We start from the raw sequence: 230,686 nt of genomic DNA, 5'->3' as shown, positions 1-230,686 counted from the left end.
GTGCACGATCACCGACGCCGACGGACGGGTGGTCGTGACCCAGCGCAAGGAGACGGCGAACGCGATGGTCATGTGCATGGCGTTCTGAGTCGCGTCCGGGCGAGCCGCCCGCTCAGCGCAGCTCGGCGCCCTTCGTCTCCGGCAGCGTGAGCACCGCGACGAAGGAGATCACCGCCCCGACGGCGACGTAGACGAAGAACAGGATCGCCAGGTCGGCGGCCTGCAGCGACTGCACGACCAGCGGCGCGGTGCCGCCGAACACGGCGACGGTCAGGTTGTACCAGGCGCCGATCCCGAGACCGCGGACCGACGTCGGGAACAGCTCGCTCATGATCGCCGGCGCGATGGAGGTCATCATCGTGTAGAGGCCCAGCCCCACCACGAACACGACGAGCATGTTCCAGAACCCGGGGCCGATCAGGAACGACAGCGGCACGACCAGGATCGCCGTCGCCGCGGACCAGACGAGCATCTGCGGCTTGCGCCCGTACCGGTCGGCGGCGGCGCCCATCGGGTACTGCAGCAGCACGAACAGCGCGGTGGCGATGGACAGGGCCAGGAACACCTCGGTCGCGTCGGCCCCGCGCGACTTCGTCGCGAACGGCGTGAGCGCGGAGAAGAAGGTGTAGTAGCACAGCGTGTGCAGGATGGTGAAGCCCACGAGCTGCGCGACGGCCCTCGGGTGCTCACGCAGCGTCAGCATCAGCGGGTTCTTGATGCGCGCCGCGGTCTCCTTGTTCTGCTCGAACTGCTCGGTCTCGTCCATCCGGCGCCGCATCCACAGCCCGACGACGCCCAGCACGCCGCCCAGCAGGAACGGGATCCGCCAGCCCCAGGCGGCGAGCTGGTCCTCGGTCAGCGACGCGGCCAGCACGAACCCGGTCAGCGACGCGATCAGCACCGCGGTGCCGGTCGAGATGTAGAAGAACGAGGAGTAGCGCCCGCGCCGCTCGCGCGGCGCGATCTCGGCGAGGTAGGCCGAGGCGTTGGAGACCTCGCCGCCCAGCGACATGCCCTGGGCGATGCGCGCCAGCAGGAGCAGCACCGGCGCGAGCCAGCCGACCATCGCGAAGGTCGGCAGCAGGCCGATCACGAACGACCCGCCGGCCATCAGCAGGATCGTCACCAGCATCGCCGTCCGGCGGCCCCTGAGGTCGGCGAAGCGGCCCAGCAGCAGCCCGCCCAGCGGGCGGAAGAAGAACGCGAGCGCGTAGGTGGCGAGGGTGGAGATGAGCGCCAGCGTCGCGTTCTCCGGCGGGAAGATCTGGGTCGCGAAGTAGATCGAGAACGTCGCGTAGATCGTCCAGTCGTACCACTCGACGGCGTTGCCGATGGACGCCGCGACGAGCGTGCGTACCGGCAGCCGGTGACGTTCCGTGGACGCTGTGGTGGGTGCCTGGGACACGGTTCCCCCTGACGTGTCGGCCGACGGTCGACGAACCGTAACCGTTGCGGACCGACAAATCGACCGGACGGGTCAGGAGAGGACCAGGCCGACCAGCGTCGCCGTGCCGAACACCGCGGTGAGGACGTGCCCGAGGACGGCGAGGGTCCGCCGGCCGCGCCGGGCGCCGAGCACGACGGCGGTCGTCCAGGGTAGGTACCCGAGCAGCGCGACACCCAGGAACGGCAGCGTCGACGCGGCCAGCACCCCGGTCGTCCCCGACGCGACGGCGCGGTCCCCGGCGGGCGTCAGCCGGGCCGCGACGACGTCGCCGGCCGCGGAGTCCGGCGAGGCGCCGACGACGACCGGCACCCCGCCGGCGTCGGGCCGGAACAGGCCGTGGCAGTCGTGGCGTCCCTCCCCCAGGTCCGTGCAGCCGGTGACCTGCAGGACGCCCGGGGTGCCGGCCGCACCGGCCGCGAGCCGCAGGTCGTCCACGGCGAACCAGATGCACGCGGCGCCGAGCAGCAGCCACAGCGCGAGCAGGAAGCCCATCCAGCCGGGTGCGGGCGTGTCCGGGTCGTCCCAGTCGACCTCGACGTCGCGACCCGCCCGCCCACCCATGTCCCGAGTATCTCCGCCGGTGCGGCGCGGGCCATCGTCAGTCGTCGGTACGTCGTCCGGTCGCCGGGGTCGCCACCACCTGGTACGCCGGTGAGGATCACGAGCCGACCGCAGGAGCGCCGCGATGCCGCTGTCCCACCCCACCGACGACTTCCGCCTCGCCTACGACCGCCACGGCGAGCCGGGTGCGCCGCCGGTGCTGCTGCTGCACGGCTGGCCGGGCGACCGGACCGACATGGGCGCGGTTGCCGGGCGGCTGGCCGGGTCGCACGACGTCGTCGTCCCGGACCTGCGGGGGTTCGGCCACTCCGACAAGCACGACCGCGACCCGGCCGAGGCCTACTCGGCGGCGGCGCAGGCCCGCTCGCTCGTCGCGCTGCTCGACGAGCTCGGCCTGTCCGGGGTCGTCGTCGCCGGCTGCGACGTCGGCAGCCGGGTCGGCCAGCAGCTCGGCCTCGACCGGCCCGACCTGCTGCGCGCGCTCGTGCTGACCCCGCCCGCGCCCGGCGTCGGCCCGCGGATCCTCGCCGAGGACCCGATGCGCGAGTTCTGGTACCAGTCCTTCCACCAGCTCGACCTGGCCCGCGAGCTCGTCGACGGCGACACCGCCGCGACCCGGGCCTACCTGCGGCACTTCTGGTCGCACTGGTCCGGCCCGGACTTCACCCCCGGCGACGAGCGCCTCGACCAGCTCACCGCCGTCTACGGCCCGCCGGGTGCCTTCGTCGCGTCGGTCGGCTGGTACCGCGCCGGGGGCGGGGTGGTCGCACGGTCGCTGGCCGAGACGGTGCCCGACCCGGCGGACCGGATCGCCGTCCCGACGACGTTCCTGTGGCCCGAGCACGACCCGCTCTTCCCCCGCGACTGGTCCGACCGGGTCGGGGAGTTCTTCACCGACGTCACCGTCACCCCGGTCGACGGCGTCGGGCACTTCGTCCCGGTCGAGGCCCCCGACGCGGTCGCCGCCGCCGTCTCCGCGGCGACCGCGCCGTAGCGGTCCCGGCGGGTGCGAGGATCCGGTCATGGGCCTGCCACGGGTGCACGACGACGGCGCCGTCCGCACCATCACCCTCGACCGCCCGGAGGCGGCGAACGCGCTGCGGCTCGACGACGTCGACGCGGTCGCCGCCGCGGTCACCGACCTGCCGCCCGCGGTGCGGGTGGTCGTGCTGACCGGGGCCGGGGACCGGGCGTTCGGCGCCGGGATGCACCTGGAGGTGTTCCGCTCGGCGGCACCCGGCGACGGCCGGGCGATCATCTCCCGGCTGGCGGACTGCCTGCGCGCGGTGCGCACCGCACCGGTCCCGACGATCGCCCGGCTCAACGGCGCCTGCCTGGGCGCGGCGTTCGAGCTGGCACTGGCGTGCGACCTGCGCGTGGCCCACACCGGGGTGCGGGTCGGGCTGCCGGAGGTCCGCCTGGGGATCCCCTCCGTGGTCGACGCGGCCCTGCTCCCCCGCTACGTCGGCGACTCCCTGGCCGCCGAGATGGTGCTGCTCGGCGGGGTGCACGCCCTGGACTCGTTCGACGCGCGCTCGCTGGTCAACCGGCTCGTCACCGACCCGTCCGGTCTGGACGGCGCCGTCGCCGGGCTGGTGGCGGAGCTGCTCGTCCCCACCCGGGAGGTCCTCGCCGCGCAGAAGGCGCTGGTCGGCACGTGGCGCGAGCAGGGCCTGACCGCCTCGGTGGAGGCCAGCGTGGACACCTTCGCCGAGGTGTTCGCGCTTCCCGCGACCCGCGCCGCGATCGCGCGCTACCGGCCGTAGGGTCGGCGCATGGCCGTCACGACCAAGATCGCCGACCTGACCGGGCCCGGGTACACCGACCGCTTCGGGATCGGCGGCACCGACCTCGGCATCCTCGCGACCGCCCCGGACGGCCGGCTCGTGGCCGTGTTCGGTGACACCTTCGACCGCGCCGGCGTCGGCGGCCCGGGCTGGCGCTCGCCGGTCGTGCTGTTCGCCGACCCGCACGACTTCCGCGGCGGCCTGCGCTGGACCGGCTCGGGCGGCGACGCCGCCGACTACGCCTGCCGGCTCGTCAGCAAGCCCGCGACGAACTGGTTCCGGCTGCACCGGCGCGTCACCACGATCCTGCCCGCCGACGTCATCACCCTCGGCGACACGATGTACCTGCACGTCATGGCCAACAAGGGCCTCGGCAACGTGCTGTGGAGCGAGATCATCGCCTCCCGCGACGGCGGCGTCACCTGGGAGCGGACCGGCTGCGACTGGCCCGGCCACCACCACGACGGCCTGTTCCAGCAGCTCACCTGGTGCGACGGCGGCGACGGCTGGGTCTACGCCTACACGACCGGCTTCCAGCGCCGCGACGGGCTGCTGCTGCACCGGGTGCCCGCCGACCGGATCACCGACCGCGACGCCTGGGAGCCGTGGGGCTTCGCCGGGGAACGCTGGGACTGGGGCAACCCGCCGACGCTGACGATCCCGGGCGCCTTCGGCGAGCTCAACCTGCGCCGCGTCCCCGGCCCGGACGGGCGCGAGCACCTGCTGCTGACGTTCTTCGACGCCGGCAGCTACCGCATCGACGCGATGCTGCTCGACCGGCCGAACGCCGACCTGCACCGCGCCCCGCGCACCACCCTGCTGTCGGGCTGCGGCTGGGACGACGAGGACCACGCCACCGGCCGGGTCGCCCAGCTCTACGGCGGCTACGTAGTGCCCGGCTCCACGCTCGACGACCTGCACCTCGTCGTCAGCCAGTGGAACACCACGACCAACTGGCCCTACCGCGCCATGCAGTTCCGGACGGACGCCACCGCGCTGCTGCAGGCGGAGCAACCGACCGCCGGGACGTCCTGAGAACTGGGTATCGCCAACCCGGGTCCGCATCCGGCGGGCCCGCCCGCTCGTAGGTCACGGCATGACCCCGCACCCCGAGGGGACGCGTCCGTTCACGGCCACCGTCGTCCTCACCGGATGCCCGCTGACACCGGGCGAGCTGCGCGCACTGGCCCGGATGCTGCCCGAGCTCGCCCGGGTCCGGACCGCCCGCCGCGGCGGCGAGCTGAGCCTGCAGGCGACCCTCGTCGACGTCGACCCGCACGCCGCGGCCCGGCGGCTGCGCCGGGCCGTGCCCCGGCTGCTGACCGGCTTCCCCGGCGTCGTCGCCGCCGTCACCACCGGACCCGCGGCGCGGACGCGCGCGTGGCCGTCGTGGTGGCGCGGCCCCGCGCACCGGGTGCCTAGTCCCCGGGCGGCAGGAGGCTGAGGTACCAGCGGCCCCGTTCCTCGGTGACCGACAGCGTGACGAGCAGCGGTCCGGAGCGGACCTCGGCGCGGTCCTGCCCCGCCGGCAGCAGCGCCGGCGACCCGGCCGCGCGCAGCCGCTCGGCGTAGTCGACGGCGAAGCCGCGGTCCGGCGCGTCGAGCAGCAGCTCGTGCAGGCGGGCGCCGTCGCCGGTGTCCAGCGCCGCCTGCGCCCGGGAGAACAGCTGCGCCCGGTCGGCGGCGCCCTGCTCCCCGGTGCCCGCGATCAGGACCACCGTGCCGGCGATCCACACGCCGGCGAGCGCGACGGCGACCCACCCCAGCAGGGTGCGGGTGCTGGCAGGTCGTCTCATCAGCGCAGCACTGTGTCACACCGGGGCACCGCTCGCTGCCTGCCGGTCGCCGTTCACCGCTCCGGGCGGGTGATCGCCCGAACCCGGGCGGGTACCCGCGTCGTAGACGGGGTGGGAGGTGGTCGGCGGTGGCCCGATGGTGGCGGCCCGTGCTGCTGGTGGTGCTGGTGGCGGCCGGCTCGGCCGTGCTGCTGGTGACCGGCTGGCCCACGGTCGAGGGCGTCCGCGCGACGACGTCGGCCGCCGGCTGGGCGGCGCCGGTCCTGTTCACGCTGCTGTTCACCGCGTTCACGCTGGTCCCGGCCCCCGCGACGGTCATGGGCGTGGCCGCCGGGGTGCTGTTCGGGCTGCCGGTGGGCCTCGCGACGACGATGACGGCCGTCGCCGCCGGGTCGCTGATCGGCTTCGCGCTGTCGCGGTCGCTGGGCCGCGAGGTCGTCGCCGGGATCGGCGGCGCCCGCGTCGCCCGCCTCGACGCGCGGCTGCGCCACGGCGCACTGTGGACCGTCGCCGGCGGACGGCTGCTGCCGGTGATCCCGTTCCCGGTGCTGAGCTACGCCTGCGGGCTCACCGCCGTCCGGCTGCGGGACTACCTCGCCGGGTCGGTGCTGGGCGTGCTGCCCTCGGCGGTGGCGTTCGTGACGATCGGCGCCTACGGCGGCGACCCCGGCTCGGTGCCGTTCGTGCTCGCCGTCGCGGGGCTCGTGGTCCTGGCCGGAGCCGCCGCCGTCGCGTCGCGGAGGCGGCGACGCGCCCCCGCGACGCCCGGCGACCGGCACCTCAGCTCCGCCGGCGGCTGACCGCGCGGCGCCGCGGCACCGGTCGCCCCCGACCGTCAGGCCGAGACGACGGTGCCGACGTGCTCGCCGGCCAGCGCCTTCGTGACGTTCCCGGCGACGGTCCCGTCGACCACCTGGAACGACCGGACGTGCTTGGCGCGCTGCAGCGTGCGCAGCGCCTCGCGGTCGACCGGGAGCGACCGGGCGGGGTCGGCGAGCAGGTCCGCGGCGCGGGCCTCGCGCAGCGGGGTGCCGCCGTCGAGGACCCCGGCGACGTCGCGGACGTAGGTCAGCGACGCCGCGCCCCAGGCGTCGGCCAGCAGCAGCGCGCCGGTGTCGGTGCGGTGCGGCGGGATCTTGCCCGTGGCGGCCGGGAACTCGTGGACGCCGTAGGGCGGGTAACCGTTGGTCACCGCGGCGTTCGACGCGGCCAGGTGCACCGGCAGCTGGTGGGCGACGGTGTCGTGGCCGAGGTAGGCCACCCCCTGCTCGGCGAGCAGCGCGGCGACGAGGTGCCCGTTCTGCTCGGCCTCGCGCCCGGCGATCTCGGCGAGCGCACCGGTGGGCAGCCCCAGGTCGAGGCCGACCCCGAGCGCGTGCCGGGCCCGGATGCCGGCGCCGGTGGCGATCAGCAGCGGGTCCCCCGACAGCGCGGCGCGCAGCTCCTCGACGACCGGGAGCAGCACGTCGCGGCCGCGGTCGACGATCGAGCGTCCGCCCAGCACCACGACGCGCAGGCGCGGCAGCATCCGGATCACCGGCTGCTGCTGGTCGACGGGGCGGACCTGCTCGCGGTCGAGCAGGGTCTGGCGGGCCAGCGCGGACTCGACGTCCTTGGTGTAGGTCGTGCTCATCGGGTCCCTCCCGCGGTGATGACGGTGCCGACGTGCTCGCCCGCGAGCGCGCGGGTCAGGTTGCCGGGCTTGAGCCCGTTGACGATCTGCACCGAGCGGACGTGCCTCGCGTGGCGCATCAGCTCCAGCACCGGGCGCTCGATGATCAGGTCGGGCAGGTCGCGCTCGATCAGCTCGTCGACGGTGATCTCGGGGATCAGGGTCGCCGACGGGTCGTTCTTCGGGTTGGCCGTGTAGAGGCCGTCCTCGTCCTTGACGAAGATCATGTTCTTGCAGCCGTAGGTCTCCGCGACCAGGTAGCAGCCGGCGTCGGTGCGGTACGGCGGGATGACGCCCTCGTCGGGCAGCGGCTGCCACATCGCGTACGGCGGCATGCCGGCGAAGATCGCGGCCCGCGACTCGGACAGGTACAGCGGCAGGGCGTCGAACCCGCCGCCGGCGACGACCGGCACGCCGTGCCTGGCCATGAGGTAGCCGAGCATCGTGGCGTTCTGCCCGGCGACGGCGTTGCCGACCGAGCTGAGCACGCCGGTCGGCAGCCCGAGCTCCGCGGCGAGGGCGTACGCGTGGCGGGCCCGGGTGCCGCCGCCGGTGCCGATGAGCAGCCGGTGCGTCGCACGGGCCTCCAGCAGCTCCTCGACCAGCGGGAACACCGCCTCGCGACCGCGGTCGACGAAGCTCTGCCCGCCGACCTTGACGACGGAGACGTCCGGCAGGACGGGGGTGTCGGGGGTGCGCTCGGTGGCGGCCGCGAGCTCGGGGTCGTCGAGCGACCGGCTCAGCAGCAACGACTCCAGCTCGGCCGCGCTCGCGGCGTGGGTCATCGGATCTCCTCGGGTGCGGCGCGCTCCCGCCGGACGGGCGGGGCGGACGGGCACGAACCTAGCGACTCCGGCCGCCGCCCGTCGGGGCGTGCCGAGCCCCGGATGCGGGCTGGCGGGCGCGCCGGGCCCGAGCCCGCGGCCGGTCGTGCACCACCGTCCCGCATACGCCGACCCGCACGCCGGTCGGGTGATCCGCGCCACGCGGCGGGGCGCCGCACCGTCAGAGGCGCAGCCGGAACGTGCCGGACGCGGCGTCGAAAGCCAGCTCGTCGGTGTCGAAGGCCGCGCCCACCGCGCCCGCGGAGGCCAGCTCGGCCGGTGTGCCCGTCCGGAGGCCGCCCGCCCCGTCGAGCAGCCAGGCCCGGTCGGCCAGGCGCAGCGCGGGCTCCAGGTCGTGGGTGGACAGCAGCACCGCGAGGTCGGACTCCGAGGCCAGCCGGCGCAGCAGCCCGAGCAGCGCGACGCGCGAGGACACGTCCAGGAACGCGCTGGGCTCGTCGAGCAACAGCAGCGACGGCCGCTGCGCGAGCGCCCGGGCGACCATGATCCGCTGGCGCTCGCCGTCGGAGAGCCGGGCCAGCGGCCGTCCGGCGAGCGGACCGGCGCGCACGGCGTCGATCGCCGCGTCGACGGCCTCGGTGTCGGCGGGGCCGAGCAGCCCGGCCGGCCCGGTGTGCGGCAGCCGCCCCAGCTCGACGACGTCACGCCCGGTCAGCAGGCCGGCGTCGGGCCGGTCGGTCAGCACCACCCCGACCCGGCGCGCCCGCTGCGCCGCGCGCAGCCCGAGCAGGTCGGTGCCGTCCAGCGCGGCGGTCCCGGCGAGCGCGGGCTGCAGCCCGGCGAGGGTCCGCAGCAGCGTGGACTTGCCGGCGCCGTTCGCGCCGAGCAGCACGGTCAGCTCCCCCCGCGCGGCGACGGCGTCGACCCCGTCGAGCACGACGCGGGCCCGGTCGCGGCGCAGCGGCGAGGGGTCCCGGTGGCCCACGGCGAGCCCGCGCAGCACGAGCCCGGCGCTCACCACGGGCCGCCGCCGAGCCGTCGTGACCGCAGCAGCACCGCGATCACCACCGGCGCCCCCACCAGCGAGGTCACCACGTTCAGCGGGATCACCGTCCCGACCCCCGGCGGGTTCGCGACGACCGCGCAGCCCAGCCCGACCAGCGCACCGGTGAGTGCGGTGGCCGGGACCAGGACGCGGTGGCGGGAGGTGCCGACGGCCGTGCGGGCCAGGTGCGGCACGGCGATGCCGAGGAACCCGACCGGCCCGCAGAACGCGGTGACGGTGCCCGCGAGCACCGCGGCGACGAGCAGCACGACCAGCCGCACCCGGGTGACGTCGACGCCGGCGGTGCGGGCGTAGTCGTCGCCGAGCAGCAGCCCGTCCAGCGGCTTGGCGAGCAGCAGGACCGCGACCAGCCCGGCCGCGACGATCCCGCCGAACACGCCCAGCTCGCCGCGCGAGACCCCGGAGACCGACCCGAGCCCCCACAGCAGGAACTGCTGGGCCGTGCGCGGGTCGGTCCACACCAGCAGCAGGCTGACCACCGCGGTGACCGCGGACCCGAGCATCACGCCGACCACCAGCAGCGCGGTCACCGAGCGCGCGAGCCGCGACAGCGCCAGGACCAGCCCGAGCACGGCCGCGGCGCCGGCCGCGGCGGCCGCGACCGTGACGAGCCGCCCGCCCGGCGCCCCCGCCGCGCCGAGCCCGCCGGTGGCGAACGCCGCCACCCCGGACGCGGCGCCCGCCGTGCTCACCAGCGCCACGCCCAGCCCGGCCCCGGCGCTGACCCCGAGCACGTAGGGCTCGGCGAGCGGGTTGCGGAACAGCGTCTGGGTGAGCAGGCCCGCGGTGCCCAGTCCCGCCCCGACCAGCAGCGCCGTCACCGCGCGCGGCACCCGCAGGTCGGTGACGAGCAGGTCCAGACGGGCGTCGGGGACGCCGGTGCCCAGCAGCGCGGACACCGTGCGGTCGAGCCCGATCACCACCGACCCGGTGGACACGGCGAGCGCGAACAGCACGAGCACCCCGGCGGCGAGCAGGAGCAGCACGAGCGGGGCCCGCGCGCCCGGGCGCTGCCCGGGCGGGCCGGGCGCGGGCGTCCGGGACCCCGTCGGCGCGGACGCGGCGGGCCTCATCCTGTGGGCACCTGCCGGTAGTAGGTGAACACGTGCCCCGGCAGCACCTGCGGGTGCAGGATCGCGACGAGGTCGGCCAGGATCTCGTCCTGGTGCAGGGCACCGCGCTCGTAGAGGGCGTTGCCGCCCTCCGGGGTCGTCGCGCGGTCGCGGGTCCACAGCCCGCCGGAGCGGACCGCGGCCAGCGCGGTCAGCCGCGGGTCCAGCGCGGCGACGTCGGCGGTCGTCGCGAAGGGTCCGTCGGCCAGCCAGACGGGCGCGTCGCCGTCCTGGGCCAGCACCTGTTCCAGCGAGCGTTCCTGGGTGCCGGTGCCGGGCACGGCGGCGCCGAGCCAGGTGGCGCCGGCGTCGCGGAGCAGGATCCCCGCGGTCGAGCCGGCCGCCGGGACGTTCCACGTGCCCTGGTAGGGCTGGCCGGCCACGGCGGGCACCGGCGCCAGGCCGCGCACCCGGCCGGCCAGGTCGTCGTAGCGGGTGGCGATGCCGGCGAAGATCTCCGCGGCCCGGGCGTCCTGCCCGGTCAGCGCCCCCACGACCTTGATCCACTCGGCCTGGCCGAGCGGGCCGTTCTCCAGGTAGTCCGCCCACCCGACGACCGGGATCCCGGCGGCGGACAGCGCGGGCAGCGCCGCGTCGTCGGTCCCGGCCGACAGCACGACCGGCGGGGCGGCCGCGACGACGGCCTCGGCGTCGAGCGTGCCGTTCGGCGCGAACTCGGTCGCCGCACCGGAGGTGACCCGCCCCCGCACGGCCGGGTCGGTGACGAGCGCGAGCCCGCCGACGCCGGTGATCCGGTCCAGCGCGCCCAGCTCGGTGAGCATCGGCAGCTGGGTGGTGGAGGCGGCGAACACCCCGCTGACCGGGGTCCGCACGACCGGTGCCTGCGCCAGCGCGGCGGGCAGCACCGGGGCCGGGTCTCCGCACCCGACGAGGACGACCGACTGCGGCCGCCCGCCCGGGAACGGCTGCGCGACGGTGAGCACCCGGTAGCCGTCGGCGCCGGTGATCCGGACGTTCGTCGCGTGGCTGAACGCCACGTCCCCGGCCGGGGCCTGCGCCCCCGGGACGCAGCCCTGCACGGACGGACCGGACGGGGCCGGCGGCGCGGCGGCCGGGGCCGAGCATGCGGCGGCGAGGAGCACCGGCAGCGCGAACAGGACGGCGGCGGCGCGCCGCGGGTACCACGTCACCTGAAGAGTCTCACATATGTCGTTCAGGCACCGACGAGGCCCGACAGCGCGTCGAGGAGCCGGTCGACGTCGGCGTCGTCGGTGTAGCAGGCGAGCCCGATCCGCAGGGACCCGGTGTCCCCCAGGCCGAGCCGGCGCGAGCACTCCAGCGCGTAGAACGACGAGGCGGGCGCCGCGATCCGCCGCCCGGCCAGGTACCGGTAGACCTCGGCGGGGTCGCGGCCGTCGACGGTGACCAGCAGCGTCGGCGTGCGCCGCGCCGCGCGGGACCGGACGGTGACCCCGGGCAGGGTGGCGAGGTGGGCCTCGATCCGCTCGCGCAGCGGGAGCTCGTGCGCCTCGACCGCGGCCATCGACGCCTGCAGCCGGGCCCGCCGGTCCCCCGTCGCGGACGGGTCGAGGCCGGCGAGGAACTCGACGGCCGCGGTGGTGCCGGCCAGCAGCTCGTAGGGCAGCGTGCCGAGCTCGAACCGCTCGGGCACCGCGTCGCTCGACGGGGCGAGCTTGGCCGGGTGCAGCGTCTCCAGCAGGTCCGGGTCGGCGGCGAGCACGCCGCAGTGCGGCCCGAGGAACTTGTACGGCGAGCAGGCGTAGAGGTCCGCGCCGAGCGCCGCGACGTCGACCGGGGCGTGCGCGGTCAGGTGCACGCCGTCGACCATGAACAGCGCGCCGGCCGCGTGCACCGCGTCCGCGATCGCGCGCAGGGCGGGACGGGTCCCGACCAGGTTGGACGCCCCGGTGACCGCGACCAGCCGGGTCCGGTCGGACAGCAGCGGTGCCACGTCGTCGAGCTCGGTCGTGTCGGGGTCGAAGTCGAGCCACCGCACGGTCGCCCCGGCCGCGCCGGCGGCGAGCACCCAGGGCCGGATGTTCGCGTCGTGGTCGAGCCGGGTCACGACGATCTCGTCGCCCGGCGACCAGGTCGCGGCCAGCGTGCGGGCGAGGTCGAAGGTCAGCGCGGTCATGCTGCGCCCGAACACGACCCCGCGCGGGTCGGCGCCGAGCAGGTCGGCCATCGCGGCGCGGGCGCCGAGGACGATCGCGTCGGCCGCCCGCTCGCCACTGGTGACCTGCCCGCGGTTGGCCAGCGGCGAGGTCATCGTCGCGGCCACGGCACCGGCGACGGAGTCGGGGACCTGGGACCCGCCGGGCCCGTCGAAGTGGGCGATCCCGGCCCGCAGGGCGGGGAACCGGCTCCGGACGGCGGCGACGTCGTAGCTCATGCCCGCACCCTGTCACGCCGCCGGTGGGGCGGCGCGGGGCCGCGGGCGGGTTGCATCCCGGCCACGAAGCCGTGTCGCACCGCCCGTGTGGGTGACCCCCGGGCCATGATCTCCGGTCATGTCGAGGTCCTGGGAGCACTCGCGCGGCCGGCACACGCCGCGCCGCCGGCGGCGCTCGCTGCACCGGCGGAGCCTGGCGTTGCTGGGTGCGGGGCTGGTCGCGCTCGTGGTGCTCGTCGCCGGGGGGACGGCCGCCGTCGCCGGGGGCCGCATCGGCGACACGCTGGCCCGCAACGTCGCCGGGGCCGTCGACCGCCTCCGCCCGGCACCCGAGGCCCCGCCCGTGCCGCAGGTCCTCACCTCCCTGCCCGCGACGGGTACGGCGCCGGTCGCCCCGCGCGGTCCCGTCCGCACCGCGGTCAGCACCGGCACCCTGCAGGGGGTCGCGCTGACCGGTGACTCCGGCGACGGCCCGGTCACCGTGCCCGGCACGCTCTCCCCCGACGGCCGCACCTGGACCGCGTCCGGCCCGCTGGACTTCGCGACCACCTACCGCTGGTCGGGCAGCTGGGTGCTCGGCCCGCAGGACCGCCGCCCCGTCCCGGCCGCGCCGTTCTCCACGGTCGACCCCGGCGACACCGTCGAGGCCACCATGAACATCCGCGACGGCGGCGAGGTCGGCGTCGGCGCGCCGATCGTGCTCACCTTCGGCGAGGACCTGTCCGACACCGCGAAGGCCGCGGTCGAACGCGCGCTCACGGTCACCGCGTCGAAGAAGGCGGAGGGCGCCTGGGCCTGGCTGCCCGACACCGCCGAGGGCTCGCGGGTGCACTACCGGCCGAAGGCCTACTGGCCGGCGCACACCGAGGTCCGGGTGCAGGGCGCGCTGCGCGGCCTCGACCTCGGCGGGGACACCTGGATGACCGAGGACCTGGACCGGAGCTTCACCGTCGGCCGCAGCCAGGTCGTGCGGGCCGACACCCGCAGCCACGCGATCGTCGTCGTCCGCGACGGACGCGAGGTCGCCCGCTACGACGCCTCCTACGGCCTGGAGTCCGACCCGCGCCGGGTGACCCGCTCCGGCGTGCACGTCGTCATGGCGAAGTCGGAGAAGGTGCTGATGAGCAACCCCGACTACGGCTACGTCGACGAGCCGCAGTTCTGGGCGGTGCGCATCTCCAACAACGGCGAGTTCATCCACGCCAACCCGGCGTCGTCCTGGGCGCAGGGCAGCCGCAACGTCAGCCACGGCTGCGTCAACCTGTCCACCCGCGACGCGAAGGAGTTCTTCGCGAGCGCGACCTTCGGCGACCCGGTCGAGGTGACCGGGAGCTCGCAGCCGCTCACCGCCGCCGACGGCGACCTCTACGACTGGGCGGTCCCCTGGGACGAGTGGCGCTCGCTCAGCGCCCTGCGCTGAGCGGGTCTCACCGGATCCGCCGCTCCTGGCCCGCCCACGCCTCGTCGCGCAGCACGAACTTCTGGATCTTGCCGGTGGAGGTCTTGGGCAGCTCGCCGAAGGTGACCCGCTTCGGCGCCTTGAACCGGGCGAGCCGGGTGCGGACGTGCTCGACGATCTCCTCCTCGGTGGCGGCCTCGCCCTCGCGCAGGGTCACCCAGGCCCCGGGGACCTCGCCCCACCGGTCGTCCGGGACGGCGATCACGGCCACCTCCAGCACGGCCGGATGGTCGGCGATCGCCTGCTCCACCTCGACGCTGGCGATGTTCTCCCCACCGGAGATGATCACGTCCTTCGAGCGGTCGCGGAGCTCGACGTAGCCGTCGGGGTGCATGACGCCGATGTCGCCGGTCCGGAACCAGCCGTCCGGGGCGGCGTCGCGGGTGGCCTGCTCGTCGTCGAGGTAGCCGAGCATGACGTTGTTGCCGCGCAGCGCGATCTGCCCGGTCGTGGTGGCGTCGGGCGGGACGTCGGCGCCGTCGTCGTCGATCACCCGCACGGCGCAGGAGATCATGTTCCCGACGCCCTGGCGGGCCTTCATCCGGGCCTGCTCGTCGCCGTCGAGCTCGTCCCACTCGGGGCGCCAGTCGCAGATCATCGCCGGGCCGAAGGTCTCGGTGAGCCCGTAGAGGTGGGTGACCCGGAACCCCAGCTCGGCCATCCGGCGCAGGATCGCCGGCGACGGCGGAGCTCCCCCGGTCGCGACGGCCACCGGCGTCCGCACCGGCCCGGCCTCCGGCGCGTAGGCGATCATCGACAGCACGGTCGGGGCGCCGTTGAGGTGGGTGACGCCCTGCTCGCGGACCAGCTCCCAGATCCGGGCGGGCTCGACCTTCGGCAGGCAGACGTGGGTGGCGGCGGCCGCGGTGACCGCCCACGGGAAGCACCAGCCGTTGCAGTGGAACATCGGCAGCGTCCACAGGTGCACCGACGACGGCGACAGCCCGGTGTGCCCGGCCATCGCCAGCGCCTGCAGGTAGGCGCCGCGGTGGTGGTACATGACGCCCTTGGGGTTCCCGGTCGTCCCGGACGTGTAGTTGATCGACAGCAGGCCCCGCTCGTCGGCCGGCCGGACGGCGGTGGGCTCGCCGTCGGCCACCAGCCGCTCGTAGTCGGGCCCGACCCGGACCGTGCGCGGTGCGGCGCCGAGCAGCCCGGTGGCCTCGGCGACGAGGTCGTCGAACACGGGGTCGTGGACCAGCACCGACGCCCGCGAGTGCTCCAGGATCCAGGCCACCTCGCGCGCCGAGAGCCGCGTGTTGACCGCGACCAGCGGCACGCCCGACCACGGGACGGCGTGCGCCGCCTCCAGCCCGACGTGGGTGTTGGGCACCAGCACCGCGACCGGACGGCCGTCGTGCAGGCCGCTCAGCGAGCCGGCCAGGCGCCGGCAGCGGTCGCGGAACTCGGTGTAGGTGAACCGGGTGCCGCCGTCGACGATCGCGACCCGGTCGCCGTGCGCGGCCGCGGCGCGGTCGAGGAACGCGGTGGGGGTGAGCGGCTCGAACGACAGGGCCTGCAGGTCCGCCGGCACCCCGGCCGGGTGCGGGGACGGGGCCGGGTCGACGTCGCTGTCGCGGGCGGTCATGGGGGCGAGCGTCCCCGCCGGTGCGCCCGGGCGCAATCGGACGCGGCGCCGCCCGGGGGCGGACAACGCCGCCCGCGCCGGGTTACGTTCGACCCCGGCGGCAGCGGTGCCGCCCGACGCGCGACGAGGGGACGTTCCGACCATGGCATGGGACTTCAGCACCGACCCGGAGTTCGAGGAGAAGCTGAAGTGGATGCGCGGCTTCGTCCGCGACGAGATCATCCCGCTGGAGACGCTCGACCTGGACCGTGCGACCTTCGCCCGGATCACCGCGCCGATGAAGGAGCAGGTCCGCGAGCAGGGACTGTGGGCGGCGCACCTGCCGCCAGAGCTCGGCGGCGGCGGGTTCGGCCAGGTCGCGCTGGGGCTGATGCACGAGATCCTGGGCCGCTGCCGCTACGCGCCGGGCATCTTCGGCAACCAGGCGCCGGACTCGGGCAACGCCGAGCTGCTCGCCATCGGCGGCAGCGCCGAGCAGAAGGAACGCTGGATGCACCCGCTGCTGCGCGGCGAGCTGCGGTCCTGCTTCTCGATGACCGAGCCGGGCGCGGGTGCGGACCCGACGATGCTCGCGACCCGTGCCGTCCGCGACGGCGACGAGTACGTCATCGACGGCCACAAGTGGTTCTCCTCGAACGCGACCGGCTCGGACTTCCTCATCGTCATGGTCGTCACCGACCCCGACGCGCCGCCGTACCAGCGGGCGTCGATGATCGTCGTGCCGACCGACACCCCGGGTGTGGAGGTCGTGCGCGACATCCCGGTGATGGACCACCCCGAGATCGGCGGCGAGATCTACGGCGGGCACGCCGAGGTCGTCTACCGCGGCGTGCGGGTGCCGGTGGAGAACCTCGTCGGCAACCCCGGCGACGGGTTCAAGCTCGCCCAGCAGCGCCTCGGCCCGGGCCGCATCCACCACGCGATGCGCTGGCTCGGCCAGTCCCAGCGGGCGTTCGACATGCTGTGCGAGCGCGCCGTCTCGCGCACCGCGAGCGGCTCCCGCCTGGCCGACAAGCAGATGGTGCAGGACATGATCGCGCAGTCCGCGGCCGACATGGCCGCCGCCCGCCTGCTGACCCTGCACGCGGCCTGGACGATGGACCAGGTCGGCGCGTCCAACGCCCGCGTCGAGATCGGGATGATCAAGTACTGGGGCGCGCGGGTCCTGCACGACGTGATCGACCGGGCCATCCAGGTGCACGGCTCGCTCGGCTTCTCCGGCGACCTGCCGCTCGAGCAGATGTACCGGGCGGCCCGCGCCGCGCGCATCTACGACGGCCCCGACGAGGTGCACAAGGAGTCGGTCGCCCGCCGCATCCTGCGTGGCTACACCCCGGTCGACGTCCCGACCGAGCACGTCCCGACGCGCACCGAGGCGGCGCGGGCGAAGTTCGCGCAGTACCTCGACGCCGCGACCGCGGACGCCTGAGGCCGGCGCGGGTGTCCCCGCCCGGCCACGGGCGGGGGCACCTAGGACGCCGGGGCGTCGACCTCGTCGGCGGGCTCCGCGGCCAGGTCGGCGCGGTAGGCGGCCACCATGGCGTTCATCGCGGACAGGAACCGCGCGGCGGCGGCGAGCTCGTCGTCGTCGAACCCGGCGAGGACCGCGTCCATCCGCGCGCCGAGCGGGCCGAAGAACGCACCGCCGACCTCGGCCGCGTTCTCGGCCTGGCGCAGCGTGACGCGGCGCCGGTCGGCGGACTCGCGGCTGCGCCGCACGTGCCCGGCGCGCTCGAGCCGGTCGACCAGCGCCGTCGTCGCCCCGGTCGAGAGCCCGAGCCGCGACCCCAGCACGCCGGGTGTGAGCGGGGTGCCGGCCGCGTCGGCCTTCATCACCGCGAGCAGCGCGTGCAGGTCGGTCGGGTGCAGGCGGTGGCGGCCCGCGAACTCCTGGCCGAGCAGCTCGGCCTCGCCCGCGTAGTCCTGCAGCAGCGCGACCAGGTCCTCACGTCGCGTCCGGGCGGGCATGACCCCGAGCGTAGTCGCCGCGGCCGCGGCCGGGTGCCGGGACGGCCTCAGCGCCCGGTCCAGCGCGGCGGGCGCTTCTCCAGGAACGCCGCGATCCCCTCCGCCCGGTCCTCGGACCGCTCGATCGCCGCGGACGCGATCTCGGTGGCGTGCCACCCGCGGTCGTCCGGTTCGGACACGACGCGCTCCAGCGCGCGCAGCGACACCGACACCGCCAGCGGCGAGTTCTCGCACACCTGCGCCGCGAGCTCCAGCGCGGCGGCCTCGGCGTCCCCCGGCCCGACGAGCTCGGTCACCAGCCCGAGCGCGTACGCGCGCTCGGCGCCGATCGGGCGGCCGGTGACCAGCATCTGCTTGGCGACGTTGAGCGGCAGCGGCCGCGGCGCCCGGAACAGCGCCCCGCAGTTCGCGACGAGCCCGCGGGCGACCTCGGGGAGCCCGAACCGGGCCGTCGCCGACGCGACGACCATGTCGCAGGCCAGCACGATCTCGAACCCGCCGCCGTAGGCGACGCCCTCGACGGCGGCGATCAGCGGGCGGCGCCGGTCGCGGCGGACCACGCCGTAGTTGCCGCCGCGCGGGGTCGGCCCGCCCGAGCCCGCGGCCAGGTCGGTGCCCGCACAGAACGCGACGGCGTCCCCGGCGAGCACCCCGCACCACAGGTCCGGGTCGTCGTCGAGGGTGTTGAGCGCCTCGTCGAGCCCCGCGGTCATCGCCGCGTCGACCGCGTTGCGTTTCTCCGGGCGCGCCATCCGGATCAGCAGCACGTGCCCGTGCCGCTCGGTCACCACCCGCACGCCCGCCATGCCGTCCGTCACGATCGTGACTGTAGGTGGGAGCGGGCCCGGCGCGTTCGTACTGTGGTGATCGTGTCCCGCAGCAACCGCGTCCGCACCGTGGCCGCCCTGTCCGTCCCGCTCGCCCTGACCGGGGCCGGTGCCGCACTCGCCGTGCACGTGCGCCGCAACATCGGCGCCCCGGCGCGCGAGCTGCGCCGCATCGCCGACGGCTCGCCGCACGCCGTCGACGGCGTGTTCGCCAACACCGAGCCCGGACTGCCCCGGGCGAAGGCGTCGCTGCGGATGATCGCCAACATGCTGGTCGGACGGCGCACCGAGGGCGTCGCGCCCGCCCCGGTGCCCCTCACCGCGCCGGAGCCGCCGGGCCCGGCGGCCGGGCTGGCCGCGACCTGGCTCGGGCACGCCGGCGTGCTGCTGGAGATCGACGGCCGCCGGGTGCTCCTCGACCCGGTCTGGTCGGAGTACGCCTCCCCCGTGCCGTTCCTCGGCCCGCGCCGGATGCACCCGCCGGTGGCGCCCCTGGCCGTGCTCGGCGAGCCGGACGTCGTACTGATCAGCCACGACCACTACGACCACCTCGACCGCCCCACGGTCACCGCGCTCGCCCGCGACACCGCGGCGGTGTTCGTCGGGCCGCTCGGGGTGGGGGCGCACCTGCGGGCGTGGGGCGTGCCCGGGCACCGGGTCGTCGAACGCGACTGGGACGGCGTGGTGACCGTCGCCGGGCTGACCCTGACCTGCCTGGAGACCCGGCACTTCTCCGGGCGCGGGCTGCGCCGCAACACCACGCTGTGGGCGGCGTGGAAGGTCGCCGGGCCGCGGCACTCGGCGTACCTGGGCGGGGACACCGGGCCGAGCCGGGTGCACACCCGCACCGGCGCCGCGCACGGCCCGTTCGACCTCACGGTGCTGCCGATCGGGGCCTACGCCGACCTGTGGCCCGACATCCACGCCGACCCCGAGCAGGCCGTCGCCGCGCACCGCGACCTCGGCGGCCGGGTGATGCTGCCGATCCACTGGGCGACGTTCAACCTCGGCTTCCACCCGTGGGACGAGCCCGCCGAGCGGGCCCGCAAGGCCGCCGCGGACCAGGACGTGGTCCTGGCCCTGCCGCGGCCGGGCCGGCGCATCGACCTCACCGGTGTGACGAGCGCCGACGAGGCCCGCGCCGCGGTTCCCACCGATCCGTGGTGGCCCGCCCCGCGCTGATTCCCGCGGCCCCGGCTGCACCCTTTCCGCCGATTCTCGTCCGCCGGACGTCGTATCCCGCCGACCGATAGCGGCGGTCCCCGACATTGTCCGGGGAGGGGTTCGACAGCTCGTATCGGCATCCTTTACTGTTCTGCTCGCGAAATGATTCCGGCCCGGCCGGGCGATTCTCGCGTCCGGCCGATCCGGCGATTCCCCCGCGGAAGGAACGACGACGTGGCGCAGCAGACGACGATCACCCTGGTCGACGACCTCGACGGTGGAGAGGCCGACGAGCAGGTGGAGTTCTCCGTCGACGGCCGCGCCTACGAGATCGACCTCTCCGCGACGAATGCCGGAAAGCTGCGCGACGCGCTGGCCCCCTACATCTCCGCGGCCCGCCGGGCGAGCGGTCGCCGGTCGGGCACTTCCGCGGCGCCGTCGTCGAACGGTTCGAGCGCGTCGGAACGCGCCGCGAACCGCGCCGTGCGGGAATGGGCCGTCGACCAGGGCATGAAGATCTCCGAGCGCGGGCGTATCCCGTCGTCGGTTCTCGAGGCCTATCAGAACGCGCACTCCTGACCCGTCGCCATCCGGCTCCCCCGGCCGGATGGCAGGATCGGGACCGGACAGACGCGCGTGCCGGGCGACCAGCGGCGGCGCGCCCCGACGGAGAGGCCCCGATGTACCCAGGCACCCACGCCGCCACGACCCCCGACAAGCCGGCCGTGATCATGGGGGGCTCGGGCGAGACCCTCACCTTCGCCGAGCTGGAGGCGGGGTCGGCCCGGCTCGCGAACCACTTCCGCGCGGCCGGGCTGCAGCGGGGCGACGTCGTGGCCCTGGTCTCGGAGAACACCGCCCGGCTCTATGAGGTCTACTGGGCCGCGCAGCGCTCCGGGCTCTACGTCACCGCGGTCAACCACCACCTGTCCGCGCCCGAGGCCGCCTACATCGTGCGGGACTGCGGCGCGAAGGCCCTGGTCGTCTCCGCCGGCGTCGCCGGGCTCGCCGCCGCGATCGAGGACCACGTCGACACCCCGGTCCGGCTGGCGTTCGGCGGCCCGATCCCGGGTGCCTCCCGCTACGCCGACTACGACGAGACGCTCGCCGGGGTCTCCGCCGAGCCGCCGGCCGACCAGCCGCGGGGCGCGGACATGCTCTACTCCTCGGGCACCACCGGCCGTCCGAAGGGGATCAAGCCGACGCTGCCCGACCGCCGGGTCGACGAGCCGGGCGACACCTACCAGGCGCTGTTCGGGCCGATGTACGGCTTCGGCACCGACACCGTCTACCTGAACCCGGCGCCGCTGTACCACGCCGCGCCGCTGCGGTTCACCGCCACGGTGCAGGCACTCGGCGGCACCGTCGTGGTGATGGACCGCTTCGACCCGGAGCAGGCGCTCGCGCTGATCGACCGGTACCGGGTGACCCACTCGCAGTGGGTGCCGACGATGTTCGTGCGGATGCTGAAGCTCCCCGAGCAGGTCCGCTCGTCCTACGACGTGTCCTCGCTGCGCGTCGCCATCCACGCGGCGGCCCCGTGCCCGGTGGACGTCAAGCAGGCGATGATCGACTGGTGGGGCCCGGTGCTGCACGAGTACTACGCCGCGACCGAGGCCAACGGGATCACCTTCATCGACTCCGCGCAGTGGCTGGAGCGGCCGGGCTCGGTCGGCCGGGCGGGGCTGGGCACCATCCGGATCTCCGACGACGAGGGCACCGTCCTCGAGCCGGGACGGATCGGGACCGTCTACTTCGAACGCGACGAGCGCCCGTTCGAGTACCACAACGACCCCGGCAAGACGCTGGCCGCGACCCACCCCGACCACGACACCTGGACGACCACGGGCGACCTGGGCTACCTCGACGAGGACGGCTTCCTGTTCCTCACCGACCGCAAGGCCTTCATGATCATCTCCGGCGGGGTGAACATCTACCCGCAGGAGGTCGAGGACGCCCTCGCCCTGCACCCGAAGGTGCTCGACGTCGCCGTCATCGGGGTGCCCGACGAGGAGATGGGCGAGAAGGTCAAGGCCGTCGTGCAGCCGCCGGAGGGCGTCGAGGCGGGCCCGGAGCTGGAGCGGGAGCTGATCGACTTCGTGCGCGAGCGGATCGCGCACTACAAGGCGCCGTCCTCGGTGGACTTCACCGACTTCCTGCCCCGCACCCCCACCGGCAAGCTGGTCAAGCGGGAGCTGCGCGACCGCTACGTCTGAGCGCGGCTCAGGCGGGGCGGCGGGCGTAGCGGGCGCGGGTCCACGCCGCGGCCACGGCCAGCGGCACCGAGGCGACCAGCGCGGCCGCGAACAGCGGTGCGAAGCGCCCCGCGTCGGCGAGCGGGGCGCCCAGCGCCGTGCCCGCGGAGCTGCCGAGGAACAGCAGCGTCGCGAACAGCGCGACCGCGGTGGCCCGGGCCTGCGGGACGACCTCGGTGGCCCAGGTCTGCAGGGTGGAGTGCAGGAACGCCCACGCCCCGCCGAGGCACAGCCCGGCCGCCGCGACCGTCGCCGGATGCACGGTGAGCAGCGGGAACACCCAGGCCACCACCAGGAAGCCGCCGCCGGTGCCGGCCAGCACGGCCGGGCCGAGGCGGCCGACCAGGCGTCGCACGACGCGGGAGAACAGCACGGCGCCGACGCCGTAGCCGCCCGCCGCGAGCCCGGCCAGCGCCGCGGAGCTGCCGCCGGCCTGCAGCGACGGCGCGAGGTAGGTCAGCACCCCGAGCACGACCGCGCCCTCGACGAAGGCGAGCAGCAGCACCAGGCGGGCCCAGCCGTTCCCGGCGACGGCGCCGAGCGGGCGCAGCACCGCCGCGCGCCACCCCGCCGGGCCGGACCCGCCCGGCCGGCCGGCGGCCGCCCCGGCCGGCTCGGGCAGCGCCCGCAGCGCGAGGAACAGCAGCGCGGCGGCCGCGGCCGTCGCGGCCGGCACCGCGCGCCAGCCGGCCAGGTCGGCGAGCAGGCCGGCCCCCGCCGTCGCGACGGCGGTGCCCAGCGCCGTCGCCGCCAGCAGGTCCGACAGCGGGCGCTGGCGCATCGCGGCCGGCCAGGTGTCGCCGACGTAGACCAGCGCCGCGGGGATCAGCGCCGCGGTGCACGCGCCGGTCACCACGCGCGCCGCGACCAGCACGCCCAGGGTCGGCGCGAGCACCGACGCGACCCCGCCGAGCACCGCCCCGACCAGCGCGGTGCGCATGACCCGGACCCGCCCGATCCGGTCCGACAGCACACCCCAGACGACCTGCATGAGCCCGTAGGCGAGGAAGTAGCCGCCGGCCGCACCGGCGGCCGCGGCCAGCGGCGCCGAGAACGACGCGGCGATCGGCACGAGCAGCGGCGCGATCGCGAAGCGGTCGCAGGTGCTGACCAGCGAGGCCAGCTGCAGCAGCCGCAGGCGGCGGGGGCCGTCGGGGACGACGTCGTCCGGGGTCGCGCTCACCGCCGCCACCCTGCCCGGCACCGGGCGATCTTGCCCCGCCGGGGTGGGCGGGACCACAGTGGGGGTACGGCTCGGCGACGACGGGGAGGCGGCCTGGTGGGCGCGATCACGGGGCACGGGATGACGGCGGCGGACATCGTCGCGCGGCACGCACGGACCACACCGGACGCTCCGGCGCTGGCCGACCCGCGGACGTCGCGGACCTGGGGCGAGGTCGACGACCGGGTGTCGCGGCTCGCGTCGGTGCTGGCCGCGCAGGGGGTGCGGCGCGGCGACCGGGTCGCGGTGCTCGGGCTCAACTCGGTCGAGCTCGTCGAGAGCTACCTGGCGGTGCTGCGGTGCGGCGCGATCTGCGTGCCGCTGAACTTCCGGCTCACCGCGGGCGAGATCGCCTTCCAGCTCGGGGACTGCACACCCTCCGCGGTGCTGTGCGACGACGGCTTCGCCGGCACCGTCGAGCAGGCCCGGGCCGACGCGCCGTCGGTGCGCTCGGTCGTGCGGCTCGGCGAGGGCCTGGACGCGCTGCTCGCCGAGGCCGGGCCCGGCGACTGGGGCGACGACCTCGTCGCCGACGCCGATCCGGCCTACATCATGTACACCTCGGGGACGACGGGGCGTCCGAAGGGTGCGGTGCTCACCCACCGCAACCTGCTGCTGCACGCGTTCCTGTCGATCACGCACATGGGCACCGCCGGCGACGACCGCGTCTCGCTGTCGGGGGCGCCGCTGTTCCACATCGCCGGGCTCGCCGGGATGCTGCCCGCGCTGATCGCGGGCGGCCGGGTGATCATCCCGCCGTCCGGCGGGTTCGACCCGGTCGCGACGGTGGACACCCTGGAGCGCGAGCGGGTGTCGTCGTGCTTCTTCGTGCCCGCGCAGTGGCAGGCGATCTGCGCCGTCCCGGATCTGGCCGCACGCGACCTGTCCGCGCTGCGCCGGATCTCCTGGGGCGCCGCGCCGGCGTCGACGACGCTGCTCCGCACGATGATCGACACGTTCCCGCAGGCCACCGTGGTGACCGCGTTCGGCCAGACCGAGTGCAGCCCGATCACCTGCCTGCTGCGCGGCGAGGACGCCGTGCGCAAGATCGGCTCGGTCGGGACCCCGATGGTGGGGGTCGAGGTGCGGGTCGTCGACCCGGACATGAACGACGTGCCGCGCGGGGAGGTCGGCGAGATCGTCTACCGCGGCCCGACCGTGATGCGCGAGTACTGGGGACGCCCGGACGCCACCGCCGAGGCGTTCCGCGGCGGCTGGTTCCACTCCGGTGACCTGGTGCGGGAGGACCCCGACGGCTTCTACTACGTCGTCGACCGCGCGAAGGACATGATCATCTCCGGCGGCGAGAACGTCTACTGCGCCGAGGTCGAGGACGTCCTCGCCGCGCACCCGGGCGTCGCCGACGTCGCGGTCATCGGGGTGCCCGACCCGCGCTGGGGCGAGACGCCGCTCGCGGTCGTCGTCCCCGCCGACGAGGCCGCGCCGCCCGACCTGGACGCGATCACCGCCTGGTGCGCCGACCGGCTGGCCCGCTACAAGCGCCCGACCCGGCTGTCGCTGGTCGCGGAGCTGCCGCGCAACCCGTCGGGCAAGGTGCTCAAGACCCGGCTGCGCGAGGAGCACGGCGCCGCGAGCGCCGTCGCGGACCCCGCCGTGTGAGCCGGGCGGAAAGTCGTCGCGGCGCCCGGGGGCGGGCGCCTACCGTCGGTGGGGTGGCCGTCGTCGAGTCCGTGAACACCGGGGTGTCCCGCCCGATCCTCGCCAAGACCGGGGTGTCGGGCATCGACAAGCGCCCGGCCGGCGGGCCGGTCCGGATCGCCGTCCCGGGGCCGGCGGGCAGCGGGCTGGCCGGTGACGTCATCTGCGACGCCGAGCACCACGGCGGGCCCGACCAGGCCGTCTACGCCTACGCGCGCGAGGACCTGGACTCCTTCGCCGCGGAGCTCGGGCCGCTGCGCGGCGGGGTGTTCGGCGAGAACCTGACCACCGCCGGGATCGACGTCTCCGGCGCCGAGCTCGGCGAGCACTGGCGGGTCGGCGACGCGCTGCTGCAGGTCACGGTGCCGCGCATCCCCTGCCGCACCTTCGCCGCCTGGCTGGAGCGCGACGGCTGGGTGAAGCGGTTCACCGCCGCCGCGCGGCCGGGCACCTACCTGCGGGTGCTGGCGGGGGGCGAGGTCCGGGCCGGCGACGCCGTGACCGTCGAGCACCGCCCCGGGCACGGCGTCACCGTCGCGGACACGTTCCGGGCGCTGCTCACCCGGCCCGACCGCCTCCCGGACCTGCTCGCCGCCGGGGACGACCTGCTGCCCGAGCTGCGCGCGAGGATCCTGCGCCGCACCACCCCCGCGACCTGACCCCTCCCCCGCCCTCCACCGGGTCGGGTCGCCCGGGACCGCGGCCGGTCGGTCGCCCGCGCGCGGTTCCCGCGTCCGCGCGCAGCTCCCGCTCCCGCGCGCACGTCCCGCGTCCGCGCGCACGTCCCGCTCCCGCGCGCGCCACAGCACGCGCGGGAGCGCCGTCCGCGCGCGAACGCCCGATCACGTCCGGCGGTCAGCGGGCCGGGACGGGCCGGGCGCTGCCGTAGCGCATGCCCATCGCGTCCCGGACGTCGTCGAGGGTCCGCCCGGCCAGCTCGTTCGCCCGGGCGTTGCCGCGGGCCAGCACGTCGTCGACCAGCCCCGGGTCGCGGGCCAGCTCGGCGCGCCGGGCCCGGTGCCCGGCGAGGTGGTCGTTGACGGCGTCGGCGGTGACCCGCTTGAGCGCCGCGGCACCGTCGAGGGTCTCCGCCAGCTCGGCCGGGTCGCGGCCGAGGCACAGCGCGGCGGTGGCCAGCAGTCCGTACACCCCCGGGCGCCCCTGCGGGTCGACGGTGATGCGCCGCTGCGAGTCGGTGCGCGCCCGCCGGACCAGCGCGACGGTCTCGTCGGCGCTCGCGCCGAGCGCGATCGCGTTGCCCCGCGATTTCGACATCTTCTGCCCGTCGAGGCCCGGCAGCTCCGGGGCGTCGGTGAGCATCGGCTCGGGCGGGGTGAACACCGGGCCGTAGCGCTCGGCGAAGCGGCGGGCCAGCACCCGGGTCAGCTCGACGTGGGGCAGCTGGTCCTTCCCGACCGGGACGAGGTCGGCGCGGCAGGACAGGATGTCCGCGGCCTGGTGCACCGGGTAGGTCAGCAGGAGCCCGGACAGCGCCCGCCCGGACGCCGCGTGCTCGGCCTTCACCGTCGGGTTGCGGTGCAGCTCGGCCTCGGTGACCAGGCTCAGGAACGGCAGCATCAGCTGGTTCAGCGCGGGCACCGCGGAGTGGACGAACACCGTCGTCCGGTCCGGGTCGAGCCCGGCCGCGAGCTGGTCGAGGACGGCGCCGCGGACGTGCTCGGCGAGCCGGTCGGCCACGTCCCGGTCGGTGACGACCTGGTAGTCGGCGAGGATCACGAGCACGTCCACCCCGCAGCGTTGCAGCCGGACGCGTTCGGAGATCGTCCCGGCCAGGTGCCCCAGGTGCAGCGGCCCGGTGGGCCGCTCCCCGGTCAGCACCCGGTGCGCCGACGGGTCGGCGGCGACGGCGGCACGCAGCGCGGGCATGCGGGCGACGGTGGCGGCGAAGGAATCCATGACCAGCTCCTGGGGAGACGGGAGCTGCACGAGTGACACCACGGACCTCCGGGCTGCTCGTGCAGCCCGGGGTGAGGACGACGTGCGTCTACGCGGCTGCGGGGAGCAGCCGCCACCAGCCGGAACGGGAGGTACGCACGGGGGCACCCTACACCCGCTCTATCGACAATCGTTATCGTGACCGGTATGGCCGACCGTCGCGTACCCGTCACGATCCTGTCCGGCTTCCTCGGCGCGGGGAAGACGACGCTGCTCGAGCACCTGCTCGCCAACCGCGAGGGCCGGCGGATCGCCGTCGTCGTCAACGACATGAGCGAGGTCAACATCGACGGCGCGCAGGTACGGCTGCAGCGCGGCCGGGAGAAGCTGGTCGAGCTCACCAACGGCTGCATCTGCTGCACGCTGCGCGAGGACCTGCTGACCACGGTCGGCGAGCTCGCGGCCGAGGGCCGCTACGACCACGTCGTCGTCGAGTCCACCGGGATCTCCGAGCCGATGCCGGTCGCGGCGACGTTCGAGTGGACCTTCGAGGACGGCACCGCGCTGTCGGACGTCGCGCGGCTGGACACGATGACCACGCTGGTCGACGCCGCCACCTTCGAGACGCTGCTGACCACCCAGGACTCCCTCGCCGACCGGGACCTGCAGGCCGCCGAGGGCGACGAGCGCACCCTGTCCGACCTGCTCGCCGACCAGGTCGAGTTCGCCGACCTGCTCGTGCTCAACAAGACCGACCTGGTCACCCCGCACGCGCTGAACCGGATCGAGGCGCTGCTGTCGCGGATGAACCCGGGGGCGCGGATCGTGCGCGCCGTGCGCGGGCGGGTGCCGATCGCCGAGCTGCTCGACACCCGCCGCTACGACCCCGCCGCCGCGTCGGCCACCCCCGGCTGGGCGCAGGAGCTCAACGGCAGCCACACCCCGGAGACCGAGGAGTACGGCATCGCGAGCGTCACCTGGCGCGCGGGCCGCCCGTTCCACCCCGCGCGGCTGCTCGACGCGCTCGGGGACTGGCCGGGCCTGCTGCGCAGCAAGGGCTTCTGCTGGCTGGCGACGCGGCCCGACGTCGCCGGGATGTGGTCGCAGGCCGGGCCGAACATGGCCCTGGACCCGGCGGCGCCGTGGTCGTCGTTCGACGGGCCGCGCGGGCAGGAGATCGTCTTCATCGGCCTCGGCCTGACCCGCGACGACGTCACCTCCCGCCTCGACCCCGCCCTGCTCACCGACGACGAGCTCCTCGCCGGCCCGCAGGCGTGGCTCGGCCTGCCCGACCCGCTGCCGGAGTGGGACACCGGCGACCTGCACACCCACGCCGGTTCCGCGGGGTAACGTCGCGCCGCGTGCCCGACCTGACCCCGGACGAGTTCCGCTCCCTCGGCCATCTGTTCGTCGACGCCGTCGCCGACGCCCGCGCGGGCATCGAGCGCCACCCGGTGCGCGACGCCGTCGCGCCGGGGACGGTGCGGGCCCGCTTCGCCCGGGAGGCGGGCGAGGACCCCGAACCGCTCGCGGCGTTCCCGTCGCTGGTCGAGGCCGTCACCGGGGACGCCGACACGCGCTGGCAGCACCCCGGGTTCCACGCGTTCTTCCCCGCCAACGCCTCGCTGACCTCGCTGCTCGGCGAGCTGCTCTCCGGCGGCGCCGGCGCCCAGGGGATGCTGTGGTCGACCTCGCCGGCGTGCACCGAGGTCGAGCAGGCCGTCACCGACCAGCTGGCGCGCGCGCTCGGGCTCGACGAGACCTTCACCCACGACGGCGGGGGCGGCGGCTCCATCCAGGACTCGGCCTCCTCGGCGGCGCTGGTCGCGCTCACCGCGGCGCTGCACCGGGCCGCGCCGGACCCCGCCACCGGCTGGCGCGCCCGCGGCGTCACCGGGGCCGAGCGGGTCTACGTCACCGCCGAGACGCACTCGTCGCTGGCCAAGGCGGTGCGGGTCGCCGGGCTCGGCGCCGGCGGGCTGCGGAGCGTGGCCTGCTCCCCCGGCACCCGCGCGATGGACCCCGCCGCGCTCGCGGCGATGCTGGCCGACGACGTCGCGGCCGGGCTGGTCCCGGTGCTGGTCTGCGCGACGGTCGGGACGACCTCGACCGGTGCGAGCGACCCGGTCGCCGAGGTCGTCGCCGCGGCGGCGCCGCACGGCGCGTGGGTGCACGTCGACGCCGCCTGGGCCGGGGTCGCGGCGCTGTGCCCGGAACACCGCTGGGTGCTCGGCGGCGTGAACCCCGCGCCGGACGCGGGCGGGGTCGACTCGTTCTGCACCGACGCCCACAAGTGGCTGCTCACCGCGTTCGACGCGTCGCTGCTGTGGGTGCGCGACGCGACGGCCCTGCCCGCCGCGCTGTCGATCACCCCGCCCTACCTGCGCGACGCGCACTCCGACTCCGGCGCCGTCGTCGACTTCCGGGACTGGCAGGTGCCGCTGGGCCGCCGGTTCCGGGCGCTGAAGCTGTGGGCCGTGCTGCACGGCCAGGGGCTGTCCGGGCTGCGCGCGCACCTGCGCGGGCACGTCGCGCTGGCCGCCGAGCTCGCCGAGCGGGTCCGTGCGCACGACGGCCTGGAGCTCGCGTGCGACCCGGTGCTGTCGCTGGTCTGCCTGCGCGCGAGCGCCGGGGACGCCGCGACCACCGCCCTGCTGGAGCGCGCCAACGGCGACGGCCGGGTGCTGCTCACCGGCACCGAGGTCGCCGGGCACCCGGTCGTGCGGGTGGCGTTCGGCGGGGTCGCGACCGGCCCCGAGCACCTGGAGATCCTCTGGGACGTCCTCTCGGCGTGACCCCGACGGCGGCCGGTGACGCCGCCCCACGGTTGGCGCCCGATAGGTCCGGTTGCCTACTGTCCATCCGTTCCGGTCGCGAGCGAGAGGGGCGCCACGATGGGTGAGAGCACACCCGGGACCGATCAGGACGGTCCCGCGGTCCGGCTGAACAAGCCGGTCTTCTACGGCTCCGCGGCCGGCGTGCTGCTGGTCGCGGCGTGGGCGGTGCTCGCCCCCGGCTCCGCCGAGGCCGCCATCGGCGCCGCGGTCGGCGTCATCGCGAGCGGCTTCGGCTGGTTCTACGTCCTCGTCGCGACCGTCGTGCTGGCGTTCGTGCTGTTCCTGGCGTGCTCGCGCTACGGCTCGATCAAGCTCGGGCCCGACCACTCCCGGCCGGACTTCTCGAACCTGTCCTGGGCGTCGATGCTGTTCGCGGCCGGGATCGGCACCGACCTGATGTTCTTCTCCGTCGCCGAGCCGGTCACCCAGTTCGTCGCGCCCCCGGTCGGCGAGCCCGGCACGGTCGCCGCCGCCCGCGAGGCGACGGTGTGGACACTGTTCCACTACGGCCTCACCGGCTGGGGCATGTACGCGCTCATGGGCATCGCGCTGGCCTACTTCGCCTACCGGCGCGAGCTGCCGCTGTCGATCCGCTCGGCGCTCTACCCGCTGATCGGCCGGCGTGTCTTCGGCCGGGTCGGGCACGCCGTCGACCTCGCCGCCGTGCTGGGCACGATCTTCGGTGTCGCGACCTCGCTCGGCATCGCGGTGGTGCTGCTCAACGTCGGCCTGAACGTCGTGTTCGGCGTCCCGCAGGGCCTGGCCGCGCAGGTCGGGCTGGTCGTCGTCGCAGTCGTCATCGCGACGGTGTCCGCGGTGTCCGGGGTGGACAAGGGCATCAAGCGGCTCTCCGAGCTCAACGTCGTCGCCACGCTGGTGCTCGCGCTGTTCGTGCTGGTCACCGGGCGGACGGGGTTCCTGCTGAACGCCATGGTCACCAACCTCGGCGACTACCTGTCGAGCTTCCCGACGCTGACGATGGAGACCTTCGCATTCGAGCAGGCCGACCCGGCGGTCGGCGAGTGGCTCAACCTGTGGACGCTGTTCTTCTGGGCCTGGTGGATCGCCTGGGCCTCGTTCGTCGGGCTGTTCCTGGCCCGGATCTCGCGCGGGCGCACCATCCGCCAGTTCGTGGTCGGCACCCTGGTGATCCCGTTCTTCTACATCCTGTTCTGGATCTCGATCTTCGGCAACGCGGCGCTCGACAGCGTCCGCTCCGGCGACACCGAGCTGGCCGAGGCCGCGCTCGAGTCCCCCGAGGAGGGCTTCTACCAGCTGCTCGCGCAGTACCCGTGGTTCCCGTTCCTGGCCGGGCTGGCGACGCTGACCGGGCTGCTGTTCTACGTGACCTCGGCCGACTCGGGCGCGCTGGTGATGGCCAACCTGAGCTCCTACCGCCGGACCGCCCGCGACGACGCGTCCCCCGCCGTGCGGGTGTTCTGGGCGGCCGCGACCGGGCTGCTCACGCTCGGGATGCTGTTCGTCGGCGGCATCACCACCCTGCAGAACGCGACGGTGGTCATGGGTCTGCCGTTCGCGTTCGTCATGGTGCTGGTGATGCTCGGGCTGTGGAAGGCGCTGCGCGTCGAGCGGCACCGCCTGGAGTCGCGCCGGGCGAGCCTGCCCGCGCTGCTGTCCGGGCGCAGCTCCGGTCGCGACCCGGGGCGTTCCCCGGCCGGCGACGACGCGGGCTCCGGCTGGCGCGAGCGGCTGCGCCGCTCGATGGGCCACGCCGACTCCCGCCGCGCGGACCTGTTCCTGTCCGGGACCGCGACCACGGTGCTGTCCGACGTGGCGGCGGAGCTGCGCGGGCAGGGCGTCGCGGCCCGGGTGCGCCGTTGCAGCGACGAGGCCGCCCCCGAGGTGGAGCCGGGCGAGCAGCGCCCGGACGGCATGGCCCCGCTGGAGCTGGTCGCCGACGTGCACCCGTCGATGCCGTTCGTCTACCGGCTGGTCCCGCGGGTCACCGGGCTGCCGCGCTGGTCCCCCGGACCCGACGGCGACGGAGCCGCCGGTCCCGCGACCGGCCCCGAGCGGGACGGGGCGACGGGCGCCGCGGGCGCCCCGGCGGCGGGCGGCTCCCTGCCGGCCGCGGCGGGCGTGGCCACCGACGAGCCGGCCGACTTCACCGACCACCACCGCGTCGAGGTGCACCTGCAGGGCGGCGGGCAGGGCTACACCGTCCTGGGCTACGGCTACGGCCAGCTCGTCGACGACGTCCTGGACCAGTACGAGCAGCACCTGGAGCTGCTGCGCCTGGAGCGCGAAGCCGCCCCCTGAGCCGTCCCGCTCAGGCGGCCCGCGCGACGATCACGGCGTCCTTGTGCGGCAGGGCGATCATGTCCTGCTCGGTGAAGCCGGCGCGGCGGAACGCGCCGCGGGCGGCGTCGTTGCGCGCGTCGGGCTCGGCGAGCACCCGCGGGCAGCCGGCCGCGGTGAGCGCGGACGCGACCGCGTCCAGCAGCGCGCCGCCGGTCCCCCGGCGGTGCGCGGCGCCGACGCACACGTGCACGCCGACGTCGTGCGGTCCGACGGGGTGCGCGCGGGCCAGCGCGTGGCGCGCCGGCCGGTACAGCTCCAGGTAGGCGAGCGGGCCCGCCGCCGGGTCCGACGTCGACTCGACCAGCACCGCGGCGGTGCCCGAGCCGGGCCCGTGCCCGGCGAGCTCGCGGGCCCAGCGCTCGTCGGACCAGGGCTGGCCGAAGAACCGGACGACCTCGGGGCGCCGCATCCAGGACGCCACGGTGCGCAGGTCCGCGCCGTGCGGCCGGGCCCGGCGCAGGACGAAGCCGCCCGCGCGGTCGGGCACCGGCGGGTCGACGGTCACCGGCTCCGGGAGCGGGGCGAGCGGGTTGGGGGTGCGGTGCCAGGACGCGTGGTGCAGGACCGGCCGGCGCCACAGGTGGGCGGCGGTGAGCCAGTGCTGCAGCAGGGCGCGGGCGCGGCCGGCGGGCGCGGCGTCGCGGGCGGTACGCAGCCGCGCCCGCAACGCGTCGAGGCGCCCCGGCTCGTCGGGGCCGCCGGCCGCGACCAGCGGCAGCAGGCCGCGGAGCAGGAGCCGGTCGGTCAGGTCGGCCGTCACGGCGTCCGCCACGGCGGGATCGGGCGCGTGGGTGGCGCCGGGTGCACCGCCCCCGGCCGGGCGCCCGGCGCGGGCGGCGAACTCGTCGTGCAGCGCCGCCGTCAGCTCGGCGGGGTCCGGCGCGGTGTCGAGCGCACCGTCCCCGGTCGCCAGCGCGATCCGGGAGAACCGGTGCGCGCCGACCGGGGACACCTGCTCCACCTCGGCGACGACGCCCATGCCGACCGCGGGCAGCGGCAGCAGCAGCGGCCCCGGCCCGGGGTCGGCGCCGACGTCGAGCAGGGCGTGGCGCAGGATCCGGGCCCGCTGCGCGTCGGGACCCATCAGGTCAGGTACCCGCCCATCCGGGCGAAGTACTCACCGGCGACGTGCTCGACGCCCTCCTCGTCCTTGACCCGTTGCAGGACCAGCCCGTACTGCCCGCCGCGCCAGGCGTCCGGCCCGGCGACGACGACCACCCCGGTCCCCTCCCGGGCGAAGATCCGCCCGGCGGTGCCGCCGCAGCGCTCGCGCGACACGGTCGCCCGCAGCACCCGCAGGCGTCGTCCCTCGTGCAGGCACCACGCGTTCGGGTACGGCCCGGTCTGCGCGCGCACCAGGTTCACCAGGTCCGCCGCCGGCCGCTCCCACGGGATCCGGTTGTCCTCGTCGGCGCGCTTGTGGAAGAACGACGCGTGCGCCGGGTCCTGGGTGAGCCACTCGTGCGGGCCGTGCTCGACCCGGTCGAACGCCTCGACCGCCAGCGGCCCGAACAGCACGACGGTGCGCTCGAACAGGTCCTCGGTGGTGTCGGTGGGCGTCACCGGCACGGTCCGCTGGCAGATGATCGGCCCGCGGTCGAGCTCGGCGTCCATCCAGTGCGCGGTCACCCCGACCTGGCTCTCGCCGTTGATCAGTGCCCAGTTCAGCGGGGAGAACCCGGCGTAGCGCGGCAGCAGCGAGTCGTGGGTGTTCACCGTCCCGCGGGCCGGTGCGGAGAACACCTCGGGCGAGATCCAGGTCCGCCAGTTGCAGGCGATGCCGATCTCGGCGCCCGACTCGCGGATCGCGGCGGCCAGCCCGGCGTCGACGGCCTTCTCCCGGTAGAGGACCGGGATGGCGTGCGCGCGGGCGAGGTCGCCCAGCGACTCGCGGAAGATGACCGGCGACCACTCCCCCTCCTCGGGGTGGCTGACGACGAGCACCACCTCGTGCCGGGACGCCAGCAGGTCGGCGAGCAGACGGGCCCCCCACTTCTGGTAACCGAACAACACGACGCGCACCGGCGGTGGCCTCCTCGGGGAGCGGGCGCTCGGGGGGCGCCGCGGACGGACGGGACGGGCACGGGCGGCGGCGGACGCGCGGGGCGCGCCACACCGTCATGATCGCCCGGCCGTGGTGAGGTTAGCCTCTCTTCATGACCGAGCACAGGGGCACCGGTGACGCAGAGGCGGTCACCGCACGGGAGGTGGTCCGCGGCACGATCCGGTCGTTCCGCGGCCGGGTCGCCGCCGCGACCGTCCTGCTGTGCGGCCACCAGGTGGGCGAGGCACTGGTCCCCGTCCTCGTGGGCGTGGTGATCGACCGCGCGGTCGCGACCGGCGACGCCGGCAGCCTCGTGCTGTGGCTGCTCGTGCTGGCCGCGGACTTCGCGATGCTGTCCTACAGCTACCGGTTCGGCGCCCGCCAGGCCCTGCACGCCGACCTGCACGCCGACGCCGGGCTGCGCACCCGGGTGGCCGCGCGGCTGCTGGACCACCGCGGCGGCGCCGAGGCAGGCCGGCTGCCCGGCTCGATCACCTCGATCGCGGTCGCCGACGCCAAGCGCGTGGCGGTGATGAACTTCTGGATCCCGACGGCGACGGCCGCGGCGGCCGCGCTGGTCGTCGCCGCGGTGGCGCTGCTGCGGATCTCGCTGCCGCTGGGCCTGCTGATCCTGCTCGGCACCCCGCCGCTGCTGTGGCTCATCGGGCGGGTCGGACGGCCCCTGGAGCGGCGCAGCGGCGCCGAGCAGGAGCGCGCGGCGCGGGCCGCGGGCACCGCCGCCGACCTCGTCGCGGGGATCCGGGTCCTCAAGGGGCTGGGCGCCGGACCGGCCGCGGCCGAGCAGTACGCCGCGAGCAGCCGCACCGCGCTGGGCGCGACGCTGCGCGCAACCCGCGCCGAGGCCGGGTTCCTCGGCACCGTGCAGCTCGCCAACGGCCTGTTCCTCGCGGTGATCGCGCTCGTCGGCGGCCTGCTGGCCCTCGACGGGTCGATCACCGTCGGCAACCTGGTCTCCGCGGTCGGGCTGGCGCAGTTCCTCGTCGGCCCGCTGCAGACCCTCGGGCTGGCCGCGGCCCGTGCCGCGCAGGCCCGCGCGTCGGCCGGGCGGATCGCGGAGATCCTCTCCGCGCCGCCCGCCGTCGGACCCGGCTCCGCCGCGGACCAGCGCACCACCCCCGGCGACGGCGGCGGGACCGCGCTCGAGCTCGACGGGCTGCACCACGGCCCGCTCGCGGGCCTGGACCTGCGGGTCCCGGCCGGTCAGCTGCTCGGGGTCGTGGCCGCCGACCCGGCCGCGGCGACCGCGCTCGCGCGCTGCCTGGCCCGCGACGTCGAGCCCGACCGGGGGCGCATCGCGCTCGGCGGCACCGGCGTGGAGACCCTGGCCCCGGCCGGCACCCGGTCGCGGCTGCTGGTCGCCGCGCACGACGCGCACCTGTTCACCGGCACCGTGCACGACAACGTGGTGGCCGCGGCCCCCGGCGCCGACCCGGGGCCCGCGATGGCCGCGGCCCGCGCCGACCAGGCCGCCGAGGCGCTCCCGCAGGGCGCCGACACGCCGGTGACCTCGCGGGGCAGCTCGCTGTCGGGCGGGCAGCGCCAGCGGGTCGCGCTGGCCAGGGCGCTCGCCGCCGACCCCCCGGTGCTGGTGCTGCACGACCCGACCACCGCCGTCGACGCCGTCACCGAGTCCGAGATCGCCGCCCGGCTGCGCGAGCACCGCGCCGGCCGGACGACCCTGCTGCTCACCACCAGCCCCGCGCTGCTCGCCGTGACCGACCGGGTGGTCGTGCTGCGCGGGGGCCGGGTGGCCGCCGACGCGACCCACGCCGCACTGATGACCGAGGACACCGACTACCGCACGGTGGTGACCGGATGAGCACCGAGACCGACACCGACGGGAGCGGCACCCACGGGAGCGGCACCGACGGGACCGCACGACGCCTGCTGCCCGTCGCGAGCGGGCGGCGCACCCGCGCCGTCCTCGGCGAGCTGCTGCGGGGCCGCCGGGGCACCGCGGCCGCCGCGCTGGCCGCGCTCGTCGCCGGGGCCGCGGTCAGCCTGCTGGCCGCGCCGCTGCTGGGCCGCATCGTCGACCTCGCCGCCCGCGGCGGCGCGGACACCGGCGCCGCCGCCCTGACCGGGCCGGTGGCCGCGCTGGCCGGGATCGCCGTCGGCCAGGGGCTGCTCGCGTTCGCCGGCATCGCGCTGATCGCCCGGGTCGGGGAGACGATGCTGGCGCGGCTGCGCGAGCGGTTCGTCTCCCGCGCCCTGCAGCTGCCGCTCGACACCCTGGAGCGGGCCGGGTCCGGCGACCTCACCGCCCGGGTCACCGACGACGTCAAGGTCGTCGGCGAGGCCGTGCGCGAGGCGCTGCCCGAGTTCGCCCGGGCCGCCCTGCTGATCGCCCTCACCCTGGTCGGGCTGGCCGCGCTGGACTGGCGGTTCCTGCTGGGCGCGCTGCTCGCGGTGCCGATCCAGGTGGTCACCGCGCGCTGGTTCCTCGCCCGCTCCGGTCCGCTCTACGCCGAGCAGCGCATCGCCGGCGGCGCCCAGCAGCAGCAGCTGCTCGACACCGCGTCCGGCGTGGCGACGGTGCGGGCGTTCCGGCTCACCGAGGACCACCTCGACCGGGTGCGCGCCCGCGCCGAGGCCGTCGCCGGGATCGGGCGGCGCCTGATCCTGCTGCAGACCCGCTTCTTCGGCCGGCTCAACGCCGGGGAGCTGCTCGGGCTGAGCGGGGTGCTCGTCGCCGGGTTCGTGCTGGTCGGCAACGGCACGACGACGATCGGCACGGCCAGTGCCGCGGCCCTGTACTTCGTCAACCTGTTCACCCCGATCAACATCGTGCTGTTCCAGCTCGACGCCGCGCAGTCGGCCGTCGCGGGACTGCGGCGCATCGTCGGGGTCGCCGAGCTCGACCCGCCGCGCCCGCCCGACGACCCGGCCGAGCCCGCCGACGCCGGCGTCCGGGTCCGCGGGCTGACCCACTCCTACGCCGCGGGCCACCCGGCGCTGTCCGGGGTGGACCTCGACCTCGCGCCGGGCTCGCGGGTCGCGCTGGTCGGCAGCAGCGGGGCGGGCAAGTCCACCCTCGCCAAGCTCGTCGCCGGCATGCACACCCCCGACGCCGGATCGGTCGAGGTCGGCGGGGTGGCGCTGGAGCGCCTGGACCGCAGCACCGGGCGGCCCCCGGTCGTGCTGGTGACCCAGGAGGTGCACGTCTTCGCCGGGCCGCTCGCCGACGACCTGCGCCTGGCCCGCCCCGGCGCCGGCGACGACGAGCTGCGTGCCGCGCTGGCGACGGTGGGCGCCGCGGACTGGGTGGACCGGCTCCCCGACGGGCTCGCCACCGTCGTCGGCGAGACCGGGCACCCGCTGACGGTCGTGCAGTCCCAGCAGCTCGCGCTGGCCCGGCTGGTGCTCGCCGACCCACCGGTGGTGATCCTCGACGAGGCCACCGCCGAGGCGGGCAGCGCGGGTGCCGCCGAGCTGGAGCGGGCCGCGGACGCCGCGCTGGCGGGGCGGACGGCCGTGGTCGTCGCCCACCGGCTCAGCCAGGTCGCCGACGCCGACACCGTCCTGGTGCTGGAGGCCGGACGGACCGCCGAGACCGGGACGCACGCCGAGCTGGTCGCCGCCGGGGGCCGGTTCGCCCGGCTGTGGGAGGCCTGGACGGGGCTGCGGGGAGCACCGGCGCGGCCCTCCGGCAGGTGAGACGACCCTCTACTTGACCATGACGGGAAGTGAGGTGAGCCTCAACTGACTCACACTGCCCGACAGAACAGGATCGCCATGCCCCACGTCCCACCGTCGCGGCGGCTCCGCCCGCTCCTCGCCGCCCTGCTCGGGGTCCTCGTCCTCGCCGGCTGCGGCTCGGCCCCCGCAAGCGGCTCCGGCGACGGGGGCGCCGCGGCCCCGGCGGCGTCCGGCGCCTTCCCGGTCACCGTCGAGCACAAGTACGGGACGACCGAGATCCCCGCCGAGCCGAAGCGGGTCGTCACCCTCGGCTACACCGACCCGGACGCGCTGCTGGCCGTCGGGATCGCGCCGGTGGGCATCGTCGACTGGTTCTCCCAGCCCCCGGCCGGCAACCGGTGGGCCTGGCAGGAGCAGGGCTTCGCGGGCGCGACCCCGGAGGTCGTCGGGGTCCGCGAGGACTACCGGCTGGAGAAGATCGCCGCGCTGGAGCCGGACCTGATCATCGCGTCCTACTCGGGCATGACGAGGGAGCAGTACGACCAGGTCTCGCAGATCGCCCCGACGGTCGCGCAGCCGAAGGGCTTCGAGGACTACACCGCGTCCTGGCAGGTGATGACCCGCCAGATCACGACGGCCGTCGGGCGCGGGCAGCAGGGCGAGGAGCTGATCTCCCGGGTGGAGCGGAAGATCGCCGAGGCGAAGGCCGCGCACCCGCAGTGGGCGGGCCGGACCGCCGTCGCCGTCTCCTACGACACCCCGAACTGGTACGCCTTCGCCGGCGGTGACATCAAGGCCGACCTGCTCGCCCAGCTCGGCTTCCGCGCGCCCGAGGCGATCACCGCCGCGGCGGCCGGGACCAGCGAGGCGCAGCTGAGCCCGGAGCAGGCGAGCCGGTTCGACGTCGACAAGCTGCTGGTGCTCGCCCCGACCGAGGCGGCGAAGGCCGAGATCGAGGCGCGGCCGGAGTTCAGCAGGCTGAACGCCGTCCGGCAGGGCCGCGTGCTGTGGCTGCTCAGCTCCGAGCGGGACCGGCCGGTGCCCGCCGCGCTGAGCTACGGCAGCGTGCTCAGCCTGCCCTACGCCCTCGACGAGGTCGTCCCGCGCCTGGACGCGCTGCCCGCCACGCAGGGCTGACACACCCCGCACGACGAGGGGCCGGTCGCGGTGCGACCGGCCCCCTCGTGCGTGTGCGACTACCCGGTCAGCGCGCGCAGGGCCCGCTCCCAGGTCCGGGCCAGGTCCGCGACGACCGCGTCGTCCAGCACGGCGGCCGGGTGGACCAGGTCGGCGTGCACCCGCGGCCCGCCGGGGCCGTCCACGGTCCGGGCGATGACGCTCAGCGGGAACCGCTGGCGCATGTCGGGCTCGACGGCGATGTCGACGGCGTCGTCCTCCTCGGCGAAGCCCCAGTCGCGCGGGGCGCGCCGGTCGAACCGGCCCAGGTAGTTGACCTCGATCTCGGGCAGCGGCAGCGCCGCGAGACCGGCCGCGGTGTCCGGGTTCAGGTGCCGCAGCAGCCCGAACCCGAGGCCGTGGTCGGGCTCGCCGTCGAGGTCGTCGACGAGGCGGGCCAGTACCGCCGCGGCGGCCGCGGCGTCGTCGGGCAGCCCGGCGGGCACGGTGCCGCCGGACCCGCGCGGGTCGACGACGACCGGGCGGATCGCGGTGAACCACCCGACGGTGCGCGACAGGTCCGGCCGCGCGCGCACGGCCTCCTCCTCGCGGCCGTGCGCCTCCACCGCGAGCGCGACGGTGCCCTCGGCGCTCCCGCCGTGGCGGCGGGCGAGGTCGGCGACCGCGATGCCCAGCCCGGCGGCCAGTACCCGGTCCGGGCCCGCGGCGACGACGGCCGCCGACAGCGCCGCCGGCAGCTCCACCGAGAGCACCCGGTTGGTGCCGTGCCGGTCGCGGTCCGGGTCGAACGGGGTGCGCAGCGGCGGCCCCACCCGCGGCCCGTCCAGCGCCGCCCGCCAGCGCCCGGCCTCCGCGACGCGCTCCGGGCGGAGGGCCTCCTCGGCGAGCATCCCGGCCCAGGCGCGGTAGGACACCGGGACCGGGGCCGGGTCGGGCGCACGGCCCCCGGCCTGGGCGGCGACGGCAGCGGCGAGGTCGTCGAGCAGGATCCGCCAGGACACCCAGTCGACGGCGACGTGCGCCACGACCAGCAGCAGCCGTCCCGGGGCGCCGTCGCCGGCGTCGAACCAGACGGCCTGCAGCAGCGAGCCGGTGTCCGGGTCGAGCCGGGCGCGGGCCGCGTGCGCCTCGGCCGCGACCTGCGCGCGCAGGCCGGCCGCGTCGGCGGCGGCCACGACGCGCAGTGCGGGTGCGGGCACCTCGGCGGGGACCTCCAGCGCGCCCCCGGTGCCGCGCCGGGCGCGCAGCATCCCGTGCGTGGCCCCCAGCGCGGACAGCGCGCGGCGCAGCACCGGCCCGGTCAGCCCGGCCGGGGTGCGCACGAGCACGGACTGGTTGTAGCCGGGCGCGTGCGGGTCGACCTCGCGCAGCCAGTCCAGGATCGGGGTGGTCCCGACCGGGCCGACGCCGTCGTCGTGGGCGTGTGCCCGCTCGACCGGGGTCGCGACGGCGGCCAGCGCCGCCACGCTGCGGTGGCGGAACACCTGGCGCGGGGTGAGCGCCAGCCCGGCCGCGCGCGCCGCCGACACCAGCCGGATCGCGATGATCGAGTCGCCGCCGAGGGCGAAGAAGTCGTCCTCGGCGCCGACCCGCTGCACCGCCAGCAGCTCGCCGACCAGCGCGGCGAGCACCTGCTCGGGTCCCGGGGCGGGTGCGCGGCCCGTGCCGCCGACCGGCTCCGGCTCGGGCAGCGCCCGCCGGTCGATCTTGCCGTTCGGGGTGCGGGGCAGCGGCCCGTCCAGCGCGACGAGGTGCGCGGGCACCATGTGCTCGGGCAGCCGCTCGCGCAGGTGCGCGGCCAGGTCGTCGGGCAGGCCGGTCCTGCCGCCTGCGGGCACGACGTAGCCGTCGAGGCGGGTCACCGCGCCGCGCCGGCGCACCACCACCGCCGCCTGGGCGACGCCGGGGTGGCCGGCGAGCACGGCCTCGATCTCCCCCGGCTCGATCCGGTACCCGCGGATCTTGACCTGGTCGTCGGCGCGGCCGAGGAACTCCAGGACCGGCTCGCGCTCGGGCGAGGGCGCGTCGGGGTCCAGGCGCAGCCGCACGCGGTCACCGGTGCGGTACATCCGCTCCCCCGGCGCGCCGAACGGGCACGCCACGAACCGCTCCGCGGTCAGCGGGGTGCGGCCGAGATAGCCGCGGGCGAGCCCGGCGCCGGCCACGTACAGCTCACCGGGCACCCCCGGCGGGACCGGGACGAGCGCGTCGTCGAGGACGTAGGTGCGCACCCCCGGGTCGGGGCGCCCGATCGGCGCCCGGAACGCCGTGCCCGGGCGGGCGTGCCACAGCGTGGAGTTCACGGTGGCCTCGGTCAGCCCATAGGCGACGTGCAGGTCGAGGTGGTCCGACCACCGGTCGATCAGGTCCGGCGGGACGGCCTCGGTGCCGGCCAGCACCGTCGAGCCCGCCGGCAGCGACACCTCCGCGGGCAGCGCGGTGATCAGCGACGGCGGCAGGATCAGGTGGGTCAGGCGGTGCTCGGCGGCGAAGGCCGTCAGCTCGGCCGGGTCCGCGCCGCGCGCCCGCATCCGCTCCGGGGCGACCACGAGCCGCGCGCCGCCGCACAGCGCCATGCAGAGCTCGAAGACGAGCACGTCGAACCCGGGTGCGGAGAACTGCAGCACCCGGGAGTCCGTGGTGAGCCGCATCCGGTCGGTGGCGAGGTCGAGCAGCTCGCCGATCCCGGCGTGCGTGAGCACCGTCCCCTTCGGACGTCCGGTGGAGCCGGAGGTGTAGATGACGTACGCGGCGCCCGCGGGGTCGGCGGGCGGGTCGGCGGGGGCGGGCCCGTCGGTGACCGGGCCGGGGTCGAGCAGGGTGACGCCCTCGACGCCGGGCAGCCGGTCCGCGGCGTCGCCGCCGGTCACGACGAGCCGGGTGCCGGAGTCGGTCAGCAGGTACCGCAGCCGGTCCGCGGGCAGGTTCAGGTCCAGCGGCAGGAACGCGCCGCCCGCGCGCAGCACGGCGAGCACCGCGACCACCATGTCCGCCGACCGCGGCACGGCGACGCCGACCACGGTCTCCGGGCCGACGCCGTGGGCGCGCAGCGTGCGGGCCAGGGACGCGGTCTCCCGGTCCAGCCCGGCGTAGGTCAGGGTCCGGCCGGTGTCGACGACGGCGACCGCCCCGGGCCGCTCGGCGATCCGCGCGGCCACCATCTCCCACATCGTGCGGGCCGGTGGCACTCCTCCGCCGTCGAGGGCGCGGCGCACCCGCTCGGCCTCGCCGGGCCCGCCGACCTCGATCGTGCGGACCGGGCGGTGCGGGTCGGCGCTCACCGCGCGCAGCACGGTGCGCAGCCGCTCCCCCAGCGCGACCACGGTCCGCCGGTCGAACAGCTCGGTGCGGAACAGCAGGCGCACGCCCAGCCCGCCGCCGGGCCGGTCGGCGAACTCGACGACCAGGTCGAACTGGGCGCGCGCCGGCGGCTGCGGCGCGTCCGCGACCGTGACGCCGGGCAGGACCAGGCCGGACTCGCGGGCGGAGCCGGACCCGGCGCGGTGCACCACCATCACCTGGAACAGCGGGGTGGTGTCCGCGCTGCGGTCCGGGTTGACCGCGCGCACCACGGCCTCGAACGGCACGTCGGCGTGCGCGAACGCCTCCAGGTCGCCCGCCCGGACCCGGTCCAGGACCTCGGCGAAGCCCGGGTCCCCGGACAGGTCGGTGCGCAGCACCAGGGTGTTGACGAAGAACCCGACGAGGTCCTCCAGCGCCTGCTCGCCCCGGCCCGCGACGGGCGCGCCGACCGGGATGTCGGTGCCGGCGCCGAGCCGGTGCAGCAGGACCGCGGTCGCCGCGCGGGCCAGCATGAACGTGCTCGCACCGCCGGCGCGGGCGGTGCGGCGCAGCGCCGCGGCGAGCCCGGGCTCCACCGGCACCTCGACGGCGTCGCCGGCCATCGTCGGCGACGGCGGCTCGGGCCGGTCGACCGGCAGGTCCAGGCGTGCGGGCAGCCCGGCGAGGGTGCGCGTCCAGAACGCCAGCTGCCGGGCGGCGGTCGAGCCGGGGTCGGCCGGGTCGCCGAGCAGCTCGCGCTGCCACAGGGTGTGGTCGGCGTACTGCACGGGCAGCGGGGTGAACCGCGGGGCGCGCCCGGCGACGCGGGCCGCGTAGGCCGCCGACAGGTCCCGCAGGAACGGCCGGTCGGACCACTCGTCGGTCGCCACGTGGTGCAGCACCAGCACGAGCACGTGCTCGCCGGTGTCGTGCTCGGTGAGCAGCAGCCCGCGCACCGGCAGCTCGGTACCCAGGTCGAACGGGCGGCGGATCTCGTGTGCGGTCAGTGCGGCGGTGTCGGCGGCGGCCACGGAGCTCCGCCGCAGCGGCACCCGTGCCTGCTCCACCGGGCGCACCACCTGGACCGGGACGCCGTCGCCGTCGTCGACGAGCAGGGTGCGCAGCGACTCGTGGCGCGCGGCGACGTCGTCCAGCGCCGCGGACAGCGCGTCCGCGTCCAGCGCGCCGGCCAGCCGGAACGTGATCGGGAAGTGGTAGGCGCTCGTCCGGCCGGCGTCGGCGTCGAGGCGGTCGAGCACCCACAGCCGGTGCTGCGCCGACGACGCGGGCAGCGGCTGCGGACGCGGGCGCGGCGCGAGCACGGGGCGGGTGCCGCCGTCCCCGGCGGGCGCGGCGGCGAGCCGCGCGGCCAGCCGCGCCGGGGTCGGTGCCTCGAACAGGTCGCGGATCGCGACCTCGGCGCCGAGCACCGTCCGCAGCCGGGCGACGATCCGGGTCGCGAGCAGCGAGTGCCCGCCGAGGTCGAAGAAGTCGTCCTCGGCCCCGACCCCGTCCAGGCCCAGGACCTCGGCGAACACCGCGCACAGGGTCCGCTCGGCCGCGGTCTGCGGTTCCCGCGACGGCGCGGCGCCGGCCCGGGCGTCGGGGACGGGCAGAGCGCGGGTGTCGAGCTTGCCGTTCGCGGTGAGCGGCAGCTCGTCGAGCAGCACGAACGCCGCGGGCACGAGGTGCTCGGGCAGGCTCGCACGCAGGTCCTCGCGCAGCGCGGGCACCAGCTCCGCGGCGTGCCGGGCCGCGGCCGGGTCGTTCGCCTCCGGCGCACCGGCCGGGGCCGGGCGGTGCAGCCCCACCACGGGCCGCCCGGCGTCGGCGGCGGGGACCAGCACGACGTCGAGGACGCCGGGCTCCGGTGCCGGGGTCGGCTCGGCGTGCAGCCCGTGCCGGGCGGCGAGTGCGCGCAGCGCGTCGGGCTCGGGCCCGTCGGCCGGCCCGCCGCGCTCGGTGGCCAGCCGCACGTCCGGGACGCCGGTGACCCGCAGGGCCCCGCCGGCGCCCGCGGCGAGCAGGCGCACCAGGTCGTCCCACCCGGTCCAGGCGTGCTCGCGGTGCGGGTCGGCGCGGTGCACCCGCGCCCCGGGCAGGTGCAGCTCGACGTCGTAGCGGTGGCGGGTCAGCTCGTTGTGCGCGTCGCCGCGCTTGAGCCGGACCGCGACGTCGGCGCCCAGGCGGGCGGCGACGCGGTCGAAGAACGCCGGGGCGAGCAGCAGCTCCTTCTCCAGCGCCAGGGACCGCTCGGCGGCGGCCCCGACGGCGTCCGGGCCGGCATCGGCGCCGAGGCGGGTCCGGGCGATCGCGGTGTGGAAGGCGCGCAGCGTGTCCGGCCGCCGGACGTCGCCGACGACGATCCGCCCGCCGGGGGCGAGCAGCGCGGCGGCGCCGAGCAGCACCCGCTCCAGGTAACCGGCGTCGGGGAAGTACTGCACCACCGAGTTGAGCAGGACGGTGTCGTAGTGCCCGGCGGGCAGCCCGGACAGGTCGTCGGCGGGGCGGGCGTCGAGCTCGACACCGGCGTAGCGCGGGTCGCCGGCCAGCGCCGCACGCAGCGCGAGCACCACCGGCTCGGCCAGGTCGGTGCCGCGGTACTGCTCGCAGTCCGGTGCCAGCGGGCCGAGCAGCAGCCCGGTGCCCACCCCGATCTCCAGCACCCGGCGCGGGTGCAGCGCGCGGACGGTGTCGAGGGTCGCGGCGCGCCACTGCGACATCTCGGCGAACGGGATCGGCTCACCGGTGTAGGAGGAGTCCCAGCCGGCGTAGTCCTCGTCTGTCACCGCGACCGGGATCCGGGAGTACTCCTCGGAGTAGATCGAGCGCCACTCGTCGACCGCACCGGCGGCGGTCGCGGCGCGGGCGCGCGCGTCGGGCGCGGCGGGGACGACGTAGCCGACCAGCCGCAGGGCGCCGCCGTCCGGGCCGGGGACGGGGACGACCGCCGAGCGCGACACCAGCGGGTGCCGGTCGAGGCGGGCGGTCACCTCGCCCGGCTCGACGCGGTGCCCGCGGATCTTGACCTGGTCGTCGGTGCGGCCCAGGAAGTCGAGCACGCCGCCGGTGCCGGGCCGGCGCCGCACGAGGTCACCGGTGCGGTACATGCGCCCGCCCGGGGTCCACGGGTCGGCGACGAAGCGCTCGGCGGTCAGCGCGAACCGGTCCAGGTAGCCGCGGGCCAGGCCGTCGCCGGCGATGTAGAGCTCGCCGGGGACGCCGTCGGGCACCGGGCGCAGCCACCCGTCGAGCACGTGCGCGACGGTGTTGGTGATCGGCCGCCCCACCGCGGGGACGGTGGAGTCGGTGGTGCCGGCGCCGAGGGTGTTGATCGTGTACTCGGTGGGGCCGTAGAGGTTGTAGCCGAGCACGCCGTCGGCGTCGCGCAGGGCCGCCCAGACCGCGTCGGACACGGCCTCGCCGCCGAGCAGCACCAGCGGCATCGGGCGCCGGGCGAGCAGCCCGGTCTCCAGCAGCGCCGCGGCGTAGGTCGGGGTCACGTTGACGACGTCGACGTCGTGGGCGTCGCAGTAGGCCACCAGCCGCTGCGCGTCGCGGCGCAGCTCGGAGTCCGCGACGTGCACCTCGTGGCCCTCGACCAGCCAGAGCAGCTCCTCCCAGCTCATGTCGAACGCGAAGGACACGGTGTGCGCCACGCGCAGCCGGGCACCGGGCCCGCGGCGGGCGCGGACGTCGGCGACGACCGGGTCGAAGATCTCGCGACGGTGGTTGAGCTGCATGTTGGTCAGCCCGCGGTAGGGGGTGACGACACCCTTGGGCCGGCCGGTGGAGCCGGAGGTGTAGATGACGTAGGCGGGCAGGTCCAGGCGTGCGGGGTTGCCGCGGGCGAAGGCGCCGAGCTCGTCGTCGGGGACCGGGCCAGGGTCGAGCGCGGCGCGCCCGGCCGCGACCCGGGGGTCGTCGAGCCGCAGCGTGGGCACACCCGCGGGCGCCACCGACGGCGCGACGGCCGTCGTGGTGAGCACGACGACCGGGCGGGCGTCGCGCAGGGTCTCGCACAGGCGTTCCGCGGGGTGGTCGAGCTCCAGCGGCAGGTACGCGGCCCCGGTGCGCAGCACCGCGAACAGCGCGACGACGCTCTCGGCCGAGCGGGGCAGCGCGAGCGCGACGACGGTCTCCGGTCCCGCGCCGTGGGCGAGCAGGAGCCGCGCGGTGCGGTTGACCGCCGCGTCGAGCTCGGCGTAGGTGAGCCGGACGTCCCCGGCGACGACGGCGAGGTCCCCGCCCGCGACGGCGGCCCGCTGTGCGAGCAGGTCGGCGACGGTGTCGGTGCCCAGCTCGACGCGGCGCCCGGCGCGGTGCGCGGCCACCTCGGCGTGCTCGTCGGCGGTGCGGACGTCCAGCCGGGCCAGCGGGGTCGCGGGCTCGTCGAGCAGGGCGTGCAGGATGCGCTCGACCCGTCCCGCCCAGCGGGCCGCGGCGGCCTCGCCGACGGTGTGGGACAGCGTGAGCCGGAACCGCTCCCCCGGGGTCACGGCCAGGGTCAGCGGGTAGTGGGTGGCGTCGGCGCCGTGCAGGGCGGTGATGCCGTGCCGGGCGCCGAGCTCCGCGACCCGCTCCGCGCCGCCCTCCGGGCGGTAGACGAACAGGGTGTCGAACAGGGTGCGGTGCCCGGACAGCTGCTGGATCTCCCCGAGCCCGACGGTCTCGTGCTCGGTCAGGGCGAGGCGGTCGGCCTGCACCCGGGCGAGCAGCTGCGCCCCGGTCTCCCCCGGCCGCGGCGTGACCCGGGCGGGGACGGTGTTGAGGAACAGCCCGACGACGTTCTCCACGTCCGGGACGGCGGCCGGGCGCCCCGCGACCGAGGTGCCGAACACGACGTCGTCGCGCCCGGTGCCGGCGGCCAGGGCCAGCGCCCAGACCGTCGAGAGCACGGTGTTGGGGGTGACCTGCACGGAGCGGGCGAGCGCGCGCAGCCGCGCCGAGGTGGCCGCGTCGAGGTCGAGGTGGGTCTCGGCGACGGTGCGCGGGCCGCCGGCGGGGCCGGGCGCGACCAGGGTGGGCTCGTCGAGCCCGGCGAGCGCGTCGCGCCAGGCGGCGCGGCCGGGGCCCGGGTCGCGGGCGGCGAGCAGCGCGAGCAGGTCCTCGTAGCCGCCGCCGGGGGCGGGCGGCGGGGACCCGGCGTAGGTGTCGAACAGGCCCTCGAGGAACAGCCACGCCGACCAGCCGTCCCAGATCAGCAGGTGGCGGTGGACGAGGAGCCGGTCGCGCCCGTCGCCGCGCAGCACCGTGATCCGGAACAGCGGCGGCGCGGTCAGGTCGAACGGCGCGGTGCGGTCGGCCGCGGTGAGCCGGTCGCGCTCGGCCGCGGACGCGGTGTGCACCAGCCGCACCGGCACCGCGGTCCGCTCGGCGGCGAGCACGAACTGCACCGGGCCGTCGAGCCCGTCGGCGGTGAACCCGGCACGCAGGGTCGGGTGCAGCCGCAGCATCGTGGCGACCGCGTCGCGCAGCCGGTCGACGTCGATCTCGTGGTCGAGCTCGACGGTCTCCTGCACGGTGTAGACGTCGGCCCCGCCGTCGAGGCCCGCGTGGAAGTACAGGCCCTCCTGCAGCGGCGACAGCGGCCAGACGCGCTCCACGCCGTCGCCGGCGACCTCGCGGACCCGGGCCGCGACGGCCGGGTCGGGCTCGGGCAGCGGCGGGACCGGGGCGGTCGCGGCACCGGCCCGCGCGGCGACGGCGGCCGGGGTGCGCCCGGCGAGCACGTCGCCCGGGCCGACCTCCAGCCCGGCCCGGCGGGCCCGCGACGACACCGCGATCGAGGTGATGGAGTCCCCGCCGAGGGTGAGGAAGTCGTCGTCGGGTCCGACCTGCTCACGGCCCAGGACCTGCGCGAACGCGGCGCAGAGCACCCGCTCGGCCTCGGTGCCGGCCGCACGGGCGGAGCCGCTCGGCGCGGTGCGGGGCGCGGGCAGCGCGGCCCGGTCGAGCTTGCCGTTGGGGGTGACCGGCAGGTCGTCGAGCACGACGACCGCGGACGGCACCAGTGCCTCGGGCAGGGTCGCGGTGAGCGCGTCGCGCAGCGCGGCGCCGTCGAGGACGGAGCCGTCGGCCGCGGCGCCGGGCGCGGTGCCGCCGGGGGCGGGCACGGCGTAGCCGACCAGCGCCGGGGACGGGCCGTCCCGGCGCACGACGACGACCGCGCGGCCGACGCCGTCGAGCGCACCGAGGGCGACCTCGACCTCGCCGAGCTCGATGCGCTGCCCGCGGATCTTCACCTGGCCGTCGGAACGGCCGAGGTAGACCAGCTCGCCGCCGGTGCGGCGCACGACGTCACCGGTGCGGTAGAGCCGCTCCCCCGGCGCACCGAACGGGTCGGCGACGAAGCGGTCCGCGGTGAGCCCGGGCCGGGCGTGGTAGCCGCGGGCGAGCTGGACCCCGCCGAGGTACAGCTCGCCGGGGACGCCGTCGGGGACCGGGCGCAGGCAGGCGTCGAGCACGTGGGTGCGGGTGTTGGCGACCGGGACGCCGATCGGCACGACCGGGCCCGCGCCGGGCTGCACGGTGTGCGCGGTGACGTCGACGGCGGCCTCGGTCGGGCCGTAGAGGTTGTGCAGCGCCACCCCGGTCAGGGCGTGCCAGTCCGCCACCGCGGACGCGGGCAGCGCCTCGCCGGAGCAGAACACCCGGCGCAGCCCGGCCGCCCAGGACGGGTCGGCCGTGACCCGCTCGTCGGCGAGGAAGGCCTCCAGCATCGAGGGCACGAAGTGCAGGGTGGTGACCCGCTCGTCGCGCACGAGGCGGGCCAGGTGGCCGGGGTCGCGGTGCCCGCCGGGCGCGGCGAGCACGACCGCGGCCCCCACCGAGGGAGCCCAGAAGAACTCCCACACCGAGACGTCGAACCCGGCCGGGGTCTTCTGCAGCACCCGGTCGTCGGCGGCCAGCGGGTGGGCGGACTGCATCCAGTCGAGCCGGTTGCCGATGGCGCGGTGGTCGACGACCACGCCCTTCGGGCGCCCGGTCGAGCCGGAGGTGTAGATCAGGTACGCGGCGTCGGCGGGGTCCGGGTACGGCAGCGCGGCGGGCACCGGCCCGTCGGCGAGTGCGGCGACGGCGAGCCGGGTCACCCCGGGCAGCTCGGGCAGCTCCGTTCCCGCGCCGGTGCCGCTGCCGGTGCCGCTGCCGGTGCCGGTGCCGGTGCCGGTGCCGGTGCCGACGAGCACGGTGTCGACGCCGGCGTCGGCGGCGGTGTCGGCGATCCGCTCGGCCGGGTGCTCCGGGTCGAGCGGCAGGTACGCCGCGCCCGCCCGGACCACGCCGAGCAGCGCGACCATCAGCTCCGTGGAGCGCGGCACCGCGACCCCCACGACGGTGCCCGGCCCGGCGCCGCGCCCGCGCAGCGCACCGGCCACGGCCGCGGAGCGGCGGTCCAGCTCGGCCGCGGTCAGGGTCCCGTCCGGTGCGACGACGGCCGTGGCGCCGGGGTCGCGCGCCAGCCCCTCCGCGACCCGCTGGGCCAGTGTGCGGGTGTCGAGCGGGCGCACCGGGCCGTGCACCCCGGTCTCCGGCGCGGCGCGCAGCGGCAGCGACGCCGCGGTCCGCCCCGGCTCGTCGACCAGCGCGGACAGCGTCCGCCCGAACACCTCCAGCAGCAGCGCCGCCGCGTCGTCGCCGACGCGGGCCGTGTCGTGCTTGAGGGTCACACCGGTCTCGCGGCCGGTGCGCACGATCAGCGCCAGGGGGTAGTGCACGGCGTCGCGGACCTCGACGGCCGTGACCAGGCCCGGGCGGGCACCGGCGTAGTTCTCCACGACGACGATCGAGTCGAACAGCTCGCCGCGGCCGCGCTGCAGCTCGGCCAGGCGGACCTGCGGGTGGTCGAGCACCGCGGTGCGGCCGTCCTGCATCCGGTGCAGCGCCGCGGACAGCGGCTCGCCCGGCGCCCAGCGCAGCCGGACCGGGACGGTGTTGACGAACAGCCCGACGGCCCCGTCGATGCCGTCGACGGCGGCGTCGCGGCCGGACACGGTGCTGCCGACGAGCACGTCGCGGCTGCCGGTGAGCGCGCCGGCGGTCAGCGCCCACGCGGTGTGCAGCACCGTCGAGACGGTGACGCCACGGGCCCGGGCGGCCCGCTCCAGCGCGGTGGTCGCGGCGGCGTCGAGGGTCAGGGTGCGCTGCGCGTGCGGGGGCCGGGGGCGGTGCTCCGGCGTGCCGGGCGCGGGCGGGGCCGCCGGGGCGGGCAGCGCGTCGAGGAGCCGGACCGGCTCGGCGCCGGCCAGCTCGGCGTCCCAGACGGCGTGGGCGGCGCCGGCGTCGAGCGCGTCGAGGTGGGCGAACCAGGCGCGCAGCCGCTCCTCGGCCCGGCGGGCCCGCAGGTCGGGGCCGTCGGCGCCGTCGGGGCCGGGAACGGCACCGGCGGTGCGGGCGGCGTAGCCGGCCCCCAGCCCGTCGACGAGCAGGGCGACCGACCAGCCGTCGAGCACGGCGTGCTGGAAGGTGAGCGCGAGCCGGCTGCGGCCGGGCTCGCGCAGCAGGGCCGCCCGCAGCAGCGGCGGGCGCGCGAGGTCGAACGGGCGGGCGCGTTCGGCGTCGAGCAGGGCGGTGGCCTGCGCCGGGCCGGTGGGGGCGTGCTCGGACCAGGGCAGCACGACGTGCGCGGCGACGGCCTGCACGACCCGCCCGTCGGCGCGCTGGGCGAATCCGGCGCGCAGCTGCGGGTGCTCGGCGAGCTGGTCGGCCAGCGCGCCGCGCAGCGCCGCGGCGTCGACGTCGGCGGGCAGGTCGAGGACCTCCTGCACGACGTAGGAGGTGTCGGCCGGGTCGAGTGCGGCGTGGAAGAAGAAGCCCTCCTGCAGCGGGGACACCGGCCCGGTGAGGGTGACGCCGTCGAGGTGGGCCAGTGCGGCGCGGGCGGTGTCGTCGAGCGCCGTCGCGCTCGCGGCGCCGGACGGGCCGGCGGCCGCGCGCGCGGTCGCGAGCGGGGCCAGCTCCTCGACGGTGCGGTGGGTGAACACCTGCCGGGGGGTGACGAGCAGCCCGTGCTCGCGGGCCAGCACGACCAGGCGGATCGAGCTGACCGAGTCGCCGCCGAGGGTGAAGAAGTCGTCGTCGACGCCGATGCCGGGGACCCCGAGGACCTCCGACACCAGCCGGCAGAGCAGCTCCTCGCGCGGGGTGGAGGGCCGGGTGCCGCGCACCTGCGCGGACAGGTCCGGGGCGGGCAGCGCGGCCCGGTCGGTCTTGCCGTTGGCCAGCACCGGGATCGACGGCAGCGCCACGACGGCCGGGATCATCCACTCCGGCAGCCGGTCGCGCAGGTGCTCGCGCAGGGCGCCGAGCAGGGCGTCGACGTCGCGGAAGGGGGCCGGGCGGTGCACGGCGGGCCCGTCGGCCGCGGCGCCGGGCCGGTAGGCCGCTGCGGCGGCGACGCCGGGGCGGGTGAACAGCAGCTCGACGGTCCCGGCCGGCCCCCAGGTGCCGGCGGCCCGGTACCCGAGGGACTCCCCCAGCGCCAGCAGCGGCTCGGGGTCGGCGCCCGCCTCGGGCGCGGGGTCCCCGTCGATGCGGGCCCGGACGGCGCGGTCGTCGGCCGAGCGCAGGTCGGGGACGCCGGTGACGCGCAGCGCGTCCGGGCCCGCGCCGAGCGCGCCGCGCACCGCGTCGGTGAGCGCGCCGGCGTCGCGCCCGGCGCCCTCCCAGCTCAGCGCGACCGCCCCGGGGTCCGCGGCGGGGGCCGCGCCCGGGCGCAGGACGACGTCGTAGCGGTAGCGCGACAGCTCGTCGTGCGCACGGGCCCGCTTGATCCGCACGTCGGCGGCGAACCCGTCGAGCGTGGTGAAGAACTCCGGGCCGCACAGCAGCTCGCCCTCCCAGGCGACGGCGCCGTCGAGGGCGCGGCGCAGCGCGGCGGGCTCCGCGCCGGCGGCGCGGGCCGCGGTGACGCCGGCCCGGAAGGTCCGCAGCAGCCCGGCGTGCCGGACGTCGCCGACGAACACCGCGCCGCCGGGCGCGAGCAGCGCGGCGGCGCGGCGCAGGACGTCGGTCAGGTACTCCGGGCCCGGGAAGTACTGCGCCACGGAGTTGATCACGATGGTGTCGAACGGCCCGCTCAGGCCGTCGAGCTCGTGCGCCGCGGCCGAGGCCAGCTCGACCCGGCCGGCGAGCTCCGGGCGGGTCGCGACCCACCGCGACAGCGCCGCGACGGCCTCGGCGGACACGTCGGTGCCGACGTAGCGGGGGCAGCCGGGGGCCAGCTCGGACAGCAGCAGGCCGTTGCCGACGCCCAGCTCCAGGACCCGGCCGGGGCCCAGCTCCCGGATCCGGGCGACGGTGGCGTCGCGCCAGGCCCGCATGTCCTCGCGCGGGACGGGGGTGCCGTCGTAGGTCGAGTTCCAGCCGGCGAAGCCGCCCTCGTAGCCGGTGGGGTCGCCGTCCTCGGCCGAGGTCGCGGCGTAGAGCAGCTCGTGCACCTCGCGCCAGTCCGCGACGCGCTCGTCCGCGTCGCCCGGGGCGGTCGTGGTGGCCGGCACCACCCAGGCGGCCAGGCGCCTCTCGCCCGGCGCCGTCTCGTGCACCCCGACCACGGCCTCGGCGACGTGCGGGTGCGCGCGCAGCACCGACTCGACCTCGCCGGGCTCGATCCGGTAGCCGCGGACCTTGAGCTGGTCGTCGACGCGGCCGAGGAACTCCAGCTCGCCGCGGTCGTCGACCCGCACGAGGTCGCCGGTGCGGTAGAGGCGCCCGCCGGGCGGGCCGAACGGGTCGGCCACGAAGCGCTCGGCGGTCAGGCCCGGCCGGTTCAGGTAGCCGCGGGCCAGGCCGGGCCCGCCGAGGTAGAGCTCGCCCTGCTCGCCGTCGGCGACGGGGGCGAGGTCGGGGCCCAGCACGTGGGCGTCGGTCATCGGGTCGGCGATTCCGATCGGCACGACGGGACCGGTGCGGGCCGGGTCGCACAGCCCCAGCGTGGAGTTGACGGTGACCTCGGTCGGGCCGTACGCGTTGAACATCCGCCGGCCGCGGCCCCACCGCGCCACCAGCTCCGGGGAGACCCGTTCGGTGCCCGCGAGCAGCGTTGCCGGGGGCAGTGTGACGTCCGGGCCGAGCGCGGCGAGCAGCGCCGGCGGCAGCACCATGACCGTGACGGCGTGCTCGTGGGCGTACCCGGCCAGCTCGGGCACCGGCAGCCGCAGCTCCGAGGGCACCACCACCAGGCAGCCCCCCGACAGCAGCGCCATGCACAGCTCCCAGAACGCCACGTCGAAGCCGGTGGAGGCGAACCCGAGGATCCGGTCGGACGCGCCAACGCCGAGCCGCTCGGTCTGGGTCGCGACGAGCTGCGCGACGCCGCTGTGGGTCAGCACGACCCCCTTGGGCCGGCCCGTCGAACCGGAGGTGTGGATGACGTAGGCGACGCCGTGCACGTCCAGGTCCGGCACGGGCGCGACCGGCGCGGCGGCGACCGCGGCCCGGTCCGCGGCGTCGTCGAGCAGGACGGTGGGCACGCCGTCGGGCAGCGGGAGCTGCGCCGCGACCGCGCGGCCGGACAGCACGACCGCGGGCCGCGCGTCCTGCAGCACCAGCGCCGTGCGCGCCGCCGGCTGGTCGGGGTCGACCGGCAGGTACGCCGCGCCCGCACGCAGGATCGCCACCTGCGCGACGACCAGGTCCACGCCGCGCTCGACCGCCAGCGCGACCAGCCGCTCCGGCCCGGCACCGCGGGCGCGCAGCACCGACGCGAGACGCCCGGCGCGCTCGTCGAGCTCGGCGTAGGTGAGCTGCTCGTCGCGGCAGCGCACGGCGACGGCGTCCGGTGCCGCGGCGACCTGCCGGGCGAACAGCGCCGGCCAGGTGGCGGGCGTGCCGTGCGGCACCCGGCCGGGACGCGGGTCGGAGGGGGTCGGCAGCGTGCGGGTCACGGGAGGGGGCTCCTGGAGGTGCGGGTCGGCGTCGGGGCGCGGGCGGCGGTCGGGTCAGCCCGCGGCGCGGGCGCGCAGGCTGCGCGGGCGCAGGTCGGTCCAGTGCGTCTCGACGTGCTCGAGGCACTCCGCCCGCGCGGCCGGCCCGTGCTCGACCGTCCAGCCGGCCGGGACCTCGGCGAAGCTCGGCCACAGCGAGTACTGGCCCTCGTCGTTGACCAGCGCGTAGAAGGTGCCGTCGGCGTCGTCGAAGGGGTTGGTGGACATGGCTCTCCCTGGGTGCGTGGGTGCGGTGGGGACGGGCGGGCTCAGACCGCGGCCGGCGCGGGCGCGCTCGGCACCGGCGCGCCGGTCAGCGAGGCGACGATCTCGCCGGAGCGCACGGCGATGTTGGACAGCAGGGTCGAGGTGATGCCGTGCGTGTGCTCGGTCGGGCCCTGCAGGTAGAAGCCGGCCCGCACGGGCGTGCCGTCGGCGAGCGCGGTCGTGGCGAGCCGGTAGTCGCGGTGCACGTCGAGGCGGCCGCGGGCGTCGCGGGTGCAGGCGTCGCCGAGGCCGCCGGCGAGCAGCCACAGCGGGTCCGCCGCCCGGTAGCCGGTCGCGTAGACGACCGCGTCGGCGGTGATGACCTCGCGCGAGCCGTCGATCAGCGACTCGACCGCGAGCTCCACCCGGTCGCCGACGTCGACGACGTCGGCCACCCGGGACACGTTGCGGAACCGCAGCCGCTCGGTGCCGGCCACCCGCTCGTGGTAGTGCGTGCGGTAGAGGCCCTCGATCAGCTCGGGGTCGACGACGGAGTAGTTCGTGTTCGCGTGGTAGCCGAGGATCCGGTCCTTGACCTCGTCGGGGGCGGTGTAGAAGTCGTCGACCGCGGCCGGGTCGAAGATCCGGTTGGCGAAGGAGGTGTCGTCGGCCGGGCTGTAGCCGTAGCGGGCGAACACCGCGTGCACCTCGGCGGAGGGGAACGTCCGGTGCAGGTGCTCGACGGTCTCCGCGGCGCTCTGCCCGGCCCCGACCACGGCGAAGCGCGCGGGCTCGGTGCCGGCCAGCTCGCGGGTGCGGAACAGCAGGTCGCGGTTGTGCCAGATCCGCCCGCCGGTGCTGATGCCGCGGGGCAGGACCGGGGTCATGCCGCAGGCCAGGACGACGTTGCGGGCACGCAGCCGCTCGACCCGCCCGCCGGTCCGCACGACGACGTCGACCAGCTCCACGCCGTCGTCGCCGCGGACCGGGGTGATCTCGGTGACCTCGCACCCGTAGTCGACGGTGACGGGCGAGCCGCCGGACGCGCTGATCTCCCCCACCCGCGCGGCGGCCCACTCCAGGTAGTCGTGGAACTCGCGCCGGGTCGGGAACGCCGACCCGTAGTTGATGAAGTCGGCGAGCCGGTCGCGGTCGTGCAGGTAGGACAGGAAGGAGAACCCGCTCGTCGGGTTCCGCAGCGTGACCAGGTCCTTCAGGTAGGAGACCTGCATCGTGGCGTCCTCGAGGAGCATCCCCCGGTGCCACCCGAAGCGCTCCTGCCGCTCGACGAAGCGGGCGCGCAGCCGCTGCTCGGCCGGTACGGCGGCGTCGTGCTCCAGCAGGGCGATCGCGATGCCGAGGTTCGACGGCCCGAACCCGACCCCCACGACGTCGAGAACCTCCGGGGAGGGGTGGGGGTGCGCGTTCGCGGGAGTCGCCATCACGGTCCTTTCGTTGCTTGGGCACGCCTCAGATAAGGCGAGGCTAACTGCACCATGCACGGCGGCGTCCCGCCTAGGGGGTGATCGTCGGACCCGGACGGATCAGCCCCGTCGACGCAGGTCACGCCGGTGACGTGAGCCATGTGTCACCCGAACGGGGGAAGGGTCAGCCGGCCGGTCGGACCACCTCGCGGCGGTATCGCGTTCCGGCGGTGGTCGTCGTCAGAAGTGGCGAGGGAGCCCCGGGCGGGGCGGGGAGCCGCGACCGGGCGCACCGGGGACCGGTCGCCGGGACACGCGCCGGCCCACGCCCCCGGGCGGCGGACGCGCAGGAGCGGAGGGCGGCGGAGCGGGCCGCCGGGGGAGGGAGGAGGGCCGCGGGGGCGGCGGGAAGAGCGGTACGGTCGCGTGCGGGACACCGACACCGCGGGGCGCCCGGCCCCGCGGCACCGTCGCGTGTCACCAGTCCCAGTTGCGCACGGCGATCTCCCCTCGACCGATGTGCCCGTACCCGTCGACGACGGCACCGCTGCGCTTCGTGAGCGCACCGCACAGCGTCGTGCCGCACGATCGAGTGATGGTCGCCGCCAGGGTAAGCGACGATCGACGCTGAGTCACCACTTAACGCAAGTTTGAGGCGTTCGGCGTATCTCCCGCACCGTTCGGCGCGGATTCCGGCCGACAGCACGATCACTGCGGAGGGTTGACTTACCCGCCGGTAATCTTCGCCCCGACTTCCGACGCGGGCGAGAACAGGCAGGCGACGTGACCCCTGGCCAGGTGACCCCGCGCCCGGTGCGGCGCCGTCACCCGGCGCCGGGCTCCCGGGCGCTGCGCGGCCTTCCGCTGCGACCGCTGCTGCTGGTCCTCGCCGTGGAACTCCTCGCCGCGGCCGCGGTCGTGGCCGGGGTGCTCCTCGTGCCCGCACCGTCGCGCTCGGAGTGGCTGCTCGCCGGCCTGCTGGGCCTGGTCGCCGTGGCCCACACCGAGCTGTCGGTCAACGCCGAGCGCATCCGGCGTCGGATCGCCGAGACGCGCTACGTCAACATGACCTCGGTCTGGACCTTCTCCGCCGCGCTGCTGCTGCCCCCCGGACTCGCGACCGCGGTCGTCGGCGTCGTCTACCTGCACCTCTACCTGCGGGTCTCGCGGCCCAGCGGGACGCCGCCGCACCGGCAGGTGTTCAGCGCGGCGACGGTCCTGCTGGCGGTGCACGCCGTCGCGGCGCTGCGGCTGCCCGGCGGTGCCGCACCCGGCAGCTTCGGCGACCCCCAGGACGCGGCGACCGTGCTCGTCGCCCTGGGCGTGTACACCGCGGTGAACACGCTGCTGGTGGTGTCGGTGCTGCGGCTGACCTCCCCCGGCTCGCGGTTCCTCGCCATCCTGCGCGGCGGCGACGTCGGGCTCGAGCTCGCGACGCTGTCCATCGGCGGTCTGGTCGCGGTGGTGCTGGCCGACACCTCCCCCTGGTACGCGCTGCTCGCGGTGCTGCCGCTGATGGTGGTGGAGCAGACGACGCTGGTCCGCCAGCTCGAGGCCCGGGTCGACACCGACGCCAAGACCGGGCTGCTGAACCCGGCGGCCTGGCAGTGGCGCACCCGGCGGCTGCTCGAACGCGGTGCGCGCGCCCACCGCGCCGTCGCCGTGCTGATCCTCGACCTGGACCACTTCAAGTCGGTCAACGACCGGCACGGCCACCTCGCCGGTGACGACGTGCTGCAGGCCGTCGCCGACGTGCTCACGGCCGAGGTCCGCGACGACGACCTGGCCGGCCGGTTCGGCGGCGAGGAGTTCGTCGTCGCGGTCGGCGGGCTGCGGCCCGACGCCGCGCTCGGCCGGGCCCGCGAGGTCGCCGAGCGCATCCGGCACAGCGTGCGGGAGCTGACCGTGCAGACCGCGAGCGCCGGGCCGGTCGACGGGCTGTCGGTGTCGATCGGGGTCGCCGCCTCGCCGGAGCACGGCACGGACCTGAACCGGCTGCTCGCCGCCGCCGACGCCGCGCTCTACGAGGCCAAGCACGACGGCCGCGACCGGGTGCGGGTCCGCCGCCCCGACCCGCCCGCGGCGCCGGGCGTGGCCACACCGCCCGTCGGGCTGAGCTACGGCACCTGAGCCCGGCGGGCTCAGAGGCCGAGCAGCAGCCGGGCGAGGTCCTTCCACTGCGCCAGCATCGGGTCGCTGCCCGGGTCACGCGGGTCGAACGTGTAGGTCAGCGACGTGCCGCGCATCGAGGTGAGGAGAAGGTCGCGCAGCTGGCGGAACCGCGGCCGCGACGCCAGCTCCTCGCCGAACATGCGCGCCATCGACGCGCGGATCGCCGCACCGAGCCGCTTCTCCTCCGGGCGCAGCGCCTCGGCGATCTCGCTGTTGGACCGGGCCGCGGTCCACAGCTCGACGGCCGCCCAGAAGTGCGGCTCGGAGAAGCTCTCCCAGAGCAGCTCGATGACCAGGTCGGCCCGCTCCGCGCGGCCGACCGGCGTGGCCCGGAGCACCCGGTTGATCCGCTCCTCGGTGTCGGCGACGCGCTTGACCGCGAGGTGCTGCGCCGCGGCGACCAGCAGCCGGTCACGGCTCGGGAAGTGGTGCAGCAGCCGTCCCCGTGACACGTCGGCCGCGGACTGGATGGTCAGCGTGGTGGACCCGGAGTAGCCGCCGTCGATCAGGCAGGCGACGGCGGCGTCCAGGATCCGGGCGCGGCTGTCCTCGGACCGCTGCGCCCGGGTCCTGGTCACCGGCGCGTTCTCGGTGCTCATGAACGCAGGATCGGCTCAGAGTCCGAGACCCCGGCCGATCACCTCCTTCATGATCTCGGTGGTGCCGCCGTAGATCCGGGTGATCCGCGCGTCGGCGTAGGCCTTGGAGACCGGGTACTCGCTCATGTAGCCGTAGCCGCCGTGCAGCTGCAGGCAGCGGTCGGCGACCCGGCCCTGCAGCTCGGTGCACCAGTACTTCGCCTTCGAGGCGTCGACGGCGGTGAGCTCGCCCGCGTTCAGGGCGCGCACGCAGTCGTCGACGTAGTGCTCGGCGAGGTCGACCTCGGTGTCCATCTCGGCGAGGGCGAACTTGGAGTTCTGGAACGAGCCGACCGGCGACCCGAAGGCCTTGCGCTCCTTGACGTAGTCCAGCGTCCCGTTCAGGGTCGCCCGCGCCGCGGCCACCCCGGCGACCGCGATGGACAGCCGCTCCTGCGGCAGCTTCTCGACGAGCTGGACGAACCCCCGGCCCTCCTCGCCGCCGAGCAGGTTCTCCACCGGCACCTTCACGTCGGTGAAGGACAGCTCGGCGGTGTCCTGGGCGTGCATGCCCAGCTTGTCGAGGTTGCGGCCCCGCTCGAAGCCCTCCATCCCGCGCTCGAGCACGAGCAGGCTCATGCCCTTGTGCTTCTGCGACGGGTCGGTCTTCACCGCGACGACGACGAGGTCGGCGTTGATCCCGTTGGTGATGAAGGTCTTCGCGCCGTTGACGACGTAGTGGTCGCCGTCGCGGATCGCGGTCGTGGACATCGACGCCAGGTCCGAGCCGATCCCCGGCTCGGTCATGGCGATCGCGAGGATCTTCTCCCCCGCCGTGACACCCGGCAGCCACCGCTGCTTCTGCTCGTCGGTGGTGTAGGTGAGCAGGTAGGGCAGCACGATGTCGTTGTGCAGGGTGAGACCCAGCCCGGAGCCGGCCGCGCCGACGCGCAGCAGCTCCTCGCTGATCACGGCGTTGAAACGGAAGTCCCTGACCCCGCCGCCGCCGTACTCCTCGGGCGCGTCGATGCCCAGGAAGCCGTTGGCGCCCGCCGTCGTGAACAGCTCACGGGCGACGGCGCCGTCGCGCTCCCACTGCGCCTCGTGCGGGACGATCTCCTTCTCGACGAAGGCGCGGAACGCCTCCCGGAAGTCCTCGTGGTCGGACTCGTAGAGCGTGCGCTTCACGGCGCCGCCCTCCCCTCGGTGGTGGTGGTCTAGCGCGGCTGCATCCGGATCGCGCCGTCGAGGCGGATCGTCTCGCCGTTGAGCATCGGGTTCTCGACGATGTGGGCGGCGAGACGCCCGTACTCCGACGGGATCCCGAGCCGCGACGGGTGCGGGACCTGCGTGCCCAGCGAGGTCTTGACGTCCTCGGGCAGGCCGGCCAGCAGCGGGGTCTCGAACAGGCCCGGGGCGATGGTGCAGACCCGGATGCCGAGGTCGGCCAGGTCGCGGGCGATCGGCAGGGTCATGCCGACGATGCCGCCCTTGGACGCGGAGTACGCGGCCTGCCCGATCTGCCCCTCGAACGCGGCGACGGAGGCGGTGTTGATGATGACGCCGCGGTCGCCGTCGACCGGCTCGGACTTCGCGATCCGCTCGGCCGCGAGCCGGATCACGTTGAACGTGCCGATCAGGTTGACGTTGATGACCTTGATGAACCCGTCCAGCGGGAACGGGCCCTTCTTGCCGTAGGTCTTGATGCCGTTGCCGATGCCGGCGCAGTTGACCGCGACGCGGACCGTGCCGAGCTCCTCGGCGGCGTCGAGGGCGGCGGTGACCTGCTCGGAGTTGGTGACGTCGGCGGCGACGAAGCGCACGTTCTCGCCCAGCTTGTCGGCGACGGCCTCGCCCTGCGACGACGGCAGGTCGATGATCAGCACCTTCGCGCCGAGCTCGAGGAAGCGCTCGGTGGTGGCCAGGCCGAGGCCGGACGCACCGCCGGTGACGACGGCGACGGAACCGGAGATGTCCATGGGGTGTGTCGTTCCTTCCGTGGGGGGAGCCGGGACTTACAGGAGCTCGAGGATGGTGGCGTTGGCCTGCCCGCCGCCCTCGCACATGGTCTGCAGGCCGTAGCGGATGCCGTTGTCGCGCATGTGGTGCACCAGGGTCGTCATGATCCGGGCACCGGAGCCGCCCAGCGGGTGGCCCAGCGCGATCGCACCGCCGTCGGGGTTGAGCCGCTCGGCGACAGCGGCGTCGTCGCCGGCGATGTCGGCGAGCCAGGCCAGCGGGACGGGCGCGAACGCCTCGTTGACCTCGAAGGCGCCGATGTCGTCGAGCGAGAGGCCCGAGCGCTTCAGCGCCTTCTCGGTGGCCGGGATCGGCGCGGTCAGCATGATGACCGGGTCGGCGCCGGCGAGCACCGCGGTGTGCACGCGGGCGATCGGGGTCAGGCCGAGCTCGCGGGCCTTCTCACTGGTGGTCATCAGCAGCGCGGCCGAGCCGTCGGAGATCTGCGAGGAGTTGCCGGCGTGGATGACGCCGCCCTGGTCGGCGTCCTTGAACACCGTCTTGAGCTGGGCGAGGCCCTCCAGCGTGCCGCCGCGGCGCACGCCCTCGTCGGCGGTGACGCCGGCCAGCGGCGCGATCTGCCCGTCGAACCGGCCGTCGTCCTGGGCGGCGGCGGCGCGCTCGTGCGACTGCAGGGCGAACTCGTCGAGGCGCTGCCGGGAGAAGCCCCACTTCTCGGCGATCATCTCGGCGCCGACGCCCTGGTTCGGCGCGACGCCGTAGCGCTCGGCGAAGTCGCTGCCCAGCGGGTCCTGGTCCTGGCGCGAGGAGCCCATCGGGACCCGGGTCATGGACTCGACGCCGCCGGCGACGGCCACGTCGTAGTGCCCGGCGATCAGACCGGCCGCGGCGAAGTGCACGGACTGCTGGCTCGACCCGCACTGGCGGTCGACGGTCACACCGGTGACCGTCTCGGGGAACCCGGCGGCCAGGGCGGCGTTGCGGCCGATGTCGAAGGTCTGCTCGCCGCTCTGGGACACGCAGCCCCAGATCACGTCCTCGATCTGCGACGGGTCGACACCGGACCGCTCGACCAGGCTGCGCAGCACGTGGGCCGACAGGTCGGTGGGGTGGACGCCGGCGAGGCCGCCCTTGCGCTTGCCGACCGGGCTGCGCACGGCCTCGACGATGACTGCGTCTCGCACGTCCTTCGCTCCTTCGCGATGGCGGGGTCGGCGCCTGCGGTGGCGCCGTCAACGGTGCGACGGTAACAGAAAACAGTCAGCGTTGACTGCCACGGGGCTGTGCGACCCGGGTCACGCCCGCGGCGCCGCCCGGACACCGGGCGCGACCGGGCCGAGCCGTCCCAGTGCGACGACCCCCCACCCGAGCAGCAGGAACCCCCCGGCCAGCCGGGCGACGTTGGACGCGAGGCCGGCCGCACCGACCGCGTCCGGGTCGAGGAACCAGTACGGCGCCCGGCGCCCCGCGGAGTTGAGCACCGCCAGCGCGAGCCCCAGGTAGGCGGCCGGGAACAGCAGCCACAGCGGCGGGTGCCACCAGCGCAGCCGCTCCCGCTCCGGGCGCACGAGCACCCAGTCGGCCAGCGCCAGCAGCGGCACGACCACGTGCAGCAGCACGTTCGGCGTCGTGAAGCCCGCGGAGCGCCCGGTCAGGAACAGCAGCCAGACCGAGCCGGCCGCGAGCAGGTACACCACCACCGCGCCGCGCAGGGCGGGGCGCGCACCGGCGCCCCGCGTCGGCCCGGCCAGCAGGGTCCACGCGTAGAACACCGCGGCGAGCAGGTTGACCTGGTAGGTGAAGGTCGTCAGCCGCCAGGCCACCCCGCTGCGCGAGGTCAGCTCGACGACGAGGAGCGCCGTCAGCACGCAGGCGACGACGGCCCCGCGCAGGACGACGGCCGGCAGGGCGTGACGGGGCGCGGAGTGGTGCACGAGCCGGTCAACGCGCCGGGGCGCCCACCGGGTTCCCGCGCGCGCCGACGGTGATCCCGGTCATGTCGCGGCGCGGCACATCGTTTGCGTGATGCAACCTGATCATGAGCAATGCTCACAGATCCTGGGAGGTCCCGTGTCCGCAGCACAGCCCGGCAACGTCCCGTCCGGCGGCAACAGCGTCGCCGGCGGGTGGGACGTCACCCGCAGCGTCGGTGCGACCGCCCTCGCCGTCGCGGCCGCGCGGGCCGCCGAGGCCGAGCGCCCCGGCCCGCTGGTCGTCGACCCGTTCGCCCGCGCGCTCGTCGACGCCGCCGGACCGGACGTGCCGCTGCCCCGCGGGGCCGACGCCGGCGACGACTGGGGCGCCCTGGTGGACATGATGGCGATCCGCACCCGGGTGCTGGACGCGGCGCTGCTCGCGGCGGCCGCGGACGGCGTCCGGCAGGTGGTGGTGCCCGCGACCGGTCTCGACGCGCGGTCGCACCGGCTCCCCTGGCCGGGCGGCACGACCCTGTACGGGATCGACCAGCCCGGGGTGCTGCGCCACACCGCGGGCGTGCTCGGCACGGCGCGGGCGCGGGCGCGGCGGGTCGACGTGCCGTGCGACCTGCGCGACGACTGGCCCGCGGCGCTGCGGGCGGCCGGGTTCGACCCGGCCCGCCCGACCGCGTGGCTGGTGGAGGGCCTGCTGCCCTACCTGCCGCCCGACGCCGAGGCCGGGCTGCTCGCCCGGATCGACGCGCTGTCGGCACCGGGCAGCCGGGTCGCGCTCGAGGCGGTCGACCTCGCCGTCGCCGACGAGTACCTGCGCTCCGACGCGGTCCGGGAGATGGTGGCCGCGACGGGCTGCGACCTCGGCGCGCTGTGGGACACCCGGCGCAGGCCCCCCGCGACGACGGTGCTGCGCGCGGCCGGGTGGGACGCCCGGGAGCGCACCCTGGGCGCGCTCGGCGCGGAGCTGGGCCGCGACCCGTCCGGCCCGCTCGGCGGGCTCGTCGCGCACGCGGTGATCGTCGAGGCCGCCCGCTGAGGGACCGCGCCGGGCCGGCGGCCTGCGCGGTCCCCCGGCCCGGTCAGACCGCGGCGGTGCGCCCGGCGCCGGCCGGGTCCTGCACCGGGGTGGCCTGTGCGTCCGCGTCCGCGTCCCGGACCGGTGCGCCGCCGTCGCGGGCCAGGATCCCCTCCTGCGCGGCCACGACGGTCGGGACGGTGATCTGCCCGGCCACGTTGGTCGCGGTGCGCATCATGTCCAGGATCGGGTCGATGCCGATCACGACCGCGATCCCGGCCGCGATGACCGCGGGCGGCATGCCGACCGCGGCCAGGGTCAGCGTCAGCATGGTGAACCAGCCGGTGGTGCCCGCGGTGGCGAGCGCGCCGAACACCGCGACGGCCACGATCACCAGGTACTGCCAGGCGGCGAGCTCGATCCCCGAGAGGTGCGCGATGAAGATCGTCGCCAGGGCCGGGTAGACCGCGGCGCAGCCGTCCATCTTGGTCGTGGTCGCCAGCGGCACGGCGAAGCCGGCGTAGTTGCGGTCGACGCCCAGGTCGATCGCGGCCTGGCGGGACAGCGGCAGCGAGGCCCCCGAGGACCGGGACACGAACGCGAACTGCAGCACCGGCCAGGTCACGCCGAAGAACCGGCGCGGCCCGATGCCCGCGACGACCTTGAGCAGCAGCGGGTAGACGCCGAACAGCACGATCGCGCAGCCGAGGTAGACGGTGCCGATCAGCCCGGCCAGCGAGCCGACGACGCCGCTGCCGTAGGTGGCGAAGGCGTTGCCGATCAGGCCGAGCACACCGACCGGGGCGAGCACGACGACCCAGCCGATGATCGTCAGGACGATGTCGAACGCGGAGCGGGAGAACGCGACGAACGGCTCGGCCCGCTCCCCCAGCGCGTACGCGGCCGCACCGATGAGCAGCGCGGCGACGACGACCTGCAGCACGTCGCCACCGGCGAACGCGGCGATCGGGTTGTCCGGCACCAGGTTGGTGAGCAGCGCCTGCCACGAGCCCGCCGTCTTCTCCCCGACGGCCGCGACGTCGTCCGGGTCGGGGGTGATCGTGACCCCCGCACCGGGGCGGGCGACGAGGCCGATCACGATGCCGATGACGACGGCGACCAGCGAGGTGCCGGCGAACCAGGCGACCGTGCGCCCGCCGAGCCGGGCCGCGGTGCGGCCGCCGCCGAGGTCGCGCAGGCTGACGATGCCGACCACGATCGCGAGGAACACGAGCGGGACGACGGTGAACTGCAGCAGCCCGGTGAACAGGGTGCCGACGGTGTCGAGGGTGGTGGCCAGCCACTCCTGGCCGGTGACCCGGGCGGTCAGCCCGAGCAGGGCGCCGAGGACGAGCCCGGCGACGGTGAGCAGCGCGAACACGCGCGGGCGGCGCCAGGCACGGGCGGCGCGGACGACGAAGGACACGGGATTCCCCCTGGTGGAGCGGTACGGGTGCGGACGGCGGTCACGCCCGACAGCCCGTCGTCCCGCGCCGGCCGTGGTCGATCACCCGCCGGCGCACCAGTCCCGTCCCACTCCCACGCACAGCAGGTCCCAACACCGCGGCCGCACCGGCTCTTCCCCGGCCCGGCCGCGGCGCGGGTGATCCGCGCCATGCCCGCCCGGTCACCGCCGCGGCGCGGGGGCGGCCGGCGCCGGCTCCTCGGTGCCGACGGTCGCGAGGTCGACACCGCGCGTCTCGGGCAGCAGGTAGACCGTCAGCCCGGACACGAGCAGCAGCACGATCGCGTAGCCGAGGAACAGGCCCGGGCGGCCGATCCCGGCGAACAGCGTCTGCAGGTAGGGCGCCGTCCCGCCGAACAGCGCGACGGCCAGCGAGTACGGCACCCCGAGCCCCGCGGCCCGGATGCCGGTCGGGAACATCTCGGCGTAGAGCGCCGGGCCGACCGCGCAGCCCGCGCCGATCAGCGCCAGCGCGACCGTCATCGCGACGAACAGCGACGGCCCGTCGTGGATCATCGCGTCCAGCGGGAACAGCAGCACGATCAGCACCGCGCCGGGCACGAGCAGGGTGCGGCGGCGCCCGAACCGGTCCGAGGCCGCCCCCCACAGCGGCAGCAGCACCATGAAGATCGCGAGCGCGCCGGCACCCGCCCACAGCGACGCCGCCGGGTCCACCCCGCGCGCGGTGATCGCGTACGCGGGCGCGGCGACCGACCAGACGTAGTAGACGACGGTCAGCCCGCTGGTCAGGAACACCACCCGGGCCAGCGCCTTCGGACGGGCCACGACCTGGCGCCACAGCGACGGCCCGGGCGCGGCGGTGCGTTCGGTCTCGTCGGCGACGTAGGTGTCGGACTCGCGCATCCGCAGCCGCATGACCAGGGCGTAGAGCCCGAAGACGCCCCCGACGACGAACGGCACCCGCCACCCGACGGACGCCATCTGCTCGCGGGTCAGGGTGCTCGACAGGACCGCGCCCAGCACGGTGCCGACCAGGATGCCCGCGGTGCCGGAGAAGTAGATCAGGCTCGACCACAGCCCGCGCCGCGGCGGCGGGGCCATCTCGGCGAGGTAGGTCTGCGCGGCCGGGAGCTCGCCACCGTGGGCGAGGCCCTGCGCGAGCCGGGCGAGGAGCAGCACGGCCGGGGCGGCGATGCCGATGGTCTCGTAGGTCGGGACCAGCCCGATCACGAGGCTGCCGACCGCGGCCGTCGCGACGCACAGCGCCATCGACAGCTTCCGGCCCCGGCGGTCGGCGACCCAGCCGAACACGAACCCGCCGAACGGGCGGGCGACGAACCCCACGGCGAACACGGCGAGGGTCTTGAGCAGGGCGGTGCCGGTGTCGTCGCCGGCGAAGAACTGCGGCGCGAAGAACGCCGAGAACGTCGCGTAGACGTTCCAGTCGAACCACTCCATGGCGTTGCCGGCACCGATCCCGAGGATCGTGCGACGGCGCTCGGTGCGCTCGGTGCTCATGCCGCCACCCCCGCGAGCCGGGTGGTGGCCAGGGCGGCGTAGAGGGCGGCGGCGTCGCCGAGGACGGCGTCGTCGAACCGGGCCAGCGGCGAGTGGTTCATGGGCGCGGAGTCCGGGTCGGTGCCGGGCGGGCAGGCGCCCATCCCGAGGAACGCCCCGGGGACGGCGGCGAGCACCCGGGAGAAGTCCTCCGAGCCGCTCACCGGGTCGGCGGCGAGCCGGAAGCGCTCCTCGCCGAGCAGCTCGGCACACACCCCGGCGGCGAAGCCGGCCTCGTCGGGGTCGTTGACGGTGCGCGGGTACTCGTCGGTCCAGCTCACCTCCGCACGCACCCCGTGGGCCGCGGCGACGCCGTCGCACACCTCGCGCACGACCTGCGGCAGCAGCGCCGCGTGGGCGTCGGAGAAGCTGCGCACGGTCGCCTCGAACCGCGCGGTGTCGGGGATGACGTTGCGCCGGGTGCCCGCCTGCACGACGCCGACGGTGAGCACGACCGGGTCGAACATGTCGAAGCGGCGGGTCACCATCGTCTGCAGGGCGGTGATCATCTCCGCGGCCGCGGCGATCGGGTCGCGCGCGGTGTGCGGGTTGGAGCCGTGCCCGCCTGCGCCGTGCACGACGACGTCGAGGGCGTGCGAGGCGGACAGGAACACCCCGGGCCGGGTGGTGACCAGCCCGGCGGGCATCCGGTTGGCGAACACGTGCAGGCCGTAGGCGTGGTCGGCGCGCCGGCCCGCGGCGGACAGGACCCCCTCGGCGATCATGTGGCCGGCGCCGTCGAAGCCCTCCTCACCGGGCTGGAACATGAACACGACGTCGCCGGCGAGCCGGTCGCGGTGCGCGCACAGCAGCCGGGCGGCCCCGGCGAGCGCGGCGGTGTGCAGGTCGTGGCCGCAGGCGTGCATGGTGCCGGTGGCCGCGGCGAAGCTCTCGCCGGAGCTCTCGGCGACGGGCAGCCCGTCCATGTCGCCGCGGAGCAGGACGACCGGGCCGTCGCCGCCGTCGCCGCCCGCGCCGCCGCGCAGCACCGCGGTGACCGAGGTGGTGCTCGTGCCCTCGGTGATCTCGAGCGGCAGTCCCTGCAGCGCGGCGAGCACCCGGTCGCGGGTGCGGGGCAGCGTCAGGCCGACCTCCGGTTCGCGGTGCAGCTCCCGGCGCAGCCGCACCAGGTCCGGCTGCAGCGACCGGGCGTCGTCACGAAGATCCACGGCAGTCCCCTCGTCTCCTCGCGGCGGGCCACGCCGCCCGCCCGCGGTCGTCGCCGAGTCTGGGGAGCCGGGCGTTACGACACGTAACATCGAACGATCCGATCCGGATCGGAGGCGTCGTGGACGGAATCGACCGGTCACCGCTGTCGGAGGACGACTTCGCGCTCGTCCACGCCCTGCAGCTGCACCCGCGGGCGAGCTGGTCGGGGCTGGCCCCGGTGCTCGGCGCGGCACCCGCGACCCTGGCCCGGCGCTGGGCGCGGCTGCACGGCTCCGGGCACGCCTGGATCAGCACCTATCCGGTGGTGCGCGAGGACGCCATGCAGGTCGCGCTGGTGGAGGTCGACTGCGCCCCCGGCCGGCTCGACGCGGTGGCCGCCACGCTGGACTCCGAGCCGTCGGTGATGACCATCGAGTACGCCGCCCGCGGCCGGGACCTGCTGCTGACCGTGAACGCGGCGTCGTTCGCGGCGCTGTCCGGGCTGGTCCTGGACCGGATCGGGCGGATCGAGGGGGTCGCGTCGGCCCGCACCCACCTGGCGTCGCGGGTGCACCGGGAGGGCAGCGGGTGGCGTCTGGACGCCCTCGACGCCCGTCAGGTCGCGGCCGTGCGGGCGCTGCGCCGCGCGGACACCGGCCCGCCCGGGCCGCCGGTCGACCTGCGCGGCCCGGTCTACCGGCCGCTGGTGCAGGAGCTGGGCGCCGACGGCCGGGCGAGCGCGGCCGTGCTCGCGCAGCGGGCCGGGCGGCCGGCCTCGACGGTGCGCCGCCAGCTGGCGGCGCTGGTGCGGTCGCGCTCGCTGGTGTTCCGCTGCGAGATCGCACAGCTGCTGACCCGGTGGCCGATCTGCGTGACCTGGTGGATCGGGCTCCCGACGGCCGGGGTCGAGGACGCGGTGCGCCGCGTCCGGACCGACCCGCGGGTGCGCCTGTGCCTGTCGCTGACCGGACCGGAGAACCTGCTGATCACGGCGTGGACGCACTCGCTCGGCGAGCTCGTCGGGATGCAGTCGGCGCTGGAGCGCGACCTGCCCGACGCCCGGATCGCCGACACCTCGGTCATCCTGCGCACGCGCAAGCGGATGGGCTGGCTGCTTCATCCCGACGGGCGCTGCACCGGGCGCGGGGTGCCGGTGTTCGGCGGGTGAGGCGCCCGCTCAGCCGCCGACGGCGAGCGCGGGCGCGAACACCGCGCTGGAGCTGCGGCCGGTGCGCACGAGCTCGGCCACGAGCTCACCGACCGCGGGCGCGTACTTGAAGCCCTGCCCGGAGAAGCCGCCCAGCATCACCACCCGCGGCGACCACGACCCGAGCGCGACGACGCCGCGGCGCGCCGCGGTGTAGCCCTCCACGTAGGACTCGGTGCGCACCGGGCGCGTCGACATCCCGGTGAAGCGGCGCGCGACCGGACCGGCCCAGGTGCGGGCGTAGCCGGCGTCGACGACGGGGTGGTGGTCGGCCGGTGAGTGGACGCGCGGCTGCGGCTGCTGGTGGTTGATCTTGACGGTGGCACCGTCGACGGCCGGGAAGAACGTGTGGACCGGCGCGCCGGTGTGCAGCCCCGGCGGGAAGTGCGCGGCGTCGAAGCGCCGCGGGTCGCGCACCGGGAACCAGGTCAGCACGACGCGGCGCTGCTCGACGTCGAGCACCCCCGGCATCAGGACGGCGGCGTGCCCGGTCGCGAGGACGACGGCGTCGGCGACCGTCTCGCCCTCCAGGGTGTGCAGCACGACGCGGCCGCGGCGGCGTCCGATCCCGAGCACGGTGGTGTCCTCGCGCACCGCCGCCCCGGCCCGCCGGGCCCGGTCGACCAGCGCGCGGGTCGCCGGTCCGGCCGTGATCAGGCCGCCGGCCGGGTCCAGGACGGCGACCTCGCCGTCGCGCAGGCGGTGCCCCGGCCAGCGCTCGGCGGCCGCGGCCGGGTCGAGCACGCTCGTGCGGCCGCGCAGCGCCACCGCCCGCACCCGCGGGTCGTCGGCCGGGCCGACGGTGAGCGCACCGCAGGCGGTGAACGCCGCGCCGGGCAGCCCGGTCCACAGCTCACGGCTGCGGTCGAGCAGGCGGACGTGCTCGGGCCCGGCGCCGACGGCGGTCCGGAAGATCCGGGTCTCGCCGCCGGAGCCGCCGTCGGGGTGCCCGACCCGCCCGGACTCCAGCCCGACGCAGGAGACACCGGCGCGGGCCAGCGCGAGCAGCGACGAGGCGCCGAGCACGCCCAGCCCGACGACGGCGCACTCCACCGCTCGCGTCGTCACGGGTGGTGCGGCCGTGTCCGGGCGTCCGCGGGCAACGGGACGCGGGCGGGGTCGCGCGGCAGCCGTCCCGGCCAGACCAGGCACAGCAGCGGTGGGGCGCCCACGGCACGCAGCGCGGCGACCGCGGTGACGACCTCGTCCGCGCCGGTCCCCGCGGTCTCGACGGCGAGCACGGCCGGACCGGCGTCGCGCAGCAGCTGCAGGTCGGTGTGCGAGAGCCGCGGGACCCGCAGGGCCCGCACGTGCGGTCCCTCCGGGGCGGGCGTGCGGGGCGCACCGGGCGTCAGGTCCCGGTAGCCGCGCTCGTCCCCGACCAGCGCGGCCGCCTTGACCAGCTCGGACGCGACGTCGCAGGCGGGCTCGCGGGTCAGCTGCACGACGGTGACCCGCTCGGCGCCGCGCAGCAGGTCGCGGTAGGCGCCGGCCAGGCGCGGGACCGCGTCCGGGGCGGAGCCGGGCGCGAGCACCGGCACGTCGAGCCGGCCACGGAGCCGGTCGTCGGGGTGCGCCTCGGGCAGCAGGCCCCGGGCGCGGCGCACCGCGGGGACGCCGAGCCCGGCCAGCAGCAGCGCGGCGAGCGCTCCGGCACCGGCGGCGCCGGCGGTCCACCAGGCCGTCGGGACCTCCGGTGCGGCGACCGGGTCCGGCCCGTCGACGACGACGGTCACCTGCCCCGTCCGGTCGGCCAGCGCGCGGCCGAACTGGTCGGCGACCGGGTCGGTGCCGGTGGCCCCGGCGGCCTGGGCGTCGGCGGCACGCCGGTCGAGCTCGGCGCGCAGCGGCGCGGTGCCCGCGGTCGTGACGGCGGAGTCGAGCGCCCCGATCCGCTCGCGCAGCGCGGTGACGGCGTCCCCGGCCAGCGCGGTCGCGGTCCCGGCGTCGGTGCCGGTGGCGCGCACGGCGAGCACGCCGGGCTCCGGCGCGGTGACGACGAGCCGCCCGGCCAGGTCGGCCGCGGTGCTGCCGGTGAGCTCGGCGACGCGGTCGGTGAAGGCGGCACTGCCCGCGGCCGCGAGCGCCCGCGCGGTGGCGGGCCCGGGGTCGGCGGTGCCGACCGAGCCCACCTGCACCGAGGTCGTCGCGACGGTGGGCGGCGGGAACAGCACCGCGAGTCCGGCGGCGCCGGCCGCGGCGAGCAGCACGACCCCGGCGACGGGGCCGCGGCGGCGACGCAGCGACGCCCCGATCTCCCGCAGCGGGCCGTTGCGGTCGGCCGCGGCGGGCCGGCCCGCGACGGGTGGCACCGGGGCCTGCGGCGGCGCACTGCCGTCCCGATGCTCCGGCACGGCAGGCGGCCGCGACGGGGTGGGCGGCGGCACCGACGGCGGCACCGGCGGCGGCACCGACGGCACGACCGGAGCCGCCGGGCGCAGGGCCCGGGCGGGTGGCGCACCGCCGTTCGTCCGCCCGTTCACCGGCGGGGCCTGCGGCGTCGCCGCCGGGGGGCCGCCCGCCGGCGGCGCGGGTGGCGCCGTCGCGGCGGACGGGACGGGACGGTGGGCGGGGCCCGGCGGTGCCCACGCCGGGTCCGGCTCGGAGGTGCGCGGACGGTCCCCGCCGGTCGCGCCCCCCACCGTCGAGGTGCGGACCGTCGCGGACTCCGGTCCGGTGCCCGTGGCCGGCAGGGTCGCGTCGACCCCGCCCTGCTCGACCGCGCCGTGCTCGGCCTCGCGCGGCTCGGCGGTGCGTGCCGCGGCGCCGGGCACCTGCAGCCCGGCCCGGCGGGGCCGGTCCCCGACGGTCGCCGGGGCCGCAGGCGGCGCGGGTGGCGTGGGACCCGCGGGCAGCGCGGTCGTCGCGGGTTCCGCGCCGGCGCAGTCTCCGCTCTCGCGCCGGAACGGCGTGGGGCGGGGCCGGTCGGCGTCCCCGCCGGGCGCGCCGTCCCGGCGCGGCACGACCAGCGGCGCGCGGGGCGTCCTCGTGCGGGCCATCAGTACGTCCCCGCGACCAGGGCCGGCCCGTCGGCGACGCCGGTCTCCGGGCGCGGCCGCGGCACCCCGGCGGCCGCGTCGGCCCCGAAGTGCTCCGCCAGCCACGACGGCCGGTAGACCGTGTCGAGGTAGCGCTCCCCCATGTCCGGGGCGAGCGCGACGGCGGTGGTGCCGGCGTCGCCGTGGCGGCGCAGCCAGTCCGCCGCCCCCGCGACGACCGTGCCGGTCGACCCGCCGAACAGGAACCCGCGGCGGGCGAGCCGGTGGCAGGCGTCGAGGGTGTCGGGCTCGGAGACGTGCACGACGTCGTCCACGAAGGACTCGTCGAGCAGCGCCGGGCGCACGCTGGTGCCCAGACCCGGGATGAGCCGCGGCGTGGGCCGGTCGCCGAAGGTGACCGACCCGGCGGAGTCGACCGCGACCACGCGGACCCGGCGGGGCCGGGACCGGAAGTAGCGGGCGCAGCCCATCAGCGTCCCCGTGGTGCCGGCGCCGACGAACACGACGTCGAGGTCGGGGAACGCGGCCTCGATCTGCGGGCCGGTGCTCACCAGGTGCGAGCCCCAGTTCTCCGGGTTGGCGTACTGGTTGAGCCACACGTAGCGCTCGTCGGCGTCGACCAGCGAGCGGACCAGCGCGATGCGGGTGGCGAGGAACCCGCCCGCGGCGTCGGGGGTGTCGACGACGCGCACGTCGGCGCCCAGTGCCTCCATCAGCCGGTGCGTGGCGGGGTTGCACCGCGGATCGGTGATGCAGACGAAGCGGTAGCCGCGGCTGGCCGCGATCATCGCCAGGGCGACGCCGAGGTTGCCCGAGGACGACTCGACCAGGATCGAGCCGGGCCGCAGCAGCCCGACCCGCTCGGCGTCGGTGACCATGCCCAGCGCGGCCTTCAGCTTGACCGAACCGGCGAAGTTGAAGCCCTCGCACTTGAGGTAGAGCGACCGGCCGAGGATGCCGGTGAGGTCCACGTACAGGTCGTCGGTGTTGAACTGCTCGGGTGCGGAGATGACGGTCATCGTCGATCCTCCTGTACCGGTGGTGGTGAGCTAGCCGTGCCGGCTCAGCTCGTGGAAGAAGTCGTCGACGGTGTGCAGTTCGCCTGCGCGGGCGACCTCGGCGTGGACGAAGCGGCCCACGGCGAGGTCGAGGACCCCGAGCCCGAACGGGGAGAACACGACCGTGCGGTCGGCGGGGACCGCGAGGGTCCCGTCGAGCACCTGGTCCAGCGTCCCGTCGACGAAGTCGCGGTTGCCGGTGGCCTGCTCGGCCAGGTGCGGGGAGGTGTCGGCCTTGAGGCAGTGCTCGACGTCGTCGAGGACGTTGAACGAGCTCAGGACGACTTCGGCGGACAGGTCGCGCAGCGACACGTTCAGGACAAGGGGGTGGTGGTCGAACCAGGCCGGGTCGTGCACGTGCGGCGTGCCCGCGACCGTCGCGAAGATCACCAGGTCGCTGCCGCGGATCAGGGACTCGGCCGAGTCGTGGATGCGGACCTCGCCCGGGGCGGTGCGCTGCACGTGCCCGCGGAAGCCCTCGGCGGACTCGGCGGACAGGTCGACGATCCCGACCTCGTCGAAGCTCCAGCCGGTGCCGACGAGGAACTGGTGGATGTAGCGCGCGATCAGCCCGGTGCCGACGAACCCGACCCGGCGCGGGCGCGCCCGGTCGGCCGACAGTCGGTCGGCCGCCGACGCCGCCGACGCCGCGGTGCGCGTCGCGGAGATGATCGAGCTCTCCAGGCAGGCGTAGGGGTAGCCGGTCACCTGGTCGTTGAGGATCAGCACCGCCGAGGCCCGGGGGACGCCGCGGGCGACGTTCTCCGGGAAGCTCGAGATCCACTTGATGCCGTCGACGCCGGCCTGATCACCCGAGCCGCCCAGCGAGGCGGGCAGCGCGATGATCCGCGAGCTCGGACGGTCCGGGAAGCGTAGGAAGTACGACGGCGGGTTGACCGTCGCACCGGCGCCGTGCACCCGGTAGGTGTCCTCGACCAGCTCGACGATCTCCTTCTCCCGCCCGGCCAGCGCCCGCGCCACCTGGGCGCCGGGCACCACGGAGAAGCCGGGGACGGTCACGGGGTCCATCAGGCCACCTCGAAGGACGGGACGGCGACGCCGTCGGTCATGGCGACGACCACGTGCCGGTCGCCGGTGTAGGGGTCGCGGCCGTGGGCGAACCGCAGGTTGTCCACCACGAGCAGGTCGCCGTCGGCCCACGGGACACGCAGGGCGTGCCGGTCGTGCGCGGCGTTGATCTCGTCGACGACCGCCTCGGGGACCGGGCTGCCGTCGCCGAAGCGGGTGGAGAACGGCAGCCCGGCCGGGCCGTGCATCTCCAGCAGGAACTCGCGGACCTCGGGGTCCATCGCGTACTCGGACAGGAAGGCGATCTGGTTGAACCAGACCCGCCGTCCGGTCACCGGGTGCGCGAGCACGCCGTGGCGGCGCTGGCGGGTGCGCAGGCCGCCGTCGGGGGTCCACGCGGTGTCGATGGCGTTGGCCCGGCAGTAGCGCTCGACGGCGTCGCGGTCGGCGGTGCCGAACGCCTGCTCCCAGGACGCGCCGATGTCGTCGCCGTAGGAGCGGGTGAGGACCCACCCCTCACGCTCGACGCGGTCGACCAGCCCCGGGGGCAGGTCCGCGGCGACCCGGGCGGTGTCGACCAGCGTGGTCGCGCCGCCGGTCTGCGGGGCGCGCAGGCAGGCGAACAGCAGCGTCGCCGGGGTCTGAAGGACGTAGGACAGCTCGTGGTGTGCGCACATCACCTGCTTGGACGGCCACGGCGTCGCCGAGTAGACCCCGTCGGACAGCAGGTCGCGTGGCGCGAAGGCCTCCCGCTCGACGTAGCTGCCGGTCCCCAGCCGGGCAGCCACGCCGGAGACGTCGGCGACGGTGCGCAGGCCGAGCCCGCGCACCAGCACCACCCCGTGCTCGTCGAGCAGGTCGCGCAGGTCGTCGCCGTGGCGGTCGCACCAGCCGGCGGCGTCGCCGCCCGGTCCGGCGTCGAGCAGCGGCGGTCGTCCGGGATGCAGGCGCACCCCCAGCAGTGATCCGGTCATCGTGTTCCCCCTGGTGTGGTGGTCAGTGCGGGTCGGCCGGGAGCAGCCCGGCGAGGTCGGACAGGACGGGATGGTCGAGCACCTGGCGGACCGTGACGGCCCGCTCGAGTGCGATGACGAGCTTCACCGCGGACAGCGAGCTGCCCCCCAGGTCGGCGAAGTCGTCGGACGGGCCGACCGCCCCGGCGGGCAGGTCGAGGACCCGTGTCACGGCGTCGACGACGCGGCGCTGTGCGGCGGTGAGCTCGCCCGCGTCCGCCCCGGACGGCGCCGGGGCCGCTGCGGCCCCGGCGGCGCTCGCGCGGGCGGCGAGGGCCTTGCGGTCGATCTTGCCGTTGGCGGTGACGGGCAGCGGGTCGAGCCGGTGCACCGCCGGCGGCACCATGTAGCCGGGCAGGCTGCGGGCGAGCTCCGCGCGCACGCCCGCGGCGTCCGGGCCGTCGCCGGCGTGGAAGGCGGCCAGCTGCGGACCGCCGGGGGTCTGCGCGACGACGACGCAGGCGTCGCGCACGCCGGGCACCCGCAGCAGCGCGTTCTCGATCTCGCCGATCTCGATGCGGAACCCGCGCAGCTTGACCTGGTTGTCGCGCCGCCCGAGGAACTCCAGCTGCCCGTCCGGGCGCCAGCGGCCGTGGTCGCCGCTGCGGTAGAGCCGCTGTCCGGGCCGGTGCGGGTCGCGGCCGAACGCGGCCGCCGTGCGGTCGGGGTCGTTGACGTAGCCGCGGCCCACGCACACCCCGGAGAACACGATCTCCCCCGGCGCGCCGAGCGGGACGGGCTGCAGGTCGGGGTCGACGACGTAGACCTTCACGCCGGGCACGGGCGCACCGAGCGGGACGCGGCCGTCGGCGGGCGCGGAGCGCAGCACGGCGTGGTTGGTGTCGTCGGAGGTCTCGGTGAGGCCGTAGGCGTTGACCAGCGGCACCCCGGGCAGCACCCGGAACCAGCGCTGCACCAGCTCCGGCTTGAGCGCCTCCCCGGTCGCGGAGACCATCCGCAGGTCGGGCAGGTCGGTCGGGTGCTCCTCCAGGTAGGTGAGCACCACCTCGAGGTAGCTGGGCACCAGCTGGGCCACGCCGACCCGGTGCTCGGCCAGCGCGGCGACGAAGCGCCGGACGTCGAGCAGCACGTCCTGCTCGACCAGCAGCGTGCGCCCGCCCGCGAGCGGCCCGGCGACGAGCTGCCACAGCGAGATGTCGAAGCACTGCGGCGCCGTCTGGGCGACGACGCAGCCGGGCGCCAGCTCCAGGTCCTCGATCTTGGCGAGCAGGTGGTTGAGCATCCCGGCGTGCTCGCACATCGCGCCCTTGGGCTCGCCGGTCGAGCCGGAGGTGAAGTACAGGTAGGCCAGGCCGTCGCCCGGCACCTCGACGGCCGGTGCGGGTGCGGGCGCGGCGGCGACGGCCTCGGCGACGGTGAGCACGGTCGTCGCGGCCCCGGCCTCGTCCAGGTGGTCGCGGGTGGTGTCGGTGGTGAGCGCGACCCGGCAGCCCGCGCGGCCCAGGGTGCGGGCGATCCGCTCGGCCGGGAAGTGCGGCTCCACCGGCAGGTAGGCACCGCCGGCGCGGAGCACGGCGAGCACCGCGACCATCCAGTCGAGATCGCGGTCGCACACGACGGCCACGACCTCCTCGGGGGCCAGGCCGCCGTCGAGCAGGGTGCGGGCGACCCGCCCGGCCCGGTCCTCCAGCTCGTGGCGGGTCAGGGTCCGCCCCGCGTGCTCGGCCACGACCTCGTCCGGTGCGACGACGGCCCGGTCGGCGAGCAGCTCGTGCACGCGGCGGTCGGGCAGGTCGCGGGCGCGGCCGGCGAGGTCGCCGAGCTGTGCGGCGCGCTCCTGCGCCCCGACCAGCGCGGACGGGCGGACGGGGGCGTCGGGGTCGGCGGCGGCCAGGCGCAGTGCGGTGACGTGGTAGCCGGCGATCCGCGCGGCGGCGGCCCCGTCGAGCCGGTCGAGGCGGTGGGTCAGGCGCAGCGTCGACCCGGCCGCGGACAGGTGCAGGGCGGGCCCGGCCGGGGCGTCCGCGCCGCGCGCGCCGGTGCGCGCCACGGCGCCGGGGCCGATCTCCTCGCCGCGCAGGTCGGCGCCCGGGTCGAGCACCGTCCCGAAGGAGGGCACGGCCGTCCCGAGCTCGCGGGCCAGGGCGTGCAGGTCGGGGGCGGGGTGGGCGCGCAGCGCGGCCAGTGCGTCGGCGGCGGCGCCGACCAGCGCGGACCAGGTGCGTGCGGTGTCGAGCCCGACCGGCAGCGGCGGGCCACCGGCCCCGGCCGGGACCCCGGCGGTGACCTCGGCGTCGCCGGACAGCGCGGCCAGGACGGCGGCGTGCGCGGCGAGCAGGACGGCGCCCGGCTCGGTGCCGGTCACCGCGGCGAGGGCGGTCACGGCGTCGCGCGGGAGCGGCTCGCGGTGCACGGCGGTACCGGGGCGCGGGGAGGTCGTCCAGGCCGGGGCCGGGGTGGCGCCACCGCTGCGCAGCACCGCCGCCCAGTGGTCGCGGGCGGTGCCGGGGACGGACGTGGTCGTGGCGGCGGCGAGCGTGCCGGTCATCGTGCGGTCTCTCCGTTCAGCAGCGGGGTCGGGACGGGGGCGGGCCGCTCCGCGGCGCGGGCCGGGTTGCCCTCCCAGAAGGCCCCGGCCGGGACCTCCTCGCCCTTCATGAGGAACGCGTCGCAGCCGACGCGGGCGGCGTCGCCGAGCACGGCGCCGTAGTGGACGAAGGCGCCGACGTCGAGGCAGGCGCCCGAGCCGACGGTGATGTGCCCGGACTTGAAGGTGCCGTCCTCCTGGGAGTGGCACTGCAGGGTCGACCCGGCGTTGAGGACGACGTCGTCGCCGATCCGGACCAGGGTGCGGTCGGTCATCCCGCACCCGTCGTCGAACACGCGCCGGCCGATGTCCACGCCGAGGGCGCGGGTGACCACGTTCTTGAACGGGGTGCCGGCGAGCATCCGGTCCCAGCCCTGCACGACGAGCTTCCAGTAGCGCTCGTGCCACCAGAAGTACGGGTCGTAGACCGAGCAGAACCGCGGCCGCAGCCGGCGCCGCCCGGCGACCGACAGCCGCTCGACCGCGATCGAGTACACCATCGTGAACAGCAGCGACACCAGCAGCTGCACGCCGAGCGCGACCGGGCCCAGCGGCACCAGCAGCTCGGCCACCACCAGCGTCAGCAGGGTGATCCCGAACAGCGACCCCCACCGGACCAGCAGTGCCAGCGCGATGGTGTGGCGGTTGTAGCGGTTCTTCGCGCGCAGCCGGTCGTGCAGGTCGAGCCCGGTGTGCAGGTGGCCGAAGGTCGCGTCGCGGGCGACCGTGCGGGGGATCTCGAACGGCGGCGACCCCAGCAGCCCGACGCCGGTGCGGACCGGCCCGTCGGTGGGGACGTGCGTCTTGGTCGCGATCAGGCAGTCGTCGCCGGCCCGGGACCCCGCCGGGTAGGCGATCCGGTTGCCGAAGAACGAATTCGCCCCGATCCGTGTCCGGTTCACGACGAATGCGGTGTCCGAGTAGTCGACATTGATGATGGACAGCCCGTCGGCGACCATCGTCCCGGTTCCGATGGAACTGGCGAACGGGGTCTCCTGCTTCACCGCGGTCCCGAAGTTCGTCCCCGTCTGCGGCGTCCGGCGCAGATCGTGGCCGATCATTCTCAGATAGTCCACGATGTAGGAGCTGTCCCCGGCCAGATAGGTGAAGAACTTGATGTTGGTGATCCGGAACACGGTGCGCTGCAACGTGTACCGGAAACCGTAGAGCGGGTACGGGCGCCCCTCGACGAGCCCGCGCGACAGCACGCGCGCGACCACCGCGGCACCCAGCAGGCCGACGGCGAGCCCGGCGACGAGCAGCCCGGCCGCGGTGACGGCGGCGTCGACCCACAGCTGCGGGGAGGTGATGTCGGCGACGTCGGGACCGAGCACGCTGGCCAGCGTCGGGACGCGGACGAGCATCGCGTCGGCCACCCCGTAGCCCAGCGGCAGCCACACCAGCAGCAGCCAGCCGAGCTGCCCGAGCGCGTAGCCCGCGCGCCGCAGCCGCCCGCACGGCGCCGACACCCCGGCGCCCGGGTCCCCGCCGCCGGGCCGGGCCGGGGTGCCCCACCAGGTCGCACCGGCCGGGACGGTCTGGCCGGCGTGCAGGGAGGAGGAGTGGGCCAGCCGTGCGCCGTCGCCGATCGTGGCGCCGATGTCGATGACGGTGGCCTCGCCGACCACGACGCGCTCGCCGATGCTCACCCGGCCGGTCCGGATCAGGCCCGGCTCGGCCCGGTAGCCGGTGATGACCGAGTCCTTGCGCAGCACGGTGTGCGCGCCGACGGTCAGCAGGTCCGGGCAGGCCGGGACGATGCGCGACAGCATCACCACACCGGGCCCGATCCGGGCCCCCAGCAGGCGCAGGTACAGCGGCAGCAGCGGCGACCCGGCCGCCACCAGCAGCAGCGGGTTGGTCCGGACCAGCGTCCTGGCCAGCCAGAACCGGAAGTAGGCGGCGCTCCAGAGCGGGATCTCGCGTTCGGTCCAGCGCCCGACGAGCAGCCACTTGGCCGCGATCGGCAGCACCGCGAACACCGTGAAGGCCAGCGTCACCGCGGCCAGCGAGCGCAGGTAGACCGCGACCAGCCCGCTCCCCTGGGCGATCCAGAGGTAGGCGTAGCCGAGCACGGTGCCGTAGGCCAGGACGAAGGTGACGAAGGTGAGCAGCTGGGCGGCCCCGCACAGCACGTAGGCCCGGGTGGACGCGGGCGGCACCGGCTCGACCGTCACCGGCGGCGCGGACGGCGGCACGGGCGCCCCGGCCAGCGCGACGGCGAGGGCGGCCGCGGTGGGGTGGGCGTAGACGTCGGTCATCGCGACGTCGGGCAGGTCCTCGCGGCGGCGGACCCGGGCGCAGAACCGGGTCATCGTCATGGAGTCCGCACCCAGGTCGGCGAACACGTCGGCGTCGCCGGGGACCTCGGCGTCGAGCAGGTCGGCGAGGATCGCCCGGTAGCCCTCGCGCACCGCCGCGACGCCGCGCCCGGCCCCGGCCGGGGCGGGGGCCAGCGCCGCGGCCAGTCCGGCGACGGTGGGGTGGGCGTAGACGTCGGTCATCGCGACGTGCGGCAGGTCGGGACGCTGCCGGACCCGCGCGCAGAACCGGGCGAGCAGCATGGAGTCCGCGCCGGCGTCGACGAAGAAGTGGTCCTCCGGCCCGATCGGCGCATCGAGCAGGTCCGTGAGGATCGCCTCGAAAGCGGCGGACACGGCCGGGACGGAACCGCTCGCCGCACGCGATTCGTGTTCGTGCACAGGGCGAGTGGTCACCACCCCGTCATTCGACTGCATCGTCATCCCCCGGCCGTTCCAACCTGTCTCCGTCGGAATCGTCGATCATTTCTGCCGCGTTACACACCGATTTTTCTCCGACAGGTGTCGCCGTTTCCACGACGATTTCACCGACATCACGGCATGATCCGTACCGCGGCGTCGAGGGCGCCCCGGTCGCGGGGACGCGACCTGCCGCACGTCCCGATGCTGTGTTTTCGGTACTCGTCGCCGGGCAGTTCGACGTGAGACCGAATGTGACGCACGTCACTCGACGCGCCGCGGTCGTGTGACGGGTTGCGGCCCACCGGGAACGGCCGCGGCGGGCGACCCGGGGTGATTCACTCGTCCGATGACACCGGCCCCGGCGCGTGCGCCCCGCGACCCGGACGACCGGGGCGGAGCATGGAACGCCGACCCGGACCGACGCACAGGAGGACGCGTGACCGCCCTGCCCCGCCGCAGCGTGCTGCTCGGCACCCTCGGCGCCGCCGTCGCCGGGCTCGTGCCGGCGACGGCCGACCCGGTGCGCTGGTTCCCCGGAGCGCTGCGCCAGGCCACCACGCCGGACCCGTTCACCCTCGGCGTCGCCTCGGGCGACCCCACCCCCGACGGCATGGTGCTCTGGACCCGGCTCGCCCCCGAGCCCGACGCCGAGGACGGGCTCGCCGGGATGCCGGACCGGGCCGTCGAGGTCGAGTGGGAGGTCGCCGAGGACGAGGGGTTCACCCGCGTCGTGCGGCGCGGCACCGAGACCGCGACCCGCGAGCTGGCGCACAGCGTGCACGCCGAGCCGGTCGGCCTGGCCCCGGGCCGCGAGTACTTCTACCGCTTCCGCGCCGACGGCCACCTGTCCCCCGCCGCCCGCACCCGCACCGCCCCGGCCGCGGGCGCCGCGGCGGCGTCGCTGACGGTCGCGACCGCGTCCTGCGCGCGCTTCGGGGCCGGGCACTTCACCGCGTACCGGGCGATGGCCGCCGACGCGCCCGACCTCGTCGTGTTCCTCGGCGACTACTTCTACGAGTCCGACAGCCGCCGGGTCCGCGACCCCGGCCCCGGCGAGCCGACCGACCTCACCGGCTACCGGCGCACCCACGCCCACCAGCGCTCCGACGCCGACCTGCGGGCCGCGCACGCCGCCGCGCCGTGGGTCGTGGTGTGGGACGACCACGAGGTCGTCAACGACTGGAAGGGCGCCGGGCCGGACCGGCGCCGGGCCGCCGCCCGCGCCTACTACGAGCACATGCCGCTGCGTGCCGCCTCGGTGCCGCGCGGGCCGCAGATGCAGCTGTTCCGCCGGGTGCGGTGGGGCTCGCTCGCCACCCTGCACGTGCTCGACACCCGCCAGTACCGGATGCGCGGCTCGATGCTCGGCGCCGAGCAGGAGCGGTGGCTGCTCGGCGGTCTGAAGGACTCGCAGGCCGGCTGGGACGTGCTCGCCCAGCAGGTCTACTTCGCGCCGCGGCGCGGCGGGAAGTCCGGCACCTGGGGCGAGTTCACCGGCTCGCGCGAGCGGGTCGTCCGCGGCTGGACCGAGGCGGGCGTGCGCAACGCCGTCGTCCTCACCGGCGACGAGCACGTCCACCACGCCAACGAGATCCCCGGCGCGGACGACCGCATCGCCGGCACCGAGCTCGTCACCACCTCGGTCACCTCCGGCGGCGACGGCGACGGCGGCTCCCCCGGCGGCGGCAGCTCGGTGTGGTCGATGGACCGCCGCGGCTACGTGCTCGCCACGTTCACCCCGGCCCAGCTGCGCGCGGACTTCCGCACGGTGGCGAAGGTCAGCGAGCCGGACGCGGCGGTGCGCACCGCCGCGTCCTTCGTGGTGCCCGACCGCGAGCCCGGGCTCAACAAGGTCTGAGGCGGGCCTACCCGGTCGCCACCCGCGGCGGGGCGGTGTCCTCGGCGAGGGTGTCCAGGACCGCCGCGGCGATCCGCTCCCGGTAGGTCTCGGCGGACCCGAGCAGGGCGGCGTCGGCCACGGCGCGCTTGTAGTACAGGTGCGCGACGTGCTCCCAGGTGAAGCCGATGCCACCGTGCAGCTGCACCGTGTCGGCGGCGACCCGGTACGCCGTCTGCGAGCAGGTGGCCTGCGCGACCGCGACGGCCAGGTCGGCGTCGTCGACGCGCGGGTCGTCGATCGCCCAGGCCGCGTGCAGGGCCGCGCTGCGCGCCTGCTCGACGGCCACGAGCATGTCCGCGCACCGGTGCTTGACCGCCTGGAAGGAGCCGATGGGCCTGCCGAACTGCAGCCGCTCCTTCGCGTAGGCCACCGTCAGGTCCAGCAGCCGCTGCGCGACCCCGACCTGCTCGGCGGCCAGCAGCGCCCCGCCGACGCGCCAGGCGTGGCGCAGGGCCCGGTCGGCGTCCTCGCCGGTGGCGAGCACCGTGCCGCACGCCCCGTCGAGCCGGACCCGGGCGACCGGGCGGGTGAGGTCGAGCGAGCCGCAGCGCTGCACCGTCACGCCCTCGGCGTCGGCGGCGACGGCGGCGAGCACCGGCCCGTCCGGTCCCGCCGCGGCCACGAGCAGCACGTCCGCGGAGCCCGCGTCCGGCACCGGCCCGGCGGCCCCGGTGAGCCGGTCGCCGTCGGCGGTGACCCCGGCGGCCGACGCGCCGTCGTAGGGGGCGGTCAGGCGCGCGACGAGCGCCGCGGTGCGGGTGCCGTCGGCCAGCGCGGCGAGCAGCGCGTCGCGCTCCGCCCCGCCCGGCGCGGCGACCAGCGCCGGGACCGCGAGCCCGACGGTGCCCAGCAGCGGCCCGGTCACCAGCGCCGCGCCGAGCTCCTCGGCCGCGACGGCCTGGTCCACGCAGGTGCCGCCGGCGCCGCCGAGGTCCTCGGGCACGGCGAGCGACAGCGCGCCCAGCTCGGAGCCGAGCCGGGCCCACAGCGCCCGGTCGAACCCGTCGGGGGTGTCGACGAGGCGGCGCAGCGTCGCCTCGTCGTGCTGGCGCTCGGCGAAGCGGCGCAGCGCGTCGCGCAGTGCCCGCTGCTCCTCGGTGACGTCGAACTCGACCGGCTCAGCCACGGGGGACCTCCTTCCAGGGGCGGTCGGAGTCCGACCGCGGCTCGCCGGGCAGGCCCAGCACCCGCTCGCCGAGGATGTTGCGCATGACCTCCGAGGTGCCGCCCTCGATGGTGTTGGCCCGCGAGCGCAGGAACCGCTGCTGCACCGTGGAGTTCGGGTCCGTGTGCACCCGGGAGCGGTCCATCGTCCAGTCGTCGTAGAGCAGGGCGTCCGGGCCGAGCAGCTCCATGCAGAACTCGTACACGTCCTGGTTCAGCTCGGCCCCGACCAGCTTGGACACCGACCCCTCCGGCCCGGGCTGCCCGGCGCTCGCGGTGCGCCGCGCGCGGGCCAGGGTCAGCCGGTGGGTCTCCGCGCGGGTCCACAGCGCGGCGAGCCGGTCGCGCAGCACCGGGGTGTGCCGGTCGGGGTGCGCGGCCCACAGGCCCAGCGCCTCGCCGATCACCCCGCTGCCGCGGCGGCCGGTGACCCCGCCGATCGCGGTGCGCTCGTTCATCAGCGTGGTGATCGCGACCTTCCAGCCGGCACCGACCTCGCCGAGCCGGTGGGCGTCGAGGACGCGGGCGTCGTGCAGGTGGACCTCGTTGAACTCGGCCTGCCCGGTCATCTGCCGCAGCGGGCGGACGTCGACGCCGGGCTGGTCCATGTCGATCACGAAGTAGGTGAGGCCGCGGTGCTTGGGCCGCTCCGGGTCGGTGCGCGCGACGAGCATCCCCCACCGCGCGACGTGGGCCAGCGTCGTCCACACCTTCTGGCCGTTGACGACCCACTCGTCGCCGTCGCGGACCGCGGAGGTCGCGAGCCCCGCGACGTCGGAGCCGGCGCCGGGCTCGCTGAACAGCTGGCACCAGATCTCCTCGCCGGTGACCATCGGCCGCAGCCAGGCCGCGACCTGCTCGCGGTCGGCGCCGTACTCGACGACCGTCGGCGCGCCCATGCCGTAGCCGATCGGGTTCACCGCGAACATCCGCGGCCCGCCCGCGTCGGTGACCAGCTGGTCGACCACCGCCTGCAGCCCCCGCGACAGGCCCAGCCCGCCGAGTCCCTCGGGGTGGTGCACCCAGGCGAGGCCGGCGTCGTAGAGCGCGCCGAACAGCTCCTCGCGCGGGACCGACCGCGGGTCGTGGGCGTCGAGGACCGCCCGGGCGGCCTCGGCCACGCGGGCCGCGTCGGACGCGGGGCGGGTGGTGGTGGGCGAGCTCATCGCACCTCCGTGTGGGCGGCCGGGACCGCATCGTCACCGTCGCTGCCGAACCTAGCCGTCATCAGTTTCGGGGACCACGGTTAACACCGGCTGGACCGGACGCGACATCCCGTTCGTCCGAGCGACGGCATCCACCGCCTCGGCCCGACCCGTCAGGAGGAGCAACGATGCCCGCCACCACCCACCGTCCCGCCGCCCCCGTCCTGGCCGGGACCACGCTGCCGGGCTGGGCACTGCTGCTCATCACCGCCGGGCTGGCCGCGGCCGTCGTCGTGATCATGGTGCTGTCCTACAGCGGGCTGGTCTGACCCATACTCGGGGGTGATGCCCCCACTGCCCGACCTGCCCGACCTGCCCGTCGGCGCCGTCCTCGCCGACCTGCGACGGGCGCTGGACGAGCGCGGCGCGGCCGTGCTCGTCGCCCCGCCCGGGACGGGCAAGACCACGCTGGTGCCGCTGTCGCTGGCCGGGCTCGACGGCACGGGGCCCGCGCCCGCGGGGACGGTGCTGGTCGCCGAGCCGCGCCGGGTCGCCGCCCGCGCCGCCGCGGCGCGGATGTCGGCGCTGCTGGGCACCGAGGTCGGCGGGCCGGTCGGCTACCGGGTCCGCGGCGACGCCCGCACCGGGCCCACGACCCGGGTCGAGGTCGTCACCTCCGGGCTGCTGCTGCGCCGGCTGGCCGCCGACCCGGAGCTGGCCGGGGTGTCGGCGGTGGTGCTCGACGAGGTGCACGAGCGCCACCTCGACGCCGACCTGCTGCTCACCCTGCTCCTCGACGCGCGCGACGGGCTGCGCCCGGACCTGCGGCTGCTCGCCACCTCCGCCACGCTCGACGCCACCCGGCCCGCCGCCCTGCTCGGCGACGGCGGCGGCCCCGCGCCGGTGCTGGAGGTGGCCGCGCGCAGCTTCGACGTCGCCCTCACCCACGTCGCACCGGCCCGGGCCGGGCGCGGGGGCACCGAGCGGATCGAGGCCACCGTCGCCCGCACCTGCGTGCGGGCGCTGGAGCACGGCAGCGTGCTGGCGTTCCTGCCGGGGGTGGCCGAGATCGGGCGCACCGCCGCCGCGCTGCGCGCGCTCGGGACCGACGCCGACGTGCTCCCGCTGCACGGCCGGCTGCCCGCCGCCGAGCAGGACGCGGCCCTGCGCGACGGCCCGCACCGCCGGATCGTGCTCGCCACCGCCGTCGCCGAGTCGAGCCTGACGGTGCCGGGGGTGCGGGCGGTCGTCGACTCCGGGCTGGTGCGGGTGCCGCACACCGACCACCGGCGCGGCCTGTCCGGTCTGGTCACCCGCCGGGTCTCGCGGGCGGTCGCCACCCAGCGCGCCGGGCGCGCGGGCCGCGAGGCGCCCGGGACCGCGTACCGGTGCTGGCCCGAGGGCGAGGTCCTCGCCGACGCGCCGGACCCGGAGATCCGCACGGCCGACCTCACCGCGCTCGCGCTCGACCTGGCCGTCTGGGGCACCCCGGACGGCACCGGCCTGCGCTGGTGGGACGCGCCGCCCCCCGGCCCGCTCGCCGCCGGTCGCGCGGTGCTGACCGCGCTCGGCGCGCTCGGCGGCGACGGCGCGGTCACCGGCCGGGGGCGGCGCATCGCCGGTCTCGGGCTGCACCCGCGGCTCGCCCGCGCCCTGCTCGACGGCGTCGCCGCCGGTGGCGACCCGCGCACCGTCGCCGGGATCGTCGCGGTGCTCGACGACGACACCCTCGCCGGGCCGGCCGACGACCTGGCCGCCGCCCTCGCCCGGCTGCGCTCCGGGGACGCCCCGGGCGCCGGGCGGTGGCGCGGGGAGCGCGACCGGCTCGCCGGGGCGCTGCGCCGCGCGGGGGCCGGCCCGGGCCGCGGTCCCGCCGTCGACGGGCCGGACCTGGTCGCGCTGGTGTGCGGGCTGGCCCATCCCGAGCGGGTCGCGCGGCGCCGCGACGCCGCCGCCGGGGTGTACCTGATGGCGGGCGGGACGGCGGTGGAGGTGCCGCCCGGCCCGCTGCGCGACGCCGAGTGGCTGGCCGTCGCCGTCGCGGACCGGCGGCCGGGGCAGACCCACGGCCGGGTGCGGCTCGCCGTCGCCACCGACCGGGCGACGGCCGAGCGGGCGGCGGCGCCCTCGCGGGTGACCGGCTCGGAGGTCGTGTGGGCCGACGGCGACGTCCGCGCCCGCACCGTGGACCGGCTGGGCGCGATCGTGCTGGCCGGGACGCCGGACCGCTCCCCCGACCCCGGCGCGGTCCGCGACGCGCTCGTCGCCGGGCTGCGTGCGGAGGGCACCGGGCTGCTGCGCTGGTCGGCGGGCGCGTCGTCGCTGCGCACCCGGCTCGCCTTCCTGCACCGAGTGCTGGGCGAGCCGTGGCCGGACGTGTCCGAACCGGCCCTGCTCGACTCCGCGGCCGACCCCGCGGGCTGGCTCGCCGGTCCGCTGGCGACCGCGCGGCGGCGGGCGGACCTGGCCCGCGTCGACGCCGGGCAGGCGCTGCGCGCGCACGTCGCCGCGCACGTCGGCGGGCTCGTCGGGCGGATCGAGGAGCTCGCGCCGGAACGGCTCGCCGTGCCCACCGGCTCGCGGATCGCGCTGGACTACTCCGGCGACGCCCCGGCGCTGCCGGTGAAGGTGCAGGAGGTCTTCGGCTGGACCGGCTCACCGACCGTGGCCGGGGGCCGGGTGCCGGTGGTGCTGCACCTGCTCTCCCCCGCCGGGCGCCCGACCGCGGTCACCGCGGACCTGGACTCGTTCTGGGACACCGGCTACCCGCAGGTCCGCGCCGAGCTGCGCGGCCGCTACCCCCGCCACGCCTGGCCGGAGGACCCGCGCACCGCCACCCCGGGGCGCGGCACCGGCCGGCGGCGCTGACCGACGGGCCCCGGACGCGCCGCGGCGGGCGGTGCGAAGGTGGGGGCGTGACCGACCTCCCCACCCCCGACGACGTCCGGGCCGCCGCCGCGGTCCTCGACGGCCACGCCCACCGCACCCCCGTCCTGACCTCCCGGCTCACCGACGCCGAGGTCGGCGCGCGGGTCCTGGTGAAGGCCGAGAACCTGCAGCGCACCGGCAGCTTCAAGTTCCGCGGCGCGTTCCACACCCTGTCCCGACTGACGCCGCAGCAGCGCCGGGCGGGGGTCGTCGCGTTCTCCTCCGGCAACCACGCCCAGGCCGTCGCGCTGGCCGCGCAGCTGCTCGACGTGCCGGCGACGATCGTCATGCCGCACGACGCGCCGGCGTCCAAGCTGGCCGCGACCCGCGGCTACGGCGCCCGCGTCGTCGGCTACGACCGGTTCACCGAGGACCGGGCGGCACTGGCCGCCGGGCTCGCCGACCGCGACGGCCTCACGCTGGTCCCGCCGTTCGACCACCCGCACGTCATCGCCGGGCAGGGCACCGCGGTGCTGGAGCTGCTGACCGACCACGGCCCGCTCGACGCGCTGTTCGTGTGCCTCGGCGGCGGCGGGCTGCTGTCCGGGTCGCTGCTCGCGGCGCAGGCCCTGTCCCCCGGCGCCGCGGTGTACGGGGTGGAGCCCGATGCCGGCGACGACGTGCTGCGCTCGCTGCGTGCCGGGCACCCGGTGACGATCGAGCAGCCCCGCACCCTGGCCGACGGGGCCGCCACGACCCGCGTCGGCGACCGGACGTTCGCGGTGATCGCCGAGCACGTCACCGACGTGCTCACCGTCCCCGACGCGGCGCTGGTCGAGGCGATGGCGCTGTTCGCGTCCCGCTACAAGATCCTCGTCGAGCCGACCGGGGCGCTGGCCTTCGCCGGGATGCGCGCCGCCGTCGCCGCCGACCCGGGCCGGTGGGCGGGCGCGCGGATCGGGGTCGTCGTCTCCGGCGGCAACGTCGACCTGGACCGGTTCGCCGCGCTGGTCACCGGCTGACCCGCAGGCCCGCCCGCGATCGGGCGGTCAGCGCCGGTCGTGCTGCAGCGCGTCCTCGGCGAGCACCGCCTCGGACGGCAGCCCCGGCACCTCGCGCACGGCCTGCTCGGCGTCGGCGCGCTCGTGCGAGGGTCCGGGCTGCGCGGCCTCGGCGTCGGCCGCCTCGAGCTCGCGGTGGATGGTCGAGAGCAGCACCGCCCCGGCCAGCACGACGACCGCCGCGATCAGGAACGGCACCGAGGCGCCGACGGCGCCGGCCATGAGGCCCGCCGCGAACGGCGCGAGGCCGCCGCCGATGAACCGCACGAAGCCGTAGGTGGCCGACGCCGTCGGGCGCGGCACCGGCGAGATCGACATGACCGCCGTCGTGACCAGGGTGTTGTTCAGCCCGACCACGATGCCCGAGAGGATCACCGCGACGATCACGACCGCCGGGACGGTGTCGAACAGGCCGATCGCGGCGAGCAGCACGGCGATCCCGACGAGCGCGCCGTAGAGCGTGCGGGCGGTGCCGAAGCGGTCCTTGAGCCACGGGGCGCCGAACACCGCGAAGGCGGCGACGAGCAGGCCCCAGCCGAAGAAGACCGCGCCGAGCGAGATCGGGTCGAGGCCGCCCATGAGGAACGGCGCGTAGCCGAGCAGGGTGAAGAAGCCCCAGTTGTAGAGCAGGCCGACGCCGCTGGTCGTGGCCAGCGCGCGGTGGCGCAGCGCGGTCAGCGGCTCGGACAGCCGGGCCCTGCGTTCCGGCACCGGCGTCGGCTCCAGCAGCACCACGGTCGCGACCAGGGCGATCAGCATGAGCACCGAGACGCCGAAGAACGGGCCGCGCCAGGACACGCTGCCCAGCAGCCCGCCGAGCAGCGGACCGGTGGCGATCCCGACGCCCAGCGCGGTCTCGTACAGCACGATCGCGCCGGCGAACCCGCCCGAGGCGGAGCCGACGATGACCGCCAGCGAGGTGGCGATGAACAGGGCGTTGCCCAGGCCCCAGCCTGCGCGGAAGCCGACGATGCCCCAGATCCCCGGCGAGGCCCCGGCCAGCGCCGCGAACAGCACGATCAGCACCAGCCCGGCGATCAGCGTCCGCTTCGCGCCGATCCGCGAGGACACCCAGCCGGTCACCAGCATCGCGATCGCGGTGACGACCAGGTAGCTGGTGAACAGCAGCTCGACCTCGGCGTGGGTCGCGCCCAGCTGACCGGACAGCGACGGCAGGATCGGGTCGACCAGCCCGATGCCCATGAACGAGATGACGCAGGCGAAGGCGACCGCCCAGACCGCCTTCGGCTGACGGAACGGGCTCGGCGCGGGCGCCGCACCGGCTGTTCGGGACATGTCATCACCCTTCCCCCGGGAACGGACCCCGGCGAGATCGCGGACGTATCGGACCTGTCGAACATTGCATCACGCAACGTAGGTAATGAGCAATGCGAACGACCGTGACGGTCGCCATCCCCCGCTACGGTCGGCGCCCCGACGCCGTGAGGAGCCCCCGTGCCGCAGATCGCCACCGACGCCGAGCGGCTCGCACGCCAGGCCGCGTTCCTCGGCGCGCTCGCCGCGATCGGCGCCCTGGTCCTGGCCGTGCTGGGCTGGGCCGGCGGCGCGGTCGCGACCTGGATGGGCGTCGCCGCCCGTCGCCGCGGCGCGGGCCGGACGGCGGTCGTCGCGATCGTGCTGGGCGTGCTCGGGCTGGTCGCCGGCGTCGCGAACGCCCTGCTGGGCGCCTACCTGCTGCGCTGAGCGATCCGCAGCACCGGCTTGCCGGGCGCCCGGTCGGGCGACTCGAGGTGCTCGTGCGCCGCGACGACGGCGGCGATGCCGTCGTCGAGGTCGAAGACCCGCTCCACCAGCGGGGCCAGCGTGCCCCCGCCGAGCCCGGCCCGGGCGAACGCCTCGGCCCGCGCCAGCACGGCCGGGTCCCCGGTCACCTCGCGGACGTGGAAGCGGCGCAGCCAGACCGGCGCGTACCCGGCCGACGGCAGCGGCGTCGGCTCGCCGGACAGCCCGCCGTGCACGATCACCGCGGCGCCGGGCGCGCAGGCGCGGACCAGACGCTCGACGCCGGGGCCGCCGTCGGCGTCGAGGACGAGGTCGGCCCCGCCGCCCAGGGCCTCGCGCAGCTGCGCCGGCCCGGGGGCCCCGGTGAGGACCGCGGCGGCCCCGGCCGAGCGCAGCGCGGCCGCGTGCCGGTCGTCGACGACGACGGCGACCGCGTGCACCCCCAGGTGGCGCGCCACCTGCAGGGCCGCGGCACCGATGCTGTTCGCCGCCGAGGTGACGACCAGCCGGTCGCCCTCGCGCAGCCGTACGGCGTGGCGGGTCATGCCCCACACCGTGAGCAGCGGCATCCACAGCGCGGCGGCCCCGGCGTCGTCGAGGCCGGGCGGGCGGGCCAGCAGGGACCGGGCCGCGACGACGGCGCGCTCGGCGTAGACGGGATGCTCGTTCTGCGAGGACGCGGGGATCACGCAGACCTCGTCGCCGGGGGCCCAGCCCGTGACCCCCGGCCCGGTGGACAGCACCGTCGCCGAGCACTCGCTGCCCAGCCCGGCCGGCAGGACGGGCCGGTCCAGGTAGGTCCCGCGCCGGAAGTTCACCTCGGACCGGTTGAGCCCGACGGCGTGCACCTGCACCTGGACCTCGCCGGGCCCGGGGTCGCGCAGGGGCACCCGCTCCAGGCGCAGCACCTCCGGACCGCCGGTCTCGTGGAAGCGGACCGCACGCACCGAAGGGGTCGTCACGCTTCCCAGGCTAGGGCCGGTACGGCACGATCAAGAACGTTGCGGTGCGGAACGGAGGACGGGTGGCACGTCGCTACGGCGGCCGGGGCGGCACCCCGGTCGGGCTCGAACGCATCACGTTCTTCAGCGACGGGGTGTTCGCGATCGCGATCACGCTGCTGGTCCTGCCGCTGACCGACACCGAGTTCGGCGAGGGACCCGTCGGGCCGCAGCTGCTGGAGCTGCTGCCCCGGATGCTCACCTTCCTGCTGAGCTTCGCGGTCATCGGCCGGTACTGGACGGTCCACCACCGGCTGTTCGACCGCCTCGCCCGCGCCGACGGCCGGCTGATGACGCTCAACCTGGCCTACCTGTTCGGCATCGCGTTCCTGCCGTTCCCGACCTCGGTGCTGGGCCGCCACGGCGACGACGCGGCCGCGGTGCTGCTCTACGCCGGCACGCTGATCCTGGTCGGGACGATGTCCGCGGCGATGTGGGCCTACGCCTCGCGCGACGGGCGGCTCACCCGTCCCGACGTCACCGCCGCGGACGCGCACGCCACGCTCGTCAACGGCCTCGCGCCGGTCGTGTCGTTCGTGCCGTCGCTGGCGATCGCCCCGTTCGCGCCGACGACGGCGATGCTGTCCTGGCTGCTCATCGTGCCGGTGTCGGCGCTGGCCGAGCGGCTGGTCCACCAGGACCGACCGGGGCCCGGCCCCGGCGGGCCCGCGGTCAGACCTCGTTGCTGATCTCGACGAGGTTGCCGTCGGGGTCGCGCAGGTAGACGCTGCGCAGCGGCCCGCGGGCCCCGGTCCGCCCGACCGGCCCCTGCTCGACGGCCACCCCGGCCTCGGCGAGCTCGCGCTGCACCTGCTCCAGCGGGTCGAGGGTGATCAGGCAGACGTCCGCGCTGCCGGGCGTGGGCCGGCGGGCCTTCGGCTCGAACTCCTGCCCCGCCCGGTGCAGGTTGATCTTGCTGGGACCGAAGACGAGCGCGCGCCGGCCGCCCCCGAACTCGACGGCCTCCATGCCGAGGACCCCGGTGTAGAAGGCGACGGTGGCGTCGAGGTCGGCGACGGTCAGCACGAGGTGGTCGAGATGGTCGATGCGCACGCCCCGGATCGTGGCACCGGGCGAGCGGACGTGCCGTGTGGGTGACGCGCGCACCGCACCGTGACCGGACCGCCGTCGCCGGTCCGCGACCGACACCCACACGGACCATTCCGGCGGGTCGCTGCCGACGAACGCGCGTTCGGAGTTCACCCTTGTACCTGGCCGTGCCGAGGGGCCGCGGACGAGGAGAGGGAGCACGTGAGCGACGACCTGACCACCGGCGAGGACACCACCAGCGCCGTCACCGGGGCCCCGGACGGACCGGGCACCGCGGCCGGCGAGGACGCGCCCCGGCGCAGGCGGGGCCGTCCGAAGGGGTCCACCGCCCGCACCACCCGGGTCGTGACCATGACGCTGACCGTCAGCGGGTCCGCCGACGGTGACTGGCAGGCCGAGCTGAAGCAGGGCACCACCTGGGTCGCGCGCGGGCTGCCGGTGACCGCCTCGGCGGTGTCCGCGGCGGCCGCCGCCCTGCACGCGGACCTGGCGAAGCCGGTCGACGAGCTCATCGAGGGCGCCCGCGCCGCGAAGGCCGCCCGGGTGGCCGAGCTGGAGGCGGAGCTGGAGCAGGCCCGCAAGGACCTCGCCGAGCTGGGTCAGTAGGCCCGGCCGGTCCCGGGCTCAGCCGAGCAGCGGCCCGAGGGTCGCGGCGTGCTCGCGCAGCAGCGTCACCAGCTCGGGGTCGGGATCCTCGACCCGGGCCGCCGGCCCGGCCAGCGCGAGCCCCGCGACCAGGGCGCCGTCCGCGGGCGAGCGGACCGGGACGGCGAGGCAGCCGCGGTCGGGGCGCAGCTGGCCGCTCTGGTGGGCCAGCCCGTCGCGGCGGACGACGTCGAGGACGGCGTCGAGCGCGTCCGGGTCGGTGACGGTGCGGTCGGTGACCGGGCGCAGGTCGCGCACCAGCGCCCGCCAGTCCGGCTGCTCGGCCAGCAGCAGCCGGCCCAGCGCGGAGGCCTGCGGCAGCCGGGCGAGCAGGTCGGCGTCGCTGGGCGGGTGGTCCGGGTCGGGGTCGAGCACCTGCAGCCGGGCGCCGTCGAACAGCGCCAGGTGCACGCCCCAGCGGACCCGCCCGCGCAGCCGGTCGACGACGTGGCGGGCGGCGGTGGGCAGGCGGGGCACCGTCACCGGGGAGAGCCGGGCGGCACGGCGCCCGAGCGCGAACCCCCGCAGGTCCGGGAGCCGGACCAGGTACTCCTCCCCCACCAGCAGGTTCAGCACCCGGTAGGTCGTCGCCGGCGGCAGGCGCAGCGCCGTGGAGATCTCCTTCGCGGTGACGCCCGGGCCGGCCGCCACCACCTCCTCCAGCACGGCGAGCGCGGTGCGCACGGCCCGCGGCTGGCGGCCGCTGATCGGCGCCGGGGCCCCGGTCACGCGTTCCGCCCCCACACGTCGGAGACGACGGTCTCGTCGTACACGCCGAGGCCCTGCAGGCGCCCGCGGCGGCGCAGCAGCACGAACCACGCGAGGCCGGCGAGCAGCGCCACCGCCGGGACCACCCCGGTCGCCGGGACGGCGACGACGAACGCGACCAGCGCGGCCAGCAGCGCGGGGACCGCGACCGCCGCCGTCACCACGGCCGCGGGGGTGAGCTCGCCGATGCGGCGCAGGAACACCGGCGCGGCCAGGCACACCAGCGCGTAGGTGACCAGGAAGCCGACGGTGGCCGCGCCGAGCAGCGCGACCAGCACCGCCTCGACCGGCACCCCGAGCGCGACCGGGACGGCGACCGCCGCCGTCGCGACCGGCACGCCGAGGGCCACCGCCACGTGCGGGGTGCGCCAGCGCGGGTGCACGCGGCCCAGCGGGCGCGGCACGACCCGGTCGCGGGCCAGCGAGAACAGCACCCGCGACAGCGCGGTGGCCGTCGCGAGGGCGCAGGCCAGGAACGACAGGACCAGCGCGGCGTCGAGCAGCGGCGGGATCCACCACCAGCCGCGCGCGACGGCGAGCACCTGCACCGGCTGGGTCTGCCCGGCCAGCCCGCCCGGCACGGCGGCGAACCCGGCGACCTGCACGGCGGCCGCGACGACGTAGAGCACGCCGGTCACCGCCGCGGTGGCGACGACCGCGCGCGGCACCGTGCGGAACGGGCGCCGGGCCTCGGCGCCCAGCGACGTGGCGACCTCGAAGCCGATGAACGCGGCCAGCGCCGGCAGCACCCCGGCGGCGAGCCCGCCCGCCCCGCCGGGCGCCGCGCCGCCCGCCGCGCCGGGTGTCCCGGGGCCGGGCAGCGGCCCGCCGGCGATCAGGACCGCGAACACCCCGACGAGCACCGCGATCGCGACCGCCTCGACCAGCAGCACGACCCGGGCCGCGGGACGGACCCCGCGCACCACCAGCGCCGTCACCACGGCGCCGACGGCCACCGCGGCCGCGGTGCGCGCGGGGGGACCGGACAGCCACGGCTGCCACAGCGCCCCCAGGAACGCGACCGCACCGGCGATCGCCGCCGCGCACAGCAGCAGGTAGCCGGCGACCCCGGCCACGCCGGCGGCGAACGCCGGCCCGGATCCCAGGCCCTGCGCGGTCAGTGTGTAGAGCCCGCCCGGGGCGGCCATCCGGCGGGTGAAGCGGGCGATCGAGGCCGCGACGAGCAGCGCCAGCACGGTCGCGACGACGAAGGACCACACCGTCGCCGGACCCGCCGTCGCCGCGACGATCACCGGCGTCGCCGCCATCGCCGCCGACGGTGCGGACCCGGCGATCGACTGGGCCACGACGTCGGCGAAGCCCAGCCTGCGCCGGACCAGGCCGTGCACGGGTGACCGGTCACGCAGCACGGCGTCCCCTCCCATCGGCTCGACGGCGATCCTCCCCTGCGGACACTAGCTCGCGATGTCGGCGCCGTGACCAGCCACGACGCGTCGAACGAGAAAAACGGGCGGCCCGTTCCCGCCGCACGGGAACACCACCCGCGGTGATTCGCACCACACGGGATCGGACGTTGCCCGGGCCGGCGCGGCGCGGCGACGGTGCCCTCTCCCGCACCCACCGGACCGACGCCAGGAGCTGCCGTGAGCGCACGACCGCACCACCCGCCCTCGTCACCGCCGCCGGCGCCCGGGCGCCTGCGCGGCTCGCTCGGCGCCGGCTCGATCGTGTTCATGGTCGTCGCCGCGGCCGCGCCGCTGACCGTCGTCGCCGGGACCGTCCCGCTGGGACTGGCCGCGGGCAACGGCGCGGCGTTCCCGATGACGTTCGTGCTGTGCGCGGCGGTCCTGCTGCTGTTCGCGGTCGGCTTCTGCGCGATGTCGCGCCACGTGCCCGAGGCCGGCGCGTTCTACGCCTACGTGGCCCGCGGGCTCGGCGCCGCGCCCGGGCTCGGGTCGGCCTTCCTCGCCCTGGTCACCTACACCGCGGTGCAGGCGGCCGTGTACGGCTACCTCGGCGCGACCGTCGACGCGCTCGTGCAGCACTACGGCGGGCCGTCGCTGCCCTGGTACCTCTACGCGGCGGCCGCGCTGCTCGTCGCCGGGGTGCTGGGCTACCGCCACATCGAGCTGTCCGGGCGGGTCCTCGGGGCGCTGCTGGTGGCCGAGGTCGCGATCGTGCTGGTGTTCGACGCCGTCGTCGCCGTGACCGGCGGGCTCGGGCCGGGCCGCTCGACGGCGCTGTTCGTGCCGTCGCAGTTCCTGTCCGGCTCGCTCGGTATCGCGATCATGTTCGCGATCGCCTCGTTCATCGGGTTCGAGGCCACCGCGGTGTTCCGCGACGAGGCCCGCGACCCCGAGCGCACCGTCCCCCGCGCCACCTACCTGGCGCTGGTGCTCATCGGCGCGTTCTACACGCTCTCGGCGTGGGCCGTGGTCTCCGCGTGGGGCGACGCCGACGCCGTCGCCCGCGCGTCCACCGACCCCGGCACCATGATCGTCACCACGATCACCGCGGTGCTCGGCCCCGTCGGCGGGGACCTCGCCCAGATCCTGCTGGTCACCAGCCTGTTCGCGGCGCTGCTGTCGTTCCACAACGTGCTGGCCCGCTACCTGTTCGCGCTCGGCAACGCGGGGACGATGCCCGCCGCGCTGGGCCGCAGCCACGCCCGGCACGCCTCGCCGCACGCGGCGTCGCTGGCCCAGTCGTGCACCGCGCTGGCGCTGATCGTGGTGTTCGCCGTGACCGGGATGGACCCGGTGACCCAGGTGTTCGCCTGGATGGCGGGCACCGCCACCCTCGGTGTGCTGGCACTGATGGCGCTGACCTGCGCGGCGGTGCTCGTGTTCTTCCGCCGCACGCGCGCCGACACCCGGATCTGGCACACCGTCGCCGCGCCCGTGCTGGGCCTGGCCGGCCTGATCGCCTGCCTCGGGCTGACCGTCGCGAACTTCCCGACCCTGATCGGTGGCTCGGCCGCGCTGGCCGGCGTCATCGGCGGGGTGCTCGTGGTCGCGTTCGTCGCGGGCATGGTGTTCACCCGCGTCGGCGCGGCACACTCCGGCACATCCCGTCCGCCCGTGACCGGGACCACACGTCCCGCGGGAACCGACCTCCAGGAGGATCTCCGATGACCGCCGTCGACGCGCCGCGCACCACCACGGCCGCCCACCCGCTGGCCCCCACGACCGAGGCCGAGGTCGTCGCCGTCCGCGAGGTCCTCGACGCCGCCGGGCTGCTGGACGAGCACGTCCGCTACGCGTTCTTCGCGCCCGAGGAGCCGCCGAAGGACGAGGTCCTCGCGCACGACGCGGGCGCCGCCACCGACCGCCGCTTCCGCGTGGTGCTGCTCGACCTGGGCAGCGGGCGCTCGCACGACGCCGTCGTCTCCGCGACCCGGCGCGAGCTCGACTCCGTGCGCGAGCTGCAGCCCGAGCACGACGGGCAGCCGCCGATCATCGACGCGGAGTTCGAGTTCATCGAGGACGTCCTCAACGCCTCGCCGGACTGGCTGGCCGCGCTGGCGGCGCGCGACCTCGACCCCGCGTCGGTGCGTGCGGTGCCGCTGTCCGCGGGCGTCTACGACTACCCCGAGGAGAAGGGCCGCCGCATCGCCCGCGCCTTCGGGTTCCGGCAGGACCACGAGGCCGACCACGCCTGGGCGCACCCCGTCGACGGGCTCGTCGCCTACATCGACCTCACCGCCCGCACGGTCGACCGCGTGATCGACACCGGGGTGGTCCCGGTGCCGGCGACCAGCGGGAACTTCGACGACCCGCAGGTACAGGGCCCGCCGCTGGAGGGCCTGAAGCCGATCGAGATCACCCAGCCCGAGGGCCGCTCGTTCACCGTCGAGGACGGCCGGGTCCGCTGGGGGCGCTGGGACCTGCGCGTCGGCTTCAACGAGCGCGAGGGCCTCACCCTGCACCAGATCGCCTTCGACGGGCGCCCGATCTGCTACCGGGCCTCGGTGGCCGAGATGGTCGTGCCCTACGCCGACCCGGCACCGGTGCGCTTCTGGCAGAACTACTTCGACTGCGGCGAGTACATGTTCGCCCGCTACGCCGACTCGCTGCAGCTGGGCTGCGACTGCCTCGGCGACATCCACTACCTCGACGCCACCATCGCCGACGACTTCGGCAACCCGCGCACCATCAGCAACGCGATCTGCATGCACGAGGAGGACCACGGCGTCCTCTGGAAGCACACCGACATCTTCACCGGCAGCCGCGAGGTCCGCCGCCAGCGCCGCCTGGTGATCTCGTTCTTCACCCCGATCGGCAACTACGACTACGGCTTCTACTGGTACCTCTACCTCGACGGCACCATCGAGCTGGAGTGCAAGGCCACCGGCATCGTGTTCACCTCCGGCACGCCCGGCGAGTACGCCACCGAGATCGCGCCCGGCCTCGGGGCGCCGTTCCACCAGCACCTGTTCTCCGCGCGGCTGGACATGACCGTCGACGGCACCGCCAACGCCGTCGAGGAGGTCGAGGCCGTCCGGGTCCCGATGGGCGGGGCCAACCCCTACGGCAACGCGTTCGGCCGCTCGGCCACCCGCCTGACCCGCGAGTCCGACGCGCAGCGCGACGCCTCCCCCGGCACCGGCCGGGTGTGGCACGTGGTGAACACCGAGCGGACCAACGCGCTCGGGCAGCCCGTCGGCTACGTCCTGCACCCCAACGGGCAGCCGACCCTGCTGGCCGACCCGCAGTCGTCGATCCACGCGCGGGCGACGTTCGCGTCCCGGGCGCTGTGGGTGACCCGCTACGACCCGGCCGAGCGGTACTCCGCCGGCGACTTCGTCAACCAGAACCCGGGCGGCGCCGGGCTGCCGTCCTGGGTGCGCGCGGACCGCGACATCGACGGCCAGGACGTCGTGCTGTGGCACACCTTCGGGCTGACCCACTTCCCGCGCCCGGAGGACTGGCCGGTCATGCCGGTGGACTACACCGGCTTCACCCTGAAGCCGGCGGGGTTCTTCGACCGCAACCCCGCCCTGGACGTGCCGCCGACGGCGTCGACGCACTGCCACTGACCGGTGCCGACCGGACCGGTCCGGCCCCACGCGCCGTCGCCCGTCCGGGCACGGGGCGTGGGGCCGCCGGGCCGCGCGCCCGTACCGCGCGTGCCCGGCGGCGGTGTGGCCCCGGTGACCACGCCCGGCCGAGCGGGACGGCGGCTGGCTAGGGTTGCCCCGACCGTCCCACCCCGCACCCTGGAGGAGCCGTGGCTCTCGCCGCCGGTGACCAGATCCCCGACGTCACCCTGATGACCCCGACCGACGAGGGCCCGAAGCCCGTGCAGAGCGCCTCGGTGCTGGGCAGCGGCACCGTCGTCCTGTTCGGTGTGCCCGGCGCCTTCACCCCGGCCTGCTCCGACACCCACCTGCCCGGCTACGTCCTGCGCCAGGAGGAGCTGAAGGCCAAGGGCGTCGACACCGTCGCCTGCACCTCGACCAACGACGCGTTCGTCCTCGGCGCCTGGGCCGAGTCCCGCGGCGCCGGCGACGCCGTGCTGATGCTCGCCGACGGCAACGCCGAGTTCGCCACGGCCGCCGGCCTCGACATGGACGGCTCGAAGTTCGGCCTCGGGACCCGCTCGCAGCGCTACGCCGCGATCATCCGCGACGGCGTCGTCGCCTGGGTGGCCGTCGAGCCGGTCCCCTCGACCGTCGAGGTCTCCGGCGTCGAGCAGGTCCTCGCCCAGCTCTGAGTCCCGACCGGCACGCGGGCCTACACTGGCCCGCGTGCCGAAGGTCCTGGGCTCGCTCGCCACGCACCGGGAACAGGTGCGCACGCGGGTCTTCGACGCCCTGCGCGCCCAGCTCTACGACCGCGGCTTCGACGCGGTGACCCTGTCCGGCGTGGCCGCCGCCGCGGGCGTGGGGCGCAGCGCGCTCTACAACCACTTCCCCGACCGGCAGGCCCTGCTGGTCGCCTTCGTCGAGCACGAGGCCGAGCGCTACGTCGCCGGGCTCGACGCCGCGACCGCCGGCGCGTCCGGTGCCCGGGAGAAGCTCGCCGTCTTCGCCCGGATGCAGCTGCGCCGCCTCGCCGAGTTCCACCTGCCGCCCGGGCAGGCCCTCGCCGGGGCGCTGGACCCCGCCGCGTACCGGCGGATCGCGGCACACGCCGACCCCATCGGCGACCGGCTCGTCGCGATCCTGCGCGAGGGCGCGCGGGCGGGCTCGATGGTCGACGACGACCCGGCCGTGCTGGCCGCGGTCGTCACCGCGGCGCTGTCGAGCCGCCGCGTCGTCGACGTCGCCCCCGACCGGCTCGACGCCGCCGTCGAGACCGCCGTCGCCGCCGTGCTGCGCGCGGTCTCGACGGTTGCGCACGACTGAGGCTAGCCTTACCCGCGGCGGGGCCCTAGCATCGTGATCTGACACGGTGTCAGATCACGAGGAGGGCCGATGGGCTCCGCGACCCCCGTCACCGGCACGCTGTCCGCCGACCTGCGCCAGGCCGTCCAGGCCGTCCACGAGCGCGCACACGGCTCGTCCTACATGGCCGCCCTGACCGACGGCGCGCTCCCGCTGCCCGCCTACACCCTGCTCGCCGAGCAGTACGTCGCGATCTACACCGCGCTCGAGGCCACCGGCGACGCGCTGGCCGCCGACCCCCTCGCCGGGCCGTTCGTCATCGACGAGCTGCGCCGGGTCCCCGCCCTGCACGCCGACCTCGACGCGCTGGGCGGCGGCGTCCCCCGGATCCTGCCCGCGACCGCGGCCTACGCGGAGCGCCTGCGCGGCTGCGCCGCCGACCCCGCCCGCTGGATCGCCCACCACTACACCCGCTACCTGGGCGACCTCGCCGGCGGCCAGGTCATCGGGAGGATGCTGCAGCGCACCTACGGCCTCGACGGCCCCGGGCGGCTGTTCTACGACTTCTCCGCGCTGGGCAGCCCGTCGCGGTTCCGCACCCGCTACCGCGCGCTGCTCGACACCGCCCCGCTGACCGCGCCGCAGCGCGAGCGGCTGCTGGCCGAGGCGGTGCTCGCGTTCGAGCTGAACATCGCGGTGTTCGAGGAGATGGCCGAGGAGGTCGGCACCGCCCCCAGGATCGCCTCCTAGACTGGGGCCGACCCGACCGGCCGATCCCAGGAGCGCACCCTCGATGTCCAGCCCCGGCATCGACCCGGACGAGCTCGCCGTCGCCCTGCGGGTGCTGGCCGCCGTCGACGGGCTGCCGCCCGAGCACCCCGACGCCGTCGCCGTCCGCCGGGCCACCGCCCGGATCTGGAAGTCGGTGCGGCTGCGCCGCCGGGCGGAGAAGCGGCAGGCGGAGAAGGCGTCCGACGCCGCGGTGACCGCGGCGACCGCGACCGGCGCGACCGGGCGCATCGACGACGAGACGGCCGGGATCCCGCTGGTCTCCTCCGCCCCCGGCGCGAGCGCGGGGACGCTGCACCGTGCCCGCGGCTGCTACGTCTGCAAGACCCGCTACACCACGGTCGACGCCTTCTACCACCAGCTCTGCCCGGACTGCGCCGCCGAGCACCACGCGCACCGCGGCGCCCGCACCGACCTCACCGGGCGCCGCGCCCTGCTCACCGGCGGCCGCGCGAAGATCGGGATGTACATCGCGCTGCGGCTGCTGCGCGACGGCGCGCACCTCACGGTCACCACCCGCTTCCCGCGCGACGCGGCCCGCCGCTTCGCCGCCCTCGACGACGCCGCCGACTGGCTGCACCGGCTCCGCGTCGTCGGGGTCGACCTGCGCGACCCCACCCAGGTCGTCGCGCTCGCCGACGAGGTCGCCGCCGCGGGCCCGCTGGACGTGCTGGTCAACAACGCCGCCCAGACCGTCCGCCGCTCCCCCGGCTCCTACGCCGCGCTGGAGGCGGCCGAGGCCGAGGCGCTGCCCCCCGGGGACCTGCCCGAGATCGTCGAGTTCTGCACCGCCGCGCGCGAGCACCCGGCCGTGCTGTCGCTGCCCGGCGGGCGGGAGCTGGCGGCGCTGGCGACCACCGCCCCCGCGGCGCCCGGCCGCGCCACCGGCGGGGCGCTCGTCGACGCCGGCGGGCTGCTGCCCGACACCGCCGCGGTCAACAGCTGGGTCGACCACGTCCAGCACGTCGACCCGCTCGAGCTCCTCGAGGTGCAGCTCTGCAACCAGACCGCACCGTTCGTGCTGGTCTCGCGGCTGCGGGCGGCGATGGCCGCGTCGCCGTCGCGCAACAAGTACGTCGTGAACGTCTCGGCGATGGAGGGGGTGTTCGGCCGCGGCTACAAGGCGCCGGGGCACCCGCACACCAACATGGCCAAGGCCGCGCTGAACATGCTCACCCGCACCAGCGCCGGGGAGATGTTCGCGACCGACCGCATCCTCATGACCTCGGTGGACACCGGCTGGATCACCGACGAGCGACCGCACCCGACGAAGCTGCGCCTGGCCGACGAGGGCTTCCACGCGCCGCTGGACCTGTCCGACGGCGCCGCCCGCGTCTACCACCCGATCGTCGCCGGGGAGTCCGGGCAGGACCTGCACGGGGTGTTCCTCAAGGACTACCGCGTGTCCTCCTGGTAGTGGGGCCGCCCCGATCCTGTCGGGGGGCGCCGCTACCGTGCGGTCCGTGCTCGAGATCCACCGCGCCGAACGCGCCGACACCCTCGTCGAGGCCCTCGCCGGGGTGCTCGCGGACGGGGCGGGCGACCCGTTCGCGCCCGAGATCGTCGCGGTGCCCGAACGGGGCGTCGAGCGCTGGCTGGCCCAGCGGCTCTCGCACCGGCTCGGCGCGGGCGGCGGCACCGGCGGCGTCTGCGCGAACGTCCGGTTCCCCGCCCCGGCGGCGCTGCTGGGCGGGGTCGTCGCGCACGTGACCGGTACCGACGCCGCGACCGACCCGTGGGCGCCCGGGCGCTCGGTGTGGCCGGTGCTGGAGCTGGTCGACGAGGCGGTCGCCTCGGGCGAGGACCGGTTCGCCGCGCTCGCCGCGCACCTGGAGCGCGGCGGGCAGGGCCGCCGCTACGCGCTGGCCCGCACCCTGGCCGGGCTGTTCGCCACCTACGCCACCCACCGGCCCGGCCTGCTGGAGCGCTGGCACGCCGGGCACGACGACGTGCCCCCCGACCTGACCTGGCAGCCGGAGCTGTGGCGGCGGCTGCGCGCCGCGCTCGGGGTCCCGGGGCCCGCGGAACGCCTCGCCGGGGCCGTGGCGGCGCTGCGGGCCGGCGCCGACCCGGGGCACGAGGTCGGCGCGCGCCTGTCGCTGTTCGGCCCGACCCGGCTGGCCGCCGAGCACCTCGCCGTGCTGGAGGCGCTGGCCGCGCACCGCGCGGTGCACCTGTGGCTGCCCCACCCCTCGCCCGCGATGTGGTCCGCGGTGCGGGAGGGCCGCACCGCGGCGCCACCGGCCCGGGCCGCCGACACCAGCGCCGGGGCCGTGCGGCACCCGCTGCTGCGCTCGCTGGGCCGCGACACCCGCGAGCTCGCCCTGCGGCTGCCCGCCGCGGGGCCCGGGGTGCGCGACACCCACCACCCGGCGCCCGCGCCGCCCGCCGGCGAGCCGTCCCTGCTGCGGCGCCTGCAGGAGTCCCTGCGCGACGACACCGCCCCGCCGCCGCCCGGGGAGCGGCCGCTGCTCGACCCGGCCGACCGCAGCGTGGTGCTCCACTCGTGCCACGGTCCGGACCGGCAGGTGGAGGTGCTGCGCGAGGTGCTGCTCGGGCTGCTGGCCGCCGACCCGGGGCTGGAGCCGCGCGACATCGTGGTCATGTGCCCGGACATCGAGGTGTTCGCCCCGCTGATCACCGCCTCGTTCGGGCTCGCGCCCGATGCGGGCACCGACGCCGGGGCCGGTCCGTCGCGCGAGGAGCTGCACCCCGGCCACCTGCTGCGGGTCCGGCTCGCCGACCGCGCCCTGCGCCAGGCCAACCCGCTGCTCGGCACGGTGTCCACGCTGCTGGAGCTGGCCGGGTCGCGGGTCAGCGCCTCGCAGGTGCTCGACCTGGTCGCCTCCGCCCCGGTCCGCCGCCGCTTCCGCCTCGACGACGACGCGCTGGAGCGGCTGTCCGAGCTGGTCGCCGCGGCCGGGGTCCGGTGGGGGCTCGACGCCGCGCACCGCGCCCCCTACCGGCTCGACGGCATCGGGCAGAACACCTGGCGGGCCGGGCTGGACCGGCTCCTGGTCGGCGTCGCGATGGCCGAGACCCCGGGCGCGCCGGCCTGGCTCGGCACGGCGCTGCCGCTCGACGAGGTCGACTCCTCCGACGTCGACCTGGTCGGCCGGCTCGCCGAGATCCTCGACCGGCTCGGCACGGTGCTGCAGGCGCTGCGCGGCCCGCAGCCGCTCACCCGCTGGGTCGCGGCCCTGACCGAGGGGCTGGAGGCGCTGACCGACACCGCTCCGGCCGACGCCTGGCAGGCCGGTCAGGCGCGCGCGGAGCTGGCCGACGTCGTCGACTCGGCGGGCCCGCAGGCCACCGGCGTCGACCTGGACCTGCCCGACGTGCGCGGCCTGCTCGCCGAGCGGCTGCGCGGGCGACCCAGCCGCGCGAACTTCCGCACCGGCACCCTCACCGTCGCCACCCTGGTGCCGATGCGGGCGGTGCCGCACAAGGTCGTGTGCCTGCTCGGCTGCGACGACGGCGTCTTCCCCCGGGCCGGCGCCGCCGACGGCGACGACGTCCTGGCCCGCGACCCCGTCGTCGGGGAGCGCGACCCGCGCGGCGAGGACCGCCAGCTGCTGCTCGACGCACTGTGCTCGGCCACCGAGCACCTCGTCGTCGTGTCCTCCGGTGCCGACGAGCGCACCGGCGCCGAGCGCCCGCCGTCGGTGCCGATCGGCGAGCTGTGCGACGCGATCGACGCCTGCGTGCGGACCGGGACACCGGAGCGGGCCTCGCAGATGCTGCGGGCCCGCCACCCGCTGCAGCCGTTCGACCGGCGCAACTTCCGCCGCGGCGGGCTGCTCGCGTCCGGGCCGTTCAGCTTCGACCGCGCCGCCCTGCGCGGCGCCGAGGCCGCGGCCGGGCCGCGGGCGGCCACCGCGCTGTTCGGCGGCGCGCCGCTGCCCCCGCCCGACGACCCGGCCGACGGCGTGGTCGAGCTCGACGAGCTGGTCGCCTTCGTCGAGCACCCGGTGCGGGCGTTCCTGCGCCAGCGCGTGCGCGTGCTGGCGCCGGAGGAGAACGCCGAGCCCGACGACGCGCTGCCCGTCGAGCTCGACGGGCTCGCCACCTGGAAGATCGGCGACCGGCTGCTCGCCGACCGGCTCGCCGGGGCCGCCCCGCAGGCGGTCGCGCGGGCCGAGACGCTGCGCGGGGACCTGCCGCCCGGCGGGATCGGGCACCGCGTGCTCACCGAGGTGGGCGGGCAGGTGGAGCCGCTGGTCGCGGTCGCGGCGACGGTCGCGACGGGCGAGGCGACCTCGCAGGACCTGCTCGCGCAGCTCACGGGCACCGCGCAGGACGGCGCCACCGTCGCGGGGACGGTGCCGGGGCTGCACGGCGACGTCGTCGTGCGGGTGGAGTACTCGCGGCTCAAGGCCAAGCACCGGCTGCGGGCGTGGGTGCAGCTGCTCGCGCTCACCGCGGCGCACCCGGACCGGCCCTGGACGGCGGTGACGGTGGGCCGCGGGCCCGGCGGCGCGGCCCGCTCGGTGCTCGGCCCCGTCGAGCCGGCGACGGCCCGCCGCGTGCTGGCCGACCTCGTCGCGCTGCGCCGCGAGGGCCTGCGCGCGCCGCTGCCGCTGCCCACCGACGCGGGGGCGGTCTACGCCCGCAACCGCGCCCGCGGGGTCGCCCCGCCCAACGCGCACGCCGCGGCCGAGAGCGAGTGGTCGCGCTTCGAGCACACCGAGGCCCCGCACGTCTTCGTCCGGGGTGGCTCCGGGGGGCCGCTGATCGTCACGCCCGAGCCCGGGTCCGGCGCCGAACCCACCCGCTTCGGGGAGCTGGCCGTGCGCCTGTGGGCCCCGCTGCTCGACCACGAGAGGCAGGACGCACCGTGAGCACCGGACTGCTCTCCGCCCCGACCTTCGCCGTCGACGGCCCGCTGCCGACCGGCACCGTCGTGCTGGAGGCGAGCGCCGGCACCGGCAAGACGTACACGATCGCCGCGCTCGCGACCCGCTACGTCGCCGAGGGCGTCGCCGAGCTGGACCGGCTGATGCTGGTGACCTTCGGTCGCGACGCCACCCAGGAGCTGCGCGAGCGGGTCCGGGAGCGGCTCGTCGACACCGAGCGGGCGCTCGCGGCGGTCGCGGCCGGGGCCGCGCCCCCGCCGCCGGAGGCCGACCCGGTCGTCGCGCACCTGGCCGCCGCCGAGCCGGCCGAGCTGGAGCGGCGCCGCGCCCGGCTGGCCGCCGCGTCCGCCTCGTTCGACGCGGCGACGATCGCGACCACCCACCAGTTCTGCATGCAGATGCTGGCCGGGCTCGGCGTCGCCGGGGACAACGACCCGGACGCGGAGTTCGTCGACCACGTCGACGACGTCGTGACCGAGGTCGTCGACGACTTCTACGTGCGCAAGTACGCCGCCCCGAACGCGGGCCGCCCGGCCTTCGACCGGACCGCGGCGCTGGCCCTGGCCCGGCGCGCGGTCGCCGACCCGCAGGCCGAGCTGGAACCCCGCGACGCGGACCCCACCACCCCGGCCGCGACCCGTCACGGGTTCGCCGCGGCGGTGCGCCGCGAGGTCGACGCCCGCAAGCGCCGGGCCCGCATCTACAGCTACGACGACATGCTGACCCGCCTCGCCGCCGCGCTGCGCGACCCGGTGCGCGGCCCGGCGGCCCGGGAGCGGCTGCGGTCGCGGTTCTCCGTCGTCCTGGTCGACGAGTTCCAGGACACCGACCCGCTGCAGTGGGAGATCCTGTCGCTGGCCTTCCACGAGGCCCCCGGCACCACGCTGGTCCTGATCGGCGACCCGAAGCAGGCCATCTACGCGTTCCGCGGCGCCGACGTGCACAGCTACCTGAAGGCCGCCGACGCCGCGGCGGGCCGGCGCACCCTGGACACCAACCGGCGCAGCGACGCGGCGCTGCTGACCGCGCTCGAGGGCGTGTTCGGCGAGTCCGCGCTCGGCGAGCGCGACATCGTCGTGCACCCGGTGCGGGCCCACCACACCGGCCGGCGGCTCAGTGCGCACCACGACGCGCCGCTGCGGCTGCGGGTGGTGGACCGCGACCGGCTCGACCTCACCGGACGCGGCCTGGCCCGGGCCAAGGGAGCGCGCGCGGTCGTGGCCCGCGACGTCGCCGTCGACCTGTCCCGGCTGCTCGACGGCAGCGCGACCTTCGAGGGCGCGGCGCTGCGCCCCGGGCAGGTCGCCGTGCTGGTCCGCACCAACGCCCAGGGGGTGCTGGTGCGCGACGCCTGCGCCGGGGCCGGGGTCCCGGCCGTGCTGACCGGGTCGAGCAGCGTGTTCGGCACACCCGTCGCCGCGGAGTGGCTGACCCTGCTGGAGGCCGTGGAGCAGCCGCAGCGCTCACTGCGGCTGCGTTCCGCGGCGCTGACCCGATTCGTCGGTCACTCGGTCGCCGATCTCTGCGGCGCCGACGCCGAGCGCCTGGTCGACCAGCTCGGCGCCGACCTGCGGGCCTGGCACCAGGTGCTGGCCGAGCGGGGGGTCGCCGCGCTGCAGGAGGCGGTGTTCGCCCGCTATGCCCCCGCCGAGCGGCTGCTGCGCCGCCCGGACGGCGAGCGCGACCTCACCGACCTGCGCCACGTGGGGCAGGTGCTGCACTCGGCCGCGCTGGAGCGCCACCTCGGGCCGACCGCGCTGACCGAGTGGCTGCGCCACCGGATCGGGGAGGCCGCCCGCGACACCACCGCCGAGCGGAGCCGCCGCCTCGAGTCCGACGCCGACGCGGTGCAGATCGTGACCGTGCACCGCTCCAAGGGTCTCGAGTTCCCCGTGGTCTACCTGCCCTTCGCCTGGGACCGGTGGGTCGACGAGACCCCGGAGACGCTGCTCTACCACGACACCCCGCCCGGCGAGGCCGGTGCGCGGCGGCTGCTCGACGTCGGCGGGTCGACCGGGCCGGACCGGGCGCGGCGGATCGCGCTGCACCAGGCGGAGGAGGCCGGGGAGGACCTGCGGCTGCTCTACGTCGCGATGACACGGGCCTGCAGCCAGGTCGTCGCCTGGTGGGTCCCCGGCACGACGACGGCGGCCTCGTCGCTGCACCGGATCCTGTTCGGGCGGGGCGGCCCCGGCACCCAGCCCGAACCGTCGGTGAAGGTGCCGGGCGACGCGAACGCGCTGGACGTGCTGCGCACGCGGCTCGGGCCGTGCGGGGCGTCGGTGGAGACCCTGCACGACCGCGACCCGGCCGAGCGGGCACCGCGCGAGCCCGGCGACCGGCTCGACGTCGCGCGGTTCACCCGCACCCTGGACACCGCGTGGCGGCGCACCTCCTACACCGCGCTGACCGCGGCGGCGCACGCCGCGCACCACCCGCACCTGCTGCCCGACGCCGAGCCCGAGCCGCCGGCCCCGGGCGTGCTGAGCGAGCCCGAGGCCGAGGGGATCGTCGACGAGCCCGCCGGGCCGCTCCCGGCCGTCGCGCCCGCCCCGGCCGGCGACGGGACCGACCCGGCCGCGTTCGGCTCCCCGATGGCGGACCTGCCCTCGGGCACCGGGTTCGGCACGCTGGTGCACGCCGTCCTGGAGCACCTCGACACCACCGTCGCCGCCCGCGGCGACGACGCGCTGCGCGCCGAGGTGGTCGCACACGTGACCGAGGAGCTGCGCCACCAGCCCGCCGACCTCGACCCGGACGCGCTCGCCGACGCCCTGGTCCCGGTGCTGCGCACCCCGCTCGGCCCCGTCGCGTCCGGGCTGGCGCTCGCCGACGTCGCGCCCCGCGACCGGCTCTCCGAGCTCGACTTCGAGCTGCCGCTGTGCGGCGGGGACTCCCCGTCCGGGCGGCTCACGCTGGCCGGGCTCGCCGCCGCGGTGCGCCGCCACCTCGGGCCGGGCGACCCGCTGCACGGCTACGCCGACCTGCTCGACTCCCCCGACCTGGCCGGTCAGCCGCTGCGCGGCTACCTGACCGGCAGCATCGACTCGGTGCTGCGCGTGCGGGGCGGGGACGGGACCGACCGGTTCCTGGTCGTGGACTACAAGACCAACTGGCTCGGCCCGGTCGGGCCGTCCGGGCGGGACCCACTGACCGCCGCGCACTACACCGCGGACCGCCTGGTCGCCGCGATGACCGACGCGCACTACCCGTTGCAGGCGCTGCTCTACGCCGTCGCGCTGCACCGCTTCCTGCGCTGGCGGCTGCCCGGCTACGACCCCGGGACCCACCTGGGCGGGGTCGGCTACCTGTTCCTGCGCGGCATGTGCGGGCCCGCCACGCCCGTCACCGGGACCGGCCCGCTGGCCGCGCCGTGCGGGGTGTTCGCCTGGCGTCCGCCCGCGGCGCTGGTCGAGGAGCTGTCGGACCTGCTGGACGGAGGCGCCCCGTGAGCACGACGAGCACCGGCGCGGCGCGGAGGGCGCCGGGCACCCGGCCCGGCCCGGCCGCCGCCGACGCCGAGCGGGACCCGTACGGTCCGCGGGCGGCACGCACCGCGACCGGGGTGCTCGCCGCGTTCAACGAGGCGGAGGTCCTCGCCCCCGGCGACGTGCACGTGGCCCGCAGGCTCGCCGCGCTCGGCGGCCGGGGCGACCCGACCGGCGCGCCCGGTGGCGCCGCCCCGGCCGGCCCGGACGGCGCCGAGCCCGAGGAGGTCGTCCTCGCCGCGGCGCTCGCGGTCCGGGCGATCCGCAACGGCTCGGTGTGCGTCGATCTCGCGACCGCCGCCGCGACGACGTCCGGCGAGGGCGAGGTCGCGGTCGACGTCTCGGTCCTGCCGTGGCCCGCACCCGCCGCCTGGCGCGACGCGTGCGCGGCCAGCCCGCTGGTCGCCGTCGGCGAGCACGCCCCGCCGGGGCGCCCGTTGCGGCTGCTCGGCGACCTGCTCTACCTGGAGCGCTACTGGCAGGAGGAGGAGCTGGTCCGGCGCGAGTTCACCGCGCGCTCCGGGCCGGTCACCGCCGTCGACCCCGGCCGGCTGTGCGCGGCGCTGGACCGGCTGCTCGGCGAGCCGGGCGCCGAGCGGCAGCGCCTGGCCGCCGCGGTCGCCGCGCTGCGCCCGGTCGCGGTGATCGCCGGCGGGCCCGGCACCGGCAAGACGACGACGGTGGCGGCGCTGCTCGCCGTCCTGCACGACCTGCACCGCGCCGACCACCCGGCCGGCGCGCCGGGCCTGCGGGTGGCGCTGGCCGCCCCGACCGGCAAGGCCGCGGCCCGGCTGACCCAGTCCGTCGCCGAGGCCCACGGCCGGCTGCCCGCCGGCGACCGGGCCGCGGTGTCGGGGGTGACCGCGTCGACGCTGCACCGGCTGCTCGGGTCGCGCGGCACGTCGGGCCGGTTCCGCCACCACCGCGGCAACCGGCTCCCGCACGACGTCGTGGTCGTCGACGAGACGTCGATGGTGTCGCTGACGATGATGGCCCGCCTGCTCGAGGCGGTCCGCCCGGACGCGCGGCTGGTGCTGGTCGGCGACCCGGAGCAGCTCGCCTCGGTCGAGGCCGGGGCGGTGCTCGGCGACCTCGCCGCCGCCGACGGGCGCGCCGAGCCGGAGCTGCAGGAGGCGCTGGCCGCGTGCGGGGCGTTCCGCGCCGAGCGGCCCGTCACCCCGACCGGGGGCGCCCCGGCCGGACCGGCGGCCGCGGGCGAGCCCGTCGTCGTCGGCAACGGCGTGGTCCGGCTCGAACGCAACTGGCGCTTCGGCGGCGCGATCGCCGACTTCGCGCGCGCCGTGCAGCTCGGCGACGGCGACGCCGCGGTCGCGCTGCTGCACACCGGCGCGGCGGACCTGGCGTTCGTCGCGGGCGACGCCGCCGAGATCGAGCCGCGCCGCCTCGACACCTTCCGTCAGGACGTCACCCGCGCCGCGGTCGACGTCATCGGGGCCGCCGACGCGGGCGACGCCGGCGCCGCGCTGCGCGTGCTCGACGACCACCGCGTGCTCTGCGCACACCGCCGCGGCCCGCACGGCGTGACCCGCTGGACGGCGGAGATCGAGCGGTGGGTGGAGGCCGCCCGCCCGGGGTTCGCCGCCGAGGCGCCCTGGTACCCCGGCCGCCCGCTGCTGGTCACCACCAACGACTACGACCTGGGCCTGTTCAACGGCGACACCGGCGTCGTCGTCCGGACCGGGGACGGGCGGCGCGCGGTGTTCCCCCGCGACAACGGCCACGTCGCGTTCGAACCGGCCCGCCTGGGCGGTGTCGGGACCGTGCACGCCATGACGGTGCACCGCAGCCAGGGCAGCCAGTTCAAGCGGATCACCGTCGTGCTCCCGCCCGCCGACTCGCCGCTGATGACCCGCGAGCTGCTCTACACCGCGGTGACCCGGGCCAAGGAGTCGGTGCGGATCATCGGCACCGAGGACGCCGTGCGGGCCGCGGTCGCGCGCCCCGCGGGACGCGCCAGCGGGCTGAGGGAACGCCTCGGGGCGGCCGTGACCGACCCGTCCTGACCGTCCTGACCCGTCCGGTCGTGGCGGGCGGGTCGTGGCGGGCGGGTCAGGCGGCCGGCCCGCCCGGGGCGCCGGCCGCCGCCTGCTCACGGTTCGCCTTGCGACCCGCGCGCACCGACACCAGCACGACCAGCGCCAGGCTGATCCACAGCGCGTACTTGTCGACCGCGAGCACGACGTCGACCGCGCTCTGCCCGAGCCCGAAGCCGAGACCGGCGACCAGCCCGGTGATCAGGGCGGCGCCGACCGCGTCGAACAGCAGGAAGGTCGCCAGGCGCATCCGCCCGAGCCCGGCGACGGCGAACACCGCCGCGGCCGGGATGCCGGGCAGCGCCGCGGCGACGACCGCGATCGGCATGGCCCACCGCGGCCAGCTCCGGACCCGCCCGACGAACCGCTTCGCCAGGTCCCCCGGCGCCCAGAGCGCGACGATCTTCTCGCCCCACCGCCGTCCGGCCAGCCAGAACAGCCAGTCGAACTTGATCATTCCGAAGACCCCGGCCGCGACGACCACCCACAGCTGCGCCTCGCCGATGCGGGCGAACGCGGCGCCGGCACCGACCGCCGAGAGGCTGCCGGTCACCGCCGCCAGCGCCACCGGGTGCGAGGCCAGCAGGAACGGCCGCAGCGGCATCGTGACCAGCATGAACGCCAGCAGGCCCAGCGTGGAGAAGACCAGGACCTTGTCCCCGCGCGACATCGGGTGGTCCCAGGGCATCGCGTCGCGCCAGGCCTTCTTCGCCGCCGCCATCTCCTCCGGCGTGTACTCGCGCCGGCCCCAGCGGCGCCGGCCGGTCGGTGCCGGCGGCCCGGCGTCGCCCGACGGCCGCGCCGGCTGCGGTGCGGTGTCCTCGCCCGTCATCGTCGTCCCCCCTCGCCGCGCGGCCCTCGCCGTCCGGCACGTCGACGATAGGCCGCCGCGCGACCGGTCCGGATCGGCGAGGAGGACGAGATGCCCGGGCGCGCCCGCTCGTCCGTGGGGAGGACCGGACCGTCGCGAATCCGTGGGCACCGCGGGGAGGACCGGGCCGTCGCGAATCCCGTGGGCGGCGCGGGCGGCTCCCGCTACCGTCGCGCGGATGAGCCCGGCGCCCCGCGACCCCGTGGCCGGGGCGGTGACCCTGCGCCCGCTGGTCCGCGCCGACCTGCCACGGCTGCGGCGCTGGCTCGACGCCCCGCACGTGCACCGCTGGTGGTTCCACGACACCACCGACGAGGCCCTCGAACGCGACTTCGGGGCCGGCCTGCGCGGGCAGGAGCCGGGCGAGGACCTCGTCGTCGAGCTCGCGGGCACGCCGGTCGGGCTGGTGCAGCGGGCCCGCTGGCGCGACTACCCCGAGGAGGCCGCCCTCATCGCCCCGATCCACCCCGTCGGGCCCGGTGCGCTGACCGTCGACTACCTCATCGGCCCGCTCGAGCTGACCGGACGCGGGCTGGGGCCGCGCGTGATCACCGCCGCCGTCGACGGCGGCTGGGCGCGCCACCCCGACGCGACGTGCGTCGTCGTGCCGGTCAGCGCCGGCAACCGGGCGTCGTGGCGGGCGCTGGAGAAGGCCGGCTTCCGCCGCGTCGCCAGCGGCGACCTGCCGCCGGACAACCCCGCCGACCCGCCGCTGTGCCACGTCTACCGGCTCGACCGGCCTCCGGTGCCATGATGGCGTCGTGCCTCCCGTGACCAGTGCCGGACTGCTGCTGCACCGGACCGGCGAGAACGGCCCCGAGGTCCTGCTCGGCCACATGGGCGGACCGTTCTGGGCCCGCAAGGACGCCCACGCCTGGTCGCTGCCCAAGGGCGAGCACGGGCCGGAGGAGTCACCGGTCGACGCCGCGCGCCGCGAGTTCACCGAGGAGATCGGTGTCCCGCCGCCCGACGGCGAGCCGGTCGAGCTGGGCACGGTGCGCCAGTCCCGCAAGACCGTCACCGCGTTCGCGCTGGACGGGAGCGGCTTCACCGGCGCCGACGCCGTCGCCGAGCGGGTCGACGACGGCAGCTGGGTGGAGCTGGAGTGGCCGCCGCGCTCGGGGCGCACCGTGCGCTTCCCCGAGATCGACCGCGCCGCCTGGTTCGACCTGCCCACCGCGCGGGAGAAGATCGTGAAGGGGCAGGCCGCGCTGCTCGACCGGTTGGCGGCCCTGGTCGGCGGGTAGTCCCGGTCCATGGCGAGCAGCATCAAGGACGAGGAGATGTACGAGCGGCTGCGCGAGGAGGGCAACTCCAAGGAGAAGTCCGCGCGCATCGCGAACGCCGCGGCGGCGCAGGGCCGCTCCACCGTGGGGCGGCGCGGCGGCGAGCAGGGCGACTACGAGGACCGGACGAAGGACGAGCTGTACGCGCAGGCGCAGAAGGTCGGCATCGAGGGCCGCTCGGACATGACCAGGGACGAGCTGATCGAGGCGCTGCGCGAGCACTGAGGCGACCGGGGTGACGAGCCGCCGACACGACCACGACGCCGGGGGCGACCCGCGGGCCCTGGCGCGCAAGGCGGAGCTGCGCGAGGAGGTCTGGACCGCGCTGACCGAGCAGCGGGCGGCCCGGTTCCCCGGCGCGCGCAACCGCATCTCCAACTTCGTCGGCGCCGAGGCCGCGGCGCGCCGGCTGCGCGAGCTCGACGTGTGGCGTGCGGCCCGCACCGTCAAGTCCAACCCGGACTCCGCACAGCTGCCCGTCCGGCAGTACGCACTGGAGGACGGCAAGACCGTCTACATGGCCGTGCCCCGCCTCGCCGAGGACGACCCGTTCTTCCTGCTCGACCCCGACCACCTCGCGGACCCGCCGCGGCGCGCGGTGTCGATCCGCAACGCGACGCGCTCGGCGCGCCGGGTCGCCGTCGAGGAGCTGGAGCCGGTCGACCTCGTCGTCACCGGCTGCGTGGCCGTCGGTGCCGACGGCGCCCGGCTCGGCAAGGGCGGCGGGTTCGCCGACCTCGAGTTCGCCCTCGCCCGTGCGGCCGGGCTGATCTCCGACGACACACCGGTCGTCACCACCGTGCACGAGCTGCAGCTGCGCGACGCGGGCGTCGTCCCGTGGGCGTCGCACGACGCGCCGGTCGACCTCGTCGTCACGCCCGAGCGGGTCCTCGACTGCCGGGAGCACCGGCGCGACCGCCCCGACGGCGGCATCGTCTGGGACTCCCTCACCCAGGACAAGATCGACGCCATCCCGCTGCTGGGACGGCTGCGGGAGGACCGATGACCATCGTCTGCGAGCGCGGCGACATCACCGAGGCCCGGGTGGACGCGATCGTCAACGCCGCCAACTCCAGCCTGCTCGGCGGCGGCGGGGTCGACGGGGCGATCCACCGCCGCGGCGGGCGCGCCGTCCTGGCCGAGTGCCGCCGGCTGCGCGAGCGGCAGTGGCCCGACGGGCTGCCGACCGGCCGGGCCGTCGCGACGACCGCCGGGGACCTGCCCGCGCGCTGGGTGATCCACACCGTCGGGCCGGTGCACTCGCGCCGCGAGGACCGCTCGCACCTGCTGGCGAGCGCGTACGCCGAGTCGCTGCGCGTCGCCGACGAGCTGGGCGCGCGCTCGGTCGCGTTCCCCGCCGTCTCGGCCGGGGTGTACGGCTGGCCGGTGCCCGACGCCGCGCGGATCGCGGTGACCACCGTGCGCGACACCCCCACCTCGGTCACCGAGGTCCGGTTCGTGCTGTTCACCGACGACGTGCTCGACGCCTTCCGCGCGGCCCTAGGCTGACCCGCGTGATCAGCATCGACGGCCACACCCCCACCGTCCACGACGACGCCTGGGTCGCCCCCGGCGCCGTCCTCGCCGGGCAGGTGAGCATCGGCGCGGAGTCCGGGATCTGGTACACGTGCGTCATCCGGGCCGATTTCGCCCCGATCACCATCGGCGCCCGCACCAACATCCAGGACGGCAGCGTCCTGCACGCCGACCCCGGCTTCCCCGCGACGATCGGCGACGGCGTCACCGTCGGGCACCGTGCGGTCGTGCACGGCTGCACCGTGGAGGACGACGTGCTGGTCGGCATGGGCGCGGTGCTGATGAACGGCGTGCACGTCGGCGCGGGCTCGCTGATCGCCGCCGGCGCCGTGCTCACCCAGGGCACCGTCGTGCCGCCCGGGTCGCTGGTCGCCGGGGTGCCGGGCAAGGTCCGCCGCGAGCTCACCGACGGCGAGCGCGACTCGATCCCGCTCGCCGCCGCGGCCTACGTGCACCTCCTGGGACTGCACCGCGACGCCACGGCCTGACCCGCACGCCCCGGGGTCGCGGCCGGGCGGCGGCGGCCCGGCTCAGCCCAGCCGCTCGCGCAGGACGGCGACGCCGTCGCCGTCGAGACGGTCGAGCACGGCGGGCCGCCCGCAGGCGGCGACCAGCACGTCGATCCCCCGGCCGCGGACCTGCGCTCCCTCGCCGTGGGCGAACCCGGCGTCGTCGGCGACCAGACGCAGGCCGTCGAGCCGCCCGCGGGTGGTGAACGCGCGCGGCCGCCCGGCGACCACGAAGTCCAGCGCGATCCGGACGTCGGCGGGGTCCGGGTCGTGGGGCAGCCCGAGCGGGACCGCGATGTCGGCGGTGTGCACCAGGACGTCGGTCATCGGGCCCCGCAGCCCGACCCCGGGGATCGCGAACCGGCTGTCGGCGTGCGTGCGCAGGATCGCGGCGATCTCCGGCACGGGGCGCGCCGCGACCCGGCGGGCCGCCCGGTCGATGGCCCGGTCCGCGCTGCCGCGGGCGGTCACCATGTCCACGACCAGCGTCCCCAGGTTCATCGTCAGCACCGACGCGACGTGCCCGGCGACGGTGCGCACGTCCCACTCGGTGCAGAGGCTGGGGTGGGCGAGTGCCTCCTGATCCAGCGACCCCAGCAGGTCGGCCAGGGCGCGACGGTGCCGCGCGGAGACGGCGAGCACGGTCTCGTCGGGGACGGCGGACGCGGTCACGGGGCTCCCTCCGGCGGGCCGCCCGGCCCGCGACGGCGGCGAGCCTACGACCGCCCGCGGTCCCGACGGCCCCGGACCCCGCCGGACGCGCACCGCTCCCGGCGCCGCCCACCGGATCGGGGTGCGCGTTCCCCGGAGCGGGTGTGCGGCCGGCCGGCCGGTCCGGGTCAGGCCGGGCCGGGCCGGGAGAGCCGCCGCCCGTGGAACGCGCGGATGTGCGCCTCGATCCGGTCGGCCGCGCGCACGCCCTCCCCCGCCGCGAGCGCCGCGTGGATCTCCCGGTGCTCGGCCCGCAGCCGTGCCCGCAGCGCCGGCCAGTCCCGTTCCTCGTGCATGGCGCCGAGCAGCACCCCGCGCACCGACTCGCGGATCGCCCGGGTCAGCTCGCTCACCAGCTTGTTCCCGCCGGACGCGGCGATCGCGACGTGGAAGGCGATGTCGGCGTCGCTGAAGGCGGCCGGGTCGAGGTCGGCGTCCATCGCGTCGAGCTCCGCCGCCATCCCCAGCAGGTCCGCGGCCGAGCGGCGGCGGGCGGCGAGTCCGGCGGAGAAGCGCTCGAGCATGACGCGGGCCTCGGTGACGTCGTCGACCGGGAAGGAGTCGACGGCCAGGTGCAGCTGCAGCACCCGCCCCAGCGCCCGCGCCGGCGCCGGGACGACGACGGTGCCGGAGTCGCTGCCCGTCCCGACCTGGGAGCGGATCACGCCCTGGGCCTGCAGCACCCGCAGCGCCTCGCGCACGGCCTGGCGGGAGGCACCGAGCCGGGCGGCCAGCTCGCGCTCCGGCGGCAGCCGGTCACCGGGACGCCACTCCCCGCTCGTCAGGCGCTCCTCGACGTGGGCGAGGACCATCTCGTAGGCGGCGGGAGCGCGCACACCGGTCATCTCGGCCTCCTGCTTGTGTGTGGTCCGACCATACCGCTACCTTGGTCGGACCACACCCCCTCCGCCCCACCACACCACCGGAGGCCCCATGCCACGCGTCGGCCTGATGGTCACCTGCCTCAACGACGCCCTGTTCCCGGACACCGGCCGGGCGGTCGTGTCCCTGCTGCGCCGCCTGGGGGTCGAGGTCGAGTTCCCGGCCGCGCAGACCTGCTGCGGCCAGCCCATGGTCAACACCGGCTACCTCGACGAGGCCGTCCCGCTGGTGCGCAACCACCTCGACGCCTTCGCCGGCTGCGACGCGATCCTCGCGCCGTCCGGGTCGTGCGCCGGGTCGGTGCGCCACCAGCACGGCCTGGTCGCCCAGCGCTCGGGCGACCCCGGCCTGCGACGCGCGGTGGAGAACGCCCCGCCGACCTACGAGCTGAGCGAGTACCTCGTCGACGTGCTCGGTGTCGTCGACGTCGGCGCGTACTTCCCGCACCGCGTCACCTACCACCCGACCTGCCACTCGCTGCGGATGCTGGGCGTCGGCGACCGCCCGACCCGGCTGCTGCGCGCGGTGCGCGGGCTGACCCTGCTGGACCTCCCGGGCGCCACCGAGTGCTGCGGGTTCGGCGGCACGTTCGCGGTGAAGAACTCCGAGACCTCGATCGCGATGGGCAACGACAAGGCCCGCCAGGTCCGCTCGACCGGCGCGGAGGTGCTCGTCGCCGGGGACAACTCCTGCCTGATGCACGTCGGCGGGCTGCTGTCGCGGCAGCGCTCGGGCATGCGCGTGATGCACCTGGCCGAGGTCCTGGCCTCGACCGAGCCGGTGATCGAGGCGCGCGACGAGCGCGCCGCGACCCCGCGCTCGGCGGGCAGCGCGGGGGTGCCGGCATGAGCGGCACGTTCCTCGGCACCCCGGCGTTCCCGACGGCGGCGCGCGCCGCGCTGGAGGACTCCCAGCTGCGCCGCAACCTCGCCCACGCCACCGGCGTCATCCGCACCAAGCGGGCCGGAGTGGTCGGCGAGGTCGACGAGTGGGAGCAGCTGCGCCTGGCCGGCGAGGCGATCAAGAACCGGGTGCTGCGCCACCTGCCCGACTACCTGGAGCAGCTGGAGCGCTCGCTGACCGCGGCCGGGGCGACGGTGCACTGGGCCCGCGACGCGGCCGAGGCCAACGCGATCGTCGTCGGCATCGCCCGGCGCCACGGCACCGACGAGGTCGTCAAGGTCAAGTCGATGGCGACGCAGGAGATCGACCTCAACGGCGCGCTGGAGGCCGCGGGCATCCACGCCTGGGAGACCGACCTCGCCGAGCTGATCGTGCAGCTGGGCGACGACCTGCCCAGCCACATCCTCGTCCCGGCGATCCACCGCAACCGCGCGGAGATCCGGGAGATCTTCCTGCGCGAGATGGGCCGCGCCGGGCGCGCGGCCCCGGACGACCTCACCGACGAGCCGGCGCGCCTGGCCGCGGCGGCGCGCGCGCACCTGCGGGAGAAGTTCCTGCGGGCGAAGGTGGCGGTGTCGGGGGCGAACTTCGCCGTCGCCGAGACCGGCACGCTCACCGTCGTCGAGTCCGAGGGCAACGGCCGGATGTGCCTGACGCTGCCCGAGGTGCTGGTCTCGGTGGTCGGCATCGAGAAGGTGCTCCCGACGTTCCAGGACCTCGACGTCATGCTGCAGCTGCTGCCGCGCTCCTCCACCGGCGAGCGGATGAACCCCTACACCTCGACGTGGACGGGCGTCACCCCCGGAGACGGGCCGCAGGAGGTGCACGTGGTGCTGCTGGACAACGGCCGCACCGACGTGCTGGCCGACCCGACCGGCCGGCAGGCGCTGCGCTGCATCCGCTGCTCGGCGTGCCTGAACGTGTGCCCGGTCTACGAGCGCACCGGCGGGCACGCCTACGGCTCGGTCTACCCCGGGCCGATCGGCGCGATCCTCACCCCGCAGCTGCGCGGGGTCGGCTCGGACCCGCAGACCGACTCGCTGCCCTACGCCTCCAGCCTCTGCGGGGCGTGCTTCGAGGTGTGCCCGGTGCGCATCGACATCCCGGAGGTGCTGGTGCACCTGCGCGCCGAGGTCGTCGACGCGCACCGGGCGGCGAGCCGGGTCCCCTCGGTCCAGGACGTGGCGATGCGCGCGGCGTCCTGGACGCTGTCCTCGGCGAGGCGGACCGGTGCCGCGGAGAAGGCGGCGGGCCTGGGCGGGCGCCTGGTCGCGCGGCTGGGCCGCACCGCGCCCGGCGGGCGCAGCGTGCTCGGCGCGCTGCCCGGCCCGGCGAGCCCGTGGGCCGACTCGCGCGACGTGCCCGTCCCGGCGGCGGAGTCGTTCCGGGAGTGGTGGGAGCGCACCGACGGCGGCCGGAACGGGAACGGGGAGGCGGGGCGATGAGCGCGCGCGAGGCGATCCTGGGCCGGGCCCGGCGGGCCCTGTCCGACGTCCCCGACGTCGAGCCGGTGCTCGACGTCGAGGTGGTCCGCCCGGTGCCGGACCGGTCGGCGTCGCGCGGGCAGGTCGTGGACCTGTTCGACGAGCGGGTCGCGGACTACCGCGCCGTCGTCGAGCGGGCCACCCCCGCGACGGCGGCCGAGCGGGTCGCGGGCGCGCTGGCCGGGCGCACCCCGCTCGCGGGGTCCGGGCCGCTGCGGATCCTGGTCCCGGTCGGTTTCCCCGCCGAGCTGGTCCCCGGCGACGTCGAGGTCGTCACCGACGGCCCGGACGTGCCGGTCACCGAGCTGGACCGCTGCGACGGGGTGCTGTCCACGGCCGCGACCGGCATCGCCGAGACCGGCACGATCATCCTGGACCACGGCCCCGGGCAGGGCCGGCGGGCCGCGACCCTGGTGCCGGACCTGCACGTGTGCGTGGTGCGAGCCGACCAGGTCGTGCCGGGGGTCGCCGAGGCGGTGGCGACGCTGGACCCGGCGCGGCCGCACACCTGGATCAGCGGGCCGAGTGCCACCAGCGACATCGAGCTGGACCGCGTCGAGGGCGTGCACGGGCCGCGGACGCTGCACGTGGTGATCGTCGAGGAGTGACCCGTCCCGCCCGCCCGGTGGGGTGAGCGCACCGGGCGGGCGGGACGTTCCGTTGCTCCGAGACACGATCGTGACACCGGAGGGGCTACCGGACTCGCCCGGACGGTCGTACGGTCCCCGGCAATGTATACAAGGATCCGGGCATCGGTGCTGCTGCTCGGTGCGGTGGCCCTGCTCAGCGGCTGCCTCGCCGTGCAGCCGGTGCTGCCGGCGCCGCCGCGCCCGGAGGTCCCCGGTGCGGCGCTCGCCCCCGGCACGCCGGTGCGCCAGGGCGGCGACCTGGTGATGGGGCTGTCGAGCGAGCCCGACCGGCTCGACCCGACCACGTCGTCGTCGCTCTACACCCGCTACGTCATGAGCTCGATCTGCGAGAAGCTCTACGACATCGACGCGGCCGGCACCGTCGTCCCGCAGCTCGCGACGGCGCTGCCGGTGATCGGCGCGGGCGGCCGCACCGTCGACATCACGGTCCGGGACGGGGTGCGCTTCGCCGACGGCACCCCGCTGGACGCCGCCGCCGTCGTCACCACCCTGCGCCGGCACCTGACGCTGCCGGACTCCAGCCGCCGCTCCGAGCTGGGCCCGGTCACCGGGATCGCCGCGACCGGCCCGCGGACCGTGCGGATCTCCTACGCCCGCCCCTTCGCCCCGCTGACGGCGTCGCTGGCCGACCGCGCCGGGATGATCATGTCGCCGGCCGCGCTGGCCCGACCGGGGGTGGAGTTCTCCGCCGACCCGGTGTGCGTCGGGCCGTTCCGCTTCGCCGAGCGGGTCCCGCAGACCTCGATCACCGTGGTCCGCGACCCGCTGTACTACGCGGCCCACGAGGTCCACCTCGACTCGATCACCTACCGGATCATGAACGACACCGCGATCCGGGCGGCGAACCTGCGCAGCGGCGACGTCGACGTCGCCGACACGATCTCCCCGCAGGACGTCGACGCGCTGGCCCGCGAGCGCGACGTCCGCGTCCTGCAGATCCCGTCGCTGGGCTACCAGGCGATGACGGTCAACGTCGGCAACACCGCCGGCACCGGCAACCCGCCCGGCCGGATCGACACCCCGCTCGCGACCGACCCGCGGGTCCGCCGCGCGCTGGCCCTGTCGGTGGACCGCACGGTGCTGGTCAACGCGGTGTTCAACAACTGGTACGAACCCGCCTGCTCGCCGGTCCCGCCGGGCAGCACGTTCGCCACCCCGGCGAGCGACGCCTGCCCGCCCTACGACCCGGCCGCCGCCCGCGCGCTGCTGGAACAGGCCGGGGTGGCGCTGCCGTACCGGGTGACCATGAAGGTCTCCAACTCCCCGGACACCCTGCGCCTGGCCCAGGCGCTGCAGGCCGCCGTCGCGCAGGGCGGGTTCGCGATCACCATCGAGCCGGTCGAGTACTCGACGCTGCTCGACGTGCAGGACCGCGGCGACTTCGACCTGCTGCAGCTCGGCTGGTCGGGCCGGGTGGACCCGCACGGCAACATCGCCTCGTTCCTGACCACCGGGGCGGGCAACAACTACTCCGGCTACTCGAACCCCGCGGTGGACGAGCTGATCCGCCGCGCCGCGGCCACGATCGACCCGGCCGCACGGGCCGCGCTCTACGGGCAGGTGGTGACGCAGGTGCAGCGCGACAACCCGATCATCTACCTGTACCGGCAGCGCAACCTGACCGCGCACGCGGCCGACGTCGCCGGGGTGCAGACCTTCGCCGACGGCGTCGTGCGGCTGAGCCGGGCCGCGTTCCTCGAGCAGGGGGCCGGCTGATGGGGCGCTACCTCGCCGTCCGGTTCGGCCAGGGCCTGGTCACGCTGGTGCTCGCGTCGATGGTCGTGTTCGCCGGTGTGCGCGCGCTGCCCGGCGACCCGGCACTGGCCCTGGCCGGGGAGGAGGCGACCCCGGAGACGGTGGCCGCGATCCGGGCCCGGCTCGGCCTCGACGGCTCGCTCGTCGAGCAGTACCTGAGGTTCCTGGGCAGCGCGCTGACCGGGGACCTCGGCGAGTCGACCCGCACCGGCACCCCGGTCACCGAGCTGATCGCGACGACGCTGCCGGTCACCGGCTGGCTCTCGCTCTACGCGATCGTGGTCGCCGTCGTCGCCGGGATGGCGGCCGGGACGCTGGCCGCGGTGTACCGCGGGCGGGGTGCCGACCTCGCCGTCAGCGGGCTGTCGCTGGTGTCGCTGTCGGTCCCGAACTTCTGGCTCGGGCTGCTGGCGATCCTCTACCTGGCCGTGGGGCTCGGGCTGTTCCCGGCCTCGGGCTACGTCGCGGTCGGCGAGGACCCGCTGCGCGCGCTGTGGCACCTGACGCTGCCCGCGCTGATCCTCGGCACCGGGCTGGCGGCCATCGTGATGCGCCAGACCCGGGCGTCGATGGTGGACACCCTCACCGCGGACTTCGTGCGGACCGCGCGGGCCAAGGGCGTCTCGCGGGGCGCCGTGGTCGTGCGGCACGCGCTGCGCAACAGCCTGCTGGTGGTCCTGACGATCGTCGGGCTGCAGCTCGGCGGGCTGGTGTCCGGCGCGGTGGTGACCGAGCGGATCTTCGGGCTGCCCGGGTTCGGGAAGCTGACGCTGGACTCGGTGTTCACCCGCGACTACCCGGTGATCCAGGGGGTGGTGCTCGTCGTGACGCTCGCCTACATCGTGATCAACCTGGTGGTGGACGTCCTGTACTCGGTGATCGACCCGCGGGTGCGGGTCGCGGGGAGGTCGCAGTGACCGTGACCGAGACCGTCGCCCCGCCCGGGCGCGGAGAGCGCGGGCGGGTGCTCGCGGCGTTCCTGCGCAGCCGCTCCGGCGTCGCGGGCGCGGTGCTGCTCGCCGTCGTCGTGCTGGCCGCGCTGCTGGCTCCGGTGCTGGCGCCCTACTCCCCCGGCGCCGTGCACTTCGAGACGCCCTTCCAGCTGCCGCGCACGGTCGGGTTCCCGCTGGGCACCGACGACCTCGGCCGTGACGTGCTGTCCCGGATCCTGTTCGGGGCGCGGGCGTCGCTGCAGGTCGGGCTGCTCGCCGTCGCGCTGGCGGTGCTCGTGGGCACCCCGCTCGGGCTGGCCGCGGGCTGGTGGCGCGCGGCCGACGTCGTGGTGTCCCGGCTGACCGACCTCACGCTGGCCTTCCCGTTCCTGATCATCGCCGTCGGCCTGGCCGCGATCAGCGGCGCCAGCCTGGCCGGGGCCGCGGTCGCACTCGGCGTCGCCCAGGTCCCGACGATGATCCGGGTCGTGCGCGCGGAGACGCTGCGGCTGCGCGAGCGCGAGTTCGTGCTCGCCGCGCGCGCCATGGACGCCTCCGGACCGCGGGTGCTGCTGACCCACGTGCTGCCCAACGCGGCGTCGTCGGTGATCGTGCAAGCGACGGTGATCATGCCGGTGGCGGTGATCGGCGAGGCGCTGCTGTCCTTCCTCGGGCTCGGCATCCAGCCGCCCGACCCGAGCCTGGGGATCATGCTCTCCGACGCCCAGCAGTACCTGTACCGGGCGCCGTGGGCCGCGGTGTTCCCCGGTGTCGCGATCGTGCTGATCTGCCTGGCGTTCAACCTCGTCGGGGACGCCCTGCGCGACGCGCTGGCCCCGGGGGCCCGGCGGTGAGCGCGCTGCTGGAGCTGCGCGGGCTGCGCGTGGGCTACGCCGACGAGCGCGGCGCGGTCACCGAGGTCCTGCACGGGGTCGACCTGACCGTGGACCGCGGCGAGAAGGTCGCCGTCGTCGGCGGGTCGGGGTCGGGCAAGTCCACCGCCGCCGCGGCCGCGCTCGGCCTGCTGCCCGGCGGCGGGCGGGTCACCGGCGGTCAGGTCCGCTACGACGGCGAGGACCTCACCGCCGCCGGCGAGGCGCGCTGGCGGGCGCTGCGCGGGGCCCGCATCGGCCTGGTGCCGCAGGACCCGATGTCCAACCTGAACCCGGTGCACCGGGTCGGCGCCCAGATCGCCGAGGCGCTCACCGCCCACGGGCTGGCCCGCGGGCGCGCGGCCCGCGACCGCGCCGTCGAGCTGATGGCCGAGGCCGGCATCCCCGACCCGGCCCGGCGCTCGCGGCAGTACCCGCACGAGTTCTCCGGCGGGATGCGCCAGCGGGTGCTGATCGCGATGGCGCTGGCCGCCGAGCCGGACCTGCTGCTGGCCGACGAGCCGACCTCGGCCCTCGACGTCACCGTGCAGCGGCGGATCCTCGACCACCTCGCCGGGCTCACCGAGGCCCGCGGCACCGCGATGCTGCTGATCACCCACGACCTCGCCCTGGCCGCCGAGCGCGCCGACCGGGTCGTCGTGATGCACGAGGGACGGGTGGTGGAGACCGGGCCGGCCGGGCGGATCCTCACCGCCCCCGCCGACGACTACACCCGCCGCCTCGTCGCGGCGGCCCCGGCCATCGGCGGCGGGACCCGCGCCGCCCCGGCACCGGCGGCGCCCGAGCCGGTCCTCGTCGTCGACGGGCTGGTGCGCGAGTTCCGGGTGCGCGGCTCGCGCGAGCGCGTCCGCGCCGTCGACGACGTCTCCTTCACCGTCGACGCCGGCACGACGACGGCGCTGGTCGGCGAGTCCGGCTCGGGCAAGACGACCACCGCCCGGATCGTGCTGGGGCTCGACCGGCCCACCGCCGGGACCGTGCGCGTCGGCGGGACCGACCCGTTCCGGTCCTCGCGCCGGGAGCGGGCCGCGGTGCGCCGCGCCATGCAGCCGGTGTTCCAGGACCCCTACGGCTCGCTGGACCCGACGTCGTCGGTCGCGCGGATCGTCGACGAGCCGCTGCGGGTGCTGCGCGTCGGCGACGCCGCGTCCCGCCGCGAGCGGGTGACAGAGCTGCTCGACGCGGTCGCGCTGCCCGCGGCCACGGCCTCGCGGCGGCCCGACGAGCTGTCCGGCGGGCAGCGCCAGCGCGTCGCGATCGCCCGCGCGCTGGCGGCGCGGCCCGGGCTGGTGGTGTGCGACGAGGCCGTCTCCGCGCTGGACGTGCTCGTCCAGGACCAGATCCTCGAGCTGCTGACCGGGCTGCAGCGCGACCTCGGGGTGTCGCTGCTGTTCATCACCCACGACCTGGCCGTGGTCGGCCAGGTCGCGCACCGGGTCGTCGTGCTGCGGGCGGGACGGGTGGCCGAGCAGGGCCCGGTGGACCAGGTCGTCGGCGCGCCGGCCGCGGACTACACCCGCGAGCTGCTCGCGGCCATCCCCGGCGGCGGCTGAGTCGGCGATACCCAGTCCTGTCGAACCGGACGGCCACGGCGCGCACCGGCGGGGCCGCGGGTCCCACACTGCACCGGCGACGGCCGGGGAGAGGAACCAGGTGGACGGTCACGGCGCCGGGAGCCCGCGCTACGGCTCGGCCGACGGGAAGGCCCGGCGGGTGCTGGCCGCGCTGCGCGGGGACATCGTCGCCGGGGAGCTCGCGCAGGGCGAGCGGCTCACCGAGGCGAGCCTGTGCGCGCGCTACCGGGTGTCGCGGGTCCCGGTGCGCGAGGCGCTGCGCACCCTGGCCGTGCAGGGCTTCGTCGAGATCCGCCCCAACCAGGGCGCGACCGTCGCCACCATCGACGGCGCCGACGCCGAGGACCTGTTCGCGGTGCGCGGCACGATCGAGCAGGCGACGGCGTCGCGCTGCGCCGACCGGGTCGCCGCGGGGGACGGGGAGGTCGCCGGGCTGCTGGGCCGGGTCGTCGCCGACGGGGAGGCCGAGCTCGCGGCGGGCCGGACCGCCCGGCTGCCCGAGCTCAACACCCGCTTCCACCTGACGATGGCCGAGTGCAGCGGGTCCGCGTCGATGACGTCGCTGCTGCGCCAGGTCGCGGACCGCATCGAGTGGATCTACGCGATGGGCGTGACGCTCGCCGGGCCGCGGTCCTGGGCCGAGCACCGCGCGATCCTGACCGCGATCGAGGCCGGGGACCGGACGACGGCCGGGACGCTGGCGCGCGCGCACGTCGAACGGGCCGAGCGGCACTACCGCCAGCTCGGCTGACCCCCGGGCGTCACTCCCCGAGCACGCGCAGCACGACGGTCGCGATGTCGGTGGCCGAGCGCTGTGCCGGGCCGGGTGGCTGCACCAGGTGGCTGACGGTGAGCCGGGCCGCGGTCTCGGCGGCCAGGCGCACGTCGGCGTCGGCGGCGCCGGGGCGGACCCGCCGCAGGTAGCCGGCGGCGCGGGCCGCGGCCGCGTCGACGATCGGGCCGGACCCGCTGCCGAACACCGACGGCACGGCGCTGTACCCGGTCAGCAGGGCCTTGACCAGCGGGTTCTCCGCCGCCTCGGTCAGCGCGGCCCCGACGGCGGCGACCCAGGCGGCGTGCAGGTCCGCCTCCCCCTCCAGGGCGGCCTCGATCCCGTCCAGCCAGCGGCCGGTGGTGCGCAGCACGAGCGCGGCGGCGAGCCCGTCGCGGTCGCCGAACTCGCTGTAGAGGGTCTGGCGGCTCACCCCGACGCGGCGCGCCAGCTCCGGCATCGACGGGCGCTCCCCGGCGACGGCGAGGTCCTCGGCGACGTCGAGCACCTCGTCGCGCAGCTCGTCGCGGGCCCGCCGGGCCATCGTCCGCCGCTCGGTCATGGGCGACATCCTGACACACTCCGTCCACGCTCTGGACAGTTCTAACGAAACTGTCTAACTTCGTCGGGGACACCGCCGTCCGACGTCGAGGAGCCCTCCCCCGTGAACCTGGTGCAGCAGGCCCGTGAGCGCTGGTCGTCCGTCCTCACCGTGCCGGCCCCCGAGCCGCTGGACCGGTCGCTGCTGGCCGGGGCGGTGCGCGGCCGGCGCCCGGCGCCGTTCGGGCCGGTCCCCGAGGGGCTGCGCGAGGTCCCCGGCGACGACGGCCTGCCCGGCCTCGGGCACGCCCTGACCTACGTGCGGTTCGGCCACCGCTTCACCCGCGCCCGGTCCGAGGCGCTCGGCCCGGTCTGGTGGATGCGCTCCCCGGCCGGGCGCGCGATCGTCGTCACCGGGCCGGCGGCGACCCGCGAGGTGCTCACCAACCGGGACAAGGCCTTCTCCCAGGAGGGATGGCGGGCCACGGTCGACGCGTTCTTCCACCGCGGGCTGATGCTGCTCGACTTCGACGAGCACCGCGCGCACCGGCGGATCATGCAGGAGGCCTTCACCGCCGACCGGATCGACGGCTACGTCGCCGCGACCGTCCCGGTGGTACGGGAGGTGCTGCCGACCTGGCCCGGGCAGCTGCGGCTGTACCCGGCGCTCAAGAGCCTCACCCTCGACGTCGCGCAGGCCGTGTTCATGGACTCCCGCGCCGGGGCCCGGGGTACCGACGTCCACGGACCCGAGCACGTCAACCGGGCGTTCGTCGACTGCGTGCGGGCCGCCAACGCCTTCGTCCGCCGGGACCTGCCCGGCACCCGCTGGCGGCGCGGGCTGCGCGGGCGGGCGCTGCTGGAGCAGTGGTTCCGGGCCACCATCGCGGACCGGCGCGCGGGCGCGGGCGCGGACCTGTTCTCCGCGCTCTGCCATGCCCGCACCGACGACGGCGCGACGTTCTCCGACGACGACGTCGTCAACCACATGATCTTCCTGATGATGGCCGCGCACGACACCTCGACCACGACGACGGCGGCGGCCGCGCACCACCTGGCGCGCCACCCGCAGTGGCAGGAGCGCTGCCGCGCCGAGTCCGACGCGCTCGCCGAGCGGATCGGGGACCGGGCGCCGACGGTGGCCGAGCTGCGCGGCCTGACCGGCCTGGACCTGGTGATCCGGGAGGCGCTGCGGCTCGACGCCCCGGTGCCGGTCGTCATGCGGACCGCGGTGCGCGACACCTCGGTGGCCGGGTACCACGTGCCGGGCGGGACGCGCGTGGTCGTCGCGCAGGCGGTGAACCACTACGACCGGTCCTGCTGGAGCGACCCGGAGCGCTTCGACCCCGAGCGGTTCGGCCCGGACCGGCGCGAGGACCGTTCCGACCGCGACGCCTGGATCCCGTTCGGCGGCGGCGTGCACAAGTGCATCGGCCTGCACTTCGGCACGCTGGAGGTCACCGCGATCCTGCACGAGATGCTGCGCCGCTACCGCTGGACGGTCGCGCCGTCCTACCGGCTGCGCTGGGACAACACCTCGCTGCCGGTGCCGGTGGGCGGGATCCCGGTGACGCTCAGCCCGCGCTGACCGCCCACTCGTCGCGGGCGATGCGCACCGCCAGCTCCAGCAGGGCGACGGCCGCGGTGTGCAGGCGCTCCCCCACCGCGCGGGGCGCCTCGCCCGCGGCGACGCGCGCCCACGAGCCCTCCAGCACGATCCCGAGCTTGAACGCGGCCAGCCCGGCGTACCAGGTGACGTGGCCGGTGTCGCGGCCGCCGGCGTCGGCGTAGGCGGCGATCAGCTCGGCGCGGGTGGGGAGACCGCCGTGCGCCGCGAGCTCGGTCCCCGCGCCGAACCCGACCGGGTCCACCGGCCAGGTCACCAGCAGCCAGCCGAGGTCGAGCAGCGGGTCGCCGACGGTGCACATCTCCCAGTCGACGAGCGCGGCCACCCGCGGGCGCGTGCGGTCCAGCAGGACGTTGTTGAGGTGCAGGTCCCCGTGTGCGACGCCCGGCTCCGGCTCGGGCGGGCGGTGCCGCTCCAGCCACTGCGCCGCGACCGCGGTGTCGGGCAGGTCGCCCGGGTCGTAGCCGGGCACCTCGGTGTAGGACGCGAGCTGGGCGGTCCAGCGCGGCACCTGGCGGGACAGGAACGGGCCGGGGCGGCGCAGCCCGTCGAGCCCGGCGGTGACCGGGTCGAGCCGGCCGAGGCGGGCGGCGGCGCGGGCGACGTCCAGCGCGGCGCCGTGGCGCAGACCGGGGTCGGCGGCCTGCTCGGGGCTGACCCGCTCCCCCGGGTTGACCCCGTCGACGTCGTCCATCAGGAAGAACGGCTGCCCGAGGACGCCGGGGTCGGTGCACGCGGCGACGAGCGCCGGGTGCGGCACGCCGCTGCCGCGCAGCGCGTCGAGCACGGTGATCTCGCGGGCGATCGTGCGCGCGGAACCCGGGCGCGGGTGCACCGGCGGGTGGCGCAGGACCACCGGCCGCCCGCCGACGACGGTGCGCAGGACGACGTTCTGGGTGCCGCCGCCGACCGGTTCCAGCTCGCCGGACCACGCACCGAGTCCCTGCTCGCGCAGCCAGGCGCCGAGCGCGGCGCGGTCGACGACGTCGGCCGGCGAGCTCACGTCGACCACGCCATGCCGCCGTCGACCTTGATCGTCGCGCCGGTGGTGAAGCCGGCGTCCGGGCCGGTCAGGTACCGGATCGCGCCGACGACCTCGCCGGCCTCCCCGACCCGTCCGGCCGGGACCTGCGCGGCGACGCGGTCGCGGAACTCGGCGGTCCAGTGGGTGGCGATGTCGGTGCGGACCGGGCCGGGCATCACGGTGTTGACCCGCACGGTGGGGGCGTAGGCGCGGGCCAGGCCGACGGTGAGCGCGTTGAGCCCGGCCTTGGCCAGCGCGTACGGCAGCTCGCCCGGGTCGGGGACGACCGCCGCCACCGAGGAGACGTTCACGATCGACCCGCCGCCCGCGGCGGCCATCAGCTCGCCGCAGCGGGCACCGAGCCGGTAGGCCCCGCGCAGGTTCACGGCCAGGACCTTGTCGAACAGCTCCTCGGTGACCTCGGTCAGCGAGCCGTACAGCGGGGACATGCCGGCGTTGTTGACCAGCACGTCGACCCGGCCGTAGGTGTCGAGCACCGTCTCGACCAGGGCGTCGCAGTCCGCCCAGCGGCCCACGTGGCAGCCGACGCCGAGCGCCGGCGTGCCGTAGCGGCCGGTCAGCTCGGCGGCCAGCGCGGAGCACGCGTCGGCCTTGCGGCTGGCGACGACGACCGTGTCGCCCCCCGCCGCGAACGCCTCGCAGGCCGCCCGGCCGATGCCCCGGCTGCCGCCGGTGACGACGACAACCCTGTGATCGTCTCCCATGCCGCCACTCCACCACAGCCGTGGCGCGCGGCGAAGCCCCCGCGGGGGCTCAGGACGACCCGCTGCTCCCCGCGTTCCACTCCCGGTCCTTGCGGTCCTCGGCCTCGGTCCGCTCCTTCGCGAGCTCCAGCGCGCGGGCGGCGGTCTCCCGGTCCGGGTAGGGGCCGAGCCGGTCGGCCGACCGGCAGCCGTCGGCGGTCTCCACGGTGCCGTGCTTGAGGCAGTAGAACCATTGCTCGTCGCTCATGGGAACAGCCTGGCACCGATCCCGCCCGCGTGTCGCCCGCCGCGCCGGTCACGGATGGCAGGGTGGGGGCATGGCACTGGTGCTCGGGGTGGACTCCTCCACCCAGTCCTGCAAGGTCGTCGTGCGCGACGCCGACAGCGGTGAGCTCGTCCGCTCCGGCCGGGCGGCGCACCCGGACGGCACCGAGGTCGCGCCGCACGTGTGGTGGGACGCGCTGCAGGAGGCGATCACCGACGCCGGCGGGCTCGACGGCGTCGAGGCACTGGCGGTCGCCGGGCAGCAGCACGGCATGGTCTGTCTCGACGAGCGCGGCGAGGTCGTGCGCGACGCGCTGCTGTGGAACGACACCCGCTCGGCGCCCGCCGCGGCCGCGCTCGTGGCGGAGTTCGGCGCGCGGGAGTGGGCCGAGACCACCGGCGTCGTCCCGGTCGCCTCGATCACCCTGGCGAAGCTGCGCTGGCTCGCCGAGCACGAGCCGGACAACGCCGCCCGCACCGCCGCGGTGTGCCTGCCGCACGACTGGCTGACCTGGCGGCTGCGCGGCGCGACCGGCATCGACGAGCTGGTCACCGACCGGTCCGACGCCTCGGGCACCGGCTGGTTCGACGGCCGCGACTACCGCCCCGAGCTGCTGGAACGCTTCTTCGGCCGGACGCCGGCGCTGCCCCGGCTGCTCGGCCCCGCCGAGTCCGTCGCGGGCCCGGACGGCATCCGGGTCGGCGCCGGGGCGGGCGACAACGCCGCGGCCGGGCTGGGCGTCGACGCCGGCGACGACGTCGTGGTCTCCCTGGGCACCTCGGGCACGGTGTTCGCGCGGGCGCAGCGGCGCGCCCAGGACCCGACCGGCATCGTCGCCGGGTTCTCCGACGCCACCGGCGCCTACCTGCCGCTGGTGTGCACGCTCAACGCCTCCCGGGTGCTCGACGCGACCCGGCGGCTGCTCGGCGTCGACCACGACGAGCTGGGCCGGCTCGCGCTGGCCGCCGAGCCGGGCGCGGGCGGGCTGGTCGTCGTGCCCTACCTGGAGGGCGAGCGGACCCCCAACCTGCCCGACGCGACCGGCGCGCTGCACGGCTGGACGCTCGCGTCGGGCACCCGGGAGAACCTGGCCCGCGCGGCGGTCGAGGGGATGCTGTCGGCCCAGCGGGTCGGCCTGGAGGCGCTGCGCGGGCAGGGCGTGCACGTCACCGGGGTGACCCTGGTGGGCGGCGCGGCCCGCTCGGAGGCGGTCTGCCGGATCGCCGCGCAGGTGTTCGAGGTGCCGGTGCGGGTGCCCGAGCCGGGCGAGTACGTCGCCGACGGCGCGGCCCGCCAGGCGGCGTGGGCGCTGCGCGGGGGCGACGCGCCGCCGTCGTGGCGCCCGGCGGCCGAGCCGGCCCGCTACGAGGCCGAGCCCGCCCCGCAGGCGTGGGAGCGCTACCGCGCCGCGGCCGGGTCGTTCCTGGACCGGGTCGCCGGATGAGCACCGAGGGCCCGCGACGGCTCCTGGTCCTGGGCAAGATCACCGACATCCTCGACGCCTTCACCCTGCAGCACCCGGTGCGCAGCCTGGGCGAGATCCAGCAGGCCACCGGCATCCCCACCTCGACGGTGCAGCGGCTGGTGTCCAACATGGTCGCCGAGGGGATGCTGGACCGGGTCGGGGACCGCGTCCGGGTCGGGGTGCGCATGGCGTACTGGGCCGGGGCGGCGGCGCGCGGCGTCGACCTGCTGGAGCTGGCCGCGCCGCTGCTGCGCGAGCTGCGCGACACCACCGGGGAGACGGCGTCGCTGTTCCGGGCCGAGGGGCACCACCGGGTGTGCGTCGCCGTCGCCGAGACCCGGCACGCGCTGCGCCGCGAGATGCACGTCGGCAAGGTCATCCCGCTGCACACCGGCTCGGCCGGGCGGGTGCTGCTGGCCTGGTCGCCGGAGCGCGCCGACGCGGTGCTGGCGGGCCCGCTGGAGCCGCTGACCGAGTACACCGTGACCGACCCGGACACCCTGCGGACCCTGCTGGCCGACACCCGTCGCGACGGGTTCGCGATCACCGTCGCCGAGCGCGACGACGGCGGCTCCGGGCTGTCGGCGCCGGTGTTCGACCACGCGGGCGAGGTCGCCGCGGCCCTCACCGTCAGCGGCCCGACCATCCGGTTCGGGCGCTCGGAGTGCGAGAAGTGCGTGGACCTGCTGGCCGGCGCGGCGGAGAAGCTGACCCGGACCCTGGGCGGGCGCCCGCCGGTGTGAGACGGGGGCGCCCGGGTCCGGTCAGGCGCGGGGCCCGGCCGTCCAGGGGAAGGCCGCGGCCCGCGACCGCACACCCTGCGCGGTGGCCGAGCGCATCGGCTCCCCCAGCTCGCCGAGCAGGTCCTCCGACCACGTCACCAGGTCGGCGAGGACGGCGGGGGTGAGCCAGTGCGGGCGCAGCGCGAACAGCAGGTCCTCGCTGGAGGTGTTGCCGCTGGCTCCGGGGGCGAACGGGCACCCGCCCAGCCCGCCGAGCGCGCCGTCGAGGACGGTCGCGCCGGCGCCCACCGCGGCGAGCGCGTTCGCCACGCCCTGCCCCCAGGTGTCGTGGCCGTGGAAGGCGATCCGCCGGTCCCCCGCGACCTCGGCGACGCGGCCGACCAGCGACCCGACCTCGGCCGGGACGGCCTGGCCGAGGGTGTCGCAGACGACGACGTCGCAGGACCCCTCGGTCCGCGGGTCGGCGACGATGTCGAGCACCCGCTGCGGCGCGACCGGGCCCTCGAACGGGCAGGTGAACGCCGTCGCCAGGCACAGCTGGATGCGCCCGCCCGCGGCGCGGGCGTGCTCGACGGCCTGCGGCATCGCCGCGAGCGACACCTCGGTGTCGCGGCCGATGTTGGCGTTGTTGTGCGCGTCGGAGACCGAGAAGCAGTACTGCACGTTGCGGGCGCCGGCGGCCACGGCCTTCTGCACGTGCCGCGGGGTCGCGACCCAGACCCAGCAGCGGGCCAGCTCCTCGGGGGTCAGCGCGGCGACGACGTCGAGGGTGTCGGCCAGCGGCGGCACCATGTCGCCGCGGGCGAGCGAACCGATCTCCAGCTCCGGCACGCCCGCGCCGAGCAGCGCCCGCACCAGCTCGACCTTGCGGCCGGTCGGCAGCGGCTTGCCGGTGAGCTGCAGCCCGTCGCGCAACGTCACGTCGCGCAGGATCACGTCGTGTCCGGTGGTCATGCGTCCTCCCCCGCGGCGGCCCGGACGGTCCCGGCCGGGTACCCGAGCAGGCCGCCCAGCACGTCCTCGGTGTCGGCGCCCAGGTCGGGGCCGACGGAGCGGACCGGGACCGAGCGGCCGCCCAGCACCGGGACCACCCCGGGGAACCCGACGCGGGCGGGCGTGTCACCGCCGGTGTCGACGTCGAAGTACTGGACCATGTCGCGGGCGGCGAACTGCTCGTCGGCGACGATGTCGGCGGCCCCGTAGATGGGCCCGGCGGGCACGCCCGCCTCCTCCAGCGCGGCCAGCACCTGCGCGCGCGGCTGCGAGCGGGTCCAGCTCTCGATGGCCTCGTCGAGCTCGTCGCGCCGGGCCCAGCGCCCGGCGTTCGACGCCAGGTCCGGGTCCTCGCCGAGGTCGGGGCGGCCGATGACGGCCATGAGTCGGCCGTAGATGGAGTCGCCGTTGCCGGCGACGACGACGCTGCCGCCGTCGGCGCACGCGTAGGCGTTGGACGGGGCGATGCCCTCCATCCGGCCGCCGACGCGGCGGCGCTCGACGCCGTAGGCGAGGTGGTCGGGGACCAGGGACTCCATCATCGAGAACACCGCCTCGTTGAGCGCGATGTCCAGGCAGCGCCGGTCCAGCGGGGGCGTCGCCGCGCTGCTCTCGCGCTGGTAGAGCCCCATCAGCGCGGAGAACGCGCCGTAGAGCCCGGCGATGGAGTCGCCGATCGACACCCCGGTCCGCGACGGCGGCCGGTCGGCCTCCCCGACCAGCGCGCGCAGCCCGCCCATCGCCTCGGCGACGGCGGCGAACCCGGGCCGCTTCGCCAGCGGCCCGGTCTGGCCGAACGCCGAGATCCGCACCAGCACCACGGCCGGGTTGACGGCGTCGAGCTCGGCCGGGCCGAGCCCCCACTTCTCCAGCGTGCCGGGCCGGAAGTTCTCCAGCACGACGTCGGAGCACGCGGCCAGGTCGAGCACGGCCTGCCGGCCGGCCTCGGAGCGCATGTCCAGGGTGATCGAGCGCTTGTTGCGGTTGAGCGTGCGGTAGAGCATCGAGGTGTCCCCCGCGTAGAGCCGCCAGTTGCGCAGCTCGTCACCGGTGCGGGGGCGCTCGACCTTGATCACCTCGGCGCCGAAGTCGGCCAGCAGGCGGCCCGCCGTCGGCGCGGCGATGTAGTTGCCGAGCTCCAGCACGCGCACCCCGGACAGGGGCAGGTCGGTGGTCATGGACGTCCTTCCTAGACGACGACGGACAGGGGCAGGATCACCAGGATCGCGACGACCGAGGCGATCGAGACCCCGACCGAGCAGGTCTTGAGCGTTCCCCGCACCGACTGGCCCAGCAGCGACTGCAGCAGCCAGAACGTGTTCGAGGTGACGTGCACGGCGAACAGCGCACCGGCGCCCGCGGCCAGCGCGATCAGCACCGGGGCCAGCCCGATCACCGGGGCGACCGGGGCGAGCACCCCGGCCGCGGTGATCGCGGAGATCGTCACCGATCCGATCGCGACGTGCAGTACGGCGGCGATCAGCCACACCATCAGCAGCGGCGCGGCGGTGCTCGCGGAGAAGAAGCGGCCGAGGATCTCGCCGAGCCCGGCCTCGGAGATCGTGGTGGCCAGCGAGCCGCCGACGCCGGTGAGGATCAGGATCTGGCCGCTCTCGCGGAAGCCGTCCCCGACGGCGGACTCGACCATGTCGCGGCCGTACACGGCGCCGACCAGCGCGGTCGTGCCGACCAGGGCGATGAGCAGCGCGATCACCGGCTCGGCGAGCAGTGCGAGCACCGGGTGGGTGACCCCGGCGGCGTCGAGGACGGCGCCGGCCGCGATGAGCAGCAGGCCGGCGAGCAGCGGGCCGAACAGGGCGAGCAGCGGAAGCTCGCGGCGGCCCGCGCGGGCCGCCGGGCCCGCGCCGGTGGCGGTGCGGGCGGGCGCGGCCTGCCGCCCGGCTCCCCGGGGGTGGTCGGTCCCGCGCCCGTCCGGGCCGGGTCCCGGGTCGACGCCGGTGTCGGTGGTTTCGGCGGAGTCGGCGGAGTCGGCGGAGTCGGCGGCGAGGGCGGGCTCCTGCTCGTCGCGGGCCGGGTCCCACCAGCCGCGGCGCAGCAGCACCGTCATGATGCCGGTCGCGATCACCACGGTCGGCACCACGACGACCAGCCCGAGGATCAGCATCTGCCCGAGCGGGACGCCGAGCACACCGGCCAGGGCGACCGCCCCCACGCCCGGGACCATGAAGACGATGCCGCACTCCAGGCCGATCGCGAGCGCCGTCGCCATCCGCGGCAGCCCGCGGTCACCGATGCGCGGCGCGATCCGGCGGGCCAGCGGTGCCGAGATGACCAGCAGGACGTCGACGAAGATCGACTGCAGCGCGGTGGAGACGGTCACGGCCGTCGCGTACGGCATGCCGCGCGGCCCGCAGACCCGCAGCAGCGCCGACACCAGGCGTTCGATCGCACCGGCGCGGTGCAGCATCGCCCCGGTCAGCACGCCGAAGGCGATGAGCAGGCCGACGTCGGCGAGGATGTCGCCGAAGCCGCCGGTCACCGCGCCGACCGTGCCCTCCACGCCCAGGCCCGCGGTGAGGCCGAGGTACACCGCCCCGATCACCAGCGAGATCACCGGGTTCAACCGGAACCGCACGATGAGCACGACGATGGCGAGCACGGCGACGGCCGTGTTCACCACGATGACGGTCTCCGACACGATGGCCCCCCTGAGCATCGACGACGATGTCGTGCTCACATCATGAACAGTCACCCACCATGCGGGCAACCCCGGATGTTCCTCCGGCGGTGGGCGCCCCGCCGGATCCGAGCGGATCCCGGCAGCACGAGCCCGACGACGATCAGCAGGTGGGCACCGTAGGAGGACCGGCCCACGGGCGCCCGTCGTAGGCTCACCTGCCGTGAGATCCCGCCGCCGCCGCACCTCGCGGGAGAGCTCGCCGCTCCCGACCGTCGACGGGCTGGCCCCGGCGCGCGTCCGCACCCCGCCCCACGACGGCTGGACGACGATGCGCGACCACCTCGTCGACCGCTTCCCGCACGTCGCGGGGCGGATCGACGCCCGCATCGCCGCGGGCGAGATCGTCACCGGGGACGGTCCGCTGACCCCGTCGACGCCGTACACGCCGTCGACGACGCTGTGGCTCTACCGCGACGAGCCCGACGAGGTGCCCGTGCCGTTCGGGCTGCCCGTGCTGCACCGCGACGACGACGTGGTCGTCGTCGACAAGCCGCACCTGCTCGCGACGATCCCGCGCGGCAGCCACGTCCGCCAGACGGTGCTGGTACGGCTGCGCCACGAGCTGGGGCTGCCCGCGCTCAGCCCGGCGCACCGGCTCGACCGCGCCACGGCCGGGGTGCTGCTGCTCGTGGTGCGACCCGAGCTGCGCGGCGCCTACCAGACGCTGTTCGCGCGCGGCCGGGTGCGCAAGTCCTACGAGGCCGTCGCGGGCGCCGACCCGGCCCTGGCGCTGCCGCGCACCGAGGTCTCACGGATCGTGAAGCGGCCCGGGGTGTTCGCGGCGGTGACCGAGCCGGGCGAGCCGAACGCCGAGACCCGGATCGCGCTGGCCGGTCGGCGCGGCGACCGCGCGCTGTACGCCCTGACGCCGCGCACCGGGCGCACCCACCAGCTGCGTGTGCACCTGAACGGTCTCGGGGTGCCGATCCTCGGCGACGACGTCTACCCGGAGCTGCGGCGGCGCGCGCCGGAGGACTTCACCCGCCCGCTGCAGCTGCTCTCGCGGTCCCTGGAGTTCGACGACCCGGTGACGGGCGCGCCGCGCCGCTTCGTGAGCCGCCGCAGCCTGCAGGCGTGGGACGACCCGGACGGCTGGGCCGCCGGGACGCCCCACGAGTGGTGATCAGCCGACGCTGCGGTCGTCGCCGTCGTCGAGGTGGTGGCCGTTGCGGTGCCCGTTGACCGCGACGCCGTTCACCGGGCCGTGGTCCTCGGCGGCGCGGTGGCGCCCCTCGCGCAGCCCGCGCTGGTAGCTCGCGAGCCGGTTGCGGACCCGGTCGGGCTGGCGTTCGCGCGACCCGCCGGGGACGGCGCCGTTGGGCGTGTCCCGCCACGACGGCGGCACCATGGCCTGGCCGGGCAGCCGCTGCGGCAGGCCCTGCGCCGTCGTCGGCAGGTCGACGACGCGGTCGGCACGGATCCGGGCGGCGTCGAACTCGGCGTCGCCGGGGGTCCGCCAGTTCCCGGCCGTCCCGCCCGGGGTGACCGGCAGCGCCGTGGTCTCGGTGGAGCCGGGCTCGCGGAACCAGGCCGAGGCTACCGCCGCGAAGATCGGGGTGTCGTCCACGTCGTCCACCGGCACCGGGACCTCCGAGTCGAACGGTCCGAACAGCTCGACCGGTGGTGTCGTCCCGCCCACACCGGCGACCGGCAGCGCCTCGGTCACCGGCGGCTCCTCGGCGGCCGGCGACGGCTGCGGGACGCCGTTGCGTCCGGGGCCCTGCGGGGACCCGGACGGCCCGGGCGCCGAGGGGCCGGTGCCGTTGCCCGGCACACCCGCTCCCGGGGGTCCGGTGCCCGGCACGCCGTTCCCGGACGGGCCGCTCCCGGGCGGGGTGGTGCCCGGCAGGCCGCCCCCGAACGGGCCGTTGCCCGGCAGGCCGCTGCCGTTGCCGGAGGGGCCGTTGCCGGAGGGGCCGTTGCCGGAGGGGCCGTTGCCGGAGGCGCCGGGTCCACCCGTGCCACCGGGACCGGCCGTGAAGGCGGGGCCCGGCGCGCCGGACGCGGCGAAGGGGACCGCGGCGGCGATGCCGCCGGCGGCGGGGGCACCGCGACGGGGCAGCCCGCCGGGCCCGGACGGCTCCTCGGACGCGGCGGCCGCAGGCGGCCAGCTCCGCTCGGGCGCGGGGCTCTCGCGCGGCTCGGACCGCGGGGGCCACGGAGCGTCCGGCGCGGGGGCCGGCGCGGCCGGGGCGCCGTCGGCGGCGGGACGGCGCAGCGCGGCCGTCGCGCCCGCGGCGTCGGATGCGGGCACCTCGGGCGCCGCGGCCGGCGCGGGCTCCGCGGGGGCGGGCTCGGGCCGCGAGCCGCCGCCGACCACGGAGGACGGCAGGTACAGCACGGCGATCGGCGCGACCGCGGTGTTCCCGGCGGGCGCCCGAACACCGAGCCGTGCGCCGATCGCGCGGGCCAGCCGCGCCGCGACGTGCAGCCCGATCTCCTGCGGTGCCACCGGTCCGCCCGGGGTGGCCGAGCCGAGCGCGCGGTCGAGCTCGTCGACGGGCGTGCGGTGGCGCGGCGGCTGGGTCCCCTGCAGCTCGACGACGATCCCGCCGTCGGGGCCCCAGCGGGTCAGCAGCTCGATCCGCTCCCCCGGCGACGTGCTGCCGGCGGCGTGCGCGAGCAGCTCGGCGAGGATCTGGCCCAGGACGGTCTCCGCCGTCGCGTCGACCGAGACGCTCGGCGTCGGCGGGACGACCGTGCGCGAGGCCGCCTCGCTGGCGGCGACGACGGTGTTGAGCGCCTGCCCCAGCGGGGTGGGCGGCGCGGCGAGCCGCGGCCCCCGCGGGGACCCGGCCAGCACGAGGATGTGGTCGCCGTCGCGGGCGCCACGGCGGGCGGCCGCGGCGAGCTCGGCGAGGTCGGCCAGCGCGCCGGGACGCAGCTCGCCGGAGCGCAGCCGCTCGGTCAGCAGCTGCTGACGCTCGGAGCGGGCCCGCAGCCGGTGCGCGATGGCGGCCAGCACCGGGTCCCCGGTGGGGACGGCCGGGGCCTCGGGGCCCGGGCCGGACGGGGTGTGCGGCGGGTCGTCTCGCGCCACGCGATCGTCCTCCGAACCGTTCGGACGGCGCCCGGGACCGGACGCCGCGGCCCCACCCGTGCGGACGCCCGGGCAGGGTCGGTTGCGAAGCCTACTCGTCGGTCCGGCGGGCGCCGGTCCCGATGCGGTGGGCGGTGGACGGCGGAGGGGCGGGCGGCGCGGCACCCCGCGGGTGGTCACCCGGGGTGGGTACCCGGGCACGACCGGCGGCCGGGCGCCCGCGCCGGGCAGCGGGTCACTCGAAGCGCGACGGGTCCCCCGCGCCGTACCGCACGATCTCCGGCTCGTCGCCCGACAGGTCGACGACGGTGGTCGGCTCGGTGCCGCAGTCGCCGGAGTCGATGACCGCGTCGACCTGGTGGTCGAGCTCCTCCTTGATGTCCCAGCCCTGCGTCATCGGCTCGTCGTGGCCGGGCAGCAGCAGCGTCGAGGACAGCAGCGGCTCGCCGAGGTTCTCCAGGATCGCCTGGGTGGTGGTGTGCTCGGGGATCCGGACGCCGACGGTCTTCTTCTTCGGGTGCAGCAGCCGGCGCGGCACCTCCTTGGTCGCGGGCAGGATGAAGGTGTAGCTGCCCGGGGTGGACGCCTTCACCGCGCGGAACACCGCGTTGGAGATCTGCACGAACTGCCCGAGCTGGGCGAAGTCCGCGCAGACCAGGGTGAAGTGGTGCTTGTCGTCGAGCTTGCGGATGCGCCGGATCCGCTCCAGGCCCTCGGCGTTGCCCAGCGAGCAGCCCAGCGCGAAGCACGAGTCGGTGGGGTAGGCGATCAGGCCGCCCTCGCGGACCAGGTCCACCACCTGGCCGACGCTGCGCGGCTGCGGGTTCTGCGGGTGCACGTCGAAGTAGCGGGCCATCCGCGGAACCTACCGGCTCGGCGGCGCGGCGTGGGGGATCTGCCCGGGCCGTCGTCGCGGCGCACGGGCCGGACGCCCACGCAACCGTTGCCCGCCGGCCCCGGGCCGGACAGGATGCGACCCATGCAGGTCGTCGAGTACCGCCCGGAACGGCACGAGTTCGCGTGGACCTTCGGCGGCGCCGCCCCGGCCCGGCGGGTGACGCCCGGGACGTGCCTGCGGCTGTGGACCGAGGACGCCTTCTCCGGGCGGCTCACGTCCACCTCGGACCGGCCGAGCGCGGTGCTCGACATGACCGAGGTGAACCCGCAGACCGGGCCGTTCTTCGTCGAGGGCGCCGAGCCCGGCGACACCCTGGCCGTCCACCTCGTGGAGCTGACGCCGGCGCGGGACTGGGGCGCCTCCACCCTGATCCCGCTGTTCGGGGCCCTGTCGACGACCGAGCGCACCGCACTGCTGCACGAGCCGCTGCCCGAGCGGACCTGGATCTACCAGCTCGACCGCGCCGCGGGCACCGTGCTGTTCGAGGCGACCAGCGCCGACCTGCGCCTGGAGCTGCCGTGCAACCCGATGCTCGGCACCGTCGGTGTCGCGCCGCCCGGGCGGGAGGTGCGCAGCTCGCTGGTTCCCGACGTGTTCGGCGGCAACATGGACACCCCGGAGATGCGGGCCGGCGCCACCTGCTACCTGCAGGTCAACGTCGAGGGCGCGCTGTTCTCCGTCGGCGACGGCCACTACCGCCAGGGCGAGGGCGAGAGCTGCGGGACGGCCGTCGAGGGCGCGATGGACGTCGTGCTGATCGTGGAGCTGATCAAGAACGCCCCGGTCCCGGCGTGGCCGCGGATCGAGACCGACACCCACTACGTCGTCGTCGGGTCGTCCCGCCCGCTGGAGGACGCGTGGCGGGCCAGCCAGATCGGCATGATCGCCTGGCTCGGCGAGCTCTACGGGTTGGACCGGCTCGACGCCTACCAGCTGCTCACCCAGGCCGCGGAGTCACCGCTGGCCAACGTCGTCGACACCAACTACAGCGCCGTCACCAAGATCGCGAAGTCGCTGCTGCCCGACGCCGCGGCGTACGGCGGCGTCCACCGGCACCTGCGCGAGCAGGCCCGCACCCTCTAGGAGACCCGATGGACATGCTGCTGGACCGACGCGTCGTGCTGGTCACCGGCGGGTCGCGGGGCATCGGCCGCGCCGTGGTCGACGCGCTCGCCGCCGAGGGCGCGCGGGTGGCGTTCTGCGCCCGCGACGCCGAGGGCGTCGCCGCCGCGGAGCAGGAGCTGCGTGCGGGCGGCGCGGACGTCGCCGGGACCGCGGTCGACGTCGCCGACGGCGACGCGCTGACCGGCTGGGTCGCGGCGAGCGCGGAGCGCTTCGGCGGCATCGACGCCGTCGTCGCGAACGTCAGCGCGCTCGCCATCGGGCCGGGTGAACAGAACTGGCGCTCGAGCTTCGAGATCGACCTGCTGCACACCGTCCGGCTGGTCGAGGCCGCGCTGCCGCACCTGGAGCGCAGCGACGCCGCCTCGGTCACCGCGGTCTCCAGCGTCTCCGGGCGCGAGATCGACTTCGCCGACGGGTCCTACGGCGTCATGAAGGCCGCGCTGGTGCACTACGTGTCCGGGCTGGCCTTCGACCTCGCGCCGAAGGGTGTCCGGGCCAACGCCGTCTCCCCCGGCAACGTGTACTTCCCCGGCGGGGTCTGGGCCGGGGTCGAGCAGGGGAACCCGGAGCTGTTCGCGCACGCCATGGGGCTCAACCCGACCGGCCGGATGGGGACCCCGGAGGAGACCGCCTACGCCGTCGTGTCGCTGGTCAGCCCGCGCGCGAGCCGGATCAGCGGGACGAACCTCGTCGTCGACGGGGCGCTGACCCGCGGGGTGCAGCTCTGAGCGGTCGGCGCAGCGCCTCCCGCACCACCCGGCCCCGTCCCGCTGCCCGCTGCTCACCCGGGCGCCACCCGGGCGTGGCCCGCAGGCCATCCGCGCCGCGCACCGTGGCCCCGTGGACCAGACCCCGCTCCCGCACCCCGCCGCGGTCGACCCGGAGCGTTTCCGGGTCGACGACTCCGACGACGACGACCCGACCCTGCTCGGCCCGGAGGGCAGCCCGGTCGACACCTGGCGCGAGGGCTACCCCTACGACGACCGGCTCTCGCGCGCCGAGTACGAACGGCAGAAGCGGCTGCTCCAGATCGAGCTGCTGAAGCTGCAGAACTGGGTCAAGGACACCGGGAGCCGGATCGTCGTGCTCTTCGAGGGCCGCGACGCCGCGGGCAAGGGCGGCACGATCAAGCGGTTCACCGAGCACCTCAACCCCCGCGGGTGCCGGGTGGTGGCGCTGGAGAAGCCGACCGAGCGCGAGGCCGGGCAGTGGTACTTCCAGCGCTACGTCGCGCACCTGCCGAGCGCCGGGGAGATCGTGCTGTTCGACCGCTCCTGGTACAACCGGGCGGGCGTGGAGCGGGTCATGGGCTTCACCGACCCGCGGTCCTACATGGAGTTCCTGCGGGCCACCCCCGAGCTGGAGCGGATGCTCGTCCGCTCCGGGATCCACCTGGTCAAGCTGTGGTTCTCGGTGTCGCGCGACGAGCAGCGCACCCGCTTCCTCATCCGCCAGGTCGACCCGGTCCGGCAGTGGAAGCTGTCCCCGATGGACCTGGCGTCGCTGGACAAGTGGGAGGCCTACACCGAGGCCAAGGAGGCGATGTTCTTCTACACCGACACCAAGGACGCCCCCTGGACGGTGATCAAGAGCAACGACAAGAAGCGGGCCCGGCTGGAGGCGATGCGCCACGTACTGGGCCTGTTCGACTACCCCGGCAAGGACGTCGACGTCGCCGCCCGGCCGGACCCGCTGGTCGTCGGCCCGGCCGCGGAGATGTTCGAGCACGACGAGGGCCCGAACCGCTTCCCCCCGCTCACCGACCGCAGCCGCTGACCGCGCCCGGCGGCGCCGCCGGGCACCCGGCCGTTCACGCGGGCTCGGCGACGAGCGTCATCGTCAGCGAGTGGCCGATGCCGAGCCCCGGCCCCTCCTCCCGCTCGACGGCGAGCAGCGCCCGCGCCAGGCGCGGGCCGCTGTCCTCGTCGAGCGGGGCGTCGGCCGGGTGGGCGGCGAGCGCGGCGTTCCAGCGCCGCGCGAACCGGTCCAGCTGGGCGAGGACGTCGCCGGGGGCGCCCGTCCGGGCGGGGTCGAACCGCAGCCCGGCGGGCCGGACCCGCCCGGGTGCGCGGACCAGGTCGTTGACCAGGGTCCGGAAGCGGGGCACCGCGGGGTGGAAGGTGCCGGTCGCGGTGTGCCGCCCGACGAGCACGGAGCGGTCGACGGCGGTGCGCGAGCGCAGCCGCGCACCGCTGCCCGCCAGGGCGGCGTCGACGGTGGCGTCGAGTTCGCGCCGGCCGTAGAAGGTCATGGGCTCGGAGATCGTGTCGCCGCCGCCGGCGAAGAAGCTCATCGCGTAGTCCCAGCGCTCGCGGTCCCAGCGCGGCTGCCACTCCACCGACCAGCGGCCCAGGACGTCGACGACGACGGCCGCCCGCCGTCCCCGCGCCGCGACGGCCGAGAGCACCGACCGCAGCGCCTCGACCAGCTCGTCGCGGGTGAGGTGGGAGTAGGGGACCCCGCAGGACAGGTACAGGTCGAACGCACCGGCGGGCAGGTCGGAGCGCACGTCGCCGAGCACGAACGACGCCGACGGCGAGTCGACGGTCCCCTGCGCGGTCCGGACCATCTCCGGGTCGACGTCGAGGCCGACGTAGCGCAGCCGGTCCTCGGGCACCGGCGCCGCCTCGCCCGGTCCGGACCGGGTGAGCAGCGCGAACCCGTCCGCGGTGCCGGCGCCGACGTCGAGGACGGCGACCGGCCCGTCCGGGGGCAGGTCGAGTGCGGCGAGCGCCCCGGTGATCACCCGCCGGGTGATCGGCTCCTCGGACAGGACCTTGACGGGGTCGCGTCGCGACGGCGAGAGGTAGTGGGCGCTCGCGCCGCGGTAGGACGGTGCCCGGTCGGGACGGATCACCGTTCCTTCCTACACCGTGACGATCTTTCCCGGGTCACCGCGGGCGGCCGGGGTCGGGCCGGCCGCCCGCGGGAGGTTCACCGGGGAGCGGCTCAGGCGAGGTCGTCCAGCTCGCCGTTCTTGATCGAGGCGAGGAACGCGGCCATGTCGGTCGCGGGGAAGGCGAGCACGGTGCCGTGCGGGTCGCGCGAGTTGCGGACGGCCACGGTCGTGCCGGCGGCGCCGGCCGGGACGGCGAGCTCCACGCAGTTGCCCTGGTAGCCGCTGCGCACGCTCTTGCGCCACGCCATCGCATCGATCGTCGCGGGGTCGCTCAGGTGCATCTGGTCCATGCGAATGCTCACCTCATCTGCACGTGCATTCTCCGTTGCGCAGAAGGTAGCAGCAGCGGGGCATGTCCATCGTGTACGACGGGTCGCCCGCGCCCGGCGGTCGTTCCACCGCGCCCGGCTGCGCGGCACCGACCGCAGGCGGTCACCGGCGTGCGGGTGTCGCCATTCGTCGCACCCCGGCGACGTCGGCGCTGCTCAGCGCTCCGCGCGGAGCTTCGTCAGCGCCTGCTTGGTCTCGTCCGGGGACAGCGCGTCGATCGTCAGCCGGTCCATGGCGCGGCCGTAGCGCTCGACGTCGGCGCGCTTGTCCAGGTAGGACGACCCGGTCATCTCCTCGAGGTAGACGAGGTCGGGCAGCTCCGGCTCGGCGAAGCGGAGCATGGTGAAGGCGTGCTCGGCGCCGTAGCCCGACAGGCCCCAGGGCAGCAGCTGCACCACGACGTTGGGCAGCGAGGACAGCTCGACGAGGTGGTCGAGCTGGGCGCGGAACACGCTCTCCCCGCCGACCGGGCGGTGCAGCACCGCCTCGTCGAGCACCGTCCAGAAGGTGGGCGCGTCCTTGCGGTGCAGCACCCGCTGGCGGCGCAGCCGCACCTCCAGGCGCTTCTCGACGTCGGCCCGCTCGGCGGGCGGCAGGTCGGCGTGGCCGCCGCTGACCACCGCGCGCGCGTAGTCCTCGGTCTGCAGCAGGCCCGGGACGAACAGCAGCTCGTAGGACGAGATCCGCGAGGCCGAGGCCTCCAGGCCCACGAAGTCCTCGAACCAGCCGGGGACGACGTCGTTGAAGCGGGCCCACCAGCCGCTGGAGTTGCTCTCCTCGGCCATCGACAGGACCTGGTCGCGCTCGGGGCCCTCGCCGACGCCGTACATGGTCAGCAGGTCGGCGACGTCGCGCTGCTTGAACCCGACCTTGCCCGACTCGAGGCGGCTCATCTTCGAGTCCGAGCCGCGGATCGCGTAGGCGGCGTCGCTGCGGCTGATCGAGGCCCGCTCGCGCAGTCGGCGCAGGTGCGCCCCGAGGACGATCCGGCGCGCGGTCGGGCCGCGGTCGGCACCGGGAGGGGTGGGGCTGTTCGGGCTCGGGACCACCGGGACGGGCTCCTGCGGGTTGCGGGGACTACCGATCGGATGACCGAGCCTACACAAGGGTGCGCCAGGTCGTCAGCGGTGCCGCTCACCCTCCACCGCCCGGACGGTCACCGTGCGTGCCCACGGCGGGGGTCCGCTACGGTGACCGCACCTCCGCCGAGACCCCCACCACCAGTGAGGACGCCCAGCATGGTCCAGCCGACCGAAGGTCGCGCACCCGCCTACATCGACACGACCAAGGCGAGCATCGCGCGCGTGTACGACTACGCCCTCGGCGGCAAGGACAACTACGAGGTGGACCGCGAGACCATCGAGCGGGTCCGCGCGGTCGCCCCGGAGGTCAACCAGCTCGCCGTCGACAACCGGGCGTTCCTGATCCGGGCGGCGCGGTTCATCGCCACCCAGACCTCGATCACCCAGTTCCTCGACTGCGGCTCCGGCCTGCCGACCGCGGAGAACACCCACCAGGTCGTGCAGCGGCTGCAGCCCGAGGCCCGGGTCGCCTACGTCGACAACGACCCGACCGTCATCGCGCACGGCCAGGCGCTGCTGGAGGACAACGAGCTCACCCGCTTCACCGCCGCGGACATCCGCGAGCCGGAAACCGTGCTCGACGACCCCACGATCCAGGAGTTCCTCGACCTCGACGCGCCGGTGGCGCTGTTCCAGATCGGGACCATCCACCACTTCGCCGACACCGTCGACCCGCAGGCCGTGATGGCCCGCTACATCGAGCGCCTCGCCCCCGGCTCGGTCGTCGCGATCGCGCACTTCTTCGACCCCGAGAACTCCGACAGCGAGCTCGCCCGGCGCATGGAGCAGGTGTTCGTGCACAGCCCGATGGGCAGCGGCCGCTTCCGCACCCTCGCCGAGATCCAGGGCCTGTTCCCCGGCCTGGAGATGGTCGACCCGGGTGTCGTGCCGTGCTACCGGTGGTGGCCGGACGGCCCCCAGCTGCGCACCGAGGACCCGGTCCAGCGCTGCATCGTGGGCGGGGTCGGCATCAAGCGCTGACCGCCCGGGCGGTCCGCCCGCCTCCCCCGCACCTCCCGACGACACGGCCGGGCGCCCCCGCGCGCCCGGCCGTTCGCGTGCGTGCCGCCGGCACCGGCGCCCGTCGCCGTTGCGCACAGCGGCGGGCAGGCGCATACTCCCCCTAATTCAACAACAGTTGAAATGAGGTGGTGACCATGTCCCAGTCCAGGTCCGAGACCCGGTCCGACCGGACGACGTGCTGTGTGGTCGGCGGCGGCCCCGCCGGGATGATGCTCGGGCTGCTGCTGGCCCGCGCGGGCGTCGCGGTCACCGTGCTGGAGAAGCACGGCGACTTCCTGCGCGACTTCCGGGGCGACACCGTCCACCCGACCACCCTCGACCTGCTCGACGACCTCGGACTGGGCGAGCGGTTCGCGGCCCTGCCGCAGAGCCGGATGAACGAGGTGCTGGTGCCCGACGAGCGCGGCGGCGTGCAGCAGGTCGGCGACTTCTCCCTGCTGCGCCGGGTCGGCGTGCGCCACCCGTACGTCGCGATGGTCCCGCAGTGGGACCTGCTCGACCTGCTCGCCGACGCCGGGCGGGCCGAACCGTCGTTCGACCTGCGGATGGACACCCGCGCCACCTCCCTGGTGCGGGAGGGCGGGCGGGTCGCCGGCGTCCGGTACGCGACGACCACCGGCCCCGGCGAGACCGTCGAGGGCGAGATCCGGGCCGACCTCACCATCGCCTGCGACGGCCGGCACTCGGTGCTGCGCGAGGGCACCGGCCTGCCGGTGACCGAGTTCGACGTCCCGTTCGACACCTGGTGGTTCCGCCTCCCCCGCCACCGGGAGGAGACCGACGCGGCGCTGCGCCCGCGGCTCGGGCGCGGCCGGTTCGCCGTCGTGCTGCCCCGGGAGGGCTACTTCCAGATCGCCTACCTCGGGCCCAAGGGCACCGACGCCCGGCTGCGGGAGCGCGGGGTGGAGGCGTTCCGCGCCGACGTCGCCGAGCTGATGCCCGAGTTCGCCGACCGGGTCGGCGAGATCGCGACGATGGACGACGTCAAGCACCTCGACGTCAAGCTCAACCGGCTGCGCCGCTGGCACGTCGACGGGCTGCTCTGCATCGGCGACGCCGCACACGCCATGTCCCCGATCGGCGGCGTCGGGATCAACCTCGCCGTGCAGGACGCCGTCGCCGCGGCCCGGCTCCTCGCGGCCCCGCTGCAGCGCGGCGCCGTCACCGCCCGTGACCTGGCCCGTGTCCGCAACCGCCGGCTGCTGCCGACGATCCTGGTCCAGGGCCTGCAGCGGATCATGCACGCGAGCATCGCCGGCCCCGCGATCGCCGGGAACCTGGACGGCCCGCCCGCGCCGCTGCTGCGGCTGATGCGGTCCGTCCCGGCCGCCCGGATCATCCCGGCCTACCTGGTCGGGGTGGGGTTCCGGCCGGAACGGGCGCCGGACTTCGCCCGCCGCGGCGGCGCGGTCAGCGGCCGTCCCGGCCCGCGGCCCGCCCGACGGTGAGATCGCGGTCGACGGTCTCCGGAGCGACATCGGTCGGGGTGGGGGCCACTGCGCTCCTCCTTGGTGAGCCCCCTCGTCGGGGCCGGACCGAGCATGACCAGACCTGCGCGAGGTTGTCGGTCATCGCCAGATCGTGCCGGACCTAGGCTGGCCCCGTGCTGACACTGGACGCGCTCGACGTCGACCTGCTCGCCGCGCTGCGGGAGCGCCCGCGGGCCGGCGTGCTGGAGCTGTCGCGCACGCTGACCGTCGCCCGCGGCACGGTGCAGGCGCGCCTGGACCGGATGGAACGGGCCGGGGTGATCAGCGGGTACGGCCCCGACGTCGACCTCGCCGCGGCCGGCTACGGCGTGCAGGCGTTCGTGACGCTGGAGATCGCCCAGGGCGAGCTGGGCGACGTCGCCGCGGAGCTCGCGGCGCTGCCCGCGGTCACCGAGGCGTACGCGACGACCGGCTCGTCGGACGTGCTGTGCCGGCTCGCAGCGGCCTCGCACGAGGACCTGCAGGACACCCTGCTCGCACTCGGGCGCTCGTCGCTGGTCGCCCGCTCGACCAGCGTGGTCGTGCTGTCCACCCTGGTCGCGCCGCGCTGGCGGCCGCTGCTGGAGCGCGACCACCGGGAGGGCCCGGCCCGCGCCCCGGCCTACCGCTCGTGAGCGGGCCTCAGCGCAGATGGTGCTCCGCCCGGTGCGCCCCCAGCACGTCGAGCCCGAAGTCGGCCGACGGGTCGCGCCACACCGAGTGGGCGTGGTTGGCGTCGCGCTGGGTGTTGTCCCACTCGATCAGCAGCCGCGGGCCCTGCACGCGGTAGTAGTTCGGTGCGCCGTCCTCGAGCGGGCCCGCCCAGGCCAGGTGGACGGCGTCGAGCTCGGCGTCGTCGTCGTAGCGGGAGACCGGCTGCAGCGGCTCGGCGACCCGGCGCAGGTAGGTGCCGAGCAGCGCGCGGAGCATCTCGCGGCCCTCGGCGTCCAGGTCGGACGCGGCGACCCCGGCCGGGACGGCCGACAGCGCGACGGCGGCCTTCTCCGCGTCGCTGAACGCGGCGCGGTCCTCGATGCCGGCGCTCATGTCGTCGAGCTTGCGCTGCTGCTCGGGGTCGGCGAACGAGCCGGTGCGCCAGATCCCGGCGAGCGGGATCCAGTTGTCGCCGTCCTGCGGGTCGGTGCGGTTGGCCGCGACGAGGTCCGGCGGGGCCTTGTCCAGCAGCACCGCGCGCTCGCGCAGCTCGGCGGGCAGCGCGCGGACGAGGTCGCGGGCCAGGTCCTCGACCCGCCCGAGCGGGCGGAGCACGGCGTCGCCGAGCAGCTCGGAGGTGGCCGGGTCGGCGCCGAGGAAGCACGGCGTGGCCGCGACGACCACGCCGTCGACGACCAGCATGTTGACCGACACGTGGTGCCCGCCGAAGCGCCAGCCCCAGGTGCCGGTGTCGCCGGGCTCGCCGAACACCCGCAGGTAGTACATCTGCGGGTCGCGGCCGCGGGTGCGGTCGAACAGCGTCACGAAGCCCTCGGTGTGGTCGAGGACGTTCTCCAGGCCCATCACCGTCGCCACGGTCACGTAGGCCGCACGCGAGAGGCCGGAGCCGACGAGCCGCATGGCGGCCCGCTGCTGCGGCGGCAGCTGCTCGTGGAAGGTCAGGCCGCCGTGGTCGGTGGGGGTGTAGAACCAGCGGCGGCGCTCGGCGTCGGCGTCGTCGTCACCGGTCGGGGCGTGCCCGGCGGCGGTCTCCCGCTGGGCCGGGTCGAGGGTGTCGAGCCAGGCGCGCGCCGCCTCGGCCATCGCGCGCGCCGTCTCCCGGGTGTCCGCAGCACCGATCATGCTGCACGACGGTAGCCACTCCGGGCAGACTCCACCGGGCGAGGTGCGCCATACTCATTGCGCACAACCGATCGAGCTGGAGGCAACGATGCCCACGCCCACCGACGACGACCGCACCCTGCTCACCGTCATCGCGCGGATGCGCGCGAAGCCGGGCAAGGAGGAGGAGCTGAAGGCCGAGCTGGAGAAGCTGATCGAGCCGACCACCAAGGAGGACGGCTACGTCAACTACGACCTCCACCAGGGCTGGGACGACCCCGCGGTGTTCTTCTTCTACGAGAACTGGGAGTCCGAGGCGAAGCTCGACGCCCACCTGCAGACCCCGCACCTGACCCGCTTCGTGGGCATCATGGGCGACCTGCTCGACGGCGAGCTCGTGATCCAGAAGCTGCGCCGCGTCGCCTGACCTCAGCGCTCCCGGTACCCGGCCGCCAGCTCCGCGAAGGCGGCCGGGTCCACCAGGGACGTCGTGTCGCCGGGCTCGCGCCCGGCCGTCACGTCGAGCAGCAGCCGTCGCATGATCTTCCCCGAGCGGGTCTTCGGCAGCTCCCCGACCAGGACGACCTCGCGCGGCCGGGCGACCGGCCCCATCTCGCGCGCGACGTGGGCGCGCAGCTGTTCGGCCAGCCCCTCGGTCGGGCCGTCGGTGACGGTCACGAACGCGACCACGGCCTGCCCGGTCGTGGGGTCCGGCGCGCCGACCACACCCGCCTCGGCCACCCGCGGGTGCGCCACCAGCGCCGACTCCAGCTCGATCGAGCCGAGCCGGTGCCCGGAGACGTTCATGACGTCGTCGATGCGGCCCTGGATCGTCACGTAGCCCCGGTCGTCGACCATCGCGCCGTCGCCGGCCTTGTACCAGCCCTGCTCGGCGTAGTCGGCGAAGTAGGACGCGCGGAAGCGCTCCGGGTCGCCCCACACCGTGCGCGCCATCGACGGCCACGGCCGGTCGATCACCAGGATGCCGCCCTCGCCGGGTGCGCAGGTCCGCCCCGCGCGGTCGACGACGCGCACCGACAGGCCCGGCAGCGGGTGGGTGGCCGACCCCGGCAGCAGCGGGGTCACGCCCGGCAGCGGCGCGCAGATCGCGGCGCCGGTCTCGGACTGCCACCAGGTGTCGACGACCGGGCAGCGGCCGCCGCCGACGACCTCGTGGAACCAGCGCCAGGCCTCCGGGTTGATCGCCTCGCCGACCGTGCCGAGCAGGCGCAGCGACGACAGGTCGTGGCGCGCCGGGACCTCGGTGCCCCACTTCATGTACGTCCGGACCAGGGTGGGTGCGGTGTAGTAAACGGTGACGCCGTAGCGCTCGATGATCTCGAAGTGCCGCCCGCGCCCGGGGGTGTCCGGGGTGCCCTCGTAGATCACCTGCGTGACGCCGTTGGACAGCGGGCCGTAGACCTCGTAGGTGTGCGCGGTGACCCAGGCGAGGTCGGCGGTGCACCAGTAGACGTCGTCGGGCTTGTGGTCGAAGCACGCCCACGACGTCCAGGACGCCTGGGTGAGGTAGCCGCCCATGGTGTGCAGCAGGCCCTTGGGCGTGCCGGTGGTGCCCGAGGTGTAGACGAGCATGAGCGGGCTCTCGGCCGGGTGCGCCTGTGCGGTGTGGACGTCGGGCTGCGACGCGACGACGTCGTGCCACCACACGTCGCGTCCCTCGGTCCAGTCCACCTCGGACCCGGTCCGCCGGACCACCAGCACGTGCTCCAGGGACTCCACCCCGGCCGCGGCCTCGTCGGCGTTCCCCTTCACCGGGACGGCCTTCCCGCGCCGGTACTGGCCGTCGGTGGTGACCAGCAGCTTCGCGGCGCCGTCGGTGAGCCGGAACCGCAGCGCGGACGGCGAGAACCCGCCGAAGACCAGCGAGTGGACCGCGCCGATCCGGGCGCAGGCCAGCATCACCACGACGGTCTCGACGAGCACCGGCAGGTACACCACGACGACGTCGCCGCGGCCGACCCCGAGCGCGGTCAGCGCGTGGGCGCAGCGGGCGACCTCGCGCTGCAGATCGGCGTAGGTGACGGTGCGCCGGTCGCCCGGCTCGCCCTCCCAGTGCAGCGCGACCTTCTCCCCCGCCCCGGCCTCGACGTGGCGGTCCACGCAGTTGCGGGCGACGTTGAGGGTGCCGTCGGCGAACCAGGTGACCTCCGGCCACGCGCTGCCGTCGTAGCCCTGCCCGGGCGCGCGCTCCCACTCCAGGCGTCGCGCCTGCTCGCACCAGAACGCCTCGGGGTCGGCGGCGGCGCGGTCGTAGGCGTCGGCGGTCACGTTCGCGGCGGCGGCGAGCTCCGGGGGCGGCGGGTACACGGTCCCGATGGTGCCCGGCGGATCACGCCGGGGCACGGGTGAACAACCTCACCGGTGGGCGAAGGCACGGTGGTGGGCGTCGAGCAGGTCCAGGCCCAGGTCGTTCTCCGGGTCGCGCCACACCGAGTGCGCGTGGTCCGCGCCGTCCTGGGTGTCGTCCCACTCCAGCAGCAGCCGCGGGCCCTGCAGCCGGTGGTAGTGCGGCTCCCCCGGCTCGGTGGACCCGGCCCAGGCGATGTGGACCTCGTCGAGGGCGGCGTCGTCGTCGTAGCGGGGCATCGGGGACACCCCGGCGGGCGCCCGGTCCAGGTAGGCCGAGAGCAGGGCGCGCAGCAGCGTGCGGCCGCGGTCGTCGAGCGCGGTCGCCGGGATGCCGGCCGGCGGGCCGGTCAGGGCGACGGGCTCGGTGCCGGCCACCGGGCCCGGGTCGGTGCCGGCGGGCGGGGGCTCGCGCCGGATCAGGGCCGTGGGCAGCGGCCGGTCGCCCGGCGCGACGACCGGCCGGTTCGCGGTGACGAGGTCCGGGGGCGCGTGCGGCGACAGCACGGCGCGCTCGGCCAGCTCCGGCGGCAGGCCGCGCACGACGGCGCGGGCGAGGTCCTCGGTCGGGCCGAGCGGGCGCGCGGTCCCGCCGCCGAGCAGCGGCGTCGACGCCGGGTTGGCCCCGAGGAAGCACGGCGTCGCCGCGGCGACCCGGCCGCCGTCCACCAGCACGTTGACCGACACGTGGTGGCCGCCGAAGCGCCACCCCCAGGTGCGCGCACCCGGGTCGCCGAACACCCGCAGGTAGTACAGGCCGGGGTCGCGCAGCCGCTCCCGGTAGGGCCGCGACGGCCAGTCCTGGGCCCGGTCGAGCACGTTCTCCAGGCCCATGACCGCGGCGACCGTCGCGAACCCGGCCTCGGACAGGCCCGACGCGACGAGCCGCATCGCGCGCTGCTGCTGGGCCGGGCCCTGCCCGTGCAGTGTCAGGCCGCCGTGGTCGGTCGGCGTGTAGAACCACCGCCGCCGGTCGGCGTCGGCGACCGGGTCGCCCGACGGGCCGGCCCCGGTGGCGGCCGCGAGCCCGGCCGGGTCGAGGGAGTCGAGCCAGTCCGCGGCGGCCGCCGCGGTCCAGGCGGCGGTGTCCTCGGCGGTGGGGGCGGAGGGGTCGGTCACGCCCGCCGACGGTAGTCGCTCCGTCGTGTGCGTCGGGGCACACCACCTTGCAGCGATAACCCGCGTTCGCAATTATTGCTGACGCGGGTTGCAGCGTTGAGCCCGTAACCCTGTAACGACGCGGAAAGGAGTGACCGGTGCCTCTCGGACTGGTCGCACTCGCACTCGGCGGCTTCGGCATCGGGCTGACCGAGTTCGTGATCATGGGTCTGCTGCCCGAGGTGGCGGCGGACTTCGCGGTGAGCGAGCCGGTCGCCGGCTACCTCATCTCCGGCTACGCCCTGAGCGTCGCCGTCGGCGCGATCGGGCTCACCGCCGCGCTCGCCCGCCTGGACCGGCGCACCGTCCTGCTCGGGCTCATGGTGCTGTTCGTGGCGGGCAACCTCATGTCGGCGCTCGCCCCCTCCTACGGCGTCCTGCTCGCCGGGCGGATCGTGGCCGCGCTCTGCCACGGCGCGTTCTTCGGCGTCGGCGCGGTCGTCGCGGCCGACCTGGTCGCCCCGGACCGCCGGGCGGGCGCCATCGCGATCATGTTCGCCGGCCTGACCACGGCCAACGTGCTCGGCGTCCCGTTCGGGACCTTCCTCGGCCAGGCGTACGGGTGGCGCTCCACGTTCTGGGCCATCACCGCGATCGGGGTCGTCGCGCTGGCCGGGATCCGGCTCCTGGTGCCGGCCACACCGCCGTCGGGCCAGGGCGTCGCCGACGGGTTCACCGCCTTCCGGCGCCCGCAGGTGTGGCTGTCCGCACTGGTCACCGTGCTCGGCTTCGGCGGGATGTTCGGCGGGTTCACCTACATCGCCTACACCCTGACCGAGGTGTCCGGCTTCGCCGCGAGCACCGTGCCGTGGCTGCTCGTCGTGTTCGGCGTCGGGCTGTTCGCCGGGAACCTGGTGGGCGGGCGGGCCGCCGACCGCGCGCTGGACCGCACGCTGATCGCGCTGCTGGCGGCACTCACCGTGGTGCTCGCGGTGTTCGCCATGACCGCCGCCTCGCAGGTCGCGACGGTCGTCGCGCTGGTGCTGATGGGTGCGTTCGGCTTCGCCACCGTGCCGGGCCTGCAGCTGCGGATCATGCGTCACGCCGGCGACCACGAGACGATGGCCTCCGGCACCAACATCGCCGCGTTCAACGTCGGCAACGCGCTCGGGGCGTGGCTGGGCGGGCTCACCATCTCCGCGGGCCTGGGCTACACCTCCCCGCTCTGGACGGGCGCGGCCGTGACCCTGGCCGGGCTCGCCGTGCTCGTCGGCGCCACCGTCGCCGGGCAGGCCCGCACCCGCCGCGACACCGCGGACGCGGTGGCCGCCGGCACCGCCTGAGCCGGGGCGGGCCCGCGTACCCTCGGGACGGACGGAAGGAGTGCCGGTGTCGCTGCCCGATGACGAGGTCGAGGGTCAGGTGCACGGGTGGCGGCTGCTCGCCGTCCTGCACGCCCGGATCGAGTCCCGGCTCGAGCGGGCCCTGCAGCAGGGGCACGACCTGTCGGTGAGCGAGTACGGCGTGCTGGAGCTCCTCGACCGCCAGGACGCCCACCACCTGCGGATGACCCAGCTCGGCACCGCGATGGCGATGAGCCAGTCCGCGACGACGCGGCTGGTCACCCGCCTGGAGGACCGCGGCCTGCTGGCCCGCTACCTGTGCCCCACCGACCGGCGCGGCATCTACTCCGAGGTGACCGAGGCCGGGTCCGCCCTGCTGGAGCGGGCCCGCCCGACCCACAACGAGGTGCTGCACGCCGAGCTCGCCGAGGCCGCGGCGAACCCCGAGATGGCCCACCTGGTCGCCGCGATCGGGGCGTCGGAGCCGGCTCCCGCCCGGTAGCCGGCCCGGCGGACCGGCCGGGACGGATCACCCGAGTGGGTACGATCCGGACATGCCGGAACCGCAGAGCCACCGCGAGAGCGGACAGCACGTCATCGAGCACGCCCTGGAGCTGCTCGAGTCCGCCGACCGGGCACAGGACTTCGCGGAGGCCACCGACGGCCACACCGCGGCGACGGCGTACGCGGTCAGCGCGCTCTACCAGGAGATGCGCCACGGCGACGACCAGATCACCGCGCTGATCTCCGCGGTGCAGGAGCAGACGGTGCTGCTGCGCGAGATCCGCGACGCCCTGCGGGGCCGGCCCGCGGGCTGAGCCGGACGGCCCCCGGTACCGATTACTGATGAAGCCGGGGCCCGGGGCCGCGGTCCCGGAATGCCCGCCCCTCCGCTCCGGTTGCGCACGACCGAACCGGTCGGGGACGGCCGTTCGAGCAGGACAGGGCGCGGCCGCGACGACCGTCGGCGGGCGTCCGCGAGCGCGGAGCGTGCGCATGACCCAGCAGACCGGCCCCTGCCCACGGGTCGCCGACCTGTTCGTGTTCCGCGGCCGCCGCGGCACCGTCCTGGCCCTCACCACGCCCGAGCTCGTGCCCGGCGCCGCCTACGACCTGCGCGTCGACGGCGACGGCGACGCGGTCGAGGACCTGACCTACCGGATCGTCGCCGAGGGGCCCGACGGACCCGACGGCGCCCGGCCGGTCGTGCTGCGCCGCATGGCCGGGGCCGCGGCCGACGACCCGGACGCCTGCGGGACGGTCGTCGCCGCCGGGCGGACCGGCACGACGCTCGCCGGCACCGACGGGCTGCGGCTGCGCGTCGGTCCGGCCGCCGGCCCCGCCCCGGCCGATCCCGTGCTGCTGGCCGCGGTGGGCGCGGCCGTCGAGCACGGGGTGCCGGTCGTGCCACCCGCCCGGGACCTGCCCGCCGCACCGCCGTCGCCCGCCCCGGTCACCGCGATCGTCCTGGAGGTCCCCGACGCGGTGCTCGCCCCGGTCGCGATCCGCGCGGCCGGACGCATCGGGGTCTGGACGACCACCGCACCCGCGCCGGGCTGCTCCGGCCCGCCCGGTCGTCGCGGGCTGCCGCTGCTCGCCGAGGTCTACGCCGGTCTCGACGCCCCGCTGCGCGAGCACCTCGGCCGGGGCCGGCCGTCCTCGGACCGCGCCGAGTTCGGCGGGCTGCTGGCGAAGAAGACCGAGCGGGTCGTCGCCGCCGGCGGCGCGGTCGGCGACCCGCGGGCCTACGCGCGCCGCGTCGCCGACCGGCTGCTGCCCGACGTGCTGCGGTACACGATCGGCACCCCGGCGTGCTTCGGGTTCGCCGGCTGGAACGGGCGCGACCTCGGCGACGACGCCGCCGCGGTCGTGTACGGCGTGGCCACCGGCACGCCGGTGCCCGGCCGCCCGGTCCGCGTCGCGGGCCCCCGGCCGACCACGACCTGGCCCTACGTCCCGCTGCCCTGAGCGACGGGCCCGGCCACGAGCGGCCCCCGCCGGCCGAGCGCCCACACCCCCAGCGCGACGACCGACACCACGGCGCCCGCGGTGCACACCGCGGGCCAGCCCCCGGCCGTCCAGAGCAGGCCGGCCGCGGCCGACCCCGCGGCTCCCCCGACGAAGTTGCCCACCACGAAGGCGGTGTTGAGCCGGCTGCGGGCCCCGGCGGAGACCGTGAACAGCCGCGACTGGTTGAGCAGGTTCTGCCCCTGCACCGCGACGTCGAGCAGCACGATCGCGAGCAGGATCAGCAGCACCGACCGGGCCCCGGCCGCGGCCACCGCGAACGCGGCCAGCGCGAGCACCCAGGCCACCCCGGTGGCCGGCAGCGACAGCCCGCGGTCGTGCAGCCGTCCGGACCGCTGCGCGGCCAGCGCCCCCGCCAGCCCGGCGAGCCCGAACAGCCCGATCACCGTGACCGGGTAGCCGAACGGCGGGGCGCTGAGCAGGAAGGTCAGCGCCGTCCAGAACAGGGTGAACGCCCCGAACCCGCACGCCCCGAGCACCAGCGTCCAGCGGACCGTCCGCTCCGTGCGGACCAGCGCGAACACCGACCCGATGAGCCGCACGTAGGGCACCCGGTCCCGCGCCCGGTCCGCCGGGACGCGCCACAGCAGCACCACCGCGAGCACCGCGTCCAGCACCGCGGCCGCGACGTAGACCGTCCGCCAGCCCGCCGCCCCGGCGACCAGGCCGCTGACCGCGCGGGACACCAGGATGCCGGTGAGCAGCCCCGACGCGACCGTGCCGACGACCCGGCCCCGCCGCGCGGGATCGGCGAGGTCGCCGGCCAGCGGGGTGAGCAGCTGGCCGGCCACCGTGCAGAGCCCGAGCGCGCACAGCGCCGTCAGCAGGACCGCGAAGCCCGGCGCCGCCGCGCACGCCAGCAGCGCCAGCGCGCTCAGCCCCATCATGGCCGGTACCAGGCGGCGGCGGTCGAGCACGTCACCGAGCGGGACGACGAGCAGGATGCCCGCGGCGTAGCCGATCTGGGTCAGGGTCACCAGCCACCCCGCGGCGGCCGGTGACGCGCCGAGGTCGGCGGCGATCACGTCGAGCAGCGGCTGGGCCCAGTAGAGGTTCCCGACGGCGGCGCCGCCCGCGAGGGCGAACAGGAACGTCAGCACCGGTGTCACGCCGCCATCCTCCGGCTCCCGGGACCGCCGCGTCGCTCAGGCCCCCACGTAGCGGGCGAGGTGCTGCCCGGTGAGCGTCGAGCGGTCCGCGACGAGCTCGGCCGGGGTCCCCTCGAACACGACCCGGCCGCCGTCGTGGCCGGCGCCGGGACCGAGGTCGATGATCCGGTCGGCGTGCGCCATGACGGCCTGGTGGTGCTCGATGACGATCACCGACCGGCCGCCGTCGACGATCCGGTCCAGCAGCGCCAGCAGCTGCTCGACGTCGGCCAGGTGCAGCCCGGTCGTCGGCTCGTCGAGGACGAAGGTGCCGCCGGACTCGCCCAGGTGCACCGCGAGCTTGAGCCGCTGGCGCTCGCCGCCGGACAGCGTGGTCAGCGGCTGGCCCAGGGTCAGGTAGCCGAGCCCGACGTCGGCGAGCCGTTCCAGGACGCGGTGCGCGGCCGGGACCCGGGCCTCGCCGGCACCGAAGAACTTCTCGGCCTCGGCGACCGGCATCGCGAGGACCTCGCTGATGTCGCGCCCGCCGAAGGTGAAGCCCAGCACCGAGGCGTCGAACCGGCGGCCGTCGCACACGTCGCAGGTGGTGGCGACGCCCGCCATCATCGCGAGGTCGGTGTAGATCACCCCGGCACCGTTGCAGTTCGGGCAGGCGCCCTCGGAGTTGGCGCTGAACAGGGCCGGCTTGACGCCGTTGGCCTTCGCGAACGCCTTGCGGATCGGCTCCAGCAGCCCGGTGTAGGTGGCCGGGTTGCTGCGCCGCGAGCCCTTGATCGCCCCCTGGTCGACGACGACCACGCCGTCGCGCCCGGCGACCGAGCCGTGGATCAGCGAGCTCTTCCCGGACCCGGCCACCCCGGTGACCACGGTCAGCACCCCGAGCGGGACGTCGACGTCGACCTCGCGCAGGTTGTGCGTGTCGGCCCGGCGGATCTCCAGGTGCCCGCGCGGCGTGCGCACCGACGGCTTGAGCGAGGCCCGGTACTCCAGGTGCCGCCCGGTCAGCGTGCCGGAGCGGTGCAGCCCGTCGAGGTCGCCGCTGTAGACGACCTGCCCGCCGTCGGCCCCGGCCCGCGGGCCGAGGTCGACGACGTGGTCGGCGATCGCGATCGTCTCCGGCTTGTGCTCGACGACGAGCACGGTGTTGCCCTTGTCCCGCAGCCGCAGCAGCAGGTCGTTCATCCGGTCGATGTCGTGCGGGTGCAGTCCGATCGTGGGCTCGTCGAACACGTAGGTGACATCGGTCAGCGAGGACCCCAGATGCTTGATCATCTTGGTGCGCTGGGCCTCGCCGCCGGACAGCGTGCCCGATGGCCGGTCCAGCGACAGGTAGCCGAGCCCGATCTCGACGAAGGAGTCCAGCGTGTCCCCCAGCGCGCCGAGCAGCGGCGCCACCGACGGCTCGTCCCGTTCCCGGACCCAGGCGGCGAGGTCGGAGATCTGCATGGCGCAGGCGTCGGCGATGGAGATGCCCCCGATCTTCGACGAGCGCGCGAGCTCGGAGAGCCGGGTGCCCGCGCAGTCCGGGCAGGTGCGGAACACGATGGCCCGGTCGACGAAGGCCCGGATGTGGGGCTGCATCGACTCGCGGTCCTTGGCGAGGAAGGACTTCTGGATGCGTGGGATCAGGCCCTCGAAGGTGACGTTGATGCCGTCGACCTTGATCCGGGTGGCCTCCTTGTAGAGCAGCGCGTTCAGCTGGGGCTTGGTGAAGCTGCTGATCGGCTTGTCGCCGGGGAAGAACCCGGAGTTGGCGAAGATCCGGCCGTACCAGCCGTCGACGGAGTAGTTCGGGATCGTCAGGGCGCCCTCGACGATGGACTTCGAGTCGTCGTAGAGGGCGGTGAGGTCGAAGTCGGAGACCGAGCCGCGGCCCTCGCAGCGCGGGCAGGCGCCGCCGACGATCTCGAACTCCCGGCGCTCCTTGACCTGCTGCCCGTTCTTGCGGACGGTGACCGCGCCGGACCCGCTGATCGTCGCGACGTTGAACGAGAACGCCTTGGCCGGGCCCGCGTAGGGCGTGCCGAGGCGGCTGAACAGGATCCGCAGCAGCGCACCGACGTCGGTGGCGGTGCCGACGGTGGAGCGCACGTCGCCGCCCATCCGCTCCTGGTCGACGATGATCGCGGTGGTCAGCCCGTCGAGCAGGTCGACGTCGGGGCGGCCCAGGTTCGGCATGAACCCCTGGACGAAGCTGCTGTAGGTCTCGTTGATCATCCGCTGGGACTCGGCGGCGATCGTGGAGAACACCAGCGAGCTCTTGCCCGAGCCGGACACCCCGGTGAACACCGTGAGCCGGCGCTTGGGCAGCTCGACGGAGACGTCGCGCAGGTTGTTCTCCCGAGCGCCGTGCACCCGGATCAGGTCGTGGCTGTCGGCTGCGTGCATCGGTGCTGCTTCCCCCCGTCCGGCCCGGTCAGGGCCGCTGCTGGATCCGGACCATCGTGCCCGCGGGATCGCGGAAGGCACAGTCGCGCACGCCGTAGGGCTGGTCGACCGGCTCCTGGACCACCTCGGCCCCGCTGGCCTGGAGCCTGTCGAACGCGGCGTCGAGGTCGTTACTGGCGAGCAGGACGGCGGCGTAGGTGCCCTTGGCCATCATCTCGGCGATGGTGCGGCGCTCGTCGTCGGTGATGCCGGGGTCCGCCGCCGGCGGCGCGAGGACGATCGCGACGTCGGGCTGGCCGGGCGGGCCGACGGTCAGCCAGCGCATCGCGCCCTGCCCGACGTCGAGGCGGACCTCGAAGCCGAGCGCGTCGCGGTAGAAGGCCAGCGAGGCCTCGGGGTCGGTGTGCGGGAGGAAACCGGAGTGGATGGTGATCGCGTCGTTCGTCATGGCGTTCACGCTAGGGACGTCCCGGGCCCCGGTGCTTCTCGATTCCTGACCGGTCGGGTGACCTGTTTGGCCACGCACGCGGGCAGCCCGGCCGCGCCGCCCCGCGCGGCGGCCCGGTAGGCGCTCGGCGGCATCCCGACGAGCTCGGCGAACCGGGTGCTGAACGTGCCGAGGGAGGAGAAGCCGACGTCGAAGCACACCTCGGTGACGCTGCGGTCGCCGCGGCGCAGCAGCGCCATGGCCCGCTCGATGCGCCGGGTCATGAGGTAGCTGTAGGGCGACTCGCCGTAGGCGCGGCGGAAGGCGCGCGAGAGGTGACCGGCCGAGACGTGCTCGGCGCGGGCGAGCTCGGTGACGTCGAGCGGGCGGGCGTACTCGCGGTCGATGCGGTCGCGGACGCGGCGCAGCCGCGCGAGCTCGCGCAGGTGCTCCTCGTCGCGGGCGCTCACCCGAGGAACTCCGCGAGCAGCGCGGCCACCTCGCCGGGCCGCTCCAGGTAGACCATGTGGCCGGTGTCGAGGGGGACGACGGCGAGGTCGTCGCCGAGCGCGGCGCGGCAGGCCGCGAGCCAGTCGTCGGAGACGAAGTCGGCGCGGCGGGCCGGTACGACCAGGGTCGGGGTCCCGGCCGGCGGGACGGCCGCCGGACGGGCCATCTCCGCCCAGGCGGCGACGACGGCGGCGCGGCTGTAGCGCCAGCGCCAGGCCCCGGCGCGGTGCTCCAGGTGCTCGGCGACCTCGGCCCCGACGAGCTCGGGCGCCACGTCCGCCCAGGTCGCGGCCTTGGCGGCGCGGGCGTCGTCGGGGGTCGCGAAGGCCTCGTCGGCGCGGGCCCCCTCGGCGGAGTCCAGCATGTCCTGCGGGTCGAGGCCGTGTGCGGGGTCGAGCAGCGCGAGCCGGGTGACGCGCTCCGGCGCGGTGCGGGCGAGACGGGCCGCGATCGCCCCGCCGAAGGAGTGCCCGACGACCGCGGCCCGGTCGAGGCCCTGCGCGTCGAGCACCTCCAGCACGTCTTCGACGTGGTGTTCCAGGTTCCACGGCGGCGCCCACGGCGACCGGCCGTGCCCGCGGACGTCGACGCAGATCCAGCGCAGCCCGGGCAGGGCCGCGGTCAGCGGCGCGAAGCGCAGGCCGTGTCCGGTGACGCCGTGCACGGCGAGCACCGGCGGGCCGGCCGGGTCGCCGGCGTGGTGGACGTGCAGGGGCATGCCGCGATCCTGCCAGGCCGGAAACCGGAGGCGCCGCGACGCGGGCGCCCCTACCGTCGCCGGCGGAAGGAGGACGGTCATGAGCAGCGAGCAGGTGTTCCGCGAGGACGGCGAGATCGTGGGGGTGGTGCACGCCCACGACGGGGGGTTCCGGTCGTGCACGGTGTTCGGCCACCCGCTGCACGACGCGGCGGACGCCGACGAGGCGCGGCGCCACCTGCGCGAGAAGGGCCTGGCCGTCCTGGCCGAGCGCTGGGAGCTCGACGACGGCGACGGGCCCGTCGCGGTGCGGCTGGTGGAGGTCGCGCCGGACGCGGTGACGGTGGCGCCCGAGTACCCCGGGCCGGTCCCGCGGACGCTGCGGCTCACCGGCGACGACCTGGCCCGGCTGCGCCTCCGCTGACGCGTTGCCGGAACAGCAATGACATTTGCCGTTCCGGCCAGGCGGTCGTCAGGGTGGTCGCATGACCACACCGCAGCAGTACGACGTCGTCGTGGTCGGCGGCGGCCCGGCCGGCCTGAACGGCGCGATGATGCTCGCCCGTTCCCGCCGGTCGGTGGCCGTCGTCGACTCCGGACGGCCCCGCAACGCCGCGTCCGCCGCCGCGCACGGCCTGTTCGCCCGCGACGGCACCGCCCCCGCCGAGCTGCTCGCCACCGGCCGCGCGGAGGTCCGCCGCTACGGCGGCACCGTCGTCGCCGGCGAGGTGGTCGGCGCCCGCCGCGACGGCGACGGGTTCACCGTGACCCTCGCCGGCGGCGCCGTCCTGGGTGCGCGACGGCTGCTCGTCACGACGGGGCTGACCGACGTCCTGCCCGACGTCGCCGGCCTGGCGCAGGGGTGGGGCGACGACGTCGTGCACTGCCCGTACTGCCACGGCTGGGAGGTCCGCGACCGCCCGATCGCTGTGCTGGGCGTCGGGCCGATGTCGATGCACCACGCCCTGATGTTCCGGCAGCTGTCCGCGGACCTGGTGTTCGTCGCGCACTCCGTGGCGCCGACCCCCGAGCAGCGCGAGCGGTGCGACGCACTCGGCATCCGGGTCGTCGACGGCCCGGTGCTGGAGGTGGTGCGCACGGCGGACGGCGCGGTCGGCGGGCTGCGCACCGCCGACGGCGTCGTGCCCTGCGCGGTGGTGGCGGTCGCGACGCGGATGGAGGCCCGCGCCGGCTTCCTCGACGAGCTGGGCCTGGTGCCGGTGGAGCACCCGAGCGGGGCGGGCCACCACCTCGTCGCCGACGGGACCGGGCGCAGCGAGGTCGAGGGCGTGTGGGTCGCGGGCAACGTCACCGACCTCATGGCGCAGGTCGGCGCGGCGGCCGCGGCCGGTGCGCTCGCCGGGGCCGCGATCAACGGCGACCTCGTCGAGGCCGACGCCGTGGCGGCCGTGGCGCGGCACCGCGACGCCGCCCGGATCTAGCCCGGACGGCGTGCCCGTCGTCGGTCCGTCCCGCACGAGCTGCGGCGGGCCGGGCCGCCCGTTCAGGTCGGCAGCAGGTACTCCTCGCCCGCGTGGTGGCAGGCGCTCGGGTGCTGCACCCCGGGCCGCCCGGCGAGCTCCGGCTCCTCGCTCGCGCAGACGTCGGTGGCCTTCCAGCACCGCGTGCGGAACCGGCACCCGCTCGGCGGGTCCACCGGGCTCGGGACGTCGCCGGTGAGCCGGATCCGCGTCCGTCCCTCCCGGACCGCCGGGTCGGGCACCGGTACCGCCGACAGCAGCGCCTGGGTGTACGGGTGCGCGGCGCGCGTGTAGACCTGCTCCACGGTCCCGAGCTCGACCATCTTGCCCAGGTACATGACCCCGACCCGGTCCGACAGGTGCCGGACCACGGACAGGTCGTGGGCGATGAAGACGTAGGACAGCCCGAACTCGCGCTGCAGGCTGCCCAGCAGGTTCATCACCTGCGCCTGGATGGAGACGTCCAGCGCCGACACCGGCTCGTCGCAGATGATCACCTCCGGGCGCAGGGCCAGCGCGCGGGCGATCCCGATGCGCTGGCGCTGCCCGCCGGAGAACTGGTGCGGGTAGCGGTTGACGAAGTCCGGGTTGAGCCCGACGACGTCGAGCAGCTCCTGCACCCTCGCCCGCCGCTCCCCCTTCGGCGCGACCTCGGGGTGGATCTCGAAGGGCTCCCCCACGATGTCGGCGACCGTCATCCGCGGGTTCAGCGAGGTGTAGGGGTCCTGCAGGACGATCTGCATCTGCCGGCGCAGCGCCCGCAGCGCGGCGCCCTTCCTGCCGAGGATGTCCTGTCCGCGGAAGCGCACCGCGCCCGAGGTCGGCGGCTCCAGGCGCATCAGCACCTGCGCGAGGGTCGACTTGCCGCAGCCGGACTCGCCGACGATGCCGAGCGTCTCCCCCTTCCCCAGGGTGAACGAGACGCCGTCGACGGCGCGGACGTGCCCGACGGTGCGCTTGACGACCGCACCGACCTTGACCGGGAAGTGCTTCACGAGGTTCTCGACCTCGAGGATCGGCTCGGTCATACGAGGTCCTCCGCGAGCAGGCAGGCCGACACGCGCCCGCCGGGCAGCGGGACGGGCGGCGGGTCCAGCGACCGGCAGCGCTCCACCGCGCGCGGGCAGCGCGGGTGGAACGGGCAGCCGTCGGGGATGTCGGTCAGGGTCGGCGGCAGGCCGCTGATCGCGCGGAGCTCGGTGCCCGTGCCGTCCAGCCGCGGGATCGACGCGAGCAGCGCCTCGGTGTAGGGGTGCGCCGGGTTCGCGAACAGCGAGTGCACGTCGCCCTGCTCGACGATCCGGCCCGCGTACATGACCGCGATCCGGTCGGCGACCTCGGCGACGACTCCCAGGTCGTGGGTGATGAGGACGAGCCCCATCTCGCGTTCGCGCTGGATGTCGGCGAGCAGGTCCATGATCTGGGCCTGCACGGTGACGTCGAGCGCGGTCGTCGGCTCGTCGGCGATGAGCACGTCCGGGTCCAGGGCCAGCGACATCGCGATCATGACGCGCTGGCGCATGCCGCCGGAGAACTCGTGCGGGAAGTTCGTGACCCGCTGCGCCGCCCCGGGGATGCCGACCAGGTCGAGCAGCTCGACGGCGCGGGCCCGCGCGTCGCGGCGGCTCATGCCGCGCCGGGTGCGCAGCTGCTCGCCGATCTGGAACCCGACGGTGAACACCGGGTTCAGCGCCGACAGCGCGTCCTGGAAGATCATCGCGACGTTCTCGCCGCGCAGCTCGCGCCGGCGTTCCTCGGAGGCGGTGAGCAGCTCCTCGCCGCGGTAGCGGACCGCGCCCGCGGTGACGCGGGCCGGCGGCGTCGGCAGGATGCCCATGACGGTGTTCGCGGTGACCGACTTGCCCGAGCCGGACTCGCCGAGCACGGCGAGCGTCTCGCCGGCGTCGACGTGGTAGCTCACGCCGTTGAGGACGGTCGCGACGCCGTCCCGGGTGCGGAACTCGACGTGCAGGTCGGACACCTCGAGCAGAGGCGTGGCCATCAGCGTCCCTTCGGGTCGAACGCGTCGCGCACCGCGTCGCCGAGCAGCACGAAGGCCAGCACGGTGACGACGAGGAACGCGCCGGGGAACAGCAGCAGGTGCGGCGAGGTCCGCAGGTAGCTCTGCGCCTCGCTGATCATCACGCCCCAGGACACGACGGGGTCGCGCAGGCCGACGCCGAGGTAGGACAGCGTCGCCTCGGCCCCGATGAACGCGGCGAGCGCGATCGTCGCGTAGACCATCACCGGCGCGATGGTGTTGGGCAGCATGTGCCGGTAGATGATCCGCCACGGGCTCGCGCCGAGGGCGCGGGCGGCCTTGACGTAGTCCTGGCTGCGCGCGGAGATCGCGGCCGAGCGCATGATCCGCATGACGATCGGCCAGGACAGCAGGCCGATCGTGCCGATCACCAGCCCGCTGATCCCGATCACGCTCTGCCCGACCGACGCGCGGAACGTGGCCAGCACGACGATGGCGCCGAGGATGAACGGCAGGCCGAAGAAGACGTCGGCGATGCGGGCGAGCAGGGCGTCGACCCAGCCGCCGGCGAACCCGGCGACCAGGCCCATGACGGCGCCGACTCCCACGACCGCCGTCGTCGCCAGCACGCCGACGACGATCGAGACGCGGGTGCCGTACACGGTGCGGGCGAACACGTCGCGGCCCAGGTGGTCGTAGCCGAACCAGGCCTGCGCCGAGGGGTCCTCGCGGGCCCGGGACAGGTCGCCGACGGTGGGGTCGACCGAGGTGAACAGCTGCGGGAACGCGGCCATGACCAGCAGGAACGTGATCAGGCCCGCGGCGACGAGGAACAGCGGGCGGCGACGCAGGTCGTGCCAGGCGTCGGCGCCGAGGCTGCGGGTGCGGCCACCCGTCCCGACGGCGGTGGTGGGGTCAGTCAAGGCGGATCCTCGGGTCGAGCAGGGCGTAGGTGATGTCCACGACGAGGTTCGCGAGCAGGTAGATCATCACGAGCAGCACGACGACACCGGTGACGACGACGCCGTCGAGCCGCTGGATGGAGCCGAAGATGAGCCCGCCGATCCCGCGGACGTTGAAGATCCCCTCGGTGACGATGGCGCCGCCCATGAGCGTGCCGAAGTCCGCGCCGAGGAAGGTGACCACCGGGATCGCGGAGTTGCGGGTCAGGTGCACGCCGACGACGCGGCTCCGGGTCAGTCCCTTGGCCGTCGCGGTGCGCACGTAGTCGGCGCGCAGGTTCTCCGCGATGGAGGTCCGCGTCAGCCGGGCCACGTAGGCCAGCGACAGGCTGCCGAGCACGTAGCCGGGCACGATCAGGTCGACGAACCCGGGGTCGGCCGGGACGGTCGGCGGGATCAGCCCGAGGCGCAGCCCGAGCACGGACTGCAGCACGTACCCGGTGACGAACACCGGCACCGCGACCAGGAACAGGGTCGCGGTGAGCACGACGTTGTCGAGGAAGCCGCCCGGGCGCAGCCCGGTGAGCACGCCGGCGGTCAGCCCGATGATCGCCTGGATGACCAGCGCGACCACGGCCAGCTTGATCGTGACGGGGTAGGCGTTCGCGATGAGCGTCGCGACCTCCTGGCCGCGGAAGTTCTCGCCGAAGTCGCCGCGCAGCAGGTTGCCGAGGTAGGTCAGGTACTGGACGACGATCGAGCGGTCCAGCCCGTACTCCTCGCGCATGCGCTCGACGAACGCGGGCGGGCAGGTCTGGTCGCCGCACTTGCCGGCGAGCGGGTCGCCGGGCAGCGCCCAGACCATGAAGTAGATGAGGAACGTGGTGCCGAGGAACACCGGCACGAGTTGCAGGAGTCGTCGCAGGACATAGCGCCCCACGGGTCACCTCCGGGTACGTGCACCGGCGGCCGGGGATCGCCCGGCCGCCGGTGCGGGTGGTGGTGCGGAGCGGGGGTCACTCCTGGACGGTGACCTTCTCCAGGTCCAGCTCGCGGCCGTAGGTCAGCTCGACGTCGGCGAGCCGCGGCGACCAGCCGAACTGGGCGGACTGGTCGTTGATCGCGACGGCGGGCATGTCCTGGATCAGCAGCCGCTCGGCCTCGGCCCAGAGGGCGTGGGCCTCCTCCGGGGTGGCCGCCGTCGAGCCCTGGCGGACGAGGGCGTCGAAGCGGGGGTTGCTGTAGCCGCTGTTGTTGTTGGCCGCGCCCGTCGTGTACTGCGGGGCGAGGACGTACTCCATGGTCGGGGTGGAGGCGACCCAGCCGGAGCGGAAGATGCCGGTCAGGTTCTCGGCGCGGCGCTGGTCGAGGAACTCCGAGAAGGTCGGGACCGGCACGAAGTTGCACGGCACGCCGAGGGTGTTGCTGATGCTGACGCAGGCGGCCTGCATCCACTCGCGGTTGATCGCGGAGTCCACGTTGGAGATCAGCTCGACGGGGCCGGTGAAGCCGGACGCGTCGAACTGCTGCTTGGCCCGCTCCGGGGAGAACTCGCAGAGCTCGCCGCACTGGTCGTCGACCTTGCCGGGGACGCCCTCGGGGATGAAGCCGGTGGCGGGCTGCACGAGACCGTTGTAGACGTTGTCGATGATCGCCTGCCGGTCGACGGCCATCGAGATCGCCTGGCGCAGCTGCGGGTCGGCGTAGCGCTGGTCGTAGACCGGGAACGTCATCGTGTTGATGCCGGCGTAGGGCTGGTTGCCGTTCCGGTCGGCCAGGTCCTGCTGGTACAGGTTGTCGATCAGGAACGAGCCGGGGATGCTCTCGAGGAAGTCGAGGTTCCCGCTGACGACGTCCTGGTAGGCGGCCTCGGAGTCGGCGTAGAAGCGGAACTCGACGCCGCCGACGGCGACGGGCTGCTCGCCGCCCCACTGCTCGTAGCGGGTGACGGTCACGTTCTGGTCCGGCACGCGGGACTCGAAGCGGAACGGGCCGTTGCCGATGGGGTTGGCCTCGAACCCGGCCGGGTCGGCGAAGAACGACTCCGGCATCGGGTAGAACGCGACGTCGCCGAGGGTGTTGACGAAGATCGGCGACGGCTCGGTCAGCGCCACGGTGAAGGTGCGGTCGTCGACGACCTGCAGCCCGGACATCGCCTGCGCGGTCGGCTCGCCCTCGTCCGGGTTGACCTGGTCGAACCCGGCGATGGCGGAGAAGAACTCCGAGCTGGACTGGGCGTTGGTCTTGAGCGCGACGTGGTTCCAGGCGTCGACGAAGCTCGTCGCGGTGACGGGGGTGCCGTCGTGGAAGGTCCAGCCGTCCTTGATCCGGATGGTCCAGTTCTGCGAGTCGGTGGACTCGATCGACTCGGCCATCTTGTTCTGCGGCCGGCCCTGCTGGTCGTAGTCGACCAGGCCGGACCACAGCGCGTCGAGGATCTTGCTGCCGCCGACCTCACGGGTGTTGCCCGGCAGCAGCGCGTTCTCCGGCTCGGTGCCGTAGACGGAGATCGTGGGTGCGCCCTGGGCATCGCCGGTGGTGCCGCCGCCCCCGCCGCCGCACGCGCTGAGCACCAGCGCGGAGGAGAGCGAGAGCGCGAGCAGGGCCGCGACTCGACGTGATCGCATCTGTGTCCTGTTCTGTCCGGGGCGGCCGCGCCTCGGGGGTGGGAGGACGGCCGGTGTGGTCGGTGACGGGTCGCACGGTAGCCACACGATCGCGCGTTCCCGGTTACGAATCCATTGCGTCGGCCGCGATTGCGGCGAGCAACGGGAATGGCGTCGCGACGAACCGTGCCGATGCCGCGACCGCCTGTCGACGCGCCGTTCCATCACCGCAGGTCGGCGCCATTCACACACCATTGTTCGGGACGAAACATTGCATTGCGCAGCGCATTTCCGAGAGCCTGGAAGTGACCAGAATCACACTGGGCACGCACACTCGGCGCCCTGAGCAGCACGGACGACGGAGGCCACCCCCGGACACCGCCGATCCGGCCGCCGCGAACGCCCCGGCCGCCGGCGCCGGAAATCGATTCCTCACCATTTCCCCGCATCGCCGGAAAATAGCAGTGACGACCGACTACCGGACTCGTCGGACCGCCCCCGCGGATGCATTCCGGGGCACCGGCGGACAATGCCCCGGAATTGCGGGCGCGCGATGTCGCCGAGGAGTCCCGCACCCACCCCGACCTGCGGGGCGGCCGGGCCGTGGCCGTGCGCCGACCCCGCCACGGGGCCGCTCCCCGTACGTCACACGCTTGACCACGCGATTGCGGAAGGACCAACAGAAAACGGACGGATCGGTACGCGCGTACCGATCCGTCCGTGGGTCCCGCTCAGCCCTTCGCGGGCCGGGAGAACATGTCGCCGTCGAGGTAGATCTTCCAGTCGGCGGCCTTGAGGCCGTGCCCGCCGGAGCGCAGGTGGTAGCTCATCGCCGGGCCGGCGAAGGCACGGTCGGCGGTGGGCTTCCAGCCCGTGGTGCCCAGGCCGTCGTCACCGAGGCCGTAGAGGTCGTAGATCTTCGCCGCCGCGGTGTAGGCGAGGAACTCGCCCTCGGGGTCGGCGTTGGAGTCCTCGCTCGCGCTGGCGACGACCAGACGCCGCGGGGCGACCAGCCCCATCAGCTCGTGCTGGTCGACGGGCAGCTCGTCGACCTTGTCGCCGTAGGCCTGGTAGGTCTTCGGGAACCAGTACGGAAAGGAGCTGTTGACCCGCGAGACGGTCTCGGCGCCCACTCCCCCGTCGCCGCGGCGGGCGAGCTTGGCCCCGGTCGAGCCGGAGTTGTTGGAGATGACGGCGGCGAAGCGGGTGTCCTGCGCGCCCGCCCAGAGCGCGGCCTTGCCGCTGCGCGAGTGCCCGATGACGGCGATCTTCGTGGGGTCGATGTCGCGGTCGGTCTGCAGGTAGTCCATCGCCCGGCTCGCACCCCAGGCCCAGGCGGCGATGGCGCGGCCGGCGTCGTCGGGAAGGTCCTCGCCGGAGGGGTGGAACAGGTTGATCATCTTGCTGCGGTAGCTGCCGCCGTCGTCCGGGGCGATCTGCTCGGCGTCGATCTGGGCGAACGCGTAACCCGCCTTCGTGATCGTCGAGACGGGCGCGTAGTCCGAGGACTGGCCCGGGTCGTCGGTCACCGACCCGCGGTGGTCGATCATCAGGAAGGTCCCGCGCGGGGTGGCGCCCGCCGGCACGAACAGCCGCAGCGTGAACGACCCCGTGCCCTCCGGCCCGGTGATGCCGATCGTCACCTTCTTGCGGACGACGTCACCGACCCGCGTGGACTGCACGTCGAAGGTCTGCCTGGTCGGCCTGGGCAGCGGCTGCCCGTAGACGTTCTCGCGGAACGCGGCCAGGAGCTCGGCGCGGCGCGTCCCCTCCCACTGCTGGACCGTCGTCACACCGGTGCCGTCGGTCAGGCGCAGCGGGTTCGGGTACTGCGTGCCGTCGATCGTGACCGTGGCCGCGGCGGCGAGCCCGGCCACCGGCTCCGGGACGTCGTTCAGCGGCCCCTGGGACGCCGCCGGGGCGACCGGGACGCTCGACGGTGCCGCCGTGCCCACCAGACCGGCCGCGGCGACCGCGCCGACGACGACGAGCGACGTCGCCGCCCGCCGGGCGGACTGCAGGGCGCGAGAACGAGTGCGCGGGCTCAGAGGTGCGGACACGACGGCGAACCTACCGAGAAGGTGGTGATCGACAACTACGTTCCGCACGATCACGCCGATCGGACGACGGGATCACACCCCTGAAGGATGACTCCGGCCACACGAGGTGTCGCCGCAGGTGACATACGGGTACTGCGGTGGGTCGGGCGGCACCGCAGCGGCCCGGCAGCCGGTTCGCACGCGCGAACGGCCGACACCCGCCGGACACGCTCCGACACCGGCGCACCCCCCTCCCGCGGCCCGGATCACACCGGCGCACCCCACCGTCGGCGGGGCCGGCGAGGCGGATCATGGAGGGCATGAGCGACCGCGCGGAGGTGGGAGTGGACATCGAGTTGCACGGGCAGCGGGTCAGCGTGCGGGAGGCGGGCCGCGGCGCCGGGCCCGCGGTGCTGCTGGTCCACGGCCTGGCCGCCAGCTCGCGGACGTGGGAGCCGGTCCTCGACGCGCTCGGGGACCGGATGCACGTCATCGCGCCCGACCTGCTCGGCCACGGCGCCAGCGAGGCGCCGCGCAGCGGCGACTACTCGCTGGGCGGCTTCGCCACCGACCTGCGCGACCTGCTCGCCGCGCTCGGCGTCGACCGGGTGACGATCGTCGGGCACTCCTTCGGCGGCGGCGTCGCGATGCAGTTCGCCCACCAGTTCCCCGAGCTGACCGAGCGGGTCGTGCTCGTCTCCTCCGGCGGGCTGGGCCACGACCTCACCCTGGCGCTGCGCGCGGCGAGCCTGCCGGGCTCGGAGCTGGTGCTGCGCTCGGCGGCGTCGCTCACCCCGACCTGGCTGCGCCGCGGGGCGCACCGGCTCGCCCACCGCGTCGGGCGGGCGCCCCGCTCCGACATCGACGGCGTGCACACCGCGCTGGAGTCCTTCGCCGACCGCGGCACCCGGGCCGCGTTCGTGCGGACCGCGCGCGGTGCGCTGGAGCCGTCGGGCCAGCGCCTCGACGGGGCGCAGCGGCTGCACCTGCTCGCCGAGGTCCCGGTGCTGCTGGTGGGCGGCGCCCGCGACCGCGTCATCCCGCTCGCCCACACCCTCGCCGCGCACGAGCGGCTGCCCGCCAGCCGCCTGGAGGTGTTCGACGACGCCGGGCACTTCCCGCACGTCGAGCGGCCGCAGCGGTTCGCGGCGCTGCTGCGGGAGTTCGTGGGCGGCACCGCGCCGGCCCCGGGCGACCGCGAGTCGATCCGCCGCCGGATCCTCGGCCTCCCGCGGGTGCCCGCCCGCGGTCCCGCGGACCGGACGGCGACCGGCTAGCGTCCGGGCGGTGACCGTCCCGGACCGACCGCTCCCCACCCCGGCCGAGGTGCTCGGATACTTCGCGAGCCTCTCGAACCGGGGCCGCTGGGGCGACGACGACGAGCGCGGCACCCTCAACCTCGTCACCGACGCCGTCCGGCTCGACGCGGCCCGCGCCGTCCGGCACGGCCGGAGCGTGTCGTGCGCGTGGGAGGTCGCCGTGCCCGGGGACGCCGAGCGGTCCACGACGTCGTGCCCGTGCGCCGCGGAGATGCCCGGCGCGGAGAACATGCCCGCCTCCTTCCACGGCGACCGCCGCTGGGGGTTCTCCACCGAACGCCTGGGCCTGACGTTCCACGGCAACACCGTCACCCACGTCGACTCGCCGTGCCACCTGTTCTGGGACGGCGCGATGTACAACGGCCGCCCGCACACGCTCGTCGACCCGGACACCGGCTCGTCGTGGGCGGCCGCCACCGCGGCCGCGGACGGGATCGTCACCCGCGGGGTGCTGCTCGACGTCGCGCGCGCCCGCGACGTCGCGTGGCTGGAGCCCGGCGAGGGCGTGCACCCGGCGGACCTGGAGGAGGCCGAGCGCCGCCAGGGGGTGCGGGTGCGCCCCGGCGACGCGGTGCTCCTGCGGACCGGGCACGGCCGCGCGCTGCGCGAGGCGGGCCCGCCCGGCGGATTCGCGCAGGCCGGCTGGCACGCGTCGTGCCTGCCGTGGCTGCGCGAGCGCGGCGTCGCGCTGATCGGGGCCGACACCCCGCAGGACGTGCAGCCCTCCGGCTACGACGAGGTGCTCATGCCCGTGCACGCCGTCGGGCTCGTCGCGATGGGGCTGTGGCTGCTGGACAACTGCGACCTCGAGGCCTGCGCGACGACCGCGGCCGAGCTCGGCCAGTGGGACTTCCAGCTCGCCGTCGCGCCGGTGCGGTTCGCGGGGACGTCGGGCAGCCCGGTGAACCCGATCGCGACGTTCTGACCGCGCGGCACCCGGGCCCGCTCGGCACTCACTCCTCGAGCACCGGCCACGTTGTCGTGGCCTGCGTCACACAACGCTTGTGTGTGCCGCAACGGCATCCCGTGAGCTGTGCCGCGCAACCGACCCAGGAGGGTGAGCGGGAGATGCGCGACGGAGACCGCCGGGACGACCGGGACACCCGACAGCCGCACGGCCCGGCGGGGCGTGGCAGGACGGCCCGGGCACTGACGACGGCGGGCGTCCTGGCCCTGACGCTGCTGGTCGCCGGCTGCAGCGACGCCGCCGCCGCGCCCGGAGCGGCCGTCGCGTCGGACACCGTGTCGGTGACCCACGCACGCAACGACCGCGTGCCCGAGGGCGCGCGGTGGACACAGCACTACTTCCCCACCGCCGACGGCGTCGAACTGCACGCCGACGTCCTGCTGCCCGAGGACCTGCCCGCCGACGCCCGCGTCCCCGTGGTGCTCTCGGTGGGCAGCTACTTCGGCCACTCCGGCCAGCTGAGCGTCGAGGGGTTCGCCCACACCGGACCCTCGGCCCGGTTCGCGGACCTCGTCACCGAGGGCGGCCTGCTCGAGCGCGGCTACGGCCTGGTCATGGTCGACTCGCGGGGCTTCGGCGGCTCGACCGGCTGCACCGAGGCGCTCGGCGGGCCCGCCGACCAGGCCGACGTCCGGGCCGCGCTCGACTGGACCGCGGCGCAGCCGTGGTCGACCGGGAACGTCGGCATGTACGGCAAGTCCTTCGACGGCGTCACCGCCCTGGTCGGCAACAACCTGAACCACCCGGCGCTGAAGGCCGTCGTCGCGCAGGAGCCGATCTGGGACATCCAGCGCAACATGCGCTCCGGCGGGGTGCCCCGCGCGACGATCGTGTCCGTCCCGACCGTGTACAACGCCGTCGCCACGCAGCCGCAGATGCCCGACGACGACCCCCGCTACCTCGCGAACGCCGCGTGGGACACCCCCACCGGTCCGCACCCGGAGTGCACGCTGCTGAACTCGGCGTCCTACATGGAGCCGGACCCGGAGGCGCAGAGCTGGGCGGTCCGCGACCTCGCGGAGCGGGCGAAGGGCACGACGACCCCGCTGATGCTCACCCAGGGTTTCCTGGAGTGGAACACCGAGGCCGACGGGATGGCCGAGTTCCTCGCCCACCACGAGGGCCCCGAGCGCGCCTGGCTGGGGCAGTGGGACCACAAGCGCGGCGGTGAGCGCACCGCCGACGGCCGGCTGGAGATCGGCCGCGAGGGCTGGTTCGACGAGGTGTTCTCCTTCTACGACGAGCACCTGCGGGGCACCGTGCCCACGGTGCGGTACCCGGCGTTCGCCGTCGAGGACAGCACCGGGGCCTGGCGGGCGGAGCCCGAGTGGCCGCGTGCGGACCGCACCGCGGACCTGCGGCTCGACGGCGGCACCTACACCGACGACGGGGCGACCTCGTCGTTCGTGCGCCGCTCGGAGCCCGTTGCGGCCGCGACCCGGCTCACCGGCACCCCGACCGCGGCCGTGACCGCCCGCGGCACCGGCTCGGTCATGGTCCGCCTGCACGACGTCGCGCCCGACGGCAGCGCCGTCATGGTCGATCAGCAGGTCTCGATGCTGCGACCCGGGACGACGTCGCTGCCGCTGCGCTCGATGGACTGGACGCTCGCACCCGGGCACGCGCTGGCCGTCGAGGTCGGCACGGTGCGGGCCGGTGTCCCGGTGTCGGAGGACTGGCTGCCGACGGTGTCCGGGCTCCCGGTCACGGTGGACGGGACCCGGCTGCAGCTCGCGCTCGACGACCCGGCGGCGGACGAGACGGTGCCCGGAACGCCGGCGCCGTGGGCGGAGGCCTACCGCCTGACGAACGCCTCGCAGCCCGCGGCGGTGGCCCCGAGCTTCCGGCTGCCGTGACGCTCCGGCGGGTGTGCCGGACGACGCCGCCCGGGGCCGTCCGGCACGCTACTGGTAGCAGCTCCAGCGTCCGTCCTCCTCGCGTGCGTCGATGTCGCGGTTCTGGTACTGCCAGGCGCACGCGAGGTCCATGTCGATCTTCGACTGGCACACCCACGACCCCCCGCTCTCGCTCTCCTCGCCCTGGTCGTCGAGGACCACCGCTCTCACCTGGCTACTGCTCGGGAACTCTTTCGCGCAGAAGCCCCTCATGTCGCTGATGCCGTCCCGGTCGACCGAATTCCCGGCCGGGTCGAAACACAGGGCACTCCACGCGGCACGCCCCGGATAGGACCCGGCCTGCGGGTCGAAATGAACGCGGAGATCGGATCGTCCGTGCTGCCAGTTGCACGCCGCGTTCAGATCCACCTGGGACGAGCACGAGTTCAAGGTGTTACCCGGGAATCCGTACGACCTGCAGAAGCCCGCGACGTCGACGCCCTGTCCCTGCTCGCCGAAGATCTCGGCGGGCTGTTTGCCCAACCCGTAGGCGAACCCGGCCGCTGCGACGAGCAGGAGGGGGATGACCAGGAAGACCACCCCGCCGAACACCCGCGCCCGGGCGGGCCTGGCCTCCGTGCCGGTGGTGCGCCTGCGGAACACCTGCAGGAGGTCTCGGGCCAGCCCTGTCAGCTCCCTGCACAGATCGACGATCGACTGCAACATGAGGCGACACCTGCTCTCGCGGAATCCGGCGTCGGCTTCGAAGCAGACGAGTGACGTGCATCACGAGTATACGACACCGGCTCGCTTTCGCGTGCCCCGCTCACTCCTCCCCCCGACCCGCGCGGAGTCGGGCCCTGACCGCCGACAATTCGGCGGCGGTCAGGAATGCACGAGAGGCCTACCTGGAACTGCCAGGTGGCACGACGGTTCTGCGTGAGCGCCTCGCCCGTCGACTCCTGTGTGGAGCACGCCCTACGCGCGCCGGCTCCGAGGCACGGACGCCGTCGACCGCGGACATCGGGCGGCATGTCCGGTGACCGCGACTGCCTGCCCGGCTCCGGACACGAAAAGCCCTCGGTCTCGAACCTCGCGCGAGGCTGTGAACAGGAATTTTGACTGTGGGCGATACTGGGATCGAACCAGTGACCTCTTCGGTGTGAAAGCGGCCCGGCTTGCGTTCCTGCTGACGATCCGCAGCTACCGACCTGAAACGGGAATGCCGTCGTGACCGCTGCGTCTGAGTACGCCTGCTCGTACAACGCCGCCAGCTGCTCCCGCGTCGTCACATTCGCCAGTGAAGGGGGCGCCTCCCAGCCACCTGTCAGCCAGCAGACCGTGCTCGATCAGCTGAGCCTCGCGTTCGCCCTGCCTGTCGCCTTCACGGTCCACACTGTCATTCCAGAGATCCGGCGCAAGCGCGCCGCCCGGGTGCCGGACAGGACGCCCCACTACTGCCGGACAGTGGTCCAGCGCACCGAGCGCGACCGCCACTTCGGTGCTCAGGCACCGCGTCGGCGTCGCACGGATTTCCACGCGGGATCGGCCGGCGGCGGCGTTGACGCACTGCCGGGCCTGCGCAACGCCGCGGGCAATGGCTTGGAATGGATGATCACAAGTTCGCGATTCGCCCGGGTCAGGCTGGTGTAGAGCAGCCCGTGCCCACCCAGTCGCGGCGGAAAGTCGCCCGGCTCGATGACGATCGCGACGTCGAACTCCAGCCCGCGCGCCTCCTGCGGATCCAACACCCGCACACGTTTGCCGTCTTGGACCATGATGGTGTCGTCGGCTGGGTCCACGTGGTAGCCGGCGATCCGGAGGGCACGCACGACCTGCTGGGGAGCCATCCCGATCACAGCCGCGGTCCAGTCCGGATGGCGAGTCAGCAGGACCGACGCCTCAGCAGGAACACGTGAGTAAAGCTCCGTTGGGCGCACCTTCCGGATGAGCGGCGGGACACCTCCGGTTTGGAGTGACTCCACGGTCTGCTCCTCTCGAGAGAGCAGCCTGCCGGCGAACTGCATGATCGCGGCCGTGCCCCGGTAGCCACACCGGAGGGTCTCGACGGCGAGAGGTCGCGCGAGCACGGTCGAAACTCGGGACCAGCTATGACAGCTCAGGTCGGAGCGGCGCTGGTTGATGTCACCCAGCAGAGTCCAAGAACCGCGGTTCATCCTCATCAAGACGGCCCACTCCAGCGCCGTGAGATCTTGCGCCTCATCGACGATCACATGGTCGTAGGTGTACGGGGGCACTCCGGCGGCCGCCACGCCGCAGGCCGCCAGCAACGCCAAGTAGCGGCGCTGAGTGCTCGCGAGCTCGAACTCCGGCAGTTCCCGCAGGTACCTGGCCCAGTCCCGATCGCGGGTCAGGCGTGCCCGACCCAATCTGTTGTGCCGAAGTGCCTCGTAGACATGCCGCACACAGTCGGCGTGCGCGATCCGCGAACCGATCTCACCCTCATCGCGGAGCACGCGCGCGGCCTGCTCCGCGAACTCTGCGAGCTCGCTGCGGGTGTCACGGAGTACGACAGGCCGGCTTCCGTCGATCTGAGCGGAGAGCCCGCGGAACTCGAGCAATGCGTCCTCGATCGTCAGGGCGTCGACGCTTCCCTCCTCGTCGACGAGGTCATCGATTGCACCACCGATGTGCCGGACGTAATGCGCCGTCGGCCCGACGATCAGGACGCTGCGGCACCGCTGCTCGTTGTCGCGATGGACGAGGAACGCGGCACGATGCGCGGCGATCACGGTCTTGCCAGTTCCGGGGTGGCCCTGGATCACGACGGGCGCGTCGGCAGCGGCCGTGACGTACGCGTACTGGTCTGGCTGCAAAGTCGCCAGCACACTGGTGAGCCGCTCGGTACGCGGGGCCTCGATGGCGGCCAACACTGCACGTCCCGCACGGAGCGTTGAGGCTGTCTGATGAGGCTGAGCAGTCGGGCAATCGGTTTGTGCCTGCGCGGCGGACCTCCTAGAACGCTGTTCGGGGATGGACCGACCGGGGAGCGGCCGCCGCGCCGGTGCCTTCGGAATCGAGAGCCTCCGGGCGGCGAACGGCTCGGCTGTCCGGGGCGCAGGCCCGTCGTCGTCGACGTAGTCGGCGATCTGTCCGCCGCGGCGCAGCAGCGTCCGACGTGCCGTGACCCGTGGGCACAGGTCATGCGTTCCGCGGTTCTGGAAGAACGTGCTCGCGATCGGCGCCGCCCAGCTGAACACCATCAGGCCGTCGGCATCGAGCGGGCGCGAGCCGATGTAGAAGTTCGTGCCGTCGAAGAAGTCGGTGGGCTCGGCCAGCTCGACCCGACCGAGCAGACCGCGGCGCGGCGGCACCGGGGTCAGGACTGCCTTCGAGGGAATCCGTCGAGCGTCGCCGTATCCCTGGTGGACGGGTAAGCGGCGGCTCTCTTCCCGTCGCAGAGCGATCCGGTACCGCTCGTCGGCGGCGCGCTCGTCCGCGATGGCAGGCTCGGCACCGTGCTTCATCGCGCGACCTCCAGGTAGCACACGGCGATGTGCTCCATCCGCAGCTCCGTCGACTTCGCATCGTCGAGGAGCCGCAGCGCCTCTCGATGCCGTTCCCGAGCGCGGCGCCGCTGTCCTTCGAAGAGGTGAAGCGCTCCGCGGCCATTGGCGCGGGCGGTCTGCATCCGGCGCTCGATCACGCTCTCCTTGCGGCGAAGCTGCTCCTCGAGGCTCAGCCGTCGGCTGTCGGCGAGGGCGTCGCCTTCAGCGGACCGTCGCTGCTCCTCGTCCCACTGCCGCTCGTCGAGCAGGTCGGCCGCCCGCGAGATCGGCCCGACGAGCTGTGGGGCATCAGCCGGGTCATCGGCCTCCCTCAACTCCCCCCGGGCGAGGGCCGCGAGGAGGGCGTGGGGCACAGCTGTCGGAGCCTCGCGTCCGTTCAGGTCGACCGCAGCGCCCCAGAGCTCTCGAACTGCGCGTTCGCCGTCGCCCTCGACGCGGGCGAGAACGACCGCGTACCGGCCGGGCTCGGCGACGCCGTCTGGATCGTGGACGCGAACATGCGCGAACCGGGCCTGTCTGTGGCCGGGCACCGACACCGCGGCGAGGACGAGCGGGTGGGTCGCGGTGAGCAGCGCTCCCCCCGTGGTGCGCGCGTCCTCCTGATCGAGAGCGAGCGGCAGGACGGCCTCGTCACGCAGCGCTCGCGCAAGTTCGACGATTTCGGTCTGCAGGCGGTCACCCCGACGGGCCACGTCCTGGAGTTGGTCGCCCATCGCCGCGTTCCCCCGCAGGGTGACGTGTAAGTCGTCGGCACGAGTGAGGCCAGGAGCCCCAGCCGTGTTCGCCCAGTCGTGCAGCAGGTGCGCCAGCTCCTTCTGTCCGACGTATCGGCCGGCCCGCACAAGCTCACGCTCGAGCCCGGTGACGTCGACGTCGTTGCTGACGAGGAGATCTGCCGCGGCACCTGCCAGCCGTTCTGCCTCGGCCTTCTTGGCGGCGATGGCGGTCATCACCTGGTCCGCCTTCGCTTCACGCTGCGCGACGTCGAGGTCGAAGCTGTAGACCGCCTCGCGAAGCGAGGAGAGCTCGGACTGGATGATCGGCTCCAGGGCGCCGATGGCGCGGGTGAAGACGCCGATGCGCTCGAGCACGCGCGTGAGGATCTTCTCGTCGATGGTGTCCTCGTTGTAGAAGTTGACGATCCGGATCTTCTGCTCGTGCTGTCCGATCCTGTCGATCCGGCCGATCCTCTGCTCGACCTCCATGGGGTTCCAGGGCAGGTCATAGTTGATCACTGTCGAGCAGAACTCGAAGTCGAGGCCCTCACTGGCCACGCGGTTGGCGAGCACGACGTCGAATTCGCCCTTGCGGAACTGCGTCATGACGCGCCGCCGCTCCTCCCGTGGGACACCGCCGTGCAGGACCGCGACACGCGCGTCGCCCGAGAGGCGGTTCCTGAGATAAGTGAGCGTCGGCCGGGAGAACGTGAACAGCAGCGTCTGCTTGCCCTGCCGAATCAGGTCTTCGAGGATCGGCAGCAGCACGTCGAACTTGGAGTCGACTCCGCTCGGCAGCGCGTTCGCCGCCGCGAGCAGGTCGCTGTGGGGCGGCACCGTCGAGGCGGCGGAAGCGCTGGAAGGATCGTCCTCGTCCTGCGGTGCCCATTGTTCGGTGTGGCCGAGGACGGCGGCGCGCGCGGCGGGGAGGCAGGCACTGGCCAGCCGAAGCGGCATCTGCATCGCGAAATGCAGAGGCATGTTCACCACCTCCGCACGCCGACGGCACCAGTTCAGATACTCGCTGTAGAAGTCACGCTCGGCGTCGGTCCAGACGACCCGCTCGGTGTGCGGGTCACGGAGCGCCTTGGCGTCGTCGATCTCCGCCTTCCGGGTGCGGGTGACCGCAGAGGACAGGGCGTTGAGGTCCGCGAGGATGCGGCGCGCCTCGACGACCTGAGCCGGATCCAGGATGTCCTGGCCGACGAGCTCCCTGAGCACTTTGTAGTCCGGCCTGCTCATCAGCGCAGGGCCGAAGGTCATATTCTTGAGATCGTCGAGGACCGCGAGCCGCTCGGCGCCGTTCGCGGTCCGGTTGAGGAGCAGGCTCTCGATCCGGTGCAGGACGGCGTTGGGCTCCAGCCGCAGCGCCAACACGTGGGGGTCGTCGAAGTCCTCGGGTGCCAGCAGCTCGAGCATGCTCGCCAGATCGTGGTAGCCGAGGTTGACCGGCGTCGCGGTGAGGAACACGCGGGCGTCTGCCCAGTCGTTCAGCCGCACACCGAGCTCGTGGCTCTTGGTGCCGGGGTTGCGCATCTGGTGTGCCTCGTCGACGACGATCAGGTCCAGTTGTGGCGGGGCGTCGTCGAACTCCTCGAGCCCACCCCACTTCCGCAGACGCTCGAGGCTCGTGATGTATCGGAAGCGCTTGGGCAGCCGGTCCTGTCGATGCTGCTCGAGGAACCGCGCCAGGCCCTTGGTGTCGAGCTCCTCCAGCTCGAAGGTGAAGCGCTCCTCCATCTCGTGCTGCCACTTCCCCACCAGCGACGACGGCGAGATGATCAGTACCCGGTCGGCCGCCCGCCGAGCCTCCAGCTCCGTCCAGATGAGCCCCGCCTCGATGGTCTTGCCCAGGCCCACCTCGTCGGCGATGAGAATTCGGGTGGCTCCGGTGTGCAGCAGCCGGAGAACGGGCTTGAACTGGTACGGGCGGAAGACGGTCCGGGTCGCCCGGAACGAGAAGACCGTGTCCGTCAGCGTGGCCGCGAGCTTGCCCCGGGTGAGCGTCGCGCCGAAGCGGTCGATGGCGGCTGGAGCCGATCGAACCCACTCCGCCGGGCCGCCGAACTCCGGCGCCGACTCCAGCGCCGACTCCGTGAAACGCTGCGAACGACCGTCGAGCCGCACCTCATAGCGCCACACGCCGGCGACGAACCTCCGAGACTTGATCTCGGAGTCCTTGCCGTCGGAGCGAGTGACGACGCTCTCACCGATCCCGAACCGGGGCCGCGGCACGGCGTGCCCCTCATCCCACAGATGCTCGGCCCACTCGTAGGCGCTCATGAGCGGTGCGTCCTGCGTCAGATCGTCGACAGCGATCGCAGAGCCGTCCTCCGTGGCCAGTCCGCCGTCGACCACCATCGTGAGTGGCGACTCGATCCCGGAGAACCAGTACACGCCGTTGGGGAGTTCCACCGTCGGGGCGGTGCGGATCTGCGGGACCGAGGCCGTGACGTCCGAAACCCCACCGCCGACAACGACGAGCCGGGTGAACGGCGAAACGTGAAGGAGCGCGGTGAGGTCAGTCGTACGCGGGTGATACCCGAAGGTCCGAGCCACGTCACCGCCGGAACGAACGAACTGCTCCACGTCACTCCCTCACCATCGTTGTCCAGTTGTCCGTGACATCGTCACCGGAGGTACGAACGCGGCGAATCGCGCAACAGATCATCTATTTGGATTAGGCCGTTGAGCCGGAGACAGCCGGTCACCAGTCCCAGTCGGTCCACGCGGCGTCTTTGGCCGGCGGACGACGCGGGGGCCCGTACTTCGCGACGACCGCATCGAGATCCGTCGGTCCCGCGAGAGCTGACACCCCCGGCGGGATCGGACGAGCAGCGAGGATCTGCTTGGTCGCGGGCACGCCTTCGCCCTGCCCGAAGACGGTGAGCGGCGTACTCGGGCGTCGCATCGCGTAGACGCGCCACTTCCCGATGGCAGAGTCGAGCATGGCCACCGCACCCTCGGACCGCACCATCGTCACCGAGCGGGCGCCGTTCGTCGCGACGCAGGTCAGCGGCGCACCGTCGTAGAGCTCGGTCGCGAGCTGCGCTGCTGGACGCATGGGGTTCTTAAAGGTGCCGTGTGCGACCCAGGCCCCGTGCTGCTCTTCGAGGTCCAGCCCCGCCGCCGCGAGGCCCGCCTTGATCTCCGCCTTCGGATCGGCGGTCGCCTGACGCGCGAGTTCCACTGTGGCCAGTACCTCGGCACGACCGGCGAGCCGCGCACCGATCTCGCTGGACCGCAGCAGGACGGCCTCGAGCACGACGTCCTCGGTCAAGGTCGCAACGTCGTGCGCGGGCTCCCACGCTCTCGTCAGCACGACGTCGGCGGGCCGACCGCCGCGGACTCGGGCATCCTGCCCGAGCACCGCCAGGCACACCGCCACGAGCGCACCGAGGTAGGCGTGCGACTGCTCCGGGCTGTCGTCGATCTCAGCTCGGTCCTCGACGAGCGAGCGGACCACGTCCGCAAGATTCTCTCGCCACGACTCGTCGGCTCCCCAGATCCCGGCGGCAAGCAGCTCCAGGAAGAGAGCGGCCACCGTCATCCGCAGCGGGAGGGTGGGCAGAGCCACCGACGGGCCCGGTGAGATCGACCTGACCCACCGGTGGATCCACGCGCGGTAGCGCGACCGGGCCTCAGGTGGAACCCGGCGAGCCTCCCGGCCGAGCTCGACGTCGAGCAGTTCGATGTCGTTCTCCGTCTCGTCCTCGGCGAGCTCGGTCTCGTCGTCGACCGCGCCCACCGCCCACTCACTGGCCTCAACGGTGCTCACCGGGGAAGGCAGGGCGCCCGGGAACGCCAGCTCGACCAGCCCGGCGCCCATCGAGTGAGTCGCGTGGTCGAGGAAATCCGTCCACGCGTCCTTCCTCGCCTGCACCTCGGCCGTGCCCCCTGCGGGCGCTCGCAGAGTCGCCGTGGAGGCACGCTGCTCGGCCGACAGTTTCAGCAGGTTGAGGAGGTCCTTGCTGAAGCGCGCCATCACCTCCGAGTCCCCGATGAGTTCATCGAGCTCGTACGCGCCCCGAAGCCGTGGCTCCTTGCCGAAGTCCGTTCGCGGTCGGCACCGATGAGGATCGGTCACGAAGGCCGGGACGGACTCGACGACGGTCTCCCCGAGGGTCGCGACGAGTCGGATGGCGGCGCCCGCCGGTTCAGGCGAGTCGACTGTCCAGGTCGCCGCGGCTGAACCCGGGGAGGCGGCGAACACCCCACGCGGCTGCCAGGACCCCGGAGCTCCGTCCGGCGAGAGCTCGACGGTGACCGCTGCGTCGACCCCGCTGACGACGGTCACCTCGATAGCCCGCTCGAGCCGTCGAGCGCCGAGCAGACGCAGGACCGGCGATGACTCCTCCCGCTCCGATGGCGCCGTCGACGGCCACTGAGCAACCACGTCGGCCGAGACGGGCCGGGCGTCGGGCAGGAGGCTGCGTTCCACCGACGCGGCGATGGCGAGCTCACAGTTCCCGCCCTCTCGGACAGTCCTGAGAAGCGCCGGGGAGGTCACATTCGCGCTGCCCACCACGACGTGCACACGACCGTCCCGGTCGACGTACTCGATCAGCTTGCCGTGCATCGTGCGCTCGTCGTCCACATCGCGGAACTCCGCCGCGGTGCGGCTGGCAGCCGCAAGGAGAGTGCTCGGCACGAAGGACGACAACTCGCTTTGGAGTGCGACGCGAACTCGGTCGGGACGGGCCCGATCGAGGACTGCGCGGACCGCTGCGCCGGAGGGGTCGATGAAGGGCGCGGCCAGGTTCACCTCGGCCGCCCCCGCCGGCAGTGCGTCGACGATCGGCTCCTGCAGATTGTGGAGCAACCGCACGTCCGGGCGGCTGTCGTCGATCGCCGTCGGCCGTAGAGCGGCTCCGATATCCGAGAGCGTCTCGGCGATCCAGCCGGGCATGGCGACGTGGCGTGGGAGGTCCTGCAGCCAGGACGCCAGATCACTCTGCACGCGGAGCCCACAGTCGCGGCGACCACGCAGAACACACCACAGCTCATGGTTGTGGCCCCACCCCGACATCGTCGGGTTGCCCGAGCCGATGGCCGTCCATACGTCCTCCTCCCCGACGAGAATCGCGAGCTTCGGGTGAAACGCTCCGGGAATCGTCGCGGCGCCGTACTGGTAGACGTGGCCCGCAAAGCGGACGTCGATCGGGTCGTGAATCTGCTGGTCAGCATCGGACAGGACAGTCACCCGAGCCCCCATCTGACGTGCTTTGGACACCGCGAACCGCTCAAGGAACGCCAGGTCCGCCGTGTACCCGAGCACGAGGAACTCGCGGAGCGGATCCCCCTCCGGACGGTCCTGCCACTGGCTGAGCAGGGTCAGCGGGGAGGCGAAGGCCGTGTGCTCGATCGTCGTCATCGGGGCAGCTCCAGGAGGTCACACCCGAGGTTGGTGACGGCGTCGTCGGCGAGCCCCAACTGCGTGGCGAGTCCGGCCAGTTGGTCGACGCGCAACCCCACGTTCCCGGAACCCTCCCGACTGCTCGCGGTGAAGGTGTCGTTGCGCTCGTGCAGGCGGGAGAACACCTGCATGCGGCCGTGCTGGAACTGCACCTTGCGAAACGCGACCCGCCGGGACTGGGCGAGCATGTCGTCGACGAGGTCGCATCCGAGATCGCGAAGCGACCTCGTCGCGTTCTCGTTGACACGACGGCCTACCCACTCCGGGCCGAGGATGCTGTTGCGGACCGACTTGCCGCCGCGGAAAGCCTCAAGAGCCAGCCCGTCGAGGGTCTCACGGCGGCGGGCGCCGACAGAGAGGAGCGCGAGGTTCTCGAACGCCCCTTCGCCCTGCGCCAGGATCTGCTCCTCGGCTGGAGCGGGGTGCCCATCCGGGTCCGCCAAGTCGGGGAGCATCGTCTCCCACTTCGAGACGCTCGAGGGCGGAAGTCGGTCGCCGATCCACGTGTGGATCTGGGCGCGGGACGTCACCCCGTTGTCGCGTACGAAGTCGACGAGTCCGGCCCACAATCGCCGCCACGCGCCGACCGAGTAGTGCCGCAACAGGAGTCCCCGCCACGCGAGAGCCCGCTCCTCGTCGGCGAGGACCTGGTCGTCCGTCGCACCGGGGCCGAAAGCCAGTGTCTGTCGGAGGGCGACCGTCCAGGGCTCGTCCGGCGACAGCTGCTTGGCGCGCAACAAGATCCGCATCGTCGCCCTGCGCGTGAGGTCGGTGGGCTCCCAGCCGTCGGGGTCGTGCACTCCGGCACGGGTGGCGGTGAACAGCTCCCGCAACGCTTCCGAGTCGGCTCCCCCTGACGACCCGACGGACAGCTGCGCGAGGTGTGGGAGGAGGTCACTCGGCGGCGTGGCATCACGGCTCGCGGCGGAGAAGACCGGAGCGAACATCCGGCGGACCGGCTCCGGGCAGGCGTGCCGCGCCGGCCGGATCGCTCCGTCCTTCGTCGTCGCCGTCCCGAGAACATCGGACGGACCGCCGTACTGAGACCAGAACCCCCAGTTCCGGGGCGAGTACGAGGTCTTACCCAACTCCGCCAGCTCCCAGGCTGAGCCGCCTCTCTTCAGCCCTCGCTGCAAGGCGTCCGCGCCATGGGCGGTCACGCCGTCCGGGTCGTGGGTCTTCGTCGCCAGCGCTAGCAGAACCTCGGATCGGCGAAGGATCCGCTGACATCCCGCCCCGTCGAGATCCAGCCGCTCGGCGTAGTCGGCCAGTGCCCAGTAGAGCCCGTAGTACCGGGCGAAGTCGGTCAGCGTGGACACCCCGGGCATGAGCATCGCGACCATGCCCAATACGGAAGCCTCGACGGCGAGCGGATAGCGCCCATCGCGCTGGTCGAGCCCCTTCTGCGCCCAAGCGGGCCCCTCGACGACAGCGGTCACTGCACAGCTCCCACGAGCCACCGCCAGGCCTTCTGCTTCAGCTTGGTGCCGGCGCCGAGCGCGAGACGCTCGTCGCGATCCTTCGTGAAGTCCCCGCGCTCGCACGCTTCGGACTCGTTGTCGAGGAAGGAGCAGATGCGCCGGAAGGCGTCGTAGGCCGTCTTGCGTTCGTCCAGATCACGACTGAGGTACGCGGCGGGGTGGCGCTTCACTCGGTCATCGGGCTCAAGCGGCGCCCCCTCCTTCGTCCTCGGCTCATTGTCTGGCGGGTCACCCCACAACTCATGGAGCAGCCGCTGCGTACGGCTCCGAGACCATCGCGCCTCTTCCAGGCGTTCACGCGGCCCGGAGATCTCGCTCAGGTAGTCCTCGATCATGGGACTCCCTTCGAGCAGCTCGAGCCGATCGCTCATTCTGCCGACGTGCGGGATCTCGTAGGAGTCCCACCTCGCGGGCGGGGTGAGGACGGCATCGGCGGCCAGGTCCGCGATGACGAGCTGGACCCGGACAGCGCCCTCACCGCCGTGCCGGTTGTGAGCAAGCAGGATAAGGAATTCGCCAGGCGACAGCTTGGTCACGCGGCACACGAGGAGCACCCGCTCACTTGCCCGGCCGAACGAGGCGGCACCGATCAGCTCGGCTCTCGAGTGATGCCGCTGCGCCAGGCCGACGACCGCCTCAGCGAGCTTCTCGTTCTCCGCGACGCGGTACGCCGAGGTGACCACGCCCATCACCTCGCCGCGATCAGGTCGCACGAGCGCCTGGTAGCCCTGTACCGGGGCGATTCCCTCGTGTAGCTCGGTCAAGACCGGGCGATGATCGACTCGCCAGTCCAGCTCGGCAGCTGCCAACAACGAGCCGGCCTCGCCCCCGAGGTCCGCATCGAGGTCTCCCGCAGCACCCGACTTCATGCAGAAACGAAGGAACGGCGGAACACCCCTCGGGCCGAAGCTTCTCTCGTGATCCGACGCGACCAGGAACTCCCCACCCTTGGCGTCGCGATAATGCGGCACTGCGGCCCCCAGACTCACCGTCGCTCAGCCATACTGAGCCCATTCCCTCTTCGGACCTTCAACTCATCTGAGAGCCGGCAGGTCACGCCGCATAGCGCGGGGCCATCGCTTCCATCTGCTCGATGACCTGCTTGATCGCGCCCGGCTGCTTGTCCGGCGGATACTTGTACTTCACCAGCAGCCTCTTGATCGACGAACGGAGCTTGGCGCGGACGTCGTCACGTGCCATCCAGTCCGTCTTGACGTCCCGACGCATCACGGCGACGAGCTCTCGCGCGATCTGCGCGAGGATCTCCTCACCCTGCAGATCCACCGCAGAGGGGTTGTCACTCACGGCGTCGTAAAAAGCCAGCTCGTCGTCGTTCAAGGGTGGCGTGAAGCGCTGCCCGCGGTTTCCCTCGGCAGCGACCTCCTTGGCCAGCTCGATGAGCTTGGCGATGATTTCCGCGGACGTGAGCTGCTGGTTGGTGTACTTGTTCATCAGCTCCTTGATCCGCTCGGAGAAGGCCCGCTGCCGAACCACGTTGTTGCGCGCGACCGTGGCGGACTCCTGCGTCAACAGGTTGCGCAGCGCCTCAATGGCGAGATGAGGGTTCTCGGCTTGCTGGGCCTGCAGCTGGAACGTCGGGCTGAGGTCGGATAGCGACGGCTTCGGCATCCCGGCCGCCTCGTAGATGTCGAGGATCCGGCCCGTCACCGTCGAGGTAGCGACGAGCTCGGACAGCAGCCGCTGGATCTCCTCCGGCACCGGCTCACCGGCGGCCTGCCGTTCTGCAGCGTCGAGCTTCGCCATGAAGACCCGGACCTGCTCGTAGAACTGCACAGCGGGCCACAGGTCCGCGAGCGTCTCGCGGCCCGACGCCACCGACCACCACCGGGCGAGCCGCGCGACGAGCTTGCGGAACCGCTGCCCGATGGGTTCGGAGTCGTCCCCTGAGTTGCCCGCAGTCAACGGCGAACGGAGCCAGTTGGCGAGCGCTGTCGCGGTCTTGAACCAGATCTTCGGGTCTTTGCCCTTGAGCTTGGCCCGCCAGCCGAACCCCGCACAGAGCTTGTCGAGCTCCTCGATCAGTCGCCGCGTCTCCACGGCGGCCTCGTCGACGTCCCGGCCGACGGGCTTCGTCGTCCGGTCGGGCTCTGTGTATTCGGCCAGCGCCTTCTCGAGGTTCTCCGCCAGTGGCGCATAGGCAACCAGGAGGCCGTCCGGCTTACCGCGGAACGTGCGGTTGACTCGGGCCAGGGTCTGCATCAGCAGCGCCCCCTTCAGGGGACGGTCCAGGTAGAGCGTGTGCAGCGGCGGCGCGTCGAACCCGGTGAGCATCATGTCCTTGACGATCACGATCTGCAGCGGATCGTCCTCGTCCCGGATGCGGTTCTGGATGACCTTGACGTCCGAGCCGCGCCGGACATGCCGACGGATCAGCTCGGTGTCTGAGGCCGACCCGGAGTACACGACCTTAACGACGCCCGTAGCGTCGGAGTCACCGTGCCACTTGGGCCGCAGCGCCACGAGCTCCTCGTACAGCCTCGCGCAGATCTCCCGGGTCGCACAGACGATGAAGGCCTTGCCGGTCACGCCGAGGAAGGGCGCCATCGCCGCGGAGCGCCGCTCCCAATGTTCCACGACGTCCGCTGCCAGCGCCTTCAGCCGGGCCGGCGCGCCGTAGACGGCATTGATCACCGCCACGGACTTCTCGATCTTCGCCCGCTCGACGTCGTCGAGCCCGAGGGTCGCCTCATCGGCAGCCTCGTCGAGCTGTTCCTCGGTGACGTCCCCCGCGAGCTTCACCGAGATCAGCCGCGGCTCGAAGCGGACCGGCACAGTAGCGCCGTCCGCCACTGCGCGGGTGAGGTCGTAGGTGTCGATGACCTCGCCGAACACCTCTTCGGTGTCGCGTCCGGACAGGGACAGTGGCGTGCCGGTGAAGGCGATGAAGGTGGCGTTCGGGACGGCATCACGGATGCTGCGGGCGAGGCCGTCGATGTGGTCGTAGTGGCTGCGGTGCGCCTCGTCGACGATGACGACGATGTTGCGGCGGTCCGAAAGCTGCGGGTGCTCGGGCCCGGCTGCCCGCTCCGCGCGTGTCCGTCCGAACTTCTGCAGCGTCGTGAAGTAGATCCCGCCGGTGACCCGTTGCCGCAGCGCGGTCCGCAGTTCCTCGCGCGACGACACCTGGATCGGCGTCTCGCTCAGCAGCCGTGAGCGGTTGAACGTCTCGAAGAGCTGGGTGTCGAGCTCGGTGCGGTCGGTGACGACGAGCAGTGTCGGGTTCTTCAACGCGGGCTGGCGGGCGACGAGATGAGCGTAGAGCTCCATCTCCATCGACTTGCCCGATCCCTGGGTGTGCCAGACGACGCCCGCCTTGCCGTTGCTCGCGGCCGCGGCCACCGTGGTGTCGACGGCCTTGGTGACCGCAAAGAACTGGTGTGGCTTCGCGATCCGCTTTGCGAGGACTCCGGAGTCCTGGTCGAACGCCACGAAGTTGCGCTGGATCTGCAGGAAGGTCCCCGGCGCGCCGAGCCCGTCGATGAGGAGCTCCAGCTCCACCCCGATCCGGTCATCGGTGACATCGGTGCCGGGCTCGACCGGCCGCCCCTGCCCGTCGACGTTCCACGGCGAGTAGTGGTTCAGCCCCGTGAAGGGCGTGCCGTAGCGAGCTTGCAGGCCGTCACTGACGATCGTGAACACGCAGAACCGGAAGACCATCGGGAACTCGTGGATATACGTCGCGAGCTGGGCGTGTGCCTTGGCGATAGTGGCCTGCGCCGAGCCGGCGTTCTTGAGCTCGACGATCACGACGGGCATCCCGTTGAGGTACAGCACGATGTCGAAGCGCCGCTGCACGTCCTTCCTGCGCACGGTCACCTGGTTGACCGCCCGCCACTCGTTCTCGTCGACGCGGTGGCTCACGAGACGGATGGTGGGGTTCTGCTCGATCCCGTCGGCGTCGATGTAGCTCACGCCGCGATAGCCGTCGACGAGGATCCGGTGCAAGCGATAATTCTCCGCGATCGCGTCCTGGGACTGCGGCGCGGCGATCTCGGCCAGCGCCTGCTCCAGGAACACGAAAGGCACGCGCGGGTTGAGCCGCTGCATCGCGGCGAGCAGCGGCTCGCGCAGCACGAGATCGTCCCAGGCGGTGCGACCGCCCGCGGTGCCCGGCACGATCGACGGGCCGTGCAGCGGCTCCCAGTCGTGCTCGGCGAACCGCTCCAGCGCGATGGCTTCCCACTCGGCTTCGCTGTACATCAGTTCCCCTCCGGGTCGACGAGCCGGTAGCTCTGCCTACTGCTGCGCGTCGGTTGGGTCGGCGCGATGAGGTTGCGCTCGATGAGCGTGGTGAGTCGACGAGCGACGGTGCGCTGAGACAGCCCCAGCCGTTCGGTCAAGGCGCGGGTGGTGGTGCTGCCGGCCTTGATCGCCTGCAGCACGGCGTCGAGCTCGGCCTCGATGCCGGTCAGGCGGACGGGCCGCGCGGCCTGCTGCTCTCCGGCGTCCTCGACCAGTCGGTAGCTCGCATAGCGTCGGCCACCGGTGCTCGTGGCCAGGCCACGGTCGACGAGGTCTTTCAACGCCCGGCCTGCGGAGAGCCGGTCAACACCCCAGGCCTGGAGCATGGCGTTGGTGGCGCGGCCCGCCGTGCGCATCATGGCCAGCGCGAGATGCTGCGGATCGGTCAGGCCGACCTGGCGGAGCGAGCCGATCCAGGCGATGGTCTCGGGTGCGAGGAGCGCGTGCTGAGGCACGGTGACCGCGACGCGTCCAGGACCGACGTCAAACTCGGGCGGGCTCATCCCCGCGCGACGCAGTTCGGCGAGCACGCTGAGCAGCCCGGACCCGCGGTTCTCGCACAGCGCCTCGCCCCGCGAGCCGGGGACCTCCACGTCCGCGAGCATCGCAGCGAGGGTCTGGTTCCGGGAGGTCGACGGGTGTTCCTCCGAGCCCAGGTCCGCGACTGTGATCGGCCCGAACAGCCCGCCCGGGCTCGCCACGACGAGACGGTCCGGGTAGAGCTCGACCTGGACCTGTGCGCCGCGCGCCGCGGGGCTGTAGTCGCGGTGCATCAGCGCGTTGACGATCAGCTCCCGGAGCACCGCGAGCGGGTAGTCGTAGCGGTCCTCCCGCCCGACGCCCGTGACGATCGCACCGGCTCGCATGTTGCGGATCGCGACGGCCACGGCGTCCGCGACCATCGACGAGATCGGCCCGGTGATCGTCTCGTTGTCGAGGAAACGACGCCCGTCGGGTGCGGTCTCGCCCATGCGCAGGCCGGGCAGCACGACGAAGGACACGAACAACTGCGGGAAGAACTCCTGGGGGTACTCCCCCAGGCAGAGCAGCCCCGCGACGGTCGGCCGTAGCGTTCCGTCCGCATCGGATGTCAGGACGCCGAGCCGCACGAGGAGTCGTCCACGTTCGGTGGCACGGAAGGCCGGAGAGCGGCGACGCACGCGGGCGAGGTAGGCCTCCACGAGGGCCTCGTCGAGGTCGTCCGGGGTCGCTCCCTCGACGACATCGCGGTCGTGGGTGGGCTGGCTGCGGTTGGAGAGGAGCTGGGTCACCTCGTAGTGCGACAGCCGCCGGTCCCCGTCGCCGCCCCGGATGAAGGAGCCTGCGTAGGCACCTCGAGTCGCGACGAAGCACGGCTTCTCTACGGGATCGAGCTCAGGGACGTCCAGGCGCACCACGAGTGCGCCCTCGACCTCCTCGATCTCAATGGACGCGCGGCAGGGCGGGTCAACCTTGTTCGCGCAGGCGTCCGCGAGCACATCGCGCACCGCGGGGGCGTCGAACCCCTCTGCGGGCGCGAAATCGTCCGACTCGTCGATGCCGAGGAGAAGCGTGCCGCCGGTGCCGTTGGCGAACGCGCTGATCGTCTCGACGACCGAGGAGGATAGACCGCCGCGAGCGGACTTCACCTCGACGTCCGAAGGCTCCATCCCCAACCGCCGCAACCGCGCGAGCAGCGCCACCGTCTCCACGATCCACCCCCTCCCAGCCAGACTTTGCCACACTTTGCCACTTCACTTCGCCACATGGCAGAGCCGGCGAAGTGAGTAGTCGAAGTCAGAGCACCTCGCTCGCCACCCGCTCGGCCTCCCGAACCTTGACCCTGCCGGACATGAGCAGGGGCAGTAGTTCGTCGCGTGCTTTCATTAGAACCCGCGACTCGATCTCCGCTGCGTGCACTCGCATTCTCAACGGCAGTGCCATTCGCTCAAAGCTCTCCCACTCAGCGGTGGTAATGTTCGGGATCGGGGCCGCCTCGAACCGATCTCCCCGAACAGCTGGATATGCACTACCTTCGGCAACACTCTCCAGATAGCTGGCAAATACATCCCGCCGACTAGCCTCATATGTTCCCGCAACTCGCCCAGGCCTCGGCGACAGCACCGCGAGGCCGGTCGAGGCAACCAGCAAAGGGTCATCCTCAAGGATCAGGGCGTGCGAGCGACGATTCGGGCGCACCGTCGACCAAACCGTGTCGCCAAACCGAAGAGCCCGTCGTGCCCGCCCAGGCGCCGAATCCCACGGCGTCTCCTCCGGTCCTACATAGAAGCCCTGCTGCACAGATGAGATATCAAGATATCGAAGATTCGACCCTGGTTGAGGTTTCACCGCTATAGCATTAACGTCTGCGATGTCCCGCAGAGCGGCTCTCCCGCGTCCTTGGCAGAGACGGCCGAATTTAGCCTGTAGCAGGTCATCAACCAGTAGCCGCACCTTTTCGTTAGCGGCGACCTTTTCGTCGAGCGATCCCAGCATATTGCCGATTGCTTCTTGCTCAGGTAATGTAGGCAAGGTCAGCTCGATCGACTCAGCTGCCTTGACATTGAAGTGCTGCTGCACCGCACCGACAAGATGACTAGCGATCGTACTATCTGCTATCCAGTTTAGATAGTAGCTCAGCCATCGAGAATTCAGACGCGGCCCAGGCCGAACGATTACCAGATCGGAACAGTTCGACTCCGGCAACCACTCGGGCACGACAGCCGCTTGCCCCGGTTTCCCGGTGCGCACAATCACGACGTCCCCAGGATGCAGAGAGGACTTCCTTAGGCGCTGATGGAAGCCTTGGCTCACATATCGAATTTCGGACATGTCTAGCCGATGCGGGCGAACATTTAGAGACCTGAGGAACGGGATCCCTGAATCGCGATACTCCGCAGTCATCGAGCCGACGAAGCCGACAGTCACCTTCGCTGCGATGGCGCCGAGCCGGACCCTCTGCCATTCAGACATTGATCCGCTCCAACTGTTCGCGAGCAACCCTTTCCAATCGCGCCGATTCATCAAATGCCGCCAGTAGTTCTTTAGTAAGGCGCTCAATCTTGTCGTTCGAGGGCTCGCCGTCGCCAGCCACCTCTACGGCACCAACGTATCGACCCGGCGTAAGGGCGTATTCGGCCGCCTTGATCTCGTCCAAGGTCGCCGACTTGCAGAATCCTGGCATATCGCCGTAAGTCAGGCCCTTCGCCGCAGCGGACGGCGCACCACGCCACGCGTGATAGGTGTCGCCAATCCGGACGATCTCCTCGTTGGTGAAGGCTCGTTCAGCGCGGTCGACCATATGGCCCATCTCACGCGCGTCGATAAACAGCATCTGACCAGTACGGTCGATCGAGCCCTGCTTGCCCGCGGCCTTGGTCTTGGCGAAGAACCACAGGCATACGGGGATGCCGGTGCTGCGGAAGAGCTGCGTGGGTAGCGCGATCATGCAGGACACGAGGTCAGCCTTCACGATCTCTGCGCGGATGGCGCCCTCGCCGTTCGAATTGGACGACATGGAGCCGTTGGCCATCACGACGCCCGCCTTACCACCAGGAGCGAGCTTCCACAGAATGTGCTGGATCCACGCGTAGTTGGCGTTGTTCGCGGGCGGGACGCCGAAGCGCCAGCGGTCGTCCTCGGTGTTGCGCGTCCAGTCCTTGATGTTGAACGGCGGGTTGGCGAGGACGTAGTCCATCTGCACCCCTGCGTGGAGATCGCGGGCGAAGGTGTCGCCCGGCCCGGAGCCGAGGCCGTTGTTCGCGATGCCGTGAATGGCGAGGTTCATCCGCGCCATGCGCCAGGTTTCCCCGATGGCCTCCTGCCCGAAGACGGAGATGTCCTTGGGATCGCCGTCGTGCTCGTGGATGAACCGCTCCGTCTGCACGAACATGCCGCCCGAACCGCAGCAGGGGTCGTAGACCCGCCCGCTGGACGGCTCCAGGACCTCGACCAGCACCTTCACCACGGAGGGCGGAGTGAAGAACTCCCCGCCCCGGCGACCCTCCGCGCGCGCGAAGTTGCCGAGGAAGTACTCGTACACCTCGCCCATCAGGTCCCGTGCGCGGTGCTCGCCCTGCCGGCTGAACCGCGCGCTGTTGAACAGGTCGATCAGCTCGCCCAGGCGCCGCTGGTCCACCGCGGCCCGTTGGTATCCGCCCGGAAGCGCGCTGCGCAGGCTCTCGTTGACCTCCATCAAGGCGTCCATGGCCGCGTCGACCAGGTATCCGATGCTGCGCTCCGGCTCGTCGCCGTCGGAGGGCTTGCCCTTGGCGTGCTCGGCGAGGTAAGACCATCGCGCCGTCGGGGGCACGACGAACACCCCGTAGCCCTGGTACTCCTCGGGATCGTCGATGAGGTCGGCGATCTGCTCCTCGTCGTACCCCTGCTCGGCGAGCTCGGCGCGGATGACCTCCCGGCGCTCGTCGTACGCGTCCGAGACGTACTTCAGGAACACCAGCCCGAGGATCACGTCCTTGTACTGGTTCGCCGAGAGTGAGCCGCGCAGCTTGTCCGCGGCCTTCCACAGCGTGTCCTTCAGTTGCTTCATGGTGGACGGGGCCTGCGGCTCCGCCTTCTTCCGCGGTGGCACGTCAGCCTGCTTTCGACTCGGTGAGGACGGGATCAAGGGTGACCGCGCCCGCGGCGACGCCGTGGACGAGGCCGGTGACGAGATCGTGGACGGCGCCGAGACGCCGGTTGAGGTCGGCCTGGTGGTCGGCCGCCGCGCCGAGGGCCGACTCGAGGACATCGCGCTCGGCCGGCGGCAGGTCGGGGACGCTCCACGTCGGCCACTCGCTGCCCGCAACTGCGGTCTCGTTGATGACCGCGGCGAGGGCGCGCGGTCCGATCGGCGCTCCGAGAGCCAGCCGGAGCACCCGGCTCGGCGTGGCGACGAGCGAACCGCCGACCACGTCCACTCGGGCCCTCGGCGTGGGGCCGTCCAGGAAGATCACGTCGCCCGGCTCCGTGCGGGTCGCGCGTCGGTAGATCGCGGCCGCGTCGAACGGGTCGAAGCGCAGCTCGTCGGTGCTCCCATCGGCCGCGAGCACCCGCACCGTTCCGCTGGGATCGCTGCGGTGAGGGTCGATCCGGTTGCCGCGCAGCATCTTGACCTGCTTGACCACGTGCAGCTCGCCAAGGGAACGCTGCCGGAGGACGATCCGGCCCGGGGCCGGCGCCACCGTGATGTCAAACCCCGGGAACGGAACGCTCGTCGTAAGCGTGGCGGCGTGAATCCGGTCGAGGTGGGCGGCCGGCTCGGCCACGGCGATTCTGGTCGCCCGGACACCGCGGGGCAGGACCTCGACACCCGCGAGCACGGTGGCCGGCTCCACGCGCCGCGCGTAGCGGTAGGCGCGGTGCGCAGTCCCGGCGAGCGCGGCCATGACGTCCGAGGTGAGATCGCCGAGATCGACCGTCGCGCCCTCCAAGTCCGCGAGGCACACCGACCGCGTCACGTCCGGAAGCCCGCTGACCACCCACACCGCGAGGTTCTGCCGGTGCGCCGCCTTCCACAGCCCGCGCGGCAGCCGGAGGGCCATCGCGAGGTTGCCCGCCGCGAGCGTCTGCGTCCGATTGCGCGCGGCCTTGCCGTGCAGCGGATCGCACAGTGCCGCTGCCGAGCCCAGCACGATCCCGACATCACCCGGCTCGAGTGAGACGACGAGGTCGTCGGCTGCCTCCAGCGCCTCCTGCTCAGCGAATCCGACCAGCGATGACACCTCAACCCGGCCATCCGCGTCGTCGACCAGCTCGAGTCCCTCGATCATGGCGCGGCGGCGCGCCGCCCTGGACTCGTCGGGCAGGATGATCCCGGCGAAGGCCTCGGCGAGCGCACCGGCGAGCCGCCGATCGGCCACGGGCGGCACGAGCGCGACGGCGCCGGCCAGATGCATCCGGGCCCCTATCGCGATCGCGCCGATCAGGGAGTACGCCGTGTCCGTCAGTCCTCGATCACGTTCCTGCCTTCGCAGCCGCCCCGCGTCCAGGCGCGCGAGCGCATCGGCCGGCCCGTAGGACGCGGCCATGAGCTCGTCGACGTAGCGCCCGAGTCCGTGCTCGGCGTCGGCGGCCCGCACCTCCCGCAGGAGGAAGCGGTCCTCGGGATCGACCTGCGCGGCGAGCTCGATCAGCTCGGCAGGGGTGAGGTCCTCGAGCTCCGCTCCACCGAGAGTGTGCAGGCAGAGCAGGGTGACGACGTCCTCGACATCCGCTCCCTCCGGAACCGCGAGCGCGGGTGCGTCCTGCCGGACCTCGTCGTTGTTGCCGCGCCCGGTCTCCTCCAGATAGGCGACGATCTCCTCGCGATCGAATCGCTCGACGCCATCGTCCGAGGAGACGGCCGAGGGAAACAGGACGGTCCGGCCACGGACCCGTGGACGCTGTCGCCACATCGACACCACGTGCCGCTGGACGCGCGCGAGATCGGCGATGTCCTGCAGCGTCATGGTCGAGCGCTGTGCCACGATGACGGACCTCCTCCCCGCTCCTGCTGGACGTGATCATAGGCAGGGGATCTGCTTCGGCGAAGCAGAACTCCGAGAAGCCGCCTTCTCAGCGTTCAGCATCGACTTTACAACCGGATCTCTCCCATGGTTCTCCACACCGATCGGCCGCCCGGGCCGCCCAGGAGGAGACGAGGAATCCATGCCCGCACACTTCGACACCACCGTCCCTGCGCTCGTCGTCGACCAGCTGTCCGTGGATGACCCACGGGCCGTCTCGGAGGCCCGCAGGTGGTCGACCGGCCGCCGCGGCGACGCCGCCCCCCTCGCGGAAATGGTCGGTCGCGACCTGACCGCCTTCGTCAGCCAGGCCATCGTCGTTGGCGCCCAGGCGATCACGACGGCCGGTGGAACCCAGGAGGCCGTCGCGCTGGAGTCTCTGATCGCCGAGGTCCGTGAGAGCACCACCCAGGCCTCAACCCAGGCCGCGAGCCGGACCGCCGAGGCGATCACCCAGGCGACGACCGGCATCGCCGAGTCCACCGAGGCGGCCCGCAAGACGCTCGGCGAGATCGTCGAGCAGGCGCAGCGGCGGAGCGCGACCGACCTGGAGACCCTGCAGAAGGCGATGCTCGGCGAGCTCACCCGCATCTTCGGAGGCGACAGCCCCGAGCTCCTCACCCGCGTGCAGCCGGTGCTGGACAAGGTGTCCCGCGAGCTGGAGGAGCGGGCCACCCGACAGACCGCCGAGCTGATCGCCAAGGCCGAGCGGCAGTTCGACCCGAGCGACCCCACCACGCCGATGGGGCGCCAGCACCAGCTCCTCGCCGAGCAGCACCGGCAGCTCAAGGAGGAGCTGAGCCGGGACGGCGAGAGGGTCCGCTCGATGATCAGCGAGCTGGCGGAGGCGGTCCGGACGACCCAGGCGGTGGCGCAGGCCCGCACCGCGACAGTGCAGGCGAGCCCGCTCAAGGGCGAGCCGTACGAGCAGGCGGTGCATCGGGTGATGGCCGGGATCGCCGCCGGGCTGGGTGACGAGTATGTGGAGACCGGCACGACCGCGGGCCGCGTCCCCCGCAGCAAGAAGGGCGACGGGGTGCTGTCGGTGGAGGGCGGGGACGTGCGGGTCGCGCTGGAGATGACGGACTCCGACCGTCCCCGGTGGGGCGAGTACCTCGACGAGGCCGAGCGGAACCGCGGCGCGGTGGCGTCGCTCGGGATCGTGCGGACCGCCGACCAGAACGGTGGGCACGGTCTGGTGTGCCTCGGCCCGCGGCGGCTGGTGCTGGTCTTCGACCCGGAGACCGACGACACGGACCTCCTCCGCACCGCGGTCCAGCTCATCCGCCTCACCGCGCAGGCGGCCGCTCGGGACACCGCAGGAGGTGAGGTCCGGATCGCTGACGAGAAGCTCGCGGAGGCGCTCGACAAGCTGAGCCGGATCGAGAAGATCACGAAGGCGGCAGGATCGGTCCGCCAGCACGCGAGCACGATCGAGACCGAGTCCGACAAGCTGCGCGGCGAGCTGATGCGCCTGCTCAGCCAGGCGCGGATCGCGCTGGGGACCGGGGTCGGCGGGAGCGTCAGCGATGCTGCCTGACCGCCGGGAGTCCATCCTTGCGCTCGCCGTGCCCATCCCGGACATCCGGATCGACCCCGAATCGGTGATCCTCACCGCACACGCGGTGCAGCGGTACCGGGAGCGGGTCGAGGGCGTGCAGCGCCGGATCGCGGTGCGCCGCCTCCGCCACCTGCTGGACACCGCGCAGTGGGAGCACCGGCCGCGTCCCTGGACGGAGATCGTCCTGCACCCCGAGGTGGTCTACGGCTACAGCCCCGACCGACCGGACGTCTGTCTCCTCGTTCGCGGCAACGCGCTGGTGACTGTTCTGTCGCAGCGGTTCTTCGCCCAGGCGATACCGCACCCGCGGGCTCGTCGATGCGGCTGACGCCGCTCGACCGCCGGGTCGGCGCCTCGAACCCCGGAGGGGTGGGTTCGGGGCGTCGGCCGCTCCTCAGAAATAACGATCTTGACCGGCCTGGCTCACACAAGCCGAGATGACATCGATGTAACTCGCAGGAGGTCCTCATGACGACGTTGGACGAACTGTCGGTTCCCGCGAGCCTGCCCACCTGGGCCACGGGAACGGCGGTGCTCACCGCAGACCCGGACACTCTCGCCGTCTGGCAGGTGAGCCTGGATGGGCTGCCCACCGGCGCGTGGATCACGCCGCTCGACGAGCTGCGTGCCGAACCGGACACGGCGCGACGGCTGCTGACCTGCATCGAGCGGCGGGCGATCGCGGTGTCGGACGTGTCCGGAGCGGAGGCGGTGCTGAGCGAGCTCACCACCTGCGCCAAGCTCGACGACGGGTGGTGGCGTGGACAAACGTTCGACGTTGCCGGCGCGTTCGGCGATGTGTTGGAGCGCCGGGTCGAGGTGGGACACGTCATGGCGGCGGTACGGGAGTCCGGTCGGAAGGTTACCGACATCGGCTGGCGTCGTGATCTCGGCGGGCCTGCCGGCTCGATCGCGGAGCTTCGCCGCCTGGCCCGGCTCGGGGTGCCCAGCGGCTCACCTGCCGCGTCCGAGGCCCTCACGGTCATCGGCGTGCTGCGCTGGATCGCCGAGGTGTGGGACGAGACCGAGCAGGTCAAGAACCGGCGCGACTACGTCCGCACCGCCTTAGGGCCGCCGGAGTCGCTGCCGACCCGCTGGCGGGACGCGGCCCTGACCGCCGACCGCACCCGGCTGCCGCTGTGAACGCCGCCGGCTACGCGGTCGTCGACGTAGAGACGACCGGGATCCAGCCCGGTTTCCACCACCGCATCGCCGAGATCGCGATCGTGCACATCGACCCGTCCGGCTCTGTCACGGACTCGTGGGACACCCTCGTCAACCCCGAACGCGACCTCGGGCCGCAGTGGATCCATGGCATCCGCGCCGCCGACGTTCGGCGCGCCCCGGTATTTGGGGAGATCGCGGGCGAGATCGCGGCGCGGCTGTCGGGGCGGGTCGTCGTCGCGCACAACTGGGCCTTCGACGCCATGCACCTGCGCGCCGAGTACCAACGGCTCGGGCACGAGGTCCCGCTGCACCGGGAGGCCGGGCTGTGCACCATGCGCGCTACCGGAGCAGCGATCCCGTGGACCCGCCGCTCGCTGGTTGAGTGTTGCGCAGCCGCAGGGCTGCCCGAGCGCGACTGGCACACTGCGGCGGCGGACGCGGCCGCAGCCGCCGACCTGCTGAGGTTCCTGCTCTCCGCCGCACCGGACGTCGTCCGCCTCAGCGACGAGCAGCTCCTCACCGCGGCGTGGGGCTGGCCGGATCTTGGTGGCCACCGAGCGCGTGCTGTTCACCGGACGCCGTCCGGGGTCACGCGACCGCACTTCCTGGCCCGCCTCGTCGACCGGATCCCACGGGCCGAGCGCCCCGAGACCGACGCCTACCTGGCCATGCTGGACCGCGCTCTGCTCGACCGGCACCTCTCCGACACCGAGGCAGACGGGCTTCTCGACCTCGCCCACAATCTGGGGCTGCACAAGGCCGAGGTCGTCGAGGTGCACCACAGCTATCTGACCGCGCTCGCCCAGGCGGCCTGGGACGACGGTGTCGTGACCCCCGAGGAGTACGCAGACCTGGTCTCCGTCGCGGCTCTGCTCGATCTCGAGGAGGACGCGGTGGACGCCGCGCTGCGCGCGGCACTGGAGGAGCCTCCGACACCGGCAGCGGTCTCAGCAGGCGGTCTCCACCTCCAGCCGGGTGACACCGTCGTCCTCACGGGAACGATGTGCCGCGGGCGACGGGAGATCACGGCAGATGCCCTCGCCGTCGGGCTCAGGATGACGACCAGCGTGAGCCGGCGGACCACGGTCGTCGTGGCAGCCGATCCCGACTCCCTGTCCGGCAAGGCGGAACGGGCTCGCGAGCTCGGTGTCCCGGTCGTCACCGAGGACGCGTTCCTCAGCCTCCTCGACTCAGTGCGCCATGGGTAAGCGGGACCAGCCGCGCAACGACGACGGTACGTGGCGCAAACGCGGCGTGACCTTTACCGTCGCCGCCTCGCTCGCCGTGGGCGTGGCCTACTTCGGCACGGCCGGCGGGGCGTCGACGGCGGCTCGACCCGCGAGCTCCACTTCGGTCAAGGCGAAGGACCGCAGCTTCGCCAAGACCGTCACCAAGCTGGAGCGGCATGGCCGCACCGTGCGGCGGCTCGACGAGGCCTTCGACCAGGACTGTGCGCGGCAGTCCTACGGCCAGGTGCAGGACTACCTCCGCGCCAACCCCTGCGAGGGACTCGGGCGCGCGCTGTTCGAGGTCACGGAGGACGGGATCACGGTTGTCGTCGCCGTCGCGGTGGTTGACATGCCCGACGAGACCGACGCGCGGGAGCTGCATCGGCTCGTCGACACCCACGGCACCGGCAACACCACGGAGCTCCGCGGTACGCGCCGAGTCACGTGGACCGGCGAGCAGTACGCGTCCGGACGCCACGAGACGACGGTCGTGAACGCCCAGGTGGAGCCCGCAACCCGAACCGCCGCAGCGGTTCGCCTGGCTTCCAGCCTCGCCGACAGCGTGGTGTGACGGAGCACCGCAACACCGCCGATATCACCCGATCGTGACCCCACATGAGCGTTGGGTGACCGATCACCGCTAGCGTTCTCTAAGCATGACCATCCGGGGGATGTATGGACAAGGCAGAGCTGGGTCTCTACGAGCTGCTCATCGAGCGACTACTCGCGGACGACGCCGTCGACGACGCGATGTCCGGGCTGATCCTCGCCGCGTGGTCCGGCGCCGACGCTCTCGCCGACGCTCTCGCCGGTCGTGGCGCACCCACCGCTGAACCTCCCGGCGAGACCGAGGTCGAGCACCCCGACGTCTACCTGGCCGCGGTCCATGTCGAGGGGTTCCGAGGTATCGGCAGGCCCGCGACTCTGCAACTGGCGCCAGGTCCTGGGCTGACTCTGGTCACCGGCCGCAACGGTTCCGGGAAGTCGAGTTTTGCGGAAGCCGCCGAGCTCGTGATGACCGGCAGGAACGAGCGCTGGGCTGGCAAGAACGCCGTGTGGCGCGACGGCTGGCGCAGTCTCCATTCCAGGGACGACGCCTCGGTCGCCGTCGACCTCACCGTCGCCGGCACGAACGGCACCACGAAGGTGCAGCGCCGTTGGACCCAGGAGGACAAGCTCGAGGGCGGCCGCTGGACCCGGCAGGAGCCCAAGGCCAAGGTGCAGGACTTCGACGGGTCCGCATGGGGTGCGTCGATGCAGACTTACCGCCCCTTCCTCTCCTACAGCGAGCTCGGCGCCCTGATCGACGGCAAGCCGACGGAATTGCACGACGCGGTCCACGATCTCCTCGGACTCGGAGCCCTGACCGCGACCCAGACGCGGCTCAAGGCGGCGCGCAAGCCGCTCGCCGACCGGGCCCGAGACGCGAGCGCCGAACGCAAGGCCATCCGGACCGACCTGGCGAGCGCGGACGACCCGCGCATTGTCGAGGCGCTCGCTCTGCTCAAGCCGACTTCGCCGGACTTGGGACGGCTCGCCGGACTTGGGACGGCTCGCCGGACTTGGGACGGCTCGCCGGACTCCTCACTGCTGCCGAGGATCCCGGCGGCAATGCCGCAGGCCTGCGCGCGGTCCTGGACCTGTCGCCTCACTTCGCGAGTACCAGCGTCGCGCGGTTGAAGGTGTTCAGGATCCGTTGGTGGGTCTGCCGCGGGAGGGAGCGGGTGCCCGGTTCGCCTAGGGGCGTGCCCGGCTGAGCTGCGGCGTCGTCCAACAGCTGGTCCAGGCCGCTGCGGGCGAGCATCAGCAGGCCGTGGGTGGCTCGGGTACAGGTGACGGCGAGACGACCGAAGGCGGAGTTGAAGTCGTCGAGCTTGTCCGCGCCGGAGAGGGGGTGGATGGCGATCGTGATCGCGTTGGTCTGGCCCTGCCAGGAGTCCACCGTGGAGGCGCGGAGAACGCCGTCGGGGAGGTCGAGGCGGGTGGTGAGGCGCTCGACCATCTCGGCGGCGTCGTCGACGGCCTGGTTGCGGGTAGCGAGGATGACGATCAACGGGTCGTCGCCGGGGTCCGCCGAGTCGACGACCTTCTCCCCCGCTGGCTGCCAGACGCCGTCGTGGCGGGCGGAGATCGCGGAGAAGCCCCCTGCGAGTAGCGGTTCCAGCAGGCGCTCCAGCTCGTCGAGCAGGGGCTGGTCGATGTCAGGGGCTTCAGCGTCCGGCAGGCCGTCAATCTCCAACAGGGTCGGGGCGCCGGTGGCGACGGCCTCCCAGACCGTCCGGACCGCGCCGTCGAGGGGCGGCAGCTCGATGCGACGGTCGCCCGGGGCGGCGACGCAATCGAGCCGGTCCCAGTCGCTGTAGAACGCCCGCCAAAGCGGGAGTTGGGCGGCGGTCGGGCGCCACACCGCGGGAAGGTCGACAGCGAAGGTGCTGTCCAGGGACTCGAACGCCGTCGGCCAAGCGCGGTAGGGGTTGTAGCCGGGGTCGCCGCGCCACGGGTTCTCCGACGGGTCGATGGGCGGCAGCTGCCCCACGTCCCCGACGCCCACCGACAGCGGCGCCAGCCTCTCCACGGTCGCGTAGCGGTGCAGCGGAAGCTGCCAGGCCTCGTCGACGAACAGGACGTCAAAAGGGCGGTCGCCGTTGGCGGCGGGGCCGAGCTGCGACCATCGCGTCCGGTAATACATCGCGCCGAGCTTGTGCGACGTCCCGAGCACGACGCGAGCGGTGTCCGGGATGCCGTCCAATCCGGTCGCGACGGTGACCGCGGACAGAACGTGGTCGGGGATGTCGTCGAGGCGGTCCTTGCTCACGAACAGGCACACCGTCGCGGCGCCGAGTTCGTTTCCGAGCGCGCCCGCCAGCGGGAAGACCTGCTTGTTCGCGAAGGCCGTGACTGCGACGCGATGGCAGTTCGGGTGCGTCAGCGAGGTGACCACCATCCGTCGCAGTGCGACGGACTTGCCGGCGCCCGCAGCCGCCCGGAGGAGGATCTTGTCGTGGTCGGCCTGGCCCGCAAGCACCTGTTGCAGGGCGTCGATGGCCCGGTCGGAGGCCGCGACGTTGCCGCGTGCGGCGTCTCCGTGGTGGGCGGCGTCGGTCAGGTGGGCGGCCGCGGGCGTGAAGCTGATGGTCACTATCAGTCCAGGTCATCGATCGTGAGGCCGGCGGGGGCGACGGAGGCGGGCGGCTCGGCGGGGGTGTCGCCGCCGACGTCGAACCGCTCCTCGTCGACGAGCGGTGGCCAGGTGTCCGGGTTGAGCTCGCCGCGCGCCCGTCGTGCCGCGAGCGTGTCCGACCAGTCCGCCTCGGCGACGGCGTGGGGGCGGCAGCACCATAGGTGATTGCCCTTGTCCGCCGCGTAACTGTCCGGACCGCAGTCGGCCTTGGGCGCGGCCTGGTTGTCCTGGCTCGGCCGGGCGACGGCGAGATCGGTGCCGTTCTTGAACGGCTTGCCGAACCAGGCGGCGTCGGCGAGGACGATCTCGTCGCCGACGGCGAGCGGCGGGCAGACCTTCGGATGCCACTCCAGCTCGTCACCCGCCGTCTCCACGAGGTCCGCGATGGCCATCTGCCCGAACTTGAACGACCCACCCTGGATCTTGAGGGTGGTCGAGGCACGCTCGATCATGCTGCCGCCGTTGACGTGTAGCGCAGCGACGCGCAAACCCGTCTTGAGGCGACGCGACCGGACGCGGAGCCGGAGCGGCTCGACACCGGTGACGGTGGCGAGGGCCAGCTCGCGCACGCCCGCGTCGGCGGCGCGGTCGTGCGCGAAGCCGTAGTCGCCGAGGCTGGCGAGCTGGACTGCGCAGGTGCGATCGTCGTCGAGCATCTCGACCTGGGCGTTGCGCCAGCTCGTGTAGGTCCGCGAGAAGCGGACCAGGTCAGACGCCTGCAGCGCGAGCCGGCGCCCCCACACCTCCTGGGCATCCGTCTCCAGGGCGCGGTGCACCTCCCGGAGCCGTGACGACGGCACTCCCGACAACACCGCGATCGCCCGCTCGACGACCGACATCCGGTACTCGAGAGCGTCGGCGACGAAGTCCTCGTAGGCCTTGTCGTCGTGCTCGCGACGTGCGGTGTGCAGCATGTCCGAGACCACGTTGGACAGGCGGGCGCCCGGAGTCTGCTCCTGCGCGGCGATGGCATCGGACACGGCGCGGTGGTCGAGCGGCTCGGTGGCCTCGGCCCAGGTGACCAGGTAGTCGAGGCGACCCGAGTCCATCGCCGGTCCTCCGGCCGTCACGTGGGCGGCCAGAACGGAGCGGAGGTCGACGATCGGTGTCCGCAGGCTCATCGCCCGAGCGCGATCCTCCTCGAGCAGGAAGCTGACGGCGAGGCGCTCGTCCGGGTGCAGCGCCTCGGGGATGGTGGCCTCGGCACCGTCGAAGGTCAGCGCCGGGCGCCCCTGCTCGACGTCGCGTTCCCACCGCAGCCTGCTCAGCTCGACGCCGGCGAGGGAGTCCGCGGCCGTCGCGAGCAGGTCGGCGGTCGGTCGGTCCGGGACGACGAGTTGGACGGGCAGTCGTCCGGAGTGCCCGCGGATCGCCTCGCCGATCAGGCGCATCACGGCCCGGCGGGTCAGCGGCGACTGCGGATCGACGAAGGTCTGCCGCACCCAGGTTCCCGGGTAAGACCGCACGGCCACACCGTGCACACCCAGCGCGGCCGAGTCGGACTTCACCACGACGACGTCGATCGTTCCCGGCTCCCCCGCCGGGTCCGTCCGCCGCCGGTCGGACCACACGGGAAGGCCGCTGAGAGTGGCCTGCACCTGATCGGTCACGCTCTTCGGCGCGGTGCCGGCCTGGACGGCGGCGTGCAGGTGACGCTCCACGCCGATCTCAGTGAGCAGCGCCTCCGGCTCGGGGCGGGCGCGCAACTCGGACCGACAGTAGGAGAAGAGGCTGCAGGTGACGCAGCTGCGCGGATCGAACGTCGCTCTCTGGTGGGCGACGAAGTCGGCCAGCTCGCCCTCGGTCGGACGGTCGTCACCGAGCTTGGCCCGCATCGCCAGTCGTTCCTCGGCGCGCGCCCGCACCTCGGCCCGATGGTCGTCGAGCAGCTCGACGACCGGCTCCGGCTGCAAGAAGGCGTTGCGCGGGACGGCGAGTGCGCCGAAGCGATGCACGGACATGCCCGCGGGGAGCTTCGACCACGCGTACGCGGACTCGGCTCCCAATGCGACCTGCAGGAAGCCCTTCAGCATTCGCTTGTCGTCGATCCGGGAACGGATCCGCTCGTAGTCCTTCGCGTCGCCCATGATCAGCCAGGACCCGCCGTCCGCCCGCGGGCAGACGATCGCGAAGTCCGGTTGAACCGCGGTGGCGTCGGCGTGGTGCTCCAGGTGGACGTACGGCACGGCGAGCCGGGTCAGCATCGTTGCCTGGCCGGAGATCGCACTCTGGTGTGCGAAGACCAGCTGCGCGGCCGTGCTGCCGACCTTTCCGCCACAGTCGCGGCGACGGACGGACACCGGTCGTGGCAGCCCGAGCCGCCCGACGGTGCGGGTCAGAAGCTCCGAGACGAAGCGCTCGCCGTGGACCAACGACTCGAAGGTCATCGCGCGCATCCAGCGGGCCTCCGGAATGCCGGCTGAGTCGTCCGGGAAACCGAGGAAAGTCGCCGTCGCTCGCCTGCTCCGGCTCGTGATGAACGGGTCGGTGAGCCGGAACCGCTCGCATCCCGCATGCGCCGACGCGGCGACCGCGCTGGTACCGCCCCCGGACTGCAACCCGCCCATTCCCTGCTCCCCCCGACGCGACACGTTCGCCCAGCCCATCGCAGGCCGGCCGCGGCGATTACCGGTTCCGATGGGTCTTCAGCAGGATTGAGTAGGCCGAACGGCCCTCGCGCTGTTCGCCGTAACGACGTACACGGTCTGCGCGAAGGGCTCAGGGATCGGACGAGGTGGGGAGCAGCATGACGATCGCAGTGGACCGGACGCGGAGTCGGCGTGTGAAGACGGTCGACGCCGAAGCCGTCTCCTTCCTCAACGACCTGGTGCTGCGCTCACTCGCCGCCGCCATCGACGACGTTGTCGACACCCCTGAGGAGGAGTTGGAGGACGGGGAGGGAGCGTTCCTTCGGCTCCTGGACAACATCGTGGCGGTGGCGGAGGCGCTGGAAGTCGTCGACGACCGCGTCGTCGGGGAGTACGTCCGTCCACGGACCTACCGGGGACCCCAGACAGCCGAGACCGTGTCAGCGCATGTCGATGCCCTACGGCGGTTCGCCGAGGCACTTCCCAAGGCACCGCGCCCTCGCAATACACGTGAGCGCGCGCTCCGGGAGCAGGAGCGCGCCGCCTACCTCGCCCCCTGGAAGAAGCAGGTGTTGGGTTCCCTGCGCACGGACCCCACCTCGCGCTCGTGGGAGTCGCGCGCCGATGCCCCCCAGCGCCTCTATCTCGTCGCCTGGCAGAACTGGGTGAAGCTCGGCCACGGCACCGAAGCTCGGGTGCGGCAGCACCTCGCGAACCCCGACTGCCACGTGCTGCAGGTCGTCGAGGCCAGCCACGTCGACATCACCCAGGCCGAGCGGGACCTCCGGCATCGGTTCTCCCGCAAGCGCAAGCCCGGGCGGAACATCAAGCTGCAGATGCCCCGCAGCTTCGGTGCCGGCCGCGAGCTGGTCCCGTACAGGGAGATCGCCGACTTCGACCTCCTATCGCTCATGTCGAGCGGCGGCGCACGGGACGTCACCGACGAATACTGACCAGCCGGTCTTCACGTCACGGACCGTCCGGCGCCGCGCCCCCGGCGCCCCCGAAGCATGCGGAACTCTCTCGTTCGCTAGATCGTCTGGTCGCGCCTTGCGGCCGCGGCAGGGAGCGCTCTATCCAGCTATCCCCGGTAGGAAAGAACCAACGACGGGCCGCTGGCGGTGCACGATCGATGCCTCAGTCGCCGGGGCAGCCAACGCCGTCCCCGTCACGGTCGACGACCCTGCTGCAGCGGGATCGCCCCTGCGGATCGGGGCAGCACCCGCTCTTCGCACAGGCGACCTCTACAAGCGGCGGACCGACACCAGCGACGCTTCCTCCAGGCCCTCGACGACGAGGACGATCCGGACGACGGCGGAGCGTCCGTCGCTCCGGAATGAGCGATGCTCCGGAAATGCTCCGGGAACACCCCGGGGAACGACGAAACCCCTGGTCACATCCGGCTCGTCGAGCCTGTGACCAGGGGTTTTGACTGTGGGCGATACTGGGATCGAACCAGTGACCTCTTCGGTGTGAAGCAACAGAGGCAACGGCGCGACCCGCAACGCCGCGCAGGCCAGCCCGGCCGTTCCGTCCGTGGACGTCCGCCGGATGCCGCCAAGGTGAGGGACCGTTGTCAGGCAGTTGGTCAAGCATCCCCAGCTTCACGGGAACCCAGAAAGCGTGGCGACAAGATCCACTACTTCCGGCGACGCTCGGACCTTCGCCGTTGCCCCTCGTGCGCTGCACGGACCCACCGAGGCGTCTTCCACCGGCAACGGTCCATCGTTGGCTTCTGCCGTTGGATCTCGGGGTAGCCCGAGGACAAGCCCGCTCCCCCGCGCCTTCCGAGTGCCATCCCGTCGGCCTGTCGCCAGACCGACCGCGCGGGCGCCCGTGGGCGGCCCTCGATGCAACCGCACCCGACCATGCCACGCTCCGCCCACGGGTGTCCGTGCGGTACGCCCTCCGGGAGGTCGGCGGGATGGCACGGTGCCCACCATCCCGGAGATCTGCCCGCCCGGCGAGGGCGCGGTCGATCCCTTGCCTGCCGGGCACAGGTAGAACGTTGATGGCATGCGCCGATGCTCGCGTTCGCGCTGTTCGGAGTCCCATGACGTCCGTGGGTGTCCATCGAGGCACCAGTCGGTTGTCACTCAGCTAGACACTCGCTGCTAGCTCTAAGCAGCTGCCGCCCCATCGACCACCAGGAGCATGAGCATCGCCGTCAACGACACGGCGGCCTGCCTACCTTACGACCCGCCGAGAACCGGGTTAAGGACCTGCTCGCGGTAGCGTTCTAGCTTGAACTCCTGATCGGGACAGCTCTCTCTTACCGCCGACTCGGCCTTCAGCTCATTCGCTGCATAGTCGTGACCAGGCGCGACGTCATCGATCGCCTGTGCGATACCGGAGATGTCGTTCGCTGCTTCCAGATCAGTACACACCTGCGGCTTGGCGTCTGTCCCGCACGAGGCGGCGAACGCCAGCGAAAGAGCGGTCGCCGCGATGCCCCATCGACGAATCCCCATAAGATGAGGCTAACGCGCTTAGCTGAGAGTTAGCGGTACACGATCGCGTGGGACACGTCAGGACACAGCCCTCACACGCGCTCCGCCCGATTACTCCGGTCCGAAGTAGAGCCCCGACGGGCATCGACGCCCGGGGCAGCGCCCTCGTTCAGTCCGTGGGTGTCCGCCGGCCTCGCTCCCCCACACGCTATGGCACGGCCCACCGCCCCGGAGGTGAGCCCGCCCGGCGAGGGCATTGCGATAGGAGATGTACTGCCGCTGGGGAAATGCCGACCACCCGAAACGGCGTCGATCTGGTCGCTGACCTGCGAATTCAATGGTGGTGACCGGTCGTCGTTGGGTGTCGCTGGCCGGGCTGGTTTGTACCGGATTTGTACCGGCGCTGCTGTGCCCTGCTACTCCACCGCGTTGGTGACCACGCTGGTCAGGGCGAGCCCGGCCCACCCGCGGGCAACGGGTTGAGCCTGGGCGTTCACGACAGTCGTCCCGTCTCGCCGGGAGGCGTAGGCATCCCCGGTGTACCGAACGGTCCGGTAGCGCCCGCGTTCGCGGGACAGCTCGGTCACGTTGCCCGTCGCAGCGGTGTCCATGAGCGTCTTGAGCTGGCGAGCCTCGGTCTCGGTCAGCATGTCGACCCATGCAATGGGAACGAGAGCCACGTCGCCGTTGCGATCCCGTACCTCGAACTGCGCTCGACGCAACGAGGCGCACGGGTGGTCCCGGAAGAATTCGCGGACCCGACCGTAGGAATGGGCCGCACAGTCGGCTGCGTCGTCGACGATCCGGCCGGTGACACGGAGACCTGCGCTGGTCAATCTGACCTGCACGTTGTCGAGGTTCCGAGACATGGTTCCCGAACTGCTTCGCGCGCCCGCGCTTGAACCTGACGCGCCGCCAGACGACAGCGCACTCCCACCAGCCACGCCACCCGCACCGAGCACGACGGCGATGGTGATCGCGATGACGAGACCACCACCCTTACTCCCCTTATCGCTTCCGCCGTCAGGTCCGCCAATCCGCCTACCGGCCAACGCCGCCCCCGTACCTGATCACGGTCGGACGGTCGTCAACTGACGACCTTGTGTTACATCCGCCCGTCAGAGCGCTGCATGCTTGTGCTGCGCAGGCAAGCACCGCCTTGCAAACGCAAACCAGGCTCGCCGCCTGCCTGCGCGTTTCCCCTCGGTGCCGTCGACCATCAGCCCACCCGCTGCCATGTCACGTCAGCGGGTATCGGGCCGTTCTGGGGCGGACGTGCCCCAGATGTGCCCCCGCCGCGGGCCGCTCCGTGTGCCTGCTGAGAGCCATCCCGTCGACCTGCTGCAAGCCGACCGCGCGGGCGGCCGTGGGCGGCCCTCGACGCAACCGCCAGCCGATCTCGTCAAGCTCCGCCCACGGTTGTTCGTGTGGTAGCCCGGAGGGAGGTCGGCGGGATGGCACTACCCCTATCCCGGAGATCAGCCCGCCCGGCGAGGGCCTGCAGTTGACCCCTTGCCTGCAAGGCAGCGGCGGATCGCTCTCGGCGTGCCTCGACATGGAAGCACCGAACTCTCGCAGCCAGCGGCCTCCAGGGCACGAATCGTCGCCCGGTAGCGGCTGTGGTGGCTATACTCGGCGCTTCACCTTAGGGGGAGCGTTGGTAATTGGGTCTGCGGCTGCAAATCGGATTCGCATCCGCGAGTGGATAGTTGAGAACTTCAAATCGATCGAGCATGCAAGCACGCGCCTACCTCCGCTTTCTTTGCTCGCTGGAGCGAATAGCGCTGGGAAATCTTCACTCCTCCAGTCGCTTCTTCTAGTGGCGCAAAGCGACAACGACTCAATTGTACTCAACGGTCCACTGGTTCGCCTAGGCTTGGCAGGCGATGTGATTCGAGCCGGCACAGATCACTGTGCCGTCGGCGCCGTAGTGCGTGCCCGGCTAGGCGAATCACAGAAACAGCTTAGCGACGTCGCATTTCGAATTGAGCTCAAGAACGCTGACGGCGAGCTGGTCGTGCACGCTTTAGCCATCTATGTTGATGACGAGCCAGTCATCGAGGCTACTTCCCGTGGCGTCACCACATCGAGACTGGAGGAGTTGAATCTAGGGCGCGCGGGCGGCCAGACCATACTTCGAATTCGTGAGATCGACGGCCGTCGAGCCCCTTCTCGATCATATGTAGGATTCGGCGGCCTCGGTCCGGAGGCTTTCATCTATCGGGTTCAGACCGAGGATCGAGTTAAGGATCTTCGCCGGGCCCTCCGATCACCGGATCGCTATATACGCATGCAAACAGCGATCGAGCTCGAGCGGCAGATCGAAAGCGAGGAGTGGGATCTCCCAGAGGGGTCACCGCTCCAGAACGCGAGCGCAACGACAATCGCAGCATGGACGCCTGAGGAGATAGATGCTGCGATTCAAGAAATACAGAGCTTCATTCCTGAGGTGGAGTCCGTGGCGGTGCAGGTTGCGCGCACCTCGTACGCAATTGCAAGTAGTCGGCGCAGCTTGGGATATCAGGCGAGCAGTCCTGGTATCGCAAAATTTGTACGAGCCCTAAGGGCGCTAGGCATTGTGAACGATACACTCCGGACTATCCGAACGTCGGCGCGATATCTCGGCCCACTTCGATCGGAGCCTCAGGTTGTTTCTAGAAATGTCGGAAGCACGCGGAATTTGCCAGTGGGCGCACGAGGCGAGGCGACTGCGGATCACCTAGTAGTGCAGAGCCGCCGCACAGTTCGTTACGCGGACTGGACCGGCGCCATTCATGCTGACCCTCTCGAAATCGCTGTTTCAAAGTGGGTACATTACTTGGGGATCGGTGATAGCGTAACTGTCCTAGACCAGGGGAAGCTCGGTCGGGGGCTTCGAGTGCTGGTCGACGGCAACGAAAGAGATCTGACGACTATCGGCGTGGGTGCAAGTCAGGTCCTTCCAGTCGTTGCGCTGGTGCTCGGCGCATCCCGCGGTGACCTCATCATGATCGAACAGCCTGAGCTGCATCTTCACCCGGCGGTGCAGTCACGCCTTGCTGACTTCTTCATGCTGGCGCGCGCGGATGTGCACCTCCTTATCGAAACCCATAGTGAGTACCTCCTTACTAGACTCCGGCTACGAATTGCGCAGGGCAGATTCAGAAGCCGGGATGCCGACGTACTCTATGCGCAGCAAGTTGCAGGAGTCACCTCGATCGATCCGCTTTCAATTAGTGAATTGGGCGACCTGAGCCATTGGCCTACAGGATTCTTTGACACTCAGGATATCGACGGACGGGATCTTGTAGTTGCGGTTCGCGCCAAACTCGATGCGGCAGATAATGCGCCTTCTGATTGATCCGGGGATCCTGGTGGCTCCAGGAGAGCGAGCTTTGCACCAGCGATACTGGGAACGTTTAGTGGACTGGTCCTTAGACTCTCGGGCGTATTTGGGTGAGCACAGCCAGAAGCGCGTTCTTGATTCATTCGCTGAGTACGGCTATCCTCATAACGAGTTAAACCTACATCCTCCCGCGCTTCGGGGGGCGTTCAGTCGGGCGCTCAATATCGTATTGAGTAGAGTGGCCCAACTGAACGGCGAGGATGCGGAGGTACGGAGCTTTGCACCTCCGTATAGAGGTGACTACGAGCACGGCCGCGCACTCGGCCGGGATGTGGCTGGGACCCTCCACCTTCCCATCGGAGGGATTGCCACGGTTGTGGACTCGTGGGACGACGAGGTGACGCAAGTCGATTGCGTGCCTTCGCCGCCGGCCGAGCTCCATCTCTGCCGTGAGCCCGGATTGCAGCTTCCAGCGGAATTTGACGCCGCCGTGGCAGCGTTCTTCAGCACGCGACGGGTTCACATAGTCGGCGGTAGGCCAGAGGAGCGTGTCGTTAGGCGTATAGAGGAAGGTCCACTCGCTCTCGCCGGACGTCTTTCTTGGATCCCATCGGAAAAGAACAAGCCCCCCAGGGGGCTCGATCGGTCGTGGTCAGGCCTTTCTCCTGATATTGATGTAACCGTGTGCATTACGGGGAGGATTGGTCACGCAGCATCCGGCAAAGCTGCTACGGTCGCAATGTCCCGCGGTGTGGCACATCTGAAGGTCGAGTCGGCAAATGGAATTGAGAGTGCGCTAATAGGTTACTTTCGGGCCAGATCGCTCGAGCCCGGAGAGTGATCGCGGAATGTCGGCTTCGTACTCCGAGTCCGCGCGGGGACCGGCCGGAGGCCGCAGCCCTGCGCGGACGGGCGCCGAAGGCGCCGCTTGATGATGCATGGAGAGTTTCGACACCGGCGCGCTTCGGCTCCAGGTCCCGGCTCGCCGAGCGGCCGAGATCGGGTAGTGGGACGGGCATAGAGTTGTCGGTGATGCCTGAGACACCGACGCCCGGTGAGGCCCGTTCCCTCGCCCAGCAGCTCCTCGAACCGCTGCACCGCCGCTGGGCCCACGTACAGGCCGTGGCGGAGAAGGCACGCGAGCTGTCCCCGGCGGTCGACGAGCAGGATCGCGAGCTGTTGGTCGTCGCGGCGTGGCTGCACGACATCGGCTACTCCCCCGAAGTCCGCGACACGGGTAGCCACCAGATCGACGGCGCGGCCTACCTGGAGCGCCAGGGCTATCCGGACCGTCTGTGCGCCCTCGTCGCTCACCACTCCGCGGCGTCCTACGAGGTGGCTCACCGCGGCCTCGCCGACCGCCTGGCCCACTGGGAGTGCGAGCGCTCGCCGGTCTCCGATGCGCTGTGGACCGCGGACATGACGACCGGTCCGGCTGGGCAGCGGATGGGCTACCCGGAGCGCCTGGAGGAGATCCTGGAGCGCTATGAGCCGGACTCGGTGGTGGCGCGGGCGATGACGGCGGCGCGGACGTCGATCGAGATCGCGATCGATCAGACGACGATCCGGCTGGAGCGGGCCAAGTTCAGTTGATCTGCGGGGTGGGGTCGCCGCGTAGCGCGTCGTCGATCCGCCGGCGCATGGACGGGTGGATCGTCAGGCCGTCGATGTCGGCGGGCTCGACCCACTTCGCGGCCTTGGTCTCGGTGCCGTCCTCGCGCAGCGTGCCTCCGGTGGGGCGGGCGTGGAAGCACACGGAGAACTGCTGGCGGACCTCGCCGTCGTCGTAGGCCATGACGTGGCCGGGGTCGGTGTAGATCCCGACGAGCCCGGTGATCTCGACCGACAGCCCGGTCTCCTCGGCGACCTCGCGCACGGCGGCGTCGGCGATCGACTCCCCCAGGTCCATACCACCGCCAGGCAGAGCCCACTTGTCGTTGTCGATCTTGTGGATCATGAGCAGTCGCCCGCGGCCATCGCGTACGGCGGCGGTGGTCGACGGGACGATGCTGTTCGCCTGCGGGGCGTCGGGGTCGTGGAAGTAGTCGATGCGGCCCATGACTCAAGCATGGCGCACGTTCACTTCTCGATGGGCTTTCCCGAGTCCCAGACCTCCTCGAACGAGCGCATGAAGTGCTCCCACATCCGTCCACCGGGGACGCGGCGCAGGTGCATGACCGGGGAGTGCCCGGCCGGGGCGCCGTAGGCGTGGCCGTTGACGAGCAGGTCCTGGTCGAACCGGAACAGCGAGTTGTAGAGCGTCGTGCCGTGGGTGCGGACCTCGATGCCGGGGAGTCCGACGACGTCGCGCAGGTAGCGCCGGTGGAGCTGGATGCGTCCCTCCAGCCCGCCGCTGGTGCCCTCCTCCTCGGCGCGCAGGCGGACCGCCTCGGAGGTCTCGTCGCCGATCAGGAAGCGGCAGCGCACGCCCTCGCGGGACTTGGTGCGCAGCACCTCGGTGATCTCGTGCTGCTCGAACAGGAACGACCCGGCGTAGGTCAGGATGTCCATCGCCTCGCGGGCGGAGCCGTAGAGCTGCTGCCAGGTGTCGTGCGGGACCGACGCCCGGGTCGGGTGCAGCTCCAGGAGCTCGGCGACGCTGGCGGACTGGGTCACCTGTTGTCCCAGGATCTCCGGCCAGAGGTACGCCTCGTCGACCTCCAGGGCGCCAGCCACCGCGACCCGGTGCGTGCGGTGCGGCAGGCGTCCCTTGGTGATCCAGCGCTCGACCGTCTTCGGGTCCACGCCGATGCGCTCAGCCAGTCCAGTGGGGTGCAGGCGGGCCGCGATGATCGAGCCACGGAGCCGTTCGTTCGTGGTCATGGGACCTCCTGGGACGGTCGACCACAGCAGGGACGATTCTAGCGTCCCTAAAACGTCCTGTCACGTCCCTTGTTGGCGGTGCCGACGTCCCCCGTGGTCCAGGTCTCATAGATCTACGCCGACGACGAGACGAAGGGGCGCAAACGATGAAGAACCTCCCGGTGGTGCTGGACGGCTACAAGCTCACGGTGGTGGAACCGCCCGCACCCAAGACGCGCGAGGACGCCAACGGCGCGCAGATCCCGGTGACTGACCGGGACGGCGTCGCGCAGTTCGTGGTGTCGCTGTTCGCCAAGCTCCAGGTCGGTCCCGGTGAGCGGTCGCCGAAGGGCGAGGAGATCAAGGTGACGCTGACGACCGACCCGGGCAACGACTTCCCGGAGGACAGCCGGGTCCAGCTCATCGACCCGCGGATCAACCCGTACTCGATCGAGTCGGGCGACGGCCGCACGGTGTCGGGCATCGCCTTCAAGGCGCTGGGGCTGCGTCCGGCGCACCCGATGCCCGTTCGGCGTGGCAAGGACAACGAGGGCGAGTAGCAGTACCCGCCGCAATTCTGAGCGGCGTAGTTCTTCCCGCCGGACCGGTTCCGGCAAATCCGAGCAATTCCGCGATGGGGACACCTGTGTCTCCGATCAGGGGTGATCGCCGGTGATGTGTGGCGAATGCAGCGGTAGCCGCGCCTGCGACGTGTGCGACGGCTACGGCGACTCGACCGACGGTGTCGAGTGCGAGGCGTGCAGCGGTTCCGGGGCCTGCCCGGGCTGCTTCGGAGAAGGCGAGACCAGCGGCGCCCGGTCGCCGGTCGGGACGGAGGCACAGCGATGAACACGACCACCACGAACCGGCCGCGGGTGACCGCGGGAGTCGGCCGACTCGTCCGGCGTCTGGAGCACGAGCGGCGGACCTGGATCCGTTCCTACGGCTCAGAGGTCGCGACCGAGCAGGCGTGGCGGGCCGGTGTCGCGGAGGGCCTGCGGCTGGCGCAGGTCGCGATCCGCAAGGGGGTCTGACCGATGGCGCTCAACCTCGGGCCCCGCGACCGTCTCAGGACCCTGCCCAAGGTCAACCGGCGTGCACTGCGCAAGTACGGCGAGTTCTGGCGGGCGCTGCAGCTCGTCGGGGACGCCCTCGCCGACGCGGAGAAGGTGGCCGCGAAGGCCACCGACGCCAAGCCCCGCAGGAACGGCAAGGGCAGCTCGGCAAAGGCCGGCGCCGACGGACGGCACTGGTCGGTCGCCTCCCCCGACGAGATCTCCGCGTCGGCGAAGAAGGCACACAGCTCGCTGCGGGTCATGGCCTCGTCGGCGCAGAAGTGGGAGGCCGAGCTGGTCTCCCGGGAGTGGAGGAAGTGACGTGTCCAAGGCAGTCGACCGGACCGTGGACGAGCTGGACGCCGCGATGCGGGAGCTGAAGCGCTCGCTGCACGGCATCCCGTACCGCACGGGCGGATTCAAGAACACCCACGACAACCTCGCCCGCGACGTCGCGCACCTGACGGTGCAGCTCGACTCGGCACGCGGCGCATTGCGCGAACAGAAATGACCACCTGGGTGGTGGGACGCCCGCCGATCTGATTCTTGGCGGAAACACCGGCGGGCGTCCCGCTACCCGACTCGAACTCGTGAGGACCGGTAGCAATGAACAAGCGTAGTAGCACTGTAACCCGTATGAACGGCCCGGCCCGCCACCACGCGGGACGCGCCACCCGTCCCCCGGGCCGCGAGGTCCAGGCCGCCGCATGGCTGCTCCGACACCCGGGCTTCGCCCTGGTGCCGCTGCTCGGCCTCGGCCTGGCCGCGACCCTCGGCCCGCTCGGCGCCGGGCTCACCGTCGCTGCCGCGGTCGCCGCCGTCCTCGTGTGGTGGCGGGTCCACCCGGCGACCTTCGACCGGTTCGCCGCCCCGCGGCTGCGGTCCTCGTGGCGCCGCTGGACGGTCTACCGCGGCCGCCGCTGGGCACAGCTCATGTCCGACACGGGGCTGACCCGCGAGCACCGCCACACCGGAGACCAGCTCGTCCCCCGCGTCCTGCGGGTCCGCTCCTCCTCGCCGTCGATCGACACCGTCTATGTCCGGATGGTCCGCGGTCAGGACGTGGCCTACTGGCAGGAGAAGGCATCGGTCCTGTGGGAGGCGCTGATCGCCCACCGGGTCGCGATCACTCGGCACCGGCCGGGAGTCGTCGCGATCGTGATCGAGTGGGAGCTGCCGTTCACCCGCACGATCCCGGCACCCGACATCCCCGAGACCGTCGACGACGTCGACCTGCGGGCGCTGGAGATCGGCGACAACGAGCACGGCCAGCCCTTCACCGCCTCCGTCGTCGACGGGCACCGCCTGGTCGCCGGATGCACCGGCTCCGGCAAGGGGTCGGTCCTGTGGGGCACGCTGCGCTCCCTCGGTCCGTGTCTGCGCGACGGCGTCGCCCGGGTCTGGATGGTCGACCTCAAGGGCGGGGTGGAGACCGAGCAGGGCGCCCCGCTGTTCCACCGCTACGCCACCACGATGGGCGAGGCGCTGGAGCTGCTGACCGAGTTCCGCGACGCCATGCGCGACCGGCAGGACTGGATGCGCGACAACAACATCCGCCGCTGCACGCCGTCGGTCGAGACACCGGTCGAGCTGCTGGTCATCGACGAGATGGCCATGCTTACCGCCTACGGCGACCGCGCTGCCGTCCGCGACGCCCTCCGGCTGCTCGCCGAGATCATGACCCAGGGCCGGGCGTCGCTGTTCACGGTCCAGGGCTACCTCCAGGAGCCCTCCAAGGACGTCCTCGACGTCCGCGAGCTGTTCACCCAGCGGATCTGCCTGGCCGTCACCGCGGCCAGCCACGTCGACATGGTCCTCGGCGAAGGGGCCCGCGAGCGCGGAGCGCTGGCCGACGAGATCCCCGGCGACGACCGGCACGCCGGTGTCGGATTCGTCATCGACCACGGCTCCCGGCTGCCGGTCCGCTTCCGCGCCGCCTTCGTCACCGACGACGACATCGCCGAGCTGGTGCAGCGCTGCGCACCCCGCGACGCTCAGGTCATCGAGCTGACCGGGGACCGGGGCGCCGCCTGATGGGCGCCACCACCGCATGGGCCCTGCGCACCTGGGCCAAGCTGACCCTGCTGTTCGCCCTGATCGTCGGCGGAACCTGGCTCTACCTCGGCACCGCCTCCGGCTGGTTCTGGATCGTCACCGGCGGAGCCGTCGTCGCCGAGTGGTACGTCATCCGCCAGCTCGCCCGCGAGTGGTCCTGGGAAGCCCGCGCCATCTGGTGGTGGTCGGCATGACCGGCACCGTGCAGGACGCGCTCTTCGGCGACCCGGTCACCGTCGAGACCGACGACCACGGCCCGGCCGCCACACAGGACCCGCGCGAGGTCGCCCGCATCGTCGCCACCGCCCAGGAGCCCGGCTTCCTGATCGTCGAGCGCACCGGACACGTCCTGCGCGCCGACCCGGCCAACCCCGGATGCGCCGACGCCGTGTCCCGCCACGACGGGGACACCGTCGTCCAGCTCCTCGACACCGGACACCTCCGGCTCGGAGGCACCCACCACGTCCACCACAACGGCTCGGAGGGCCCGGCCCGCTCCGTGCTGGTCCCGAAGGCGACCCGCGACATGGCGAGCCGCTGGGACCACCTCCGACCGATCCCGGAGCGCGCACCGGCGGCCAAGCCGACGAAGGCACCGCAACGATCCACCGGGGTGATCGGCGTCGACGTCGTCGAACCGGGCAAGGCTCTGGTCATCCTTGGCACTACGGGCGAGGGCGGGACCGTCCTGCGCGACGACGGCCGCTACCGGGTCGAGAACGACCACGGCGCACTCGTCGGCCACGCGTCCAGCTACCGGGCCGCCGCCCGCCTCCTCGCCCGCTACCACGGCTTCACGCCGGGCCCGGTCGAGATCGAGCACGAGCACCGCACCTACCGCCGCTGAGCAACCCCGCGCTCCGGCCCGGCTCCGCCGCGTGAGACCAGCTCCCGGCGGGGCCGGTGCCACCCCACGACCACATCCCGGGAGGGATGCCGCCATGACGGCTGCCACGACCACCCAGCACGAGCACGACCTCTCGCACCTGCTCCGATCTCCCGGCTTCCAGGACTGGCGCCGCGAGGTCACCGCCATCGGCGGCTGCGCCGCACCCATCCACCTCACCGGCTCGTCCCGCATCTATGACCGCGCCACCGGCACCGTCCTCGCCGAACGCGACGGCGAGATCCTCGCCCCGTGCGGCAACCGACGGGCGTCGGTGTGCCCGGCCTGCTCGGACCGCTACGCCTCCGACGCCTACCACCTCATCCGCTCCGGGATGGCAGGCGGCAAGGGCGTCCCCGACACCGCCGCCGCACACCCGCGGGTGTTCGCCACGCTGACCGCACCGTCGTTCGGGCCCGTCCACACACGACGGATCACCGCCCGCGGGCTCGTCATCCCCTGCGGCTGCGGGGACAAGCACCACCGCGACGACCCGCGCGTCGGGACCGCGCTCGACCCGGACACCTACGACTACGTCGGCGCCGTCCTGTGGCAGGCCCACGTGGGCACGCTGTGGGACCGGTTCGCGATCCGGCTGCGCCGCACCCTCGCCGCGATGCTCGGCATCAAGGTCCGGGAGTTCCGCGACCACGCCCGCCTGTCCTACGCCAAGGTCGCCGAGTACCAACGCCGCGGACTCGTCCACTTCCACGCCGTCGTCCGCCTCGACGGCCCCGACGGTCCCTGGACCACCCCACCCGCCGGCCTCACCGCCGACGGGCTCAACGCCGCGATCCGGGATGCTGCGCGCGACGTCTCACTCGTCGTCGACCGGCCCGACGGCGACCCTCTGGCACTCGCGTGGGGCTCGCAGGTCGACGTCCGCCCCATCACCTCCACCACCGCGGCCGCACTGGAGAACGACGACGGCGACATCACCGACTCCGCTCTGGCCGCCTACGTCGCCAAGTACGCCACCAAGGGCACCGGCAAGTCCGAGGCCACCGACCGGCCGATCCGCGACATCGCCCACCTCGACCATCTCGACATCACCGCGCACCACCGCAGGCTGATCGAGACCGCGTGGGAGCTCGGCGGGCGCGAGGAGTACGAGGGGCTGAACCTGCGCCGGTGGGCGCACATGCTCGGGTTCCGAGGCCACTTCCTCACCAAGTCCCGCGCCTACTCGACGACCTTCGGTGCGATCCGTGGGGACCGGCGGACCTACCGGCTCGGGGAGACCATGGCCGCCCTCGACACCCCGGCTGAGCCCGGGGCGGTGCTGGTGGTCAACGACTGGGCCGTCGTCCACATCGGGCACCGCAACGACGCTGAACGAGAGATCGCCCTCGGCATCGCTGAACGACGACGCGAGCAGCGACGCGCCGGGACCGGCCCCGAGGGGACGACATGACGCTCGACGAGATCCCGCCGTGGCGGCTGTTCCGAGTGTCCGAGGCGATGGAGCTGCTGTCGATGAGCCGATCCGTGATCTACGAACAGCTCCGTTCCGGACGGCTGCGCTCGGTCCACCAGGGCCGCGCCCGCCTGATCCCCGCATCCGCCATCGCCGCCTACGTCCAACTGCTGACCGACGAGACAGGAGACCGCTATGAGCGCTCGGCGTAGCCGCGGGGACGGAAGTCTCCACTGGCACGAGGGACGGCAACGCTGGATCGCCTCGGTGACCGTCGGCTACACCCCCGACGGCAAGCGGATCGTGCGATCGGGCAGCGGCAGGACCAAGACCGCCGCCAAGGCCAAGCTGCGCGAGATCGTCCGAGCGGTCGAGGACGGGCACGCCGTCGCCGAGCACGGCTACACCGTGGAGCAGGCTGTGCGGGACTGGCTGACCTACGGCCTGACCGGACGCGCGGAGAGCACCATCGAGACCCGGCGCATCCTGGCCGAACAGCACGTCATCCCCGCTCTCGGTGCCCGCAAGCTGCGGGAGCTGTCCGCCGAGGACGTCGACCGCTGGCTCGCCGGTAAGTCCCGCGACCTGAGCACGCGCACGTTGCAGGACATCCGTTCGATCCTGCTGCGCTCGGTGAAGCGGGCCCAGGCCCGGGACAAGGTCCAGCGCAACGTCGTGCTTCTGTGCAGCACTCCGAGCGGCCGGACCGGGCGCCCGTCCAAGGCCCTGACCTTCGCCCAGGCACGCGCACTGCTTGGTCGCGACGACGCCACGACCTACGGCGCCTACGTGGTCCTGGGGCTCCTGACCGGGGCCCGCACCGAAGAGCTGCGGGCACTCGTGTGGGCCGACGTCGACCTCACCGGCAACCCGGACGCCGATCCCCCGGTGCCGCCGCACATGAAGGTCTGGCGCTCGGTCCGGCTCGACGGCGACACCAAGACCCGGAAGTCACGGCGCACTATCGCGCTGCCGAGCCGTTGCATCGCGGTCCTGCGGGCCCAGCGCGCCAGGATGGATCGGCAGCGCGTCCGCGCCGGGGCACGCTGGCACGGCCACGACCTCGTGTTCGCCTCCGAGACCGGGACCGGACTCGACGCGGCCAACGTGCGTCGCGGCTTCCGCCGGGTCCTCACCGCCGCCGGGATCGACGCGGCCGAATGGACGCCGCGCGAGCTGCGGCACAGCTTCGTGTCGCTGCTCTCCGACAGCGGTATGACGGTCGACCAGATCGCTCGGCTCGTCGGCCACGCGGGCGGCAGCTCGGTCACCGAACTCGTCTACCGCAAGCAGATCCGGCCCGTGATCGACGACGGCGCCACGACGATGAACGGCCTGTTCCCCGAGGAACAGCGATAGTCAGGCAGTTCGACAGGCAGCACACCCGAACACGACGAAACCCCTGGTCACATCCGGCTCGTTGAGCCTGTGACCAGGGGTTTTGACTGTGGGCGATACTGGGATCGAACCAGTGACCTCTTCGGTGTGAACGAAGCGCTCTCCCCCTGAGCTAATCGCCCTCAGCGGTGATACGTACTCTACACAGCCCGCCCCACCGCCGTTCACGGGGGTCGGTGCCGATCACGGCGCCCCCGTGACCAGCTCCGATCCCGGCACGGGCACCGGCGGGGGCGGCGGCTGGATCATCGGCAGCAGCGGCGACTTCAGCCAGGCCCACTCGATCCCCACCCAGCCGCCGACGGTGTCGAACACCCCGAACAGCCACGCGCACACCGCGACCGTGCCCAGGATCAGCGTCATCACCAGCATCTGGACGGGGCGGTTCTGCCGGCCCATCCAGTCGACCCAGGCGTCGTAGCGGACGCGCACCCAGTGCAGCACCCGCTGCGCCCAGCTGAACTCCGCGGCGAGCACGCCGAGGCCCAGGAAGATGATCGCCCACCCCGGGCCGGGGGCGGGCAGCGCGATGATCCCGATGATGACGATCGCCGCGCCGAGCACGCCCGCTGTGATCCGGTAGGTCATGTCCAGCACGGGGTTGCGCGCCACCCGGGCCCGGAACGCCCGGTAGCGGACCTTGCCCCGCCGGAACTTCGTGCGGAGGGCGGTGTAGCGGCGCCGGGGACGTCGCGTCCCCGCCGCCGTACCGCCGACGTCGTTCTTCTCCGTCGTACTCAGGTCTCCACCTGCCCGGCCGCGACTACAAGGGTCGGCGCGGGGGGAGCCTCCCTTCCGCGCTCGAGCGAGACGGCGTACGTGCCGTACGTGCCGTTCGTCCCGCCGTCGGTCGATCGTACGGCCAACGGTCCGGTCTGCCCCGCCTGCACGTCGAACGTTCCGATCGCGGTCGGAGTTCCGTCACCGTTCAGCCCCCACAGCACGTAGGTCTGGTCGGCGACCTGGTTCGGCGCCAGGCCCATCGGCATGACCTGGCCCCGGCCGTCGTGGACGACGACCGCCGCGACCATCGGTGCGCCGGGCTCGGGCGCGAGGAAGGCGTGCGGGGTGCCGGGCTGTGCGATGGCCGCGAGCACGTCCTGCATCTCCCGGGCCTGGGCGACGCTCGCGTCGCGCTCGGCCCGCAGACTCTGGACCTGCCCGACGGCGACCCCGCCACCGACGATCACCACGAGTGCCGCCGCCACGGCGGCGAGCACCCGTCCGGGGCGGCGCAGCCACCCGTTGCGGGAACGACCGCGTCCCGGCCCGGCCGGCGGGCGTGTCGGACCGGCGGGGGTCCGCTCGGGCCCCGCCGGCACCGGCCCCCGGGCCTCGTCGCGGCGTGCGTGCCGCGGCGCGGGACGGTCGGACGGTGCGACCTGCGGTGTGCGGCCCGCCTGCTCCAGGATCGACGCGCGCAGCGACGACGGCGGCTCGGCCTGCGGCACCGCGGTGGCGAGCCCGGTCGTCACCTCACCGACGTCGGCGGCGAGCCGGCGGCACTCGGCACAGGTCGACAGGTGCTCGAGCACCTCGTACTCCTCGTCGGGCTCGAGGGCGTGCAGCGCCCACCCGACCGTCTGTTCGTTCATCGGACAGGGCCTCCCCTCGTTCCCGCTCACGACAGCCCTCCTGCCAGGTCTCCCCCGGCGTCCCCGAGCGACGGCCCGAGGAGGTTCCGCAGCCGGGCCACCCCGGTGAACATGCGCGACTTCACGGTGCCCAGCGGCACCCCGGTCATGGCGGCGACCTCGCGCTGGGTGTAGCCGCCGTAGTAGGCCAGCGCGAGGACCTGGCGCTGCTCGGCCGGCAGCCGGCCCAGCGCGTCGCGCACCTGCCCCGCGACGAGCGAGCCGATCGCGCCCTCGTCGGCCCCCGGGCCGGGCGGGGCGTTCCACTCCGCGCCGTCCTCGGTCGCCGGCACGGTGCGGCGCCGGATCGCGCTCTCGCGCCGCACGGCGTCGACCGACTTGTGGTGCACCAGGGTCAGCAGCCAGGTGCCGAAGCGGCCCCGGGCCGGGTCGAAGCGCGACGGGTCGCGCCAGAAGGCGAGGAACACCTCCTGGACGACGTCCTCGGCCAGACCCTCGTCGGCACAGATGCGCCGCGCGAGGGAGTAGGCCTGCCGCCCGAACCGGTCGTACAGCTCACCCAGGGCGGTCGAGTCACCGGACACGATCCGTTGCACGAGGCGAGCGTCCCCGGCGTCGTCACGACGCGGGGGTTCGCGGCGCGCGGCAGCGCCTGCCGGCCGCCCGTGGTCCGGACGGTCCGGCGGATCGGCGATGCCTGCCACCAGCGTTGTCCTCACGATTGCTGTGTTCGTCGTCCGCGCCCGTGCGGTTCGGACTCCGGCGAGAGTAGTCGTTCTGCATCGCGCGGCTCACACGCCAGGACGGCGACCAGCCCGTTCAGCCCTGTAGTCACACGCGGGGAGTTACACCGTTGTGACTCGATCGGGGGTCATCCCACGGTGATCCACGTTCTTGCGCATCGCACCCGTCACCCCGGGGGCTTCTGGCTCGTTCCCACACTGACGCCCCACGCAACGCCCCACGAAAGAGGATCCCCGATGCGCGACGAGTCCAAGACGATCCGGGCGACGGCCATGTTCGAGCTCATCGCTCCGGACGCGCCTGTCGTGCCCGTGAAGGTCGAGCTGTCCTACACGAGCCGCGACCCCTACGCCGTGCAGGCCTCGTTCAAGACCGGCCACGACACCACGGTCGACTGGGTCTTCGCCCGCGACCTGCTCGCCGACGGCCTGGTCGACTCGGCCGGCACCGGCGACGTCCGGGTGCAGCCGATGAGCGAGGACCCCACCCGGATCGAGCTGGAGCTGACCTCCCCCTCCGGCCACGCGCTGTTCACCACCTCCGCGGCCACGCTGTCGGAGTTCCTGCAGGCGACCTACGACGCCGTGCCCGCCGCCGCCGAGTACTCCTGGCTCGACTTCGACGCCGCCCTCGCGGACCTGCTCGACACCACCGCCCGGGACTGACCCGACGCACCCCACCACCGGCGCGGAGCACGTCTCCGCACGTGAGAGGACGACCGGTGGTGGAGAGGGGGTCGGTCGGACCCCCCTCGGGGCGGGTGCTAGTGTTCTCTCACCGCACTGCAGGACGGGCAACCGGACGCGGTGCACGGTGCGGACGTAGCGCAGCTGGTAGCGCATCACCTTGCCAAGGTGAGGGTCGCGGGTTCGAGTCCCGTCGTCCGCTCGGAGAATTCCATCTCATGCGCGATTAGCTCAGCGGGAGAGCACTACCTTGACACGGTAGGGGTCACTGGTTCAATCCCAGTATCGCGCACCACGAACCGGATCCCCGGAGCCTCCCCGAGGCCCCGGGGATTTCTGCTTTCCGGGATCGTCGATTCCGGGTGCCCCCGCGCGGCCGCCGGCGACACCCCCGTCCGGCCCACCGCGCCCTGACCAGCGACGACGATCTTCGGGTACCCCCTTCACAGGCGCTACGGACCGTGCGCTACTGTTCTCCCAACGCACCGGGAACACGCGGAAACGCCCCGGGAACGGTGCGACATGCGGACGTAGCGCAGCTGGTAGCGCATCACCTTGCCAAGGTGAGGGTCGCGGGTTCGAGTCCCGTCGTCCGCTCTGCCGGGCCCCGACAAGCAGGCCGGTTTCCGGCGGCGTGGCCGAGTGGCTTAGGCAAGGGCCTGCAAAGCCCTGTACGCGGGTTCGATTCCCGCCGCCGCCTCGCGCGATTAGCTCAGCGGGAGAGCACTACCTTGACACGGTAGGGGTCACTGGTTCAATCCCAGTATCGCGCACCATTTCCGGAAGAACCCCCGGGCCGATCGGCCCGGGGGTTCTTCCGTTCTCCGGTCCCGGTGCGCCGTACCCGCCCGCCTCCCCCGGCCGCTGATGATCTTCCGGCGTGCGCTAGCCTCTCCCTGCACGCACCGGGAACGGTGCGACTGCGGACGTAGCGCAGCTGGTAGCGCATCACCTTGCCAAGGTGAGGGTCGCGGGTTCGAGTCCCGTCGTCCGCTCCACGTCACCAGGGCCGCCACCCGTCGCGGTGCCGCGCGAACCCTCTCTCCGGGTCGATCACCCGTACCGGATCCCCGCCACGGCTCAGCCGCGGGCGGCCTCCGGTGCGATGGCACAGCGCAGCCGGGCGGGCAGCGCCTGCGGGTCCGGCGCGCTCCCGTCCTGCAGCCAGCGGGTGACCGCGCGGACGTCGTCGGTGCTGCGGACCGGACCGACCGCGACCACCGGTGACTCGGGACGGGTGCGCGTCGCGTCGCACGCCTGCACCAGCACCATCAGGCCGGGCCGGCGCGTGGCGCACACGCCCGGGCCGAGCCGGCAGCCCGCGGTCACCAGCACCCCGTGCCGGCTGTCCTGCACGACCGCGCGCAGGCCCTCGACCAGCACCTCGTCGACGCCGGGCAGCGCGGCCACGGTGCCGCGGGCGTCCTCGTCGAAGCCGGACGGCGCGTGGGCGCAGGCCCCGCACCGGACCACCGTGAACCCGTCCACCGGCCACCCCTTCCTGCAAACAGGAATCGTTGTCGTTTAAGCTCGACGGTAACAGCCACGACGCAGGAGGAACACCGTGAAGCCCGGCATCCACCCCCCGTACGGCCCGGTCGTCTACCGCGACTCCTCGACCGGGGACCAGTTCCTGACCCGCTCCACCGAGACCTCGCGCGAGACGGTCGAGTGGTCCGACGGCAACACCTATCCGCTCGTCCGCGTCGACATGACCTCGGCGTCGCACCCGTTCTGGACCGGCAACTCCCGGGTGCTCGACGCCGCCGGCCAGGTCGAGAAGTTCCGCCGCCGCTTCGGGGAGCGCCGCCGCGGCTGAGCGGGCGTAGCGTCGGGAGGCATGCGCCGCCGGAGCCGCCGACGCGAGCCGGTCCGGGTCGTCACCGACCTGACCGAGCCGCTCGCGGTCGAGCACGGCCGCCGGATCCGGATCCGGCTGGTGGCGATGGTCGCCTGGATCGCGGGCTGGATCGTCGCCGGGGCCCTGTGGCGCGACGGGTGGCTGGCGACCGCGATCCTGCTGACGAGCGGGCCCGGGGTCTGGATCCTCTGGTGGCTGTTCGTGCCGTCACGCCCGCGCGGACGCCGTGAACCCGTCCCGCGGGCGGCACCGCGCGCCCTGCCCGGGCCGCCCGACCGGGAACGGTGATCGGGTGGGCGGCCACGGGGATCCGCGACCGCCCACCCTCGCGTCCGGCGTCACGGACCGGAGGGTCGTCGACGGCACGAGACTACACCAAGGTAAGCCTTACCTAATAGACGGCGCCAGCACGGTGCGCGGCAACAGGTCCGGGAAGTGCGAGCCGACCCGCTCGGAGTGCCGTCGCCACTCCCGCGGGTAGCCGAGCGACACCTCGACGAACGGCACGTCGTCGACCGTGACCGTGCGCGGGATGTGCAGGTGCCCGTGCACGACCGCCCGGGCGCGGTAGCGGCGGTGCCAGTCCGCGGTCGCCGTCGTGCCGCACCAGAGCGCGAACTCGGGGTACCGGAGGACGTCGCAGGGCTCGCGGACCAGCGGCCAGTGGTTGACCAGCACCGTCGGCAGCGCGGGGTCGAGCGCGTCGAGCCGGGCGGCGGTCGCCGTGACCCGGGCCGCGCTCCACGCGGCGCGCGAGGGGTACGGGTCGGGGTACATCAGGTGCTCGTCGGTGCACACGACACCGGCCGCGTAGGCCGCGGCCAGCCCCTCGTCCGGCGTCGCCGTGCCGGCGGGCAGGAACGAGTAGTCGTAGGGCACGAACAGCGGGGCGACGACGACCGGCCCGCCCGGCCCGTCCCACACCGGCCACTCGTCCTCCGGGGTCGACACACCCACCTCGCGGCAGCGGCGGACCAGCTCGTCGTAGCGGGCGACCCCGGCCAGGCGCTCGACGTCCTCGGCGCGGGCGTTCTTGCCGCGGGTCCAGAGCTCGTGGTTGCCCGGGGTCCACAGCACGGCCGCGAACCGCTCGCGCAGCGACGCCAGCGTCGCGACCACGCTCTCGATCCGCTCGTCGACGTCGCCCGCGACGACCAGCCAGTCCCCCGGGTGCCCCGGGCGCAGCGACTCGGTGATCGCGGCGTTCTCCGCGTGCCGGACGTGCAGGTCGCTGACGGCGAGCAGGCGCGGCTGCGCGGGGGCGGTCACACCCCCTTTCGTACCCGCCGCCGCCCGCCGATCCACGCCGGGGATGGCAGCCAGGACCTACCGGCGGTAACTTACTGGCGGTAGCCTCGACGGCGAGGCACGAGTGGGGAGGCCGGCATGGCGGCATCGCGGGGTGTACGACGGTGGATCCGGTGGCTGTTGCGCCACGGGGCGGTCCGGCGCGAGGTGTCGCGCCAGGCGGACAAGGGCGACCTCGGCGCCCGCATGATCATCAATCCGGACGCGGTGCGCGACCCCTACCCGGCCTACGAACAGATCCGCGCCCAGGGCCGGATGGTCCGCTCGGCACTGACCTGGACCACCGTCGACCACGAGATCACCACCGAGGTCCTGCGCAGCCCCGACTTCTGCGTCGGCCTGCGGATGCCGGAGAACGCGCCCGGCCTGCTGCGCGCGCTGCTCGCCGCGGGCGGGACCTGGCCGCTCGGGCCGGCCGAGCCGCCGTCGCTGCTCTCGATCGACCCGCCGGACCACAACCGGATCCGCAAGCTCGTCGCCCGCTCGTTCAGCGCGAAGGCGATCACCGGGCTGCGCGGGCGCACCGAGCAGGTCGCGGCCCAGCTGCTCGACGAGATGGAGGCCCGCACCGGCGCCGACCGCCGGGCCGACGTCATCGCGGACTACGCCGCGCTGCTGCCCGCGACCGTCATCGCCGAGATGCTCGGGGCGCCGGTCGAGATGCGCGAGAAGTTCCTCGAGTGGGGCGAGGGCGGCGCGTACTCGCTGGACATGGGCCTGGACTACGCCACCTTCCGCCGCTCCGAGCGCGACATCGACGCGCTCACCACGTGGATGACCGGGCACTTCGAGCGGCTGCGCCGCGAGCCCAACGACTCGATCCTGTCCTCGCTGGTCGCGGCGTACGACGCCGAGGAGGGCCGGCTCACCCAGGACGAGCTGCTGTCGCTGGCGATGCTGCTGCTCGCCGCCGGGTTCGAGACGACGGTCAACCTCATCGGCAACGGCACCCGCCTGCTGCTCGCCCACCCCGGCGAGCTGGCCCGGCTGCAGGCCGACCGGGCGCTGTGGCCCAACGCCGTCGACGAGATCCTGCGGGTCGACTCCCCCGTGCAGCGCACCGGCCGGGTCGCGGCCCGCGACACCGAGGTGTGCGGATTCCCCGTCCGGCGCGGCGCGCTGGTGCTCACCCACCTGGGCGGGGCGAACCGCGACCCGGCGGTGTTCCCCGACCCCGCCCGGTTCGACGTCGGGCGGGCGGGCGCCGACCGGCACGTCGCGTTCAGCCAGGGCATCCACTACTGCCTGGGCGCGGCCCTGGCGAAGATGGAGGGCGAGGTCGGGCTGCGGGCGTTGTTCGACCGCTACCCCGGCCTGCGCGCCGACGGCCCGCCGGAGCTGCGCGGCACGCGCGTCCTGCGCGGGTACCGCACGCTGCCGGTCCGGCTCGGCGAGGCCCGGGTCCCGGTCGGGGCCTGAGGCCCCGGCCGGGCTCAGACCCGGTTCGTCGCGCTGGTGACGGTCGTCGTCACCAGGCTGATGATCGACATGCCGATGACGAGGTGGATCACCGCGGTGGCGATCCGCACCGTCCACGGCTGCTCGGCGAGGATCAGCGGCGACACCGCGGCGAGCGCGGTGAGCAGCCCCGCGATCCAGCCGAAGTAGGACATCGGGCTGGGCACCGTGACCAGCAGCAGGTGCGCCAGCCCGGTCGCGGCCAGGCCGGCGATCGCCGCCCAGATCGTCAGGCTCTGCGCCGCGGCCCAGCCGTCGAGCGGCTCGGAGACCGCGGGGGCCAGGTACGGGATCTGCAGCAGCACCTGCAGGATCAGCAGCCCGACCAGGGCGATCAGCGCGGCGATCACCGCCGTCGCGACACCGCCGGCCCAGAGCCGGCCGGCCTGGATCCCGCTGAAGGACCTGGGACGGGCGGTCTCGCGGCCCAGCGCTCGGGTGCGGTCGTCGGCCTCGGACATCTCGTGCTCCCTCCCCGGTGACCCGGGATGATCACCCGGGGTGCGCAGGAGACTACGCCTCGCCGCCGGAGCGCGCGCCGGTCCTCTCCAGTGCGGCGAGCGCGGCCTGCGCATCGGCGACCACCCGGCGCCGCCGCCGCTCCAGCACCTCGCCGGACTCCGCGCCGGCGCCCATGTTGCCCTGGGCGTAGCGGGTCCAGACGCCGGTGCCGATGCACGCGCAGCGCCAGTGGGCGAACGCCACCCAGTACGGCAGCTGGTCCAGCGCGCGGCCGGACCGCTCGGCGTAGCGGGTGGCGACCAGGTCCCGGTCGGGCCAGCCGGGCGCCGCCGTCGGGCCGCTGGTGATCGCGGGCAGCGTGTCGCCCGGGCGTTCCCACGACGCGAGCAGCCACCCCAGGTCGGCCAGCGGCTCCCCCAGCGCAGCCAGCTCCCAGTCGAAGACGCCGGTGATCCGCCCGCCCCGGAACGCCAGGTTCCCCGGCCGGTAGTCGCCGTGTGCGATCCGCGGCCCCTCGGCCGGCTCCGGCGGCATCGCCGCGACCAGTGCGGCGTGCGCGGCGTCGATCGCGTCGAGATCGGTGAACGCGCCCGAGTGCGCCTGCCGGTGCCAGCGCCGCAGCTGCCGTTCCAGGTAGCGGCCGGGTCGCGCCAGGTCACCGAGCCCGACCTCGGCCGGGTCGACGGCGTGCAGCGCGGCCAGCACCTCGGCGGCGTCGAGCCCGCAGGCCCGCCGCTCGGTCTCCGGGACCGCCTCCCCCGCCGACCGGTCACCGGGCACGACGCCGTCGACCCAGCCCATGACGTAGAACCCGGCGCCGAGCACGGCGGTGTCGTCGCAGTAGGCGACCGGCTCGGCGAGCGGGACCGCGGTGCCGGCCAGCGCGGTGAGGAAGCGCCACTCCCGGCTCATGTCGTGGGCGGTGGCGAGCACGCCACCGGTCGGCGGGCGGCGCAGCGCGAACGGCGTGCCGTCGGCGCCGGTGATGCGGAAGGTCAGGTTGGAGTGCCCCCCGGAGATCCGCTCCACGGCCACCGGGCCGTCGCCGGTCCGCACCTGCGGCACCTGCGCCGCGAGCCAGCGGGTCAGGGCGACCGGGTCCACCCCGTCGTGTGCGTCGGTCATGCCCCGATGCAACATGATCGCCTCGCCCCCGGGCCACCCCCTGTTTCGCGACGCCCCATTGCGGGCACCTCTCGTGTGATCATGCATGCCGGTCGCGGCCCGCCATCCCGGTACGGGTGCCGCACCGGCGGGAGAGGAACACGTGAGCGACCAGATCAGTGTCACCCGCACCGTCGCGGCC

The 230,686-nt window shown here is 74.4% G+C and carries 190 protein-coding genes and 7 tRNA genes (2 of these 197 running past the window's edge); 102 read left to right on the top strand and 95 right to left on the bottom strand.

Annotated features, from left to right (window positions below; translation table 11 throughout):
- A protein-coding gene (locus WJX68_RS01530) for a serine/threonine-protein kinase (protein WP_340285663.1) crosses the window boundary here: on the top strand, positions 1-88 show its 3' portion. Its footprint begins 1,289 nt before the window's first position; only the last 88 of its 1,377 coding nucleotides appear in the window; its start codon lies off the left edge, out of view; its stop codon occupies positions 86-88.
- 24 nt (positions 89-112) lie between these two features.
- Here WJX68_RS01530 and WJX68_RS01525 read toward each other — a convergent pair whose 3' ends face one another.
- Both WJX68_RS01525 and WJX68_RS01520 read right to left on the bottom strand, forming a co-directional pair.
- Entirely contained in the window at positions 113-1,405 is a 1,293-nt protein-coding gene (locus WJX68_RS01525) for an MFS transporter (protein ID WP_340285662.1), read from the bottom strand.
- 72 nt (positions 1,406-1,477) lie between these two features.
- Positions 1,478-2,008 (bottom strand): hypothetical protein, encoded by a 531-nt coding sequence (locus WJX68_RS01520; protein ID WP_340285661.1) that lies wholly within the window; start codon positions 2,006-2,008, stop codon positions 1,478-1,480.
- A 124-nt stretch (positions 2,009-2,132) separates the two neighbouring features.
- Here WJX68_RS01520 and WJX68_RS01515 point away from each other — a divergent pair, with 124 nt between their 5' ends.
- The 4 genes from WJX68_RS01515 to WJX68_RS01500 all read left to right on the top strand — a co-directional run bounded on the left by WJX68_RS01515 (position 2,133) and on the right by WJX68_RS01500 (position 5,239).
- Entirely contained in the window at positions 2,133-3,002 is an 870-nt protein-coding gene (locus WJX68_RS01515) for an alpha/beta fold hydrolase (protein ID WP_340285660.1), read from the top strand.
- Between the two features lie 28 nt (positions 3,003-3,030).
- Positions 3,031-3,774, top strand: a complete 744-nt coding sequence (locus tag WJX68_RS01510; protein ID WP_340285659.1) for an enoyl-CoA hydratase/isomerase family protein — start codon at positions 3,031-3,033, stop codon at positions 3,772-3,774.
- A 9-nt stretch (positions 3,775-3,783) separates the two neighbouring features.
- On the top strand, positions 3,784-4,830 hold the full coding sequence (locus WJX68_RS01505; RefSeq protein ID WP_340285658.1) for a DUF4185 domain-containing protein: 1,047 nt from the start codon (positions 3,784-3,786) through the stop codon (positions 4,828-4,830).
- Between the two features lie 61 nt (positions 4,831-4,891).
- The gene (locus tag WJX68_RS01500) at positions 4,892-5,239 is read left to right on the top strand and encodes a hypothetical protein (protein WP_340285657.1); all 348 of its coding nucleotides are present in this window, start codon (positions 4,892-4,894) and stop codon (positions 5,237-5,239) included.
- On the opposite strand, the gene WJX68_RS01495 is transcribed toward WJX68_RS01500, so the two are convergent.
- On the bottom strand, positions 5,214-5,591 hold the full coding sequence (locus tag WJX68_RS01495; RefSeq protein WP_340285656.1) for a hypothetical protein: 378 nt from the start codon (positions 5,589-5,591) through the stop codon (positions 5,214-5,216). The two genes, WJX68_RS01500 and WJX68_RS01495, sit on opposite strands and share 26 nt — an antisense overlap.
- 128 nt (positions 5,592-5,719) lie before the next feature.
- Here WJX68_RS01495 and WJX68_RS01490 point away from each other — a divergent pair, with 128 nt between their 5' ends.
- Positions 5,720-6,391 carry a TVP38/TMEM64 family protein gene (locus WJX68_RS01490; RefSeq protein WP_340285655.1) on the top strand — a complete coding sequence of 224 codons (672 nt, stop codon included), beginning with the start codon at positions 5,720-5,722 and terminating at the stop codon, positions 6,389-6,391.
- Between the two features lie 35 nt (positions 6,392-6,426).
- On the opposite strand, the gene WJX68_RS01485 is transcribed toward WJX68_RS01490, so the two are convergent.
- The 6 genes from WJX68_RS01485 to WJX68_RS01460 form a co-directional block, all read right to left on the bottom strand.
- Entirely contained in the window at positions 6,427-7,224 is a 798-nt protein-coding gene (locus tag WJX68_RS01485) for an amino acid kinase family protein (RefSeq protein WP_340285654.1), read from the bottom strand.
- Positions 7,221-8,048: an amino acid kinase family protein gene (locus WJX68_RS01480; protein ID WP_340285653.1), complete on the bottom strand. Its 828-nt coding sequence runs from the start codon at positions 8,046-8,048 to the stop codon at positions 7,221-7,223. Before WJX68_RS01480 ends, WJX68_RS01485 begins: the two co-directional genes overlap by 4 nt.
- A 220-nt stretch (positions 8,049-8,268) precedes the next feature.
- The gene (locus WJX68_RS01475) at positions 8,269-9,066 is read right to left on the bottom strand and encodes an ABC transporter ATP-binding protein (RefSeq protein WP_340285652.1); all 798 of its coding nucleotides are present in this window, start codon (positions 9,064-9,066) and stop codon (positions 8,269-8,271) included.
- Positions 9,063-10,187, bottom strand: coding sequence for a FecCD family ABC transporter permease (locus WJX68_RS01470; RefSeq protein ID WP_340285650.1), 1,125 nt, complete (start codon positions 10,185-10,187; stop codon positions 9,063-9,065). Before WJX68_RS01470 ends, WJX68_RS01475 begins: the two co-directional genes overlap by 4 nt.
- Positions 10,184-11,377 (bottom strand): ABC transporter substrate-binding protein, encoded by a 1,194-nt coding sequence (locus WJX68_RS01465; RefSeq protein WP_340285649.1) that lies wholly within the window; start codon positions 11,375-11,377, stop codon positions 10,184-10,186. Before WJX68_RS01465 ends, WJX68_RS01470 begins: the two co-directional genes overlap by 4 nt.
- 23 nt (positions 11,378-11,400) lie before the next feature.
- Positions 11,401-12,600 (bottom strand): cysteine desulfurase-like protein, encoded by a 1,200-nt coding sequence (locus WJX68_RS01460; RefSeq protein WP_340285647.1) that lies wholly within the window; start codon positions 12,598-12,600, stop codon positions 11,401-11,403.
- Between the two features lie 118 nt (positions 12,601-12,718).
- Here WJX68_RS01460 and WJX68_RS01455 point away from each other — a divergent pair, with 118 nt between their 5' ends.
- Entirely contained in the window at positions 12,719-14,020 is a 1,302-nt protein-coding gene (locus tag WJX68_RS01455) for a L,D-transpeptidase (RefSeq protein ID WP_340285645.1), read from the top strand.
- Positions 14,021-14,027: 7 nt separating this feature from the next.
- Here the strand turns inward: WJX68_RS01455 and WJX68_RS01450 are convergent, their stop codons facing one another.
- A complete protein-coding gene (locus tag WJX68_RS01450; RefSeq protein WP_340285878.1) occupies positions 14,028-15,581 on the bottom strand; it encodes an AMP-binding protein in 1,554 nt (517 codons plus the stop codon).
- Positions 15,582-15,789: 208 nt separating this feature from the next.
- Between WJX68_RS01450 and WJX68_RS01445 the strand changes: the two genes are divergently transcribed.
- Positions 15,790-17,076 carry an acyl-CoA dehydrogenase family protein gene (locus WJX68_RS01445; RefSeq protein ID WP_340285644.1) on the top strand — a complete coding sequence of 429 codons (1,287 nt, stop codon included), beginning with the start codon at positions 15,790-15,792 and terminating at the stop codon, positions 17,074-17,076.
- Positions 17,077-17,117: 41 nt separating this feature from the next.
- Here the strand turns inward: WJX68_RS01445 and WJX68_RS01440 are convergent, their stop codons facing one another.
- Both WJX68_RS01440 and WJX68_RS01435 read right to left on the bottom strand, forming a co-directional pair.
- The gene (locus WJX68_RS01440; RefSeq protein WP_340285643.1) at positions 17,118-17,615 is read right to left on the bottom strand and encodes a MarR family winged helix-turn-helix transcriptional regulator; all 498 of its coding nucleotides are present in this window, start codon (positions 17,613-17,615) and stop codon (positions 17,118-17,120) included.
- Positions 17,616-17,662: 47 nt separating this feature from the next.
- Complete coding sequence (locus WJX68_RS01435; protein ID WP_340285642.1) at positions 17,663-18,433, bottom strand: enoyl-CoA hydratase-related protein; 771 nt, start codon at positions 18,431-18,433, stop codon at positions 17,663-17,665.
- Between the two features lie 51 nt (positions 18,434-18,484).
- Here WJX68_RS01435 and WJX68_RS01430 point away from each other — a divergent pair, with 51 nt between their 5' ends.
- The 3 genes from WJX68_RS01430 (at position 18,485) to WJX68_RS01420 (ending at position 21,822) form a co-directional block, all read left to right on the top strand.
- Positions 18,485-19,624, top strand: coding sequence for an MBL fold metallo-hydrolase (locus WJX68_RS01430; protein ID WP_340285641.1), 1,140 nt, complete (start codon positions 18,485-18,487; stop codon positions 19,622-19,624).
- A gap of 216 nt (positions 19,625-19,840) precedes the next feature.
- A complete protein-coding gene (locus WJX68_RS01425) occupies positions 19,841-20,185 on the top strand; it encodes a histone-like nucleoid-structuring protein Lsr2 (RefSeq protein WP_340285640.1) in 345 nt (114 codons plus the stop codon).
- 101 nt (positions 20,186-20,286) lie between these two features.
- Positions 20,287-21,822 carry an acyl-CoA synthetase gene (locus WJX68_RS01420; RefSeq protein WP_340285639.1) on the top strand — a complete coding sequence of 512 codons (1,536 nt, stop codon included), beginning with the start codon at positions 20,287-20,289 and terminating at the stop codon, positions 21,820-21,822.
- A gap of 7 nt (positions 21,823-21,829) precedes the next feature.
- Here the strand turns inward: WJX68_RS01420 and WJX68_RS01415 are convergent, their stop codons facing one another.
- Positions 21,830-23,044, bottom strand: a complete 1,215-nt coding sequence (locus WJX68_RS01415) for an MFS transporter (RefSeq protein WP_340285638.1) — start codon at positions 23,042-23,044, stop codon at positions 21,830-21,832.
- 120 nt (positions 23,045-23,164) lie between these two features.
- Between WJX68_RS01415 and WJX68_RS01410 the strand changes: the two genes are divergently transcribed.
- Together WJX68_RS01410 and WJX68_RS01405 are read left to right on the top strand one after the other, a co-directional pair.
- On the top strand, positions 23,165-24,703 hold the full coding sequence (locus WJX68_RS01410) for a long-chain-fatty-acid--CoA ligase (protein WP_422785635.1): 1,539 nt from the start codon (positions 23,165-23,167) through the stop codon (positions 24,701-24,703).
- A 53-nt stretch (positions 24,704-24,756) separates the two neighbouring features.
- A complete protein-coding gene (locus WJX68_RS01405; RefSeq protein WP_340285636.1) occupies positions 24,757-25,401 on the top strand; it encodes an MOSC domain-containing protein in 645 nt (214 codons plus the stop codon).
- A 196-nt stretch (positions 25,402-25,597) separates the two neighbouring features.
- On the opposite strand, the gene trpS is transcribed toward WJX68_RS01405, so the two are convergent.
- Positions 25,598-26,689 carry a tryptophan--tRNA ligase gene (gene trpS / locus WJX68_RS01400; RefSeq protein WP_340285635.1) on the bottom strand — a complete coding sequence of 364 codons (1,092 nt, stop codon included), beginning with the start codon at positions 26,687-26,689 and terminating at the stop codon, positions 25,598-25,600.
- Between the two features lie 156 nt (positions 26,690-26,845).
- Between trpS and WJX68_RS01395 the strand changes: the two genes are divergently transcribed.
- The 3 genes from WJX68_RS01395 (at position 26,846) to betT (ending at position 31,755) form a co-directional block, all read left to right on the top strand.
- Positions 26,846-27,988, top strand: a complete 1,143-nt coding sequence (locus tag WJX68_RS01395) for a GTP-binding protein (RefSeq protein WP_340285634.1) — start codon at positions 26,846-26,848, stop codon at positions 27,986-27,988.
- A gap of 20 nt (positions 27,989-28,008) precedes the next feature.
- Complete coding sequence (locus WJX68_RS01390) at positions 28,009-29,433, top strand: pyridoxal phosphate-dependent decarboxylase family protein (RefSeq protein WP_422785633.1); 1,425 nt, start codon at positions 28,009-28,011, stop codon at positions 29,431-29,433.
- Positions 29,434-29,532: 99 nt separating this feature from the next.
- Positions 29,533-31,755: a choline BCCT transporter BetT gene (betT, locus tag WJX68_RS01385; RefSeq protein WP_340285632.1), complete on the top strand. Its 2,223-nt coding sequence runs from the start codon at positions 29,533-29,535 to the stop codon at positions 31,753-31,755.
- Between the two features lie 10 nt (positions 31,756-31,765).
- On the opposite strand, the gene WJX68_RS01380 is transcribed toward betT, so the two are convergent.
- A complete protein-coding gene (locus WJX68_RS01380; protein WP_340285630.1) occupies positions 31,766-32,881 on the bottom strand; it encodes a GNAT family N-acetyltransferase in 1,116 nt (371 codons plus the stop codon).
- Entirely contained in the window at positions 32,881-33,819 is a 939-nt protein-coding gene (locus WJX68_RS01375; RefSeq protein WP_340285629.1) for a methionyl-tRNA formyltransferase, read from the bottom strand. Before WJX68_RS01375 ends, WJX68_RS01380 begins: the two co-directional genes overlap by 1 nt.
- 134 nt (positions 33,820-33,953) lie before the next feature.
- On the opposite strand from WJX68_RS01375, the gene WJX68_RS01370 reads away from it, so the two are divergent.
- The 3 genes from WJX68_RS01370 (at position 33,954) to WJX68_RS01360 (ending at position 38,638) form a co-directional block, all read left to right on the top strand.
- Positions 33,954-35,681: an ABC transporter transmembrane domain-containing protein gene (locus WJX68_RS01370; protein WP_340285628.1), complete on the top strand. Its 1,728-nt coding sequence runs from the start codon at positions 33,954-33,956 to the stop codon at positions 35,679-35,681.
- Positions 35,678-37,519, top strand: coding sequence for an ABC transporter ATP-binding protein (locus tag WJX68_RS01365; protein ID WP_340285627.1), 1,842 nt, complete (start codon positions 35,678-35,680; stop codon positions 37,517-37,519). The genes WJX68_RS01370 and WJX68_RS01365 overlap by 4 nt, the downstream gene beginning before the upstream one ends.
- Before the next feature lie 78 nt (positions 37,520-37,597).
- A complete protein-coding gene (locus tag WJX68_RS01360; protein ID WP_340285626.1) occupies positions 37,598-38,638 on the top strand; it encodes an ABC transporter substrate-binding protein in 1,041 nt (346 codons plus the stop codon).
- 59 nt (positions 38,639-38,697) lie between these two features.
- On the opposite strand, the gene WJX68_RS01355 is transcribed toward WJX68_RS01360, so the two are convergent.
- The 3 genes from WJX68_RS01355 to WJX68_RS01345 are packed head-to-tail and all read right to left on the bottom strand — an operon-like array spanning position 38,698 to position 55,493.
- A complete protein-coding gene (locus WJX68_RS01355; protein WP_340285625.1) occupies positions 38,698-53,805 on the bottom strand; it encodes an amino acid adenylation domain-containing protein in 15,108 nt (5,035 codons plus the stop codon).
- A 54-nt stretch (positions 53,806-53,859) separates the two neighbouring features.
- Positions 53,860-54,072: an MbtH family protein gene (locus WJX68_RS01350; protein ID WP_340285624.1), complete on the bottom strand. Its 213-nt coding sequence runs from the start codon at positions 54,070-54,072 to the stop codon at positions 53,860-53,862.
- 41 nt (positions 54,073-54,113) lie between these two features.
- On the bottom strand, positions 54,114-55,493 hold the full coding sequence (locus WJX68_RS01345) for a lysine N(6)-hydroxylase/L-ornithine N(5)-oxygenase family protein (protein WP_340285622.1): 1,380 nt from the start codon (positions 55,491-55,493) through the stop codon (positions 54,114-54,116).
- A 765-nt stretch (positions 55,494-56,258) separates the two neighbouring features.
- On the opposite strand from WJX68_RS01345, the gene WJX68_RS01340 reads away from it, so the two are divergent.
- Positions 56,259-57,605, top strand: coding sequence for a GGDEF domain-containing protein (locus WJX68_RS01340; RefSeq protein WP_340285621.1), 1,347 nt, complete (start codon positions 56,259-56,261; stop codon positions 57,603-57,605).
- An 11-nt stretch (positions 57,606-57,616) separates the two neighbouring features.
- Here WJX68_RS01340 and WJX68_RS01335 read toward each other — a convergent pair whose 3' ends face one another.
- The 5 genes from WJX68_RS01335 to WJX68_RS01315 form a co-directional block, all read right to left on the bottom strand.
- Complete coding sequence (locus WJX68_RS01335) at positions 57,617-58,246, bottom strand: TetR/AcrR family transcriptional regulator (RefSeq protein WP_340285620.1); 630 nt, start codon at positions 58,244-58,246, stop codon at positions 57,617-57,619.
- 15 nt (positions 58,247-58,261) lie between these two features.
- A complete protein-coding gene (locus tag WJX68_RS01330) occupies positions 58,262-59,413 on the bottom strand; it encodes an acyl-CoA dehydrogenase family protein (RefSeq protein ID WP_340285619.1) in 1,152 nt (383 codons plus the stop codon).
- A gap of 29 nt (positions 59,414-59,442) precedes the next feature.
- On the bottom strand, positions 59,443-60,204 hold the full coding sequence (locus tag WJX68_RS01325; protein WP_340285617.1) for a 3-hydroxyacyl-CoA dehydrogenase: 762 nt from the start codon (positions 60,202-60,204) through the stop codon (positions 59,443-59,445).
- Between the two features lie 36 nt (positions 60,205-60,240).
- Complete coding sequence (locus tag WJX68_RS01320) at positions 60,241-61,389, bottom strand: thiolase family protein (protein WP_340285616.1); 1,149 nt, start codon at positions 61,387-61,389, stop codon at positions 60,241-60,243.
- A gap of 111 nt (positions 61,390-61,500) precedes the next feature.
- Complete coding sequence (locus WJX68_RS01315) at positions 61,501-62,139, bottom strand: Pr6Pr family membrane protein (RefSeq protein WP_340285615.1); 639 nt, start codon at positions 62,137-62,139, stop codon at positions 61,501-61,503.
- Positions 62,140-62,275: 136 nt separating this feature from the next.
- On the opposite strand from WJX68_RS01315, the gene WJX68_RS01310 reads away from it, so the two are divergent.
- Entirely contained in the window at positions 62,276-63,172 is an 897-nt protein-coding gene (locus WJX68_RS01310) for an SAM-dependent methyltransferase (protein ID WP_340285614.1), read from the top strand.
- 43 nt (positions 63,173-63,215) lie between these two features.
- Here WJX68_RS01310 and WJX68_RS01305 read toward each other — a convergent pair whose 3' ends face one another.
- The 3 genes from WJX68_RS01305 to WJX68_RS01295 all read right to left on the bottom strand — a co-directional run bounded on the left by WJX68_RS01305 (position 63,216) and on the right by WJX68_RS01295 (position 67,303).
- On the bottom strand, positions 63,216-64,577 hold the full coding sequence (locus tag WJX68_RS01305) for a dicarboxylate/amino acid:cation symporter (RefSeq protein WP_340285613.1): 1,362 nt from the start codon (positions 64,575-64,577) through the stop codon (positions 63,216-63,218).
- Positions 64,578-64,778: 201 nt separating this feature from the next.
- Positions 64,779-66,095 carry an MFS transporter gene (locus tag WJX68_RS01300; RefSeq protein ID WP_340285612.1) on the bottom strand — a complete coding sequence of 439 codons (1,317 nt, stop codon included), beginning with the start codon at positions 66,093-66,095 and terminating at the stop codon, positions 64,779-64,781.
- Complete coding sequence (locus WJX68_RS01295; RefSeq protein WP_340285611.1) at positions 66,092-67,303, bottom strand: M20 metallopeptidase family protein; 1,212 nt, start codon at positions 67,301-67,303, stop codon at positions 66,092-66,094. The genes WJX68_RS01300 and WJX68_RS01295 overlap by 4 nt, the downstream gene beginning before the upstream one ends.
- Positions 67,304-67,422: 119 nt before the next feature.
- Here WJX68_RS01295 and WJX68_RS01290 point away from each other — a divergent pair, with 119 nt between their 5' ends.
- The gene (locus tag WJX68_RS01290) at positions 67,423-68,451 is read left to right on the top strand and encodes an Lrp/AsnC family transcriptional regulator (RefSeq protein WP_340285610.1); all 1,029 of its coding nucleotides are present in this window, start codon (positions 67,423-67,425) and stop codon (positions 68,449-68,451) included.
- A gap of 9 nt (positions 68,452-68,460) precedes the next feature.
- Here the strand turns inward: WJX68_RS01290 and WJX68_RS01285 are convergent, their stop codons facing one another.
- From WJX68_RS01285 to WJX68_RS01255, 7 genes are read right to left on the bottom strand one after another with little or no spacing between them, the layout of a single operon-like run.
- Positions 68,461-69,558, bottom strand: coding sequence for an FAD-dependent oxidoreductase (locus WJX68_RS01285; protein ID WP_340285608.1), 1,098 nt, complete (start codon positions 69,556-69,558; stop codon positions 68,461-68,463).
- A complete protein-coding gene (locus WJX68_RS01280) occupies positions 69,555-71,489 on the bottom strand; it encodes a hypothetical protein (protein ID WP_340285607.1) in 1,935 nt (644 codons plus the stop codon). Before WJX68_RS01280 ends, WJX68_RS01285 begins: the two co-directional genes overlap by 4 nt.
- A complete protein-coding gene (gene sbnA, locus WJX68_RS01275; RefSeq protein ID WP_340285606.1) occupies positions 71,489-72,508 on the bottom strand; it encodes a 2,3-diaminopropionate biosynthesis protein SbnA in 1,020 nt (339 codons plus the stop codon). The genes WJX68_RS01280 and sbnA overlap by 1 nt, the downstream gene beginning before the upstream one ends.
- Positions 72,509-72,538: 30 nt before the next feature.
- On the bottom strand, positions 72,539-73,576 hold the full coding sequence (sbnB, locus tag WJX68_RS01270) for a 2,3-diaminopropionate biosynthesis protein SbnB (RefSeq protein WP_340285605.1): 1,038 nt from the start codon (positions 73,574-73,576) through the stop codon (positions 72,539-72,541).
- On the bottom strand, positions 73,576-74,550 hold the full coding sequence (locus WJX68_RS01265) for a TauD/TfdA family dioxygenase (RefSeq protein WP_340285604.1): 975 nt from the start codon (positions 74,548-74,550) through the stop codon (positions 73,576-73,578). Before WJX68_RS01265 ends, sbnB begins: the two co-directional genes overlap by 1 nt.
- A 22-nt stretch (positions 74,551-74,572) precedes the next feature.
- The gene (locus tag WJX68_RS01260) at positions 74,573-77,098 is read right to left on the bottom strand and encodes an amino acid adenylation domain-containing protein (protein WP_340285603.1); all 2,526 of its coding nucleotides are present in this window, start codon (positions 77,096-77,098) and stop codon (positions 74,573-74,575) included.
- Positions 77,095-79,794 (bottom strand): Pls/PosA family non-ribosomal peptide synthetase, encoded by a 2,700-nt coding sequence (locus WJX68_RS01255; RefSeq protein ID WP_340285602.1) that lies wholly within the window; start codon positions 79,792-79,794, stop codon positions 77,095-77,097. The genes WJX68_RS01260 and WJX68_RS01255 overlap by 4 nt, the downstream gene beginning before the upstream one ends.
- 502 nt (positions 79,795-80,296) lie before the next feature.
- Here WJX68_RS01255 and WJX68_RS01250 point away from each other — a divergent pair.
- Complete coding sequence (locus tag WJX68_RS01250) at positions 80,297-81,718, top strand: alkaline phosphatase D family protein (protein ID WP_340285601.1); 1,422 nt, start codon at positions 80,297-80,299, stop codon at positions 81,716-81,718.
- Between the two features lie 7 nt (positions 81,719-81,725).
- On the opposite strand, the gene WJX68_RS01245 is transcribed toward WJX68_RS01250, so the two are convergent.
- Both WJX68_RS01245 and WJX68_RS01240 read right to left on the bottom strand, forming a co-directional pair.
- Positions 81,726-82,886, bottom strand: coding sequence for an acyl-CoA dehydrogenase family protein (locus tag WJX68_RS01245; RefSeq protein ID WP_340285600.1), 1,161 nt, complete (start codon positions 82,884-82,886; stop codon positions 81,726-81,728).
- Complete coding sequence (locus tag WJX68_RS01240) at positions 82,879-84,090, bottom strand: acyl-CoA dehydrogenase family protein (protein WP_340285599.1); 1,212 nt, start codon at positions 84,088-84,090, stop codon at positions 82,879-82,881. Before WJX68_RS01240 ends, WJX68_RS01245 begins: the two co-directional genes overlap by 8 nt.
- Before the next feature lie 167 nt (positions 84,091-84,257).
- Here WJX68_RS01240 and WJX68_RS01235 point away from each other — a divergent pair, with 167 nt between their 5' ends.
- From WJX68_RS01235 to WJX68_RS01225, 3 genes are read left to right on the top strand one after another with little or no spacing between them, the layout of a single operon-like run.
- Positions 84,258-84,398 carry a hypothetical protein gene (locus WJX68_RS01235; protein WP_340285597.1) on the top strand — a complete coding sequence of 47 codons (141 nt, stop codon included), beginning with the start codon at positions 84,258-84,260 and terminating at the stop codon, positions 84,396-84,398.
- 16 nt (positions 84,399-84,414) lie between these two features.
- Entirely contained in the window at positions 84,415-86,937 is a 2,523-nt protein-coding gene (gene hrpB / locus WJX68_RS01230; protein ID WP_340285595.1) for an ATP-dependent helicase HrpB, read from the top strand.
- A gap of 47 nt (positions 86,938-86,984) precedes the next feature.
- The gene (locus tag WJX68_RS01225) at positions 86,985-87,959 is read left to right on the top strand and encodes a threo-3-hydroxy-L-aspartate ammonia-lyase (protein ID WP_340285593.1); all 975 of its coding nucleotides are present in this window, start codon (positions 86,985-86,987) and stop codon (positions 87,957-87,959) included.
- 27 nt (positions 87,960-87,986) lie between these two features.
- Here the strand turns inward: WJX68_RS01225 and WJX68_RS01220 are convergent, their stop codons facing one another.
- The gene (locus WJX68_RS01220; protein ID WP_340285592.1) at positions 87,987-89,294 is read right to left on the bottom strand and encodes an MFS transporter; all 1,308 of its coding nucleotides are present in this window, start codon (positions 89,292-89,294) and stop codon (positions 87,987-87,989) included.
- A 159-nt stretch (positions 89,295-89,453) separates the two neighbouring features.
- Here WJX68_RS01220 and WJX68_RS01215 point away from each other — a divergent pair, with 159 nt between their 5' ends.
- Complete coding sequence (locus tag WJX68_RS01215) at positions 89,454-89,702, top strand: hypothetical protein (protein WP_340285591.1); 249 nt, start codon at positions 89,454-89,456, stop codon at positions 89,700-89,702.
- On the opposite strand, the gene WJX68_RS01210 is transcribed toward WJX68_RS01215, so the two are convergent.
- Entirely contained in the window at positions 89,687-90,703 is a 1,017-nt protein-coding gene (locus WJX68_RS01210) for an alcohol dehydrogenase catalytic domain-containing protein (protein ID WP_340285590.1), read from the bottom strand. The genes WJX68_RS01215 and WJX68_RS01210 overlap by 16 nt on opposite strands.
- 62 nt (positions 90,704-90,765) lie before the next feature.
- On the opposite strand from WJX68_RS01210, the gene WJX68_RS01205 reads away from it, so the two are divergent.
- Positions 90,766-91,431 carry a TMEM175 family protein gene (locus WJX68_RS01205; RefSeq protein WP_340285589.1) on the top strand — a complete coding sequence of 222 codons (666 nt, stop codon included), beginning with the start codon at positions 90,766-90,768 and terminating at the stop codon, positions 91,429-91,431.
- On the opposite strand, the gene WJX68_RS01200 is transcribed toward WJX68_RS01205, so the two are convergent.
- Positions 91,415-91,795, bottom strand: coding sequence for a VOC family protein (locus WJX68_RS01200; RefSeq protein WP_340285588.1), 381 nt, complete (start codon positions 91,793-91,795; stop codon positions 91,415-91,417). The genes WJX68_RS01205 and WJX68_RS01200 overlap by 17 nt on opposite strands.
- 198 nt (positions 91,796-91,993) lie before the next feature.
- Here WJX68_RS01200 and WJX68_RS01195 point away from each other — a divergent pair, with 198 nt between their 5' ends.
- Positions 91,994-92,398, top strand: a complete 405-nt coding sequence (locus tag WJX68_RS01195; protein ID WP_340285587.1) for a DUF6319 family protein — start codon at positions 91,994-91,996, stop codon at positions 92,396-92,398.
- An 18-nt stretch (positions 92,399-92,416) separates the two neighbouring features.
- On the opposite strand, the gene WJX68_RS01190 is transcribed toward WJX68_RS01195, so the two are convergent.
- Together WJX68_RS01190 and WJX68_RS01185 are read right to left on the bottom strand one after the other, a co-directional pair.
- Positions 92,417-93,166, bottom strand: a complete 750-nt coding sequence (locus WJX68_RS01190; protein ID WP_340285586.1) for an IclR family transcriptional regulator — start codon at positions 93,164-93,166, stop codon at positions 92,417-92,419.
- On the bottom strand, positions 93,163-94,590 hold the full coding sequence (locus tag WJX68_RS01185) for an APC family permease (protein ID WP_340285585.1): 1,428 nt from the start codon (positions 94,588-94,590) through the stop codon (positions 93,163-93,165). Before WJX68_RS01185 ends, WJX68_RS01190 begins: the two co-directional genes overlap by 4 nt.
- A gap of 219 nt (positions 94,591-94,809) precedes the next feature.
- On the opposite strand from WJX68_RS01185, the gene WJX68_RS01180 reads away from it, so the two are divergent.
- The 9 genes from WJX68_RS01180 to recD all read left to right on the top strand — a co-directional run bounded on the left by WJX68_RS01180 (position 94,810) and on the right by recD (position 110,651).
- Positions 94,810-96,300 carry an APC family permease gene (locus tag WJX68_RS01180; protein WP_422785629.1) on the top strand — a complete coding sequence of 497 codons (1,491 nt, stop codon included), beginning with the start codon at positions 94,810-94,812 and terminating at the stop codon, positions 96,298-96,300.
- The gene (locus WJX68_RS01175) at positions 96,297-98,204 is read left to right on the top strand and encodes a primary-amine oxidase (RefSeq protein WP_340285584.1); all 1,908 of its coding nucleotides are present in this window, start codon (positions 96,297-96,299) and stop codon (positions 98,202-98,204) included. The genes WJX68_RS01180 and WJX68_RS01175 overlap by 4 nt, the downstream gene beginning before the upstream one ends.
- A gap of 191 nt (positions 98,205-98,395) precedes the next feature.
- Positions 98,396-98,881 carry a peroxiredoxin gene (locus tag WJX68_RS01170; RefSeq protein WP_340285583.1) on the top strand — a complete coding sequence of 162 codons (486 nt, stop codon included), beginning with the start codon at positions 98,396-98,398 and terminating at the stop codon, positions 98,879-98,881.
- A gap of 34 nt (positions 98,882-98,915) precedes the next feature.
- Positions 98,916-99,515: a TetR/AcrR family transcriptional regulator gene (locus WJX68_RS01165; protein ID WP_340285582.1), complete on the top strand. Its 600-nt coding sequence runs from the start codon at positions 98,916-98,918 to the stop codon at positions 99,513-99,515.
- Between the two features lie 69 nt (positions 99,516-99,584).
- Positions 99,585-100,244, top strand: coding sequence for a biliverdin-producing heme oxygenase (locus WJX68_RS01160; protein WP_340285581.1), 660 nt, complete (start codon positions 99,585-99,587; stop codon positions 100,242-100,244).
- A gap of 43 nt (positions 100,245-100,287) precedes the next feature.
- Entirely contained in the window at positions 100,288-101,700 is a 1,413-nt protein-coding gene (locus tag WJX68_RS01155) for an SDR family NAD(P)-dependent oxidoreductase (protein ID WP_340285579.1), read from the top strand.
- A 46-nt stretch (positions 101,701-101,746) separates the two neighbouring features.
- Complete coding sequence (recC, locus tag WJX68_RS01150; RefSeq protein WP_340285577.1) at positions 101,747-105,124, top strand: exodeoxyribonuclease V subunit gamma; 3,378 nt, start codon at positions 101,747-101,749, stop codon at positions 105,122-105,124.
- Entirely contained in the window at positions 105,121-108,591 is a 3,471-nt protein-coding gene (locus WJX68_RS01145) for a UvrD-helicase domain-containing protein (protein ID WP_340285576.1), read from the top strand. The genes recC and WJX68_RS01145 overlap by 4 nt, the downstream gene beginning before the upstream one ends.
- Positions 108,588-110,651, top strand: coding sequence for an exodeoxyribonuclease V subunit alpha (gene recD, locus WJX68_RS01140; protein ID WP_340285575.1), 2,064 nt, complete (start codon positions 108,588-108,590; stop codon positions 110,649-110,651). The genes WJX68_RS01145 and recD overlap by 4 nt, the downstream gene beginning before the upstream one ends.
- 46 nt (positions 110,652-110,697) lie before the next feature.
- Here recD and WJX68_RS01135 read toward each other — a convergent pair whose 3' ends face one another.
- Positions 110,698-111,513, bottom strand: coding sequence for a DedA family protein (locus WJX68_RS01135; protein ID WP_340285574.1), 816 nt, complete (start codon positions 111,511-111,513; stop codon positions 110,698-110,700).
- Between the two features lie 217 nt (positions 111,514-111,730).
- On the opposite strand from WJX68_RS01135, the gene WJX68_RS01130 reads away from it, so the two are divergent.
- The 6 genes from WJX68_RS01130 to WJX68_RS01105 are packed head-to-tail and all read left to right on the top strand — an operon-like array spanning position 111,731 to position 114,862.
- The gene (locus WJX68_RS01130; protein WP_340285573.1) at positions 111,731-112,306 is read left to right on the top strand and encodes a GNAT family N-acetyltransferase; all 576 of its coding nucleotides are present in this window, start codon (positions 111,731-111,733) and stop codon (positions 112,304-112,306) included.
- A gap of 16 nt (positions 112,307-112,322) precedes the next feature.
- Positions 112,323-112,799 (top strand): NUDIX hydrolase, encoded by a 477-nt coding sequence (locus WJX68_RS01125; RefSeq protein ID WP_422785628.1) that lies wholly within the window; start codon positions 112,323-112,325, stop codon positions 112,797-112,799.
- A gap of 9 nt (positions 112,800-112,808) precedes the next feature.
- Positions 112,809-113,063: a DUF7218 family protein gene (locus WJX68_RS01120; protein WP_340285571.1), complete on the top strand. Its 255-nt coding sequence runs from the start codon at positions 112,809-112,811 to the stop codon at positions 113,061-113,063.
- A 10-nt stretch (positions 113,064-113,073) separates the two neighbouring features.
- Entirely contained in the window at positions 113,074-113,844 is a 771-nt protein-coding gene (locus tag WJX68_RS01115; protein ID WP_340285570.1) for a 5-formyltetrahydrofolate cyclo-ligase, read from the top strand.
- Positions 113,841-114,347: an O-acetyl-ADP-ribose deacetylase gene (locus WJX68_RS01110; protein ID WP_340285569.1), complete on the top strand. Its 507-nt coding sequence runs from the start codon at positions 113,841-113,843 to the stop codon at positions 114,345-114,347. Before WJX68_RS01115 ends, WJX68_RS01110 begins: the two co-directional genes overlap by 4 nt.
- A gap of 5 nt (positions 114,348-114,352) precedes the next feature.
- The gene (locus WJX68_RS01105) at positions 114,353-114,862 is read left to right on the top strand and encodes a gamma carbonic anhydrase family protein (RefSeq protein WP_340285568.1); all 510 of its coding nucleotides are present in this window, start codon (positions 114,353-114,355) and stop codon (positions 114,860-114,862) included.
- Between the two features lie 42 nt (positions 114,863-114,904).
- On the opposite strand, the gene WJX68_RS01100 is transcribed toward WJX68_RS01105, so the two are convergent.
- A complete protein-coding gene (locus WJX68_RS01100; RefSeq protein ID WP_340285567.1) occupies positions 114,905-115,555 on the bottom strand; it encodes a maleylpyruvate isomerase family mycothiol-dependent enzyme in 651 nt (216 codons plus the stop codon).
- 167 nt (positions 115,556-115,722) lie between these two features.
- Positions 115,723-116,439, bottom strand: a complete 717-nt coding sequence (locus tag WJX68_RS01095; protein WP_340285566.1) for a FadR/GntR family transcriptional regulator — start codon at positions 116,437-116,439, stop codon at positions 115,723-115,725.
- A gap of 88 nt (positions 116,440-116,527) precedes the next feature.
- Here WJX68_RS01095 and WJX68_RS01090 point away from each other — a divergent pair, with 88 nt between their 5' ends.
- The 8 genes from WJX68_RS01090 (at position 116,528) to WJX68_RS01055 (ending at position 125,418) form a co-directional block, all read left to right on the top strand.
- Positions 116,528-117,325: a (Fe-S)-binding protein gene (locus WJX68_RS01090; protein ID WP_340285565.1), complete on the top strand. Its 798-nt coding sequence runs from the start codon at positions 116,528-116,530 to the stop codon at positions 117,323-117,325.
- Positions 117,322-118,824: a lactate utilization protein B gene (locus WJX68_RS01085; protein WP_340285564.1), complete on the top strand. Its 1,503-nt coding sequence runs from the start codon at positions 117,322-117,324 to the stop codon at positions 118,822-118,824. Before WJX68_RS01090 ends, WJX68_RS01085 begins: the two co-directional genes overlap by 4 nt.
- Entirely contained in the window at positions 118,821-119,471 is a 651-nt protein-coding gene (locus WJX68_RS01080) for a LutC/YkgG family protein (RefSeq protein ID WP_340285563.1), read from the top strand. Before WJX68_RS01085 ends, WJX68_RS01080 begins: the two co-directional genes overlap by 4 nt.
- A gap of 123 nt (positions 119,472-119,594) precedes the next feature.
- Positions 119,595-121,229, top strand: coding sequence for an ABC transporter substrate-binding protein (locus WJX68_RS01075; protein WP_340285562.1), 1,635 nt, complete (start codon positions 119,595-119,597; stop codon positions 121,227-121,229).
- Positions 121,229-122,185, top strand: a complete 957-nt coding sequence (locus tag WJX68_RS01070; RefSeq protein WP_340285560.1) for an ABC transporter permease — start codon at positions 121,229-121,231, stop codon at positions 122,183-122,185. The genes WJX68_RS01075 and WJX68_RS01070 overlap by 1 nt, the downstream gene beginning before the upstream one ends.
- Positions 122,182-123,054 carry an ABC transporter permease gene (locus WJX68_RS01065; protein WP_340285559.1) on the top strand — a complete coding sequence of 291 codons (873 nt, stop codon included), beginning with the start codon at positions 122,182-122,184 and terminating at the stop codon, positions 123,052-123,054. Before WJX68_RS01070 ends, WJX68_RS01065 begins: the two co-directional genes overlap by 4 nt.
- Positions 123,051-124,646: a dipeptide ABC transporter ATP-binding protein gene (locus WJX68_RS01060; protein WP_340285558.1), complete on the top strand. Its 1,596-nt coding sequence runs from the start codon at positions 123,051-123,053 to the stop codon at positions 124,644-124,646. Before WJX68_RS01065 ends, WJX68_RS01060 begins: the two co-directional genes overlap by 4 nt.
- 100 nt (positions 124,647-124,746) lie before the next feature.
- Positions 124,747-125,418, top strand: coding sequence for a GntR family transcriptional regulator (locus tag WJX68_RS01055; protein ID WP_340285555.1), 672 nt, complete (start codon positions 124,747-124,749; stop codon positions 125,416-125,418).
- A gap of 10 nt (positions 125,419-125,428) precedes the next feature.
- Here WJX68_RS01055 and WJX68_RS01050 read toward each other — a convergent pair whose 3' ends face one another.
- Positions 125,429-126,001, bottom strand: a complete 573-nt coding sequence (locus WJX68_RS01050; protein WP_340285553.1) for a TetR/AcrR family transcriptional regulator — start codon at positions 125,999-126,001, stop codon at positions 125,429-125,431.
- Positions 126,002-126,103: 102 nt separating this feature from the next.
- Between WJX68_RS01050 and WJX68_RS01045 the strand changes: the two genes are divergently transcribed.
- Positions 126,104-127,567, top strand: a complete 1,464-nt coding sequence (locus WJX68_RS01045) for a cytochrome P450 (RefSeq protein ID WP_340285552.1) — start codon at positions 126,104-126,106, stop codon at positions 127,565-127,567.
- Here the strand turns inward: WJX68_RS01045 and WJX68_RS01040 are convergent.
- The 3 genes from WJX68_RS01040 to WJX68_RS01030 are packed head-to-tail and all read right to left on the bottom strand — an operon-like array spanning position 127,554 to position 129,602.
- Positions 127,554-128,609 (bottom strand): phosphotransferase family protein, encoded by a 1,056-nt coding sequence (locus tag WJX68_RS01040; RefSeq protein ID WP_340285551.1) that lies wholly within the window; start codon positions 128,607-128,609, stop codon positions 127,554-127,556. The genes WJX68_RS01045 and WJX68_RS01040 overlap by 14 nt on opposite strands.
- On the bottom strand, positions 128,606-129,355 hold the full coding sequence (locus tag WJX68_RS01035) for an SDR family NAD(P)-dependent oxidoreductase (RefSeq protein WP_340285550.1): 750 nt from the start codon (positions 129,353-129,355) through the stop codon (positions 128,606-128,608). The genes WJX68_RS01040 and WJX68_RS01035 overlap by 4 nt, the downstream gene beginning before the upstream one ends.
- Before the next feature lie 49 nt (positions 129,356-129,404).
- Positions 129,405-129,602, bottom strand: a complete 198-nt coding sequence (locus tag WJX68_RS01030) for a hypothetical protein (RefSeq protein WP_340285549.1) — start codon at positions 129,600-129,602, stop codon at positions 129,405-129,407.
- A 70-nt stretch (positions 129,603-129,672) separates the two neighbouring features.
- Between WJX68_RS01030 and xylB the strand changes: the two genes are divergently transcribed.
- On the top strand, positions 129,673-131,064 hold the full coding sequence (gene xylB / locus WJX68_RS01025) for a xylulokinase (RefSeq protein ID WP_340285548.1): 1,392 nt from the start codon (positions 129,673-129,675) through the stop codon (positions 131,062-131,064).
- Positions 131,061-131,828, top strand: coding sequence for an IclR family transcriptional regulator (locus WJX68_RS01020; RefSeq protein WP_340285546.1), 768 nt, complete (start codon positions 131,061-131,063; stop codon positions 131,826-131,828). Before xylB ends, WJX68_RS01020 begins: the two co-directional genes overlap by 4 nt.
- 21 nt (positions 131,829-131,849) lie before the next feature.
- Here the strand turns inward: WJX68_RS01020 and WJX68_RS01015 are convergent, their stop codons facing one another.
- The 3 genes from WJX68_RS01015 to WJX68_RS01005 are packed head-to-tail and all read right to left on the bottom strand — an operon-like array spanning position 131,850 to position 135,480.
- On the bottom strand, positions 131,850-132,782 hold the full coding sequence (locus tag WJX68_RS01015; protein ID WP_340285544.1) for a beta/alpha barrel domain-containing protein: 933 nt from the start codon (positions 132,780-132,782) through the stop codon (positions 131,850-131,852).
- Positions 132,779-133,999 carry a CaiB/BaiF CoA transferase family protein gene (locus WJX68_RS01010; RefSeq protein ID WP_340285542.1) on the bottom strand — a complete coding sequence of 407 codons (1,221 nt, stop codon included), beginning with the start codon at positions 133,997-133,999 and terminating at the stop codon, positions 132,779-132,781. The genes WJX68_RS01015 and WJX68_RS01010 overlap by 4 nt, the downstream gene beginning before the upstream one ends.
- A gap of 11 nt (positions 134,000-134,010) precedes the next feature.
- On the bottom strand, positions 134,011-135,480 hold the full coding sequence (locus tag WJX68_RS01005) for a GntP family permease (RefSeq protein WP_340285539.1): 1,470 nt from the start codon (positions 135,478-135,480) through the stop codon (positions 134,011-134,013).
- A gap of 202 nt (positions 135,481-135,682) precedes the next feature.
- Here WJX68_RS01005 and WJX68_RS01000 point away from each other — a divergent pair, with 202 nt between their 5' ends.
- The gene (locus WJX68_RS01000) at positions 135,683-136,645 is read left to right on the top strand and encodes a pseudouridine synthase (protein WP_340285536.1); all 963 of its coding nucleotides are present in this window, start codon (positions 135,683-135,685) and stop codon (positions 136,643-136,645) included.
- On the opposite strand, the gene WJX68_RS00995 is transcribed toward WJX68_RS01000, so the two are convergent.
- Positions 136,646-138,562: a hypothetical protein gene (locus WJX68_RS00995; RefSeq protein WP_340285535.1), complete on the bottom strand. Its 1,917-nt coding sequence runs from the start codon at positions 138,560-138,562 to the stop codon at positions 136,646-136,648.
- 235 nt (positions 138,563-138,797) lie between these two features.
- Entirely contained in the window at positions 138,798-139,418 is a 621-nt protein-coding gene (locus tag WJX68_RS00990; RefSeq protein ID WP_340285534.1) for an L-threonylcarbamoyladenylate synthase, read from the bottom strand.
- Between the two features lie 123 nt (positions 139,419-139,541).
- On the opposite strand from WJX68_RS00990, the gene WJX68_RS00985 reads away from it, so the two are divergent.
- The 3 genes from WJX68_RS00985 (at position 139,542) to ppk2 (ending at position 142,361) form a co-directional block, all read left to right on the top strand.
- On the top strand, positions 139,542-140,543 hold the full coding sequence (locus WJX68_RS00985) for an acetamidase/formamidase family protein (RefSeq protein ID WP_340285533.1): 1,002 nt from the start codon (positions 139,542-139,544) through the stop codon (positions 140,541-140,543).
- Positions 140,544-140,551: 8 nt separating this feature from the next.
- Positions 140,552-141,313: an SDR family NAD(P)-dependent oxidoreductase gene (locus tag WJX68_RS00980; protein WP_340285531.1), complete on the top strand. Its 762-nt coding sequence runs from the start codon at positions 140,552-140,554 to the stop codon at positions 141,311-141,313.
- A 112-nt stretch (positions 141,314-141,425) separates the two neighbouring features.
- Positions 141,426-142,361, top strand: a complete 936-nt coding sequence (gene ppk2 / locus WJX68_RS00975) for a polyphosphate kinase 2 (protein ID WP_340285530.1) — start codon at positions 141,426-141,428, stop codon at positions 142,359-142,361.
- 34 nt (positions 142,362-142,395) lie between these two features.
- Here the strand turns inward: ppk2 and WJX68_RS00970 are convergent, their stop codons facing one another.
- The 3 genes from WJX68_RS00970 to WJX68_RS00960 form a co-directional block, all read right to left on the bottom strand.
- Positions 142,396-143,442, bottom strand: coding sequence for a class I SAM-dependent methyltransferase (locus tag WJX68_RS00970; RefSeq protein ID WP_340285529.1), 1,047 nt, complete (start codon positions 143,440-143,442; stop codon positions 142,396-142,398).
- A gap of 92 nt (positions 143,443-143,534) precedes the next feature.
- A complete protein-coding gene (locus WJX68_RS00965) occupies positions 143,535-143,774 on the bottom strand; it encodes a DUF397 domain-containing protein (RefSeq protein WP_340285528.1) in 240 nt (79 codons plus the stop codon).
- A gap of 195 nt (positions 143,775-143,969) precedes the next feature.
- Positions 143,970-144,863, bottom strand: coding sequence for a helix-turn-helix domain-containing protein (locus tag WJX68_RS00960; protein WP_340285527.1), 894 nt, complete (start codon positions 144,861-144,863; stop codon positions 143,970-143,972).
- A 189-nt stretch (positions 144,864-145,052) separates the two neighbouring features.
- Between WJX68_RS00960 and WJX68_RS00955 the strand changes: the two genes are divergently transcribed.
- From WJX68_RS00955 to WJX68_RS00945, 3 genes are all read left to right on the top strand, one after another.
- Complete coding sequence (locus WJX68_RS00955) at positions 145,053-145,877, top strand: SAM-dependent methyltransferase (RefSeq protein WP_340285526.1); 825 nt, start codon at positions 145,053-145,055, stop codon at positions 145,875-145,877.
- A gap of 176 nt (positions 145,878-146,053) precedes the next feature.
- The gene (locus tag WJX68_RS00950; RefSeq protein ID WP_340285524.1) at positions 146,054-147,367 is read left to right on the top strand and encodes an FAD-dependent oxidoreductase; all 1,314 of its coding nucleotides are present in this window, start codon (positions 146,054-146,056) and stop codon (positions 147,365-147,367) included.
- A gap of 155 nt (positions 147,368-147,522) precedes the next feature.
- Positions 147,523-148,023 carry an Lrp/AsnC family transcriptional regulator gene (locus WJX68_RS00945; protein ID WP_340285522.1) on the top strand — a complete coding sequence of 167 codons (501 nt, stop codon included), beginning with the start codon at positions 147,523-147,525 and terminating at the stop codon, positions 148,021-148,023.
- A gap of 7 nt (positions 148,024-148,030) precedes the next feature.
- Here the strand turns inward: WJX68_RS00945 and WJX68_RS00940 are convergent, their stop codons facing one another.
- Positions 148,031-149,185: a DUF3500 domain-containing protein gene (locus WJX68_RS00940; RefSeq protein WP_340285521.1), complete on the bottom strand. Its 1,155-nt coding sequence runs from the start codon at positions 149,183-149,185 to the stop codon at positions 148,031-148,033.
- A gap of 88 nt (positions 149,186-149,273) precedes the next feature.
- Between WJX68_RS00940 and WJX68_RS00935 the strand changes: the two genes are divergently transcribed.
- Positions 149,274-149,591, top strand: a complete 318-nt coding sequence (locus tag WJX68_RS00935) for a putative quinol monooxygenase (RefSeq protein WP_340285520.1) — start codon at positions 149,274-149,276, stop codon at positions 149,589-149,591.
- 2 nt (positions 149,592-149,593) lie between these two features.
- Here WJX68_RS00935 and acs read toward each other — a convergent pair whose 3' ends face one another.
- Complete coding sequence (gene acs / locus WJX68_RS00930) at positions 149,594-151,492, bottom strand: acetate--CoA ligase (RefSeq protein ID WP_340285519.1); 1,899 nt, start codon at positions 151,490-151,492, stop codon at positions 149,594-149,596.
- A gap of 48 nt (positions 151,493-151,540) precedes the next feature.
- Positions 151,541-152,650 (bottom strand): DUF3500 domain-containing protein, encoded by a 1,110-nt coding sequence (locus WJX68_RS00925; protein ID WP_340285518.1) that lies wholly within the window; start codon positions 152,648-152,650, stop codon positions 151,541-151,543.
- Between the two features lie 137 nt (positions 152,651-152,787).
- Between WJX68_RS00925 and WJX68_RS00920 the strand changes: the two genes are divergently transcribed.
- The 4 genes from WJX68_RS00920 (at position 152,788) to WJX68_RS00905 (ending at position 155,940) form a co-directional block, all read left to right on the top strand.
- Positions 152,788-153,972 (top strand): MFS transporter, encoded by a 1,185-nt coding sequence (locus WJX68_RS00920; protein WP_340285517.1) that lies wholly within the window; start codon positions 152,788-152,790, stop codon positions 153,970-153,972.
- Positions 153,973-154,018: 46 nt separating this feature from the next.
- Positions 154,019-154,474, top strand: coding sequence for a MarR family winged helix-turn-helix transcriptional regulator (locus tag WJX68_RS00915; RefSeq protein WP_340285516.1), 456 nt, complete (start codon positions 154,019-154,021; stop codon positions 154,472-154,474).
- A gap of 52 nt (positions 154,475-154,526) precedes the next feature.
- Complete coding sequence (locus WJX68_RS00910) at positions 154,527-154,790, top strand: hypothetical protein (RefSeq protein ID WP_340285515.1); 264 nt, start codon at positions 154,527-154,529, stop codon at positions 154,788-154,790.
- 178 nt (positions 154,791-154,968) lie between these two features.
- Positions 154,969-155,940, top strand: a complete 972-nt coding sequence (locus tag WJX68_RS00905; protein ID WP_340285514.1) for a hypothetical protein — start codon at positions 154,969-154,971, stop codon at positions 155,938-155,940.
- Here WJX68_RS00905 and WJX68_RS00900 read toward each other — a convergent pair.
- Genes WJX68_RS00900 through WJX68_RS00880 form a run of 5 tightly spaced genes read right to left on the bottom strand, consistent with a single transcriptional unit; the run spans position 155,922 to position 161,152 of the window.
- Positions 155,922-157,109: an MFS transporter gene (locus tag WJX68_RS00900; protein WP_340285513.1), complete on the bottom strand. Its 1,188-nt coding sequence runs from the start codon at positions 157,107-157,109 to the stop codon at positions 155,922-155,924. The two genes, WJX68_RS00905 and WJX68_RS00900, sit on opposite strands and share 19 nt — an antisense overlap.
- Positions 157,110-157,145: 36 nt before the next feature.
- A complete protein-coding gene (locus WJX68_RS00895; RefSeq protein ID WP_340285512.1) occupies positions 157,146-159,497 on the bottom strand; it encodes an ATP-binding cassette domain-containing protein in 2,352 nt (783 codons plus the stop codon).
- A gap of 28 nt (positions 159,498-159,525) precedes the next feature.
- The gene (locus tag WJX68_RS00890) at positions 159,526-159,945 is read right to left on the bottom strand and encodes a VOC family protein (RefSeq protein WP_340285511.1); all 420 of its coding nucleotides are present in this window, start codon (positions 159,943-159,945) and stop codon (positions 159,526-159,528) included.
- A gap of 5 nt (positions 159,946-159,950) precedes the next feature.
- The gene (locus WJX68_RS00885) at positions 159,951-160,394 is read right to left on the bottom strand and encodes a helix-turn-helix transcriptional regulator (RefSeq protein WP_340285510.1); all 444 of its coding nucleotides are present in this window, start codon (positions 160,392-160,394) and stop codon (positions 159,951-159,953) included.
- Entirely contained in the window at positions 160,391-161,152 is a 762-nt protein-coding gene (locus tag WJX68_RS00880; protein WP_340285509.1) for an alpha/beta fold hydrolase, read from the bottom strand. Before WJX68_RS00880 ends, WJX68_RS00885 begins: the two co-directional genes overlap by 4 nt.
- Positions 161,153-161,231: 79 nt before the next feature.
- On the opposite strand from WJX68_RS00880, the gene WJX68_RS00875 reads away from it, so the two are divergent.
- Together WJX68_RS00875 and WJX68_RS00870 are read left to right on the top strand one after the other, a co-directional pair.
- Complete coding sequence (locus WJX68_RS00875; protein WP_340285508.1) at positions 161,232-161,555, top strand: hypothetical protein; 324 nt, start codon at positions 161,232-161,234, stop codon at positions 161,553-161,555.
- A 61-nt stretch (positions 161,556-161,616) separates the two neighbouring features.
- On the top strand, positions 161,617-162,573 hold the full coding sequence (locus tag WJX68_RS00870; protein WP_340285507.1) for an NAD(P)/FAD-dependent oxidoreductase: 957 nt from the start codon (positions 161,617-161,619) through the stop codon (positions 162,571-162,573).
- A 62-nt stretch (positions 162,574-162,635) separates the two neighbouring features.
- Here WJX68_RS00870 and WJX68_RS00865 read toward each other — a convergent pair whose 3' ends face one another.
- The 6 genes from WJX68_RS00865 to WJX68_RS00840 all read right to left on the bottom strand — a co-directional run bounded on the left by WJX68_RS00865 (position 162,636) and on the right by WJX68_RS00840 (position 170,161).
- Positions 162,636-163,640: an ABC transporter ATP-binding protein gene (locus WJX68_RS00865; RefSeq protein ID WP_340285506.1), complete on the bottom strand. Its 1,005-nt coding sequence runs from the start codon at positions 163,638-163,640 to the stop codon at positions 162,636-162,638.
- Positions 163,637-164,614, bottom strand: coding sequence for an ABC transporter ATP-binding protein (locus WJX68_RS00860; RefSeq protein WP_340285505.1), 978 nt, complete (start codon positions 164,612-164,614; stop codon positions 163,637-163,639). Before WJX68_RS00860 ends, WJX68_RS00865 begins: the two co-directional genes overlap by 4 nt.
- Complete coding sequence (locus tag WJX68_RS00855; RefSeq protein WP_340285503.1) at positions 164,614-165,516, bottom strand: ABC transporter permease; 903 nt, start codon at positions 165,514-165,516, stop codon at positions 164,614-164,616. Before WJX68_RS00855 ends, WJX68_RS00860 begins: the two co-directional genes overlap by 1 nt.
- A complete protein-coding gene (locus WJX68_RS00850) occupies positions 165,509-166,435 on the bottom strand; it encodes an ABC transporter permease (RefSeq protein ID WP_340285502.1) in 927 nt (308 codons plus the stop codon). The genes WJX68_RS00855 and WJX68_RS00850 overlap by 8 nt, the downstream gene beginning before the upstream one ends.
- 76 nt (positions 166,436-166,511) lie before the next feature.
- Positions 166,512-168,122: a peptide ABC transporter substrate-binding protein gene (locus tag WJX68_RS00845; RefSeq protein ID WP_340285501.1), complete on the bottom strand. Its 1,611-nt coding sequence runs from the start codon at positions 168,120-168,122 to the stop codon at positions 166,512-166,514.
- Positions 168,123-168,832: 710 nt separating this feature from the next.
- Positions 168,833-170,161, bottom strand: a complete 1,329-nt coding sequence (locus tag WJX68_RS00840) for a glucuronyl esterase domain-containing protein (RefSeq protein WP_340285500.1) — start codon at positions 170,159-170,161, stop codon at positions 168,833-168,835.
- Positions 170,162-170,460: 299 nt separating this feature from the next.
- Between WJX68_RS00840 and WJX68_RS00835 the strand changes: the two genes are divergently transcribed.
- From WJX68_RS00835 to WJX68_RS00825, 3 genes are all read left to right on the top strand, one after another.
- Positions 170,461-171,417: an alpha/beta fold hydrolase gene (locus WJX68_RS00835; protein ID WP_340285499.1), complete on the top strand. Its 957-nt coding sequence runs from the start codon at positions 170,461-170,463 to the stop codon at positions 171,415-171,417.
- Positions 171,418-171,427: 10 nt separating this feature from the next.
- On the top strand, positions 171,428-172,384 hold the full coding sequence (locus tag WJX68_RS00830) for a cyclase family protein (RefSeq protein ID WP_340285498.1): 957 nt from the start codon (positions 171,428-171,430) through the stop codon (positions 172,382-172,384).
- A 143-nt stretch (positions 172,385-172,527) separates the two neighbouring features.
- On the top strand, positions 172,528-174,282 hold the full coding sequence (locus WJX68_RS00825; RefSeq protein ID WP_340285497.1) for a CocE/NonD family hydrolase: 1,755 nt from the start codon (positions 172,528-172,530) through the stop codon (positions 174,280-174,282).
- Between the two features lie 48 nt (positions 174,283-174,330).
- On the opposite strand, the gene WJX68_RS00820 is transcribed toward WJX68_RS00825, so the two are convergent.
- The 11 genes from WJX68_RS00820 to WJX68_RS00770 all read right to left on the bottom strand — a co-directional run bounded on the left by WJX68_RS00820 (position 174,331) and on the right by WJX68_RS00770 (position 196,113).
- The gene (locus WJX68_RS00820; protein ID WP_340285495.1) at positions 174,331-174,987 is read right to left on the bottom strand and encodes a hypothetical protein; all 657 of its coding nucleotides are present in this window, start codon (positions 174,985-174,987) and stop codon (positions 174,331-174,333) included.
- A 779-nt stretch (positions 174,988-175,766) separates the two neighbouring features.
- Positions 175,767-177,749: an AAA family ATPase gene (locus WJX68_RS00815; protein WP_340285494.1), complete on the bottom strand. Its 1,983-nt coding sequence runs from the start codon at positions 177,747-177,749 to the stop codon at positions 175,767-175,769.
- Complete coding sequence (locus WJX68_RS00810) at positions 177,746-181,096, bottom strand: DEAD/DEAH box helicase (RefSeq protein WP_340285493.1); 3,351 nt, start codon at positions 181,094-181,096, stop codon at positions 177,746-177,748. The genes WJX68_RS00815 and WJX68_RS00810 overlap by 4 nt, the downstream gene beginning before the upstream one ends.
- Before the next feature lie 118 nt (positions 181,097-181,214).
- Positions 181,215-183,881, bottom strand: a complete 2,667-nt coding sequence (locus WJX68_RS00805) for a hypothetical protein (protein ID WP_340285492.1) — start codon at positions 183,879-183,881, stop codon at positions 181,215-181,217.
- Positions 183,878-185,362 carry a hypothetical protein gene (locus WJX68_RS00800; RefSeq protein ID WP_340285490.1) on the bottom strand — a complete coding sequence of 495 codons (1,485 nt, stop codon included), beginning with the start codon at positions 185,360-185,362 and terminating at the stop codon, positions 183,878-183,880. Before WJX68_RS00800 ends, WJX68_RS00805 begins: the two co-directional genes overlap by 4 nt.
- A complete protein-coding gene (locus WJX68_RS00795) occupies positions 185,359-186,393 on the bottom strand; it encodes a DUF932 domain-containing protein (RefSeq protein ID WP_340285489.1) in 1,035 nt (344 codons plus the stop codon). The genes WJX68_RS00800 and WJX68_RS00795 overlap by 4 nt, the downstream gene beginning before the upstream one ends.
- 64 nt (positions 186,394-186,457) lie before the next feature.
- Positions 186,458-189,625: a type I restriction endonuclease subunit R gene (locus tag WJX68_RS00790; protein ID WP_340285488.1), complete on the bottom strand. Its 3,168-nt coding sequence runs from the start codon at positions 189,623-189,625 to the stop codon at positions 186,458-186,460.
- Entirely contained in the window at positions 189,625-191,349 is a 1,725-nt protein-coding gene (locus WJX68_RS00785) for an ATP-binding protein (RefSeq protein ID WP_340285487.1), read from the bottom strand. The genes WJX68_RS00790 and WJX68_RS00785 overlap by 1 nt, the downstream gene beginning before the upstream one ends.
- A 94-nt stretch (positions 191,350-191,443) precedes the next feature.
- A complete protein-coding gene (locus tag WJX68_RS00780) occupies positions 191,444-192,226 on the bottom strand; it encodes a restriction endonuclease subunit S (RefSeq protein ID WP_340285485.1) in 783 nt (260 codons plus the stop codon).
- 385 nt (positions 192,227-192,611) lie between these two features.
- Positions 192,612-194,195 carry a class I SAM-dependent DNA methyltransferase gene (locus WJX68_RS00775; RefSeq protein ID WP_340285484.1) on the bottom strand — a complete coding sequence of 528 codons (1,584 nt, stop codon included), beginning with the start codon at positions 194,193-194,195 and terminating at the stop codon, positions 192,612-192,614.
- A 43-nt stretch (positions 194,196-194,238) separates the two neighbouring features.
- On the bottom strand, positions 194,239-196,113 hold the full coding sequence (locus WJX68_RS00770; RefSeq protein ID WP_340285483.1) for a hypothetical protein: 1,875 nt from the start codon (positions 196,111-196,113) through the stop codon (positions 194,239-194,241).
- A gap of 181 nt (positions 196,114-196,294) precedes the next feature.
- Here WJX68_RS00770 and WJX68_RS00765 point away from each other — a divergent pair, with 181 nt between their 5' ends.
- The 6 genes from WJX68_RS00765 to WJX68_RS00740 all read left to right on the top strand — a co-directional run bounded on the left by WJX68_RS00765 (position 196,295) and on the right by WJX68_RS00740 (position 201,789).
- The gene (locus tag WJX68_RS00765; RefSeq protein ID WP_340285481.1) at positions 196,295-197,692 is read left to right on the top strand and encodes a coiled-coil domain-containing protein; all 1,398 of its coding nucleotides are present in this window, start codon (positions 196,295-196,297) and stop codon (positions 197,690-197,692) included.
- Positions 197,682-198,041 (top strand): hypothetical protein, encoded by a 360-nt coding sequence (locus WJX68_RS00760; RefSeq protein ID WP_340285480.1) that lies wholly within the window; start codon positions 197,682-197,684, stop codon positions 198,039-198,041. The genes WJX68_RS00765 and WJX68_RS00760 overlap by 11 nt, the downstream gene beginning before the upstream one ends.
- A 140-nt stretch (positions 198,042-198,181) precedes the next feature.
- Positions 198,182-198,856, top strand: coding sequence for a DUF6218 family protein (locus WJX68_RS00755; protein WP_340285478.1), 675 nt, complete (start codon positions 198,182-198,184; stop codon positions 198,854-198,856).
- The gene (locus WJX68_RS00750) at positions 198,853-200,088 is read left to right on the top strand and encodes an exonuclease domain-containing protein (protein WP_340285477.1); all 1,236 of its coding nucleotides are present in this window, start codon (positions 198,853-198,855) and stop codon (positions 200,086-200,088) included. Before WJX68_RS00755 ends, WJX68_RS00750 begins: the two co-directional genes overlap by 4 nt.
- Complete coding sequence (locus WJX68_RS00745) at positions 200,081-200,680, top strand: hypothetical protein (protein WP_340285476.1); 600 nt, start codon at positions 200,081-200,083, stop codon at positions 200,678-200,680. Before WJX68_RS00750 ends, WJX68_RS00745 begins: the two co-directional genes overlap by 8 nt.
- A 104-nt stretch (positions 200,681-200,784) precedes the next feature.
- Complete coding sequence (locus tag WJX68_RS00740; protein ID WP_340285475.1) at positions 200,785-201,789, top strand: AAA family ATPase; 1,005 nt, start codon at positions 200,785-200,787, stop codon at positions 201,787-201,789.
- Here WJX68_RS00740 and WJX68_RS00735 read toward each other — a convergent pair.
- Both WJX68_RS00735 and WJX68_RS00730 read right to left on the bottom strand, forming a co-directional pair.
- Complete coding sequence (locus WJX68_RS00735; protein WP_340285474.1) at positions 201,758-203,248, bottom strand: hypothetical protein; 1,491 nt, start codon at positions 203,246-203,248, stop codon at positions 201,758-201,760. The two genes, WJX68_RS00740 and WJX68_RS00735, sit on opposite strands and share 32 nt — an antisense overlap.
- A 2-nt stretch (positions 203,249-203,250) precedes the next feature.
- Complete coding sequence (locus WJX68_RS00730; protein ID WP_340285473.1) at positions 203,251-205,857, bottom strand: hypothetical protein; 2,607 nt, start codon at positions 205,855-205,857, stop codon at positions 203,251-203,253.
- 215 nt (positions 205,858-206,072) lie between these two features.
- Between WJX68_RS00730 and WJX68_RS00725 the strand changes: the two genes are divergently transcribed.
- Positions 206,073-206,831: a hypothetical protein gene (locus WJX68_RS00725; protein ID WP_340285472.1), complete on the top strand. Its 759-nt coding sequence runs from the start codon at positions 206,073-206,075 to the stop codon at positions 206,829-206,831.
- A 1,239-nt stretch (positions 206,832-208,070) separates the two neighbouring features.
- Here the strand turns inward: WJX68_RS00725 and WJX68_RS00720 are convergent.
- Entirely contained in the window at positions 208,071-208,349 is a 279-nt protein-coding gene (locus WJX68_RS00720) for a hypothetical protein (protein ID WP_340285471.1), read from the bottom strand.
- 395 nt (positions 208,350-208,744) lie between these two features.
- The gene (locus WJX68_RS00715; RefSeq protein WP_340285470.1) at positions 208,745-209,176 is read right to left on the bottom strand and encodes a hypothetical protein; all 432 of its coding nucleotides are present in this window, start codon (positions 209,174-209,176) and stop codon (positions 208,745-208,747) included.
- Between the two features lie 707 nt (positions 209,177-209,883).
- Here WJX68_RS00715 and WJX68_RS00710 point away from each other — a divergent pair.
- Both WJX68_RS00710 and WJX68_RS00705 read left to right on the top strand, forming a co-directional pair.
- Positions 209,884-211,668, top strand: a complete 1,785-nt coding sequence (locus WJX68_RS00710; protein WP_340285469.1) for an AAA family ATPase — start codon at positions 209,884-209,886, stop codon at positions 211,666-211,668.
- 1,017 nt (positions 211,669-212,685) lie between these two features.
- On the top strand, positions 212,686-213,246 hold the full coding sequence (locus tag WJX68_RS00705) for an HD domain-containing protein (RefSeq protein ID WP_340285468.1): 561 nt from the start codon (positions 212,686-212,688) through the stop codon (positions 213,244-213,246).
- On the opposite strand, the gene WJX68_RS00700 is transcribed toward WJX68_RS00705, so the two are convergent.
- On the bottom strand, positions 213,239-213,712 hold the full coding sequence (locus WJX68_RS00700; protein ID WP_340285467.1) for an NUDIX hydrolase: 474 nt from the start codon (positions 213,710-213,712) through the stop codon (positions 213,239-213,241). The two genes, WJX68_RS00705 and WJX68_RS00700, sit on opposite strands and share 8 nt — an antisense overlap.
- Before the next feature lie 20 nt (positions 213,713-213,732).
- Positions 213,733-214,476 (bottom strand): helix-turn-helix domain-containing protein, encoded by a 744-nt coding sequence (locus WJX68_RS00695; protein WP_340285466.1) that lies wholly within the window; start codon positions 214,474-214,476, stop codon positions 213,733-213,735.
- A 146-nt stretch (positions 214,477-214,622) separates the two neighbouring features.
- On the opposite strand from WJX68_RS00695, the gene WJX68_RS00690 reads away from it, so the two are divergent.
- The 10 genes from WJX68_RS00690 to WJX68_RS00645 all read left to right on the top strand — a co-directional run bounded on the left by WJX68_RS00690 (position 214,623) and on the right by WJX68_RS00645 (position 221,227).
- Positions 214,623-215,015 carry a hypothetical protein gene (locus tag WJX68_RS00690; RefSeq protein WP_073575197.1) on the top strand — a complete coding sequence of 131 codons (393 nt, stop codon included), beginning with the start codon at positions 214,623-214,625 and terminating at the stop codon, positions 215,013-215,015.
- A gap of 285 nt (positions 215,016-215,300) precedes the next feature.
- Positions 215,301-215,489, top strand: coding sequence for a hypothetical protein (locus WJX68_RS00685; protein WP_073575198.1), 189 nt, complete (start codon positions 215,301-215,303; stop codon positions 215,487-215,489).
- Between the two features lie 3 nt (positions 215,490-215,492).
- Positions 215,493-215,831 carry a hypothetical protein gene (locus WJX68_RS00680; RefSeq protein WP_337831217.1) on the top strand — a complete coding sequence of 113 codons (339 nt, stop codon included), beginning with the start codon at positions 215,493-215,495 and terminating at the stop codon, positions 215,829-215,831.
- A gap of 25 nt (positions 215,832-215,856) precedes the next feature.
- Entirely contained in the window at positions 215,857-216,021 is a 165-nt protein-coding gene (locus WJX68_RS00675) for a hypothetical protein (protein WP_340285464.1), read from the top strand.
- Between the two features lie 125 nt (positions 216,022-216,146).
- Positions 216,147-217,544, top strand: a complete 1,398-nt coding sequence (locus WJX68_RS00670; RefSeq protein ID WP_340285463.1) for an FtsK/SpoIIIE domain-containing protein — start codon at positions 216,147-216,149, stop codon at positions 217,542-217,544.
- A complete protein-coding gene (locus WJX68_RS00665; RefSeq protein ID WP_340285462.1) occupies positions 217,544-217,759 on the top strand; it encodes a hypothetical protein in 216 nt (71 codons plus the stop codon). Before WJX68_RS00670 ends, WJX68_RS00665 begins: the two co-directional genes overlap by 1 nt.
- Positions 217,756-218,412: a hypothetical protein gene (locus tag WJX68_RS00660; RefSeq protein ID WP_340285461.1), complete on the top strand. Its 657-nt coding sequence runs from the start codon at positions 217,756-217,758 to the stop codon at positions 218,410-218,412. Before WJX68_RS00665 ends, WJX68_RS00660 begins: the two co-directional genes overlap by 4 nt.
- A 94-nt stretch (positions 218,413-218,506) precedes the next feature.
- Positions 218,507-219,865, top strand: a complete 1,359-nt coding sequence (locus WJX68_RS00655; RefSeq protein ID WP_340285460.1) for a replication initiator — start codon at positions 218,507-218,509, stop codon at positions 219,863-219,865.
- The gene (locus WJX68_RS00650) at positions 219,862-220,080 is read left to right on the top strand and encodes a helix-turn-helix domain-containing protein (protein ID WP_340285459.1); all 219 of its coding nucleotides are present in this window, start codon (positions 219,862-219,864) and stop codon (positions 220,078-220,080) included. Before WJX68_RS00655 ends, WJX68_RS00650 begins: the two co-directional genes overlap by 4 nt.
- 55 nt (positions 220,081-220,135) lie before the next feature.
- Positions 220,136-221,227 carry a site-specific integrase gene (locus tag WJX68_RS00645; protein WP_340285458.1) on the top strand — a complete coding sequence of 364 codons (1,092 nt, stop codon included), beginning with the start codon at positions 220,136-220,138 and terminating at the stop codon, positions 221,225-221,227.
- Positions 221,228-221,316: 89 nt separating this feature from the next.
- On the opposite strand, the gene WJX68_RS00640 is transcribed toward WJX68_RS00645, so the two are convergent.
- From WJX68_RS00640 to WJX68_RS00625, 4 genes are all read right to left on the bottom strand, one after another.
- Positions 221,317-221,388, bottom strand: a tRNA-Val gene (locus WJX68_RS00640).
- Positions 221,389-221,449: 61 nt separating this feature from the next.
- Positions 221,450-221,878, bottom strand: coding sequence for a TIGR02611 family protein (locus WJX68_RS00635; protein ID WP_340285457.1), 429 nt, complete (start codon positions 221,876-221,878; stop codon positions 221,450-221,452).
- Positions 221,879-222,003: 125 nt separating this feature from the next.
- Positions 222,004-222,861: an anti-sigma factor domain-containing protein gene (locus tag WJX68_RS00630; RefSeq protein WP_340285456.1), complete on the bottom strand. Its 858-nt coding sequence runs from the start codon at positions 222,859-222,861 to the stop codon at positions 222,004-222,006.
- Between the two features lie 26 nt (positions 222,862-222,887).
- Positions 222,888-223,457, bottom strand: a complete 570-nt coding sequence (locus WJX68_RS00625) for an RNA polymerase sigma factor (protein WP_340285455.1) — start codon at positions 223,455-223,457, stop codon at positions 222,888-222,890.
- Between the two features lie 384 nt (positions 223,458-223,841).
- On the opposite strand from WJX68_RS00625, the gene WJX68_RS00620 reads away from it, so the two are divergent.
- From WJX68_RS00620 to WJX68_RS00590, 7 genes are all read left to right on the top strand, one after another.
- Entirely contained in the window at positions 223,842-224,270 is a 429-nt protein-coding gene (locus tag WJX68_RS00620; RefSeq protein ID WP_340285454.1) for an SsgA family sporulation/cell division regulator, read from the top strand.
- 150 nt (positions 224,271-224,420) lie between these two features.
- Positions 224,421-224,493, top strand: a tRNA-Gly gene (locus WJX68_RS00615).
- 18 nt (positions 224,494-224,511) lie between these two features.
- Positions 224,512-224,586, top strand: a tRNA-Val gene (locus WJX68_RS00610).
- A gap of 229 nt (positions 224,587-224,815) precedes the next feature.
- Positions 224,816-224,888 (top strand) — tRNA-Gly (locus tag WJX68_RS00605).
- Positions 224,889-224,919: 31 nt separating this feature from the next.
- Positions 224,920-224,991: transfer RNA gene (locus WJX68_RS00600), tRNA-Cys, on the top strand.
- A gap of 1 nt (position 224,992) precedes the next feature.
- A tRNA-Val gene (locus WJX68_RS00595) sits at positions 224,993-225,067 on the top strand.
- A gap of 146 nt (positions 225,068-225,213) precedes the next feature.
- Positions 225,214-225,289, top strand: a tRNA-Gly gene (locus WJX68_RS00590).
- 82 nt (positions 225,290-225,371) lie between these two features.
- On the opposite strand, the gene WJX68_RS00585 is transcribed toward WJX68_RS00590, so the two are convergent.
- Positions 225,372-225,779, bottom strand: a complete 408-nt coding sequence (locus WJX68_RS00585) for a hypothetical protein (protein ID WP_340285453.1) — start codon at positions 225,777-225,779, stop codon at positions 225,372-225,374.
- A 76-nt stretch (positions 225,780-225,855) separates the two neighbouring features.
- Here WJX68_RS00585 and WJX68_RS00580 point away from each other — a divergent pair, with 76 nt between their 5' ends.
- Both WJX68_RS00580 and WJX68_RS00575 read left to right on the top strand, forming a co-directional pair.
- Complete coding sequence (locus WJX68_RS00580) at positions 225,856-226,110, top strand: type B 50S ribosomal protein L31 (protein WP_340285452.1); 255 nt, start codon at positions 225,856-225,858, stop codon at positions 226,108-226,110.
- 21 nt (positions 226,111-226,131) lie between these two features.
- The gene (locus tag WJX68_RS00575) at positions 226,132-226,440 is read left to right on the top strand and encodes a hypothetical protein (protein WP_340285451.1); all 309 of its coding nucleotides are present in this window, start codon (positions 226,132-226,134) and stop codon (positions 226,438-226,440) included.
- 99 nt (positions 226,441-226,539) lie between these two features.
- On the opposite strand, the gene WJX68_RS00570 is transcribed toward WJX68_RS00575, so the two are convergent.
- Positions 226,540-227,421: a metallophosphoesterase family protein gene (locus WJX68_RS00570; RefSeq protein ID WP_340285450.1), complete on the bottom strand. Its 882-nt coding sequence runs from the start codon at positions 227,419-227,421 to the stop codon at positions 226,540-226,542.
- 117 nt (positions 227,422-227,538) lie between these two features.
- Here WJX68_RS00570 and WJX68_RS00565 point away from each other — a divergent pair, with 117 nt between their 5' ends.
- The gene (locus WJX68_RS00565; protein ID WP_340285449.1) at positions 227,539-228,879 is read left to right on the top strand and encodes a cytochrome P450; all 1,341 of its coding nucleotides are present in this window, start codon (positions 227,539-227,541) and stop codon (positions 228,877-228,879) included.
- Between the two features lie 14 nt (positions 228,880-228,893).
- On the opposite strand, the gene WJX68_RS00560 is transcribed toward WJX68_RS00565, so the two are convergent.
- Positions 228,894-229,379 (bottom strand): DUF6069 family protein, encoded by a 486-nt coding sequence (locus WJX68_RS00560; protein ID WP_340285448.1) that lies wholly within the window; start codon positions 229,377-229,379, stop codon positions 228,894-228,896.
- Positions 229,380-229,431: 52 nt separating this feature from the next.
- Entirely contained in the window at positions 229,432-230,505 is a 1,074-nt protein-coding gene (locus tag WJX68_RS00555; RefSeq protein ID WP_340285447.1) for a phosphotransferase family protein, read from the bottom strand.
- Between the two features lie 142 nt (positions 230,506-230,647).
- Between WJX68_RS00555 and WJX68_RS00550 the strand changes: the two genes are divergently transcribed.
- Positions 230,648-230,686, top strand: the beginning of a protein-coding gene (locus WJX68_RS00550; protein ID WP_340285446.1) for an SRPBCC family protein. Its footprint extends 438 nt past the window's final position; 39 of the gene's 477 nt are visible here — the first part of the coding sequence; it begins with the start codon at positions 230,648-230,650; its stop codon lies off the right edge, out of view.

Source organism: Pseudonocardia spirodelae (genome assembly GCF_037727765.1).
GTDB classification, from domain to species: Bacteria; Actinomycetota; Actinomycetes; order Mycobacteriales; family Pseudonocardiaceae; genus Pseudonocardia; species Pseudonocardia spirodelae.
Note: the sequence above shows the minus strand (reverse complement) of the source record. Positions and strands in the feature narration are given on the sequence as shown.

Bases quoted from the DNA above. Each gene is read 5' to 3' on its own strand.
- WJX68_RS01520 (WP_340285661.1), bottom strand. From the start codon at position 2,008: ATGGGTGGGCGGGCGGGTCGCGACGTCGAGGTCGACTGGGACGACCCG.
- WJX68_RS01515 (WP_340285660.1), top strand. From the start codon at position 2,133: ATGCCGCTGTCCCACCCCACCGACGACTTCCGCCTCGCCTACGACCGC.
- WJX68_RS01510 (WP_340285659.1), top strand. From the start codon at position 3,031: ATGGGCCTGCCACGGGTGCACGACGACGGCGCCGTCCGCACCATCACC.
- WJX68_RS01505 (WP_340285658.1), top strand. From the start codon at position 3,784: ATGGCCGTCACGACCAAGATCGCCGACCTGACCGGGCCCGGGTACACC.
- WJX68_RS01500 (WP_340285657.1), top strand. From the start codon at position 4,892: ATGACCCCGCACCCCGAGGGGACGCGTCCGTTCACGGCCACCGTCGTC.
- WJX68_RS01495 (WP_340285656.1), bottom strand. From the start codon at position 5,591: ATGAGACGACCTGCCAGCACCCGCACCCTGCTGGGGTGGGTCGCCGTC.
- WJX68_RS01485 (WP_340285654.1), bottom strand. From the start codon at position 7,224: ATGAGCACGACCTACACCAAGGACGTCGAGTCCGCGCTGGCCCGCCAG.
- WJX68_RS01480 (WP_340285653.1), bottom strand. From the start codon at position 8,048: ATGACCCACGCCGCGAGCGCGGCCGAGCTGGAGTCGTTGCTGCTGAGC.
- WJX68_RS01470 (WP_340285650.1), bottom strand. From the start codon at position 10,187: ATGAGGCCCGCCGCGTCCGCGCCGACGGGGTCCCGGACGCCCGCGCCC.
- WJX68_RS01460 (WP_340285647.1), bottom strand. From the start codon at position 12,600: ATGAGCTACGACGTCGCCGCCGTCCGGAGCCGGTTCCCCGCCCTGCGG.
- WJX68_RS01455 (WP_340285645.1), top strand. From the start codon at position 12,719: ATGTCGAGGTCCTGGGAGCACTCGCGCGGCCGGCACACGCCGCGCCGC.
- WJX68_RS01445 (WP_340285644.1), top strand. From the start codon at position 15,790: ATGGCATGGGACTTCAGCACCGACCCGGAGTTCGAGGAGAAGCTGAAG.
- WJX68_RS01440 (WP_340285643.1), bottom strand. From the start codon at position 17,615: ATGCCCGCCCGGACGCGACGTGAGGACCTGGTCGCGCTGCTGCAGGAC.
- WJX68_RS01420 (WP_340285639.1), top strand. From the start codon at position 20,287: ATGTACCCAGGCACCCACGCCGCCACGACCCCCGACAAGCCGGCCGTG.
- WJX68_RS01410 (WP_422785635.1), top strand. From the start codon at position 23,165: ATGACGGCGGCGGACATCGTCGCGCGGCACGCACGGACCACACCGGAC.
- WJX68_RS01395 (WP_340285634.1), top strand. From the start codon at position 26,846: ATGGCCGACCGTCGCGTACCCGTCACGATCCTGTCCGGCTTCCTCGGC.
- betT (WP_340285632.1), top strand. From the start codon at position 29,533: ATGGGTGAGAGCACACCCGGGACCGATCAGGACGGTCCCGCGGTCCGG.
- WJX68_RS01380 (WP_340285630.1), bottom strand. From the start codon at position 32,881: ATGGGTCCCGACGCGCAGCGGGCCCGGATCCTGCGCCACGCCCTGCTC.
- WJX68_RS01370 (WP_340285628.1), top strand. From the start codon at position 33,954: ATGACCGAGCACAGGGGCACCGGTGACGCAGAGGCGGTCACCGCACGG.
- WJX68_RS01365 (WP_340285627.1), top strand. From the start codon at position 35,678: ATGAGCACCGAGACCGACACCGACGGGAGCGGCACCCACGGGAGCGGC.
- WJX68_RS01360 (WP_340285626.1), top strand. From the start codon at position 37,598: ATGCCCCACGTCCCACCGTCGCGGCGGCTCCGCCCGCTCCTCGCCGCC.
- WJX68_RS01350 (WP_340285624.1), bottom strand. From the start codon at position 54,072: ATGTCCACCAACCCCTTCGACGACGCCGACGGCACCTTCTACGCGCTG.
- WJX68_RS01345 (WP_340285622.1), bottom strand. From the start codon at position 55,493: ATGGCGACTCCCGCGAACGCGCACCCCCACCCCTCCCCGGAGGTTCTC.
- WJX68_RS01335 (WP_340285620.1), bottom strand. From the start codon at position 58,246: ATGAGCACCGAGAACGCGCCGGTGACCAGGACCCGGGCGCAGCGGTCC.
- WJX68_RS01325 (WP_340285617.1), bottom strand. From the start codon at position 60,204: ATGGACATCTCCGGTTCCGTCGCCGTCGTCACCGGCGGTGCGTCCGGC.
- WJX68_RS01300 (WP_340285612.1), bottom strand. From the start codon at position 66,095: ATGAGCACCGAGCGCACCGAGCGCCGTCGCACGATCCTCGGGATCGGT.
- WJX68_RS01280 (WP_340285607.1), bottom strand. From the start codon at position 71,489: ATGGCCCGCACGAGGACGCCCCGCGCGCCGCTGGTCGTGCCGCGCCGG.
- sbnA (WP_340285606.1), bottom strand. From the start codon at position 72,508: ATGACCGTCATCTCCGCACCCGAGCAGTTCAACACCGACGACCTGTAC.
- sbnB (WP_340285605.1), bottom strand. From the start codon at position 73,576: ATGGACCCCGTGACCGTCCCCGGCTTCTCCGTGGTGCCCGGCGCCCAG.
- WJX68_RS01265 (WP_340285604.1), bottom strand. From the start codon at position 74,550: ATGACCGGATCACTGCTGGGGGTGCGCCTGCATCCCGGACGACCGCCG.
- WJX68_RS01260 (WP_340285603.1), bottom strand. From the start codon at position 77,098: ATGACCGGCACGCTCGCCGCCGCCACGACCACGTCCGTCCCCGGCACC.
- WJX68_RS01240 (WP_340285599.1), bottom strand. From the start codon at position 84,090: ATGAGCTCGCCCACCACCACCCGCCCCGCGTCCGACGCGGCCCGCGTG.
- WJX68_RS01235 (WP_340285597.1), top strand. From the start codon at position 84,258: ATGCCCGCCACCACCCACCGTCCCGCCGCCCCCGTCCTGGCCGGGACC.
- hrpB (WP_340285595.1), top strand. From the start codon at position 84,415: ATGCCCCCACTGCCCGACCTGCCCGACCTGCCCGTCGGCGCCGTCCTC.
- WJX68_RS01220 (WP_340285592.1), bottom strand. From the start codon at position 89,294: ATGTCCCGAACAGCCGGTGCGGCGCCCGCGCCGAGCCCGTTCCGTCAG.
- WJX68_RS01185 (WP_340285585.1), bottom strand. From the start codon at position 94,590: ATGGGAGGGGACGCCGTGCTGCGTGACCGGTCACCCGTGCACGGCCTG.
- WJX68_RS01175 (WP_340285584.1), top strand. From the start codon at position 96,297: ATGACCGCCGTCGACGCGCCGCGCACCACCACGGCCGCCCACCCGCTG.
- WJX68_RS01160 (WP_340285581.1), top strand. From the start codon at position 99,585: ATGGGCTCCGCGACCCCCGTCACCGGCACGCTGTCCGCCGACCTGCGC.
- WJX68_RS01155 (WP_340285579.1), top strand. From the start codon at position 100,288: ATGTCCAGCCCCGGCATCGACCCGGACGAGCTCGCCGTCGCCCTGCGG.
- WJX68_RS01135 (WP_340285574.1), bottom strand. From the start codon at position 111,513: ATGACGGGCGAGGACACCGCACCGCAGCCGGCGCGGCCGTCGGGCGAC.
- WJX68_RS01130 (WP_340285573.1), top strand. From the start codon at position 111,731: ATGAGCCCGGCGCCCCGCGACCCCGTGGCCGGGGCGGTGACCCTGCGC.
- WJX68_RS01120 (WP_340285571.1), top strand. From the start codon at position 112,809: ATGGCGAGCAGCATCAAGGACGAGGAGATGTACGAGCGGCTGCGCGAG.
- WJX68_RS01110 (WP_340285569.1), top strand. From the start codon at position 113,841: ATGACCATCGTCTGCGAGCGCGGCGACATCACCGAGGCCCGGGTGGAC.
- WJX68_RS01095 (WP_340285566.1), bottom strand. From the start codon at position 116,439: ATGACCGGTGTGCGCGCTCCCGCCGCCTACGAGATGGTCCTCGCCCAC.
- WJX68_RS01090 (WP_340285565.1), top strand. From the start codon at position 116,528: ATGCCACGCGTCGGCCTGATGGTCACCTGCCTCAACGACGCCCTGTTC.
- WJX68_RS01085 (WP_340285564.1), top strand. From the start codon at position 117,322: ATGAGCGGCACGTTCCTCGGCACCCCGGCGTTCCCGACGGCGGCGCGC.
- WJX68_RS01080 (WP_340285563.1), top strand. From the start codon at position 118,821: ATGAGCGCGCGCGAGGCGATCCTGGGCCGGGCCCGGCGGGCCCTGTCC.
- WJX68_RS01075 (WP_340285562.1), top strand. From the start codon at position 119,595: ATGTATACAAGGATCCGGGCATCGGTGCTGCTGCTCGGTGCGGTGGCC.
- WJX68_RS01070 (WP_340285560.1), top strand. From the start codon at position 121,229: ATGGGGCGCTACCTCGCCGTCCGGTTCGGCCAGGGCCTGGTCACGCTG.
- WJX68_RS01050 (WP_340285553.1), bottom strand. From the start codon at position 126,001: ATGACCGAGCGGCGGACGATGGCCCGGCGGGCCCGCGACGAGCTGCGC.
- WJX68_RS01035 (WP_340285550.1), bottom strand. From the start codon at position 129,355: ATGGGAGACGATCACAGGGTTGTCGTCGTCACCGGCGGCAGCCGGGGC.
- WJX68_RS01030 (WP_340285549.1), bottom strand. From the start codon at position 129,602: ATGAGCGACGAGCAATGGTTCTACTGCCTCAAGCACGGCACCGTGGAG.
- xylB (WP_340285548.1), top strand. From the start codon at position 129,673: ATGGCACTGGTGCTCGGGGTGGACTCCTCCACCCAGTCCTGCAAGGTC.
- WJX68_RS01020 (WP_340285546.1), top strand. From the start codon at position 131,061: ATGAGCACCGAGGGCCCGCGACGGCTCCTGGTCCTGGGCAAGATCACC.
- WJX68_RS01015 (WP_340285544.1), bottom strand. From the start codon at position 132,782: ATGACCACCGGACACGACGTGATCCTGCGCGACGTGACGTTGCGCGAC.
- WJX68_RS01010 (WP_340285542.1), bottom strand. From the start codon at position 133,999: ATGACCACCGACCTGCCCCTGTCCGGGGTGCGCGTGCTGGAGCTCGGC.
- WJX68_RS00990 (WP_340285534.1), bottom strand. From the start codon at position 139,418: ATGGCCCGCTACTTCGACGTGCACCCGCAGAACCCGCAGCCGCGCAGC.
- WJX68_RS00985 (WP_340285533.1), top strand. From the start codon at position 139,542: ATGCAGGTCGTCGAGTACCGCCCGGAACGGCACGAGTTCGCGTGGACC.
- WJX68_RS00980 (WP_340285531.1), top strand. From the start codon at position 140,552: ATGGACATGCTGCTGGACCGACGCGTCGTGCTGGTCACCGGCGGGTCG.
- WJX68_RS00965 (WP_340285528.1), bottom strand. From the start codon at position 143,774: ATGGACCAGATGCACCTGAGCGACCCCGCGACGATCGATGCGATGGCG.
- WJX68_RS00955 (WP_340285526.1), top strand. From the start codon at position 145,053: ATGGTCCAGCCGACCGAAGGTCGCGCACCCGCCTACATCGACACGACC.
- WJX68_RS00950 (WP_340285524.1), top strand. From the start codon at position 146,054: ATGTCCCAGTCCAGGTCCGAGACCCGGTCCGACCGGACGACGTGCTGT.
- WJX68_RS00940 (WP_340285521.1), bottom strand. From the start codon at position 149,185: ATGATCGGTGCTGCGGACACCCGGGAGACGGCGCGCGCGATGGCCGAG.
- WJX68_RS00935 (WP_340285520.1), top strand. From the start codon at position 149,274: ATGCCCACGCCCACCGACGACGACCGCACCCTGCTCACCGTCATCGCG.
- WJX68_RS00910 (WP_340285515.1), top strand. From the start codon at position 154,527: ATGCCGGAACCGCAGAGCCACCGCGAGAGCGGACAGCACGTCATCGAG.
- WJX68_RS00905 (WP_340285514.1), top strand. From the start codon at position 154,969: ATGACCCAGCAGACCGGCCCCTGCCCACGGGTCGCCGACCTGTTCGTG.
- WJX68_RS00895 (WP_340285512.1), bottom strand. From the start codon at position 159,497: ATGCACGCAGCCGACAGCCACGACCTGATCCGGGTGCACGGCGCTCGG.
- WJX68_RS00890 (WP_340285511.1), bottom strand. From the start codon at position 159,945: ATGACGAACGACGCGATCACCATCCACTCCGGTTTCCTCCCGCACACC.
- WJX68_RS00880 (WP_340285509.1), bottom strand. From the start codon at position 161,152: ATGCCCCTGCACGTCCACCACGCCGGCGACCCGGCCGGCCCGCCGGTG.
- WJX68_RS00875 (WP_340285508.1), top strand. From the start codon at position 161,232: ATGAGCAGCGAGCAGGTGTTCCGCGAGGACGGCGAGATCGTGGGGGTG.
- WJX68_RS00870 (WP_340285507.1), top strand. From the start codon at position 161,617: ATGACCACACCGCAGCAGTACGACGTCGTCGTGGTCGGCGGCGGCCCG.
- WJX68_RS00865 (WP_340285506.1), bottom strand. From the start codon at position 163,640: ATGACCGAGCCGATCCTCGAGGTCGAGAACCTCGTGAAGCACTTCCCG.
- WJX68_RS00860 (WP_340285505.1), bottom strand. From the start codon at position 164,614: ATGGCCACGCCTCTGCTCGAGGTGTCCGACCTGCACGTCGAGTTCCGC.
- WJX68_RS00845 (WP_340285501.1), bottom strand. From the start codon at position 168,122: ATGCGATCACGTCGAGTCGCGGCCCTGCTCGCGCTCTCGCTCTCCTCC.
- WJX68_RS00835 (WP_340285499.1), top strand. From the start codon at position 170,461: ATGAGCGACCGCGCGGAGGTGGGAGTGGACATCGAGTTGCACGGGCAG.
- WJX68_RS00825 (WP_340285497.1), top strand. From the start codon at position 172,528: ATGCGCGACGGAGACCGCCGGGACGACCGGGACACCCGACAGCCGCAC.
- WJX68_RS00820 (WP_340285495.1), bottom strand. From the start codon at position 174,987: ATGTTGCAGTCGATCGTCGATCTGTGCAGGGAGCTGACAGGGCTGGCC.
- WJX68_RS00815 (WP_340285494.1), bottom strand. From the start codon at position 177,749: ATGAAGCACGGTGCCGAGCCTGCCATCGCGGACGAGCGCGCCGCCGAC.
- WJX68_RS00805 (WP_340285492.1), bottom strand. From the start codon at position 183,881: ATGACGACGATCGAGCACACGGCCTTCGCCTCCCCGCTGACCCTGCTC.
- WJX68_RS00790 (WP_340285488.1), bottom strand. From the start codon at position 189,625: ATGTACAGCGAAGCCGAGTGGGAAGCCATCGCGCTGGAGCGGTTCGCC.
- WJX68_RS00775 (WP_340285484.1), bottom strand. From the start codon at position 194,195: ATGAAGCAACTGAAGGACACGCTGTGGAAGGCCGCGGACAAGCTGCGC.
- WJX68_RS00765 (WP_340285481.1), top strand. From the start codon at position 196,295: ATGCCCGCACACTTCGACACCACCGTCCCTGCGCTCGTCGTCGACCAG.
- WJX68_RS00760 (WP_340285480.1), top strand. From the start codon at position 197,682: ATGCTGCCTGACCGCCGGGAGTCCATCCTTGCGCTCGCCGTGCCCATC.
- WJX68_RS00755 (WP_340285478.1), top strand. From the start codon at position 198,182: ATGACGACGTTGGACGAACTGTCGGTTCCCGCGAGCCTGCCCACCTGG.
- WJX68_RS00745 (WP_340285476.1), top strand. From the start codon at position 200,081: ATGGGTAAGCGGGACCAGCCGCGCAACGACGACGGTACGTGGCGCAAA.
- WJX68_RS00740 (WP_340285475.1), top strand. From the start codon at position 200,785: ATGGACAAGGCAGAGCTGGGTCTCTACGAGCTGCTCATCGAGCGACTA.
- WJX68_RS00730 (WP_340285473.1), bottom strand. From the start codon at position 205,857: ATGGGCGGGTTGCAGTCCGGGGGCGGTACCAGCGCGGTCGCCGCGTCG.
- WJX68_RS00720 (WP_340285471.1), bottom strand. From the start codon at position 208,349: ATGGGGATTCGTCGATGGGGCATCGCGGCGACCGCTCTTTCGCTGGCG.
- WJX68_RS00710 (WP_340285469.1), top strand. From the start codon at position 209,884: ATGGAAGCACCGAACTCTCGCAGCCAGCGGCCTCCAGGGCACGAATCG.
- WJX68_RS00705 (WP_340285468.1), top strand. From the start codon at position 212,686: ATGCCTGAGACACCGACGCCCGGTGAGGCCCGTTCCCTCGCCCAGCAG.
- WJX68_RS00700 (WP_340285467.1), bottom strand. From the start codon at position 213,712: ATGGGCCGCATCGACTACTTCCACGACCCCGACGCCCCGCAGGCGAAC.
- WJX68_RS00695 (WP_340285466.1), bottom strand. From the start codon at position 214,476: ATGACCACGAACGAACGGCTCCGTGGCTCGATCATCGCGGCCCGCCTG.
- WJX68_RS00690 (WP_073575197.1), top strand. From the start codon at position 214,623: ATGAAGAACCTCCCGGTGGTGCTGGACGGCTACAAGCTCACGGTGGTG.
- WJX68_RS00685 (WP_073575198.1), top strand. From the start codon at position 215,301: ATGAACACGACCACCACGAACCGGCCGCGGGTGACCGCGGGAGTCGGC.
- WJX68_RS00680 (WP_337831217.1), top strand. From the start codon at position 215,493: ATGGCGCTCAACCTCGGGCCCCGCGACCGTCTCAGGACCCTGCCCAAG.
- WJX68_RS00670 (WP_340285463.1), top strand. From the start codon at position 216,147: ATGAACGGCCCGGCCCGCCACCACGCGGGACGCGCCACCCGTCCCCCG.
- WJX68_RS00665 (WP_340285462.1), top strand. From the start codon at position 217,544: ATGGGCGCCACCACCGCATGGGCCCTGCGCACCTGGGCCAAGCTGACC.
- WJX68_RS00660 (WP_340285461.1), top strand. From the start codon at position 217,756: ATGACCGGCACCGTGCAGGACGCGCTCTTCGGCGACCCGGTCACCGTC.
- WJX68_RS00655 (WP_340285460.1), top strand. From the start codon at position 218,507: ATGACGGCTGCCACGACCACCCAGCACGAGCACGACCTCTCGCACCTG.
- WJX68_RS00650 (WP_340285459.1), top strand. From the start codon at position 219,862: ATGACGCTCGACGAGATCCCGCCGTGGCGGCTGTTCCGAGTGTCCGAG.
- WJX68_RS00630 (WP_340285456.1), bottom strand. From the start codon at position 222,861: ATGAACGAACAGACGGTCGGGTGGGCGCTGCACGCCCTCGAGCCCGAC.
- WJX68_RS00620 (WP_340285454.1), top strand. From the start codon at position 223,842: ATGCGCGACGAGTCCAAGACGATCCGGGCGACGGCCATGTTCGAGCTC.
- WJX68_RS00575 (WP_340285451.1), top strand. From the start codon at position 226,132: ATGCGCCGCCGGAGCCGCCGACGCGAGCCGGTCCGGGTCGTCACCGAC.
- WJX68_RS00565 (WP_340285449.1), top strand. From the start codon at position 227,539: ATGGCGGCATCGCGGGGTGTACGACGGTGGATCCGGTGGCTGTTGCGC.
- WJX68_RS00560 (WP_340285448.1), bottom strand. From the start codon at position 229,379: ATGTCCGAGGCCGACGACCGCACCCGAGCGCTGGGCCGCGAGACCGCC.
- WJX68_RS00555 (WP_340285447.1), bottom strand. From the start codon at position 230,505: ATGACCGACGCACACGACGGGGTGGACCCGGTCGCCCTGACCCGCTGG.